This is a genomic window from Microbacterium sp. NPDC055312, assembly GCF_053645675.1.
The window spans coordinates 170945-394658 of sequence record NZ_JBSHMU010000001.1 but is presented as its reverse complement, the minus strand read 5'-3'; the positions used below and the strand labels follow the sequence as shown (position 1 = coordinate 394658).

General features: G+C 69.4%; 223 protein-coding genes, 6 tRNA genes and 1 other RNA gene (2 of these 230 cut by a window edge). 73 read left to right on the top strand and 157 right to left on the bottom strand.

Annotated features, from left to right (window positions below):
• Positions 1-1370, bottom strand: the 5' portion of a protein-coding gene (locus ACWIDW_RS01930; protein WP_454122513.1) for a carboxyl transferase domain-containing protein. The gene continues 184 nt to the left of window position 1, outside the view; the window shows 1370 of its 1554 coding nt (coding positions 1-1370); its start codon is at positions 1368-1370; its stop codon lies beyond the left edge, outside the window.
• A 92-nt stretch (positions 1371-1462) separates the two neighbouring features.
• Here ACWIDW_RS01930 and ACWIDW_RS01925 point away from each other — a divergent pair, with 92 nt between their 5' ends.
• Positions 1463-2059 (top strand): TetR/AcrR family transcriptional regulator, encoded by a 597-nt coding sequence (locus ACWIDW_RS01925; RefSeq protein ID WP_454122511.1) that lies wholly within the window; start codon positions 1463-1465, stop codon positions 2057-2059.
• Positions 2060-2089: 30 nt separating this feature from the next.
• On the opposite strand, the gene ACWIDW_RS01920 is transcribed toward ACWIDW_RS01925, so the two are convergent.
• Genes ACWIDW_RS01920 through ACWIDW_RS01910 form a run of 3 tightly spaced genes read right to left on the bottom strand, consistent with a single transcriptional unit; the run spans position 2090 to position 5590 of the window.
• Positions 2090-3454, bottom strand: a complete 1365-nt coding sequence (locus ACWIDW_RS01920; protein ID WP_454122510.1) for a dihydrolipoamide acetyltransferase family protein — start codon at positions 3452-3454, stop codon at positions 2090-2092.
• Positions 3451-4476, bottom strand: coding sequence for an alpha-ketoacid dehydrogenase subunit beta (locus ACWIDW_RS01915; RefSeq protein WP_454122508.1), 1026 nt, complete (start codon positions 4474-4476; stop codon positions 3451-3453). The genes ACWIDW_RS01920 and ACWIDW_RS01915 overlap by 4 nt, the downstream gene beginning before the upstream one ends.
• Before the next feature lies 1 nt (position 4477).
• Positions 4478-5590: a thiamine pyrophosphate-dependent dehydrogenase E1 component subunit alpha gene (locus tag ACWIDW_RS01910; RefSeq protein WP_454122507.1), complete on the bottom strand. Its 1113-nt coding sequence runs from the start codon at positions 5588-5590 to the stop codon at positions 4478-4480.
• A 168-nt stretch (positions 5591-5758) separates the two neighbouring features.
• Between ACWIDW_RS01910 and ACWIDW_RS01905 the strand changes: the two genes are divergently transcribed.
• On the top strand, positions 5759-6232 hold the full coding sequence (locus ACWIDW_RS01905) for an Lrp/AsnC family transcriptional regulator (RefSeq protein WP_313356369.1): 474 nt from the start codon (positions 5759-5761) through the stop codon (positions 6230-6232).
• Here the strand turns inward: ACWIDW_RS01905 and ACWIDW_RS01900 are convergent.
• Positions 6204-7106, bottom strand: coding sequence for an alpha/beta fold hydrolase (locus tag ACWIDW_RS01900; protein ID WP_454122506.1), 903 nt, complete (start codon positions 7104-7106; stop codon positions 6204-6206). The genes ACWIDW_RS01905 and ACWIDW_RS01900 overlap by 29 nt on opposite strands.
• 66 nt (positions 7107-7172) lie before the next feature.
• Here ACWIDW_RS01900 and ACWIDW_RS01895 point away from each other — a divergent pair, with 66 nt between their 5' ends.
• On the top strand, positions 7173-7436 hold the full coding sequence (locus ACWIDW_RS01895; protein ID WP_452323216.1) for a hypothetical protein: 264 nt from the start codon (positions 7173-7175) through the stop codon (positions 7434-7436).
• A gap of 5 nt (positions 7437-7441) precedes the next feature.
• Here ACWIDW_RS01895 and ACWIDW_RS01890 read toward each other — a convergent pair.
• Positions 7442-7513: transfer RNA gene (locus tag ACWIDW_RS01890), tRNA-Arg, on the bottom strand.
• A gap of 48 nt (positions 7514-7561) precedes the next feature.
• Between ACWIDW_RS01890 and orn the strand changes: the two genes are divergently transcribed.
• Both orn and ACWIDW_RS01880 read left to right on the top strand, forming a co-directional pair.
• The gene (gene orn, locus ACWIDW_RS01885) at positions 7562-8188 is read left to right on the top strand and encodes an oligoribonuclease (RefSeq protein WP_454122504.1); all 627 of its coding nucleotides are present in this window, start codon (positions 7562-7564) and stop codon (positions 8186-8188) included.
• Positions 8189-8224: 36 nt separating this feature from the next.
• Positions 8225-8300: transfer RNA gene (locus ACWIDW_RS01880), tRNA-His, on the top strand.
• A gap of 43 nt (positions 8301-8343) precedes the next feature.
• On the opposite strand, the gene ACWIDW_RS01875 is transcribed toward ACWIDW_RS01880, so the two are convergent.
• Positions 8344-8955, bottom strand: coding sequence for a CueP family metal-binding protein (locus ACWIDW_RS01875; RefSeq protein ID WP_454122502.1), 612 nt, complete (start codon positions 8953-8955; stop codon positions 8344-8346).
• A 214-nt stretch (positions 8956-9169) separates the two neighbouring features.
• On the opposite strand from ACWIDW_RS01875, the gene ACWIDW_RS01870 reads away from it, so the two are divergent.
• Genes ACWIDW_RS01870 through ACWIDW_RS01860 form a run of 3 tightly spaced genes read left to right on the top strand, consistent with a single transcriptional unit; the run spans position 9170 to position 10283 of the window.
• Positions 9170-9514, top strand: coding sequence for a metallopeptidase family protein (locus ACWIDW_RS01870; protein ID WP_454123229.1), 345 nt, complete (start codon positions 9170-9172; stop codon positions 9512-9514).
• Positions 9511-9801 carry an ATP-dependent Clp protease adapter ClpS gene (gene clpS, locus ACWIDW_RS01865; RefSeq protein WP_454122500.1) on the top strand — a complete coding sequence of 97 codons (291 nt, stop codon included), beginning with the start codon at positions 9511-9513 and terminating at the stop codon, positions 9799-9801. The genes ACWIDW_RS01870 and clpS overlap by 4 nt, the downstream gene beginning before the upstream one ends.
• The gene (locus ACWIDW_RS01860) at positions 9798-10283 is read left to right on the top strand and encodes a DUF2017 family protein (protein ID WP_454122499.1); all 486 of its coding nucleotides are present in this window, start codon (positions 9798-9800) and stop codon (positions 10281-10283) included. The genes clpS and ACWIDW_RS01860 overlap by 4 nt, the downstream gene beginning before the upstream one ends.
• Here the strand turns inward: ACWIDW_RS01860 and ACWIDW_RS01855 are convergent.
• The 5 genes from ACWIDW_RS01855 to gatC are packed head-to-tail and all read right to left on the bottom strand — an operon-like array spanning position 10273 to position 15521.
• The gene (locus ACWIDW_RS01855) at positions 10273-10857 is read right to left on the bottom strand and encodes a hypothetical protein (protein WP_454122497.1); all 585 of its coding nucleotides are present in this window, start codon (positions 10855-10857) and stop codon (positions 10273-10275) included. The genes ACWIDW_RS01860 and ACWIDW_RS01855 overlap by 11 nt on opposite strands.
• A gap of 29 nt (positions 10858-10886) precedes the next feature.
• On the bottom strand, positions 10887-12143 hold the full coding sequence (gene dinB / locus ACWIDW_RS01850) for a DNA polymerase IV (protein WP_454122495.1): 1257 nt from the start codon (positions 12141-12143) through the stop codon (positions 10887-10889).
• Positions 12144-12193: 50 nt separating this feature from the next.
• Positions 12194-13708 (bottom strand): Asp-tRNA(Asn)/Glu-tRNA(Gln) amidotransferase subunit GatB, encoded by a 1515-nt coding sequence (gatB, locus tag ACWIDW_RS01845; RefSeq protein ID WP_454122493.1) that lies wholly within the window; start codon positions 13706-13708, stop codon positions 12194-12196.
• Positions 13708-15225 (bottom strand): Asp-tRNA(Asn)/Glu-tRNA(Gln) amidotransferase subunit GatA, encoded by a 1518-nt coding sequence (gatA, locus tag ACWIDW_RS01840; RefSeq protein WP_454122492.1) that lies wholly within the window; start codon positions 15223-15225, stop codon positions 13708-13710. The genes gatB and gatA overlap by 1 nt, the downstream gene beginning before the upstream one ends.
• Entirely contained in the window at positions 15222-15521 is a 300-nt protein-coding gene (gene gatC / locus ACWIDW_RS01835) for an Asp-tRNA(Asn)/Glu-tRNA(Gln) amidotransferase subunit GatC (protein ID WP_071644104.1), read from the bottom strand. The genes gatA and gatC overlap by 4 nt, the downstream gene beginning before the upstream one ends.
• A 48-nt stretch (positions 15522-15569) precedes the next feature.
• Here gatC and ACWIDW_RS01830 point away from each other — a divergent pair, with 48 nt between their 5' ends.
• Together ACWIDW_RS01830 and ACWIDW_RS01825 are read left to right on the top strand one after the other, a co-directional pair.
• Positions 15570-17270, top strand: coding sequence for a long-chain-fatty-acid--CoA ligase (locus tag ACWIDW_RS01830; RefSeq protein WP_454122490.1), 1701 nt, complete (start codon positions 15570-15572; stop codon positions 17268-17270).
• 41 nt (positions 17271-17311) lie between these two features.
• Positions 17312-19135, top strand: coding sequence for a DEAD/DEAH box helicase (locus ACWIDW_RS01825; protein ID WP_454122489.1), 1824 nt, complete (start codon positions 17312-17314; stop codon positions 19133-19135).
• A gap of 135 nt (positions 19136-19270) precedes the next feature.
• On the opposite strand, the gene ACWIDW_RS01820 is transcribed toward ACWIDW_RS01825, so the two are convergent.
• Entirely contained in the window at positions 19271-19435 is a 165-nt protein-coding gene (locus ACWIDW_RS01820) for a hypothetical protein (protein WP_454122487.1), read from the bottom strand.
• A gap of 25 nt (positions 19436-19460) precedes the next feature.
• Here ACWIDW_RS01820 and ACWIDW_RS01815 point away from each other — a divergent pair, with 25 nt between their 5' ends.
• Complete coding sequence (locus tag ACWIDW_RS01815; RefSeq protein WP_454122485.1) at positions 19461-19736, top strand: acylphosphatase; 276 nt, start codon at positions 19461-19463, stop codon at positions 19734-19736.
• A gap of 13 nt (positions 19737-19749) precedes the next feature.
• Here the strand turns inward: ACWIDW_RS01815 and ligA are convergent, their stop codons facing one another.
• The 3 genes from ligA to ACWIDW_RS01800 all read right to left on the bottom strand — a co-directional run bounded on the left by ligA (position 19750) and on the right by ACWIDW_RS01800 (position 24431).
• Entirely contained in the window at positions 19750-22068 is a 2319-nt protein-coding gene (gene ligA / locus ACWIDW_RS01810; RefSeq protein ID WP_454122484.1) for an NAD-dependent DNA ligase LigA, read from the bottom strand.
• A gap of 72 nt (positions 22069-22140) precedes the next feature.
• On the bottom strand, positions 22141-23238 hold the full coding sequence (mnmA, locus tag ACWIDW_RS01805) for a tRNA 2-thiouridine(34) synthase MnmA (protein WP_454122482.1): 1098 nt from the start codon (positions 23236-23238) through the stop codon (positions 22141-22143).
• Between the two features lie 38 nt (positions 23239-23276).
• A complete protein-coding gene (locus ACWIDW_RS01800; RefSeq protein WP_454122481.1) occupies positions 23277-24431 on the bottom strand; it encodes a cysteine desulfurase family protein in 1155 nt (384 codons plus the stop codon).
• A gap of 138 nt (positions 24432-24569) precedes the next feature.
• Between ACWIDW_RS01800 and glgX the strand changes: the two genes are divergently transcribed.
• The 3 genes from glgX to glgB are packed head-to-tail and all read left to right on the top strand — an operon-like array spanning position 24570 to position 30959.
• On the top strand, positions 24570-26639 hold the full coding sequence (gene glgX / locus ACWIDW_RS01795; RefSeq protein ID WP_454122479.1) for a glycogen debranching protein GlgX: 2070 nt from the start codon (positions 24570-24572) through the stop codon (positions 26637-26639).
• A 31-nt stretch (positions 26640-26670) separates the two neighbouring features.
• The gene (locus ACWIDW_RS01790; protein WP_454122478.1) at positions 26671-28755 is read left to right on the top strand and encodes a maltotransferase domain-containing protein; all 2085 of its coding nucleotides are present in this window, start codon (positions 26671-26673) and stop codon (positions 28753-28755) included.
• Entirely contained in the window at positions 28752-30959 is a 2208-nt protein-coding gene (glgB, locus tag ACWIDW_RS01785; protein ID WP_454122476.1) for a 1,4-alpha-glucan branching protein GlgB, read from the top strand. Before ACWIDW_RS01790 ends, glgB begins: the two co-directional genes overlap by 4 nt.
• Before the next feature lie 57 nt (positions 30960-31016).
• Here the strand turns inward: glgB and ACWIDW_RS01780 are convergent, their stop codons facing one another.
• Positions 31017-31961, bottom strand: a complete 945-nt coding sequence (locus ACWIDW_RS01780) for a tetratricopeptide repeat protein (protein ID WP_454122475.1) — start codon at positions 31959-31961, stop codon at positions 31017-31019.
• Positions 31958-33841, bottom strand: coding sequence for a glycosyl transferase (locus ACWIDW_RS01775; protein ID WP_454122473.1), 1884 nt, complete (start codon positions 33839-33841; stop codon positions 31958-31960). The genes ACWIDW_RS01780 and ACWIDW_RS01775 overlap by 4 nt, the downstream gene beginning before the upstream one ends.
• 182 nt (positions 33842-34023) lie before the next feature.
• On the opposite strand from ACWIDW_RS01775, the gene ACWIDW_RS01770 reads away from it, so the two are divergent.
• Complete coding sequence (locus ACWIDW_RS01770; protein WP_454122471.1) at positions 34024-35103, top strand: AI-2E family transporter; 1080 nt, start codon at positions 34024-34026, stop codon at positions 35101-35103.
• Positions 35104-35119: 16 nt separating this feature from the next.
• Here the strand turns inward: ACWIDW_RS01770 and ACWIDW_RS01765 are convergent, their stop codons facing one another.
• The 8 genes from ACWIDW_RS01765 to rpsB all read right to left on the bottom strand — a co-directional run bounded on the left by ACWIDW_RS01765 (position 35120) and on the right by rpsB (position 41091).
• Positions 35120-35407: a hypothetical protein gene (locus tag ACWIDW_RS01765; RefSeq protein ID WP_454122469.1), complete on the bottom strand. Its 288-nt coding sequence runs from the start codon at positions 35405-35407 to the stop codon at positions 35120-35122.
• Positions 35408-35416: 9 nt separating this feature from the next.
• A complete protein-coding gene (locus tag ACWIDW_RS01760; RefSeq protein ID WP_454122468.1) occupies positions 35417-36082 on the bottom strand; it encodes an aggregation-promoting factor C-terminal-like domain-containing protein in 666 nt (221 codons plus the stop codon).
• Between the two features lie 60 nt (positions 36083-36142).
• The gene (locus ACWIDW_RS01755; protein WP_454122466.1) at positions 36143-36730 is read right to left on the bottom strand and encodes a DivIVA domain-containing protein; all 588 of its coding nucleotides are present in this window, start codon (positions 36728-36730) and stop codon (positions 36143-36145) included.
• Positions 36730-37773: a phosphatidate cytidylyltransferase gene (locus ACWIDW_RS01750; RefSeq protein WP_454122465.1), complete on the bottom strand. Its 1044-nt coding sequence runs from the start codon at positions 37771-37773 to the stop codon at positions 36730-36732. The genes ACWIDW_RS01755 and ACWIDW_RS01750 overlap by 1 nt, the downstream gene beginning before the upstream one ends.
• A gap of 124 nt (positions 37774-37897) precedes the next feature.
• Positions 37898-38452, bottom strand: coding sequence for a ribosome recycling factor (gene frr / locus ACWIDW_RS01745; RefSeq protein WP_313355693.1), 555 nt, complete (start codon positions 38450-38452; stop codon positions 37898-37900).
• Between the two features lie 74 nt (positions 38453-38526).
• A complete protein-coding gene (gene pyrH, locus ACWIDW_RS01740; RefSeq protein WP_454122463.1) occupies positions 38527-39243 on the bottom strand; it encodes a UMP kinase in 717 nt (238 codons plus the stop codon).
• Positions 39244-39333: 90 nt separating this feature from the next.
• A complete protein-coding gene (gene tsf / locus ACWIDW_RS01735; protein WP_454122461.1) occupies positions 39334-40161 on the bottom strand; it encodes a translation elongation factor Ts in 828 nt (275 codons plus the stop codon).
• Between the two features lie 42 nt (positions 40162-40203).
• Positions 40204-41091, bottom strand: a complete 888-nt coding sequence (rpsB, locus tag ACWIDW_RS01730) for a 30S ribosomal protein S2 (protein WP_454122460.1) — start codon at positions 41089-41091, stop codon at positions 40204-40206.
• A 296-nt stretch (positions 41092-41387) separates the two neighbouring features.
• On the opposite strand from rpsB, the gene ACWIDW_RS01725 reads away from it, so the two are divergent.
• Entirely contained in the window at positions 41388-41882 is a 495-nt protein-coding gene (locus ACWIDW_RS01725) for a murein hydrolase activator EnvC family protein (protein WP_454122458.1), read from the top strand.
• A gap of 21 nt (positions 41883-41903) precedes the next feature.
• On the opposite strand, the gene ACWIDW_RS01720 is transcribed toward ACWIDW_RS01725, so the two are convergent.
• From ACWIDW_RS01720 to ACWIDW_RS01680, 9 genes are all read right to left on the bottom strand, one after another.
• Positions 41904-42806: a tyrosine recombinase XerC gene (locus ACWIDW_RS01720; protein WP_454122457.1), complete on the bottom strand. Its 903-nt coding sequence runs from the start codon at positions 42804-42806 to the stop codon at positions 41904-41906.
• Positions 42807-42898: 92 nt separating this feature from the next.
• A complete protein-coding gene (dprA, locus tag ACWIDW_RS01715) occupies positions 42899-44077 on the bottom strand; it encodes a DNA-processing protein DprA (protein WP_454122455.1) in 1179 nt (392 codons plus the stop codon).
• Positions 44074-45603, bottom strand: coding sequence for a YifB family Mg chelatase-like AAA ATPase (locus ACWIDW_RS01710; RefSeq protein WP_454122454.1), 1530 nt, complete (start codon positions 45601-45603; stop codon positions 44074-44076). The genes dprA and ACWIDW_RS01710 overlap by 4 nt, the downstream gene beginning before the upstream one ends.
• A complete protein-coding gene (locus tag ACWIDW_RS01705) occupies positions 45600-45962 on the bottom strand; it encodes a YraN family protein (RefSeq protein ID WP_454122452.1) in 363 nt (120 codons plus the stop codon). Before ACWIDW_RS01705 ends, ACWIDW_RS01710 begins: the two co-directional genes overlap by 4 nt.
• 92 nt (positions 45963-46054) lie before the next feature.
• Positions 46055-46381: a DUF2469 family protein gene (locus ACWIDW_RS01700; protein ID WP_071644723.1), complete on the bottom strand. Its 327-nt coding sequence runs from the start codon at positions 46379-46381 to the stop codon at positions 46055-46057.
• A gap of 43 nt (positions 46382-46424) precedes the next feature.
• Positions 46425-47084 carry a ribonuclease HII gene (locus ACWIDW_RS01695; RefSeq protein ID WP_454122450.1) on the bottom strand — a complete coding sequence of 220 codons (660 nt, stop codon included), beginning with the start codon at positions 47082-47084 and terminating at the stop codon, positions 46425-46427.
• A complete protein-coding gene (gene lepB / locus ACWIDW_RS01690; protein WP_454122448.1) occupies positions 47081-47812 on the bottom strand; it encodes a signal peptidase I in 732 nt (243 codons plus the stop codon). The genes ACWIDW_RS01695 and lepB overlap by 4 nt, the downstream gene beginning before the upstream one ends.
• A 117-nt stretch (positions 47813-47929) precedes the next feature.
• Positions 47930-48277, bottom strand: coding sequence for a 50S ribosomal protein L19 (gene rplS, locus ACWIDW_RS01685; protein WP_454122446.1), 348 nt, complete (start codon positions 48275-48277; stop codon positions 47930-47932).
• Between the two features lie 174 nt (positions 48278-48451).
• Complete coding sequence (locus tag ACWIDW_RS01680; protein ID WP_454122445.1) at positions 48452-48946, bottom strand: MFS transporter permease; 495 nt, start codon at positions 48944-48946, stop codon at positions 48452-48454.
• A 103-nt stretch (positions 48947-49049) separates the two neighbouring features.
• On the opposite strand from ACWIDW_RS01680, the gene map reads away from it, so the two are divergent.
• Positions 49050-49832 (top strand): type I methionyl aminopeptidase, encoded by a 783-nt coding sequence (gene map, locus ACWIDW_RS01675; RefSeq protein ID WP_454122443.1) that lies wholly within the window; start codon positions 49050-49052, stop codon positions 49830-49832.
• Positions 49833-49858: 26 nt separating this feature from the next.
• On the opposite strand, the gene ACWIDW_RS01670 is transcribed toward map, so the two are convergent.
• Positions 49859-50254, bottom strand: a complete 396-nt coding sequence (locus ACWIDW_RS01670; RefSeq protein WP_454122441.1) for a hypothetical protein — start codon at positions 50252-50254, stop codon at positions 49859-49861.
• A 99-nt stretch (positions 50255-50353) separates the two neighbouring features.
• Between ACWIDW_RS01670 and ACWIDW_RS01665 the strand changes: the two genes are divergently transcribed.
• Positions 50354-51061: a DedA family protein gene (locus ACWIDW_RS01665; RefSeq protein ID WP_454122439.1), complete on the top strand. Its 708-nt coding sequence runs from the start codon at positions 50354-50356 to the stop codon at positions 51059-51061.
• 12 nt (positions 51062-51073) lie between these two features.
• Here ACWIDW_RS01665 and trmD read toward each other — a convergent pair whose 3' ends face one another.
• Genes trmD through rpsP form a run of 4 tightly spaced genes read right to left on the bottom strand, consistent with a single transcriptional unit; the run spans position 51074 to position 53031 of the window.
• Positions 51074-51784, bottom strand: a complete 711-nt coding sequence (gene trmD, locus ACWIDW_RS01660) for a tRNA (guanosine(37)-N1)-methyltransferase TrmD (protein ID WP_454122437.1) — start codon at positions 51782-51784, stop codon at positions 51074-51076.
• Positions 51785-51800: 16 nt separating this feature from the next.
• Positions 51801-52364 carry a ribosome maturation factor RimM gene (gene rimM, locus ACWIDW_RS01655; RefSeq protein ID WP_454122436.1) on the bottom strand — a complete coding sequence of 188 codons (564 nt, stop codon included), beginning with the start codon at positions 52362-52364 and terminating at the stop codon, positions 51801-51803.
• A 1-nt stretch (position 52365) separates the two neighbouring features.
• Entirely contained in the window at positions 52366-52596 is a 231-nt protein-coding gene (locus tag ACWIDW_RS01650; protein ID WP_071644715.1) for an RNA-binding protein, read from the bottom strand.
• Between the two features lie 6 nt (positions 52597-52602).
• On the bottom strand, positions 52603-53031 hold the full coding sequence (gene rpsP, locus ACWIDW_RS01645; RefSeq protein WP_454122435.1) for a 30S ribosomal protein S16: 429 nt from the start codon (positions 53029-53031) through the stop codon (positions 52603-52605).
• Positions 53032-53239: 208 nt separating this feature from the next.
• Between rpsP and ACWIDW_RS01640 the strand changes: the two genes are divergently transcribed.
• Complete coding sequence (locus tag ACWIDW_RS01640; RefSeq protein ID WP_454122433.1) at positions 53240-54388, top strand: glutamate--cysteine ligase; 1149 nt, start codon at positions 53240-53242, stop codon at positions 54386-54388.
• A gap of 19 nt (positions 54389-54407) precedes the next feature.
• On the opposite strand, the gene ACWIDW_RS01635 is transcribed toward ACWIDW_RS01640, so the two are convergent.
• On the bottom strand, positions 54408-55376 hold the full coding sequence (locus ACWIDW_RS01635; protein WP_454122431.1) for a sugar-binding transcriptional regulator: 969 nt from the start codon (positions 55374-55376) through the stop codon (positions 54408-54410).
• Positions 55377-55476: 100 nt separating this feature from the next.
• On the opposite strand from ACWIDW_RS01635, the gene ACWIDW_RS01630 reads away from it, so the two are divergent.
• From ACWIDW_RS01630 to ACWIDW_RS01615, 4 genes are all read left to right on the top strand, one after another.
• A complete protein-coding gene (locus tag ACWIDW_RS01630) occupies positions 55477-57195 on the top strand; it encodes an FAD-dependent oxidoreductase (protein ID WP_454122429.1) in 1719 nt (572 codons plus the stop codon).
• Between the two features lie 87 nt (positions 57196-57282).
• Complete coding sequence (locus ACWIDW_RS01625; RefSeq protein WP_454122427.1) at positions 57283-58035, top strand: MIP/aquaporin family protein; 753 nt, start codon at positions 57283-57285, stop codon at positions 58033-58035.
• Positions 58036-58063: 28 nt separating this feature from the next.
• Positions 58064-59578: a glycerol kinase GlpK gene (gene glpK / locus ACWIDW_RS01620; protein ID WP_454122426.1), complete on the top strand. Its 1515-nt coding sequence runs from the start codon at positions 58064-58066 to the stop codon at positions 59576-59578.
• 152 nt (positions 59579-59730) lie between these two features.
• On the top strand, positions 59731-61578 hold the full coding sequence (locus tag ACWIDW_RS01615) for an alpha/beta hydrolase family protein (RefSeq protein ID WP_454122424.1): 1848 nt from the start codon (positions 59731-59733) through the stop codon (positions 61576-61578).
• Positions 61579-61638: 60 nt separating this feature from the next.
• Here the strand turns inward: ACWIDW_RS01615 and ffh are convergent, their stop codons facing one another.
• The 4 genes from ffh to ACWIDW_RS01595 are packed head-to-tail and all read right to left on the bottom strand — an operon-like array spanning position 61639 to position 64648.
• Positions 61639-63192 carry a signal recognition particle protein gene (ffh, locus tag ACWIDW_RS01610; protein ID WP_454122422.1) on the bottom strand — a complete coding sequence of 518 codons (1554 nt, stop codon included), beginning with the start codon at positions 63190-63192 and terminating at the stop codon, positions 61639-61641.
• Positions 63193-63205: 13 nt separating this feature from the next.
• Positions 63206-63712, bottom strand: a complete 507-nt coding sequence (locus ACWIDW_RS01605) for an RNA polymerase sigma factor (protein WP_454122421.1) — start codon at positions 63710-63712, stop codon at positions 63206-63208.
• Complete coding sequence (locus ACWIDW_RS01600; protein WP_454122419.1) at positions 63699-64004, bottom strand: hypothetical protein; 306 nt, start codon at positions 64002-64004, stop codon at positions 63699-63701. The genes ACWIDW_RS01605 and ACWIDW_RS01600 overlap by 14 nt, the downstream gene beginning before the upstream one ends.
• A 59-nt stretch (positions 64005-64063) precedes the next feature.
• Positions 64064-64648, bottom strand: a complete 585-nt coding sequence (locus ACWIDW_RS01595) for a TetR/AcrR family transcriptional regulator (RefSeq protein ID WP_454122418.1) — start codon at positions 64646-64648, stop codon at positions 64064-64066.
• 104 nt (positions 64649-64752) lie between these two features.
• Here ACWIDW_RS01595 and lipB point away from each other — a divergent pair, with 104 nt between their 5' ends.
• Both lipB and lipA read left to right on the top strand, forming a co-directional pair.
• Positions 64753-65403 carry a lipoyl(octanoyl) transferase LipB gene (gene lipB, locus ACWIDW_RS01590; protein ID WP_454122416.1) on the top strand — a complete coding sequence of 217 codons (651 nt, stop codon included), beginning with the start codon at positions 64753-64755 and terminating at the stop codon, positions 65401-65403.
• A complete protein-coding gene (gene lipA / locus ACWIDW_RS01585; RefSeq protein WP_454122414.1) occupies positions 65400-66392 on the top strand; it encodes a lipoyl synthase in 993 nt (330 codons plus the stop codon). The genes lipB and lipA overlap by 4 nt, the downstream gene beginning before the upstream one ends.
• A 4-nt stretch (positions 66393-66396) precedes the next feature.
• Here the strand turns inward: lipA and ACWIDW_RS01580 are convergent, their stop codons facing one another.
• From ACWIDW_RS01580 to smc, 3 genes are read right to left on the bottom strand one after another with little or no spacing between them, the layout of a single operon-like run.
• A complete protein-coding gene (locus tag ACWIDW_RS01580; RefSeq protein ID WP_454122412.1) occupies positions 66397-66897 on the bottom strand; it encodes a DUF2004 domain-containing protein in 501 nt (166 codons plus the stop codon).
• Positions 66898-66945: 48 nt separating this feature from the next.
• Positions 66946-67821 carry a signal recognition particle-docking protein FtsY gene (ftsY, locus tag ACWIDW_RS01575; RefSeq protein ID WP_454122411.1) on the bottom strand — a complete coding sequence of 292 codons (876 nt, stop codon included), beginning with the start codon at positions 67819-67821 and terminating at the stop codon, positions 66946-66948.
• Positions 67822-67856: 35 nt separating this feature from the next.
• On the bottom strand, positions 67857-71384 hold the full coding sequence (gene smc / locus ACWIDW_RS01570) for a chromosome segregation protein SMC (protein ID WP_454122409.1): 3528 nt from the start codon (positions 71382-71384) through the stop codon (positions 67857-67859).
• Between the two features lie 536 nt (positions 71385-71920).
• Here smc and ACWIDW_RS01565 point away from each other — a divergent pair.
• From ACWIDW_RS01565 to ACWIDW_RS01555, 3 genes are read left to right on the top strand one after another with little or no spacing between them, the layout of a single operon-like run.
• Positions 71921-72205: a hypothetical protein gene (locus ACWIDW_RS01565; protein WP_454122408.1), complete on the top strand. Its 285-nt coding sequence runs from the start codon at positions 71921-71923 to the stop codon at positions 72203-72205.
• A 10-nt stretch (positions 72206-72215) separates the two neighbouring features.
• Positions 72216-73310, top strand: coding sequence for a GNAT family N-acetyltransferase (locus tag ACWIDW_RS01560; protein WP_454122406.1), 1095 nt, complete (start codon positions 72216-72218; stop codon positions 73308-73310).
• The gene (locus tag ACWIDW_RS01555; protein ID WP_454122404.1) at positions 73307-74404 is read left to right on the top strand and encodes an N-acetyltransferase family protein; all 1098 of its coding nucleotides are present in this window, start codon (positions 73307-73309) and stop codon (positions 74402-74404) included. The genes ACWIDW_RS01560 and ACWIDW_RS01555 overlap by 4 nt, the downstream gene beginning before the upstream one ends.
• 293 nt (positions 74405-74697) lie before the next feature.
• On the opposite strand, the gene mutM is transcribed toward ACWIDW_RS01555, so the two are convergent.
• From mutM to ACWIDW_RS01525, 6 genes are all read right to left on the bottom strand, one after another.
• Entirely contained in the window at positions 74698-75600 is a 903-nt protein-coding gene (gene mutM / locus ACWIDW_RS01550) for a bifunctional DNA-formamidopyrimidine glycosylase/DNA-(apurinic or apyrimidinic site) lyase (RefSeq protein ID WP_454122403.1), read from the bottom strand.
• A gap of 6 nt (positions 75601-75606) precedes the next feature.
• Positions 75607-76299, bottom strand: a complete 693-nt coding sequence (rnc, locus tag ACWIDW_RS01545; RefSeq protein WP_454122402.1) for a ribonuclease III — start codon at positions 76297-76299, stop codon at positions 75607-75609.
• Between the two features lie 11 nt (positions 76300-76310).
• Positions 76311-76520 (bottom strand): 50S ribosomal protein L32, encoded by a 210-nt coding sequence (rpmF, locus tag ACWIDW_RS01540; protein ID WP_313354372.1) that lies wholly within the window; start codon positions 76518-76520, stop codon positions 76311-76313.
• Between the two features lie 2 nt (positions 76521-76522).
• Positions 76523-77017, bottom strand: coding sequence for a YceD family protein (locus tag ACWIDW_RS01535; RefSeq protein ID WP_454123227.1), 495 nt, complete (start codon positions 77015-77017; stop codon positions 76523-76525).
• Between the two features lie 109 nt (positions 77018-77126).
• A complete protein-coding gene (gene coaD, locus ACWIDW_RS01530) occupies positions 77127-77624 on the bottom strand; it encodes a pantetheine-phosphate adenylyltransferase (RefSeq protein WP_454122400.1) in 498 nt (165 codons plus the stop codon).
• Positions 77625-77681: 57 nt separating this feature from the next.
• Positions 77682-79853 carry an ATP-dependent DNA helicase RecG gene (locus ACWIDW_RS01525; protein ID WP_454122398.1) on the bottom strand — a complete coding sequence of 724 codons (2172 nt, stop codon included), beginning with the start codon at positions 79851-79853 and terminating at the stop codon, positions 77682-77684.
• Between the two features lie 54 nt (positions 79854-79907).
• Here ACWIDW_RS01525 and rsmD point away from each other — a divergent pair, with 54 nt between their 5' ends.
• Entirely contained in the window at positions 79908-80483 is a 576-nt protein-coding gene (gene rsmD, locus ACWIDW_RS01520) for a 16S rRNA (guanine(966)-N(2))-methyltransferase RsmD (RefSeq protein ID WP_454122396.1), read from the top strand.
• 13 nt (positions 80484-80496) lie between these two features.
• On the opposite strand, the gene thiL is transcribed toward rsmD, so the two are convergent.
• The gene (gene thiL, locus ACWIDW_RS01515; RefSeq protein ID WP_454122394.1) at positions 80497-81501 is read right to left on the bottom strand and encodes a thiamine-phosphate kinase; all 1005 of its coding nucleotides are present in this window, start codon (positions 81499-81501) and stop codon (positions 80497-80499) included.
• 23 nt (positions 81502-81524) lie between these two features.
• Between thiL and ACWIDW_RS01510 the strand changes: the two genes are divergently transcribed.
• Positions 81525-82004, top strand: a complete 480-nt coding sequence (locus ACWIDW_RS01510) for a DUF3515 family protein (RefSeq protein WP_454122392.1) — start codon at positions 81525-81527, stop codon at positions 82002-82004.
• A gap of 86 nt (positions 82005-82090) precedes the next feature.
• Here ACWIDW_RS01510 and ACWIDW_RS01505 read toward each other — a convergent pair whose 3' ends face one another.
• The 7 genes from ACWIDW_RS01505 to ACWIDW_RS01475 all read right to left on the bottom strand — a co-directional run bounded on the left by ACWIDW_RS01505 (position 82091) and on the right by ACWIDW_RS01475 (position 89645).
• Positions 82091-83173 carry a D-alanine--D-alanine ligase family protein gene (locus ACWIDW_RS01505; RefSeq protein ID WP_454122391.1) on the bottom strand — a complete coding sequence of 361 codons (1083 nt, stop codon included), beginning with the start codon at positions 83171-83173 and terminating at the stop codon, positions 82091-82093.
• Entirely contained in the window at positions 83079-84170 is a 1092-nt protein-coding gene (locus ACWIDW_RS01500) for an NAD(P)H-dependent glycerol-3-phosphate dehydrogenase (protein WP_454123226.1), read from the bottom strand. The genes ACWIDW_RS01505 and ACWIDW_RS01500 overlap by 95 nt, the downstream gene beginning before the upstream one ends.
• Before the next feature lie 34 nt (positions 84171-84204).
• Positions 84205-84954 carry a lysophospholipid acyltransferase family protein gene (locus tag ACWIDW_RS01495; RefSeq protein WP_454122390.1) on the bottom strand — a complete coding sequence of 250 codons (750 nt, stop codon included), beginning with the start codon at positions 84952-84954 and terminating at the stop codon, positions 84205-84207.
• Between the two features lie 4 nt (positions 84955-84958).
• The gene (gene murA, locus ACWIDW_RS01490; protein WP_454122389.1) at positions 84959-86323 is read right to left on the bottom strand and encodes a UDP-N-acetylglucosamine 1-carboxyvinyltransferase; all 1365 of its coding nucleotides are present in this window, start codon (positions 86321-86323) and stop codon (positions 84959-84961) included.
• 105 nt (positions 86324-86428) lie between these two features.
• Entirely contained in the window at positions 86429-87049 is a 621-nt protein-coding gene (gene leuD, locus ACWIDW_RS01485; protein WP_454122387.1) for a 3-isopropylmalate dehydratase small subunit, read from the bottom strand.
• The gene (gene leuC / locus ACWIDW_RS01480; RefSeq protein WP_454122385.1) at positions 87049-88476 is read right to left on the bottom strand and encodes a 3-isopropylmalate dehydratase large subunit; all 1428 of its coding nucleotides are present in this window, start codon (positions 88474-88476) and stop codon (positions 87049-87051) included. The genes leuD and leuC overlap by 1 nt, the downstream gene beginning before the upstream one ends.
• 182 nt (positions 88477-88658) lie before the next feature.
• Positions 88659-89645, bottom strand: coding sequence for a TerC/Alx family metal homeostasis membrane protein (locus ACWIDW_RS01475; RefSeq protein ID WP_454122383.1), 987 nt, complete (start codon positions 89643-89645; stop codon positions 88659-88661).
• A 222-nt stretch (positions 89646-89867) separates the two neighbouring features.
• Here ACWIDW_RS01475 and ACWIDW_RS01470 point away from each other — a divergent pair, with 222 nt between their 5' ends.
• The 3 genes from ACWIDW_RS01470 (at position 89868) to ACWIDW_RS01460 (ending at position 92398) form a co-directional block, all read left to right on the top strand.
• Positions 89868-90425 (top strand): RNA polymerase sigma factor, encoded by a 558-nt coding sequence (locus ACWIDW_RS01470; protein WP_454122382.1) that lies wholly within the window; start codon positions 89868-89870, stop codon positions 90423-90425.
• Positions 90422-91528: a DUF4349 domain-containing protein gene (locus ACWIDW_RS01465; RefSeq protein WP_454122380.1), complete on the top strand. Its 1107-nt coding sequence runs from the start codon at positions 90422-90424 to the stop codon at positions 91526-91528. Before ACWIDW_RS01470 ends, ACWIDW_RS01465 begins: the two co-directional genes overlap by 4 nt.
• A gap of 63 nt (positions 91529-91591) precedes the next feature.
• On the top strand, positions 91592-92398 hold the full coding sequence (locus tag ACWIDW_RS01460; RefSeq protein WP_454122378.1) for an SDR family oxidoreductase: 807 nt from the start codon (positions 91592-91594) through the stop codon (positions 92396-92398).
• A 56-nt stretch (positions 92399-92454) separates the two neighbouring features.
• On the opposite strand, the gene ACWIDW_RS01455 is transcribed toward ACWIDW_RS01460, so the two are convergent.
• Both ACWIDW_RS01455 and ACWIDW_RS01450 read right to left on the bottom strand, forming a co-directional pair.
• Positions 92455-92527, bottom strand: a tRNA-Glu gene (locus ACWIDW_RS01455).
• Positions 92528-92667: 140 nt separating this feature from the next.
• Positions 92668-92740: transfer RNA gene (locus ACWIDW_RS01450), tRNA-Glu, on the bottom strand.
• A gap of 147 nt (positions 92741-92887) precedes the next feature.
• Between ACWIDW_RS01450 and ACWIDW_RS01445 the strand changes: the two genes are divergently transcribed.
• On the top strand, positions 92888-93526 hold the full coding sequence (locus ACWIDW_RS01445; RefSeq protein WP_454122376.1) for an MBL fold metallo-hydrolase: 639 nt from the start codon (positions 92888-92890) through the stop codon (positions 93524-93526).
• Position 93527: 1 nt separating this feature from the next.
• On the opposite strand, the gene pepN is transcribed toward ACWIDW_RS01445, so the two are convergent.
• Complete coding sequence (pepN, locus tag ACWIDW_RS01440) at positions 93528-96029, bottom strand: aminopeptidase N (RefSeq protein WP_454122374.1); 2502 nt, start codon at positions 96027-96029, stop codon at positions 93528-93530.
• 27 nt (positions 96030-96056) lie between these two features.
• Positions 96057-97247 carry a trans-sulfuration enzyme family protein gene (locus tag ACWIDW_RS01435; RefSeq protein WP_454122372.1) on the bottom strand — a complete coding sequence of 397 codons (1191 nt, stop codon included), beginning with the start codon at positions 97245-97247 and terminating at the stop codon, positions 96057-96059.
• 114 nt (positions 97248-97361) lie between these two features.
• Between ACWIDW_RS01435 and ACWIDW_RS01430 the strand changes: the two genes are divergently transcribed.
• Positions 97362-97841: an Lrp/AsnC family transcriptional regulator gene (locus tag ACWIDW_RS01430; RefSeq protein ID WP_454122370.1), complete on the top strand. Its 480-nt coding sequence runs from the start codon at positions 97362-97364 to the stop codon at positions 97839-97841.
• Between the two features lie 3 nt (positions 97842-97844).
• Here the strand turns inward: ACWIDW_RS01430 and ACWIDW_RS01425 are convergent, their stop codons facing one another.
• Positions 97845-99185, bottom strand: coding sequence for an APC family permease (locus ACWIDW_RS01425; protein WP_454122368.1), 1341 nt, complete (start codon positions 99183-99185; stop codon positions 97845-97847).
• Positions 99186-99270: 85 nt separating this feature from the next.
• Positions 99271-99828 carry a peptide-methionine (S)-S-oxide reductase MsrA gene (gene msrA / locus ACWIDW_RS01420; RefSeq protein WP_454122367.1) on the bottom strand — a complete coding sequence of 186 codons (558 nt, stop codon included), beginning with the start codon at positions 99826-99828 and terminating at the stop codon, positions 99271-99273.
• 176 nt (positions 99829-100004) lie between these two features.
• Between msrA and ACWIDW_RS01415 the strand changes: the two genes are divergently transcribed.
• Positions 100005-100478 carry a carboxymuconolactone decarboxylase family protein gene (locus tag ACWIDW_RS01415; protein ID WP_454122365.1) on the top strand — a complete coding sequence of 158 codons (474 nt, stop codon included), beginning with the start codon at positions 100005-100007 and terminating at the stop codon, positions 100476-100478.
• Positions 100475-100825 carry a GNAT family N-acetyltransferase gene (locus ACWIDW_RS01410; protein ID WP_454122364.1) on the top strand — a complete coding sequence of 117 codons (351 nt, stop codon included), beginning with the start codon at positions 100475-100477 and terminating at the stop codon, positions 100823-100825. Before ACWIDW_RS01415 ends, ACWIDW_RS01410 begins: the two co-directional genes overlap by 4 nt.
• Before the next feature lie 21 nt (positions 100826-100846).
• Here ACWIDW_RS01410 and ACWIDW_RS01405 read toward each other — a convergent pair whose 3' ends face one another.
• Positions 100847-101842 carry a pirin family protein gene (locus tag ACWIDW_RS01405; protein WP_454122362.1) on the bottom strand — a complete coding sequence of 332 codons (996 nt, stop codon included), beginning with the start codon at positions 101840-101842 and terminating at the stop codon, positions 100847-100849.
• Between the two features lie 202 nt (positions 101843-102044).
• Here ACWIDW_RS01405 and ACWIDW_RS01400 point away from each other — a divergent pair, with 202 nt between their 5' ends.
• Entirely contained in the window at positions 102045-102680 is a 636-nt protein-coding gene (locus ACWIDW_RS01400) for a hypothetical protein (RefSeq protein ID WP_454122360.1), read from the top strand.
• Between the two features lie 58 nt (positions 102681-102738).
• Positions 102739-103341 (top strand): PRC-barrel domain-containing protein, encoded by a 603-nt coding sequence (locus ACWIDW_RS01395; RefSeq protein WP_454122359.1) that lies wholly within the window; start codon positions 102739-102741, stop codon positions 103339-103341.
• A gap of 16 nt (positions 103342-103357) precedes the next feature.
• On the opposite strand, the gene ACWIDW_RS01390 is transcribed toward ACWIDW_RS01395, so the two are convergent.
• Positions 103358-104041, bottom strand: coding sequence for an HAD family hydrolase (locus ACWIDW_RS01390; RefSeq protein ID WP_454122357.1), 684 nt, complete (start codon positions 104039-104041; stop codon positions 103358-103360).
• A gap of 33 nt (positions 104042-104074) precedes the next feature.
• Entirely contained in the window at positions 104075-104422 is a 348-nt protein-coding gene (locus ACWIDW_RS01385) for a hypothetical protein (protein ID WP_454122356.1), read from the bottom strand.
• 183 nt (positions 104423-104605) lie between these two features.
• Here ACWIDW_RS01385 and ACWIDW_RS01380 point away from each other — a divergent pair, with 183 nt between their 5' ends.
• On the top strand, positions 104606-106177 hold the full coding sequence (locus ACWIDW_RS01380) for a molybdopterin-dependent oxidoreductase (RefSeq protein ID WP_454122354.1): 1572 nt from the start codon (positions 104606-104608) through the stop codon (positions 106175-106177).
• A 13-nt stretch (positions 106178-106190) separates the two neighbouring features.
• Here ACWIDW_RS01380 and ACWIDW_RS01375 read toward each other — a convergent pair whose 3' ends face one another.
• The 11 genes from ACWIDW_RS01375 to ACWIDW_RS01325 form a co-directional block, all read right to left on the bottom strand.
• Positions 106191-106481 carry a type II toxin-antitoxin system RelE/ParE family toxin gene (locus ACWIDW_RS01375; protein ID WP_454122353.1) on the bottom strand — a complete coding sequence of 97 codons (291 nt, stop codon included), beginning with the start codon at positions 106479-106481 and terminating at the stop codon, positions 106191-106193.
• Positions 106478-106711 (bottom strand): type II toxin-antitoxin system ParD family antitoxin, encoded by a 234-nt coding sequence (locus ACWIDW_RS01370; RefSeq protein WP_454122352.1) that lies wholly within the window; start codon positions 106709-106711, stop codon positions 106478-106480. Before ACWIDW_RS01370 ends, ACWIDW_RS01375 begins: the two co-directional genes overlap by 4 nt.
• A 77-nt stretch (positions 106712-106788) precedes the next feature.
• Positions 106789-106860, bottom strand: a tRNA-Gln gene (locus tag ACWIDW_RS01365).
• Positions 106861-106960: 100 nt separating this feature from the next.
• Entirely contained in the window at positions 106961-108274 is a 1314-nt protein-coding gene (locus tag ACWIDW_RS01360) for a threonine/serine exporter family protein (protein WP_454122350.1), read from the bottom strand.
• A complete protein-coding gene (gene gltX / locus ACWIDW_RS01355; RefSeq protein ID WP_454122349.1) occupies positions 108271-109776 on the bottom strand; it encodes a glutamate--tRNA ligase in 1506 nt (501 codons plus the stop codon). The genes ACWIDW_RS01360 and gltX overlap by 4 nt, the downstream gene beginning before the upstream one ends.
• Before the next feature lie 53 nt (positions 109777-109829).
• A complete protein-coding gene (locus tag ACWIDW_RS01350) occupies positions 109830-110588 on the bottom strand; it encodes a class I SAM-dependent methyltransferase (protein WP_454122347.1) in 759 nt (252 codons plus the stop codon).
• 16 nt (positions 110589-110604) lie between these two features.
• A complete protein-coding gene (locus ACWIDW_RS01345) occupies positions 110605-111867 on the bottom strand; it encodes an MFS transporter (protein WP_454122346.1) in 1263 nt (420 codons plus the stop codon).
• The gene (locus ACWIDW_RS01340; protein ID WP_454122344.1) at positions 111864-112640 is read right to left on the bottom strand and encodes a fumarylacetoacetate hydrolase family protein; all 777 of its coding nucleotides are present in this window, start codon (positions 112638-112640) and stop codon (positions 111864-111866) included. Before ACWIDW_RS01340 ends, ACWIDW_RS01345 begins: the two co-directional genes overlap by 4 nt.
• A 51-nt stretch (positions 112641-112691) precedes the next feature.
• Complete coding sequence (locus tag ACWIDW_RS01335) at positions 112692-113795, bottom strand: branched-chain amino acid aminotransferase (RefSeq protein WP_454122343.1); 1104 nt, start codon at positions 113793-113795, stop codon at positions 112692-112694.
• A 47-nt stretch (positions 113796-113842) separates the two neighbouring features.
• Complete coding sequence (locus ACWIDW_RS01330; RefSeq protein ID WP_454122341.1) at positions 113843-114892, bottom strand: 3-isopropylmalate dehydrogenase; 1050 nt, start codon at positions 114890-114892, stop codon at positions 113843-113845.
• Positions 114893-114984: 92 nt separating this feature from the next.
• Positions 114985-116514 (bottom strand): MFS transporter, encoded by a 1530-nt coding sequence (locus ACWIDW_RS01325; RefSeq protein WP_454122339.1) that lies wholly within the window; start codon positions 116512-116514, stop codon positions 114985-114987.
• A 91-nt stretch (positions 116515-116605) separates the two neighbouring features.
• On the opposite strand from ACWIDW_RS01325, the gene ACWIDW_RS01320 reads away from it, so the two are divergent.
• Complete coding sequence (locus tag ACWIDW_RS01320) at positions 116606-117175, top strand: TetR/AcrR family transcriptional regulator (RefSeq protein WP_454122338.1); 570 nt, start codon at positions 116606-116608, stop codon at positions 117173-117175.
• 342 nt (positions 117176-117517) lie between these two features.
• Here ACWIDW_RS01320 and serA read toward each other — a convergent pair whose 3' ends face one another.
• The 3 genes from serA to ACWIDW_RS01305 all read right to left on the bottom strand — a co-directional run bounded on the left by serA (position 117518) and on the right by ACWIDW_RS01305 (position 120105).
• Positions 117518-119137, bottom strand: a complete 1620-nt coding sequence (gene serA / locus ACWIDW_RS01315; RefSeq protein ID WP_454122337.1) for a phosphoglycerate dehydrogenase — start codon at positions 119135-119137, stop codon at positions 117518-117520.
• 141 nt (positions 119138-119278) lie between these two features.
• Complete coding sequence (locus ACWIDW_RS01310; RefSeq protein ID WP_454122335.1) at positions 119279-119626, bottom strand: hypothetical protein; 348 nt, start codon at positions 119624-119626, stop codon at positions 119279-119281.
• Positions 119623-120105, bottom strand: coding sequence for a hypothetical protein (locus ACWIDW_RS01305; RefSeq protein ID WP_454122333.1), 483 nt, complete (start codon positions 120103-120105; stop codon positions 119623-119625). The genes ACWIDW_RS01310 and ACWIDW_RS01305 overlap by 4 nt, the downstream gene beginning before the upstream one ends.
• A 120-nt stretch (positions 120106-120225) precedes the next feature.
• On the opposite strand from ACWIDW_RS01305, the gene ACWIDW_RS01300 reads away from it, so the two are divergent.
• Positions 120226-121104 carry a hypothetical protein gene (locus ACWIDW_RS01300; protein WP_454122331.1) on the top strand — a complete coding sequence of 293 codons (879 nt, stop codon included), beginning with the start codon at positions 120226-120228 and terminating at the stop codon, positions 121102-121104.
• A gap of 101 nt (positions 121105-121205) precedes the next feature.
• Here the strand turns inward: ACWIDW_RS01300 and ilvC are convergent, their stop codons facing one another.
• The 7 genes from ilvC to ACWIDW_RS01265 all read right to left on the bottom strand — a co-directional run bounded on the left by ilvC (position 121206) and on the right by ACWIDW_RS01265 (position 129947).
• Entirely contained in the window at positions 121206-122234 is a 1029-nt protein-coding gene (gene ilvC / locus ACWIDW_RS01295) for a ketol-acid reductoisomerase (RefSeq protein WP_454122329.1), read from the bottom strand.
• 78 nt (positions 122235-122312) lie between these two features.
• A complete protein-coding gene (gene ilvN / locus ACWIDW_RS01290) occupies positions 122313-122822 on the bottom strand; it encodes an acetolactate synthase small subunit (protein WP_313355024.1) in 510 nt (169 codons plus the stop codon).
• A gap of 3 nt (positions 122823-122825) precedes the next feature.
• On the bottom strand, positions 122826-124628 hold the full coding sequence (locus tag ACWIDW_RS01285) for an acetolactate synthase large subunit (protein ID WP_454122327.1): 1803 nt from the start codon (positions 124626-124628) through the stop codon (positions 122826-122828).
• A 58-nt stretch (positions 124629-124686) separates the two neighbouring features.
• A complete protein-coding gene (gene ilvD, locus ACWIDW_RS01280; protein ID WP_454122325.1) occupies positions 124687-126420 on the bottom strand; it encodes a dihydroxy-acid dehydratase in 1734 nt (577 codons plus the stop codon).
• 9 nt (positions 126421-126429) lie between these two features.
• On the bottom strand, positions 126430-127227 hold the full coding sequence (otsB, locus tag ACWIDW_RS01275; RefSeq protein ID WP_454122323.1) for a trehalose-phosphatase: 798 nt from the start codon (positions 127225-127227) through the stop codon (positions 126430-126432).
• Positions 127224-128651, bottom strand: coding sequence for an alpha,alpha-trehalose-phosphate synthase (UDP-forming) (locus tag ACWIDW_RS01270; RefSeq protein ID WP_454122322.1), 1428 nt, complete (start codon positions 128649-128651; stop codon positions 127224-127226). Before ACWIDW_RS01270 ends, otsB begins: the two co-directional genes overlap by 4 nt.
• 72 nt (positions 128652-128723) lie before the next feature.
• Positions 128724-129947, bottom strand: a complete 1224-nt coding sequence (locus ACWIDW_RS01265; protein WP_454122320.1) for an MFS transporter — start codon at positions 129945-129947, stop codon at positions 128724-128726.
• A gap of 177 nt (positions 129948-130124) precedes the next feature.
• Between ACWIDW_RS01265 and ACWIDW_RS01260 the strand changes: the two genes are divergently transcribed.
• A complete protein-coding gene (locus ACWIDW_RS01260) occupies positions 130125-132722 on the top strand; it encodes an AMP-binding protein (protein WP_454122319.1) in 2598 nt (865 codons plus the stop codon).
• Between the two features lie 11 nt (positions 132723-132733).
• Here the strand turns inward: ACWIDW_RS01260 and ACWIDW_RS01255 are convergent, their stop codons facing one another.
• The 3 genes from ACWIDW_RS01255 to ACWIDW_RS01245 form a co-directional block, all read right to left on the bottom strand.
• Positions 132734-133789 (bottom strand): ABC transporter ATP-binding protein, encoded by a 1056-nt coding sequence (locus tag ACWIDW_RS01255; protein ID WP_454122317.1) that lies wholly within the window; start codon positions 133787-133789, stop codon positions 132734-132736.
• Positions 133786-135276, bottom strand: a complete 1491-nt coding sequence (locus tag ACWIDW_RS01250; protein ID WP_454122316.1) for an ABC transporter permease — start codon at positions 135274-135276, stop codon at positions 133786-133788. The genes ACWIDW_RS01255 and ACWIDW_RS01250 overlap by 4 nt, the downstream gene beginning before the upstream one ends.
• Before the next feature lie 62 nt (positions 135277-135338).
• Positions 135339-136367 (bottom strand): iron ABC transporter substrate-binding protein, encoded by a 1029-nt coding sequence (locus ACWIDW_RS01245; protein WP_454122314.1) that lies wholly within the window; start codon positions 136365-136367, stop codon positions 135339-135341.
• 134 nt (positions 136368-136501) lie between these two features.
• Here ACWIDW_RS01245 and ACWIDW_RS01240 point away from each other — a divergent pair, with 134 nt between their 5' ends.
• Complete coding sequence (locus tag ACWIDW_RS01240; RefSeq protein ID WP_454122313.1) at positions 136502-136780, top strand: hypothetical protein; 279 nt, start codon at positions 136502-136504, stop codon at positions 136778-136780.
• A 48-nt stretch (positions 136781-136828) separates the two neighbouring features.
• Here ACWIDW_RS01240 and ACWIDW_RS01235 read toward each other — a convergent pair whose 3' ends face one another.
• From ACWIDW_RS01235 to ACWIDW_RS01225, 3 genes are read right to left on the bottom strand one after another with little or no spacing between them, the layout of a single operon-like run.
• Complete coding sequence (locus ACWIDW_RS01235) at positions 136829-138007, bottom strand: acetyl-CoA C-acetyltransferase (protein ID WP_454122311.1); 1179 nt, start codon at positions 138005-138007, stop codon at positions 136829-136831.
• Positions 138004-138657, bottom strand: coding sequence for a CoA transferase subunit B (locus ACWIDW_RS01230; protein WP_454122309.1), 654 nt, complete (start codon positions 138655-138657; stop codon positions 138004-138006). The genes ACWIDW_RS01235 and ACWIDW_RS01230 overlap by 4 nt, the downstream gene beginning before the upstream one ends.
• 2 nt (positions 138658-138659) lie before the next feature.
• Complete coding sequence (locus ACWIDW_RS01225; protein WP_454122308.1) at positions 138660-139439, bottom strand: CoA transferase subunit A; 780 nt, start codon at positions 139437-139439, stop codon at positions 138660-138662.
• A 101-nt stretch (positions 139440-139540) separates the two neighbouring features.
• Here ACWIDW_RS01225 and ACWIDW_RS01220 point away from each other — a divergent pair, with 101 nt between their 5' ends.
• From ACWIDW_RS01220 to ACWIDW_RS01205, 4 genes are read left to right on the top strand one after another with little or no spacing between them, the layout of a single operon-like run.
• Positions 139541-140335 carry an IclR family transcriptional regulator gene (locus tag ACWIDW_RS01220; RefSeq protein ID WP_454122306.1) on the top strand — a complete coding sequence of 265 codons (795 nt, stop codon included), beginning with the start codon at positions 139541-139543 and terminating at the stop codon, positions 140333-140335.
• Positions 140336-140369: 34 nt separating this feature from the next.
• Positions 140370-140816: a MarR family winged helix-turn-helix transcriptional regulator gene (locus ACWIDW_RS01215; protein WP_454122304.1), complete on the top strand. Its 447-nt coding sequence runs from the start codon at positions 140370-140372 to the stop codon at positions 140814-140816.
• On the top strand, positions 140813-142039 hold the full coding sequence (locus tag ACWIDW_RS01210) for an MFS transporter (RefSeq protein WP_454122303.1): 1227 nt from the start codon (positions 140813-140815) through the stop codon (positions 142037-142039). Before ACWIDW_RS01215 ends, ACWIDW_RS01210 begins: the two co-directional genes overlap by 4 nt.
• Positions 142040-142075: 36 nt before the next feature.
• Entirely contained in the window at positions 142076-142558 is a 483-nt protein-coding gene (locus ACWIDW_RS01205) for a YbaK/EbsC family protein (RefSeq protein WP_454122301.1), read from the top strand.
• Here ACWIDW_RS01205 and ACWIDW_RS01200 read toward each other — a convergent pair whose 3' ends face one another.
• Positions 142559-143041, bottom strand: coding sequence for a hypothetical protein (locus tag ACWIDW_RS01200; protein WP_454122299.1), 483 nt, complete (start codon positions 143039-143041; stop codon positions 142559-142561).
• 98 nt (positions 143042-143139) lie between these two features.
• On the opposite strand from ACWIDW_RS01200, the gene ACWIDW_RS01195 reads away from it, so the two are divergent.
• From ACWIDW_RS01195 to ACWIDW_RS01175, 5 genes are all read left to right on the top strand, one after another.
• Positions 143140-144228 carry an LOG family protein gene (locus ACWIDW_RS01195; RefSeq protein ID WP_454122298.1) on the top strand — a complete coding sequence of 363 codons (1089 nt, stop codon included), beginning with the start codon at positions 143140-143142 and terminating at the stop codon, positions 144226-144228.
• Positions 144229-144321: 93 nt separating this feature from the next.
• Positions 144322-144394, top strand: a tRNA-Lys gene (locus tag ACWIDW_RS01190).
• Between the two features lie 86 nt (positions 144395-144480).
• On the top strand, positions 144481-144849 hold the full coding sequence (locus ACWIDW_RS01185; RefSeq protein ID WP_454122296.1) for an A1S_2505 family phage non-structural protein: 369 nt from the start codon (positions 144481-144483) through the stop codon (positions 144847-144849).
• Positions 144850-144946: 97 nt separating this feature from the next.
• Positions 144947-145756 (top strand): inositol monophosphatase family protein, encoded by an 810-nt coding sequence (locus ACWIDW_RS01180; protein ID WP_454122294.1) that lies wholly within the window; start codon positions 144947-144949, stop codon positions 145754-145756.
• A gap of 36 nt (positions 145757-145792) precedes the next feature.
• Positions 145793-146362: a hypothetical protein gene (locus ACWIDW_RS01175; RefSeq protein ID WP_454122293.1), complete on the top strand. Its 570-nt coding sequence runs from the start codon at positions 145793-145795 to the stop codon at positions 146360-146362.
• A 49-nt stretch (positions 146363-146411) separates the two neighbouring features.
• Here ACWIDW_RS01175 and ACWIDW_RS01170 read toward each other — a convergent pair whose 3' ends face one another.
• The gene (locus ACWIDW_RS01170; protein ID WP_454122291.1) at positions 146412-146609 is read right to left on the bottom strand and encodes a hypothetical protein; all 198 of its coding nucleotides are present in this window, start codon (positions 146607-146609) and stop codon (positions 146412-146414) included.
• 117 nt (positions 146610-146726) lie between these two features.
• On the opposite strand from ACWIDW_RS01170, the gene ACWIDW_RS01165 reads away from it, so the two are divergent.
• On the top strand, positions 146727-147332 hold the full coding sequence (locus ACWIDW_RS01165) for a TetR/AcrR family transcriptional regulator (protein ID WP_454122289.1): 606 nt from the start codon (positions 146727-146729) through the stop codon (positions 147330-147332).
• Positions 147333-147380: 48 nt separating this feature from the next.
• Here the strand turns inward: ACWIDW_RS01165 and ssrA are convergent.
• Positions 147381-147750: a transfer-messenger RNA gene (gene ssrA / locus ACWIDW_RS01160) on the bottom strand.
• A 145-nt stretch (positions 147751-147895) separates the two neighbouring features.
• Here ssrA and ACWIDW_RS01155 point away from each other — a divergent pair.
• Positions 147896-148549 carry an SIMPL domain-containing protein gene (locus ACWIDW_RS01155; protein WP_454122287.1) on the top strand — a complete coding sequence of 218 codons (654 nt, stop codon included), beginning with the start codon at positions 147896-147898 and terminating at the stop codon, positions 148547-148549.
• A 53-nt stretch (positions 148550-148602) separates the two neighbouring features.
• Here ACWIDW_RS01155 and hflX read toward each other — a convergent pair whose 3' ends face one another.
• Complete coding sequence (hflX, locus tag ACWIDW_RS01150) at positions 148603-150111, bottom strand: GTPase HflX (RefSeq protein WP_454122285.1); 1509 nt, start codon at positions 150109-150111, stop codon at positions 148603-148605.
• A 70-nt stretch (positions 150112-150181) separates the two neighbouring features.
• Between hflX and ACWIDW_RS01145 the strand changes: the two genes are divergently transcribed.
• On the top strand, positions 150182-150829 hold the full coding sequence (locus tag ACWIDW_RS01145) for a class I SAM-dependent methyltransferase (protein ID WP_454122283.1): 648 nt from the start codon (positions 150182-150184) through the stop codon (positions 150827-150829).
• Positions 150830-150839: 10 nt separating this feature from the next.
• On the opposite strand, the gene dapF is transcribed toward ACWIDW_RS01145, so the two are convergent.
• The 16 genes from dapF to ACWIDW_RS01065 form a co-directional block, all read right to left on the bottom strand.
• Positions 150840-151712 carry a diaminopimelate epimerase gene (dapF, locus tag ACWIDW_RS01140; protein WP_454122282.1) on the bottom strand — a complete coding sequence of 291 codons (873 nt, stop codon included), beginning with the start codon at positions 151710-151712 and terminating at the stop codon, positions 150840-150842.
• Between the two features lie 9 nt (positions 151713-151721).
• A complete protein-coding gene (locus tag ACWIDW_RS01135; RefSeq protein ID WP_454122280.1) occupies positions 151722-152258 on the bottom strand; it encodes a dihydrofolate reductase family protein in 537 nt (178 codons plus the stop codon).
• A gap of 38 nt (positions 152259-152296) precedes the next feature.
• Positions 152297-153226, bottom strand: a complete 930-nt coding sequence (gene miaA / locus ACWIDW_RS01130) for a tRNA (adenosine(37)-N6)-dimethylallyltransferase MiaA (RefSeq protein ID WP_454122278.1) — start codon at positions 153224-153226, stop codon at positions 152297-152299.
• Positions 153223-154776, bottom strand: a complete 1554-nt coding sequence (gene miaB / locus ACWIDW_RS01125; protein ID WP_454122276.1) for a tRNA (N6-isopentenyl adenosine(37)-C2)-methylthiotransferase MiaB — start codon at positions 154774-154776, stop codon at positions 153223-153225. The genes miaA and miaB overlap by 4 nt, the downstream gene beginning before the upstream one ends.
• Before the next feature lie 59 nt (positions 154777-154835).
• Positions 154836-155480 (bottom strand): regulatory protein RecX, encoded by a 645-nt coding sequence (locus ACWIDW_RS01120; RefSeq protein ID WP_454122274.1) that lies wholly within the window; start codon positions 155478-155480, stop codon positions 154836-154838.
• Positions 155481-155576: 96 nt separating this feature from the next.
• Complete coding sequence (gene recA, locus ACWIDW_RS01115; RefSeq protein ID WP_454122272.1) at positions 155577-156620, bottom strand: recombinase RecA; 1044 nt, start codon at positions 156618-156620, stop codon at positions 155577-155579.
• A 246-nt stretch (positions 156621-156866) separates the two neighbouring features.
• On the bottom strand, positions 156867-157088 hold the full coding sequence (locus tag ACWIDW_RS01110) for a DUF3046 domain-containing protein (protein ID WP_452321384.1): 222 nt from the start codon (positions 157086-157088) through the stop codon (positions 156867-156869).
• A gap of 23 nt (positions 157089-157111) precedes the next feature.
• Positions 157112-157420 carry a helix-turn-helix domain-containing protein gene (locus ACWIDW_RS01105; RefSeq protein WP_313354850.1) on the bottom strand — a complete coding sequence of 103 codons (309 nt, stop codon included), beginning with the start codon at positions 157418-157420 and terminating at the stop codon, positions 157112-157114.
• 153 nt (positions 157421-157573) lie between these two features.
• A complete protein-coding gene (locus ACWIDW_RS01100; RefSeq protein WP_454122270.1) occupies positions 157574-158056 on the bottom strand; it encodes a CinA family protein in 483 nt (160 codons plus the stop codon).
• The gene (gene pgsA / locus ACWIDW_RS01095) at positions 158053-158628 is read right to left on the bottom strand and encodes a CDP-diacylglycerol--glycerol-3-phosphate 3-phosphatidyltransferase (RefSeq protein ID WP_454122268.1); all 576 of its coding nucleotides are present in this window, start codon (positions 158626-158628) and stop codon (positions 158053-158055) included. Before pgsA ends, ACWIDW_RS01100 begins: the two co-directional genes overlap by 4 nt.
• On the bottom strand, positions 158628-161384 hold the full coding sequence (locus ACWIDW_RS01090) for a DNA translocase FtsK (RefSeq protein WP_454122266.1): 2757 nt from the start codon (positions 161382-161384) through the stop codon (positions 158628-158630). The genes pgsA and ACWIDW_RS01090 overlap by 1 nt, the downstream gene beginning before the upstream one ends.
• A gap of 59 nt (positions 161385-161443) precedes the next feature.
• Positions 161444-163120 (bottom strand): ribonuclease J, encoded by a 1677-nt coding sequence (locus tag ACWIDW_RS01085; RefSeq protein ID WP_454122264.1) that lies wholly within the window; start codon positions 163118-163120, stop codon positions 161444-161446.
• 60 nt (positions 163121-163180) lie between these two features.
• Positions 163181-164158, bottom strand: coding sequence for a 4-hydroxy-tetrahydrodipicolinate synthase (gene dapA / locus ACWIDW_RS01080; protein ID WP_454122263.1), 978 nt, complete (start codon positions 164156-164158; stop codon positions 163181-163183).
• Positions 164159-164201: 43 nt separating this feature from the next.
• Complete coding sequence (locus ACWIDW_RS01075) at positions 164202-164957, bottom strand: SDR family NAD(P)-dependent oxidoreductase (protein ID WP_454122261.1); 756 nt, start codon at positions 164955-164957, stop codon at positions 164202-164204.
• Positions 164957-165433: a dihydrofolate reductase gene (locus ACWIDW_RS01070; protein WP_454122259.1), complete on the bottom strand. Its 477-nt coding sequence runs from the start codon at positions 165431-165433 to the stop codon at positions 164957-164959. The genes ACWIDW_RS01075 and ACWIDW_RS01070 overlap by 1 nt, the downstream gene beginning before the upstream one ends.
• Entirely contained in the window at positions 165430-166239 is an 810-nt protein-coding gene (locus tag ACWIDW_RS01065) for a thymidylate synthase (protein WP_454122257.1), read from the bottom strand. Before ACWIDW_RS01065 ends, ACWIDW_RS01070 begins: the two co-directional genes overlap by 4 nt.
• 68 nt (positions 166240-166307) lie before the next feature.
• On the opposite strand from ACWIDW_RS01065, the gene ACWIDW_RS01060 reads away from it, so the two are divergent.
• The 3 genes from ACWIDW_RS01060 to ACWIDW_RS01050 all read left to right on the top strand — a co-directional run bounded on the left by ACWIDW_RS01060 (position 166308) and on the right by ACWIDW_RS01050 (position 167766).
• Complete coding sequence (locus tag ACWIDW_RS01060) at positions 166308-166733, top strand: thioredoxin family protein (RefSeq protein WP_454122255.1); 426 nt, start codon at positions 166308-166310, stop codon at positions 166731-166733.
• Positions 166730-167251, top strand: a complete 522-nt coding sequence (locus tag ACWIDW_RS01055; protein ID WP_454122253.1) for a DUF4395 domain-containing protein — start codon at positions 166730-166732, stop codon at positions 167249-167251. Before ACWIDW_RS01060 ends, ACWIDW_RS01055 begins: the two co-directional genes overlap by 4 nt.
• Positions 167252-167340: 89 nt before the next feature.
• Entirely contained in the window at positions 167341-167766 is a 426-nt protein-coding gene (locus ACWIDW_RS01050) for an OsmC family peroxiredoxin (RefSeq protein ID WP_101187023.1), read from the top strand.
• Between the two features lie 11 nt (positions 167767-167777).
• Here ACWIDW_RS01050 and ACWIDW_RS01045 read toward each other — a convergent pair whose 3' ends face one another.
• From ACWIDW_RS01045 to ACWIDW_RS01025, 5 genes are all read right to left on the bottom strand, one after another.
• Positions 167778-168221 (bottom strand): hypothetical protein, encoded by a 444-nt coding sequence (locus ACWIDW_RS01045; RefSeq protein WP_454122251.1) that lies wholly within the window; start codon positions 168219-168221, stop codon positions 167778-167780.
• Positions 168218-168964, bottom strand: a complete 747-nt coding sequence (gene dapB, locus ACWIDW_RS01040; protein ID WP_454122250.1) for a 4-hydroxy-tetrahydrodipicolinate reductase — start codon at positions 168962-168964, stop codon at positions 168218-168220. The genes ACWIDW_RS01045 and dapB overlap by 4 nt, the downstream gene beginning before the upstream one ends.
• Positions 168965-169028: 64 nt before the next feature.
• Positions 169029-169631, bottom strand: a complete 603-nt coding sequence (locus ACWIDW_RS01035; RefSeq protein ID WP_454122248.1) for a histidine phosphatase family protein — start codon at positions 169629-169631, stop codon at positions 169029-169031.
• Positions 169632-169734: 103 nt separating this feature from the next.
• Positions 169735-170796, bottom strand: a complete 1062-nt coding sequence (locus ACWIDW_RS01030; protein ID WP_454122246.1) for an aldo/keto reductase — start codon at positions 170794-170796, stop codon at positions 169735-169737.
• Positions 170797-170979: 183 nt separating this feature from the next.
• Positions 170980-173247 (bottom strand): polyribonucleotide nucleotidyltransferase, encoded by a 2268-nt coding sequence (locus tag ACWIDW_RS01025; protein ID WP_454122244.1) that lies wholly within the window; start codon positions 173245-173247, stop codon positions 170980-170982.
• Positions 173248-173578: 331 nt separating this feature from the next.
• On the opposite strand from ACWIDW_RS01025, the gene ACWIDW_RS01020 reads away from it, so the two are divergent.
• Positions 173579-173752 (top strand): DUF5302 domain-containing protein, encoded by a 174-nt coding sequence (locus ACWIDW_RS01020; RefSeq protein WP_454122242.1) that lies wholly within the window; start codon positions 173579-173581, stop codon positions 173750-173752.
• A gap of 81 nt (positions 173753-173833) precedes the next feature.
• Here the strand turns inward: ACWIDW_RS01020 and ACWIDW_RS01015 are convergent, their stop codons facing one another.
• Together ACWIDW_RS01015 and ACWIDW_RS01010 are read right to left on the bottom strand one after the other, a co-directional pair.
• Positions 173834-174478, bottom strand: a complete 645-nt coding sequence (locus ACWIDW_RS01015) for an FMN reductase (RefSeq protein ID WP_454122241.1) — start codon at positions 174476-174478, stop codon at positions 173834-173836.
• Position 174479: 1 nt separating this feature from the next.
• Complete coding sequence (locus tag ACWIDW_RS01010; protein ID WP_454122239.1) at positions 174480-175697, bottom strand: LLM class flavin-dependent oxidoreductase; 1218 nt, start codon at positions 175695-175697, stop codon at positions 174480-174482.
• A 116-nt stretch (positions 175698-175813) separates the two neighbouring features.
• Between ACWIDW_RS01010 and ACWIDW_RS01005 the strand changes: the two genes are divergently transcribed.
• On the top strand, positions 175814-176947 hold the full coding sequence (locus ACWIDW_RS01005) for an acyltransferase family protein (RefSeq protein WP_454122237.1): 1134 nt from the start codon (positions 175814-175816) through the stop codon (positions 176945-176947).
• Between the two features lie 5 nt (positions 176948-176952).
• Here ACWIDW_RS01005 and ACWIDW_RS01000 read toward each other — a convergent pair whose 3' ends face one another.
• The 3 genes from ACWIDW_RS01000 to rpsO all read right to left on the bottom strand — a co-directional run bounded on the left by ACWIDW_RS01000 (position 176953) and on the right by rpsO (position 178545).
• Positions 176953-177282 (bottom strand): transcriptional regulator, encoded by a 330-nt coding sequence (locus ACWIDW_RS01000; RefSeq protein WP_454122235.1) that lies wholly within the window; start codon positions 177280-177282, stop codon positions 176953-176955.
• Positions 177275-178129 carry a hypothetical protein gene (locus tag ACWIDW_RS00995; protein ID WP_454122234.1) on the bottom strand — a complete coding sequence of 285 codons (855 nt, stop codon included), beginning with the start codon at positions 178127-178129 and terminating at the stop codon, positions 177275-177277. The genes ACWIDW_RS01000 and ACWIDW_RS00995 overlap by 8 nt, the downstream gene beginning before the upstream one ends.
• A 146-nt stretch (positions 178130-178275) precedes the next feature.
• Entirely contained in the window at positions 178276-178545 is a 270-nt protein-coding gene (rpsO, locus tag ACWIDW_RS00990; protein WP_071642334.1) for a 30S ribosomal protein S15, read from the bottom strand.
• A gap of 205 nt (positions 178546-178750) precedes the next feature.
• Here rpsO and ACWIDW_RS00985 point away from each other — a divergent pair, with 205 nt between their 5' ends.
• A complete protein-coding gene (locus tag ACWIDW_RS00985; RefSeq protein WP_454123225.1) occupies positions 178751-179977 on the top strand; it encodes an MFS transporter in 1227 nt (408 codons plus the stop codon).
• A 45-nt stretch (positions 179978-180022) separates the two neighbouring features.
• Here ACWIDW_RS00985 and ACWIDW_RS00980 read toward each other — a convergent pair whose 3' ends face one another.
• From ACWIDW_RS00980 to ACWIDW_RS00955, 6 genes are all read right to left on the bottom strand, one after another.
• The gene (locus tag ACWIDW_RS00980; protein WP_454122232.1) at positions 180023-180571 is read right to left on the bottom strand and encodes a YceI family protein; all 549 of its coding nucleotides are present in this window, start codon (positions 180569-180571) and stop codon (positions 180023-180025) included.
• A 148-nt stretch (positions 180572-180719) separates the two neighbouring features.
• The gene (locus ACWIDW_RS00975) at positions 180720-181088 is read right to left on the bottom strand and encodes an FKBP-type peptidyl-prolyl cis-trans isomerase (protein ID WP_454122230.1); all 369 of its coding nucleotides are present in this window, start codon (positions 181086-181088) and stop codon (positions 180720-180722) included.
• Positions 181089-181163: 75 nt separating this feature from the next.
• The gene (locus tag ACWIDW_RS00970; protein ID WP_454122228.1) at positions 181164-181976 is read right to left on the bottom strand and encodes an ABC transporter permease; all 813 of its coding nucleotides are present in this window, start codon (positions 181974-181976) and stop codon (positions 181164-181166) included.
• Between the two features lie 7 nt (positions 181977-181983).
• Positions 181984-182811 (bottom strand): ABC transporter permease, encoded by an 828-nt coding sequence (locus tag ACWIDW_RS00965; protein WP_454122226.1) that lies wholly within the window; start codon positions 182809-182811, stop codon positions 181984-181986.
• Between the two features lie 71 nt (positions 182812-182882).
• Positions 182883-184064, bottom strand: a complete 1182-nt coding sequence (locus ACWIDW_RS00960; protein ID WP_454122225.1) for an extracellular solute-binding protein — start codon at positions 184062-184064, stop codon at positions 182883-182885.
• A gap of 55 nt (positions 184065-184119) precedes the next feature.
• Positions 184120-185187 carry an ABC transporter ATP-binding protein gene (locus ACWIDW_RS00955; protein ID WP_454122223.1) on the bottom strand — a complete coding sequence of 356 codons (1068 nt, stop codon included), beginning with the start codon at positions 185185-185187 and terminating at the stop codon, positions 184120-184122.
• Between the two features lie 107 nt (positions 185188-185294).
• On the opposite strand from ACWIDW_RS00955, the gene ACWIDW_RS00950 reads away from it, so the two are divergent.
• Together ACWIDW_RS00950 and ACWIDW_RS00945 are read left to right on the top strand one after the other, a co-directional pair.
• Positions 185295-186086, top strand: a complete 792-nt coding sequence (locus ACWIDW_RS00950) for a FadR/GntR family transcriptional regulator (protein WP_454122221.1) — start codon at positions 185295-185297, stop codon at positions 186084-186086.
• Between the two features lie 31 nt (positions 186087-186117).
• Positions 186118-186825, top strand: a complete 708-nt coding sequence (locus tag ACWIDW_RS00945; protein ID WP_454122219.1) for a cache domain-containing protein — start codon at positions 186118-186120, stop codon at positions 186823-186825.
• A 142-nt stretch (positions 186826-186967) separates the two neighbouring features.
• On the opposite strand, the gene ACWIDW_RS00940 is transcribed toward ACWIDW_RS00945, so the two are convergent.
• Entirely contained in the window at positions 186968-188170 is a 1203-nt protein-coding gene (locus tag ACWIDW_RS00940) for a PrsW family intramembrane metalloprotease (protein WP_454122217.1), read from the bottom strand.
• A 59-nt stretch (positions 188171-188229) separates the two neighbouring features.
• Here ACWIDW_RS00940 and ACWIDW_RS00935 point away from each other — a divergent pair, with 59 nt between their 5' ends.
• The gene (locus ACWIDW_RS00935; RefSeq protein WP_454122215.1) at positions 188230-189099 is read left to right on the top strand and encodes a fumarylacetoacetate hydrolase family protein; all 870 of its coding nucleotides are present in this window, start codon (positions 188230-188232) and stop codon (positions 189097-189099) included.
• Between the two features lie 66 nt (positions 189100-189165).
• Here ACWIDW_RS00935 and ACWIDW_RS00930 read toward each other — a convergent pair whose 3' ends face one another.
• The 4 genes from ACWIDW_RS00930 to ACWIDW_RS00915 form a co-directional block, all read right to left on the bottom strand.
• Complete coding sequence (locus ACWIDW_RS00930) at positions 189166-190626, bottom strand: aspartate ammonia-lyase (RefSeq protein ID WP_454122213.1); 1461 nt, start codon at positions 190624-190626, stop codon at positions 189166-189168.
• 61 nt (positions 190627-190687) lie between these two features.
• Complete coding sequence (locus tag ACWIDW_RS00925) at positions 190688-191596, bottom strand: phosphodiesterase (RefSeq protein WP_454122211.1); 909 nt, start codon at positions 191594-191596, stop codon at positions 190688-190690.
• Between the two features lie 38 nt (positions 191597-191634).
• Positions 191635-191964, bottom strand: coding sequence for a peptidase (locus ACWIDW_RS00920; protein WP_454122209.1), 330 nt, complete (start codon positions 191962-191964; stop codon positions 191635-191637).
• Positions 191961-193436 (bottom strand): anion permease, encoded by a 1476-nt coding sequence (locus ACWIDW_RS00915; RefSeq protein WP_454122207.1) that lies wholly within the window; start codon positions 193434-193436, stop codon positions 191961-191963. Before ACWIDW_RS00915 ends, ACWIDW_RS00920 begins: the two co-directional genes overlap by 4 nt.
• A gap of 151 nt (positions 193437-193587) precedes the next feature.
• On the opposite strand from ACWIDW_RS00915, the gene ACWIDW_RS00910 reads away from it, so the two are divergent.
• Positions 193588-195708 carry a S9 family peptidase gene (locus ACWIDW_RS00910; protein ID WP_454122205.1) on the top strand — a complete coding sequence of 707 codons (2121 nt, stop codon included), beginning with the start codon at positions 193588-193590 and terminating at the stop codon, positions 195706-195708.
• Between the two features lie 30 nt (positions 195709-195738).
• On the opposite strand, the gene ACWIDW_RS00905 is transcribed toward ACWIDW_RS00910, so the two are convergent.
• The 7 genes from ACWIDW_RS00905 to truB all read right to left on the bottom strand — a co-directional run bounded on the left by ACWIDW_RS00905 (position 195739) and on the right by truB (position 202689).
• Complete coding sequence (locus ACWIDW_RS00905; RefSeq protein WP_452321420.1) at positions 195739-196767, bottom strand: ATP-dependent 6-phosphofructokinase; 1029 nt, start codon at positions 196765-196767, stop codon at positions 195739-195741.
• 220 nt (positions 196768-196987) lie between these two features.
• A complete protein-coding gene (locus ACWIDW_RS00900; protein WP_454122203.1) occupies positions 196988-199153 on the bottom strand; it encodes a DEAD/DEAH box helicase in 2166 nt (721 codons plus the stop codon).
• A gap of 167 nt (positions 199154-199320) precedes the next feature.
• On the bottom strand, positions 199321-199953 hold the full coding sequence (locus ACWIDW_RS00895) for a hypothetical protein (protein ID WP_454122201.1): 633 nt from the start codon (positions 199951-199953) through the stop codon (positions 199321-199323).
• A gap of 66 nt (positions 199954-200019) precedes the next feature.
• Positions 200020-200970 (bottom strand): bifunctional riboflavin kinase/FAD synthetase, encoded by a 951-nt coding sequence (locus tag ACWIDW_RS00890; RefSeq protein WP_454122199.1) that lies wholly within the window; start codon positions 200968-200970, stop codon positions 200020-200022.
• Positions 200967-201386, bottom strand: coding sequence for a hypothetical protein (locus ACWIDW_RS00885; RefSeq protein WP_454122197.1), 420 nt, complete (start codon positions 201384-201386; stop codon positions 200967-200969). The genes ACWIDW_RS00890 and ACWIDW_RS00885 overlap by 4 nt, the downstream gene beginning before the upstream one ends.
• 44 nt (positions 201387-201430) lie before the next feature.
• Positions 201431-201799, bottom strand: a complete 369-nt coding sequence (locus ACWIDW_RS00880) for a hypothetical protein (protein ID WP_454122195.1) — start codon at positions 201797-201799, stop codon at positions 201431-201433.
• Positions 201796-202689 carry a tRNA pseudouridine(55) synthase TruB gene (gene truB / locus ACWIDW_RS00875; RefSeq protein ID WP_454122193.1) on the bottom strand — a complete coding sequence of 298 codons (894 nt, stop codon included), beginning with the start codon at positions 202687-202689 and terminating at the stop codon, positions 201796-201798. The genes ACWIDW_RS00880 and truB overlap by 4 nt, the downstream gene beginning before the upstream one ends.
• A 73-nt stretch (positions 202690-202762) precedes the next feature.
• Between truB and ACWIDW_RS00870 the strand changes: the two genes are divergently transcribed.
• On the top strand, positions 202763-203665 hold the full coding sequence (locus ACWIDW_RS00870; protein ID WP_454122191.1) for an A/G-specific adenine glycosylase: 903 nt from the start codon (positions 202763-202765) through the stop codon (positions 203663-203665).
• Positions 203666-203696: 31 nt separating this feature from the next.
• Here ACWIDW_RS00870 and rbfA read toward each other — a convergent pair whose 3' ends face one another.
• The 4 genes from rbfA to nusA all read right to left on the bottom strand — a co-directional run bounded on the left by rbfA (position 203697) and on the right by nusA (position 208374).
• On the bottom strand, positions 203697-204125 hold the full coding sequence (gene rbfA, locus ACWIDW_RS00865; protein WP_454122189.1) for a 30S ribosome-binding factor RbfA: 429 nt from the start codon (positions 204123-204125) through the stop codon (positions 203697-203699).
• A gap of 66 nt (positions 204126-204191) precedes the next feature.
• Positions 204192-206963: a translation initiation factor IF-2 gene (gene infB / locus ACWIDW_RS00860; RefSeq protein ID WP_454122187.1), complete on the bottom strand. Its 2772-nt coding sequence runs from the start codon at positions 206961-206963 to the stop codon at positions 204192-204194.
• A gap of 94 nt (positions 206964-207057) precedes the next feature.
• Positions 207058-207330 (bottom strand): YlxR family protein, encoded by a 273-nt coding sequence (locus ACWIDW_RS00855; RefSeq protein WP_454122185.1) that lies wholly within the window; start codon positions 207328-207330, stop codon positions 207058-207060.
• Between the two features lie 60 nt (positions 207331-207390).
• Entirely contained in the window at positions 207391-208374 is a 984-nt protein-coding gene (gene nusA, locus ACWIDW_RS00850) for a transcription termination factor NusA (protein ID WP_454122183.1), read from the bottom strand.
• On the opposite strand from nusA, the gene ACWIDW_RS00845 reads away from it, so the two are divergent.
• Positions 208264-209865 carry a flavin monoamine oxidase family protein gene (locus tag ACWIDW_RS00845; protein ID WP_454122181.1) on the top strand — a complete coding sequence of 534 codons (1602 nt, stop codon included), beginning with the start codon at positions 208264-208266 and terminating at the stop codon, positions 209863-209865. The genes nusA and ACWIDW_RS00845 overlap by 111 nt on opposite strands.
• Before the next feature lie 30 nt (positions 209866-209895).
• Here ACWIDW_RS00845 and ACWIDW_RS00840 read toward each other — a convergent pair whose 3' ends face one another.
• Positions 209896-210618, bottom strand: coding sequence for a hypothetical protein (locus tag ACWIDW_RS00840; RefSeq protein ID WP_454122179.1), 723 nt, complete (start codon positions 210616-210618; stop codon positions 209896-209898).
• A gap of 178 nt (positions 210619-210796) precedes the next feature.
• Between ACWIDW_RS00840 and ACWIDW_RS00835 the strand changes: the two genes are divergently transcribed.
• Together ACWIDW_RS00835 and ACWIDW_RS00830 are read left to right on the top strand one after the other, a co-directional pair.
• Entirely contained in the window at positions 210797-212710 is a 1914-nt protein-coding gene (locus tag ACWIDW_RS00835; RefSeq protein ID WP_454122177.1) for a sensor histidine kinase, read from the top strand.
• Complete coding sequence (locus ACWIDW_RS00830; protein ID WP_454122175.1) at positions 212698-213339, top strand: response regulator transcription factor; 642 nt, start codon at positions 212698-212700, stop codon at positions 213337-213339. Before ACWIDW_RS00835 ends, ACWIDW_RS00830 begins: the two co-directional genes overlap by 13 nt.
• 79 nt (positions 213340-213418) lie before the next feature.
• Here the strand turns inward: ACWIDW_RS00830 and ACWIDW_RS00825 are convergent, their stop codons facing one another.
• From ACWIDW_RS00825 to ACWIDW_RS00810, 4 genes are all read right to left on the bottom strand, one after another.
• Positions 213419-214453 (bottom strand): LOG family protein, encoded by a 1035-nt coding sequence (locus ACWIDW_RS00825; protein ID WP_454122173.1) that lies wholly within the window; start codon positions 214451-214453, stop codon positions 213419-213421.
• 45 nt (positions 214454-214498) lie between these two features.
• Complete coding sequence (locus ACWIDW_RS00820) at positions 214499-215767, bottom strand: glycosyltransferase (RefSeq protein ID WP_454122171.1); 1269 nt, start codon at positions 215765-215767, stop codon at positions 214499-214501.
• Between the two features lie 75 nt (positions 215768-215842).
• Complete coding sequence (locus ACWIDW_RS00815; RefSeq protein ID WP_454122169.1) at positions 215843-217597, bottom strand: proline--tRNA ligase; 1755 nt, start codon at positions 217595-217597, stop codon at positions 215843-215845.
• Positions 217598-217637: 40 nt separating this feature from the next.
• The gene (locus ACWIDW_RS00810) at positions 217638-218408 is read right to left on the bottom strand and encodes an isocitrate lyase/PEP mutase family protein (RefSeq protein WP_454122168.1); all 771 of its coding nucleotides are present in this window, start codon (positions 218406-218408) and stop codon (positions 217638-217640) included.
• Between the two features lie 79 nt (positions 218409-218487).
• Between ACWIDW_RS00810 and ACWIDW_RS00805 the strand changes: the two genes are divergently transcribed.
• Entirely contained in the window at positions 218488-219909 is a 1422-nt protein-coding gene (locus tag ACWIDW_RS00805; protein WP_454122166.1) for an RNB domain-containing ribonuclease, read from the top strand.
• 20 nt (positions 219910-219929) lie between these two features.
• Here the strand turns inward: ACWIDW_RS00805 and ACWIDW_RS00800 are convergent, their stop codons facing one another.
• Positions 219930-220784, bottom strand: coding sequence for a hypothetical protein (locus ACWIDW_RS00800; protein ID WP_454122165.1), 855 nt, complete (start codon positions 220782-220784; stop codon positions 219930-219932).
• A gap of 17 nt (positions 220785-220801) precedes the next feature.
• Positions 220802-221953: a flavodoxin-dependent (E)-4-hydroxy-3-methylbut-2-enyl-diphosphate synthase gene (ispG, locus tag ACWIDW_RS00795; protein WP_313356625.1), complete on the bottom strand. Its 1152-nt coding sequence runs from the start codon at positions 221951-221953 to the stop codon at positions 220802-220804.
• A gap of 119 nt (positions 221954-222072) precedes the next feature.
• Between ispG and ACWIDW_RS00790 the strand changes: the two genes are divergently transcribed.
• Positions 222073-223317: a DUF222 domain-containing protein gene (locus ACWIDW_RS00790; protein ID WP_454122164.1), complete on the top strand. Its 1245-nt coding sequence runs from the start codon at positions 222073-222075 to the stop codon at positions 223315-223317.
• 233 nt (positions 223318-223550) lie between these two features.
• On the top strand, positions 223551-223714 hold the start of the coding sequence (locus tag ACWIDW_RS00785; protein ID WP_454122162.1) for a chorismate-binding protein. It continues 1717 nt past the right edge of the window; only the first 164 of its 1881 coding nucleotides appear in the window; the start codon lies at positions 223551-223553; the stop codon falls past the right edge of the window.

The window sequence follows — 223714 nt, the reverse complement described above, 5'->3', positions numbered from 1 at the left end:
GCGCGCTGCTCGGCGGTCCACGGTGTTCCTGCCGCGGTGAGCTGATCCTCTTTCACCGTGGCGAGGACGGATGCCGCCTGCGGGCCGCCCATCACCGAGATGCGGCTGGCCGGCCAGGTCCACAGGAATCGCGGCGAGTACGCCCGACCGCACATCGAGTAGTTGCCGGCGCCGAACGAGCCGCCGATGATCACGGTCAGTTTCGGCACGCGGGTGGTGGCGACGGCGGTCACCATCTTCGCGCCGTCCTTCGCGATGCCGCCCGCCTCGGCCTCGGTGCCGACCATGAACCCGGTGATGTTCTGCAGGAACAGCAGCGGGATGCCGCGCTGGTCGCAGAGCTCGATGAAGTGGGCGCCCTTCAGCGCCGATTCGCTGAACAGCACGCCGTTGTTGGCGACGATCCCGATCGGGTGGCCGTGCAGCCGCGCGAACGCGGTCACGAGGGTGATGCCGTACTCGGGCTTGAACTCGCTGACGCTGTCGGCGTCGACGAGCCGGTCGATCACCTCGTGCACGTCGTACGCGGTGTTCACGTCGACGGGCACGACGTCGTAGAGGCTTCCGGTTTCGCGGGGTGCGATGCTCGGCCCGACGTGCCACGCCGGCGGGGCCGGCTGCGGCAGCGTCGCGACGATGTCACGAAGGATCTCGAGGGCGTGCTCGTCGTCGTCGGCCAGGTGATCGACGACCCCCGAGCGGCGGGCGTGCAACTCTCCCCCGCCGAGCTCCTCGGCGGTGACGACCTCGCCGATCGCGGCCTTCACCAGCGGCGGACCGCCGAGGAAGATGGTGCCCTGGCCCCGCACGATCACGGTCTGGTCGCTCATCGCCGGCACGTACGCGCCGCCCGCCGTGCACGAGCCGAGCACGGCCGCGAGCTGCGGGATCCCCTCGGCCGACATGCGCGCCTGGTTGAAGAAGATACGACCGAAGTGGTCGCGGTCGGGGAACACCTCGTCCTGCTTCGGGAGGAAGGCGCCGCCCGAGTCGACGAGGTAGAGGCAGGGCAGGCGGTTCTCGATCGCGATCTCCTGCGCACGCAGATGCTTCTTCACCGTCATCGGGAAGTACGTGCCGCCCTTGACGGTCGGGTCGTTGCAGACGACCATCACGTGCCTGCCGTGCACCAGCCCGATACCGGCGACCACCCCGGCACCCGGGGCCTCGTCGCCGTACAGTCCGTTCGCCGCCAGGGGCGCGACCTCGATGAAGGGGCTGCCCTCGTCGAGCAGCCGGTCGACGCGGTCGCGCGGCAGCATCTTGCCGCGGGCGACATGCCGTTCGCGGGAGCGCTCCGGGCCGCCGAGTGCGGCGGCGGCGAGGCGCTCGCGCAGCTCTGCGGCGAGAGTCTGCTGGGTGGCCGGCATCGCGGGTCCTCCTCGACCGTTGCGGAAATATGGCGCCAGAAGGGTTAGTGTTCACTAACCCCGGCAATTCAGGTTAGCGAGGATTAACCGAAATGACAACGCCCGTCACTTCGCGCAATCGTGCCAAAGCTCAGCGCACCGGCGCGATCCTCGTCGCGGCCGCCGAGCTGTTCGGCGCCCGGGGGTACTCGAGCGTGAGCCTGGAGGACATCGGCGCCGCGGTCGGCGTCTCCGGACCGGCCGTGTACCGGCACTTCGCCGGCAAGCAGGCGCTCCTCGGTGCGCTGCTCATCGGCGTGAGCGAGGACCTCGTCACCGGCGGCACCGCAGTCGTGCACGGAACCGCCGATGAACGCACCCGCATGGCGATGCTCGTGGACTTCCACGTCGACTTCGCCCTGCGCAACGCCGACGTCATCCGCGTGCAGGATCGTGAGCTGTTCCACCTCACCGATCAGTCGCGAGCGGACGTGCGCCGACTGCAGCGTGCGTACATCGGATTGTGGATCGATGCGCTCAGACCTCTCGTGTCAGGCGAGCGGGAGGAGCTGCGTCTGCGCGTCCAGGCGTGCTTCGGGCTGCTGAACTCCACGCCGCACAGCACCTCGGCCGCGCTGCGCACGCGCACCGACACCGCGCGCGTGCTCGCCGCGATGGCGATGGCCGCGCTGACCGCAGGCGATGTCTGACCGGGTCGACCCGCACCGGCGCGCCGCGGCTCAGTAGAGCAGAGCCCGGCCCGGCTGCTCGAGGATGTCGGCGACATCCTTGAGGAAGCGGGCGCCCTCGGCGCCGTCGACGAGCCGGTGGTCGAACGACAGACTCAGCGTCATCATCTGGCGCAAGGCGATCTCACCGCGGTACTCCCACGGCTGACGTCGCACCGCCCCGACAGCAAGGATCCCGGACTGCCCCGGCGGCAGGATCGGCGTGCCCGCATCGATGCCGAACACGCCGATGTTGGTGATCGAGAAGGTGCCGCCGGCGAGCTCTGCCGGGCTGGTCCTGCCGGCACGTGCCGTCTGCGTGAGCTGCGCGAGCGCGTCGGCCATCCCGGTGAGGGACAGTCTCTCGGCGTCCCGGATGATCGGCACGATCAGACCGCGCTCGGTCGCTGCGGCGATGCCCAGATCGACGAAGTGATTGTGCACGATCTCGCCCGCAGCCTCGTCCCATGTCGCGTTCAGCGACGGGTTGCGTCCGAGTGCGAGAGCCACCGCCTTCGCGATGACCACGAGCGGTCCGATGCGGTGCTCGGCGAGTGACCTGTCGGCCTTCAGCTGCTCGATCAGCTCCATGCTCGCGGTGACGTCGACGGTGTGGAACGTGGTGACGTGCGGAGCGGTGAACGCGCTCTGCACCATCGCCTGGGCGGTGTGCTTGCGCACACCCTTGATCGGGATGCGGGTCTGCGCACGCTCTCCCGACGGCACGAGCTGCACGGCAGGCGATGCGGCCGGCGCCGGCTGCGTCGCCGCAGCGGCCGAGCCCGTGCGCCCGGCATAGGCATCCACGTCGTCGCGGGTGATCACCCGGTCGCCGACGTCGGCGGCGACCAATGCGAGATCGACCCCGAGGCGCTTCGCGTGCGCGCGCACCGGTGGGGTCGAGCGGGGCCGCTCCCCCACCGCCGGCTCGGCGACGCTGGGCGGCAGCACGTCGTGCGGGGCCGCCTCGAGCACGTCGGCATCGGCCGCGACCGCCGGGGCCGCGCCGCCTCGGCGGGCACGTCGGGCCGGACGGCCTCCGGATGCCGGGGCCGCGCCGTATCCGACGAGATTCGGCTGTGCCTTCTCCTCCTCCGCCTCGGCCGCGGCAGGAGCGGCTGAAGTCGCGGACCCGTCGCCGGCGACGTCGAAGGCGATCAGCGGGGCGCCGACCGCCACGGTGTCGCCTGCGTCGGCGTGCAGCACGGCGACGGTGCCCTCGTACGGAGAGGGCAGTTCGACGACGGCCTTGGCCGTCTCGACCTCGGCGAGCGTCTGGTTCAGCGCGACGGCGTCGCCCGGCTGCACGAGCCATTGCACGACCTCGGCTTCGGTCAGTCCTTCGCCCAGGTCGGGCAGGCGGAACTCGGCGTTCACCGCTCGTCTCCCTTCGCGTCCACGGTGCTCAGTGCGTGCGGACGATCGAGCACTCGGTCGACGGCGTCGAGGATGCGGTCGAGGTCCGGAAGGTGGAACTTCTCGAGCTTCGCGGGGGGATACGGGATGTCGTGCCCGGTGACGCGCACGGGTGCCGCCTCGAGGTATTCGAAGCAGAACTCGGTGATGCTCGCGATGACCTCCGCGGCCACTCCCGCCTCGCGGGACGCCTCGTGCGCGACGACCACCCGCCCGGTGCGCCGCACCGAGGCGGAGACGGTCTCGTAGTCGACGGGCGAGAGCGAGCGCAGGTCGATGACCTCGAGCGAGACGCCCTCGTCCTCCGCAGCGGCGGCCGCGTCGAGTGCAGTGCTCACCATCGCGCCGTAGGTGATGATCGTGGCATCCGTCCCCTGGCGCACCACCCGGGCGAGACCCATCGGAGGGGCATCGGCGAGCGGCGCCGCGAGGTCGACCTCACCCTTGTGGTGGTACAGGCGCTTCGGCTCGAAGAACAGGACCGGGTCGTCGCAGGCGATGGCCTGCCGCAGGCAGCGGTACGCGTCCTGCGGGTCGGAGACCGCGATCACGCGGAGCCCTGCGGTGTGCACGAAATAGGCCTCGGGCGATTCGGAGTGGTGCTCGGCCGCGCCGATGCCGCCCGCCCAGGGCACGCGGATCGTGATCGGCATCTTCACCCGGCCCTGCGTGCGGTAGTGCAGCTTCGCGACCTGCGAGACGATCTGGTCGAACGCGGGGTAGATGAATCCGTCGAACTGGATCTCCACCACCGGACGGTACCCCCGGAACGCGAGCCCGACCGCGGTGCCGACGATGCCGGATTCGGCGAGCGGCGTGTCGATCACCCGCTTCGCCCCGAATTCGTCCTTGAGCCCGTCGGTGATGCGGAACACGCCACCGAGGGTGCCGATGTCCTCACCCATCAGCACGACCTTCTCGTCGTCGAGCATCGCCTGGCGCAGCCCCGCATTGAGGGCCTTGCCCATCGTCATCTGCGTCATCTCAGGCCTCCTCGAACGAGGCGAGGTATGCGGCGTACTCGTCGCGCTGGCGCTCGAGGCCGGAGTGCGGCTCGGCGTACACGCGATCGAACACGGCGAGGGCCGGGCGGGTCTGCATGCCGATGCATGCGGCGCGCATCTCGCGGGCGATGTCGTCGGCAGCCTGCTGCACGGAGCCGAGGTGCTCGTCGGTCAGCTCGCCGGCGGCGCGGAGATGCGCCTCGAGGCGCGTGATCGGGTCGCGATCGCGCCACAGGGCGAGTTCGGCGTCGTCGCGGTAGCGCTTCGGGTCGTCGGCGGTGGTGTGCGGCCCCATGCGGTAGGTCACTGCTTCGAGGTAGGCGGGCCCCTTGCCGGTGCGTGCGTGATCGAGCGCCCAGCGCATCGCCGCCATGCAGGCGAGCACGTCGTTGCCGTCGACGCGCAGGCTCGGGATGCCGAACCCGGGCGCGCGGCCAGCCAGCGGGTACTGCGACTGCAGTCCGACCGGCTCGGAGATCGCCCAGTGGTTGTTCTGGCAGACGAACACGACAGGTGCGCGGTACGACGAGGCGAAGATCATCGCCTCGTTGACGTCGCCCTGACTGGTGGCGCCGTCGCCGAAGTAGGTGACGGCGACCTCGTCGGCTCCGTCGTGCAGGATGCCCATGCCGTAGCCGACGGCGTGCAGGGTCTGCGCGCCGATGATGATCTGCAGCGGAGCGATGCCGAGCCGGGCGGGGTCGTAGGCCGCGCCCTCCTCACCGCGCCACATGCGCACGTAGTCGCCCGGCTCGGCACCGCGGGTGTACATCACCCCGGTCTCGCGGTAGCTGGGGAAGACGAAGTCCTTCGGCGCGAGGGCACGGCCGGTGCCGATCTGCGCGGCCTCCTGGCCGTTGCACGGCGCCCACAGGCCGAGCTGGCCCTGGCGCTGCAGCGCCACGCCCTCGGAGTCGATGCGCCGCAGCACCACCATGTCGCGGTGCAGCTCGCGCATCGCCTGGTAGTCGATGTCGGCGATCCAGCGGTCGAGTCCAGGGTTCGACACGCGCGTGCCGTCGGGCGCGATGATGCGCTCGGTGAGTTCGAGATCGTTCTGAGTGTCGACGATCGGGCTGGTGTTCGGTGACATCGGCGTCCTCCTGACGTGGCGGCCCTCGTGGGGCGTGCACGGTTTCCCGACGGCTGCGTCGGGCTTAGTCGAATGCTACGTCGGGCTGACACGTCGCTCAAGCATGTGTGCGTTTGCTGAGCATGTTGCGCAATCACCCCGACTGCAGCCCTGCTATCGTGTGGCGTTATGCCCGTCCTGGATCGCACAGACCTCGAACTGCTCACCGCCCTGGCGGAGGACCCGCGCACGACCGTGGTGAAGCTGGCCGACCGGCTTCGCCTGTCGCGCAACACGATTCAGGCCCGGATGGCCCGACTCGAGCAGACGGGAGTCTTCGAGTCGTACGAGCGCTCGTTCTCGACCGAGGTGCTCGGATTCCCGCTGCAGGCGTTCATCAGCATCGGCGTGCGGCAGACCGAGCTGCCGCGGATCATCGCCGAGCTGTCACGGGTTCCCGAGATCGTGCAGGCGCACGGGCTGAGCGGATCGATCGACCTGCTCGCCAGGGTCGCCTGCCGGGATGCTCGTCACCTGTTCGACACCGACGCCAGGATCCTGTCGATCGACGGCGTCGAGCGCACCGAGACCTCGCTCGCGATGGGCGAGGTGATCCCGTTCCGGGTGGCCGGGCTCATCGGCCTCGCACGACGGGAAGTCTGAGGAAGCGCCGGATCGCTCCGGCCGCCTCGGCCGGCGTCTCGTAGTGGATGAGGTGCCCGACGTCGGCGATCTCGACCAGCTCGGCCTGAGGGAACATCGTCGCGAGGCGCCGCTCGGCCTCGATCGGCGTGATGTCGTCACGCTGAGCCGCGATCAGCAGAGTCGGCACGTCGATCACGCCCGCGAACGCCCGCACGTCATGTGAGGCGCTGGTCACGAAGGCGTCGTGCAGCACGTCGCGATCGGCGAAGCGCGAGAAGTAGGTGTCGTGCTGGCCGTGGATGAACCTGCGCAGCGCCGGGTCGCGGGTCTTGGCCATCGCCATGCTCATGACGCGCACCGTGAGCGGATGCCGCAGCAGGGCCGTCCCCCAGCGTTCGGGCAGACGCGCACCGAGGGCGTAGTACAGCACCGCGATCCGGGTGAGCAGGCCCTTCGGCCCCTCGAGGGCCGGGGCGCCGATCGGGTTGATCAGGATGAGCCGCGGCGTCTCGAGTCCGCTCGCGACGGCGGCCGCCGCGACGATCGAGCCGAACGAGTGCCCGAGGATGATCGCTCCGGGCGCGACGGTGCGCGCGAACTCGCAGAGCCAGCCGGTGTAGAGCCCGAGGTCGTGCTCGCGATCCGGTATCGGCGGCGTCTCGCCGAAGCCCGGCAGGTCGGGCGAGATGATCCGGATGCCGGGCAGGTACGCCACGACCGGCTCGAGCCCGTGATGCTCGCCGCGGAATCCGTGCACGGTGACGATCGTCGGCGCGTCGTCCGCCGCCTCGCCGTACACCCAGTACGCCGTCGTCGATCCCTGCACCTGCACCTCTCGGCGTTCGACCGGGATCTCGGCGAGGCGAGCGGCATACGGAGAGGTCGCGGGCATGCCGCCGAGTCTACGGGACGGAATGTCGGTGGCCGTCCATATGTTCGAATCAGGGAAGGAGACAGCATGACATCGCTGACTGAGACACACCCCGCTCTGCTGTGGGAGACCCCCGCGCTGCGCACGCGCGCCGAACACCTCGACAGGGCAGGCGACCACCTGTGGCGCGTCGTCGACGCCCGCGGGCGCATCCGCGGACATCTGCGCGTGATCGCCGACCCCCTGGGCATCCGCTATCGCGCGGAGCGTCTGCACCTGGCATCCGGAGCCTTCCGCCTGATCGGCGAGTTCTGGGATGCCGACGATGCGGTCGCCGCGCTGCGGAACTGACGAGGTGCCCCCTGCAGGATTCGAACCTGCGACCAACGGATTAGAAAGCCGATGCTCTTCCTCTGAGCTAAGGAGGCGTGCCGGCTCCAGATTACCGTGTCGGGCCCCGTCGCTAGGATCGAACCATGGTTTCTGCTGCTGAGAACGACCGGCTCGTGTGGATCGACTGCGAGATGACGGGCCTCGACCTCTCGGTCGACGAACTCGTGGAGATCGCTGTCGTGGTCACCGATTTCGAGCTGAACCTGCTCGACCCCGGCTTCCAGATCGTCATCAAGCCGAGCGACGCCGCCCTCGCGAACATGAACGACTTCGTCACTGAGATGCACCGCACCTCGGGCCTGATCGACGAGATCCCGAACGGCGTCAGCCTCGCCGATGCCGAGGAGCAGACGCTCGCGTACATCAAGCGCTTCGTCCCCCTCGAGCGCAAGGCTCCGCTGGCCGGCAACACGATCGGCACCGACCGGATGTTCCTCGCCACGTACATGCAGAACATCGACCAGTACCTTCATTACCGCAACGTCGACGTCTCGAGCATCAAAGAGCTCGCGCGTCGCTGGTACCCCCGGGTGTTCTTCCAGGCTCCGGAGAAGAACGGCGGCCACCGGGCCCTGGCCGACATCCTCGAGTCGATCCGCGAGCTGCGCTATTACCGCTCCGCGGTGTTCGCCGACGCTCCCGGACCCTCCTCCGAGCAGGCGCGCGACATCGCCGACCGCACGGTGTCAGAGTTCACTCTGAACATGTAATAGACTTGTCGAGTCGCCCGCTCAGGCAGGCACATGGTGGGTATAGCTCAGCTGGTAGAGCACCGCGTTGTGGTCGCGGGGGTCGCGGGTTCAAGCCCCGTTACTCACCCCAGAGAAGCCCCCGGGTTCGTCATGAACCCGGGGGCTTCGTCGTGTCAGCCGCGCGTCTGCAGCGGCATCGTCGTGATACAGGTCGGGTCGTCAGCGTTCACGGTGGAGACCACAGCCCTGGCCTCGCTGTCGCCGATCACGGTGACGACCTCGGCGGTGATGCCGCGCGGAAGCCACACGCCGATGAAGCCATTGTCGAACGTGCGCGTCTGCTCGTCGACGTACGTCTGCCCCGTGGCAACGTCCGTGATGCTCAGCTGCAGCTCGGTGTTGCGCAGCTCGCCGACACACGAGCTCGGCGCGTGGAAGGTGCAGTCGTGCGTCTGCGAGCGGTACGGAGCGAAGGAGATGTAGGTCATGCCGTCCGGCATCGGCATCTCGACCTGCGATCCGTCGGGGCCGGCCAGCACGACGCGGTCCGTGCGGATCGAAGCCATCACCGCATCATCCCGCTCGCTGAGCGGCGCACGATCGAGCCGGTCGACGAGCGTGCGCACGTCGGTGCGGGAGAGCTCTTCGAGGCTCGGCCCGGCGGAGGGTGCCGACGTGCCGTGGCCCGCCGAGTCCGTCGTCTGCCCGGCGGGTGCGCAGCCGGCGAGCAGCAGAGCGCCCGTGAGGGCGAGAACGACGGCCGGGGTGATCATTCGGGTGCGCATGGCGAGGCGTGCTCCTCATCGTCTCGGCGGGGCGAGAAGTCGGCGCTGACGGCGCCGCACGGGGCGACGCGCCATCTTCTTCTCCGGTCGAGACGGTACTCATCGAGCCTATGAGTCCTCGGCAGAGACGCCCCGCCCCGAGGTGCGCCCCGGCTAGCATCGGAGCATGTCCTCCTCTCTCGACTCCGACGCGCAGGCTCTGCCCGACGGTGGCATGAGCCTGACCCTCGAGCAGTTCGAGGCGCTCGTCGTCGAGGAACTCGACAAGCTGCCCGACGACATGGTCGACGGACTCGACAACGTCGTCTTCGTCGTCGAGGACGAACCCGACGACGGCAGCGACCTCTTCGGCCTCTATGAGGGATTCGCCCTCACCGAGCGCGGCCAGTACGGCATGGGCGAGCTGCCGGATCGGATCATCGTCTACCGGCACGCGCATCTCGCCGCCTGCGCGGACGAAGACGAGCTGTGCGACGAGATCCACACCACGCTCGTCCACGAGATCGCGCACTTCTACGGCATCGACGACGAGCAGCTGCACGAGCTGGGGTGGGCATGAGCATCCCGGCATCCACTCCCCTGCTCGACGAGCAGCTGACGGTCGCGCCGCTGGTGCCCTGGCAGCTGGTCGTGTGGGATGACCCGGTCAACCTCATGAGCTATGTCGTGCGGGTGTTCCGTCGCTACTTCGGGTACCCCGAAGAGCGCGCGACGGCCCTCATGCTGGCGGTGCACAACGACGGGCACGCCGTCGTCGCCACCGGGCCGCGGGAGACGATGGAGGTGCACGCCCAGGCGATGCACGACTTCGGGCTGTGGGCCACCATCCGACGGGTTCCGCAGTGAGTGTGTCGATCTCGATCGCCTGGATCGAAGGACGCAATCTGCTGCATCTGATCGACGAGTTCCTCGACCTCGTCGCACGGCCGCGCACGGACGCCGATCCCGCGCTGGCACGACTCGCTCCCGTCGCCTACCCGGATGACGGCGCCGCGGCAGCGGAGTTCCGCCGCAGCACCAGGGACGAGCTGTTCGACCGCCGCCGCAAGGACGCCCTCGTCGTGCGTGAGGGTCTCATCGACTTCGACATCGACGATGACGATCGCGATGTGCTCGCCGCGCACGACGTCGCCATCCCCGCCGCCCACGTCGACGCGTGGATGCGCACCCTCGCCGCGATCAGGCTGGTCGTCGCGTCACGCCTCGGCGTCGACCACGATGACCGTCACGACCCGCACGACGCGCGGTTCCACGTGTACGACTGGCTCGGGTACCGGCTGGACGATCTGATCCAGCGCGCCGACGATGCGGACGCCGCTACGGCGTAGCCACCTGCACGTGGGCGAGGCTCTGCGGCTCGTGCCGCGCGATGTGCGCGTCCTCCTGCGCCGCCCACATGTCCCAGTGGCTGCGGAAGCCGTCACCGTCGCGCTCGAGAGCGCGTCGCCGTCGCGAATCGCGTGGCCCGTCGACCCAGACGGTGACATCCGCGAGCGGGGCCGTTGCGGGTGTGAGCGCCCCGCAGCCTTCGACGATCAGGCCGAGGGACGGGTCGACCGCGTGGGCCTCGGCCTCTTCCTCCAGCTCCCAGTCCCAACGCCGCCAGATGCCGATCAGACCGCGCCCGTGCGGACGCAGCACCTGTTCGCGGGCGATCTGCCCACCGCGCTCGAGCCCGTCCCAGCCGGGATAGATCGAATCGAGCGCGAGCATCTGCACGGGCGTGCTGAGCGGCCATGCTCGGGCGACGCGGGCCGCCAGGCTGCTCTTGCCGGCGCCGCTGCGGCCGTCGATGATCACGACCGGGTTCGATGCCGACACCGCGGTGACCGCATCGCAGATACGGGCGGTCGCCGCGCTGAGCTGCTCTCCGAAGGGATCGCGGGCGGATGCTGTCGACATGACACCACGCTATCGAACCGGCGTGGCGGTCATTCCCGGCCGAACGGCCGCGGCTCGACCCCGCTTCCGCGCCGATCCGTCGTACCCACGTGACGTGCCCGGGTGATCATGCCGATGCCGAATCGCGCCCGTGCGTCGTCGAGCGCGCCCTCGAGGCGACGCTGATCCTCGTCGTCATCCCACAGCGCCATCGCCGACGTCCCGGCCGCACGCAGCTTCTCGGCCCGCACTCCGACCAGCCGCACCGGATCCCTGCGCTCGATCTGGGCGAAGAGGGCGATCGCCGTCTCTCCGATGCGCTGGCCGACGTCGGTGGGCTCGGGCAGCGACACGGTGCGGCTCAGCGTGGTGAAGTCCGCGAAACGGATCTTGATCGCCACGGCTCCCGCATGCCACCCCGAGGTGCGCAGGCGCGCTCCGACACGGTCGGCGAGGCGCAGCAGCTCCGAGCGAAGCAGGTCGGCATCGTCGATGTCGCGGTCGAAGGTCTCCTCGTGACCGACGCTCTTCTCCGCCCGCTCCGTCTCGACGGCACGGGCGTCGAGACCGCGGGCCAGATCCTGGATCCGCTGCCCCAGCGCGGGGCCGACGGCGCGCTCCAGCGCTTCAGGCGGTGCCTCCCGCACGTCACGGATCAGCCGGATGCCCCGGCGCTGCAGTGCTTCGGCAGCTTTCGGCCCGACACCCCACATGGCGCCGACCGGCCGGGGATCGAGGAACTCCTGCGTCCGCGCGGCGGGGACCACGAGCATCCCGTCGGGTTTGGAGACGGTCGACGCCATCTTCGCGACGTGCTTCGTGGCGGCGACTCCGACGCTGCACGTGATGCCGACTTCGTCGCGCACCCGTCGTCTGATCAGCCCCGCGATCTCACCCGGACTCCCCCACAGCCGGCGCACTCCACGCACGTCGAGGAACGCCTCGTCGATCGAGAGCTGCTCGACGAGGGGGGTGATGCTCTGGAAGATCTCCATCACCTGCGCGGAGACCGCCTGGTAGCGGGTGAAGTCCGGCGGCACGATGCGCGCGGTCGGGCACAGCCGCAGCGCCTGTCCGACCGGCATCGCGCTGCGCACTCCGAAGCGGCGGGCCTCGTACGACGCACTGGAGACCACCGAGCGCCCGTCGCGCCCGCCGATGATCAGCGGCAGGCCACGCAGCGACGGGTCGTAGAGCACCTCGACCGCTGCGTAGAAGGCATCCATGTCGACGTGCAGGATGCCCGTGCCGGTGTCGTCCGCGCCCTCCGGCGAGACGATGCGGCCCGATCCGTCACCGCGTCCCATGCATCCATCCTGACCGGTGCCACCGACATCGCGTCGGTGGCACCCGGTGGTCACTGCGCGGCGCGCTCGAGGATCAGCTCGCGCACGCGCGCGGCGTCGGCCTGACCCTTCATGGCCTTCATCACGGCGCCGATGACGGCCCCCGCGGCCTGCACCTTGCCGTCCTGGATCTTGGCGAGAACGTCGGGCTGCGCAGCCAGCGCCTCGTCGATGGCCGCGATGAGCGCACCGTCGTCCGAGACCACGGCCAGCCCGCGCGAGTCGACGACCTGCTGCGGCGTTCCCTCACCGGCGATGACGCCCTCGAGCACCTGACGGGCGAGCTTGTCGGTCAGAGTCCCGGCATCCACCAGGCCCTGCAGAGCGGCGACGTCGGCGGGTGAGACGAGGCCGGCGGCCTCGCGCTCCTGGGCGTTGGCGATGCGGGTGATCTCGCCCGTCCACCACTTGCGCGCGGCTGCCGGCGCGGCACCGGCCGCGATCGTGGCCTCGACCTCGTCGATCAGCCCGCCGTTGCGCACGTCCTGGAACTCGAGGTCGGTGAAGCCCCAGTCGGCCTTCAGCCGACGGCGACGCGCGACGGGCTGCTCGGGCAGGACCGACCGGAGTTCCTCCACGAGCTCGCGCGAGGGCTGCACGGGCAGCAGATCGGGCTCGGGGAAGTAGCGGTAGTCGTCGGCGTCGGACTTCGGGCGGCCCGGCGATGTGGTGCCGGTGTCCTCGTGCCAGTGACGGGTCTCCTGGATGATCGTGCCGCCGTCCGCGAGGATCGCGGCCTGACGCTGGATCTCGTATCGCACGGCACGCTCGACCGAGCGCATCGAGTTGACGTTCTTCGTCTCGGTGCGGGTGCCCAGCTTCTCCTGGCCGCGGGGACGCAGCGACACGTTCGCGTCGCAGCGCAGGTTGCCGCGCTCGAGACGCGCCTCCGAGATGCCGAGGCCGCGCACGATGTCGCGGATCGCGGCGATGTACGCCTTGGCGTACTCGGGAGCTCGGTGCTCGGCGCCGAAGATCGGCTTGGTGACGATCTCGACCAGCGGCACACCCGCGCGGTTGTAGTCGACCAGCGAGTACTCGGCCCCCTGGATGCGACCGGTCGCCCCGCCCATGTGGGTGAGCTTGCCGGCGTCCTCTTCCATGTGCGCACGCTCGACCGGGATGGTCACCAGAGTGCCGTCCTCGAGTTCGACCTCGACCGATCCCTCGAAGGCGATCGGCTCGTCGTACTGCGAGATCTGGTAGTTCTTGCCCAGGTCGGGGTAGAAGTAGTTCTTCCGGGCGAAGCGGCTGGACTCGGCGATCGAACAGCCGAGCGCGAGACCCAGGCTGATCGACGAGCGCACGGCCGTCGCGTTGACCACGGGCAGCGACCCCGGCAGACCCAGGTCGACCGGGGCGATCAGCGTGTTCGGCTCAGCGCCGTGGAACTCGTCGTTCGCCGGGTTCGGGGCATCCGAGAACATCTTCGTGCGGGTGTTCAGCTCGACGTGCACCTCGAAGCCGAGCACGGGCTCGAACATCTCGAGAGCCTTGTCGAAGTCCATGAGCTTGGCGGTGGCCATCAGCGGGTTCCTCCCAGCAGCTGCGGAGCGCGGGCGAGCAGCGGCTCACCCCACGAGTCGAGGAGCGCGGCTTCGAGAGCCGCGCCGACGCGGTACAGACGGGCATCCTCGTGCGCAGGCGCGAGGAACTGGATGCCGACGGGCAGACCGTCTTCGGCCGCCACGCCCGACGGGATCGAGATGCCGGGCACGCCGGCCAGGTTCGCCGGGATGGTCGTCAGGTCGTTCAGGTACATCTGCAGCGGGTCGTCGATCTTCTCGCCGATCTTGAACGCGGTCGTCGGCGCCGAGGGCGTCGCGATGACGTCGACCTGCGCGAAGGCCCGGTCGAAGTCCTGCTGGATGAGCGTGCGCACCTTCTGCGCGCTGCCGTAGTAGGCGTCGTAGTAGCCGGCAGACAGGGCGTAGGTGCCGAGGATGATGCGGCGCTTGACCTCGGGGCCGAAGCCGGCTTCGCGGGTCGCCGACATGACGTCCTCCACCGTCGGGTTGCCGTCGGGGGTGACGCGCAGGCCGAAGCGCACCGAGTCGAACTTCGCGAGGTTGCTCGACGCCTCTGCGGGCAGGATCAGGTAGTACGCGGCGACACCGTATTCGAAGTGCGGAGCGGAGATCTCGACGATCTCGGCGCCCTGTGCCTCCATCAGGGCCAGCGACTCGCGGAAGGATGCGGCGACGCCTGCCTGGAAGCCGGAGTCGGGCAGCTCGGTGATGACGCCGACCTTCAGCCCCTTGAGCACCTGACCCGACGCGCCCTCGCGGGCCGCGGCGGCGAACGACGGCCATTCCTGCGGAAGCGAGGTGGAGTCCTTTGGGTCGTGACCGCCGATCACATCGTGCAGCAGCCCGGCGTCGAGCACGGTGCGGGTCACCGGGCCGACCTGGTCGAGGCTGGATGCCAGCGCGATCGCGCCGTAGCGGCTGACGCCGCCGTAGGTCGGCTTGATGCCGACGGTGCCGGTCACGTGCGCGGGCTGGCGGATCGATCCGCCGGTGTCGGAGCCGAGCGCGAGCGGGGCCTCGAAGGCCGCGACGGCCGCGGCGGAGCCGCCACCTGAACCGCCGGGGATGCGGTCGAGATCCCACGGGTTGCGGGTCGGGCCGTAGGCGGAGAACTCCGTCGACGAGCCCATCGCGAACTCGTCCATGTTCGTCTTGCCCAGCGGCACGAGGCCGGCGGCGCGCGAGCGCGCCACGACGGTGGCGTCGAACGGCGACATGTAGCCCTCAAGGATCTTCGAGCCGCTCGTGGAGGGCATGTCGGTCGTGACGAGCACATCCTTGACCGCGAGCGGCACACCGGCGATCGGGCCGAGCTGCTCGCCCGCGGCACGGCGCGCGTCGACCTCGGCGGCCGCAGCGAGGGCGTGCTCGTTGACGTGCAGGAAGGCGTGCACGTCACCGTCGACCGCGGCGATGCGGTCGAGGTGGGCCTGCGTCGCCTCGACGCTGGAGATCTCGCCGGCGGCGATCTTCTCGCCGAGCTCGGCGGCGTTCAGCCGGATGATGTCGCTCACTGCTCTTCTCCCAGGATCGCGGTCACACGGAAGCGGCCGTCTGCGGCATCCGGGGCGTTCTTCAGCGTCTGCTCGAGCGTGAGCGTCTCGCCGACCTCGTCGGGACGGAAGACGTTGCTCATCGCGATCGGGTGGCTGGTGGCGACGACGTCTGGCGTGGCCACCTCCGACACCTTCGCGATGTTGTCGACGATGGCATCGAGCTGACCGGTCAGCTGAGTCACCTCGTCGTCGGAGAGCTGGATGCGCGCGAGCACGCCGAGATGGCGTACGAGATCAGGGGTGATTTCAGACACCACCCCAGTCTACGAGAGCGCGAGGTGCGCACACGTAAGCTGGAACTCGTGACCGAGTTCGCTCCCCCGCGCCCATGGACCGCAAGCTACGCCGAAGGGGTCCCGCAGGACCTGCCGCCGGTGACCGGCTCGCTGATCGACATCGTCGAGGCCTCGGTGCGCGACTACCCGGACGCCCCGGCGCTGCAGTTCTTCGGGCGCGAAACGACCTACCGCGAGATGCAGGATGCCATCGAGCGGGCGGCCGCCGGCCTGCGCGACCTCGGTGTCGGCCCGGGCGACCCGGTGGCGATCGTGCTGCCGAACTGCCCGCAGCACATCGTCGCGTTCTACGCCGTGCTCCGCCTCGGTGCCGTCGTGATCGAGCACAACCCGCTCTACACGCCGCGTGAGCTGCGCAAGCAGTTCGAAGACCACGGTGCCAGACACGCGATCGTCTGGAGCAAGGTGGTCGAGACCGTGCAGGAGTTCCCCGCCGATCTGGCGGTCACGAGCCTGGTCTCGGTCGACGTGACGACGGCGATGCCGCGCAGGATGCAGCTGATGCTGAAGCTGCCGATCGCGAAGGCCCGTGAGTCGCGCGCGGCCCTGACGGCGAAGGTGCGCGGTGCGATCAGCTGGGATTCGCTTGTGGCATCCGCCCCGCTTCCCGCATCGCACCCGCGTCCGGGAACCGACGACCTCGCGATCATCCAGTACACCTCCGGCACCACGGGCACGCCCAAGGGCGCGGCCCTCACCCACCGCAACCTGCTCGCGAACGCGGCGCAGGCTCAGGCCTGGGTGCCGTCGATCACGCGCGGCGACGGCTGCGTCGTCTACGCGGTGCTGCCGATGTTCCACGCCTACGGGCTCACGCTGTGCCTGACCTTCGCGATGTCGATGGGCGCACGGCTCGTGCTGTTCCCGAAGTTCGAGCCCGACCTCGTGCTGCAGGTGACGAAGAGGCATCCGGCGACCTTCCTGCCGCTCGTGCCGCCGATCGCCGAGCGACTTCTGTCCGCAGCCAAGGAGAAGGGCGTGTCGCTCGCCGGCACCGAGATCGCGATCTCGGGCGCGATGGCGCTGTCGCACGACCTCGTGGTGCCGTTCGAAGAGGCCAGCGGCGGCTACCTCGTCGAGGGCTACGGGCTGAGCGAGTGCTCCCCCGTGCTGATGGCCAACCCGGTCGCCGAGAACCGGGTGGCCGGGACCGTCGGGCTGCCGCTTCCCGGTACCGAGTGCCGCGTCGTCGACCCCGAGAATCCGACCGTCGACGTGCCGGCCGGGTCGGCCGGCGAGCTGATCGTGCGCGGCCCCCAGGTGTTCTCCGGCTACTACGGCAAGCCCGAGGAGACCGAGGCGGTGTTCGTCGACGGCTGGTTCCGCACCGGCGACATCGTCACGATCGACGAGGCCGGCTTCGTGCGCATCGTCGACCGCATCAAAGAGCTCATCATCACGGGCGGCTTCAACGTGGCGCCCACCGAGGTCGAGGGCGCCCTGCGCCAGCATCCGGATGTCGTCGACGCGGCCGTCGTGGGACTGCCGAGCGACCGCTCCGGCGAGGAGGTCGTCGCCGCGATCGTCATCGAGGACGGCAAGGACGTCGATGTCGAAGCCATCCGCGCGTTCGCGCGCAGCATCCTCACGCCGTACAAGGTGCCGCGTCGCGTCTTCGTCGTCGACGAGCTGCCGAAGTCGCTGATCGGCAAGGTGCTGCGCCGGCAGGTGAAGGACCGCCTGCTGGCGTTGACCTCGGGCAGCTGAACGGCCAGCACTCTCCCATCCGCACCCACTATCGTTGACAGGTGACTGCCGACGACATCGCCCCTGCCCCTGACGCGCCCGAGACCCCCGACGAGAGCGCGACCGCTCCCGGATTCGAGGAGCTGGGCATCACCGGCTCGCTGCTCAAGGCGATCAAGGATCTCGGCTACGAGACCCCGTCGCCCATCCAGGCGGCGACGATCCCCCTGCTGCTGCAGGGGCGCGACGTGCTGGGAACGGCGCAGACCGGCACCGGCAAGACCGCGGCGTTCGCGCTGCCCGTGCTCGAGAACCTCGACCTCGGTCAGAAGACGCCGCAGGTGCTCGTGCTCGCCCCCACGCGCGAGCTCGCCCTGCAGGTGTGCGAGGCGTTCGAGGCGTACTCGGCCCGGATGAAGGACGTGCGCGTGCTTCCCGTGTACGGCGGGCAGGCATACGGCGTGCAGCTGTCTGCGCTGCGCCGCGGCGTGCACATCGTCGTCGGCACGCCGGGCCGCATCATGGACCACCAGGCGAAGGGCACGCTCGACCTCTCGGAGCTGAAGTATCTCGTGCTGGATGAGGCCGACGAGATGCTGAAGATGGGCTTCGCCGAGGATGTCGAGCAGATCCTCGCCCAGACCCCCGAAGACAAGCAGGTCGCGCTGTTCTCGGCGACGATGCCCGCGACGATCCGTCGCCTCGCCCAGCAGTACCTGAACGAGCCCGAAGAAGTCGCCATCAAGGGCAAGACCACCACCAACCAGAACATCACCCAGCGGTACCTCGTCGTCTCTTACGCGCAGAAGGTGGATGCCCTCACCCGCATCCTCGAGATCGAGAACTTCGACGGCATGATCGTCTTCGTCCGCACGAAGAACGAGACCGAGACCCTCGCCGAGAAGCTCCGCGCCCGCGGCTACTCCGCGGCCGCGATCAACGGCGACGTTCCGCAGGTCCAGCGCGAGCGCAGCGTGAATCAGCTCAAGGACGGCAAGCTCGACATCCTCGTCGCCACCGACGTCGCCGCCCGCGGGCTGGACGTGGAGCGCATCAGCCACGTCGTGAACTTCGACATCCCCACCGACACCGAGTCGTACGTGCACCGGATCGGGCGCACCGGCCGTGCAGGCCGAACCGGTGACGCGATCAGCTTCATCACGCCGCGCGAGCGCTACCTGCTGAAGCACATCGAGAAGGCGACCCGCCAGCAGCCGGCGCAGATGCAGCTGCCGACCACGGAGGACGTCAACTCGACGCGCCTCGCGCGCTTCGACGACGCGATCACCGCAGCCCTCGGAGAGACCCGCCGCATCGAGGCGTTCCGCGACATCATCGCCCACTACGTGCGCAACAACGATGTGCCCGAGGCGGACGTCGCCGCGGCGCTGGCCGTGGTCGCCCAGGGCGAGACGCCGCTGCTGCTCGACCCCGAGAACGACGAGCTGTCGCGAGCGATCGAGCGTGACAACCGTCCGCCGCGCGAGCGTCAGGACCGATCGTCCGACCGCAGCGACCGCGGACCGCGCGAGCGCCGCGGTCGCGGCGACTACGCGCCGTACCGCATCGAGGTCGGCCGGCGCCACCGCGTCGAGCCGCGGCAGATCGTGGGCGCGCTCGCGAACGAGGGCGGCCTGGGACGCGACGACTTCGGCGCGATCGCGATCAAGCCGGACTTCTCGATCGTCGAGCTGCCCGTGAACATGGATCCGGCGGTGCTCGACAAGCTGCGCGACACCCGGATCTCGGGCAGGCTCATCGAGATCCGCCCCGACCGTGGCGTGCCGAGCCGTCGCACGCCGCGCGACCGGGACGACCGTGGCGGGTACGACCGTGGGTACCAGCGCGACGACCGCCCCGAACGCAAGCCCAGGCACAAGGGCTGAGACCCCGCCCGCCGTCGGAAACTTCAGACGCCTGACGGCGTGTCGCGTGCCAATCGGCCGCGACACGCCGCACGGCGGGTGGATGATCTGAGATTCCCGACGTCACACCGGGTGCTCACGACCCGGATGCGACGGTCAGCCGAGGTACTGCGAGAAGTGGTGGGCGTCGATGTTCATCCGCTCTCGCAGGTAGAACCGGTGTGCGTCGAAGCGCTGCACGCCGGAGTCGAGGTCGAGCTGCCGGCACCGCGCGGCGACGGCGCGTTCGCGCAGCTCGTGTCGATGCGTCTGCGGTGTCAACGGCCATGCTGCCTAGGCTATGCGCATGAGATCGGTGCGAGTGATCGTCAGCGGTCGCGTCCAGGGCGTCGGCTATCGGTGGTTCGCCCGTGAGACGGCGATGACCTGCGGGATCGTCGGCTGGGTGCGCAATCGCCGCGATGGCACCGTCGAGGCCGAGCTGCACGGCGACGGCGAGGCTCTTGGCGAGGTCATCTCGGCCCTGCGGCAGGGTCCGCGCTCAGCTCGAGTGGACGCGTTGCAGATCACCGACATCGGGTTCGACCGCCAGGACGCGTTCGAGATCCGCCCGACGGCGTGACGGCTCCCGCTTATCAGGCGTCGAGCGCCGCCGGCCCTTCCGTGACGAGCACGTGGAACTGGGCGGCGTCGAGAACGCGGATGCCGAGCTCCTCCGCCGTCGCGAGCTTCGAGCCCGCGCCGGGACCCGCCGCGACGAAGTCGGTCTTCTTCGAGACGCTGGACGCCGCCTTGCCGCCGGCCTTGATGATCGCCTCCTGCGCACCGTCGCGCGTGTAGCCGTCGAGGGATCCGGTGGCGACGACGGTGAGCCCGTCGAGCACTCCCCCCTCGGCGACCGCTGCGCCCGGCCCCGGATGCCCCGGCGTCGCCCACTGCACGCCCGCCGCCGTCCACTGATCGATGATGTCGACGTGCCAGTCGACCTCGAACCACTCCAGCAGCGAGTCGGCGATGATCCCGCCGACTCCTTCGACGGCGGCGAGATCCTCGCGGGACGCCGCGCGGATGGCATCCAGCGATCCGAACCACTGCGCGAGAGCACGCGCGGCGACCGGGCCGACGTGCCGGATGTTCAACGAGACCAGCAGCCGCCACAGCTCCTTCGTCTTGGCCTTCTCGAGCTCGGCGAGCAGCTTGACGGCGGCCGACGACGGCTGGGGCCCTTCGACACCCTGCTTCTTCTCGGCGGCCGTCGCGTTGCGGCGAAACGGCGACCGGGTCTTGACGATGCCGTCGTCGTCCTCCTTCGGCAGGCCCGTCTCGGAATCGCGCACCACCACCTCGATCGGCACGATCTGCGCGAGATCCAGCGAGAACAGACCTGCCTCGGTGTCCAGCGGCGGCACTGCCGGATGGCTCGGCTGCGTCAGCGCCGCGGCGGTCACCTCGCCCAGCGCCTCGACGTCGAGCGCCCCGCGCGAGCCGATGTGCTCCACACGCCCTCGCACCTGAGCCGGGCAGGATCGCGCGTTCGGGCACCGCAGGTCGATGTCGCCCTCTTTCATCGGGCGAAGCGGGGTGCCGCACTCCGGGCATCCGGTCGGCATGACGAACTCGCGCTCGCTGCCGTCACGCTTCTCGACGACAGGGCCGAGCACCTCGGGGATCACGTCGCCGGCCTTGCGGAGCACGACGGTGTCGCCGATCAGCACACCCTTGGCCTTGACGACGTCCTTGTTGTGCAGGGTCGCCTGACGCACCACGGAACCCGCCACATGTGCGGGCGCCATGACCGCGAACGGCGTCGCGCGGCCGGTGCGGCCGACAGAGACGACGATGTCGAGCAGCGTGGTCTGCACCTCTTCGGGCGGGTACTTGTAGGCGATCGCCCAGCGCGGCGCGCGACTGGTCATGCCCAGCTCATCGTGCAGGGCGAGCTCGTCGACCTTGACGACGATGCCGTCGAGCTCGTGCTCGATGTCGTGGCGGTGCTCGCCGAAGTGGGTGACGAAGTCGGCGACCTCGTCGATCGAGTGGCACACCTTCGTGTGCGGGCTCGTCGGCAGGCCCCAGCTCGCCACCAGGTCGTACACCTCGCTCTGTGCGGCGACCGGAGGATCCGGCCAGGCGCCGATGCCGTGCACGTACAGCGAGAGCGAGTCGATGCGGAGCAGACCCGCTTCGAGTTCGAGGCCGGTCTTCTTGTCGATCTGCTGACGCAGTCCCCCACTGGCGGCGTTGCGTGGATTGGCGAAGGCGGGGAATCGTCGTGCGGCGGCGGTGCGGGCCTTCTCTTCGTCGAACGGACGCTTCGCGCCGCCTCGTGCCTCCCACCGCTCGAGCGCTTCGGCGTACGCGCGATCCCGGAACGCCGCCTGCGCCGCGTTGAGCCGCTCGAACGCGGCGACCGGGATGAACACCTCGCCGCGCACCTCGACGATCTCAGGATGCCCCTCGCCACTGAGCCGCTCGGGGATGTCGGCGAGGCGCAGCGCGTTCTCGGTCACGATCTCGCCCACCCGTCCGTCGCCGCGCGTGGCCGCTGACGAGAGCACGCCGTTCTCGTAGCGCAGGTTGATGGCCAGCCCGTCGATCTTCAGCTCGGTCAGCCAGGCCACGTCGCGTCCGGCAGCTGCCGCGGTCTTGACCTGCCAGTCACGCAGCTCGTCGAGCGAGAACACGTTGTCGAGGCTCAGCATCCGCTCGGCGTGCTCGATCGTCGCAAGGCCCGTGGCCTCGGCCGCGCCCACCATCTGGGTGGGCGAGTCCTGTCCCTGCAGCTCGGGATGCAGGCGCTCGAGCTCTTCGAGCCGCCGCATCCAGCCGTCGTACGTCGCGTCGTCGACGAGAGACGTGTCGCGTCCGTAATACGCGTCCTTCGCCTCGAGGATGCGAGACGTGAGCTCTTCGGCTTCGGCGCGGGCGTCGGTCAGCGAGATGTTCTCAGGCACCCCGCAAGTCTACGAGCGGGCACCGACAGCGCGGCGGGCCTGACGCCCGACGTGCGCTCCGTCTGAGGGAGCTCAGGCGTCGACCGGCACGGCAGAGACGGTCGTGTCGATCGTGAACTGCCCGAGCACGCGCGTGCCGACGTAGATGACCGCGCTCTGGCCGGGCGCGACTCCGTCGAGCGGCACCTCGGGCACGACGCGCACGCCGTCATCGGTCACCTGCGCTCGAGCGGGCACCGGGTCGGCGTGCGCGCGGATCTGCACCTCGCACGCGAAGTCCGTCTCTGCAGGCGCGGCGCCGGCCCACGAGAAGCGCTGACCGGCGATCTCGGCGATCGCCAGCGCCTCCTTCGGGCCGACGACCACGGTGTTCGACACCGGTCGCACCTCGAGCACGAAGCGCGGCTTGCCGTCCGCGGCCGGTGTGCCCAGGCGCAGGCCCCGGCGCTGCCCGACGGTGAACGCGTGGGCGCCGTCGTGACTGCCCACGACCTCGCCGCTGCGGTCGACGATGTCGCCGGTCGCCGTGCCGACCTTCTCCGCGAGCCAGCCGCGCGTGTCGCCGTCGGGGATGAAGCAGATGTCGTGACTGTCCGGCTTCTGCGCGACGGTGATGCCGCGCGCCGCAGCCTCGGCCCGCACGAGCGCCTTCGACGGCGTGTCGCCGAGCGGGAAGTAGGTGTGCGCCAGCTGCTCGGCGTTCAGCACACCGAGCACGTACGACTGGTCCTTGGCGGAGTCCGACGCGCGGTGCAGCTCGAGCCCGCCGGAGCCGTCGACGAGGGTCGCGTAGTGACCGGTGCAGACCGCATCGAAGCCCAGTTCGATCGCCCGCTCCAGGAGCGCGGCGAACTTGATCTTCTCATTGCAGCGCAGGCACGGGTTGGGGGTGCGGCCCGCCTTGTACTCCGAGATGAAGTCGTCGATGACGTCGTCGCGGAAACGCTCCGAGAAGTCCCAGACGTAGAACGGGATGCCGAGCAGATCCGCCACGCGCCGGGCATCCAGCGCGTCCTCGACGGTGCAGCAGCCACGGCTCCCGGTGCGCAGGGTGCCGCCCGCCCGCGACAGCGCGAGGTGCACTCCCACCACCTCGTGCCCGGCGTCGACCGCGCGTGCCGCAGCCACCGCCGAATCGACACCGCCGCTCATCGCCGCCAGAACTCGCATGGACTCCAGTCTACGAGCGCTCGCCTGGACGGCTCCCGTCAGCGTGAGGCGCGCGCCACGGCATCCGGGATCGCGGCGAGCACCGCCTCGACGTCCGCCGGGGTCGAGGTCGCCCCGAGCGTGAACCGCAGCACGCTTCGGGCGTCCTGCTCGCTGCGCCCCATCGCCAGCACGACGTGCGAGGGCTCGGCGACGCCGGCCTGACATGCCGATCCGGTGGATGCCGAGATGCCGGCCATGTCGAGCAGGAACAGCAGGCTCTCCCCCACCGTCCCCGGGAACAGCAGATGCGCATTGCCGGGCAGGCGATCGACCGGATCCCCGAGCAGCCTCGCCGAGGGGACGGCGGCGAGGACTCCGGCGACGAGCCGGTCGCGCAGCGCGGCGAGGCGGTCGCTCTCCCGCACACGTTCGCCTTCGGTCTCCTCCAGCGCCACGGCCAGGGCCGCCGCTCCCGGCACGTCCTGCGTGCCGGCGCGCAGACCGCGCTGCTGCGACCCGCCGTGCAGCAGCGGTGCGATCCGCGCGCTGCGGGCCGCGACCAGCATGCCGGTTCCCACCGGGGCGCCGATCTTGTGCCCGGCGAGGCTCAGCGCCACAAGCCCGGCACCCGCGGGCGCGTCGCCCCTCAGCTCGCGGAACACCACGGGCAGGTGGCCGAAGGCCGACACCGCGTCGAGGTGCAGCGGGATGCCTGCCGACGCCGCCGAACGGCTCAGCGCGGCCGCGTCGTTGACGGTGCCCACCTCGTTGTTGGCGATGAGGGCGGTCGCGAGAGCCGCACCGTCCAGGGCGGCGGTGAACGCCGACACGGCGATCCGGCCGAGTTCGTCGACCTGAACCGGTCGCACCAGGGCGCCCTCGCGCTCGAGGGCGCCGACGGTGTCGATGGTGGCGTGATGCTCGGCATCCGGAAGCACGATCGCCCGCGCTGCCCCGGCGCGGGCCGTCCACATGCCGCGCAGCGCGGTGTTGATCGACTCGGTGCCGCCCGACGTGAACACGACCTCTATCGGGTCGCAGCCGACGACGGCTGCGGCCCGCTCGCGGGAGTCCTCGAGCAGGCGGCGAGCAGCCTGGCCGGCGCCGTGGGTCGACGACGCGTTGCCCACGATCTCGGATGCTGTCAGCCAGGCGTCACGGGCAGCGGCGCGCAGCGGCGTCGTCGCCGCGTGATCGAGGTAGTGCCGCATCAGACCATCCTCCCACCGCCCCGGTGGCCGCGGCTGAGCACAGACCCGGCGGGTGGCACCATCGCCGTGAGACCGAGGGCCACCCGACGCGGGACGGAGATTCATCAACGGAGCCTCTCCCCGCTTAGTCTGGACTCCATGCCCGCTCAGCCCGCACCGCCACTCGGCGGCGACGCTCTCGACCATCTCGGCGTGCGCCTGCACGACGGCGGCGGAACGCTGCGCGTCTGGTCCGGGAACGCATCGTCCGTCGAGGTCGTGATCTTCGACGAGCACGACCTCGACTGGGAGACGGCCACGCTGCCGCTCGAGAGGCAGACGGCCGGGATCTGGGAGGTGACCACCGACCTGCTGCAGCCGGGCACGCGCTACGCGCTGCGCGTGGACGGCCCCCACGGTCCGGGCAACGTGTTCAACTCCGAGACCCTGCTGCTCGACCCCTACGCCCGCGGCCTCGCGCAGGGCGGCGGATACCAGGAATGGCGCTCGGTGGTCATCGCCGACGGCTTCGACTGGGACGACGTGCGAAAGCCCGCCGTGCCGATGGACGAGACCGTCATCTACGAGGGCCACATCAAGGGCCTCACCAAACGCCACCCCGGTGTGCCCGCCGCGCTGCACGGCACGTACGCCGGCCTGGCACACCCCGCGATGATCGAGTACCTGACAGAGCTCGGCGTCACGAGCATCCAGCTGCTGCCGGTGCACGCGTTCGTGCCCGAGCCGCGACTGCTCGAGCGCGGCTTGACCAACTACTGGGGCTACAACACCCTCAACTTCTTCACGCCGCACACCGCCTACGCCACCCAAGCCGCCCGCCGCGGCGGCCCGGAGGCCGTGCTCGACGAGTTCAAGGGCATGGTCAAGCTGCTGCACCAGGCGGGCCTCGAGGTCATCCTCGATGTCGTCTACAACCACACCAGCGAGGAGGGCCTCGGCGGCCCGCGATCCAGCTTCCGCGGCATCGACAACGCGCTCTACTACCGTCAGCTCGACGACGGCGCCTACGTCGACACCACCGGCTGCGGCAACACGCTCAACACGTCGGCAGACGCGCCCGCACGTCTCGTGCTCGACTCGCTGCGCTACTGGGCCACCGAGATGCAGATCGACGGGTTCCGCTTCGATCTCGCCACATCCCTGGCGCGTGACGGCGGCCACGAATACGACCGCGAGCACCCCCTGCTGCAGGCCATCGCCGAGGATCCCGCACTGCAGGACGTGAAGATCATCGCCGAACCGTGGGACGTCGGGCTCGGCGGCTGGCAGACGGGCAACTTCCCGGCCGGATGGAGTGAGTGGAACGACCGTTTCCGCGACCGTGCCCGCAACTTCTGGCTCAGCGACATCGACTACGCCCGGCGGGCCTCGGCTCCGGTCGGCGTCGGCGGGTTCGCCAATCGCCTGGCCGGCTCCGCCAACACGTACTCGCCCGAGCGCGGGCCTCTCGCGAGCATCAACTTCATCACCGCCCACGACGGCTTCACGCTGCACGACCTCGTCAGCTACGACGTCAAGCACAACGAGACCAACGGCGAGCAGAACCGCGACGGCGCCGACGTGAACCGGTCGTTCAACCACGGGGTCGAGGGCGAATCCGACCATCCTGCGATCCTCGCCACACGACGCCGCGCCATGCGCAACCTGATCGGCACCCTGCTGCTCTCGGCCGGCATCCCGATGATCACCGCCGGCGACGAGTTCGGCCGCACGCAGAAGGGCAACAACAACGCCTACTGCCACGACTCCCCCCTCACCTGGCTGAACTGGACCCACGAGCCGTGGCAGCAGGACCTGCGGGCGCACGTCTCGCTGCTCACGCGTCTGCGTGCCGAGAACCGCGCGCTGCGCCCCGCGCGCTACGCGGTGCTCGGCGAGCACGTCCCCGAGGCGTCGGAGATGGAGTGGTTCGACCAGAACGGCGAGACCATGGCCGCCGAGCAGTGGAACGATCCCCGTCACCGCACCCTGCAGTACGTCGCGACGAGCGACCCGCGCGACGGCGAGAGCAACCGCATCCTGCTGATCGTGCACGGCACCGAGGCTCCGATCGATGTCCGCCTGCCCGACGGGCTCGATGACGTGACCTCGTTCACGTCGCTGTGGTCCAGCGCCGACGAGGCGCCGCGCAGCGAGCAGCGTCGATACGCGCCCGGCGAGGTCCTGCCGATCGCGGGCACCTCAATGCAGCTCTTCCGGGTCGAGTGACGCGCACCAGCAGGCACGGTACATTCAAGGTGTGGCAGCACCGACAGCACGTGACTCTGCGGGTCTGAGAAGCCCCGCCCAGATCCCTCTGCGCCCTGCCGTCGAGACGGTCCACGTCCCCGGTCTGAAAGCCGGGCGGATCCCGATCTTCTCGCCGACACCGCATGTGCCCCAGGGGTATCCCGCGAAGGCCTTCGTCGGAGAGGCGGTGCCGTTCGACGTCGTGGCCTTCCGCGAGGGGCACGATCTCATCGGAGTGCATCTGCGCCTGTCGTCCCCCGATGGGCGCGAGACGCTGCACCGGCTCAGCCCGCGCGGCGACGGCACCGACCGCTGGCGCACGACCGTCGCGATCGATCTCGCGGGCGACTGGCGCCACCGGTTCGAGGCGTTCTCGGATGACTTCGGCACCTGGGCGCACGCCGCCGAGGTCAAGGCGCTCGCCGGGGTCGACATCGCGGTGATGTGCGCGCTGGGCGTGCAGCTGCTCGCCGCGGCCGCCGACGAGACCGACCGGCCCGCGACCGAGACCCGCATCCTGAAAACCGCGGCCACGACGCTGCGGAAAGCGCAGAAGACGACGGATGCCGAGGCGCTTCACGCCGTCGCCGTCGACATCGCCCTGGGTGAGGCCTTCGCCTCCCGCCCGCTCGCCTCGCTCGGATCCGTCACCGAGTGGCTGCCGCTGCGCGTCGAGAGACAGCAGGCGGGTGTCGGCGCCTGGTACGAGTTCTTCCCCCGCTCCGAGGGCGCGGTGCGCGGCGAGGACGGCACCGTGACGAGCGGGACGTTCCGCACCGCGACGCAGCGGCTGCCCGGTGTGGCGGGCATGGGCTTCGATGTGGTCTACCTCGTGCCGATCCATCCGATCGGGGAGACGAACCGCAAGGGTCGCAACAACACCCTGACCACCGAGCCGGGCGATCCGGGGTCGCCGTACGCGATCGGATCCGCCGACGGCGGACACGACGCGATCCACCCCGACCTCGGCACCGGGAAGGATCTGCGCGCCTTCATCCGCGCCGCGGCGAAGGAGGGCCTCGAAGTGGCCCTGGATCTCGCCCTGCAGGCGTCTCCCGATCACCCCTGGGTGACCGAGCATCCGGAATGGTTCACGACCCTTCCCGACGGCACGATCGCCTACGCCGAGAACCCGCCGAAGAAGTATCAGGACATCTATCCGATCAACTTCGACAACGACCCGGCCGGCAGCTACGCCGAGATGCTGCGCGTCGTCATGCACTGGGTGTCGCTCGGCGTGAAGATCTTCCGCGTCGACAACCCGCACACCAAGCCGCTGCAGTTCTGGGAGTGGCTGATCGCCGAGGTCAACGCACAGGACCCCGACGTGATCTTCCTGGCCGAGGCGTTCACGCGGCCGGCCGTGATGCGCGCGCTGGCCGCCGTCGGCTTCCAGCAGAGCTACTCGTACTTCACCTGGCGCAACACCAAGGCCGAGCTCGAGGAGTTCCTGACCTCGGTGTCGCACGAGACGAGCGACTACATGCGTCCGAACCTGTTCGTGAACACGCATGACATCCTCACCGAGTACCTGCAGTACGGCGGACGGGCGGCGTACCGCATCCGTGCCTGCATCGCCGCGACCGCGGCTCCGATCTGGGGCGTGTACGCGGGGTACGAGCTGATCGAGAACGTGGCGAGGCCCGGCTCCGAGGAGAACATCGACAACGAGAAGTACGAGTACAAGTTCCGCGACTGGGACGGCGCCGAGCAGCGTGGCGACTCCCTCGCTCCGCTGCTGCGGCGCCTGAACGAGATCCGGCGCGAGCATCCGTCGCTCGGTCAGCTGCGCAACTTCTCGGCGCACTGGAGCGACGACGACGCCGTGCTGGTGTACTCCAAGCATCTGGATGCCGCATTCACCGGCACCGGACGCGCCGACACCATCATCGTCGTGGCGAACGTCGACCCGCACTCCGTGCGCGAGACGACGGTGCACCTCGACACGACGATCTGGGGCATCGAGCCCGGTGAGGCGTTCGAGGTCGAGGATCTGCTCACCGGAGCCGTCTGGACCTGGACCGACCACAACTATGTGCGACTCGACGCGTTCGCCGAGCCGGTGCACATCCTGAAGGTGAAGGAGCGATCATGAGCTATCTCGAGGACGTCTCTGCGTCGGCGGAGTGGATCGCGGTGTCGCAGTCCACCCATCACGACCCCCACGCTGTGCTCGGGGCGCATCCGCGCACCGACTCCGTGGGCCGCACCAGCACCGCGATCCGCGTACGTCGGCCGTTCGCCGAAGCGGTGCAGGCGGTGTTCGACGACGGGTCGCGGCTGGACCTCGCGCATGTCGCGCACGGGATCTGGGAGGGCGAGCACAGTGGACCGCCGGTGCCTTATCGCATCGCGACGACTTATGAGGGCGGCGAGGAGACCATCGCCGGAGACCCGTACCGTCACCTCAGCGCGGTCGGCGAGCTCGACATCCACCTCATCGCCGAGGGCCGGCACGAGCGCCTCTGGGAGGTGCTCGGCTCGCACCCGCGTGCTCTCGACGGAGAGCAGGGGGTCGACTTCGCCGTGTGGGCGCCGAACGCGAGGTCGATGCGCGTGGTCGGCGACTTCAACGGGTGGCACGGTGAAGGTCATGCGATGCGCTCGATGGGCGGCAGCGGAGTGTGGGAGCTGTTCATCCCCGATGTCGCGGTGGGTGCCCGCTACAAGTACGAGATCCTCGGCGCCGACGGGCACTGGCGGCTGAAGGCCGACCCGATGGCGCAGCAGGCCGAGCTGCCGCCGGCCACGGCCTCCGTCGTCACGCTGAGCGCCTACCGCTGGAACGACGACGCGTGGCTACGCCGCCGGGCCGCGGCCCACGCGGTCTCGCAGCCGATGTCGGTGTACGAGGTGCACCTCGGTTCGTGGCGCGGCGGTCTGACCTATCGCGACGCGGCCGACCCGCTGATCGAGCACGTGCTGGCCACGGGGTTCACGCACGTGGAGTTCATGCCTCTCGCTGAGCATCCGTTCGGCGGCTCGTGGGGGTACCAGGTGAGCGGCTACTACGCCGCGACGAGCCGGTTCGGCACACCGGATGATCTGAGGTACCTGATCGACCGGCTGCACCAGTCCGGCATCGGCGTGATCATGGACTGGGTTCCCGGTCACTTCCCGAAGGACGAGTTCGCCCTGGCGCGCTTCGACGGCACCCCGCTGTACGAGCACTCCGACCCGCGACGCGGCGAGCATCAGGACTGGGGCACGCTGGTCTTCGACTACGGTCGCAGCGAAGTGCGCAACTTCCTCGTGGCGAACGCTTTGTTCTGGCTCAGCGAGTTCCACATCGACGGTCTGCGCGTCGACGCGGTCGCCTCGATGCTCTACCTCGACTACTCGCGCAAGGCGGGCGAGTGGGAGCCGAACGTCCACGGCGGACGCGAGAACCTCGAGGCGATCCGCTTCCTGCAGGAGGTCAACGCCACGGCCTACCGCAAGCACAAGGGCATCGTCATGATCGCCGAGGAGTCCACGGCGTTCCCCGGTGTGACAGCTCCCACCGACCACGCCGGACTCGGCTTCGGGTTCAAGTGGAACATGGGCTGGATGAACGACTCGCTCGAGTACATGAAGCGCGATCCGCTGCACCGATCGCATCACGAGGGTGAGATGACGTTCTCGTTCGTCTACGCGTTCGGCGAGAACTACATGCTGCCGATCAGCCATGACGAGGTCGTGCACGGCAAGGGCAGCCTGGTCTCGCGGATGCCGGGCGACCACGCGCACAAGCTCGCGAACCTGCGCGCCTACCTCGGGTTCATGTGGGGGCACCCCGGGAAGAAGCTGCTGTTCATGGGCCAGGAGTTCGGTCAGATCGGTGAGTGGTCGGTCGACCGCGAGCTGGACTGGTGGCTGCTCGATCAGCCGTCGCACGCCCAGCTGCAGCAGCTGGTCAGCTCTCTGAACGCCGTCTACCGTGCCCAGGCGCCGCTGTGGGAGCGCGACAACGACGGCTCGTCGTTCTCGCGTCTGGGTGGGCCCAGCTGGGATCCCAGTGTGATCGCGTTCGAGCGCCGGGATGCCCACGGGGGCCATCTCGTGGTCATCTCCAACTTCGCGGGCGTGACGCGCACGGGCTATCGTCTCGCGCTTCCGGTCGAGGGATCATGGCAGGAGATCCTGAATACGGATGCCGCGGCCTTCGGCGGCAACGACGCGGGCAACCTCGGCATGATCAGCGCGCACAGCGAGAACGACGACGACCCCGCGATCGCGACCGTCACGCTTCCGGCGCTGTCGACGCTGTGGTTCCGGTATCAGCCCGACCCGCACCTGCCGACGCCGAGCCACTGGTGAACGAACGGCGCCCGGCCCCTGAGGGGCCGGGCGCCGTCGTTCGCTCGCTCTCCCGCGTCAGAACAGCAGCGAGGTGAGCCTCGTGCGCGCCGACGAGACACGCGGGTCGGCGGGACCGATCAGCTCGAACAGCTCGACCAGCCGCTCGCGGACGCGGGTGCGGCTGTCAGCGTCGACCGCGGTGAACAGATCCAGCAGTCTGCCGAACGCGTCATCCACATGCCCGCCGGCGAGATCGAGATCGGCGACCTGGAACTGCGCGTCGACATTCGTCGGCCCGGCAGCCGCGGCCGCGCGAACCTGCTGCAGATCGAGGCCCTGCACGCGGTGCAGCAGGCGCACCTGGCCGAGCCCGGCCTTGGCGTCCTCGTCACGCGGGTTCTCGGCGAGAGCCTTCTCGTACGCGCTGATCGCGCGGGCGTAGTCGCCGGCCTCGATCGCCTCGAACGCCTCCGCGTGCAGCGGCGGCAGCGGCGCCGGCTCGTCTGCATCCGCGGCCGGGGCGTCGTCGCCGAACGGCACCGAGCCGGTCACGCCGTTCTGTGCGGCGACCTCGAGCAGGCGGGCGAAGACCTCACGCACCTGCTCCTCGGGAACCGCACCGGTGAACATCGGCACGGGCTGTCCGCCGATCAGCGCGACGACCATCGGGATCGACTGGGCGCGGAAGGCCTGGGCGACCTGCGGGTTGGCGTCGACGTCGACCTTGGCGAGCACGACGCGTCCGCGCTGCTCGCGCGTCACCTTCTCGATGATCGGGCTGAGCTGCTTGCACGGCCCGCACCATTCCGCCCAGAGGTCGACGACGACGGGAACCGAGCGCGACAGCTCGAGGATCTCCCCGAACGACTGGTCCGTCACGTCGACGACGACATCCGGAGCATCATCGCCGGCCGCGGCCGGCGCTGCGGGTCCCGCCGGCGCCGAAGCCGTGGCCGGACGGTTGCGCAGAGAGGACAGGTCGACTGCGCCGCGCAGGGCGGCAGCGGAGATCTCGGTCACTGGTTCACCTTCACGCTGAGGAGGTCCTGATGGTATGCGAGGAGACGGATCTGCTCCTTCGAGCCCTGCGCGGGCACGAAGAAGAAGAGCTGGATGCCGTAGGTCGTCGTGAAGCCCTTCGCCGACTCCTTGACGCCGGTCAGCACGCTCGCCTCCTGATTGTCGCCGATCCGGATCACGGCATCGGCGGTGGTCGGTGTGATCGTGTCGACGTCGTCCACGCGCACGGCCACCACCGCGCCGCTGCCCAGAGTGGCGAGGGAGAGCGGCGTCTCATCGGGTGCCTTCATGTCGAACGCGACCGACGAGGTGGTGTCGGCCTGCTTCTCCTTGAGCCCGGTGAGGACGGCGGTGCGACTGTCGCGGATGCTCTGGGCCAGCTTCTCGGCGGTGGCGTCGAAACGCCCGGCGAACTCGCTCTTGTCGCCGTTGTCCACGAAATCGGCGAAGGCTTCCGCAACCTGCTCGGGTGCCAGCGCGAGGAACGGCGACTCCGCCGGGATGCGGGTCGTGCCGAGCCAGGCCGGTGCGACGTCGGGGAACTCGGCCGCGGCCGGCATGTCGGCCATCTCGGTGACGTGGTAGTTCGACCACGGATCGTCCTGCGTCATCGTCAGCAGGACGGGTGCTGCCTTCTCGTCCTTCTCGGAGACCGTCAGGGCGAGCACGGTGCGCGGCCAGCTGTCGGTCGCCTCCGGAAGCACGATCTTGACCCTGTCGCGCGGAGCCGTCAGCGGTTCGGTGCGCTCGGCGATCGCCCCGCGGAGAGCATATTCCGTGCGCCGGCCCTCGAGCACGATGCCGGAAAGACGGGTCTCCGCGCGAGCGATGTCGAGATCCGTGTCGGCCTGCTTCACGACCTTGGCGATCTCCGAGACGATGCGCTGCCCCTGCTTCTTCGTCACGACCGGCGGCTTCTGATCTTCGGGGGTCACCACCGTCGGTGTGGGAGTCGGCGTCGGCGTCTCGGCACCGAAATCCGGCCAGGACTCCGACGTGCACCCGGTCGCGAGCACGGCGGTCAGCGTCAGAGCGGGCAGCCCGAGTGCGAGGCGACGTCGCAGCGCCGTGCGCGGCGTGCGCCCGGATGCCCGTTCCTCACCCTCAGGGTTGCCGGAGGCGGGCTCGCTCCGACCGTTCGCCGGACGGTCTCCGTCGGCGGCGGTCCCGTCACCGGATTCGATGGCTTCACGCTCGGGAGCACCCTGCATCTCGATGGGCTGCGTCTCCGGCAGCGGACCCGGACCCTTCCGCAACGGCCCGCGTCCGCGACGCTGGTGACGGATGGCCAGGAAGTAGAGCACGAGGCCGGCGAGCAGGAGGATGCCGCCGGCGGTCATCAGCGGACCTGCGAGCGGGGTGCGGGTGTCGACGCCCCAGCTGACGGCGACGTCGTCGGGTGCGGGTTCGATGCCGTCACGCGCGATGAGCACGCTGTGACCCGGCGTCAGCTGCATCCCGGTCACCAGGTAGTCCTCCTCGGCGAACGAGTCGAGCCAGAGATCCGATCCTGCCGGGTTGCGCCCCGACGTCTCGCCGCCTCCGGCCGGTGCCTGCTGCGGCTCGACGGTCTTGCTGACCGGACGATCGCCCTTGCCGAGCGTGACCTTCGTGTAGCTCGTGTCGGAGAGCCATGCCTCGGCGTCGTCGGTGCGGGCGTAGGCCGCGAAGATCTCGCCGTCGCCGCGCACCAGCAGCGTCTGGAGCCCAGGATGTGCGCTGAGCACCTCCGCGTCGACGAGCACATAGGGCTGTGATCCGTCGACGGAGAGCGACATCGTCTGCTCTGTGGGCCCCATGAAGATGGTGCGCTGGGCGATCCCGGCTCCGATGAGAACCGTGGCCAGCACGAAGGCCACGACGGCCCATACGAAACGCACGAATCAACTCCTTACGTGACCGGGCATCCGCCGCCGGTCCGCTCGACGTTTCAGACTAGCGAAACCAGCTGGGCATTACCCACGAAGCGGAGCCTCCGAAACCGGCGGGATGCGCTGCGGCCCGTCGCCGGGGCGCCGCACCGGGCAGCAACTAGGATCTTCGCAGGTCGACCAGGAGAGCCATGAAGATACACAGTCCCTTCCGCACCGCGCTGGTGGCGACGCTCGGCGTGGGCCTGGGCCTGCTGCTTCTCGCCGGGGCGCAGACCCTGTCGACGATCATCCTGTACATCGGCACGGCGCTGTTCCTGAGTCTGGGACTCGACCCGCTCGTCACCTTGCTCGAGCGCCGCGGACTCCCCCGTTGGGCCGCCGTGCTTCTCACCATCCTCGCCGTGCTGGGTGTCTTCGCCGCTGTCATCCTGATCGTGCTGCCCGTCGTCACCGACCAGATCACGCAGCTGGTCACGCGCATCACGCCGCTGTTCGTCAACGGCGAGCAGACCGTGAGCGACATCAAGGGCTGGCTCACCGACACGTTCCCCAACCTCGAGGTCGATCTCGTGTTCGACTACATCGACAGCTGGATCACCTCCGAGGAGTGGACCAAGAGCGTGACCGAGTGGAGCACCACCATCGGCGAGGGCGTGTGGGTGGTCGGCGGTGCCGTGCTGGCCGGCGCGTTCGGTGCGTTCATCGTGCTGATCCTCACGATCTACATGACCGCCTCGACGCCCTCGCTCAAGCGCGCCGTCTACCAGCTGGTGCCGGCGTCCCGGCGCGAGCGCTTCATCGACATCGCAGACCAGATCACCGATTCGGTCGGTCACTACGTGATGGGCCAGGTCTCTCTTGGTGTGATCAACGGCATCCTGAGCATGGTCTACCTGTCGATCATCAACGCCCCGTTCACCGCGGTGCTCGCCGTGGTCGCCTTCTTCTTCTCGCTGATCCCTCTGGTCGGAACCCTGACCGGCTCGACGATCATCGTGCTCGCCTGCCTGCTGCCCGGGGTCGGGTCACCGGGAACGGCGCTGGCAGCGGCGATCTACTACTTCATCTACATGCAGGTCGAGGCGTACTTCATCGCACCGCGCATCATGAGCCGTGCCGTGTCGGTCCCTGGAGCGGTGGTCGTCATCGCCGCCCTGTCCGGCGGTGCGCTGCTCGGGCTGCTCGGTGCGCTGATCGCCATCCCCGTCGCCGCGAGCGTCCTGATCATCTACCGGCAGGTGCTGATCCCCCGCATGAACGAGCGCTGAGCGACGTCCGTCGCGCTCAGCCGATGCGCCAGCAGTGCGTGTGCCAGTGCCGGCGTGAGGCGAGGTCGGCGCTCTCCCCCATCACCCCGTCCGCACGCCAGACGACGACGTGCGCCGTACCGGGAGCGATGCTGCCCGCGCATCCGGGGCAGCGGTACTCCTTGATCGCCTGACCCGACGAGATCGGCTGCACGGTCCATTCCCGGCCACGCTTCGTCTCGGTGCGCTTCCACCCGGCCAGAAGCCGGTCGAAGGAGTCGTCGGAGGCGGCGCGCTCAGGCCTGCGGCGATGGGAGCGTGGCATGACGCCCGGTCACCACCAGTGGTTGCGCGTCCAGAAGTTGTACGCTCCAGCCCAGCTTCCGTAGCGCCCGACGGCGTATCCGTTGCCCCAGCGGAGGTTGTCGACCGGGTCGTAGCCGTTGCCGGGGACCTTGCTGCACGGCAGCGCCTGCACGAGGCCGCACGCGCCGGACGACTTGTTGGTCGCGTTCGGGTTCCAGCCGCTCTCCTTGGAGACGATGTAGTCGACGTACGGCCAGTCGCTGCTCGCGATGCCGGCAGCGGCCATCCACTCCTCCTTGGAGCCGCCACCCGTGTAGCGCGGCTGCGCGGGCGTGCTGCTCCTCGGAGCCGCTGCCGCCTTCGCCTTCTCCACCGGGGCGGGCGGCGGGGTGGGCTTCGGCTTCACATAGACCTCGAAGGCGCTGCGGTCGGCGGTCGCGATCTCTGCGCCTTCGACCGAGACGGTGATGCTCTGCGTATCGGCTGAGGCGAGCGAGAAGGCGGTCACGGGCGAATCGGTCGGCTCGGGCTCGGCGACGGCCACGCCGCTCGGTGCCATCATGGCCGCAGAGATGCCGACGACCGCGAGGCCGGCCAGCACAGCGCTGACGCGCTGACGCGTCTGGTTCTTCTTCGTCGTACGCGAGGCACTCGGGCGCGTCGCGTTCGAGATCAGTTCGTTATCGGGAGTCACGATGGCCACCAGTCTACGCACAGCTCAGCGACACATCCATGAGAACTCACCGAGAAGGCCTCAGCGCACCGAGAGGAGCACTTCCACCGTGGCGTCGAGAAGGGCATCCACCTGCTCTTCCCGATAGCCACCGCGCTGCATGCGGAACGCGGCGCTGCGCACCTGCTCGACGTCGAGCGGCTCGCCGTCCCGCAGGAATGCCGAGATGCGGTCGCCGACGTGATCGACCTCATCCATCCGGTAGCCGAAGGTCAGGATGCTCGTGCGTGCGAACCGCTTCTTCCGGGGCCGGCTGAGGTGATCGAGCACCTGCTGAGCGTCCTCCCGCGCCCGCGCCACCCAGGCGTCCACGCCGATGGCTCCGATCGCCCGCTCGCGGGCGCGCTGCGCGAAAGCGTCCTCCACCCGGGCGAGGGCGGCATCCACGTCGGCGATGACGTACCCTCCCCTGACCAGAGGGAAGGATGCGGCGCGCACGTCGTCCGCCCCGAAATCGGTGCGCGACGACTCGAACGCCGCTCGGGCGGAGTCGAGGAAGCTGTCGACCGCGGCACGGTGATATCCGCGCTGGCGCCCCGTGACCAGCGGGAATGCCGGCGGCGTCTCGTCGTGGGCGGGGACGAGCATCTCGAGGTCGGAATCAGTCATCAGGATCCGATCAGAGGGGTGAGGAGGTGGTACAGGGCGAGCGCCGGAACGGTGGACGGAAGGATGCTGTCGAGCCGGTCGAGCAGACCGCCGTGTCCGGGAAGCCAGGAGCTCATGTCCTTGATGCCGAGATCGCGCTTGAGCATCGATTCGCCCAGATCGCCGATCGTGGCGAAGACGAGGATCGCCGCGCCGAAGATGAGCCCGCACCACCAGGGCAGCTGCAGCAGGAAGATCGCGAGGAGCACGCCCACCGCGAGCGACCCGATCACGGCACCCCCGAAGCCCTCCCAGGTCTTCTTCGGGCTGATCCGCGGGGCCATGGGGTGCTTGCCGAACGACAGTCCCGCCGCGTACGCACAGGTGTCGGCGGCGACTGCGACGGCGATGAATCCGAGCACCCACCACTCGCCGTTCTCCCGGCTCAGCAGCATGAGCGCCACCGAGGTCAGGAACGGCACGTACACCTGCACGAACGCCCCGACGACGACATCCCCGAGTACAGCGCCGTACGTGCGCCCGTCGGCGGCGATCATCTGCGCGATCATCCGCCACACGCTCACGAACGCGACGGCCGCGATGAGCACGACCCAGCTCAGCCAGAGTGCGGCGAACGGTCCGGTCAGGAGGACGGCCGCACCCGCGATCAGCTGCGGGACGATGTCGACCCGACGGCCGCCGGCGCGCAGCGCCCGCGACAGCTCGTAGGTGCCGAGCAGGCCGGCCGCGATCGCGATCGGCAGGAACAGCCATTTGACGAACAGCAGCGAGGCGATGAGCACGGCGCCGAACGCGACGCCGATCAGGATCGCCACGATCAGATCTCGTCCCGTGCGCTGCTTGATCCGCTCGTTGGCCTGATCGAACTGCTCGCGGGCCTGCGTCACGTGGGATTCGAACTCACCGCGCCTCGCGCGCCACTGCTCGCGCAGCGCGTGCGAATCGATTCCGTCGACCGCCGGCATCGGCGGACGAGGCGGGATGCGCCCGGCATCGAAGGCAGGGAACGCCGCATCCGAGAGGGGACGCTCCGAACCCGGCACGCCGTCGCTCCCGTCCCCGGAAGCCGGGCGCGCCGACCCTTCGCCACCAGCGGCGGCATCGCCCTGACGGGCTTCTCGTCGCGTCAGCGGCTGTTCGCCGGAATCGCTGTCGCCTGCCATGCCGTCAGACCTCGAGCAGCTCTGCCTCTTTGCGCTTGAGCGCGTCATCGATGGCGTCGACGTACTGACGGGTCAGGGCGTCGAGCTCCTTCTCGCCGCGGGCGAGCTCGTCTTCGCCCACCTCGGCCTTGAGGCCGTCGAGCTGATCCTTCGCCTTGCGACGGATGCCGCGGATCTGCACCTTGGCATCCTCTCCCTTGGACCGCACGAGCTTCACGTACTCCTTGCGGCGTTCCTCGGTCAGCTCCGGCATCGTCACACGGACGATGTTGCCGTCGTTCGTGGGGTTCGCTCCGAGGTTCGGCATGTCGCGGATGGCCTGCTCGATCGCCCGCAGCGCGCTCTTGTCGTACGGGGTGACGATGAGCGTGCGCGCCTCCGGGTTCGCCATCGAGGCGAGCTGAGCGATCGGCGTGGGCGAGCCGTAGTAGTCGACCATCAGCTTCTGGAACAGCTGCGGGTTCGCGCGCCCGGTGCGGACCGTGGCGAAGTCCTCCTTGGCGGCGTCGACCGCGCGGGTCATGCGTGCGGTGGTATCAGCGAGGACGTCCGCGATCACGGGTGCTCCTTAGGTCGTGGTTGTGGAACGATTCTATCCGGCGATGTGCCGCCGAACCCTGAGCGACAGGTCGATCAGGGGGTGACGAGCGTGCCGATCGGCTCGCCGAGCAGCGCCTTGGTGACGTTGCCCGCAGGCTCCATGCCGAACACGCGCATGTCCATGTTGTTGTCCATGCACAGGCTGAATGCGGTGGAGTCGACCACCTTGAGACCGCGCTGCAGAGCATCGCGGTAGGTGACCTGCTCGATGCGCTCGGCGCTGGCATCCTTCTTCGGATCGGCGGTGTAGATGGCGTCGACACCGTTCTTCGCCACCAGCACCTCCCGCGCGCCGATCTCCAGTGCGCGCTGGGCGGCCACCGTGTCGGTCGAGAAGTACGGCAGACCGGCGCCGGCGCCGAAGATGACGACGCGGCCCTTCTCCATGTGCCGCTCAGCGCGCCGCGGGATGTAGGGCTCCGCCACCTGGGTCATCGAGATGGCCGACTGCACGCGCGTGGCGGCGCCGGCCTGCTCGAGGAAGTCCTGCAGTGCGAGGGCGTTCATGACGGTGCCGAGCATGCCCATGTAGTCGGCGCGGCCGCGGTCCATGCCGCGCTGGCTGAGTTCGGCGCCGCGGAAGAAGTTCCCTCCGCCGACCACGATGGCGATCTCGACCCGGTCGACGGCTGCCGCGATGTCACGGGCGATCTGACCGACGATGTCGGGATTGACGCCGAGCTGGCCTCCGCCGAACGCTTCGCCGGAGAGCTTCAGGAGGACGCGCCGGCGTCCGGTGCCTTCGGTCATGGATGGGTTCCTCTCGTCCCGATTCAAGATAGTGCCTTCTGGGCATGAAGAAGGGGGTTCGGATCGCTGATCCGAACCCCCTGGAGGCTGTTACGCGCCGACCTTGAAGCGCGCGAAGTCGGTGACGGTGATACCGGCATCCTTCGCGACCTGGGCCACGGACAGCTTGTTGTCCTTCGCGTAGTCCTGCTCGAGAAGCGCGACCTGCTTGAAGTACGCGGTCACGCGACCCTCGACGATCTTCGGCAGAGCGGCCTCGGGCTTGCCCTCGTTGCGCGAGATCTCGGTGACGATGTCGCGCTCCTTCTCGACCTCGGCGGCCGGGACGTCCTCGCGGGAGAGGTACGACGGGTTCGCGAACGAGATGTGCTGCGCGATGCTGCGAGCGGTCTCGGCGTCCGAACCGCTGTACGCGACGACGACGCCGATCTGTGGGGGCAGGTCCTTGCTGGTGCGGTGCAGGTACACCGAGACGGAGTCTCCGGTGACGGTGCGCACGCGACGCAGCTCGACCTTCTCGCCGATGATGGCGGCCTCATCGGAGATGAGCTGCTCGACGGTCTGCTCGCCGGCCGGAGCGGCGAGGGCGGCGTCGACCGAGTCGGCGGCGACGGCTGCGACAGCGTCGGCGACCTTGTCGGCGAGCGTGATGAAGCGCTCGTTCTTGGCGACGAAGTCGGTCTCGCAGGCGAGCTCGATCAGCGTGACGCCGCCGTCGATCTCACGGGCGACGACCAGGCCCTCGCTGGTGGAGCGATCGGCACGCTTCGCGTTGCCCTTCGCGCCCTTGAGGCGGAGGATCTCGGTCGCCTTCTCGACGTCTCCGTCAGCCTCTTCGAGCGCCTTCTTGGTGTCGACCATTCCGGTGCCGAGCTGCTCGCGCAGGGCCTTGATGTCGGCGATGGTGAAGTTGGCCATGTGTGGTGGCTCCTTGCTTCGTATCTGAACGTGTGGGGTGGCTTACTTGGCGTCTGCCTCGGTGGCGGGCGCCTCGGCGGCCTCTGCCGGAGCATCGGCGGCCTCAGCGGGCGCCTCGGCGGCGTCCGCCGGAGCCTCGGCGGCGTCGGCTGCGGGAGCCTCAGCGGCCGGAGCGTCGGAGCCCTCGAGGAGCTCCTTCTCCCACTCGGCCAGCGGCTCTGCGTCGCCCGACTCGGGGTTGTGCTTCTGCTGCAGGCCCTCGGCCGCGGCGTCGGCGATGATGCGCGTCAGCAGCGAGACCGAGCGGATCGCGTCGTCGTTGCCGGGGATCGGGTACTGGAAGTCATCCGGGTCGGCGTTCGTGTCGAGGATGCCGATCACGGGGATGCCGAGCTTCTTGGCCTCGTCGATGGCGAGGTGCTCGCGCTTCGCGTCGACGACCCACAGAGCCGACGGGGTCTTCGACAGGTTGCGGATGCCGCCGAGCGACTTGTGCAGCTTGTCGAGCTCGCGCTTCTTGAGGAGGAGCTCCTTCTTCGTGAAGCCGGACGCTGCGGGGTTCTCGTAGTCGAGCTCCTCGAGCTCCTTCATGCGGGCGAGACGCTTCGCGATGGTGGAGAAGTTGGTGAGGAGGCCACCCAGCCAGCGCTGGTTGACGTAGGGCTGACCGACGCGGTCGGCCTGCTCGGCGAGGATCTCCTGCGCCTGCTTCTTGGTGCCGACGAAGAGGATGGTTCCGCCGCGGGCGACGGTCTCCTTGACGAAGTCGTACGCCTGGTCGATGTACGACAGCGATTGCTGAAGGTCGATGATGTGGATGCCCGAGCGCTCGGTGAGGATGAAGCGCTTCACCTTCGGGTTCCACCGGCGGGTCTGGTGTCCGAAGTGCACGCCGCTGTCGAGCAGCTGGCGGATGGTGACCACAGCCATGGTCGTCTCCTTGTTCTGACGCTGTCGCGTCGTTGAGGTTGATTCGCCGGTCGAACGACCGGCATTCCTGGTACCCGGCGCACACCCGCCCGCTCGAAGAGCGGGACCTGTGGGAGTGGATGCCACGACCTGAGTCGCTGTGGGCACGCGTAGTCACCTCGATTTCGAGGTGCTCCCCCAGTGTACAGGATCGTGCTCTGCGTGAACGTCCTGCACAGGCGCGTGAATCAGCGGTTTCTCCCCGGGCGGTGGCATACCGCGACCTGTGACGACGGCGGATGGACGAGGGTGGGGCGATGCGCGCCCGCTTGATCGCCGTCGTCCTGTCGCTGTCCCTGTCGCTCGTCGGAGGCACGGACGATCCGTCCGCGGTCGAGGGCACCTGGGAATGGCCGGTCGACGGCATCCGGTCGGTGGTCGAGCCGTTCCGCGCTCCCGCGCACGAGTACGGACCCGGTCATCGCGGGATGGATGTCGCCGCCGCCGCGGGCGCTGAGGTCAGCGCTCCCGCCGCCGGCGTCGTGGCGTTCCGCGGCACGGTGGTCGATCGTCCGCTGATCACGATCGACCACGGCGGCGGACGGGTGAGCACGTGGGAGCCGGTCTCGTCGGCGTTGTCTCCCGGCGACGTGGTCGCAGCCGGATATCCGATCGGGACGGTGGCGGCGGGTGGGCACGCGGCGCACGGCACGCTGCATGTGGGCGTGCGACTGGACGGTCGCTACGTCAACCCGCTGCCGCTGTTCGGCGAGGTGCCACGGGCGATCCTGCTCCCGTGCTGCGAGAAGTGAGCCGGCGGGCTGCCGCGTACATCACGCGCGCGGATGGGCGAGGCGGTAGCCGGCCAGCAGCCGCTCGGCCGACACATGCGTGTAGATCTGCGTCGTGCCGAGGCTCGCGTGCCCGAGGATCTCCTGCACGGTGCGCAGATCGGCTCCGCCGTCGAGCAGGTGGGTGGCGGCGGAGTGCCTGAGGGCATGCGGGCCGACGTGATCGGCTCCGACGAGCGGACCGAGCACGCGGGAGACGAGGGCGTAGACGGTGCGCGAGCCGATGCGCGCTCCCCGCGCGCCGAGGAACAGCGCGGGCGTCGTCTGCTGGGCGCGGGCAGTCAGCGCGGGGCGCCCTCGGGTCAGGTACGCGTCGATCGCGTCGGCGGCAGGCGCACCATGCGGGACGACCCGCTCCTTCGCGCCCTTGCCCAGCACGCGCACGGTGCGTCGGTGCATGTCGACGTCGTCGATGTCGATGCCGCACAGCTCCGAGACGCGCATGCCGCTGCCGTACAGCGTCTCGAGGATCGCGTGGTCGCGCAGCGCGATCGGGTCGCCGTCCGCGGCCGCTGCGCGGTGCCGGTCGAGCAGCTCGCGCATGCCGTCCTGCGAGGCGACGACGGGAAGCGTCTTGGCGCGCTTCGGCGTCGCCAGGCGCAGGCTGGGGTCGACGGCGATGAGCTCGCTCTCGTGCGCCCACCCGAAGAACGAGCGCGCGGCGGCGGCGCGTCGAGCGAGCGTCGAGCGAGCATCACCGCGCTGGGTGGCCCGCCACAGCCATTCGCGCAGCGTCTCGAGGTCGATCTCGCGCAGGTCTGCATCGTCGACGACGGCACCGAGGTCGGCGAGGTCGGAACGGTAGGCGCGCACGGTGGCAGGCGACATACGTCGCACCCGGTCCAGGTACGACGTGAACGATGTCACCGCGTCCGCATACCTCACCTTCCCAGCATGCCGCTCCCCCCGCGGCTTCACGGACGGGCGCGCCGGGAGAGTGCGCCATGCTGCTCCCCCTGCGGCCGCGACGGGCGCCGTCACTGCAGGCGCACCCACCCGTCGTCGCGCTGTGCGACCAGGCCATCCAGGGCGACCAGCCCGAGCAGCGAGCGCACCCGCTCGATGGAGAGGCCGCTGCGGCGGGCGATGTCCGTCGTCTCCCGGGCGCTGCGGGTGCTCATCGCGTCGAACAGCCTGGTGCGGTCGTGATCCGCGGCGGGCGACGGCGGCCCCGCCGTGGCCTCCGTCTCTCCCCACAGTTCTCGGACCTCCTGGACGCTGGTGACGCACACCGCGTCGTACTCCCGCAGCAGCCGATGGCATCCGGCCGAAGCCGCAGAGGTGATCGGCCCGGGCACTGCGCCCAGCGGGCGGCCCAGCGACGAAGCGTGCCCCGCGGTGTTCAGCGTGCCGCTTCGCCAGCCCGCCTCCACCACGACCGTAGCCAGGGTCGAGGCCGCGATGAGCCGGTTGCGGGCCAGGAAGCGCCACTTCGTGGGCGCCGACCCGCACGGCACCTCGCTCAGCACCACGCCGGCCTGCCGGATCCGGTCGAACAGCTGCTGATGCCCGATCGGGTACGCCCGGTCGACACCACCCGCGAGGAACGCGGCCGTCGCCCCGCCGACACCCAGCGCCGCCCGGTGCGCCGCCCCGTCGATCCCGTACGCGCCTCCGGAGACGACGAGGGTCCCACCGGTCGCGAGGTCTCCCGCCAACTCCGCGGCGACGTTCTCGCCGTACCCCGTGGCCGCCCTGGCGCCGACGATCGCCACCGCGGTCTGCGCGCCCAGCACATCCGTGTCGCCCCGGGCCCACAGCAGCACGGGCTGATGGGCGTCGAGATCGCCGAGCCCGTCCGGCCAGAGCTCGTCCCCGGGCAGCAGCAGGCGTGCTCCTACGCTGTGCGCAGAGACCAGGGCGTCCCGCACCGCGCGCGTGCTCGCACGGGGCCGCCAGCGCGCCATCGCCTCTGCAAGAGCCCGGGGTGCTGCCACCCCTGGTGGCACGAGGCTCGACTCACCGAACACGGTGCGCAGCGCCTCGACCGCACCCAGGCTCTGCAGCAGGGCGCCGGCGACACCGTCGCCGGGCTCGACGAGAACCGACCACGCGACCCTCGCTGCCACCTCGTCCGGGTGCACATCGGCGCGCAGCAGGCGTGCGGTCGAGCGCAGATCCGGGTCATCGATGAGGTCGAGTCCAGTGCCGATCATGCCAGGAGTCCTTTCTTGAGGAACAGCGCCTGCCCGAGCTGATCGGCGCCGGGTGATGTCAGACCGGCGAGATCGCTGAGCGTCCACGCGATCCGCAGCACCCGGTCGTACGCGCGCAGGGTGACCGTCCCCCGCTCCAGTGCGCGATCCAGCGGTGCCCGCACCGCGGGAGGCAGGCGCAGCGCGCCCTGTCGAAGCCGCTCCCCCGGCACCGCACCGTTCACGCGCCACGGGCTCGCGCGCCACCGCTCCGCCGCCGCCGCTCGCGCGCGGGCGACCCGCTCGCGCGCCTGAACGGTCGACATCGTCGAGCGTTCACCGGACGTCGCCCGGGATGCGGCGACGCGCGCGACCTGCAGATCGATGTCGACGCGGTCGCGGAGAGGTCCTGACAGACGTCCGGCGTATCGGCGGATGGCGGTCGGCGGACAGGTGCACTCCGCTCCGCGCACCCCGTAGTTGCCACAGGGGCAGGGGTTCATGGCGAGGATCAGCTGGAACTGCGCGGGGAAACTCGCCGCGAATCCGGCCCGCACGATCTCGATGCGCCCCGACTCGAGCGGCTGGCGGAGCGCATCGAGGGCCGCCCGCTGGAACTCCGGCGTCTCGTCGAGGAACAGCACGCCGCGATGCGCGCGCACGATCGCTCCCGGCCGCGGCGCGCGGGATCCGCCGCCGACCAGCGCCGCCGCCGACGCGGTGTGGTGCGGAGCCTCGAACGGGGGCAGGACGTCGAGGCGGGTCACCGCGTCGCCGGTCAGCGATCGGATCGCCGCGACCTCGAGCGCCTCGGTCTCGGTCAGCGACGGGAGGATGCCGGGCAGCCGACGCGCGAGCATCGTCTTGCCGGCTCCGGGAGGGCCGCTGAGCATCATGTGGTGCCCGCCGGCGGCTGCGGTGATCAGCGCGTCGACCGCTTCGTCCTGGCCGATCACATCGGCAAGGTCCACCGTCTCGTCTGCGGGGTCGGTGCGGGCGGTGAGAACGACAGGCTCGGCATCGTCGACCTCGACGTCGGCGCCGTGCGCCACCGCGACCTCGGCGAGCGACACGGCGGCGTGCACCTCGACGCCCGGTACGAGCCGGGCCTCGGTCGCGTTGGCGTGCGGGACGATCACGCGTGTGAACCCGGCGCGCGCGGCCGCGTAGACCGCCGGCAGCACGCCGGGCACGGGCCGCAGCCGGCCGTCGAGGCCGAGCTCGCCGATGTGCACGGTGGAGCGGACGGACTCCCGGCGCAGCGCTCCCCCGGTCGCGAGGGTCGCCACGGCGACACTCAGATCGAAGCCGCTTCCCGCCTTCGGCAGGTTGGCGGGAGACAGATTCACGGTCAGCCGCCGCCGAGGGAAGTCGAGTCCCGCGTTCACGCACGCGTTGCGCACCCGCTGCGCGGCCTCACCGAGCGCCTTGTCCGGCAGGCCGATGATCTGGAAGCCCGGCGTCTGGTTGCTGAGATCGGCCTCGACCTCGACCATGTGCCCGTCCACCCCGGTCAGGGCGACCGCCCACGTGCGCGCCGTGCTCATCGCAGGTCCTCGAGGTGCTCGAGGCGTGCGTCACGGGCATCCGGGCCCGTCAGACCGATGATCTCGAGCCTGATCCGCCGTCCCGTAGCCAGCTCGGGATGGGCTTCGGCCCACGCGAACGCCAGCCGCCAGAGCCGCTGATGCTTGCGTTCGTCGATCGCCTCGAACGGATGCCCGAAGCGCTCGGAACGACGCGTCTTCACCTCGACCATGCAGAGAAGACGCTCTCGGGTGGCGACGATGTCTATCTCGCCCTGCGCGCACCGCCAGTTGCGCTCGAGGATCTCGTAGCCGCGGGCGCTCAGGTGCTGCGCCGCGCGCTCCTCGCCGGCTCGCCCGAAGTCGTCTTTCGCTGCCATGACGACAGCCTGCGGTGCGGCGCCGACGACGAGGGGCGGCATTCACAGTGATTGTGGAAAACCCGTCGACATCCCCGGACTGGGGACAGCGGTCACTTGCCGTCGAGCGAGAGCTCCTCCGGCAGCTCGAACTCGCGGCGCTGCAGCTCTTCGACGTTGACGTCCTTGAACGTGAGCACCCGCACCGCCTTGACGAAGCGATCAGCGCGGTAGATGTCCCACACCCACACGTCGGTCATCGAGATCTCGAAGTAGAAGTCGTGCTCGGTGTCGCGGCGGACGACGTTCACCTCGTTGGCGAGATAGAACCGGCGCTCGGTCTCGACGACGTACTGGAACTGGCCGACGACGTCGCGGTACTCGCGGAACAGCGCGAGCTCGAGCTCACGATCGTAGTCGTCGAAGGCATCCTCATCCATGATGCCTCCATCCTATGAGCAGACGAGCCCGGATGCGGACTCCTCAGAACAGGGTGGGCGCGTCTGCGATCGCCCACGATGCCCGGTGCAGCGGCGACAGGCCTCTCTCGCGGATCGCCTGGCGGTGCTCCGGGCTGGCGTAGCCCTTGTTGCGCTCCCACTGATAGTCGGGATGCTCGGGGTGCAGTGTGGTCATGTGCGTGTCGCGCGCGACCTTCGCGATGACGGATGCCGCCGAGACCGACGCGCAGTCCCGGTCGCCCTTGATGATCGTGCGCACGCTGAGTGGCACGGGATGCACCCGGGAGACATAGTCGTGGTTGCCGTCGAGGATCACGAGGGTGCGCTCCAGGCTCGCGCCCGCATCGACGACCGCCTGCACCGCTCGCGACGCGGCGAGGCCGAGGGCGCGCATGATGCCGACCTCGTCGATCTCGGCGGCGCTCGACCAGCCCACGGCCGACAGCGGCACCCACGTGCTGGCGCGCTCAGCCATTTCGGGTCGGCGCTTCTCGGGGATCATCTTCGAATCCCTCAGCCCGTCGAGCACACGGCGGCGGGAGCCCGCGGCATCCATCACCGCCGCCCCGACGGCGACGGGACCCGCGAGCGCGCCCCTGCCGACCTCGTCCAGCGCGATGATGAGGTCGAACTCCTTGAGCAGCCGCCGCTCGAGTGTGAGCGTCGGCGCGACCACGTTCATTCGGGGGCGGGCACGGCGCGGAACACCTCGTCGTGCGTGTCTATGGGCCCGAACCTGTCGAGCGGCCAGGTGGTGAGGAAAGCGCGGCCCACGACGTTCTCGAGCGGCACGAAGCCGCCGCCGGGCAGATCCTGGTGCGCCCGCGAGTCCTGGGAGCGGTCGCGGTTGTCGCCCATCACCCAGATCCGGTCCTCCGGCACGGTGACGTCGAAGTCGGTGTTCGAAGCCGCTGTGTCGCCCTGGGGGAGGTTGAGATACGCGAGCTCGTTGATCGGCGAGCCGTTCACGGTGACCTGCCCGAGCGCGTTGCAGCAGACCACGTGGTCACCGGGCGTGCCGATCACGCGCTTGACCAGGTGGTCCTGCGCGTCGGTGGTCGAGATGCCCACGAAGGTGAGCGCCCAGTCGGCCGCCTCGACGAGCGGCGGCCTGGCCGGGGTTCGCGGCGCCGGCGGCAGCCAGCCGCCAGGATCCTTGAAGACGACGACGTCGCCGCGGTCGTATCCGCTCCAGCGGGGGGTGAGCTCGTCGACGAGGATGCGGTCGTCGACGAGCAGGGTGCGCTCCATCGAACCCGACGGGATGTAGAACGAGCGCACCACGAAGGTCTTGACCACGAACGACACGAGCGCCGCGATGAGGATGATGACCAGCACATCGCGCAGGAAGACCAGTGCGCCCCGGCGCCGCTGCGGTGGCTGGACTGCCGCGGGGGCATCGGTTGTCATGTGGTTCCTCTTCATCGGCTCACCGCGCACGCGGCAGTACAAGGGTCGCACACCCGCGACCGGACGACAGAACCCCGGAACGAGTGTCCCGGGGTTCTGGTGCAAGGATGCGACGAGTCAGCTCTCGCGCTTCTCCTTGATCTTGGCCTTCTTGCCGCGCAGGTTGCGCAGGTAGTACAGCTTCGCGCGGCGGACGTCACCGCGGGAGACGACCTCGATGTGGTCGATCACCGGCGAGTGCACCGGGAAGGTGCGCTCGACGCCCACCTGGAAGCTGATCTTGCGGACCGTGAAGGTCTCGCGCACACCATCGCCCTGGCGGCCGATGACGACACCCTGGAACACCTGCACACGCGAGCGCGCACCTTCGGTGATGTTCACGTGCACCTTGACGGTGTCACCGGGATGGAAGACGGGAATGTCGGAACGGAGCGAAGCCGCGTCGACGAAGTCGAGGATCTGCATGATCGTCTCTCTCTGCACTCGCCACAGGTCGGATGCATGAATCAAAGGGATGAGAACGGGTGTGTGCCGAGCGGCGCGCGAGGCGTCCGCGGGTTCCCCTGAGGCAGAACCGGATCACGGCACAAACAGCTATTCTGCCATGAACCACCGCACCTGCGCCACTCGGGCGGTCCGTCAGGGCTCCCGGTGGCGGGACTCCTCGATGATGACGACATCGGGTTCACTCGGGACACGATCGCCGCGCTGCTGAGGGGCGATCGTCGACCACGTCAGCGTCTCGCGCAGCCGCGCTCCGGCATCCCGAGCCTCGTTCCAGAGCTGCCAGATCTGCATCCAGAAGAGCGCGACCGCTGCGACGATGGCGGCCGTGAGCAGCCAGGGGAACGCCCCGTCGATGAAGAAGCCGACCAGGATGGTCAACACGTGCCACACCCCGAAACCTGCGACGTCCAGCCACGACACGGCGCGCTCTGCGCGCACCGACGGACGTGAGCGCGTCAGCAGCGTCAGCACGAGCTGCGCGATGAGCACGCCGGGTATCGCCATCAGCAGCACCCAGAGCAGCCCCCAGCCGCTCTGTCCGAAGATCGCCCAGCCGATCAGCATCCACGCCGGAAGGGCGAGCGATGCCGGCAGCAGCCAGCGGAACATCAGCCGTCGCAGGTCCATGCTCCGATGGTACGTCCGCGCCCGCCGCTTGCGGCCGGGTGTTCGCTGTGGGCATCCGCAGGGTGCGCATCGGAGAGAATGGATGCTGACGAGAGGAACCCCCATGATCGAACTGCGCACCCCCGCCGAGATCGACGAGATGCGCGCCGCCGGCCGCTTCGTCGCCGAGACCCTGGCGACCTTGCGCGATGAGACGAAGGTGGGGACGAACCTGCTCGCCATCGACGCCCGAGCGCACGACCTGATCCGCCGAGCCGGCGCCGAGTCCTGCTACATCGACTACGCCCCGTCGTTCGGTCGCGGTCCGTTCGGCAAGGTCATCTGCACCTCGGTGAACGACGCCGTGCTTCACGGACTCCCCCACGACTACACGCTGCGCGACGGCGACCTCGTCTCGCTCGACTTCGCGGTGTCGGTCGACGGCTGGGTGGCCGACTCCGCCGTGTCGTTCGTCGTCGGCACGCCTCGCGACGAGGACCTGCGGCTCATCGACACCACCGAGCGCGCTCTCGCCGCCGCGATCGCCGCCGCCGTCGTCGGCAACCGGATCGGCGACATCTCGGCATCCATTGCCGCCGTCGCGCACGGCGAGGGCTATTCGATCAACACCGACTTCGGCGGCCACGGCGTCGGCCGCATCATGCACGGCGACCCGCACGTGCCGAACGACGGCCGCGCCGGGCGCGGATTCCCGCTGCGCGAGGGCCTCGTGTTCGCGCTCGAGCCGTGGTTCCTCGCCACGACCGACGAGCTCGTCACAGACGACGACGGCTGGACGCTGCGCAGCGCCGACGGATCACGCGGCTCGCACTCCGAGCACACTGTCGCGGTCACGAAGGACGGCCCGATCGTGCTGACCGATCGCAGCTTCCTCGGCGTCGACTGACACGAGAGCGTGGAGCGGCTACGCGCTCAGACCGAGGATGCGGGCGTGCCGACGCCGAGCGCGATGAGCAGGCTCAGCACCGCCAGCGCGATCGTGGTCGGGACCATCACCAGTCGCTCGGGCTTCGACCGCGAGGCGGCGTTCATCAGGATGCCGAGCGTGAAGTAGCCGAACACCACCCACATGGCCACGGCGGCGACGCCCTGCGGGAGCAGGGGCGCGGCTCCGACGCGGGCGACGGCGATCACGGCGATCACCGCGTAGATCATCACCGCCGCCGCACTGCCGATCCGCAGCTTCGCCGGCAGCACGTCGTGCGAGCCGCCCCAGGCGAATCGGCCCCACGGGGCACCGGCGGCCAGCGCGATCTGGAACGCGGCGACCAGGGCCAGGATCACGGCCAGCGCGACAGCGAAGGGCATGACGCCAGTATGCCAGCGCGCGCTCCCAGAACTCTCGCATGCGTCCTGCCTAGACTCGCATGCGACACCGCCCGACGACCCCGAGGGACACGCCGCCCGATGACGACCTCCACGACCGACACCTCCTGGCTGGGTTCACTGATCGATGCAGTGATCAGTCTGATGGACATCATCGGTCCGATCGGCGCCGGCGTCGCGATCGCGCTCGAGAACCTGTTCCCGCCGCTGCCCAGCGAGGCGATCCTGCCGATGGCGGGGATCGCCGCTCACGACGGCGCCTTCGGCCTGTGGGAGGCCGTGCTGTGGACCACCCTGGGGTCGCTCGTGGGCGCGCTCGCCCTGTACGGGCTGGGCGCCTGGCTCGGGCTGCAGCGACTCCGACGCATCGCGGATCGCCTTCCCCTCGTCGACGTCTCCGACGTCGACCGCACGGTGGCGTGGTTCCACCGCCACGGCGGGAAGGCCGTCTTCTTAGGCAGGTTCATCCCGATTTTCCGCAGCCTCATCTCGATACCGGCCGGGGTCGCGCGCATGCCGCTGTGGCGCTTCGGTGCGCTGACGACCGCCGGAAGCCTGATCTGGAACACCGCGTTCATCCTCTGCGGCTGGTTCCTCGGCTCGGGATGGCACATCGTCGAGCAGTACGTGGACGTCGTTCAGAACGTCGTCATCGTGGTCGTGGCGGTGACGATCGTCGTGCTCGCCGCCATCCGCATCCGCTCGCTGCGGGCGAAGCGCAGCGCCGGCACCGTCTCGGAGCCGGTTGACGCGGCCACGGGCGAGGTGCCGGTCGCGTCGGGTCGCTGACGACCGGCGCGGTCAGTCGGAGAGCAGGTCGGGACGACGCTCGCGGGTGCGCTCGAGCTGCTGCTCGTGGCGCCAGGCGGCGATCGCGCCGTGGTTGCCGCTGAGCAGGATCGGCGGCACCTCGCGGTCGCGCCAGACCGAGGGCTTGGTGTACGACGGGTACTCGAGCAGACCGTCCTCGTGCGACTCCTCGATCAGGCTCTCGGGGTTGCCGACCACGCCGGGGATGAGCCGGCCGATGGCCTCCACCATCGCCATCACGGCGACCTCTCCCCCGTTCAGCACGTAGTCGCCGAGGCTGATCAGACGCACCTCGCCCAGGTCGGCGGCGTACTCGAAGACGCGCTCGTCGATGCCCTCGTAGCGCCCGCAGCCGAAGATCAGGTGCTCGCGCGTCGCGAGCTCGCGTGCGGTCGCCTGTGTGAACACCTCGCCGGCGGGCGAGGGGAAGATGATGGTCGGCCGGGCCTTCGACGGGCTCAGCGCGCCACTTTCCGGGCCGGTGAGCTGGTCGAGCGCGAGCCCCCACGGCTCGGGCTTCATCACCATGCCGGCTCCGCCACCGTAGGGCGTGTCGTCGACGGTGCGGTGCCGATCAGAGGTCCAGTCCCGCAGGTCGTGGACGTGGAGGTCCAGGATGCCCGAGTCACGGGCCTTCCCGAGCAGCGAGAGCGCGAGACCGTCGAAGTACGACGGGAAGATCGAGACGACGTCGATTCTCATCCGTGGAGGCCGTCGCTCATTCGGCGTGCGCGTCGTCGCCCGCGTCTGCTGCCGGAAGCTCTTCGAAGAGCCCGGGCGGCGGCGTGACGACGACTCGACCGGCTGCGACGTCGACAGTCGGCACGATGGCTTCGACGAAGGGGACCATGACCTCGCCCGACTCGGTCTTGACGATCAGGAGGTCCTGCGCGGGGAGGTGCTCGACCCGCGCGACGCGACCGACGACGACATCGTCGCGCACCACGTCGAGACCGACGAGCTGGTGCGCGTACCACGCGTCGTCTTCGGCCTCGTCGTCCTCGTCCATCCAGAGGATCGCGCGCACGAGCGTCTCGGCGGCGGTGCGGTCGTCCACGCCGTCGAGGAAGACGACCGAGTTGCCGTTCATCACGCGATACTCGCGGATCGTGACGGTCTTGCCGTGCCAGCTGGATGCCTCGGGCACCTGCAGCGTGAACTCCGCCCCCGGCACGAAGCGCCGCTCGGGGTTGTCGGTGTACAACTCGAGCTTCAACGCGCCCTTGAGCCCGTGTGCCTTGAGCAGACGGCCGACGCGAAGCTGGTTCTTCTCGGCGGCCACGTCAGTCGTCCGCGACGTCGACGCGGACGCGGCGTCCGTCGGCGAGGGCGGAGATGAGCGTGCGCAGCGCCTTGGCGGTGCGGCCGCCGCGCCCGATCACGCGACCACGGTCATCCGGGTGCACGTGCACCTCGAGGAGGTCGCCCCGGGGCGACGCGGATGCGGTGATGCGGACATCGTCCGGGTGATCGACGATCCCCTTGACGACGTGTTCGAGCGCGGCGGCGAGCACAGCGGATTACTCTGCGTCGGCGGCGGGAGCCTCAGCGGCCTCCGCGTCGGCGGGAGCGTCGGCCGGGGCCTCCTCGGCCTTCTTATCGACCTTGGGCTTGACGACCGACTTCTTGGCCGCGTCGACCTCGAAAGCAGCCTTCGGCTCAGCCACCTGGACGGTGGACTTCGCGTCCTTGTCGCCCTTGAACTTGCCCCAGTCACCGGTGAGCTTCAGCAGCGCGGCGACCTGCTCGGTCGGCTGCGCGCCGACCGACAGCCAGTACTGTGCGCGGTCGGAGTCGACCTCGATGAACGAGGGGTGCTCGGTGGGGTGGTACTTGCCGATCTCCTCGATCACGCGACCGTCGCGCTTGGTGCGCGAGTCGGCCACGACGATGCGGTAGTGCGGTGCACGGATCTTGCCCATGCGCTTGAGACGGATCTTGACAGCCACGATTCTCCTGAATGGTGTGGAAAGAAAGATGAACCGGTCGCCTGGAGAGTGGGGTGCACATCCGGCGGAAGCTCTGAAGGTGTGACGGATGCTGGATAGAGGGTCGAGCAGCCGTCCGACCCACTATTCTGCCAGATCCGCGCGCTGTCCGCGAAACGACACGTCACGGTGTGCGCAGCGCCTCCGGCCAGCGTGTCAGACTGTGCGCGTGTCGATCGAATTCGCCCCCTCCGCTCGTTCGACCGTGGGGCTGGAGTGGGAGGTCATGCTCGCCGATCCGAGAACGGGAGATCTCGTCGGCCGGGCCCCTGAGCTGCTGACCCGCCTCGAGAAGCAGAGCGCCCCGGAGCGCCACACGGTCACCGGTGAGCTGCTCACGAACACGATCGAGGTGACCAGCGGTGTCGGCACCACCGTCGCCGACGCGGTCGACGACGTCGCCGCCGCGATCGCCGCCGTGCGCCGCTCGACCGACCCTGCGGGGATCGAGCTGCTGTCGGCCGGCAGCCACCCCTTCGCCCAGTGGTTCGATCAGCGGGTGACCGACAAGAACCGCTATCACAAGCTCATCGAGCGCACCCAGTGGTGGGGCCGGAACATGATGATCTGGGGCATCCACGTGCACGTCGGTGTCGACGAGCAGGCGAAGGTCCTGCCGATCATGGGCGCACTCGCCGGGTTCCTCCCCCACCTTCAGGCGCTGTCGGCCTCGAGCCCGTACTGGGCCGGTGAGCGCACCGGCTACGCGTCGAATCGGGCACTGGTGTTCCAGCAGCTGCCGACCGCGGGCCTGCCCTGGTCGATATCGACCTGGCAGGAGTTCGAGACCTTCGTCGACGACATGACCCGCACCGGGGTGATGGCCGACCCCTCCGAGATCCGGTGGGACATCCGCCCTGCGCCGAAGTGGGGCACGATCGAGGTGCGCGCCTGCGACGGCATGTCGACGCTCAGCGAACTGGCATCCGTCGCCGCACTCACGCAGACCCTCGTGGAGTTCTTCTCCCGCGAACTCGACGAGGGCCGAGAGCTGCCGACGCTCCAGCCCTGGTTCCATCGGGAGAACAAGTGGCGGGCGGCCCGCTACGGTCTGGACGCCAAGGTCATCGTCGACCGCGCCGGGTCCCAGGTGCCCGTGCGCGAGCACATCACCGCGGTCGTGGAGGATCTGCTGCCGATCGCCGCCGATCTGCGATGCACAGAGGAGCTGAAGGCAGTGCACACGATCGTCGAGCAGGGCGCCAGCTACTCGCGTCAGCTCGCAGCGGCCGACGCCGCGAACGGCGACCTGCGACAGGTCGTGCAGCACCTGATCCGCGAGTTCCGGGCCGGCCCTGAGCGATCGGTCAACGCCTGAGACGTCGGCCCCCGTCCGATCAGTCGCTGTCGAGCAGTCGGCGAGCGAGCGTGTCGTCGAGCACGACGTCGGTGATGAGTCCGGCGCCGATCGCCGCCCGCAGTGAGCCGAGCTTCGCCGACCCCGAGACGACGCACACCCGGCGCGGCACACGCCTGAGCCGGTCGAGCCCCGGGCCGGTCGAACGTGCATTGAGCCGCACGTCGCGCCAGCTGCCGTCCGCTCGGAAGAACACCGTCGCGACGTCGCCGATCACGGCATCCTCTTCCAGACTCCGGTAGTCATCGCGACCGAGGTAGCCGCCGACGTACACACGGCTGGGCACATCGGCCCCGGGGGATCCCAGACCGAACACCGCGATGTCCATCTTCGCCTGGAAGGCGAGCACGCGGCGGGTGCTGCGCTCGCGCCACATCGCTTCGCGCGTGTCGGGGCTGTCGAAGAAGGCGGGGACGGGGAACTGCTCGACCTGGGCGCCGAAGGCATGGCCGAAACGCTGCAGGATGTCGCTGGAGTACTCCAGTCCGCTCGTCTGCGTATTGCCCGCCCCGTTGAGCTGCACGAACGTCGTGCCGTGGGTCTCCTTGGGGATCAGCGAGCGGCTGACCGCGCTGATCGTGGAACCCCACGCCACCCCCGCGACCATGTTCGAGTCGATGAACTGCGACAGAAGGCGCCCGGCGGTGAGCGCGACGCGCTCGAGCCGCTCCACCTCGCTGACGCGCTCTGCGATCGGGGCGATGTGCGCGGTGATGCCGTGCCGCTCGTTGAGCCGCTGCTCGAGCATCCCCAGTCTCTCGAGTGGTGAATGGATGCGGATGTCGACCAGGCCGACCTCGCGGGCGAAGCTGAGCAGCCGCGACACCGACGACCGGGAGGTCCCGAGCTCGCGCGCGATGACGTCCATCGTCTGGTCCTGCATGTAATACAGCTGCGCCGCGGTCAGCGCGGCGATCAGCTTGCGGTCGCCTGCGGCGTCTGTGGCCATGTCGTCCTCCGCGGCGATTCTTGCACATATGTGCATCGGGGTTGCACGTGGCGCGGTTGGGGTCGATGCTGAGAACATCCAGAGAAGAGGGAGGTCGAAGATGATCGAGTCGACACACTCATCACGCGAACGCCAGCAGGTCGAAGCAGTCCGCGAGTCGGGACGCACCACGGTTCTCATCATCGGTGCGGGGATCAACGGCATCTCCACGTTCCGCGATCTCGCCCTGCAGGGCGTCGATGTCCTGCTCGTGGAGCGCGGCGACTTCGCATCCGGTGCCTCCGCAGCCTCGAGCCACATGATCCACGGCGGCATCCGCTACCTCGAGAACGGCGAGTTCCGCCTCGTGCGGGAATCCGTCCAGGAGCGCAACGGCCTGCTCAAGATCGCGCCGCACTACGTCAAGCCCCTGCAGACGACCATCCCGATCTACTCGACCTTCTCGGGCATCCTCTCCGCACCGCTGCGCTTCCTCACGCACCGCAGCGGAAAGCCGCAGGAGCGCGGCGCCTTCCTGATCAAGGTCGGACTCACTATCTACGACACGTTCTCTCGCGACGGCGGGGTCGTCCCCCGCCACCGCTTCCTCGGACGCAAGCGCTCGCTGGCGGAGTTGCCCGCGCTCGACCCGAAGATCAAGTACACCGCCACTTACTACGACGCTTCGATGCACGACCCGGAGCGTCTCGCGCTGGACGTGCTGCAGGACGGACGGGCCGCGCACCCTGGCGCCGTGGCGCTCAACTACGTCGAGGCCGTCGGCCGCACCACGGAGGGCGTGCTGCTGCGCGACCTCGAGACCGGCACCGAGTTCACGGTGTCGGCCGACGTGGTCGTCAATGCCTCGGGTCCGTGGACCGACCTCACCAACGACGCCCTCGGCGAGGAGACCCGCTTCATGGGCGGCACCAAGGGGTCGCACATCGTGCTGGATCACCCGGAGCTGCTCGACGCGACCGGCGGGCGGGAGATCTTCTTCGAGCACTCCGACGGACGCATCGTGCTCATCTACCCGCTCAAGGGCCGCGTGCTCGTCGGCACGACCGACATCGACGCCGACCCTCGGGAGGTGCCGGTGTGTACGGAGGAGGAGATCGACTACTTCTTCGACCTCATCCATCACGTGTTCCCGTCCATCCCGGTATCGCGCGATCAGATCGTCTTCACGTTCTCGGGCATCCGTCCGCTCCCCCGCCACGAGGACACTGCGCCCGGGTTCGTCTCGCGCGACTACCGGGTCGAGGTCGACCGCGACGGAGACGTCCCCCTGGTCAGCCTCGTCGGCGGCAAGTGGACCACGTTCCGCGCACTCGGCGAGTCGCTCTCCGACGTCGTGCTCGGACTGATCGGTCGCGGCCGCCGAGTGTCGACCGTCGGCCGCGCGATCGGCGGCGGACAGGGCTTCCCGCGCACCGCACGCGCCCGGCACAGCTGGATCGAACAGAACCTTCCCGGCGCGGGCGACCGCGCCGAGCGCCTGCTCACCCGATACGGCACCCGCGCGGCTGACGTCTGGCAGTTCGTCCGCGGAGGCGACGACGCGCCGCTCGCCGACGGTGATCTGTCGACGCGAGAGCTGATGTGGATGGTCGAGCGCGAACACGCCGTCCGCCTGCAGGATGTCATCCTGCGTCGCACCAGTCTGGCGTTCACCGGCGATGTCACCGACGAGGTGCTCGTGGAGCTCGCCGATGCGATGGCTCCTCTCCTCGACTGGGACGCCGAGCGACGCGTGGCCGAACTCGAGGAGACGCGCTCTCTGCTCAACGACCGACACGGCCTCGACCTTCCCGCACTTCCGTCGCATCAGAACGGCTGAAGCACCGACCGTCGCCTCCCCGCGACATGAATTCACCCATTGCCCGCGCCGGGGAGAGCGCGGGCAGCACGAAAGGTCAATGAAGACATGACTGATGTCAATCTCGGGTTGTACTTCCTCTCCGAGTTCGTCGGAACAGCGATGCTGATCCTTCTCGGATGCGGTGTCGTCGCCAACGTGGCCCTTGCCAAGAACAAGGGCTTCGCGGGCGGATTCCTCATGGTCAACTGGGGCTGGGGTCTCGCGGTGTTCGCCGGTGTGCTCGCGTCGGCGTACTCCGGCGCGATCATCAACCCGGCCGTCGGGCTCGGTCTGCTGATCGCCGGCAAGATCACCTTCGTCGCCTTCCTGGTCGCGACCGCTGCAGAGCTGCTCGGCGCCATCGTCGGCGCGGTGCTCGCATGGCTCGCCTACAAGCAGCACTTCGATGAGGAGCCGGAGGCGGCGAACAAGCTCGGCGTGTTCTCCACCGGTCCGGCGATCCGTTCCTACGGCTGGAACCTGGTCACCGAGATCATCGGCACCTTCGTGCTGATGTTCGTCATCTTCGCGTTCGCCGATTACGGCGACATCCAGGTCGGCACCCCCGGCGGCCTCGGCCCGCTCACCGCTCTGCCTGTCGCACTGCTCGTGGTCGGCATCGGCGCCTCGCTCGGTGGTCCCACCGGATACGCCATCAACCCGGCCCGTGACCTCGGACCCCGCATCGCCCACGCGATCCTGCCGATCAAGGGCAAGGGCTCGAGCGACTGGTCGTACTCGTGGGTGCCCGTCATCGGCCCGTTCATCGGCGCCGCGATCGCTGCGCTCGCCGCACCGGCTCTGCTGAGCCTGGCCTGACCCGATTCGATTTCAAAGGAGAAACAACATGGCTGAGTACATCATCGCGATCGATCAGGGCACCACGTCGAGCCGTGCCATCATCTTCGACCGGAAGGGCAGCATCGTCGCCACCGGCCAGAAGGAGCACGAGCAGATCCTCCCGAAGGCGGGCTGGGTCGAGCACGACGCACTGGAGATCTGGCGCAACGTGCAGGAGGTGATCGGCCTGGCGCTGAGCCGCGCCGACCTGACCCGCCACGACATCGCCGCGGTCGGCATCACCAATCAGCGCGAGACCGCCGTCGTGTGGGACCGCAACACCGGCAAGCCGGTCTACAACGCGATCGTCTGGCAGGACACCCGCACGCAGGAGATCGTCGACCGTCTCGCCGCTGACGGAGGGGTCGAGCGGTTCAAGCCGGTCGTCGGTCTGCCATTGGCGACCTACTTCTCCGGCACCAAGATCACCTGGATCCTGGAGAACGTCGAGGGCGCGCGCGAGAAGGCCGAGGCGGGCGATCTGATGTTCGGCACCACCGACTGCTGGGTTCTCTGGAACCTCACCGGCGGCGTCGACGGCGGCGTGCACGCGACGGATGTGACCAACGCGTCGCGCACGATGTTCATGGACCTCGAGACGCTCGAGTGGCGCGACGACATCCTCGAGGCGTTCGGCGTGCCGCGCTCGATGATGCCGGAGATCCGGTCTTCGTCGGAGGTGTACGGCGCGGCGGAGAGCTCGTCGCTGCTGCGCGAGACGCCCATCGCGGGCATCCTCGGCGACCAGCAGGCCGCGACCTTCGGTCAGGCCGCGTTCGACAAAGGCGAGAGCAAGAACACCTATGGCACGGGCTGCTTCCTGATCTTCAACACCGGCGAGGAGGTCGTGCACTCCAAGAACGGCCTGCTCACCACGGTCGGCTACAAGCTCGGCGACGGGCCGACGCACTACGCCCTCGAGGGCTCGATCGCGGTCACGGGATCACTCATCCAGTGGCTGCGCGATCAGCTCGGCATCATCGGCTCAGCGCCCGAGGTCGAGGACCTCGCTCGTCAGGTCGACGACAACGGCGGCGTGTACATCGTCCCGGCGTTCTCGGGTCTGTTCGCGCCCTACTGGCGCCCGGATGCCCGTGGCGCCATCGTGGGCCTGACCCGGTACTCGAACCGGAACCACATCGCTCGTGCCGCTCTCGAGGCCGTGGCCTTCCAGACCCGCGACGTTCTCGACGCGGTGAACGCGGATGCCGGTGTCGATCTCTCCGAGCTGAAGGTCGACGGCGGCATGGTCGCGAACGACGCGCTCATGCAGTTCCAGGCTGACGTTCTGGGCGTGCCGGTCGTGCGTCCGGTCGTCGCCGAGACCACCGCGCTCGGGGCCGCCTACGCCGCCGGTCTCGCCGTGGGCTTCTGGAACGGGCTCGACGACCTGTCTGCCAACTGGCAGGAGGACAAGCGCTGGGAGCCGAGCATGGACGCCGAGGAGCGCGACCGTCAGCTGCGCCTGTGGCGCAAGGCCGTGTCGAAGTCGATGGACTGGGTCGACGCCGACGTGCGCTGACCTCGGATCGGCTGAACACGAGCCGCTGGTGTTCTGGACGTTCGTTCAGAACACCAGCGGTTCTTCATGCAGAGACCGGTTCGGCGAACATCTGACGCGAGGCGCTGGCATCGCACGGCCGGGGTACAGACCAATACAAGAAGGAGTTACGAGTGACTCAAAGACATGCACGGCGCAACAGCATCTGGCTGGTGGTGTCGTTACTGCTGTGTCTGATCTCCGCGGTCGGCGCTCAAGCCGTTCAGACCGCAGGGGGGTCGATCGCGGTGAAGGACATGCAGTGGGAGACCAGTTCCGGTCGGATGCTGAACGCACTGCTCTTCGTGCCGGCGGCGGCCACCGCTGAAGACCCGGCTCCGGCCGTGGTCGTCAGCCACGGCTGGTGGAACAACCGTGAGATGCAGGATGCGAACTATGTCGAGCTCGCCCGACGCGGATTCGTCGTGCTCTCGATCGACATGTACGGCCACGGCAACTCCGACCCCTTGCCTGCCGACGAACTGTCAGTGGGCGGAACCGGGATGTACGACGGTGTGAAGCTCATCGCTGATCTGCCCTACGTGGATGCGACCCGGATCGGGGTGACGGGGCACTCCAACGGCGCGCGAGCAGCCAACTTCTCGGTGACCCTCGACGATGCGGCTGATGAGCAGCTGATCTCGGCCGTCTTCCTCGTCGACAACGAAGCGATGTACGCGGATGAGGACGGAACCTACGCCAATCTCTACGGAACGCGCGACGTCGGCCTCATCGCCGATCAGTACGACGAGTTCTTCTTCCGCAGCTACGACGCCGACGGCGCTGTCCTGACCACCCCGCGGGAGTTTGCAGGCACGCCCAACGCGCAGTCCTTCCTGAACTTCGGAGCAGACCCTGACGCAGCCGAGAAGCGCGATGTGGACACGGTGTACACCGAGCAGATCGACGGCACCGGGGCCATCCGCGTGCTGCACACCCCGGCGCAGACCCATCCCTGGACGACGATCTCGAAGACTGCCGTCGCCGATCTGCTCTCCTTCTTCGATGAGACCCTGGGCGCCCCTGGCCCCATCGAGCCCGGCTCGCAGATCTGGCAGCTGAAGGAGTTCTTCACGACGCTTGGTCTGATCGGTTTCGGCATCTTCCTGGTGACGTTCACGCGCGCTCTGCTCCGGACTCGAGCCTTCGCGCGGCTGCGCACCGCCCCTGCCGGCGCTGTCGGTGCGACGGGCCGCGCCGGAGGGCTGTGGTTCTGGGGCGGGCTGATCGTCTCCGCGATCTTCTCCGCCGTGTCGTACGTCTGGTTGAGCCAGCAGGCCTGGATCGGTGCAATCGCCTTCAACGCCGTGCCCAACGTCGTGCCGACCGGGTCCGTCTTCTTCATCGGGGTGTGGGCGGCGATCAACGGGGTGTTCGCCGTGGCCATCATGGCCATCGCCTACTACTTCTTCGGGCGCCGCAACGGGCAGGACCTGCGGGCACTGGGCATCTTCCCCGGCTGGTCGTCGCTGCTGCACAGTGTCGGTCTTGCCGTGGTGGTGTCGGTCGCGGCGTTCGGTCTCGTGTTCATCGCCGACTACTTCTTCAAGACCGATTTCCGGCTGTGGGTCGTCGCGATCAAGTGGTTCCCTCAGGACAAGATCTGGTACGCCCTGTTCGTTCTGCCGCTCTTCCTGATCTACTTCATCGCCAACTCTGTGGCGCTGAACGTGTTCAACCGCTTCACCCTGGCCGGGCGCGAGTGGTTGAACACAGCGGTTCTCGCTCTGTTCAACGCACTGGGACCGATCGTGCTCGTGGTGGTCCAGTACGTGACCTTCGCGATCTCCGGAGAGCTGGTTCCCGGGTTCGGTGGCATCTTCAGCATCTGGCTCTTCCCCGTGATCCTGATCCTGGCGGTGACTGCGGTCGTCTCCCGGAAGATCTACCGTGAGACCAACAACCCGTACATCGCCGGTGTTCTGAACGCCATCGTCGTCTCGGTGATGTCGGTCACGAACTCACTCGTGATGACCTACTGAGTACACGAAAGGGGTGTCCGGCATGAACTGCCGGGCACCCCTTTCCGCGCAGGTCGAGAATCAGCCCTTGCCGAACAGCTTCTGGATCTCGGCGAGGTCGGCCTCGCTGGGCGCCTTCTGGCCTCCGAGCCCGAAGCCGGTGCCGGTCGGCGCGGTGTTCGCCGTCGCGAGACCGGCGTTCTCTGCGGCGCGCTTGGCCGGGTTGCCCGAGCGGGAGCCGCCGCCCTTGCCCTTGGCGCCCTTCTTGCCGCGCTTGCTCGACGCGCCGGGCTTGCCCATGGGCCCCATGCCGGGGATGTTCGGCGTGCCGCCGCGGGCGACGGTCTTCATCATCTTCGCGGCCTGCTCGAATCGCTGCACGAGCTGATTCACGTCGGTGACGGTCATACCCGAACCCTTGGCGATGCGCAGACGGCGCGAGCCGTTGAGGATCTTCGGGTTGCGTCGCTCGCCCGGGGTCATCGAGCGGATGATGGCCTCGGTGCGGTCGATCTCGCGCTCGTCGAAGTCCTCGAGCTGCTGCTTCATCTGGCCCATGCCCGGCAGCATGCCGAGCATCTTCTTCATCGAGCCCATCTTCTTCATCTGCTGAAGCTGGTCGAGGAAGTCCTCGAGGGTGAAGGCCTCGTTGGCGAGCTTCTCGGCCATCTTCATGGCCTCTTCCTCGTCGAAGGCCTGCTGGGCCTGCTCGATGAGGGTCAGGATGTCACCGAGGTCGAGGATGCGGCTCGCCATGCGGTCGGGGTGGAACGGCTCGAGATCCTCGAGGTTCTCACCCGTCGAGGCGAAGATGATCGGACGCCCGGTGACCGACGCCACAGAGAGCGCGGCGCCACCGCGCGCGTCGCCGTCGAGCTTCGACAGCACGACGCCGGTGAAGTCGACGCCCTCCTGGAAGGCCTTCGCCGTGTTGACGGCGTCCTGGCCGATCATCGCGTCGATGACGAACAGCACCTCGTCGGGGCTGGTCGCCTTGCGGATGTCGGATGCCTGCTTCATCAGCTCGGCGTCGACGCCGAGGCGTCCGGCGGTGTCGATGATGACCACGTCGTGCTGGTGGCGGCGCGCGTGCTCGACGCCGTCCTTCGAGACCTTCACCGGGTCGCCGACGCCGTTGCCCGGTTCGGGGGCGAAGATCGTGGCGCCCGCGCGCTCGGCGACGACCTGCAGCTGGTTCACGGCGTTCGGACGCTGCAGGTCGGCGGCGACGAGCAACGGCGTGTGCCCCTCGCCCTCGAGCTGCTTGGCGAGCTTGCCGGCGAAGGTGGTCTTGCCCGAACCCTGCAGGCCCGCGAGCATGATCACCGTCGGCGGGTTCTTGGCGAACTCCAGCCGGCGCTGCTCGCCGCCGAGGATCGCGACGAGCTCCTCGTTGACGATCTGCACGACCTGCTGCGCGGGGTTCAGTGCCTTGTTGACCTCGTCGCCGAGGGCGCGCTCGCGCACCTTGGCGGTGAAGTCCTTGACGACGACGAGCGCGACGTCGGCATCCAGCAGTGCGCGACGGATCTCGCGGACGGTGCCGTCGACGTCGGCGGGGGTCAGCTTTCCCTTCGTGCGCAGATTGCGGAAGGTCTCGGTGAGCCGATCGGAGAGCGTGCCAAAGGTAGCCATGGTGCCTCCGATTCTACGCGAGCGGCGCCTCCACCCTGAGCGCGACGCGAAGCTTCTCCTTCGCGCGCTGGTACCGACCCCGAGCGGTGGATGCTGGGATGCCGAGCAGCTCGGCAGCACCGACGAGACTCAGCCGCTCCCAGTGCACGAGACGGACGAGCTCGGCGAGGTCCGGGTCGAGCCGGTCGATGGCATCCCGCACCTCCGCCCGCTCGTCTGCGGCGGGCGAGGTGGGCGACTCGCGCACCTGCAGTCGGATGCGGTCGGCCAGCGCCCAGCGCCGTCGCTGGCCGCGCCGGTGGTTCAGCAGCGTGCCGCGGGCGACCCCGAACAGCCACATGCGTGCCCGCTCGTCGCCCTCCGGCAACTCTCCGACGCGACGCCACGCGACGACCATCGTCTCGCCGAGCAGGTCAGGAGCATCGTCGGGTCCGACCCGCCGTTCGAGATAGGCGAGAAGGTCGGATGCCGAGGACTCGAGCGCTCGGGTCAGGCGCGACGCGGCGTCAGTCGCACTCACTCCGTTGCGCATTTGACGCCCCCATCGGTGCCGAAGGTCCACTGTCGGGGCTCTCGAATCCGGCTGGCCAGTCCACGAGTCCGGCTGCGACAGCCACCCCGCCGCCCCCGACGAGAAGCACTCCGGCAACAGCAGCCGCGAGGGCGGAACGTCGTCGACGCGAACGCTTCGGCGGACGCACCGTGTCACGGGCGTCCGCCACCATCTGGGCGAGCGCCGCTTCACGCGCACTCGCGCGGTCGACGAGGGCGGGGGCGGATCGTTCGAGCAGGTCGTCGATCGGATCGGTCATGAGTGCCTCCTTCAGCGGCTTCTACTCATGACCTGTCCGGCACCGCTCGAAACGTCCGCTCATCCCCACGGAAGATCGTGGATGCTGCGCAGGGCGTGGTCGAACTGCGCCTCGAGCGAAGCTTGCCCGGCGCCCTGCTCGGCCCATACGCGCAGCGACGAGAGCACCGCGGTGGCCAGTGCCGATCCCAGGATGTCCGCGCGGATCTCGTCGATTCCCGCGCTGCGAGCGGCGGCGGCGACAGCAGACGAGATGCGTGCGTGGCGGAGGCCGGTGTCGCGCAGGAGCTCCTGCTCCAGCCCCATCGCCGAGGCGTTGCGCAGGGCGAGAGCCAGCGGATCCGGCGCGAAGGCGTGCACGATGGGCTCGACCGCTGCCCGCACCGCGGCGCCGTCGGCATCCGTTCCCAGACGCGCCAGCGCGACCAGCGCGGCGTCGACCCGCGCGTCGAATCCCGACCAGAGCACATCGCTCTTCGACGAGAAGTAGTTGAAGAAGCTCGACCGGCTCACTCCGGCGCGACGGGTGATGTCGACGATGGACGTCGCCTCGTACCCCTGCTCGAGGAACAGCTCGCAGGCGGCCTCGGCGAGCGTCTCGCGGGACGACACCCGGGGGCGTCCTGCTCGCGGTGCCGTGCTCATAGCGATCAGCGTAGCCGCGCGTCGTGCCCATCGATCGCGCGGACGGCGTATCGTGGGTGCGACATCATTTTTTGGACGCCATCCAACAATCGAGAGAAGTTCCGATGCTCGACATCCAGATCCCTGGTCTCGCCCCCGACTGCGTGCCCTACCTCGACGGGTGGGACCTGCAGCGCCGCATCCACCACGACATCGTCGCCGGCATCCGACCCGACACGCTTCTGCTGCTCGAGCACGAAGCCGTCTACACGGCAGGCAAACGCACCGAGGATCACGAGCGCCCGCAGGACGGCACTCCCGTCGTCGACGTAGACCGCGGCGGCAAGATCACCTGGCACGGCCCCGGTCAGCTCGTCGGATACCCGATCGTCCGGCTTCACGAGCCCATCGATGTCGTCGAGCACGTGCGCCGGCTCGAGCGGGTGCTCATCGGCATCCTGAAACCGCTCGGCGTCGACGGCTACCAGGTCGACGGACGCAGCGGCGTCTGGGTGCGCCGCCCGCTCGGTGAGGACAAGGTCGCCGCGATCGGCGTGCGGGTGCAGCAGGGCGTGACCATGCACGGCTTCGCCATCAACTGCGACAACACGCTGGCCGGCTTCCGCGGCATCATCCCGTGCGGCATCACCGACGCCGGGGTGACGACCGTGAGCGAGGTCACCGGCAGACGGATAGCGCCGACCGACATCGTGCAGAGCGTCGCGGATGCCTTCGCCGCCGAGTACGCGACCGAGCGCGAAGGAGTCGCCGCATGAGCGCCGCCCACCCCGACGGGCGCAGGCTGCTGCGTCTCGAAGTGCGAAACGCCGAGACCCCGATCGAGCGCAAGCCCGAATGGATCAAGACCAAGGCGAAGATGGGCCCGGAGTACACCGCCCTGCAGGCGCTGGTGAAGACCGAGGAACTGCACACGGTCTGCCAGGAGGCCGGCTGCCCGAACATCTTCGAGTGCTGGGAAGACCGCGAGGCGACCTTCCTCATCGGCGGGTCGCAGTGCACCCGCCGGTGCGACTTCTGCCAGATCGACACGGGCAAGCCGGATGCCTATGACACCGACGAACCGCGACGGGTCGCCGAGAGCGTGCAGCGGATGGGTCTGCGCTACGCCACGGTCACCAGCGTCGCGCGCGACGACCTGCCCGACACGGGCGCATGGCTGAACGCCGAGACCGTGCGGCAGATCCACGCCATGAACCCGAACACGGGAGTCGAGCTGCTCGCGAACGAGCACAACGCCGACCCCGCCTTCCTGGGGCAGATCTTCGACGCGCGGCCGGAGGTGTTCGCACACAACGTCGAGACGGTCCCGCGGATCTTCAAGCGCATCCGCCCCGCGTTCACGTACGAGCGCTCGCTCAGCGTGATCACGCAGGGACACGACGCGGGCCTCATCACCAAGTCGAATCTCATCCTCGGCATGGGCGAGGAGCCGGAGGAGGTCGTGCAGGCACTGCAGGACCTGCACGATGCCGGATGCGACATCATCACGATCACGCAGTACCTGCGTCCGACGCCGCGGCACCTGCCGGTGGCCCGGTGGGTGAAGCCGGACGAGTTCGTGGAGTTCAAGGCCGAAGCCGAGCGCATCGGGTTCCTCGGCGTGCTCGCCGGTCCCCTGGTGCGCTCGTCGTACCGCGCCGGGAGGCTGTGGGCGCAGTCGATGATCTCGAAGGGGCGCGACATCCCGCCGCATCTCGCACACATCGCCGAGAGCGCCGACCTCGGATTCGCGCAGGCTGTCTAGGGGATCAGTCGGCGCTGGTGACCGACTGCACCGAGCCGTCGGATGCCAGGTTCACCAGCAGCACCTCATCGGTCTCGTCGGCGTCGAGCGCGTACTCGAGCACCGCGAACGGCTCCGACCCGCCGTGCTCGTCGGCGAGGATCGTCATGCTCGACAGTCGCAGTGACCGGATGATGTCGACCGCGGCATCACCGCTGACATCGACCAGCACGTCTTCGAGGTGATCGCCGAACGCCTCCTGCTGCTGCAGGATGTACTCGGTCACCTCGCTGGTGCGGTCATCGACCTCGGTGAGCATGGCGTTGCGCACCGTGGCGTCCAGATCCTCGATCCCGGCGATCAGCGCAGCAGCCACGTCCAGCGCGGCCATCGACACGTCGTCCTGATCCGGCGCGGTCAGGTCGACGGTGACCGACTGGTCACCGAAGTCCACCCGCTCGGTCCAGAAGATGGCGCCGTCGGGCCCTGAGGACAGCACCCCGAAATAGTCGTGTTCGATCGCCATATCGCTATGAAACCAGCCTCTCCGCGGCGGCGGTAGTCCCAGGTCGTGTCATGCGCCGACGAGAGATGCGACGAAGACGTGCGGGGTGAAACCGGTCAGATCGTCGATGCCCTCGCCCTGACCGAGCAGCTTCACCGGGATGCCCGTGCGCTCCTGCACGGCGAGCACGAAGCCCCCCTTGGCCGAGCCGTCGAGCTTGGTGATGACGAGTCCGGTGACGCCCGCGTGCTGCAGGAAGGATTCGGCCTGCATGACGCCGTTCTGGCCGGTGGTCGCGTCGAGCACCAGCAGAACCTCGCTGATCGGCGCCTGCTTCTCGATGACGCGGCGCACCTTCGACAGCTCGTCCATCAACCCGCTCTTGGTGTGCAGGCGTCCGGCGGTGTCGATGATCGCGATCTCGATGCCCTGGTTCTTGGCGTACTCGACCGTCTGGAAGGCGACGGATGCCGGGTCCTGCCCCTCCTGCTGCGGGCGGACGATGGCCGCTCCCCCGCGCTGCGCCCAGGTCGCGAGCTGCTCGACGGCGGCCGCGCGGAACGTGTCGGCGGCGCCGACCACGACGCTGCGCTCGAAACCGCGCAGAAACTTGGTGAACTTGCCGATCGTCGTGGTCTTGCCGACCCCGTTCACGCCGACCACGAGGACGACGGCCGGGCGCTCGGTGAGCTTGAGCGTGGTGTCGAACTTGGCGAATCGCTCTTCGAGCGTTTCACGCAGCATGCGCTGCAGGTCGCGCGGATCGGTGGTGCGGTAGCGGTCGACCTTCGCACGCAGCTCATCGATCAGCTGCTCGGTGATGTCGGGCCCGAAGTCGGCCGTGATCAGCGCTGTCTCGAGGTCTTCCCACGTCGTCTCGTCGATCGTGGGCTTGACGAACATGCCGCGCAGCGCGCGACCGAGGGACCAGGACTTCTCCGCCATGCCCCCAGCCTAGGCGTTCGCGCGGGACGGCCGGATCAGGCGGATGCCGCGGCGCGGTCACCCACGCGCTGGCCGACGACGGCCGAGACACCGTCCTGCCGCATGGACACGCCGTACAGGGCGTCGGCGATCTCCATCGTGCGCTTCTGGTGCGTAATCACGAGCAGCTGCGAGCTCTCGCGCAGCTGCTCGAAGACGGTGAGCAGACGCCCGAGGTTCGCGTCGTCGAGTGCGGCCTCCACCTCGTCGAGGATGTAGAACGGGCTGGGCCGCGCCTTGAAGATCGCGACGAGCAGCGCGACGGCGGCCAGCGACCGCTCGCCGCCGGAGAGCAGCGAGAGTCGTTCGATCTTCTTGCCGACCGGGCGCACGGCGACCTCGATGCCGGTGGTCAGCATGTCATCGGGGTTCGTCAGCGAGATGCTTCCGGAGCCGCCGGGGAACAGCAGCGGGAAGACCTCGCCGAAGGCCTGCCTGGTGTCTTCGAACGCGGCCGCGAAGATCGTCTGCATGCGCTCGTCGAGCTCGGCGATGATCGTGAGCAGATCCTGACGGGTCTTGGTCAGATCGGCGAGCTGCTCGGTGAGGAAGGCGTGCCGCTGCTCGAGCGCGGCGAACTCCTCGAGCGCGAGCGGGTTCACCCGCCCGAGCTGCGCGAGCTTGCGCTCGGCGTCCTTCAGCCGCCTCTCCTGGATGCGACGGTCGAACGGGATGCCCGTGGCGTCGTCGTCGCCGTCAGGCGCAGCTCCCGGATCGTGCGGGACGAGCTGGTCGGGGCCATATTCCGCGACGAGAATATCTTCGTCGAGCGCGAGCTCCGACGCCACGCGGTCGAGGAGGCTGCTGAGATGCAGCTTCTTCTCGTGGATCTGCAGCTCGAGTCCGTGGACGCTCTCGGTGAGTCCGGCGAGTCGGTCCCGCAGCGAGCTCTCCTGCTTGCGCAGAGCGACGAGCTCCTCGTTGTGCGCCGCACGCTCGGCCTCGGCGGCGGCGAGGGCCACCCGGGCCTCGCTCACGGATCGATCGATCGAGTCGAGCACGCGAGGCAGCTCGTCGGCGACCGCCGATGCGGCCGCCCGCTGTGCACGACGGATCACAGCCCGTCGCGCGGCCTCGGCAGCGGCATCCCTCTCCTGCTCGCGCTGGCGCTCGAGAGCGACCACCCGTGCCTGTGCGGCGCGCACGCGCTCCCGCAGGGTCTCGATCTCGAGCCGAGCACGCACCTCGCCCTCGCGCGCCGTCTCCAGCGCGTCGAGCAGCGTGTCCCGGGCGGAGGCATCGAGCACCGGGCGCGGCTCGGACTGGGCCGCCTGCAGTTCGTCCTTCGCCGCAGCGGCCTTCTCTTCGGCATCTGCGACGGCGGACTGCGCCTGCGTGAGGCTCGATTCGAGCCGCGCGCACTCGGCGACCGCGGCCTCGTGCTGCACCGTGACGCGGTTGACCTGCTCGGCGTGGTTCGCCAGTGCGGCGTCGTGCTCGCGAAGGGCACGCAGGGCGTCCTTCGCGACCCGCCGCGCCGTCTCGACGCGCTCGGTGGCGTCCACCCGGGTCTCACGCAGCGCGTCCACGACGGTGCGCACCTCGGCCAGGCGGTCGGTCGCGGCGTCGCGCTCGGCCATCAGCTCGAGGCGTGACGTCTCGCCGGATCCGGCGCGGAGGGTGTGGGCGGTGACCACCTCACCGGTTCTGGTCACGATCGTCATGCGATCGTCGCCCATCGCGTCGAGAGTGCGGCGCACGCCGCGCGCGGCGTCGAGATCGTCGGCGATCAGCACGCTGGCAAGCAGCGACCGCACACCGTGCGGCGCATCGACGACGTCTGCTGCGGGCACTGCGCCGGCCACGTCCGGAGTGACGACCGCCGGGGCCACCGTGCCCTCGGCGACGACCAGGTCCACCGTTGCCCGTGAGCCCTGCGCCACGATCGCGAACGCGTCGCCGACGGCATCGACCAGCACGCCCTCGGCGAGCGGACCGAGCACGGCGGCGATCGCGCCCTCGAACCCCGGCCGCACCTGCACCGAGTCCCCCACCAGGCCGCGGACGCCTGCGGCTCCGGATGCCACGATCTCGGCCGCACCGCCCGACAGCGACAGCGCGCTGGTGAGCGCCGCCGCCTTGGCGGTCAGCGCGTCGGCTTCACGCTCGGCGTCGTGCAGCCGCTCCCGCAGCGAGTCCCGCTCGGACTCTGCGGCGGCGACGTCTTTCTGCGCCTGGTCGTACGCGGCGGCGTACTCCGCAGCCGAGCCGTCGGGTGCGTGCGCGTCATCGATCGCCTCGCGCGCGTCGGCTGCCTCGCGGCGACGCTGGTGCGCCGCTTCGAGCGCCTGCTCCTGTCGCAGCACCGCGCCGCGCACGGCGGCCAGCGCCGATGCCGCTGCGTCGGCATTGCCGCGCAGGGTGCTCAGCCGCATGTCGTACCGCGACACCAGAGCGCTCTGCTCGGCGATCTCGACGTCGAGGGTGTCGAGCTCGGCGCGGGCGTTCACGACATCCCGGCTCGCAGCGGCAGCGGCATCCTGCGCGTCGCCGAGGCCCTCCGAGATGCGCGTGATCTCGTCGGCGGCCTCGTCGATTGCCTCCTGCGTAACGGTGATCGCCGTGACCGCGTCGTCGTCTTCGCCGCCCAGCAGTGCGAGACGCTGGTTGGCCAGCGTGTACAGACTGCGCATGCGCTCCTGAGTCTGCTCCAGAGCGAAAGACACACTGCGCGCGCGATCGACGGCGGCGGAGTTCTGCTGCTGCTCGAGCCGCTGGATGCCCGCGCGCACACCCTCCGCCTGCTCCGAGAGCACCAGACGCTCGGTGTGCCGCTCATGCTCGGTGCGGGTGTGATCGGCGAGAGCTGTGCGCAGGGCGACCACGTCGTCGGCGAACAGGCGGGCCTTGGCATCGCGCACCACCGCCGCGATCGTCTGGGCCTCGCGGGCGATCTCGGCCTGCCTGCCCAGCGGCTTCAGCTGCCGGCGGATCTCGCCGGCGAGATCACTGAGTCGGGTGAGGTTGGTCTCCATCGCGTCGAGCTTGCGGACCGTCTTCTCCTTGCGACGACGGTGCTTGAGGATGCCGGCGGCTTCCTCGATGAAGCCGCGACGGTCTTCGGGCGACGCCTGCAGCACGGTGTCGAGGCGCCCCTGGCCGACGATGACGTGCATCTCGCGCCCGAGACCCGAATCGCTGAGCAGCTCCTGAACATCGAGCAGTCGGCAGCTCGAGCCGTTGATCGCGTACTCGCTCGAGCCGTTGCGGAACAGCGTGCGGCTGATCGTCACCTCGGCGTAGTCGATGGGCAGCGCGCCGTCGCTGTTGTCGATGGTCAGCTGCACCTCTGCGCGGCCGAGAGGCCCGCGGGTCGACGTGCCGGCGAAGATGACGTCTTCCATCTTCCCGCCGCGGAGGGTCTTCGCCCCCTGCTCCCCCATCACCCAGGCGAGCGCGTCGACGACGTTCGACTTGCCCGACCCGTTCGGGCCGACGATGCAGGTCACACCGGGTTCGAACACGAAGGAGGTAGGTTGCGCGAACGATTTGAAGCCCTTGAGCGTCAGGCTCTTCAGATGCATGCCGGCGCCTTCGGGGTCAGGGTGTTCACGGGTCAGACGCTACCGGAATCACGCGGTACGACGCGGATTCCGCGCCGTATTCTGCGGCTTCTGCGCAGACGATGACGTTCACGCGACACGCCGACGTCGCAGAAAACGCTTGACGGGAGCTGGGCGTGTTCACTAGCGTGGCGTCCGATCACACGAGAGGAGGTCACCATGATCACGAACAACAGCGCCGCCTGGTTCTTCACCGCGTCGCCCGTCTGCGCGCCATTCGCCGCCGTGCCGGTGACCTTCGCCCTCTCTCAGGGCTAGAACCACACCGCCTCTCCCGATCTCTCCGACGCGTTCGCGCGTCAGATCGATGATCGCCGTCGCCGCCTCGCGGGCGTGCGACCTCCGCCCGCACTGCGGGCCTCGCCCGTCAGCATCCTGACGCTCCCGTTCGGACCGAGTCCGTGCCGGCCGTCTCGAGACGCTGCGTTCTCGGGCGCCTGTTCCGTCGTTCGCGGCGGCGGGTTCGCCCAGCCATCACCACAGAAAGCGCACACATCGTGAGCACCGTCCTGCTGTCCGATCAGCGACAGCGATCCACGTCCATCCATCCGCCGGATACCGAGGGTCACCAGACCATCAGCATCCCCGATCGAGACGGTCTGCAGCGTCTGACGCTCACCGACCGGCTGTTCCTCCGCGTCGGGCTGTGGCTGCTGCAGCGCAGCACCCGCGACCGTCACAAGGAGTTCCCCTCGCCTGTGCCGGAGCTCGATCGCCGGCCGATCCGCGAGACCGAGGCGATGGCCCTGCTGGCGTGGGGCTATCAGCGTAACTGGCTCTGAGAGGCAGATGATGTCCATCACCCTTGCCGCCGGCGCCACCCTGCGTCCGCTCGAGCTTCCCGGCCGAGCGGACGCGGGGCCGTCCCCCGCCGTGCACGCTTACGCCGCCGTACGCAACGAGATGCTCATCGAGATCACCGGCCGCGACGATGACTGCCTCACCGCATCGGAGCTGCTGTCGACGCTCGCCTCCACGCCCGACTGCGACCGGCTTCACTGGGCGATCGAGCTCGGCGATGACACCGTCGGACGCTGCGCCCTCGACATCCTGCATGACGACGGCGGCGAGACCGCGTTCGTGAACGTCGCCCTGCTCCGTCGCGCGTGGGGCCGTGGAATCGGACCGGCCACCTACGCGCAGATCGAGGCGATGGCGCGGGATGCCGGGGTGCGCAAGCTGCTGCACTGGTCGGAGCATCACGATGCCGACACGCCGCTGCCGCGGCTCGACTCCCCCACGGGATTCGGATCGGTTCCCGTCGACCGGGCGGCACGCTTTCTGCAGCGCACCGGCTTCCGGCTGGAGCAGGTCGCACGAGGAAGCACGCTGGTCTGGGGCGAGGGCACCGGTGAACATCTGCGCAGCCTGCGCGAGGACGCGGCCGAGCACGCTGCGGACTACCGCATCGTGCAGTGGACGATGCCGACTCCTGACGAGCATGCCGGCGGCTATGCCTGGATGAAGTCGCGCATGTCGACCGACGTGCCCGATGGAGAACTCGGGATGCCCGAGGAGACCTGGGACGCGGAGCGGGTGCGCCGGGAGGAGTCGCGTCTGATGCAGCGCGGCTGGACCCTTCTCGTCACCGCGGCGCAGCACGTCGTCACCGGCGAACTCTGCGCGTTCAACGAACTCGCGCTCGGTCAAGACGAGACGGCGAGCACCCACCAGTTCGACACCCTGGTGCTCTCCGAGCATCGCGGGCATCGACTCGGGATGCTGGTGAAGACGGCGGGTCTGCTGGCCTGGCACGACAGGCATCCGCTCTCCCCTCGCGTGACCACCTGGAACGCCGAGGAGAACCGGCCGATGCTCTCCATCAACGAATCCATCGGCTTCACGCCGATCGCCTACGAGGGCGCCTGGAGAAAGGACCTCGCATGAGCACCACCACGACCCCCGACACGAACGCATTCACCATCGTCGCCCTGACCGTGCCGGAGACGCTGGACGGCCCGGATGCGGCGGACTTCCACACCTTCGTCGCGCTGAACAACGCCATCTGCCTCAGCGACACCGGGTTGCACGACCTGGGCACGACCGCCGAGGAGATGCTGCCGCACTGGCGAGCGATGACCGACCATGTGCAGCGGACCCTGCTGGCTCAGGAGAACGGCGAGATCGTCGGCGCGGTGACCGTGAGCCACGCGACCGCAGAGCCCACCAGCGCGGAGATCGATCTGATGGTGATGCCGGAGAACTGGGGGCGCGGCATCGAGCGGGCGCTGCTGGCCGCCGCAGAGGCCGAGGTGCGGGCGCTCGGCCGCAAGGTGATCCAGACCTGGACCCTGCACCGCCCCGACCCGGGCGAGGAGCCGCTGGTTCCGAAGACAGGATGGGGACGGGTGTCGCGCACGCCGGTTGCGCAGCTGATCGGCGACGATGGCTTCACGCTCGAGCAGGTGGAGCGCAACAGCGTCTTCGACCTGCAGGCAGATCTCGCGCCGATCGAGCGCATGCTCGCCGCTGCTCTGGCCGTGGCCGGAGATGAGTACCGCCTCGTCGAATGGACCGTGCCCACCCCGCCCGAGCTGCGCGCAGGATACGCATGGGCACTGTCGCGAATGTCGACAGACGCACCGAGCGGAGATCTGGAGGTGGACGAGGAGATCTGGGATGCCGATCGCATCGCCCGGCGCGACGCCAGGTTCGTCGAGGGCGGCCAGACCGTCTCGGTCGCCGCGGTGGAGCATGTGGCGACGGGCACCCTCGCAGCGTTCAACGAGCTCGTGACCGGCACCGACCCCGAGGGTGTGACGCACCAGTACTGCACGCTCGTACTCAAGGAGCACCGCGGTCACCGCCTGGGCCAGATCGTGAAGTGCGCCAACATCCTGCGCTGGCGCGGTATCGCGCCGAACTCACCCCGGATCACCACCTTCAACGCCGAGGAGAACCGGCCGATGCTCGACATCAACGAGGCGATGGGCTTCGTGCCTGCCTCGTATGCGGGCGCCTGGCAGAAGAAGCTGGCCTGATGTTCACCCGAGTGGGCCCGTATGGCAGCATCCCGCGCCCCGAAGCGACCATATGGGACCACCCGGCCACGCAGCGCCACCTCGAAGAGCCGCCCCGCCCCTCGAGTGGGCCCGTATGGCGGCATCCCACGGCCCGAGGCAGCCCGACGGGACCACCGGGCCACCCGGGGCGAGCCCGCGACCCGCGCTGCCTCGGCCACCACCAGGATGGGGCGCTGCTGGCTCGTGGCCTGGAGCGGCGCCGTGATCTTCGAGATGTCGGAGCCGACTTGCGACGCGATGCGTGATTCAGGTCAGCGCCGACGCTGACAGCGCGGGCAGTAGTGGCTCGAGCGGTTCATGAAGGCCTCGCGACGGATCGGGCTGCCGCATCGCGGACAGGCCTCTCCCCCTCGTCCGTAAGCGTTGAGCGAGTGCGCGAAGTAACCGGCCTGCCCGTTCACGTTCACGTACTGCGCGTCGAAGCTCGTGCCGCCTTCGGCCAGGGCCTTCTCGAGCACCAGGCGCACCTCGCTCATCAGCCGGCGCATCGCCTGCGCCGAGATGTGGGTGCCGTGCGTCTCGGGGTGGATGCGCGCTGCCCACAGCGACTCGTCAGCGTAGATGTTGCCGATCCCGCTGACCAGTGACTGGTCGAGCAGGATGCGCTTGATCGCACTCGAACGCCGCCGGATGCGGTCGATCACGTCGCGCTCATCGAACGCCGGATCCAGCGGATCGCGCGCGATGTGCGCGACCTGTGACGGCACGAGCGGTTCGGCCGTGCCGTAGCCGCCCGGGGCGGCATCCGGAGTGGGCAGCAGGCGGTCGACGGCCAGCGAGCCGAAGGTGCGCTGGTCGGCGAACACGACGGCGAGCACGCCGTGACGGGGATGCTCGATGCGCAGCCGCACGCGCTCGTGACGCTCGAGCGGGGCATCCGGATCGCGCAGCAGCATCTGTCCGCTCATGCCGAGATGCGCGACGAGCGCCTCCCGCTCCCCCGCGCGGTCGCCGAGCGGCAGCCAGAGGAACTTCCCGCGCCGTGCGGCCGCGCGCACGTCGCGGCCCTCGAGACGGCCGACGAAGTCGGCGGCGTCGAGCGGATGCCGGGTGAGCGCGCGTTCGTCGAGCACGTCGACCGAGAGCACGCGCGCCCCGGTGACGGCGGGCGCGAGACCGTGACGGACGACCTCGACCTCGGGAAGCTCGGGCACGCCGGATCAGACCCGGTCGCTGAGCAGACGCCACGCGGTGAGCGCGGCAGCCATCTCGGCCGTCTTCTTGCTCGTGCCGACGCCGCTGCACGACACCTCGCCGACCTGCACCGTCGCCGTGAAGACACGATCATGATCGGGGCCGGTCGATTCGATGGAGTACATCGGCGGGGGCGACCCGAGACGGGCCGCCAGCTCCTGCAGGCTCGTCTTCGGGTCCATCGCGGCGCCGTAGCGCTCGGGATCGGCGAGCAGCGGCTCGGTCAGCCGCAGCACCAGCTCGGTCGCGGCATCCGGACCGGCAGAGAGGAAGGTCGCGCCGAAGACGGCTTCCATCGTGTCGGCGAGGATCGAATCCTTGTCGCGGCCGCCGGTCTGCTCCTCGCCGCGCCCGAGGCGGAGGTGCTCGCCGAGGCCGATAGCGCGAGCGACCTCGGCGAGGGCGACGGTCGAGACGACGCTCGCGCGTCGTTTGGCCAGCTCGCCCTCGTCGAGGTCGGGAAGCGTGGTGAAGAGCATGACGGTCACCGCGAGACCGAGCACCGAGTCCCCGAGGAACTCGAGACGCTCGTTGTTCGGGATGCCGCCGTGCTCGTACGCATAGGAACGATGCGTGAGCGCTCGTTCCAGCAGCTCAGGATCGATGTCGACGCCGAGCTTCTCGACCAGCGAGGCTTGCCCGGTGAGAATCTCGGTCATGACCGATCCGATCAGATGTCGGCGACCTTGCGGCCCTTGTACTCGAGGAACAGCTCGGTGCCCTGCGAGTCGGTGACGACCTTCGCCTGGTGAGGACGGCTGTAGACGACCTGACCGTTCTCGATGGTCTTCACCAGAGCGGTCGGCGTCGCCTTCCACTGCGCGCGGCGCGAGCGGGTGTTCGAACGGGAGACCTTGCGCTTCGGGGGGTTACCAGCCATGACTAGCTCTCTTCTTTCTCGGCGGCGTGACGCTCTGCCGCGCCGTCCTGGTCTGTGATCTGTCGGAGCGCGCTCCACCGAGGATCGATGGGAGCAGGGCTCTCTGCACCGGCGCTCTCGGTCAGCCTCTCACCCGTGTTCGGGTCGAGACCCGGGCAGTCCGGCTGACACACCGGCTGAAAAGGAAGCGACAACACGATCGCCTCCCTGATCAGAGTTTCAAGATCCACGTGGTCGTCTTGAACTTCGAAGTCAGTTTCTTCCTCACCAGGATACGCGAAAAGCTCCTGGAACTCGACTTCGACGGGCGCGGAGATCTCGGTGAGGCAGCGCCCGCACTCTCCGGAGTACTCCGAATCAGCGGTTCCCGACACGAGGATCCCCTCGTGCACGGATTCGAGACGCACGTCGAGATCAAGGGTCTCGCCGGCTTCGACCGCGACGATGCCCTCACCCCATTTCTCGCTGAGAGTCACTTCGAAGCGGTGCTCGCGCATCTCGCCCGGCTTGCGGACGATGTCACGGACAGGGAGGAAGAAGGGGCCGTCGACTCGGGATTTCACCTGGCCATGCTACCCGTCGTCACATGGGTGCGGGCCGAACGGCTCAGAGCCCGCGGGCCCCCGTGTCGAGGAACGACGCGACCACGGGCGGCACGAACGGCGAGACGTCACCGCCGAGCGCGGCGACCTGCCGCACCAGCGAGCTCGACACCATCGCGTGGGCCGGGTCGGGCAGCAGGAACACCGTCTCGATGTCTGCCAGGTGGCGGTTCACGATCGCCATCGGCGACTCGTAGGCGACGTCGACCTGCGACCGGATGCCCTTCACCAGCACCCCGGCATCGACATCGCGGGCGTAGTCGACGAGCAGGCCCATGCTCCACGATCCGACGATGATGTGTCCGTCGACGCCGGCCTCGGCGATCGACTGCTCGAGGAGGCTGAGGCGCTGCGCGATCGGCAGCATCGCCTCTTTGCCGGGGTTGTGCACCACCAGCACGTGCAGCTCGTCGTAGAGACGGGCGGCACGCGAGATCACATCGAGGTGGCCCAGCGTGGGCGGGTCGAACGATCCGGGAACGACGGCGATCCGAGAATTCACTTCGACTTACTCCGTTCGCTCAGTACAAGCACTCGTTCAGCCTATGACACCGCACCCTCAGTTCTTGCTGAGGGCCGCTCGATCCGACTCGCTCACCCGGCCGGCGATCGCGACGCGCAGACCCGGATGCTGGACGAGCATGGGGTCGTCTTTCAGGATGTCGGCGGCGATGTCGCGCGCGTAGGCGATGAGTCCGGCATCCTTGACCACCCGAAGCAGGCGCAGCGACGACTTGACGCCCGCCTGAGCCGCGCCGAGCACGTCGCCCTCGCCGCGCAGCTCGAGATCGACCTCGGCCAGCTCGAAGCCGTCGAGTGTGGCGGCGACCGCCTCGACCCGCTCTCGCGCGAGCGATGCGCCCTCGGCCTCGGTCACGAGCAGGCAGAGGCCCGGGTGCTCACCGCGGCCCACGCGACCGCGCAGCTGGTGCAGCTGCGACACGCCGAACCGATCGGCGTCCATGATGACCATGGTCGAGGCGTTCGGCACGTCGACACCGACCTCGATCACCGTCGTGGCGATGAGCAGGTCGATCTCGCCGCGCGCGACGGCGCGCATCACGGCATCCTTCTCGTCGGCCGGCATCTTGCCGTGCAGCACCGCCCGACGCACGCCGCCTAGCACCGGATGCGTGGCGAGCAGCTCATCGAGCTGAACCACACCCCACCGCGGGCCCTTGCCCTCGACGTCCGCGGGCGGCTGGTCGTCGGCCTCGACCGATTCCTTCGCGGTGTCGATCGCCGCGCACACGGCGAACACCTGACGGCCGTCCGCGATCTCCTCGGCCGCACGCGCCCAGACCCGCTGGAACCATTCGGGATGCTCGGCCAGCGGGGCGACGTGGGTCGTGATGCCGGCTCGGCCGGCGGGCATCGAGCGGATGACCGAGGTGTCGAGATCGCCGAACACGGTCATCGCCACGGTGCGCGGGATGGGCGTCGCCGTCAGCACGATCGCGTGCGGCGCGGTGCCCTTGGCGCGCAGCATCTCTCGCTGTTCGACGCCGAATCGGTGCTGCTCGTCGACGACGACGAGCGCCAGGTCGGCGAAGGTGGTCTTCTCGGAGAGCAGCGCGTGCGTGCCGATCACGATCAGCGACTGACCGGATGCCACCCGCAGGGCGGCCTTGCGCCGCTCCGGTGCCGACATCTGCCCGGTGAGCAGAGTGGGCATCAGCTCGGCCGCCGTATCGGGACCGAGCATCTTCGTGATCGACCGCAGGTGCTGCGCGGCGAGCACCTCGGTGGGGGCGATGAGCGCGGCCTGCCCTCCCGACTCGGCCGTCTGCAGCATCGCCCGCAGCGCGACGAGGGTCTTCCCCGAGCCGACCTCGCCCTGGATGAGACGGTTCATCGGCCGATCGGCGCTCAGATCGGCCGCGATCTCGGCCCCGACGCGCTGCTGGTCGGGAGTCAGCGTGAAGGGCAGACGGGCGTCGAAGCGCTCCAGCAGGCCGCCGGAGCGGGCGAGCCGTGGAGTGGCGGTCAGTGCGCGCACCTGGATGCGCTGCTGCAGCAGTGCCGTCTGCAGCACGAGAGCCTCGTGCATGCGCAGCGTGCGCACGGCCGGATCGATGTCGGCCTTGCGCCGCGGTCGGTGAATCGCGTCGAGCGCCTGGCGGGCGGTGAGCAGTCCTTCGTGCGCGCGGATGCCGTCGGAGAGGGGGTCGGGCACGTCGCCGAGCTGGTCGAGCACGACGCCGATCAGCTTCGCGATCTGCCAGCTCTGCATGGCGGAGGTCGCCGGGTAGATCGGAATGGGAACGTCCTGCAGGGCATCCGCCTGGCGGTAGGCGCTCTCGGCGTCGTCGAAGAGCTGGTAGTCGGGGTGCGCGAACTGCACCCTGTCTTTGAACACGCCGACCTTGCCGGAGAAGATGCCGCGGCGACCGACCGACAGCTCTTTCCTGCGCCACTCCGCCTGGCCGAGGTTCTTCGCGAAGAAGGTCAGCGACATCTGGCCGACGCCGTCGCCGATGACGACCTCGAGCATGGCGCCGCGCCGGTTGCGCATCTCGCGGGCCGTCGCCGAGATGACCTCGCCCACGATGGTGACGGTCTCGCCGATCGGCAGCTCGAGGATCGGCGTCAGCTCGCCGCGATCGGCGTAGCGCCGCGGATAGTGTCCCAGCAGATCGCCGACGGTGGTCATCGTGAACGCCTTGTCGAGGGTCTTGGCCGTGGACGTGCCGACGGCGGTCGTCAGCGGCGTGTCGAGCTCGAAGGGCATGGTTCGAGTCTACGGAGGGCCTGAGACAGAGACCGCTTGTCGTATCGTGATCGGGTGACGAGGATCATCGCCGGCGAGGCACGCGGCGCACGGCTCGACGTGCCGGGTGCCGGAACCCGCCCCACCAGCGACCGGGTTCGCGAGTCGCTCTTCGGAGCGCTGGAGTCGATGGATGCCATCGACGGCGCCCGGGTGCTCGATCTGTACGCCGGCAGCGGCGCGCTCGGCCTCGAGGCGTGGAGTCGCGGCGCCCAGAGCGTCGATCTCGTCGAGATCTCGCGCTCGGCGGCGACCGTCGTCGGGCGCAACGTGAATGTGGTGGCCAAGGCGATGAGCGCTGCTCCTGCGGCGAGAGTGCACCAGAGCACCGTGCGCGCCTACCTGTCGCGTACGCAGGGTCCGTTCGACCTCGTGTTCACCGACCCGCCCTACGACCTCGACGACGCGGCGATGACGGCCGACCTGGTCGCGCTCGCGCCGCTGCTGTCACCGGACGCGGTGGTGGTCATCGAACGCGGCAAGCGCGCGACTCCTCCCGACCTCGACGCCGCCGGTCTCGTGCTCATGAGAGAGAAGGCGTACGGTGACACACGGGTGTGGTGGGCGGAGCCTGCGGATCGCGGGGTCTGACCGCGCTGCGCCCTCAGCGCGTGCGATCCCAATCCCGGTACGGGTCCCATCCCGTCTCGGAGACCGGGCTGCCGTCGACGAGCACCGGAGCGTCAGCGCGCGCGGTGACCGTGCCGATCCGCTCGAAGCCCGCAGGCAGGGTTCCCGCTGGGAAGGTCGCCAGCAGGCCGTGATCCTCTCCCCCGCCCAGCGCACGGCCGCGGTCGCCGCCGAACGCCAGCGCATCCAGCGCCGCGCCGGAGAGCGCGATCGTCACGCCCGACGCATCCGCCAGCCGTGAGGCATCCAGCGCGAGGCCGTCGGAGAGGTCCATCATGGCTGTGGCTCCGGCATCCGCCGCGATCGGCCCGAGGGCGAGCGGAGGCACCGGCCGGAGCTGCCGATCCAGTGCACCTTGCTGCACGGCATCCAGCGTCGAGCGATCCGCCGGTACCGGGGTCGTGCCGTCGCGGAAGCGGGTGAACAGCAGACCCAGCCCCGCCGCGGCCACGCCGAGTTCGCCCGCGAGGGCGACCACGTCGCCGTCTCGCGCACCCGCGCGGGTGACGGCAGATCGCCCGCCGAGATCCCCCAGCGCGGTCACCGCGATCATCAGCCGTTCGGAGACCGTGAGGTCGCCGCCGACGACCGAACACCCTGAGGTGAGTTGAGCACAGCATTCCCGGAAGCCGTCGGCCATCGCCTCGACGAACGACAGCCGGGTGTCTGCCGGCACGGCGAGCGACACGAGCAGGGCCGTGGGAACCGCGCCCATCGCGGCGATGTCGGAGAGGTTGACGGCTGCGGATTTCCAGCCGAGGTCGTAGCCGCTCGACCACGCGAGCCGGAAGTCGGGCCCTTCGACCAGGGTGTCGGCACTGGCGACGATCGACCCGGACGGCGCGGCGATCACCGCCGCGTCGTCACCGGGGCCGAGCACGGCGTGAGCGGCCGGTGCGGTGCGCGCGAGGATCGCCCGCAGAACCGCTCCCTCCGAGATGTCGCCGATGCGCGGGTCGTCGTCGGAGCCGGATGCCATGCCGTCAACGGTAGCCTGGAATCATGCTGCGCCGTCTCGCCCTGATCACCGGTGCGGCGATGCTGCTCGCCCTCACCGGATGCTCGAGCACCGTCGCCCTCACGCCCGCCGCCGACGCGAACAACCCGGAATGCGCCGAGGTGACGGTCCGTCTGCCGAAGAGCGTCGCGGGGCAGGATCGCCGCTGGACCGACGCGCAGGCGACCGGTGCGTACGGGAACGACGGGAAGACGAGCGTCATCGTGACCTGCGGCGTCGCCGTTCCCGGCCCGACCGCCGACCTGCAGTGCGTCACGCTCGAGGGCATCGACTGGCTCGTGGACGAGTCCGAGGCGCCGCGGATGCGCATGACCACCTACGGCCGTGACCCCGCGGTTCAGGTCTTCGTCGACACCACGATCGTCAGCGCCAACGACGTGCTCACCAGCTCGGGCATCGTGTCGGGCGTGCGGATGATCGAGGCCGAGGGCGCCTGCTCGGCGCCGGATGAGCTGCCCGAGTAGCCCTTCGGCAGGCTCAGGGACCCAGGTGGGCTCAGGGCCCTTCGGCAGGCTCAGGGACCCAATACGGCTCAGGGACCCAGGTGGGCTCAGCGGCTCAGGCCGCCCTCAATCAGCTCGGTGATCAGCTCGCCGTAGCTCAGGCCCGACGCGATCCAGCACTTCGGGAACATCGAGATGGGCGTGAACCCGGGCATCGTGTTCAGCTCGTTGACGACGATCTCGCCATCCGCGGTGAGGAAGACGTCGACCCGCGCGAGCCCCTTGCCGTCCACCGCCTCGAACGCGCGCACGCCGATCTGCTGCACGGCCGCGATCTCGGCATCCGTCATATCCGCCGGGCACACGACGTCGACGCCGTCGCCGCCGAGGTACTTGCCCTCGAAGTCGTAGAAGCCGCGCGAGGTGAGCACGATCTCACCCGGCAGCGATGCGCGCACCCCGTCGGCGGTCTCGAGGATCGCGACCTCGATCTCCCGTCCGACGATGCCCGTCTCGACGAGCACCTTCTCGTCTTCCGCGAAAGCCACCTCGAGAGCCGCGTCGAGCTCGCCGAGGCTTTCGACCTTCGACACGCCGACGCTGGATCCTGCCCGGGCGGGCTTGACGAACAGCGGCAGGCCGAGCTCGGCGATCGCCGCGCGCAGCGGTGCCGAGTCCTTCCGCCAGGCGCGCTGCCGCACGGTCACCCACGATGAGACGGCGATGCCCTCCGATTCGAGCGCCACCTTCATGAAGTGCTTGTCCATGCACATCGCCGAGTCGAGCACTCCGCCGCCGGCATACGGGATCTCGAGGGTGTCGAAGAAGCCCTGGATCGTGCCGTCCTCGCCGTGCGTGCCGTGAAGGATCGGCAGCACCACGTCGACGGCGGCGAGGTCGACGGCCGACCCGTCGGGTGCGATCACGCGCAGTATCCGGTCGCCGCCGGCCTCCGGCCAGCGGATCCTGGTGCCGTTGTCGAGCACCTCGGGCATGTTCGCGGCGTCCAGCGCGAACTTCGCCGGGTCGTCCTGCTCGAGCACGAAGGCGCCCTCGCGGGTGATCCCGACCGGGATCACGTCGTAACGATCGCGGTCAATCGCCGCCAGCACTCCGCCCGCCGTTGCGGAGCTGATCGAATGCTCGCTGGAACGCCCGCCGAAGAGCACCACCACCGTCTGCTTGTCCATGTCTGGTCGTCTCCTCCTGGGGAGTGTCGTCGTCGGTGGTGAGGTGCGGTGCGATGTCGCGGGGGTCCATCCGCCCGTCGAGCACCATCTTCACCTGCTCCACGATGGGCATGTGCACTTCGGACTCGTGCGCGAGTTGAAGGATCGGAGCGACCGAGGCCAGGCCTTCGGCGGTCTGGTTCATCTGCTTCACCACATCGTGGAAGCTGTACCCCTGGCCCAGCAGACGCCCGGCCGTGTTGTTGCGGCTGAGCGGCGACTGGCAGGTCGCGATGAGGTCGCCGAGGCCCGCCAGACCCTGCAGCGTCTCGGGGCGGGCGCCGTTCGCGACGGCGAAGGCGGTCATCTCGACCAGTCCTCGGGTGATGATCGACGCCTTGGTGTTCTCGCCGTATCCGACACCGTCGACGATGCCGATGGCGACCGCGATCAGGTTCTTCAGGACCCCGCCGAACTCTGTGCCGATCACGTCGGTGTTCACGAACGACCGGAAGTAGCGGTTGCGCGCGGTGCGCGCCACCGCATCAGCCGTCTCCTGGCTGGCAGAGGCGATCACGGCCGCGGTGGGCTGCTCGCGAGCGATCTCGAGCGCGAGGTTGGGTCCGGATGCCACGGCGATGCGATCCGGGTCGCACTGCAGCTCCTGCGCGATCACCTGGCTCATCCGCAGGCCCGACGAGCGCTCCACGCCCTTCATCAGGCTGATGATCGGGATCTCCCGGTCGGCGATCAGCGGGCGCAGCGCCTTCAGGTTCTCGCGCAGCGTCTGGCTCGGCACCGACAGGTACACCTGCTCAGCGCCGTCGAGGGCGCGGGCGAGCTCGTGCGTGGCGTGGATGCTGCGGGGCAGGTTGATCCCGGGCAGGTACTTCGAATTGCGCTTGGCCTCGGCGATCTCCTGTGCGAGCTCGGGCCGGCGAGCCCACATGGTCACCTGGGCGCCGCCGTCGGACAGGATCTTGCCGAACGTCGTTCCCCAGCTGCCCGCGCCGATCACCGTGACACGCGTGCCGGACGGCTGCGGTGTGCGCTTATGAATCAAGGCGTCCCGTCTCCCTCTGCCCGTGCTCGCCCGGGTTCCAGCGCTTCTCGGGAGCCTGCTCATCGCGCAGCTGCTCGAGCAGGGCGGTGATGGCTGCCATCAGACGCTCGGTCGCGATGGTCAGCACCCGGGGGTCGCCGGCGCGATCGCGCAGGTCGGACAGATCCACCGGATCGCCGATCAGCACGCGGACGGGTTTGCGCAGCGGCCAGAGGCTGAGTCCCTTCTGGTAGCGCCCCATGATCTGCTGGGTGCCCCACTGCGCCATCGGGATGAGCGGGATGTCGCCGGTGAGCGCGAGACGCACCGCACCCGATTTGCCGCGCATCGGCCACATCTCCGGGTCGCGCGTGAGAGTCCCCTCGGGATACACGATCACACCGCGACCGTTCTCGACCAGGTCGCGGGACTGCGTGAGCGTCTGCTTCGCGGCCGATGCCGACGACGCGCGCGCGACGGGGATCATCCCCGTCCTGCGCAGGATCCAGCCGAGCACCGGCACGCGGAACAGGCTGTCCTTCGCCATGAACCGGGGCAGACGCCCGGCGCGGTACACGGCGATCGCGACGATCAGCGGATCGAACTCGGAATAATGGTTCGGCGCCAGCACGAAGGCACCCTTGCGGGGCAGCTTCTCGGCGCCGGAGACGGTGATCTTCGCCAGCAGCGACACCAACGGGATGATGAGCACCGCAAGCGGCCAGAAGAGACTGGGACGGCTGCGTTCCGAGGCGGCCATCAGCTCACCGGACGACGTCGAAGTCCGCACCCAGGGCGCGGAGCTTGTCGAGGAACTTCTCGTACCCGCGGCTGAGGATGTCGACGCCCGAGACCTGCGACTCGCCCTCCGCGGTCAACGCGGCGATCACATGGCTGTAGCCGCCACGCAGGTCGGGAACGACGATGTCGGCCGCGTGCAGCGGCGTGGGTCCGGTGATCACAGCCGCCTGCTCGAGCTCGCGACGCGGCACGCGACGCGGCCCGTTCTGCAGCCCGTGCGGGTGCACCTCGATGTCGGCGCCCATCTTCACCAGTGCCTGCGTGAAACCGAAGCGGTTCTCGTAGACCGTCTCGTGCACGATCGAGCGGCCCGGCGCCTGGGTCAGCGCCACGATCAGCGGCTGCTGCCAGTCGGTCATGAAGCCCGGGTGCACGTCGGTCTCGACGGTGACCGGCTTGAGCTCGCCGCCACGACGGAAGAGGATGCCGTCCTCCTGCACGTCGAACCAGCCGCCCGCCTTGCGGAACACGTTCAGGAACGTGAGCATCTCCTGCTGCTTGGCCCCGGCGACGAAGATCTCTCCGTCGGTGGCCAGTGCGGCGCTCGCCCACGATGCGGCCTCATTTCGGTCGAAGATCGCGCGGTGATCGTATCCGCGCAGCGCATCGACGCCCTCGATGAGGATCACCCTGTTGGGCTCGTACGAGATGATCGCGCCCATCTTCTGCAGCACCGCGATGAGATCCATGATCTCCGGCTCGATGGCCGCGTTGCGCAGCTCGGTGACGCCCTCGGCGCGAACGGCGGTCAGCAGCACCTGCTCTGTCGCCCCGACGCTCGGGTAGGGCAGGTGGATGCTCGCACCCTTCAGGCCGTTCGGCGCCGAGAGACGGATGCCGCTGGGCTGCTTCTCGACGACGGCGCCGAACTTGCGCAGCGCGTCGAGGTGGAAGTCGATCGGGCGGTCGCCGATGCGGCATCCGCCGAGGTCGGGGATGAACGCCTGGCCGAGACGGTGCAGCAGAGGTCCGCAGAAGAGGATCGGGATGCGTGACGCTCCCGCGTGCGCGTCGATCTCTTCGTAATGGGCCGATTCGACGTCGCTCGGGTCGAGGATCAGCGAGCCGGGCTCGTCGCCTTCGGTGACGGTCACGCCGTGCACCTCGAGCAGCGAGCGCACCACGGCGACGTCGCTCAGGTCGGGGACGTCACGCAGCGTGCTCGCCGTCTCGCCGAGCAGGGTCGCGACCATCGCCTTCGTGGCGAGGTTCTTGGCACCCTTGACGTCGACGCGTCCGCGCAGCGGCCTTCCGCCGCGGATCGCGAGGACGGATCCGGCGGGGGCCGGAACCCGGTCGTCTACAGCAACTCGCGGCGATGTCGTCATTCGGGCCTCATCTTCTTCGGGACGTCACGGCACTCGCCGCGATGTCTGCGTCTGTCACGGCGGATGCCGCAGGGCTTGTGGCCCTCGGGCCCACGATGCTCCGCCCTATCGGACAGGAAGCGTACGTGGCCGCCACGACTCGCGACGGGCCTCGAACTGCGCGATCTTGTCTTCGTTGCGCAGGGTGAGCCCGATGTCATCGAGCCCTTCGAGGAGCCGCCATCTAGTGTAATCGTCGATCCCGATGGGGGCCTGGAAGACAGCCTCGGAGCCCGGTGCCGAATCAGGCACGGTCACGGTGCGGGCTTCGAGGTCGACCGTGACCGAGCGACCCGGCCGCTCGTCGATCAGCTGCCAGATCCGCTCGATCTCCGCCTCCTCGACGGTCGCGGCGAGCAGACCCTGCTTGCCGGAGTTGCCGCGGAAGATGTCGGCGAAACGCGACGAGAGCACGACCTTGAAGCCGAAGTCGCGCAGCGCCCAGACGGCGTGCTCGCGGCTGGATCCGGTGCCGAAGTCGGGCCCGGCGACCAGCACGGATGCACCCTGATACGACGCCTGGTTCAGCACGAACTCCGGGTCCTGACGCCAGCCGTGGAACAGGGCGTCCTCGAAGCCGGTCTTGGTGACGCGCTTCAGGAACACGGCCGGGATGATCTGATCGGTGTCGACGTTCGAGCGCTTCAGCGGAGCGGCGATGCCGGTGTGGGTGGTGAACTTCTCCATCAGATGCTCGCTTCCAGGTCTGCGGGGCTCGACAGTGTGCCTCGGATCGCGGTCGCGGCGGCGACCAGCGGCGAGACCAGGTGGGTGCGACCGCCCTTGCCCTGGCGTCCCTCGAAGTTGCGGTTCGACGTCGACGCGCAGCGCTCGCCCGGGGCGAGCTGATCGGGGTTCATGCCGAGGCACATCGAGCATCCGGCGAAGCGCCATTCGGCGCCGAACGCCTCGACGATCTTGTCGATCCCCTCGGCTTCCGCCTCGAGACGCACGCGGGCCGATCCGGGAACGACCATGACGCGCACGCCGTCGGCCTTCTTCTTCCCGTCGATGATCGACGCGAAGGCGCGCAGATCCTCGATGCGACTGTTCGTGCACGAGCCCATGAACACCGCATCGACCTTGACCTCCTTCAACGGGGTGCCCGGGGTCAGTGCCATGTACTCGAGTGCCCTCTCGGCCGCGGCGCGCTCGTTGGCGTCGGCGATCGCGGCCGGGTCAGGCACCGATGACGACAGCGAGCTGCCCTGGCCGGGGTTGGTGCCCCACGTCACGAACGGCTCGAGCTCGTCTGCGTCGATGAACACCTCGGCGTCGAAGGTCGCGCCCTCGTCTGTCGGCAGGGTGCGCCAGTAGGCGACCGCGTCTTCCCAGTCCTGCCCCTGCGGAGCGTGCGGCTTGTCCTTGACGTACGCGAACGTGGTCTCGTCGGGGGCGACCATGCCGGCGCGCGCACCGGCTTCGATCGACATGTTGCAGATCGTCATGCGGCCCTCCATCGAGAGGTCGCGGATCGCGCTGCCACGGTATTCGAGCACGTAGCCCTGCCCGCCGCCGGTGCCGATCTTCGCGATCACGGCGAGGATGACGTCCTTCGCGGTGACGCCGGGGCGCAGGGTGCCCTCGACATTGATGGCCATGGTCTTGAACGGCTTCAGCGGCAGCGTCTGGGTCGCCATGACGTGCTCGACCTCGCTGGTGCCGATGCCGAACGCCATCGCGCCGAAGGCGCCGTGCGTGGAGGTGTGCGAGTCGCCGCAGACCACCGTTATGCCGGGCATCGTGAGCCCGAGCTGCGGGCCGACCACGTGCACGATGCCCTGCTCGGCATCGCCCAGCGAGTGCAGGCGCACGCCGAACTCGGCGGCGTTGCGACGCAGCGTCTCGATCTGCGTGCGGCTGGTGAGGTCGGCGATCGGCTTGTCGATCGCGAGGGTCGGGGTGTTGTGGTCTTCGGTCGCGATCGTCAGGTCGAGCCGGCGCAGCGGACGCCCCTCGGCGCGGAGCCCGTCGAACGCCTGCGGGCTGGTGACCTCGTGCACGAGGTGCAGGTCGATGTAGATGAGATCGGGTTCGCCGTTCTCGCCCTTGACGACGAGGTGATCGTCCCAGACCTTCTCGGCCAGGGTGCGCGGCGCTGTGCTGCTGGTCATGCGGTGTGTTCCTTTGATGGCTCGAAGAGTCGGCCCATGATGGACTCCGCGACGAGGAAGGCCTTAGATCGAGGTCCCGTCGCGGCTGCTAAGAAGAAGAACCACCCGCCGCATGCCGGTCAGTTTACACGGCGTCGACGGGTGGCCCTCCCGCGTGTGTCACACAGCGGAACCGGTCGGGTTCAGCTCTCGACGGCTGCCTTCCTGTCGCGTCGCGAGGCGACCAGGCTGGCGATCGTGGCGACCGCCATCGAGGCGAAGATCACGCCGAGCGACACCCAGTTGTTGATGTCGGGTGCCCACTCGATCGCCTGCCCGCCGTTGATGAAGGGCAGTTCGTTCTCGTGCATCGCGTGCAGGATCAGCTTGACGCCGATGAACGCGAGGATGAACGCGACGCCGTAGTGCAGGTAGCGCAGGCGGTCGAGCAGGTCGCCGAGCAGGAAGTAGAGCTGGCGCAGCCCCATGAGCGCGAACAGGTTGGCGGTGAAGACGATGAACGGGTTGGTCGTCACCCCGAAGATGGCGGGGATGGAGTCGACCGCGAACATCAGGTCCGTGACGCCGAGCGAGACGAAGACGATGAGCATCGGGGTGAAGATCTTGCGTCCGCCCACGACCGTGCGCAGCTTCGGACCGTCGTACTCGTCGCTGATCGGGATGACGCGGCGGATCTGGCGGACGATGAAGTTCTCGGTCTTGGCGTCTTCCTCCTCCTTGTCGGGCATGGCCTGACGGATGGCCGTGAACACGAGGAAGGCGCCGAAGACGTAGAAGATCGGGCTGAGATGCTCGACGGCTGCACCGACGATGAGGATGAAGATCGCGCGCAGGATCAACGCGATGATGATGCCCACCATCAGAGCTTCCTGCTGGTAACGACGCGGCACCGAGAACTGCGTCATGATCAGCACGAAGACGAACAGGTTGTCGATGGAGAGGCTGTACTCCATCGCCCAGCCGGTGAGGAAGTCGAGCGACGACTTGGTGTCGCCGAAGAAGAACAGTGTCCCGGCGAAGATCAGCGCGAGTGCGACGTAGAACGCCACCCAGAGGCTGGACTCCTTGGTGGAGGGGATGTGCGGTCGCTTGAGGATGAGCAGGAGATCCGCGATGAGGATCACGGTGAGCACGATGAGGGACGTGACTTCGAACCAGACGGGAATCAAGGACTGGCGCCTTTCGGAGAGTGCGATGATGACCGAAAGTCTCTCCCCGCATGTGTGACATGCGCCGCGCGGCCGGAGCAGCTTTGATGGTGCTCGTGATGACGATCCGCGCGATATCGGGATACTCCCCCTCGCTGACTCGATCGTAGCGGATCTGAGACGGTCGACTCTGTCAGGACACCTGCATATGAGAGACACTCAGACGACAGCGAACGGAAGAGGATGCCGAACAGCACGCAGGACCGCGAGTGGGCCGCTCGAGCCGCATCCGGTGATCACGATGCGTTCCGGGCGATCTACCGCGCCTACGTGCGGCCGGTCTACTGGATCGCCCACGGGATCCTCGGCTCGCCCTCCGACGCCGAGGACATGGTGCAGGAGACGTTCGTGGTCGCCTGGCGGAAGCTGCCCGGCCTCGAACTGCTCGGAGACTCCCTGCTGCCCTGGCTCGCGACGATCTGCCGCTTCCAGTCGGCGAACCGCCTGCGGCGGCTGCGCCGCGACAGCGCGAACACCGCGGATGCCGTGGACGATGCGCTTCCGGGCACGGTCAGCGTCGAGGATCAGGTCATCGCGGCGTCGCTCGCCGAGCGGATCGCCGCGGAGGTGGAGCGGCTCGACGACACCGATCGGGAGATCTTCCGGTTGTGCGCCGTGGAGGGGTACGCCTACGAGGCGGCCGCGACGCAGCTGGGAGTGAGTCACGCCGCGGTTCGCAATCGTCTCTCCCGAGTGCGCTCGCGACTTCGCGGCGCGGTGAAGGAAGTGAGAGACGCATGAGCGAGAAGAGCGGGCTGCCTCCGCTGAGCGACGAGCGCATCGCGGAGATGGAGCGCACGATCGTCGATCGGATCGCGCAGGAACCGCGTGCGAGCGCGAGCACGGCGGCTGCGGGACACCGTCGTCGACGCCGGTGGGCCACGGCACTCGGGGTGGCCGCGGCGTTCGCCGCCGGCGCGCTCATCGCTCCGCCGCTGGTGAACGGACTCGGATCGGCGATGCCGAGCGGCGCCGGCGACTCGGCCGCCGTGGCGCCGGCCCGCGATGCGGGCGGCGCACCCGAGAATGCGGAGGGCGACTCCGCCGACGGCGCCGTGGACGGGTGGTCCTCCTCCGGCGGGCCGGTGGCTCCCCGCGACGACGATGGCAGCAAGGGGGCGGACACGCCCTTCGCGACCCTCGACGACACCCGGGAGATCGTCGTGACCGCCGAGATGACGCTGCGGGTGAAGGACGCCGAGAAGGCCGCGGACGAGATCACGGCTCTGGCAGCCGCGCACGGCGGCTTCGTCGAGTCCGCCTCGCTCGGGCTCGACCCGAGTGCGGGCGACATCGTTCCCGAGCAGCCGCGCGAGCCGGGCTCCGGCTGGATCAGCATCCGGGTCCCCGCCGCCGATCTGAGCGCGGTGATGGCCGCCGCAGGCAAGGATGCCGATGTCCTGCACTCATCGATCTCGCGTGACGACGTCACCTCGACGGCCGTCGATCTGCGGGCGCGGATCGCCTCGGCCCGCACCTCGGTCGAGCGTCTCACAGACCTCATGAGCAGGTCCGGGTCGGTGGCCGACCTGATCGCCGCAGAATCGGCACTGAGCGAGCGCCAGGCGCAGCTGGAGAGCTACGAGCAGCAGCTGAAGACCCTCGACGAGCAGGTCACACTGTCGACCCTCTCGATTCAGCTGACCGAGAAGACGACCGCGACCGAGGCGGACCCGGCAGGCTTCGGCGACGGCCTGCTCGCCGGGTGGAACGGGCTTATCGCGAGCATGAACGGTCTCGTGGTCGTCATCGGATTCCTCCTCCCCTGGCTCGGCATCGCCGCGGTCGTGCTGCTCGTCGTGTGGCTGATCCGCCGCCGGCGCCGCCCGCAGGCGACGGACTGAGTCGGCGCACGCCGCTGCACAAGGCTCTTCCACGCCGGTGCGCCCGTCCGGTACCGTGCGGCCATGACAGCCACCACCTTCTTCCCCCGGCACGCGATCGTCACCGCATCCGACTCCGGGATCGGAGCCGCCACCGCCCTCGCACTCGCTGACGCGGGGATGGACGTCGGCATCACCTGGCACAGCGACGAAGAAGGTGCCGAGCAGACCGCGGCCGGGGTGCGCGAGCGGGGCCGCAACGCGGTCGTCACGCGCTTCGACGCGACCGACCTCGACAACGTGGCGGGTGTGGTCGACGGTCTCGCCGACGCGCTCGGGGGACTCGACGTGTTCGTGAACAACGCCGGGGCGAGCGTGTCGCGCCGGTTTCTCGACGTGCCGCTGCGGGAATGGCGCGAGACGGTCGCGCTGAACCTCGACGGGGCGTTCGCGGGGATGCAGACGGCCGCACGTCGCATGGTCGCCGCCGGCACGGGTGGTCGGATCGTCGCCGTGACGAGCGTGCACGCGCACCAGCCGCGTGTCGGCCTGGCCGCCTACATCGCGGCGAAGCACGGGCTGTCGGGACTCATCAAGACCATGGCGCAGGAGCTCGGTGCGCACGCCATCACCGCCAACGCCGTCGCGCCCGGCGAGATCGCCACCGCGGCGAGCGGGCGCACGTCCGCCGACGCCGACCGCACGCACCGGCCCGGGGTGCCGCTGGGCCGACCGGGCAAGGCCGAGGAGGTCGCTGCGGTGATCGCCTTCCTCGCCTCTGCCGAGGCGAGCTACGTGACGGGCGCGCAGTGGAGCGTCGACGGCGGGATGCTGCAGATGGGCCCGCAGGCGGGATCGCACCTCACCGACGACGCCTGGCGCGAGGGCTGAACGCTGCCGGATGCGATGAAGGCCCTCCGGTGTCCGGAGGGCCTTCATCGTGTCAGTGACCCCAGCGGGATTCGAACCCGCGTTACCGCCGTGAGAGGGCGGCGTACTAGGCCGCTATACGATGGGGCCGTCACTGCAACCGTTCAAGTATGCCATGACGGATCCTGGGTCACAAAATCCAGCCCGCACCGCCGGTGGATGCCCCTCCGATGCGACGCGCGGACATGCAGAAGGCCCTCCGATCGCTCGGAGGGCCTTCTGTGTCGCTGTGACCCCAGCGGGATTCGAACCCGCGTTACCGCCGTGAGAGGGCGGCGTACTAGGCCGCTATACGATGGGGCCGTCCGGCCCGGAGGGCCGATGTGGCAACCGTGCAAGTCTGTCACGGCGGGTGCGACCATTCCAAATCGACGACGCGGACGGCGGCGTCACGGGCGTGTCGCGTCACCGGGGTTGCCCGAGTCGCACCCCGGAGAGTTGACTTCCGTCATGCGCATCACGAAGTACGAGCACGCGGCACTGCGAGTCGACGACGGCGGCGAGACCCTTCTGATCGATCCGGGCTCGTTCACCGCTCCGCTCGACGACCTCGGCGGCGTCGTGGCCGTCGTGATCACGCACGAGCATCCCGACCACTGGACCGCGGCGCACCTCGACCGGGTCCGGCGCGCGGCTCCCGGCATCCCCGTCTTCGGCACACCGGGCGTGGCCGCCGCCGCGTCCGACCACGACGTCACCGTGGTGGCGCCCGGCGACGAGGTGACGGCGGGCGTCTTCACCCTGCGATTCTTCGGCGGCGAGCATGCGGTGATCCACGAGAGCATCCCGCAGATCGAGAACCTCGGCGTGCTCGTGAACGACGAGCTGTACTACCCCGGAGATTCGTACGCCGCCCCCGAGGGCGTCGAGGTGCACACGCTCGCCGCTCCCCTGGGCGCGCCGTGGCTGAAGATCGGCGAGGCGATGGACTTCGTTCTCGCCGTCGCCCCTCGCCGCTGCTTCGGCACCCACGACATGACCCTGTCGACCGTCGGGCGCACCATGCACCGCCAGCGCCTGCAGTGGGCGACGGAGCAGGGTGGCGGGACGTTCTTCGAACTCGATCCCGCCCAGAGCCTGGACGTCTGATTCAGAGCCCGGGCTGAGCCGCCCGCACCCGCAGATCCCGCGCGAGATCGTCACGCGACTCGATCACCAGACGCCGCAGCGCGCCCGGCGCGTCGGCGTTCTGCTCGAGCCAGGCATCCACGGCATCCGTGCTCTCGGTCGCGGGGAACAGGCCGAGCACGAGACGCTGCGCGAGCTCGATGCTGCGCTCGGCCCAGGCATCCCGGATCCGGGTGAAGTACTCCGCGTCGAACCCGGAGACGAGATCGCGGCGTCCGCCGGCACGGAAGCCGGAGATCGTCGCGTCGAGGTGGTCGTTGCTCAGACTCAGGTCGTTCCAGGCGGAGTCCCATGCCTCGGCGCGCGTCGCCGCGACGGGGCGGGATGCCAGGGCGCGGATCTCCGCAGTTCGACCGGCCGCCGTGTCGTCGGTGGCCCGCTCGGCGGCGATCATCTCGGCGTCGGCGTGCCCGGTCGCAGCCAGCGCGGTCAGCAGCAGCCAGCGCAGGTCGGCGTCGATCGGAAGCCCCTGCGGGGCGTCGCCGTCGAGGATGGCCCGCACGCCGGCGGCGCGGGAGTCGTCGAACGACGAGGCCGCGGCGAAGGCGCGGGCCCACGACAGCTGAGCGTCGCTGCCGGGGTCGGCCGCCTGCAGGGCCGCCCAGGTCGAGTCGACCCAGGAGCGACGCTGCTCGGCACGCTCGTCGGCGACGACGTAGTGCTCGATCGCGAAAGAGGCGTTCGCCAGGGTCGCGCTCAGCAGTGCGACGTTCGGCTCGGCCGGTGCATGCGTGCGCACGATGTCGAGGTAGCGGGCGGCCGCCAGCTCGCCGTCCCGCGTCGCGTTCCAGAGCGATGACCAGATGAGGCCCCGGGCCAGCTCGTCCGACAGGGTCGACAGCGAGGCGGCGACGGTGCCGAGTGACCGCTCGTCGAGTCGCACCTTCGCGTAGGTGAGGTCGTCGTCGTTGAGCAGGATGAGGTCGGCATCCGGGATCTCGACGTCGGTGCGCTCCTGGTCGACGGTCAGCTCGATGCGCTCGCGCAGCGCGAGCGCCCCGTCGACCGTGTCGTACAGTCCGACGCGCAGCCGGTGCGGGCGGGGCGCGACGTCGCCGCTGTCCTGCACGATGACGCGCCTGCCGTCGGCATCCGTCTCGAGCCACAGAGCCGAGACCCCGCTCGTCTCGAGCCACGACCGCGACCAGTCGCGCAGCGGCTGACCGGATGCCGCCTCGAGCTGGTCGAGGAGGTCGTCGAGGGTGGTGTTGCCGAACGCGTGCGCGGCGAAGTAGCGCCGGGCGCCCTCGAAGAACGCGTCCTCGCCGACGAAGCTCACCAGCTGCTTCAGCACCGACGCGCCCTTGGCATAGGTGATGCCGTCGAAGTTCAGTTTCGCGGCTTCGAGATCGGGGATGTCGGCGACGATCGGGTGCGTGGTCGGCAGCTGGTCCTGTCGGTACGCCCACGTCTTGCGGCTGTTCGCGAAGCGCGCCCACGCATCCGTGAAGCGGGTGGCCGCGGCAGAGGCGTGCGTGCCCATGTAGTCGGCGAACGACTCCTTGAGCCACAGGTCGTCCCACCAGCGCATGGTCACGAGATCGCCGAACCACATGTGCGCCATCTCGTGCAGGATCGTGTTGGCGCGCGCGCCGCGCTGGGCGTCGGTCGCCGCTCCGCGAGTGATGTACGCCTCGGTGAAGGTCACCAGGCCCGGGTTCTCCATCGCGCCCAGGTTGTACTCGGGCACGAAGATCTGGTCGTACTTGCCCCACGGGTACGGGTACGCGAACGCGTCGGAGAAGAAGTCCAGGCCCTGTCGGGTGACCTCGAGGATCTCGTCGGCCTCGAGGTGCTCGGCGAGCGATGCGCGGCAGAGCACACCGAGGCCGATTCGCTGGTCGCCACGGGTCCACTCGCCGTCGATCCGCGCGTAGGGGCCTGCGGCGACGGAGGTGATGAAGCTCGAGATGGGCAGCGTGGGCGCGAACTCCACGGTCTGCACGCCGATGCCCGGTGTCACATGCGCGGGCGACTGGTTCGACAGCACGTGCCAGCCCGCGGGAGCGACCACCCGGAACGTGCAGGCGGCCTTCAGATCCGGCTGCTCGAAGCACGCCATGACACGACGGGAGTCGGCCGGCTCGTACTGCGTGTACAGGTAGGTCTCGCCGTCGACCGGATCGTGGAAGCGGTGCATGCCCTCTCCCGAGCGGCTGTACGCCGCGACGCCCTCGACGCGCACGACGTGCGAGCCGCCCAGACCGTCGAGCAGGATACGAGCTCCGTCCCAGCGCACCTCGCGCTCGTCGCCGTCGACCGTGACACGGTCGACGGACTCGCCGATGAAGTCCAGCCAGGTCTCGGCCTCGGTCGCGTCGAACGTCAGCGTCGTCGCGGTCGGGAATCCGGTGCGGGCGCGCTCGGGGGCACCGGCGAGGTCGAGTTCGACGCGCACCTCGTGCAGCGTGATCGACGCCGCACGGCGGGCGGTCTCATCGCGAGACAGATTGGCAGAGCTCATCCATCCATCGTGTCACGTCCTGGCGGCTCACGCAGTGGCCTGCACCGGCGCCTTCGCCAACGCCTGCTCGAGATCGGCGAGCAGATCGTCGACGTTCTCGAGCCCGATCGACAGCCGCACGACGTCGGCTCCCGGCCGCGCCTCCGGGGCGACCGGGCGGTGGGTGAGGGCGGCGGGATGCTGGATCAGCGAGTCGACTCCACCGAGCGAGACGGCGTGGGTGAACAGCCGGACCGCTCCGGTGAGCGCCTCGGCGGCGGCGTACCCGCCGGAGAGCCGGATGGCGATCATCGCTCCCCCGCCGCGCATCTGACGGCCGATGAGGCCGCGTTCGTCATCGAACTCGGGGTACAGCACCTCGCTGACCGCCGGGTTGTCGCGCAGGGAGTGCGCCAGCGCCCGGGCCGAGTTCTGCTGCGCCTGGATGCGCATCGGCAGCGTGGCGAGGCCGCGGTGCAGCAGGTAGGCGCCCAGCGGGTGCAGCAGAGCTCCCGTGATGGCACGCACCCGCCGCAGCGCTTCGGCGGTGCTCTCGCTGCACGAGATCACGCCGGCGATGACGTCGCCGTGGCCGCCGATGTACTTGGTCGCGCTGTGCATCGACATGGCGGCTCCCAGGTCGAGCGGGTTCTGCAGCAGCGGCGTCGCGAACGTGTTGTCGACGAGCACCGGGATGCCGTCGGCCTGCGCCACGACCGCGGCGATGTCGACGAGGTCGAGCGTCGGGTTCGCGGGTGTCTCGAGCACGACCATGCCGGTGTCCGGCCGGATGCTCTGGGCCACCTCGTGCTCGTGGCAGAAGGTCACCTCGGCGCCGAGCAGTCCGGAGTCGAGCAGGTGATCGGTGCCGCCGTACAGCGGGCGCACGGCGACGATGTGCCGCTTGCCGACGGCGGTCGTGTGCGCGAGGATCGCTGCGGTCATCGCCGCCATGCCGGAGCCGAAGGCGACGGATGCCTCGGAGTGCTCGAGTTCGGAGAGCGCCTCCTCGAAGCGCGCGACGGTGGGGTTCCACAGCCGGGCGTACACGTTGCCGCCATCGGGCAGCGGGTGACCGCCGGTGGCCATCGATTCGTACGAATCGCCGCCGTGCAGGATGTCGGGCAGCGGGTTCGTCGACGACAGGTCGATCGGGGCGGCGTGGACGCCGAGGGCGCCGAAATCGGCGCGGCCGGCGTGGACGGCAACGGTGTCGGGGTGCAGCGGCATCTCGGGCATGCTTCCGATCCTGCTCTCCTCGCTCATCGGCGTCCAGTCCAGTTGTCGCGAGAAGTCGGCCAGCGCGCGTATCTTGTTGCTTGAGCAACGCGACGTCGATCTCGGGAGGACACGTTGGCAGCAGCACAGCAGGGCCCCGTCGATGAGCTCGATCTGCGCATCCTGGGAGCGCTGATCGACGAGCCGCAGGCGCCGATCAAGGACCTCGCGCTGGCGCTGAGCATCCCGGCATCCACCTGCGCCTTCCGGCTGCGCACGCTGCGCAGCCGCGGCGTGATCACCGGCCCTCGTCTCGAGATCGACCCCGCCCGCGTCGGGGCGCCGGTGCAGGCGATGATCCGGGTGCGCCTGGGCAATCACAGCAGGAACGGCGTGGAGGCGCTGTTCGACGCGCTCGCCGCGACCAGAGGGGTGCTGCAGGTGTTCCACATCGCCGGAGCCGATGACTTCCTCGTGCACGTGGCCGTCGCGGATGCGACCGCACTGCGCGACATCGTGCTCGAGCGCATCACCGTGCACGACATCGTCAGAGCCACCGAGACGCAGCTGGTGTTCGAGCTGCGGGAGGGCGCGGGCGTCGTTCCCCGCCCGTGACCATCAGCGCTCGAGTGTGACCTCGTCGGCGGTGTCGGCGACGGGCGGCCCCGCGAAGCGACGAGTGCTGAGCCAGAGGATGACGCCGACGGCCAGCAGGATCGCTGCGAACAGCCAGACGATCGGTCGCTGCTGGCTGAGCAGCACGAGGCAGGAGATCACGCCGAGCACGGGCACGAACGTCCACACCCGGAAGTGCTCGTGCGGCACCCTGTCGCGCCGCAGCACCAGCACCGACACGTTCGCGCTGATGAACACCAGCAGAAGCAGCAGCACGACGGTCTCGGCGAGGGTCGCGAGGTCGCCGACGAGGGTCAGCAGCATCGCCACCACCGTGGTCGACGCGATCGCCACCCACGGTGTGCGCCGGTGCGGCAGGACGCGACCGAGCGGCGCGGGCAGCAGACCCTGCTCGGCCATGCCGAACGCGAGCCGGCTGGCCATGATCATGGTGAGCAGCGCGCCGTTGGCCACCGCGATCAGCGCGATGAGGCTGAACAGCCACGACGGCACGCTCAGCCCGGTGGCCTCGACGACCGCGAGCAGCGGTCCGGTCGATTCCTGCAGCTCGTCGGTCGGCAGCGCGGCGGCGCTGGCGACGCCCACCAGCACGTAGACGATGCCCGCGGTGACCAGCGCTCCGAACAGCGCCCGCGGATACACCCGACTGGGCTGCTTGACCTCTTCGATCACGTTCGCCGAGGTCTCGAAGCCGACGAAGGAGTAGTAGGCGACGATCGCGCCGCCCAGCACCGCGCCCGCCACGCCGACGCCGTCGGGCAGCTGGGTCGCCCGGCCGAGGTCTCCGCCGCCCCCGCCGACGTACATCGCGACGACGACGATGACGATCACGAGGCCGGAGAGCTCGATGGCCGTCATGACGAGGTTCGTGCCCATCGATTCGCGGATGCCCCTGGCGTTGAGCAGTCCGACCAGAACGAGGAACACCATCGCCGCGGGGATCACCGGCACGTCGATGAAGGTGGCCAGGTAGTCGCCCGAGAACGCGATCGCGAGTCCGGCCGCGCTGACCACTCCCGCGGCGAGCATGCTGAACCCGACCAGGAACGACAGCAGCGGGCTGCGGAACGCACGCTCGGCGAAGACGGCCGCTCCCCCGGCGCGCGGATACTTCGTCACCAGCTCCGCGTACGAGCCCGCCGTGAGCAGCGCCAGCAGCAGCGCGACGATCAGCGGCGCCCACAGCATGCCGCCCGCGCTCTCGGACAGCACCCCCATGAGGGCGTAGATGCCCGCACCGAGCACGTCGCCGAGGATGAACGCGAACAGCATCGGGCCGCTGATGGCGCGGCGCAGGCGAGGAGGCGTGTCGGGGGTGTCCATGCTGAGGACCGTACGCTCCGGCATCCACCATCGCACCCGGCTTGACACCCGCCGGACCCGACCGGTAGACGCCGGGTGCTCGGAATCAGCCGGCCGTCTCGGCCTCGCGACGCGGCAGCACCCACCCCGCACGCGGGAAGTGGCACGTGTATCCGTTGGGGTAGCGCACCAGGTAGTCCTGATGCTCGGGCTCGGCCTCCCAGAACGGACCGGCGGGCTCGATGGTGGTGACCGCGGGGGCGGGCCACAGACCCGAGGCGTCGACGTCGGCGATGGTCTCGCGCGCGACGCGCTCCTGCTCCGCATCGAGCGGGAAGATCGCCGAGCGGTAGCTGGTGCCGATGTCGTTGCCCTGCCGGTTGAGCGTCGACGGGTCGTGGATCTGGAAGAAGAAGGCGAGGATGTCGCGGTACGTCGTCTGTGCGGGGTCGTAGACGATCTCGAGCGCTTCGGCGTGCCCGGGATGGTTGCGGTAGGTCGGGTGGTCGTTGTCCCCGCCGGTGTAGCCGACGCGCGTCGCGAGGACGCCGGGCTGACGGCGTACGAGGTCTTCCATGCCCCAGAAGCATCCGCCGGCGAGCACGGCCGTCTCGGCCCCGTCGCGGCGGGTGATCTCTCCGGTGTCGCGTGCTCCGCTGGTCATGTGCGTCTCCTCGTGTGTCGTGACGGGACTCGCCTGTCCCGGGTCTTCCATTGTGCCTCCGCTGTCCGCAGGCGGGGCCGGGCGGCCCGACCCGGTCCGCCCGGGAATGCGGCGCGCACGGTCTAGGTTGGTGCTCAGAGCCGCTTCCCGGCCGGTCATCGCATCCGAGGAGAGAAATGCGTCCCTATCTCGACAAGTCCGCACCTGATGTCTGGAAGGCCGCCGGAGAGTACTCCCGCGCCGTGGCGAGCGAAGCCGAGCGCAGCGGGCTCTCGCTGCAGGAGAGCGAGTTCATCAAGGTGCGCGCCTCGCAGATCAACGCGTGCGCGTTCTGTCTCGATCTGCACACCCTCGAGGCTCGCGGCGCGGGCATCCCCCAGCAGAAGATCGACATGCTTCCCGCCTGGCGAGAGGCGTCGCTGTACTCCGAGCGCGAGGCGGCCGTGCTGGCAGTCGCGGAAGCCGCGACGCGCATGCCGCTCACCGAGGAGGCGAAGGCGGATCTGTCGGGCGCGCGTGCGGTACTCGGAGACGAGGCGTTCGCCGCCGCCGAATGGGTCGCGCTGACCATCAACATGTTCAACCGCATCTCCATCCTCAGCGAGCACCCGGTGCGTCCTCGCGGCGACGACGGCACGGTGCTGTCATGACCGACGAGCGCTTCGAGATCCGGGATGTGCCCGCCGAGTCCCGGTATGTGCTGATCGACCGCGGCGACGACGGCACTCAGGCCGAGGAGATCGGCGAGGAGTCGTACGTCGATGTCGGCGGCGATCGGGTGCTGCACCACACCGAGGTGTCGGAGGAGTACGGCGGGCGGGGACTGGCGTCGACGCTGGTCCGAGCCGTCGTCGAAGACGTGATCGCCTCCGGGAAGAGCATCGTGCCGGTCTGCGAGTATGTCGCGGCGTGGCTGCCAAAGCATCCGGAATATCAATCCCACGTCGTCGAGCGTCGCCGCGAGCACAACGCGGCGGTCCGGGCCCGGCTGGGCTGAGCCAGTCGCGCGGGCGCCGCGTCAGTCGCGCGGGCGCAGCCGCACGGTCGGCAGCGCCGGCGCGGGCAGCGGAGCGCGCTGGCCCCCGCGGAACGGGCCGAACAGCGTCGGCTTGCCCTCGTCGCGACGATCGACCGGCTCGAAGCCCAGCTCCGCCTGATAGCGGCGGCGGAACTCCTCGATCTCGTCGTGACTGCGTCCGATGAAGTTCCACCACATCACGATCTGCTCGCCCAGCGGCACACCGCCGAGCAGGATGACGCGTGCGCCCTCCGCTCCCGCGTCGATGATCATCGTGTCGGCGCCGGTGGGCACGTAGCCGAGCTCGCGATGCTGCACCGGCGCGCCGTTCACGAGGATCGATCCGGTCTCGGCGAGGGCGGCGTGCTCGAAGTCGCGGCGCACCGGCAGCGTCAGCCGGGCACCCGGCTCGAGGGTCAGCTCGGCGCCGAGCATGTCGGGTGTGCGGGTGTCGACCGGGGAGGTCGACCCGAGCAGCGAGCCGATGAACACCCGGATGCTCGTCCCGTCGAGTTCGACGGGCTCGGGCACGTAGTGGGCGAAGCCGTGCTCGGTGAACCTCGTGGCGTCCGGCAGGGCGTACCAGAGCTGCACCCCGTGCAGCACCGTCGTCTCGGGCGTGCTGATCTCCTGGTGGGTGATGCCTTGTCCCGCGATCATCAGATTCAGCTCGCCGGGCAGCACCGCGGCGGCCACGTCGTTCGAATCCAGATGGTCGATGCGGCCGGTGAACAGCCACGACACCGTCGCGAGTCCGGTGTGCGGATGCCGCGGCACCTCCATGCCGCCCGTCTCGGCGACGTCGTCGGGGCCGTAGTGATCGAGGAAGCACCATGCGCCGACCAGCGATCGACGTCTCTGCGGCAGGGTGCGGTAGACCGTCATCGCCCGGATGCCGCCGAGCGGCACCTCACGCGGCGCGAGTACCTCGACCGAGGTGCACGGCTCCCCCGGGCCGAGAACGCTGAGCGGCGGATCCTTTTCGAGATTGGTCATCGCGGCTCCTCGGGCTGCTGCGGCTGCGGTCGGGATGCAGCCAGCGTAGTCCGTGGACCACACGGATCGGACCGCGCAGCCGTGCGGGGTGGCACTTCCGATGATGCGAGGTCAACCCCCTCCTCGTCGCGCATCGCAGGGTCGACTCTGAAGAGATCACGTGGGCGTGATCGGTTGCGTCCACCAGACGTCAGGAGTCGAGATGAGCACATCACACCCGGACCCTCGTGACCGTGAGCCCGCAGCCGTCTCCGCCGAGCGCGGACCCACACAGCGCGAAGAGGCGCTGGAGCGGGAGCAGGAGCGATTCGGCGGCTTCAAGTGGGGCTCCGCCTTCTTCGGCTGGCTCACTGCGACAGGTACTGCGGTTCTGCTGACGGCGCTGCTGGGCGCGGTCGGCGCGGGCCTCGGCCTGGGGGTCACCGAAGGCGACGTCGAAGACGCCGCGCAGGAGATCGGGGCGAATGCCGAGACCGTCACCATCGTCGGAGCGATCGCCCTGGCCGTCCTGCTGTTCATCGCCTACTACTGCGGCGGCTACGTCGCCGGTCGGATGGCGCGATTCTCAGGGGCCAAGCAGGGCCTGGCCGTCTGGATCTGGGCCATCGTCATCGCGATCGTCGTGGCCGTCATCGCCGCGGTGGCCGGGTCGCAGTTCAACGTCCTCGGTCAGCTGAACAGCTTCCCCCGCATCCCGGTCGACGAGGGAAGTCTCACGGTCACCGGCATCGTCACCGCGATCGTCGTGGCTCTCGTGAGTCTGGGCGGCGCGATTCTCGGCGGCGTCGGCGGCATGCGCTATCACCGCCGCGTGGACCGGGTGGGACTCGGACGGTGAGTCGACGACACGTACCAGCGGCGACCACCACTCCCGCCGCCTGACAGGAAGGCAGATCATGATCGATTCGCACAAGATCAACAGCCTGTTCGACGCAGACGTCGTCGACGCCGACGGATCGAAAGTCGGCACGATCAAGCATGTGTACGTCGACCCGGAAGGCGGTCAGCCGCTGTTCGTCGGTGTCACCACCGGCTGGTTCGGGCGATCGGAGTCGTTCGTGCCGCTGCGCGACGCCGACTTCGACGGCGAGGTGCTTCATGTGCAGCACGATAAGGACACGGTGAAGCACGCTCCTCGCATCGATGCCGAGGGCACGCTGACCGACGACGACGTCGACCGCATCCAGGACTACTACGACGAGGACGGGCGCGGCGGGGACTCGGGCGACGCCGATTCGGACGAGTCCGCCGCTCCGGACGACCAGCGGCCTCCACGCAAGCGGATCCGCGTGCACCGGTACGTCATCACGGATGAGCGGGCGGGCACCACTCCGCTCTCGCAGCGTGACGAGACGCTGCGTCGTGGCCGGGCCGTCGATGAGGCCCGGTACGAGACCACGGAGCAATCCCGCACAGACCGGTTCGACGAATCGACGGCGAGCGCAGCAGACGAGTCACGCGAGCTCGGAGGCGATGACCTGCGGCGCCGTCGGGAGTGAGCGTGACCGGGCGACATCACTGCAGCAGATCGGCGATCTGCCGCACATCCGGGTACACCGACGCGGCGCCGGCTTCGGCCAGTGCACGTGCGTCGGTGCCGCCCGACTCCACGGCGACGGACACGACGCCTGCCTTCGCCGCGGCGATCATGTCCCAGCGGGCATCGCCGATCGCCACGCACCGCTCAGCCGGCACGCCGGCGCGATCGATCGCGACGGCGAAGACATCCGGCTCGGGCTTCGCTGTCTGCACGTCCTCCGCAGTGGTCACCGCGTCGATCCACTGCTCGGCGTCGAGTACCGCGAGCTGCCGGTCGACCTCCTCCTGCGGTGCGGAGGTGGCGAGCACCACGCGGGTACCCCGCTCATGCAGCACTCGCAGCAGCTCCCGCGCGCCCGGCAGCAGCCGGACCTCGTCGGACAGGTCGCCGTAGTGCGCGGAATGACTGGAGAGGATGCGCTCACGCAGGCCATCGTCGGCGTCGGGGATGATGCGCTCCAGCAGCTTGTCGGAGTCGAGACCGATGGCGGCGTGGATCGAAGCCGCGGGAGCATCGGTGTCGGCATCGCGCAGCGCGCGCTGCCAGGCGATGACGTGCAGGTAGTTCGAGTCGACGAGCGTGCCGTCGACGTCGAGCAGATACGCGTCGGCCGTCAGCAGCGGGTCGGTGTGTTCTGAGGTCGGTGTCGGTGAGTCCATGCTCTTCTCCCCTGTCCTGTATCCGGGTGCGGCTCAGTCGTCGTCGATGTCGGCGAGCAGGTCCTTCAGCGCCTTCTCGATCGACGTGTGGTCGTACTGACCGGCTCTGCTCTCGGCCGAGATCACCGCGCACCGGTGCAGCCGGCGGAAGTCGCCGTACGGAAAGCTGTACCGGCCCTTCGTGCCCTCGGTGGCGCTGGTGTCCTCGCCGAGGTGCCACAGCGCGAACTCGTCCATGCCGTGCTTGTCGATGAAGGCGTTCTCGTCGTCGGTGCTGGGTGCGTGCTCGCTCCAGTCGTCACGCTCGTCGCGGACGACATCACCCTTGCTCAGCAGCCCCTGGGCGTGCTCGAGGGCCTTTCTGTTCAGCCGAGTGGCCATGGCGTTCTCCTCTTCGCTCGTACGTGTCCCATCCAGACTGCGACCAGAGGGCTCCGGTCTGAAGGGACTGGCGGGTGCGGAGGGCGGATGCTAGGTGCGCTGCCGCGCATCCGATCCGATCGGGTTGCAGCTCCGAATCACTCAGCAAGCGGCCGTCAGGGCCGAGCGGAGGATCGGGGAGCAATGTCGAAGCAGGATCGTCGGGTCGGGTTCATCGTCTTCGCCGCGCTGGCGGGGGTGGTCAGTGGCCTGGTGTTCCTCGCGGCCGCGGAGCTGTCGGCGTTGCTGGTCGCCCGGGATGCGAGCCCGGTGCTGGCGGTGGGTTCGTTCGTCATCGACGTCGTCCCGCAGCCGCTCAAGGAATTCGCCATCGCGACGTTCGGCGAGTTCGACAAGCTCGCGCTGCTGATCGGACTGGCATTGGCCGTCGTGATCGCGTCGGCCGTGGCGGGCATCCTGCAGCTCGTCAGGCCGCCCCTCGGGGTGATCGCCCTCGGCATCGCCGGGGCACTGTCGGTGGCCGCGACCACGACGCGCGCCGGCGTCACACCCTTCGCGTTCCTTCCTCCGGCGATCGGCGCGGTCGTGGGGAGCGTGGCACTCGTCTTCCTCCGCCGGCGGCTCGCATCCTGGCAGCGTGCCGGCGCCGTCCCTGCCGCCGAAACCGGCCCGGGCGACGTCGCGGCGGTCGACCGACGACGGTTCTTCGCGCTCGCCGGCATAGCCGGCGCCACCGCGCTGGTCGTCGGGATCACTGCACGGACCGTGAACGCGGCGACAGCGTCCGTCGCGGCGATCCGCAAGGGTCTGCGCCTGCCGGCCCCTCGATCGTCGGTGACGATCCCCGAGGGAGCAGAGCTCGACGTGCCAGGCATCACACCGCTGTTCACCCCCAACTCCGACTTCTACCGGGTTGACACGGCACTCACCGTGCCGACTGTGGACCCCGCCACCTGGCGGCTGGTGATCGACGGCATGGTCGACAAGCAGGTCGAGCTCACCTTCGACGAGCTGGTGAAGATGGGGCTGGACGAGTATGCGATCACGCTCACCTGCGTGTCGAACGTCGTCGGCGGCGACCTGGTCGGCAACGCGATGTGGCTGGGTGTGCCGATCCGGGATGTGCTGCGGTTGGCCGCCCCGCACACCGATGCCGACATGGTGCTGTCCCGCAGCGTCGACGGATACACCGCCAGCACACCGCTGTCGGCGCTCACCGACGACGGGCTCGACGCGATCTTCGCCGTCGCCATGAACGGTGAGCCGCTCCCCCTCGAGCACGGATTCCCCGTTCGCATGGTGGTGCCCGGGCTCTACGGCTACGTGTCGGCGACGAAGTGGGTGACCGAGCTCACCGTCACCACGTTCGAGAAGGACGAGGCGTACTGGACTCCGCGCGGCTACAGCGCCCAGGCCCCGATCAAGTTCTCCTCTCGCATCGACACGCCGAAGCTCGGCAAGAGCGTCGCGGCCGGACGCATCCCCATCGCGGGTGTGGCCTGGGCACAGACGGTGGGCATCGAGGCCGTCGAGGTGCGCATCGACGACGGCGACTGGCAGCGCGCGACCCTGTCGGCGCCGATCAACACCGACACCTGGGTGCAGTGGGTGCTGGAATGGGATGCCGAGCCCGGCACGCACTACGTCACGGTGCGCGCGATCGACAAGAACGGCGAGATGCAGATCGAAGAGAGTGCGCCCATCGCACCCGATGGGTCGACCGGATGGCAGCGGTCGCTGGTCTCGGTGAGCTGAGCGGCGCTCTCCCTCACAGGTGCCGCGCCGGGTCCATCCGTTGATGCAGAATCCGGATCACGTCGACCCCATCACCACGGGGGATGAAGTAGATCAGGTGACGGCCGATGGTGTAGCGCCGATACTCGACGCGGATGTCGTCGGCAGCCTGCCCGCGGTCGGGCTGCTCCGCGATTCGCTCGATCGCGTTCCGGATCTCCAGGATGTAGGTCTCGGCCTGGTTCTCGTTCCAGTGCTCGAGCGTATAGTCCCAGATCGAAGACAGATCGCGCTGCGCGGCCGGAGTGAGCCGGTATGCGCTCATGCGCGCTTGGAGGCGATGAACGAGTCGAAGTCGAACGCTTCGGGCTCTCCGCTCTCCTCGCCGGCCACCAGGGCGGCCCGCAGGGCACTCAACTGGGTCTCCCGGTCTTCGAGCAGTCGCAGGCCTGCGCGGACGACCTCGCTTGCGGAACGATAGCGGCCGGTCGCCACCTCGCGCGCGAGAAAATCCGTGAAGTGATCATCGAGGCTGATCGAGGTGTTCGTAGCCATGACCTCAGGGTACCAACTATTGGTACCCTGATGCTCTGGAAACAGAAAACCCCCGCCTGAGCGGGGGTTCTTCTCTGCTGGGGTACCTGGACTCGAACCAAGAACAACTGAACCAGAATCAGCCGTGTTGCCAATTACACCATACCCCAAGGGCGAAACCGGAGCCTCGCACCGAGAGTCAAGCTTACCCGAGCGGGGTGCAGATGGCGAATCGGCGCCGGATGCCCGGGCGTGGCGAACCCGCCCCGCTCACAGCTCCCCCATCCGGGCCGGCTTCGTCCACCGCAGGAACACCGTCGAGCGCGTGATGCGCGCGAGATCCGCCAGCAGGGCGCCGACCTTCGTGCCGATGCACAGGCTGAGGAACATCATCGGCGCCGATGCCAGCGCCTGCGCGTCGAAGCTCGCCAGCGACACCAGACCCACCGTGCCGGGCACGAGCAGCAGGAACGCCGGCTGGAACGAGACCGTGGCCGGTACCGCGAGCATCACGCGCTCGAGTACCCGAGCGGCGACGAAGAGCACGGCGGCCGCGATCCCGATCGCGACCACGCTGCCCACCATCGGGCTGAACATCGCGAGCACGGCGTACGTGCCCGTCATCGCCGCGATGCACACGAGCGTCAGCCGGAAGCCCGACCCGAACGCCAGGCCGATGCCGATGGCCAGCACGATGACGGCGAGCCACGCCGTCCACAGCGGCGGCAGGGCGTCCCACCCGACGCTCTCGTTCGACAGCTGCACGGCCTCGCCGACCAGCGCAGCCGACGCCGAATCGACGCGCAGGCCGGTCAGAGCGGCCCCCGCGTACAAGCCGGCCGCCATGAACGCCAGCATGACGAGCCCGTACATCAGCCGCGATGCGCCGGTCACGATGTCTGTCGAGGTCAGCTCGAGCAGGGCGTTGGTGATCAGAGCGCCGGGCACGAGGATGGCCACCGGCGCGCAGACCGCGAACAGCGGGACGGGCCCGAGGTCGAGGGCGTTCGCCACGGCCCCGACCAGCAGAGTCGACAGGAAGGACGACACGAAGGGCGCCACCGCGGCTGCCGCGCGCACCCGCATCATCAGCATCGTCAGGGCGCCGACCAGCAGACCCACGACGAGGGCGAGCAGGGCCGCCCACCACGGGCAGCGGAACAGCACGGCGAGCGACACCGACAGCAGCCCGCAGCCGAGCACGCTCTGCAGTCCGGGCATCCGACGCGGGGTCGCGCGGATCGCCGCCATGCGCGCCGGAGCGGACGCGAGCGGCACCGCGCCCATCTCGAGATCGCGCACCAGCCTGCTGGCACGAGCCGACTGACGGAAGGTCAGCGCCTCGCCCTTGCCGATCACCGTCGTGGTCGCCGATGCCGCGCCGGGCCGGCTGACCATCACCATCTCCGGCAGGATCGCGAACTCGAGGGTCGTCTCGGGCGCCGCCCTCCTGCTCACCTGCTCGAGCGACCCGCGCACGTCGGTGACCGACGTGCCGCACTCGAGCAGCAGCACTCCGAGGTCGCCGAGGACGACATCCGTCTCGGCCGCCGGCATCACGGCATCCGGAACCTGTCGGCTCACGCCAGGAAGTCGGCGAGCATGCGCAGCCGCCGCAGCGACTCGTCCTTGCCCAGCAGCTCCATCGACTCGAACAGCGGCGGCGAGACGCGGCGACCCGTCAGGGCGACGCGCGGCGGGCCGTACGCGACGCGGGGCTTCAGCCCGAGCTCGTCGACCAGCTTCGCCGACAGCGCCGCCTGAATGGCATCCGGGGTGAACTCGTCGACCGGGTCGAGAGCCGCGACGCATGCCTCGAGCACCTCGGCGGCGTTGGCCGGCAGGCCCTTCAGAGCGTCGGCGTCGTACGAGACGTCGTCGGTGAACAGGAAGCCGAGCATGCCCGCCGACTCCCCCAGCAGCTGCATCCGCTCCTGCACGAGCGGTGCCGCGCGGAAGGCGAGCACGATCTGCTCGTGTGTCGGCTCGCCGCCGAACACGTCGGCGGCCGCAAGGTACGGCAGCATCCGCTCGGCGAAGTCCTTCTCATCGAGCATGCGGATGTGGTCGCCGTTGATCGACTCGGCCTTCTTCTGGTCGAAGCGCGCCGGGTTCGGGTTCACGTCGGCGATGTCGAACGCGGCGATGAACTCGTCGAGCGAGAACACGTCGCGGTCGGGGGCGATCGACCAGCCCAGCAGGGCGAGGTAGTTCAGCAGGCCCTCGTGGATGAAGCCGCGATCGCGGTGCAGGAAGAGATCGGCCTGCGGGTCGCGCTTGGACAGCTTCTTGTTGCCGGTCTCGCCGAGCACGAGCGGCATGTGCGCGAAGCGCGGCACGAAGGTGGTCACACCCGCCTCGATCAGCGCGTCGTACAGCGCGAGCTGACGCGCCGTCGACGGCATGAGGTCCTCACCGCGCAGCACGTGGGTGATGCCCATGAGCGCGTCATCGACCGGGTTCACGAACGTGTACAGCGGCACGCCGTTCGGGCGCACGACCACGAAGTCGGGGAACGAGCCTGCGGGGAAGGTCACCTCGCCGCGGATGAGGTCGACGTAGGTGAGGTCTTCATCGGGCACGCGCAGGCGCAGCGCCGGCTGACGACCCTCGGCGCGGAACGCGGCCTTCTGCTCGTCGGTGAGGTCGCGGTCGAAGTTGTCGTAGCCGAGCTGCTTGGCGCGGCCGTTGACCTCGTTGCGCGCGTCGATCTCCTCGGCCGTCGAGTAGCTCTCGTACAGCGCACCCGTCGCCAGCAGCTTCTCGATGACGCCGCGGTAGATGTCGTGCCGCTCGGACTGGCGGTAGGGTGCATGCGGGCCGCCGACCTCGACCCCCTCGTCCCAGTCGATCTTCATCCAGGTGAGCGCGTCGACCAGCTGGCGGAAGCTCTCCTCGCTGTCACGCGCGGCGTCGGTGTCTTCGATGCGGAAGATCAGCTTGCCGCCGTTGTGGCGCGCGTAGGCCCAGTTGTACAGCGCCGTGCGCACCATGCCGACGTGCGGCAGGCCGGTCGGCGAGGGGCAGAAGCGCACACGGACGTCAGATCCGGTCGCGGTGGTGGTGAGGGGATGCACGGTAGCCATATCCCTCGATTCTATCCGGGGCGGATGCCGGGTCCCGGCCCCCTCGAGGGCAGTCAGTCGAGGCGCTCGACGGCGATCGCGGCGGTCTGCGTCATCGGCATCCGGCCACCCTCGCTCCGCGCGTGGACGAGCTCTTCGAATGCGGCGCGGAAGCGGGCGCGATCGGCAGCTGCCAGGGTGGCGTAGTACGCGCCGGCCCCGGCCACTCCCCCATCGACGGACCGCCAGAGCGCGTCAGGTTCCGCCCGCCACGTCCAGTTCAGCTCGCTGACCTCGGGCAGCCAGCCGGCGTCAGTCAGCATGCGCGCGAGTCCGTCGGCGGAGCGCTCGAAGTCCTTGTCGGCGGGAAGACGTGTTCCGGATGCCGGAGGCAGCCCGGCATAGGCGATCACGTCGGCCCACAGCGCCGTCGGCGATGCCGACCAGGTCGTGGCGATCACGAGTTCGCGCGCGACCCGTCGCAGCTCGGCAGCGGCGGCCCGCGGATCGGCCACGTGGTTGAGCACGAAATTCGCCGTCACGACATCGAACTCCCGGTCGTCGAACGTGAGGCACGGCAGCCCGACGTCGACGAGCCTCAGTTCCGGATGCCTGGCTCGGGCAGCCTCGCGCATGCTGGGGTCTGGTTCGGCCGCCGTGACTCGCCAGCCGTCATCCGTCCACGCCGCAGCGAGGGTTCCGTCTCCCGCGCCGACGTCGAGCAGCGTGCCGCCGTGGCCGCGCCCGGCGATCTGACGCAGTCGTTCGCCCGTGCCGGCGCACAGCGCGGCGTAGGAGGCGGCGAACGCCTCACCGGTGCCAGTCCAGCTCATGCTGTTCGCTCCGGTGTCATGCCGTCTCGCGAATGCGCCCGAAGGGCGAGAGCGCGGTGATCGCGATGACGAGAACGAGCGCGACCGCGGCGAGCCCGGCGTACCCGAACTGCGTGAGCACGATGCCCGCCCCGGCGGCGCCGACGGCTGCGGTGAGGCTCATCAGCGAGTCGCTGACGCCCTGGCGGCGCGGGCGCATGAGCACGGTCGACGATTCGGTGAGCAGCGCTGCCCCGGCGACCGTCGCCGCGCTCCAGCCGAGGCCGAGCAGGATTAGCGCGATCATGACGCCCGCCGGATGCTCTCCGGCGAAGATGGCGGTGAGCAGAGAGGCAGTGAGCACACCCTGCCCGAGCAGCACCACCCGGATGCGGCCCCACCTGTCAGCAAGGATCCCGAACAGCGGCGACAGACCGTACATGCCGGCCACGTGCAGCGCGATCGTCACGCCGACCAGCAGCGTGACCTCCTGAACGCCGCCGTGCCCGCCGCTGTGCGCCATGTGCTTGAGGTGAATGGGCGTCATCGCCATGACGGACGCCATCACGGCATGGGAGCCCGACACGGCGAAGATCGCGTAGCGGGCGACGACCGGACGGTCGATGTCGGCGCCGAGCACCGCACCCTTCGCCGATGATCCGGCCAGGCGCAGGGCGGTCAGCAGCGGATCGGGTCGCAGCGCGATGACGTACAGTACGAGCGCCGCCGCCTGCGCGACGAGCGAGAAGAGGTACGAGCCGGTGAGCGGCGGCATCCCGATCAGCGCGCCGACTTCTTCGCCGATCGGCAGCAGCAGCGGTCCCGTCACCCCGCCGACCGTGGTCGACCAGACGACGATCGACAGATCGCGGCCGCGGTGCGCGGGATCAGCGAGGTCGGTGGCGGCGAAGCGCGACTGCAGGTTGCCGGCATTGCCCATGCCGATCATGATGATGCCGACCAGCAGCAGCGGGAACACGCGCAGCGCTGCCGAGGTGATCACGATCCCGATGCCGACGAGCGCGAGCAGGTTGCCGGCGGTCAGAGACATGCGGCGTCCGCGGCGCGCGGCGAACCGCGCCAGAGGGATGGCGAAGGCCGCAGCGCCCAGCGTGACCGAGGCGGTCGCCAGGCCCGAGAGCGCGTCGTCGCCCGAGAGGTCGGCGGCGAGCAGCGCGCCGAGCGAGACCGTCGCACCGAACGCGATGCCGCCGAGCACCTGCCCGGCGGCGAGCACGCCGACGGTGCGGCGCTGCACGGCGCGGAGGTCTTCGAGCGGCGAAGTGCTCACCGCGCTCACGCGGCTGGCACGGTGTCGCGCACGGGATTGCGCAGCACGCCGATCCCGCTGATCTCGATCTCGACGGTGTCGCCGGCGACGATCTCGCCGACGCCCGCAGGGGTGCCGGTCATGATCACGTCGCCCGGCAACAGGGTGAATGCGGCGGAGGCGTACGCGATGATGTCGGCGACCGAGTGGATCATGTCGGTCAGGGGAGCCTGCTGGCGGGTCTCTGAGTTCACACGGGTCTCGAGCCGTGCGACCGACGGGTCGAACTCGGTCTCGATGATCGGGCCCAGCGGGCAGAACGTGTCGAAGCCCTTGCCGCGGGTCCACTGGCCGTCCTTGCGCTGCAGGTCGCGCGCGGTCACGTCGTTGCCGATCGTGTAGCCGAAGACGTAGTCGAGCGCGTTCTCGGCGCTGACGTTCTTGGCGATGCGGCCGATGACCGCGACGAGCTCGCCCTCGAACTCGGTGCGCTCCGAGATCGCCGGGCGCACGATGCTGTCGCCGGGGCCGACGACGGCGGTGTTGGGCTTGAGGAAGAGCAGCGGCTCCTCGGGGGCGACGTTGCCGAACTCCGCGGCGTGGTCGTGGTAGTTGCGGCCGACGCAGACGACCTTCGAGCGCGGGATCACCGGGGCGAGCAGGGCGACGTCGGCCACAGGCACGCGCTCCCCCGTCGGCTGGTAGCCGGCGAACATGGGGTCGCCGTCGAGCACGACGATCTCGCTCTCGTCGAGGATGCCGTACCGGATGCCGTCGTTGTGACTGAAACGCGCGATCTTCACCCCGTCAGCCTATCCCCGCCCCTCTCGCCCCTGAAAGAAGGCGGCGGAACGTCAGTCGACCCGCACCAGCCAGCCGTGCTTGTCGTCGCGGCGGCCGTACTGGATGTCGGTCAGCTCCTCGCGCAGCGACAGCGCCAGCTCGCCAAGGGGCTGCTCGTCTTCGAAGTCGTCCGACACGAGAGCGCCGATGGGCGTGACCACGGCGGCCGTGCCGCACGCGAACACCTCGACGATGTCGCCGGATGCCACGCCCTGGCGCCACTCGTCGAGCGAGACGGCACGACGCTCGACCGTCAGCCCGCGGTCCTCGGCGAGCTGCAGCAGCGAGTCGCGCGTGATGCCCTCGAGGATGCTGTCCGACTGGGGCGTGACGACGCGGCCATCCTTGTAGACGAAGACGACGTTCATGCCGCCGAGCTCTTCGACGTTGCCGTCCTGATCGAGGAAGACGACCTGGTCGCAGCCCTTCGCCGAGGCCTCAGCCTGGGGCAGGAGGCTGGAGGCGTAGTTGCCGCCGGTCTTGGCGGCGCCCGTGCCGCCCTTGCCCGCGCGGGCGTAGGTCTTCGACAGCCAGATGCGCACCGGCTTCACGCCACCCGTGAAGTAGGCGCCGGCGGGCGACGCGATCAGGTAGTACGCCACCTTCTTCGCGGGACGCACGCCGAGGAACGCCTCCTTGGCGAACATGAACGGTCGCAGGTACAGGCTCTGGTCGACGCCGGAGGGCACCCAGGCGCCGTCGACGGCGATGAGCTCGCGGATCGACTGCACGAAGTACTCGGTGGGCAGTTCGGGCAGTGCGAGGCGACGGGCGCTGCGGCGCAGCCGCTCGGCATTGCGGTCGGGCCGGAACGTGTGCACCGAGCCGTCGGCGTGGCGGTACGCCTTGATGCCCTCGAAGATCTCCTGCCCGTAGTGCAGCACGGCGGCTGCCGGGTCAAGCGAGATCGGGCCGTAGGGCTGCACGCGCGGACGGTGCCAGCCACCCTTCTCCGACCAGCAGATGTCGACCATGTGGTCGGTGAAGTTCGTGCCGAAGCCGGGGTTCTGCAGGATCTCCTCGCGCTGCGCGGGGCTCTTGGCTGCGAGGTTCTTCGTCACGGCGAACGTGAGCTCAGCGGTGTCGGAGCTGGCCGTGGTGGCGGTGTCGGTCATGTCTGTCCTCTGTCGGGATGCGGCGGCGATGCGCGCGTGCTCTCAGACTACGCCTGCAGACGGGCGATGATCGCGTCGCCCGTCTCGGCGGTGGTGCGGGCGCCGTCGCGGCTGGCGATGTCGGCTTCGACCGCCTGCTGCACCCGCGCGGATTCGTCGCGCAGGCCGAGGTGGTCGAGCAGCAGGGCGACCGACAGGATCGCTGCGGTCGGGTCGGCCTTCTGCTGTCCGGCGATGTCGGGCGCCGAGCCGTGCACGGGCTCGAACATCGAGGGGAACGCGCCGTCGGGGTTGATGTTGCCGGAGGCGGCGAGTCCGATACCGCCGGTGACGGCACCGGCGAGGTCGGTGAGGATGTCGCCGAAGAGGTTGTCGGTGACGATCACGTCGAATCGTGCCGGGTCGGTCACGAGGAAGATGGTGGCTGCATCGACGTGCAGGTAGTCGACGGTGACGTCGGGATGCTCGGATGCCACCTGATCGACGATCCGCTTCCAGATCGCACCCGCGTGCACCAGCACGTTGGTCTTGTGCACGAGGGTGAGCTTCTTGCGTCGCCGCTCGGCGAGCTCGAACGCGTAGCGGACGACGCGCTCGACGCCGAACGCCGTGTTGACGCTCGTCTCGTTCGCGACCTCGTGCGGCGTGCCCTTGCGGATCGCGCCGCCGTTGCCGACATAGGGTCCTTCGGTGCCCTCCCGCACGACGACGAAGTCGATGTCGCCGGGATTCGCCAGCGGGCCGGATGCTCCGGGGAGCAGCTTCGAGGGGCGCAGGTTCACGTAGTGATCGAGCTCGAAGCGCAGCTTCAGAAGCAGGCCGCGCTCGATGTTGGCATCCTTCAGGCGCTCATCGCCCGGCGTGCCTCCGACGGCGCCGAGCAGGATCGCGTCGTGCGCGCGGATGGCTTCCAGATCCTCGTCGGTGAGGGTGTCGCCGGTCGCGAGATACCGGTCTGCGCCGAGCGAGAACGGCGTCTTCTCGAATGTCACCTCGCCGCCGGCGGTGACCGCGTCGAGCACGCGCTCAGCCTCGGCGATGACCTCTCGTCCGATGCCGTCACCGGGGATGACGGCCAGCTTCACGACGCGCGACATGGGTCTCCTTGAGGCATGGCTCGTCCGCGGCGCGGGTCGTCGCGGACACTGCCTCCAGCGTAGCGGCGCCCGTGCGGCCGCCACGCCGGATGTCAGCGCGTCGGACGCAGGGTGGTCGCGGCGACGACGACGGCGGACGCCACCAGCAGCGCACCGATGAGAGAGGTCGTCACGATGCCGGAGTCGAAGGCATGCGCTGCGGCCCGCCACAGGGCATCCGCCTGCGCCGCCGGCAGATCCTGCGCGGCCGCGTACGCGCCGGCGAGGGTCTCGCGGGCCTGGGCCGCGGATGCTTCCGGCACGCCGTCGGGGATCGTGAGCGCGCCCCGGTAGAAGGCGGTGATGATGCCGCCCAGCACGGCGGTGCCGAGCACCGCCCCGAGCTCGTACGCCGTCTCGGAGACAGCGCTGGCCGCACCTGCCTTCTCGGGCGGAGCGTGCGCGAGGATCAGCTCGTTCGAGATGGTCTCCGCGGCACCGATCCCGATCCCGAGCACGACGAACGCCGCGATCAGCCAGGCGACGCTGTTCCACTGCGCGGTGAACGCGACGATGACGTATCCGCCGACCGACAGCAGCAGGCCGGCGGGGACCACGATGTGCGGCGGCACACGACGCGAGATCGGCACCACGCTGAGCCCTGCGACGATCATGGCCGCCATGCCTGGCACCAGCGCGAGGCCGGCCACCATCGGCGAGAGCCCGAGCACGAGCTGCAGCTGCTGAGGGACGAAGTAGAGGAATCCCACGAGCGCGATCACGCTGAGCAGGTTCACGAGGATCGCGCCGCTGAAGCCGCCGCGCCGGAACAGGCTCATGTCGAGCATGGGCGTCTCGGCACGCAGCTGGCGACGCACGAACAGCCAGCCCATCACGAAGCCGATGAGCACGAGGGCAGCAGCGCCGATCGTCGGCCCGTCGACGGCGAACGACTTGATGGCGTAGACGACGGGGATCATGGCCGCCATCGACAGCAGGATGCCGATCGGATCGATGCGCCCGGGATTCGGGTCGCGGCTCTCGGGCAGCAGCCAGAAGCCGCCGATGAGCAGCGGGATGAGCATCGGCACCGCGATGAGGAACACCGAGCCCCAGGCGAAGTGCTCGAGCAGGAATCCCCCGACGACGGGTCCCAGCGCGGATCCCGCCGAGAATCCCGAAGCCCAGATCGCTATCGCGAGCCTGCGCTGGTCGCGATTCGGGAAGATCGAGCGCAGCAGCGACAGCGTCGACGGCATCAGCATGGCGCCGAAGAAGCCGAGCGCCGCGCGTGCCGCGATGAGCAGCCCCGCCGTCGGCGCGAAGGCCGCGAGCACGGAGACGACCGCGAAGCCGGTGGCGCCGATGAACAGCATCCGGCGTCGGCCGAACCGGTCGCCCATGACGCCCATGGTGACGAGCAGGCCCGCGAGCACGAGGGAGTAGGCGTCGATCACCCAGAGCTGCTCGGCGCCCGTCGGGCGCAGGGCGAGCGAGATCTCTGGCAGGGCGAAGCTGAGCACGGTGTTGTCGACCGAGACCAGCAGCACGGGCAGCATCAGCACGGCTAGGGCAGCCCACCCCCGCGCGCCCACGCGTGGGCCGTCTTCGCGGGTCAGCCGGATCGGGGCTGTGACGGACATGGATGGCACCTCTTCTGTGTCTGGATCAGTCGCGTTTCTGAACCGTCCGGATGGTACAGTAACACAGAAGCCCGATCGTCTGGAGTCCTCGATGTCACGTCCCCCGCTTGCTCGCGAACGCGTGCTCGACGCCTATCAGAGCATCCTCATCGCCGAGGGCGAGCGGGCCGCGACCCTCGAGGCGGTCGCCCGCGAAGCCGGGGTGTCGAAGGGCGGGCTGCTCTACCACTTCGCGTCGAAGGACGACCTCGCCGCGGGGCTGGTCGCACGCCTGGCCGCGCTGACCGACGATGACCTCGAGCGGATGGCCGCCGCCGAAGACGGCGTCATCGCCTACTACGTGCGCACGTCGGTCATGGAGGACGATGACCTCGACCGCGCTCTGATCGCGACGAGCCGGCTCGCGCAAGGTGGCTCCGCCGCGGCATCCCGAGCCCTGCGCGACGTGCGGATGCGCTGGGCCGATGCCATCCGACCGCACGTGCGCGACGAGACCGCGCTCGACCTGGTCATGCTGCTCAGCGACGGTCTCTACTTCAACAACTCTCTGGCCGAACCGGGAGACGAGCAGAACGCGCTGAGCGAGTTCGTGCCGACCGGCGCAGCCCTCGATCGGCTGATCGAACTGGTGGTGGATGCGACGACGCGGGCCCCGGGGTGAACCCGGAACCCGCGTCGCGTGCTGCGATGCTGCGCTGGTCTCAGTGACCCGGGGAGCCAGATGTCGGCTGTCGCCTGCGCATACCGGCATCCGGCTCCCGGACCGGGTGCCGCGTGGCTCGCTCGCGTCCGCCGCCGTGAGCCCGGGAGCCACATGTCCGCTACCGCGCCCGCATAACCGGCTTTCGGCTCCCGGACCACATGCCGGGATGTCTCCGCCACCCACTGCGCAAGCCGGGGGCCACATGCCCGCTACCGCCCGCGCATGACCGGCATCCGGCTCCCGCGACAGGATGAGACCACCGACGGGCGAGGCGCCGCGTCGGTGCAGCGGAGGGAGGGGTCAGACCTCGGCGATCTCGATCTGGCGGAACAGGTCGGCGTCGATCGCCGCGCTGACATCCTCGAGAAGGTCGTCCGAGACGGGCGAGTCCAGCGTCAGAACGCTGAGCGCCTGCGCGCCGGCGGCCTGACGCGCGATCTGCATGCCGGCGATGTTGATGCCGGCGTCGCCGAACTTCTGGCCGTAGACCGCGACGATGCCGGGGCGGTCCGTGTACAGCATCACGACGTGATGCTTCTCGATGGGCAGCTCGATCGCGTGCTCGTTGATCGACACGAGCTTCTCGATCTGCTTCGGGCCGGTGAGGGTGCCCGATACGGCCAGCTGCGAGCCGTCGGAGAGGGCCCCGCGCAGCGTGATGACGTTGCGGTACTCCTCGCTGATCTCGTCCTGCAGCAGGCGCACGGCGATGCCGCGCTGCTCGGCGAGCAGCGGCGCGTTCACATACGACACCGTCTCGCTGACGATGTTGGTGAAGACGCCCTTGAGCGCGGCGAGGCGCAGCACGCTGACGTCGTAGTTGTTGAGCTCACCGTGCACCTCGACATCGAGGCTGGTGATCGGCGCCTGGGCGAGTGCCGAGAAGATCTGACCGAGCTTCTCGACCAGCGGGATGCCCGGACGCACGTACGGATCGATGACGCCGCCGGCGACGTTGACGGCGTCGGGCACGAGGTCGCCGCCGAGCGCGAGCCGCACCGAGCGGGCGACCGAGACGCCGGCCTTCTCCTGCGCCTCATCGGTGCTGGCGCCGAGGTGCGGGGTGACGACGACGTTGGACAGGCCGAGCAGCGCCTGGGCGGTGCTGCCCTCGGCCGGAGGCTCGGAGGTGAACACGTCGAGGCCGGCGCCGGCGATCTCGCCCGCGACGAGCGCCTCATGCAGGTCGCCCTCGTCGATCAGGCCACCGCGCGCGACGTTGACGACGAAGGCGGTCGGCTTCATGGCCGCGAACTGCTCGGCCGCGATCATGCCGGTCGTCTCCGGCGTCTTCGGCATGTGGATGGTGACGAAGTCCGACTCGGCGATCAGCTCGTCGAGCGTGACCAGCTGCACGCCCAGCTGCTGGGCACGGGCGCTGGTGACGTAGGGGTCGTAGGCGATGACGCGCATGTCGAAGGCGTTCAGACGCGCCGCGACGAGCGCGCCGATGCGACCGAGGCCGATGATGCCGACCGTCTTCTCGAACAGCTCGGCGCCGGTGAATGAGCTGCGCTTCCACGCACCGCTCGACAGCGAGGCGTGCGCCGCGGGGATGCGACGGGCGAGACTCAGGATGTGCCCGACGGTGAGCTCGGCGGCCGAGACGATGTTCGAGGTCGGGGCGTTCACGACCATCACGCCCGCGGCGGTGGCCGCCTTGATGTCGACGTTGTCGAGCCCGACACCGGCCCGGGCGACGACCTTCAGCTTCGGCGCGTGAGCGAGCGCCTCGGCGTCGATGCGCGTGGCGGAGCGCACCAGCACGGCGTCGGCGTCGGCGAGAGCCGCGAACAGCGCCTCACGATCGGTTCCATCGACCTCGCGCACGTCGAAGTCGGGCCCGAGCGCCTCGATCGTCGCGGGCGAGAGCACCTCTGCGAGCAGGACGACGGGCTTGGTGGCGGTGTTGTTCGGCACAGATATCCTTCGGGGCAGGACGAGCGATGGTCAGCCGATGCGCCGCACGCCGTCGGGGCGCGATCGCGACACACTTTACCTCAGCGCGGGCAGCGCGCCCGACCGTGTGACGGCCCGAGACGGCGCGCGGGATGCCGCGGCTCAGCTGAGCAGCGATGCGCCGTTGCGCAGCGCGAAGCTCAGCGTGTCGAGCCAGAACACCGCGCTGAGGCCGAGCCCCGCGAGCATGACGACGATGAACATGCCGAGTGGGCGACGACGGGTGAGCAGCAGCGCGACCGTGAACACGATCATCGGCACGATCACCGGCATCACCAGCAGAGTCCAGCCGTACCCGCTGATGCCCGCCTGCGCCATCTCGATCAGGTAGAAGGTCGCATTCCAGATGACGAATGCGTAGGCGAGACCCAGGATGCCGGTGGCGAACCAGCGCACAGCGCTGACCAGACCGGATGCCGTCGACGCGGCGGCCGAAGTGCTCTCACTCACAGCACTCCCCCTCCCCCGGCGACGACGAACGGCCACGGCACGAGCAGGGCGGCACCGACCACCAGGGCGCTGATGCGCACCCAGTCCCTGCCTCCGCGGGTCATCATGAGCGTGGCCGTGAACCACAGGGCGGGAGCGAGCACGGCGATCCACATGCTCGCGAGGTACAGCGGGGCCGGCAGCATGAACATCGCCTTCGCCTGCATCCCCACGCCCCCGATCACCCAGCCGATCGTGTACAGCAGGTACACCCCGCCGAAGATGCCGAGCAGCACGAGAGTCGCGGTGCCGATCCCCTCGGGCTCGTCGGCGGCATCACCGCCGTCGGCGCGGGTGCGGCCGGAGTCGACGGTCGCGGATGCGACCTCGGCGTCACGTTCGACGGCGGGGGTCGGTGCGCGGCGCGGCTCGGGGCGGCGCGCCTCGAGCGCGTCGTCACCCTCCCAGCTGAGAGCGTCATCCTCGGGGTCGGGATTCATCCCTCCAGCGTACCCACGCCGGTCCGCGCCGCCCACTAGGCTCATGCTCACACAGCATCCGGGAGGACGATCGTGACAGACGACAGCGGGCGAGTCCCCACGCCGCGCGATGGGAGCGATGTGGCTGAGCACACGTGGCGGCCGACGGCCGACGCCAAGCGGAAGTCCACGACGCTGCGTGTGATCGCCGCTGTGCTCTGGGCGATCGCCATCGCCGCAGAGGCCGTCGCGATCTTCTGGCTGCTGCGCCAGCGCGAGACGACCGGCGGCGACGGTGAGCTCCAGCGCGATCCGGAGAGCGGGCTGCTCGTCGCGGGCGGCGGCGAGTCGGTGTTCCCGCAGTGGGCGTTCATCACCCTGCTCGTGCTGCTCGTGGTCATCGCCGCTCTCGCGATCGGGGGCTCGATCCTGTGGAAGAAGGCGAACCGTCTGGATCCGGCGAAGAGATCCGACACCGTGCGCTTCTTCGTGCAGAACCAGCTCGGAGCCATCATCGCCGTGGTCGCCTTCCTGCCCCTGATCGTCATGATCTTCCTGAACAAGGACATGGACGGGCGGCAGAAGTCGATCGCCGGCGCCGTCGGCATCATCCTCGCCGTCATCGCGACGATCGTCGGGGTCGACACGAACCCGGCCTCCGTCGAGCAGTACACCGCCGACCAGTCGACGGTCATCCAGCTGCTCGGCAAGGACGAGGTGACCTGGGTCGACGGCGGCAAGGTGTACCACGTGTGCGATCAGGTCCCCGACATCCAGACCGGCAGCGAGATCAGGTACGGCACGACGGCCGACGCAGTGGAAGCCGGCAAGACCCGGCTGACGCTCGAGTTCGCCTCCGAGCTGCGCACGTGCGCGCTGCCCGTGCCGTCCAATGCCGACGAGATCGCCGGCGCCCTGCGCCGGATCCGCGACGGCGAAACGGTGACGCTGCCCGCGCCGGTGTGGGCCCAGGACGACACCCCGCCGATCGTGGTCGAGGACGCCCCGGCCGAGGGCTGACCCCGAGCGCAGGCGCAGAAGGGCCCGGATGCAGAAGAGCCCGGCCGCAGAAAGAAAGGGAGGCACCCGGCGAACCGGATGCCTCCACTGCACGAGTCGGATCAGCGCGCGGCGCTGCCCTCGACGTAGTCCTCGTCCTGCGACTTCCAGGCGAACAGCGAGCGCAGCTCCTTGCCGGTCGCCTCGATGGGGTGACCCTGCTCCTTCTCGCGAAGGGCGAGGAACTCCTCGGCGCCGTTGTCCTGGTCCTCGATGAAGCGCTTGGCGAACGCGCCTGACTGGATGTCGGCGAGCACGCCCTGCATGCGCTCCTTGACACCGGCGTCGATCACGCGGGGGCCCGAGACGTAGTCGCCGAACTCGGCGGTGTCGGAGATCGACCAGCGCTGCTTGGCGATGCCGCCCTCCCACATCAGGTCGACGATGAGCTTGAGCTCGTGCAGCACCTCGAAGTAGGCGATCTGCGGCTGGTAGCCCGCCTCGACCAGCGTCTCGAAGCCGGCCTGCACGAGGTGGCTCATGCCACCGCAGAGCACGGCCTGCTCGCCGAACAGATCGGTCTCGGTCTCTTCGGTGAAGGTCGTCTTGATCACGCCGGCACGGGTGCCGCCGATCGCCTTCGCGTACGACAGGGCGAGGTCCCACGCCTTGCCCGACGCGTCGCGCTCGACGGCGATGATGTCGGGGATGCCACGGCCGGCGACGAACTCGCGACGAACGGTGTGACCCGGGGCCTTGGGGGCGATGAGGATCACGTCGACGCCCTCGGGAGCGTCGATGTAGCCGTAGCGGATGTTGAAGCCGTGCGCGAAGGCGAGGGCCTTGCCCGCGGTCAGCTTGTCCTTGATCGACTCGTTGTAGATCGTGCGCTGGTGCTGGTCCGGCGCGAGGATCATGATGACGTCGGCCCACTCGGCGGCGTCGGCGACGTTCTTGACGGGGAAGCCCGCCTCCTCCGCCTTGGCGATCGACTTCGAGCCCTCCTTGAGGGCGATGGTGACCTCGACGCCCGAGTCGCGAAGGTTCATGGCGTGGGCGTGGCCCTGCGAGCCATAGCCGACGATGGCGACCTTCTTGCCCTGGATGATCGAGAGGTCGGCGTCTGCGTCGTAGAAGATCTCGGTGCTCACGGTGTTGTTTCTCCTTGCTAGTGGTTGAACGGGCCCGTCGACAGGCTCAGGAACCCAGAAGTTCGTATCGTCTGAGAGTCAGCCGCGCATGACGCGCTCGGTGATGCTCTTGCCACCGCGGCCGATGGCGAGCAGGCCCGACTGGGCGAGCTCCTTGATGCCGAAGGGCTCGAGCGCGCGCAGCAACGCCTGCACCTTGCCCTGATCGCCGGTGACCTCGACGACCACGGCATCCGGTGCGTAATCGACGATCGACGCGCGGAACAGGTTCACGATCTCGAGCACGTTCGACCGCGTGTTGTTGTCGGTGCGCACCTTGATGAGCATGTGCTCGCGCTGCACCGAGGTCGACGGCTCGAGCTCGACGATCTTGATCACGTTGATCAGCTTGTTCAGCTGCTTGGTGACCTGCTCGAGCGGCAGGGCGTCGACGTCGACGACGACCGTGATGCGGGAGATCCCCGCGACCTCGGTCACGCCGACGGCGAGGGAGTGGATGTTGAAGCCGCGGCGGGCGAACAGTCCGGCGACGCGGGTCAGGATGCCCGGGGTGTCCTCGACGAGAAGGCTCAGCACGTGTGTGGACATGGCTCAGATCTCCTCATCGAATGCCGGGGCGTGGTCGCGCGCGTACTGGACGTAGCTGTTGCTGACACCCTGCGGCACCATCGGCCACACCATCGCGTCGGCGCTCACGACGAAGTCGATCACGACCGGGCGGTCGTTGGTCTCCAGAGCGGTCTGGATCGCAGCATCCACGTCCTCCTCCTTCTCGACGCGCAGGGCGAGGCAGCCGTACGCCTCGGCGAGCTTGACGAAGTCGGGGATGCGCACCGTGCCGTGTCCGGTGTTCAGGTCGGTGTTCGAGTGGCGTCCGTCGTAGAACAGCGTCTGCCACTGACGCACCATGCCCAGCGAGGAGTTGTTGATGATCGCTACCTTGATCGGGATGTCGTTGATGACGCAGGTCGCGAGCTCCTGGTTGGTCATCTGGAAGCATCCGTCGCCGTCGATCGCCCACACCACGCGGTCGGGTTCGGCGACCTTGGCGCCCATCGCGGCGGGCACCGAGTAGCCCATGGTTCCCGCGCCGCCGGAGTTCAGCCACGAGTTCGGGCGCTCGTACTTGATGAACTGCGCCGCCCACATCTGGTGCTGTCCGACGCCGGAGGCGTAGATCGCCTCGGGCCCGGTGAGCTCGCCGATGCGCTGGATGACGTACTGCGGCGACATCAGGCCGTCGTCCGGCTGGGCGTACCCGAGCGGGAACTCCGACTTCAATCCGTCGAGGTACGACCACCACTCCTCGGTGTCGGGCTTGCCGCCGCCGATCGTGCCGCGGAAGGCGGTGTCGAGGTCGACGAGCACATCGCGCACGTCGCCGACGATCGGCACGTCTGCGGTGCGGATCTTCGAGATCTCGGCCGGGTCGATGTCGACGTGCACGATCTTCGCGTTCGGGGCGAACAGTGCCGCCTTGCCGGTCACGCGGTCGTCGAAGCGCGCACCGAGCGAGACGATGAGGTCGGACTCCTGCAGGGCGAGCACCGCCGGGACGGTGCCGTGCATGCCGGGCATCCCGAGGTGCTGCGGGTGCGAGTCGGGGAACGCGCCGCGGGCCATCAGGGTGGTCACCACCGGGGCGCCGGTCGACTCGGCGAGCGTCAGCAGCTCGGCCGAGGCGTGCGCGCGGATCACGCCGCCGCCGACGTACAGCACGGGCTTCTTCGACTCTGCGAGCAGCACGGCGGCGGCCTGGATCTGCTTGCCGTGCGCCTTCGTGACGGGGCGGTATCCGGGCAGGTCTATCCGCGGCGGCCACACGAACGGCGCGGACTGCTGCTGCGCATCCTTCGTGATGTCGACGAGCACCGGGCCGGGGCGGCCGGTCGAGGCGACCTCGAACGCGGCGGCGATGGCACCGGGGATGTCCTCCGCCCTCTTGACGAGGAAGGAGTGCTTCGTCACCGGCATGGTGATGCCGACGATGTCGGCCTCCTGGAAGGCGTCGGTGCCCATCAGGGTCGAGAACACCTGACCGGTGATCGCGACCATCGGCACCGAGTCCATGTACGCGTCGGCGATCGCGGTGACGAGGTTCGTCGCGCCGGGGCCGGAGGTGGCGATGCAGACGCCGACCTTGCCGGTCGCGGCGGCGTAGCCCTCGGCGGCGTGGCCGGCGCCCTGCTCGTGGCGCACGAGCACGTGGCGCAGCCCCGAAGCGTCCATGAGCGGGTCGTAGACGGGCATGATCGCACCGCCGGGAATCCCGAACACGTCGGTGACGCCGAGCTTCTCGAGCGAGCGGACGACCGCCTCGGCGCCGGAGATCTCGGGCGTGGTGGACGGGCGTGCGGGCGGCCGCGGCACGGCGGGCGCGGATTCAGCAGTCATTTCGCATCCTTGGTGTCTCATACGCTCTGGGCGTCGGGTCCCTGAGCCTGTCGAAGGGTCAGCCAGTCACCGCGCCCTGCGCGGCAGAGCGCACGAGACGGGAGTACTTGGCGAGGACGCCACGGGTATAGCGCGGGGGAAGAGGCTCCCAGCCTTCCCGCCGGGAGCTCAGCTCAGCGTCCTCGACGAGTAGCTCGAGGGAGCGAGCCGCGATATCGACCCGTATCAGATCACCATCGCGCACGAAGGCGATGGGACCAGCGTCCACCGCTTCGGGTGCTATGTGGCCGATGCACAGGCCGGTTGTGCCGCCTGAGAATCGTCCGTCCGTCAAGAGTAGTACATCTTTTCCGAGCCCTGCGCCCTTGATGGCCGCCGTGATGGCGAGCATCTCGCGCATGCCGGGGCCGCCCTTGGGGCCCTCGTAGCGGATCACGATCACATCGCCCGCGTTGATCTCGCCTGCGGCCAGCGCATCCATCGCGCCGCGTTCGCGCTCGAACACCCGCGCCGGTCCCTCGAACACGTCGGCGTCGAAGCCGGCCGACTTGACCACCGCGCCCTCCGGCGCGAGCGAGCCGTGCAGGATCGTGATGCCGCCGGATGCATGGATCGGGTTGTCGAAGGTGTGGATGACGTCACCGTCGACGGGATCCGGGTTCAGGTCGCGCAGATTCTCGGCGACGGTCTTGCCGGTCACCGTGAGCGCGTCGCCGTGGATCAGACCCTCGTCGAGCATCGCCTTCATGATGACCGGGATGCCGCCGTGCCGATCGACGTCGTTCATCACGTACTGGCCGAACGGCTTCATGTCGGCGACGTGCGGGGTGCGGCTGCCGATCCGGTTGAAGTCGTGCAGCGACAGATCGATGCCCGCCTCGTTGGCGATGGCCAGCAGGTGCAGCACGACGTTCGTCGATCCGCCCAGCGCCATGGCCAGTGCGATGGCGTTCTCGAACGACTCCTTGGTGAGGATGTCCTTCGTCGTGATGCCCTGGCGCAGCAGGTTCACGACGGCTTCACCCGAGCGGTGCGCGAAGTAGTCTCGTCGGCGGTCGGCCGCGGGCGGTGCGGCGGAGCCGGGCAGGCTCAGCCCGAGCGCCTCAGCGACGGATGCCATGGTGTTGGCGGTGTACATGCCGCCGCAGGCGCCCTCGCCTGGCGCGAACGCGCACTCGATGCGCTTGAGGTCCTCTTCCGACATCCGGCCCGCACGGCAGGCGCCGACGCCCTCGAACGAGTCGATGATCGTGATGTCCTTCTCGGTGCCGTCCGAGAGCTTCACCCAGCCCGGGGCGATGGATCCGGCGTACAGGAACACGCTCGACAGGCCCAGGCGCGCGCTGGCCATCAGCATGCCGGGGATCGACTTGTCGCAGCCGGCGAGCAGCACGGAGCCGTCGAGGCGCTCGGCCATGATCACCGTCTCGACCGAGTCGGCGATGACCTCGCGCGACACGAGCGAGAAGTGCATGCCCTCGTGTCCCATCGAGATGCCGTCCGAAACCGAGATGGTGCCGAACTGCAGCGGGTACCCGCCGCCGGAGTGCACGCCTTCCTTGGCGCCCTGCGCCAGCCGGTCGAGGCTGAGGTTGCACGGGGTGATCTCGTTCCAGCTCGACGCGATGCCGATCTGCGGCTTGTCCCAGTCGGCGTCGCCCATGCCAACGGCGCGCAGCATGCCGCGGGAGGTGGTGGCCTCGATGCCGTCGGTGACGACGCGGCTGCGGGGCTTGATGTCGATGTCTGGCTCGGCGCCCGACATACCGGGCTGAGAATCGCGGGTGGACATGACCGAAGTCTATTCGGGTCGCGTGGCCCGTTCCGACGCGATGACTTCCAGAAGCTCGGCGATCTGCTGTGGCGATCGCACACGCAGCGTTGCGGCGGTCTCCCCCGGGCCGACGCGCACGCCGAGATCGTCGTCGGTGAGCACGCGCAGCGCATCCTCGTCGGTGACGTCGTCGCCGGCGAACAGGATGCCCGTGGCACCGGTGTGCGCGCGCAGCACCGCGATCGCCGTGTCCTTGCCCTCGTCGCGCGAGGAGTACTCGAGGATGCGATCGCCGGTGCGGCGGCGCCAGTGCCTGGCCCGCCGTGCGAACACCTCGTCGACCGCGGTGAAGGCCTTCCGCTCCACCTCGGGTCTCGCGGGCCGTCCGTGGATGCCGATCCCGAACGTCTTGCTCTCGAGCTCCACGCCCGGATACTCGCTCAGCAGCGGGGCGAGCTCGTCGAGCAGCGCGTCGCGCAGCATCCTGTCGGCGTCACCCGGCTCAGCATCCGCCTCGCCCTGGCCCGGATACCAGTACTGCGCCCCGTGGGATGCGGCCAGCACGATCGGCGAGTCGTCGTCGTGCTCCGCGATCTCGCGCAGGTGCACGAGGCTGCGCCCGGAGATGAACGCGACCGTCGTATGCGGCAGCATCGCGATGTCGGTGACGGCTTTCTTCACCGCCGGGATCGCCCGCGCCGACATCGGGTCGGGGACGAGCTCGGATGCGGTGCCGTCGAAGTCGAGGGCGACCAGCAGCGTCTCGGTGCGCGCGATCGCCGACACCGACGGGTCGGCGAGGCCGGGCTCCCAGTCGCGGGTCATCCGTGGGCTCCCTCGTGTCGACGGTGGCGGTTGCGCCCCGCCTGCTCGAGCGCGCGGAGGAACGATTGCGACCACGCGTTCACGTCGTTCTCGAGCACGCGCTTGCGCAGCGCGCGCATCCGCTTGCCCTGCTCGGCGCCGGGCATCTCGATCGCCCCGACGATGGCATCCTTGAGGCCCTCGATGTCGTGCGGGTTGACCCGCAGCGCCTTCCGCAGCTCGTCTGCTGCTCCGGTGAACTCGCTGAGCACGAGCACGCCGCGGTTGTCGGCACGGGTGGCCACGTACTCCTTGGCGACGAGGTTCATGCCGTCGCGCAGGGCGGTCACGAGCATCACGTCGGCGGCGAGGTACATGGCCACCATCTCCTCGCGCGGGAACCCCTGGTGCAGGTAGCGGATGGCCGTGTGCCCGAGCGTGTCGTGGTCGCCGTTGATCCGCCCGATCGCCAGCTCCACCTCGTCGCGCAGATGCATGTAGGCATCCACCCGCTCGCGACTCGGGCTGGCGACCTGGATGAAGGCGACGTCCTCGACCGAGATGCGGCCCTGGTCGAGCAGCTCGCCGTAGGCCTTGATGCGGTGCCGGATGCCCTTCGTGTAGTCGAGCCGGTCGACGCCGAGCAGGATGTGCTTCGGATTGCCCAGGCCCTCGCGGATCTCGAGCGCTCGGGCGCGGATGTCGGGGCGCTGGGCGAGCTCGCGATACGGGGTGGTGTCGATCGAAATCGGGAACGCCTTCACCAGCGGCATCCGCCCGTCGGGAAGGGTGATGGTGGTTGCCCTCGTCTCGTGGCCCAGCCGGCGCTTGGCGGCCGCGAGGAAGTTCGCCGCGTCCTGCGCCCGCTGGAATCCGATCACATCGGCGCCCAGCAGTCCGCGCAGCACCTGGTCGCGCCAGGGAAGCTGGGCATAGAGCCCGTGCGAGGGGAACGGGATGTGATGGAAGTACCCGATGGTGACGTCGGGACGAAGCCCCCGCACCATCTCGGGCACGAGCTGCAGCTGGTAGTCGTGCACCCAGACGGTGCCGCCCTGTGCGACGGCCTCGGCTGCGGCCTCGGCGAAGCGCAGATTGACGGCGACGTACGCCTCCCACCACTCGCGGTGGTACTGCGGCGGAGCGATGACGTCGTGGTACAGCGGCCAGATCGTGTCGTTCGAGAAGCCTTCATAGTAGTCCTGGATCTCCTGCTCGCTCAGGGTCACCGGAAGCAGCCGGATGCCGTCGGCCTCGAACGGCTCGATCACGAGATCGGCCTGCCCCGCCCAGCCGACCCAGGCGCCGTCGACGCTGCGCATCATCGGCTCGAGAGCCGCCACCAGCCCGCCGGGAGACGTGCGCCAGATCTCCTCGCCGTCGGGAGTGATGATGCGATCGACGGGAAGGCGGTTGGCGACGACCACGAACTCTGCGGCGACCATGAGACTCCTCTGCTCGGAGACTCCAGGCTATCGATGACCGCAGCGACGGCTACGGGGGTTGACGCGCGCGCCTCAGCGCTGCACGGGGCTGATCACACGATTGACGACGCCGGATATCAGTACGATCGCCGCCGCGACCAGCGGCAGGACGAGCGCGACCTGCGTGCCGGCGATCTCGGAGATCGCCCCCGTTCCGGCTGCCGCAGCGGCCTGGCCGACGACGACGCCCGAGCCGAGCATGGTCATCACCGTGGCCGAGCGGCCCAGTGGGCTTCGCCCGGCACCGAGGCTGTACTGGGTGACGATGGTCGGCCCGACCCCGACACCCATCAGCGCGAGCGCGGCGATCATCGCGCCCACCGATTCCGCGAGCGCGAAGAGCACGGATCCGGCCACGAGGATCGTCGCGAACACGATCCAGCGCGCGTGCAGCGTGAATCGCGGCGGCAGCCACGCGACGCCGAGTGCGAGCACGGCGGATCCGACGCCCATCACGCCGTACAGCAGCCCGGCCTGCTCGGGCGCGCCCCGGTCTGCCGTGAACGAGGTCAGCGCAGTGAGAGAGGTGCCGAAGAACAGCCCGATCCCGAAGATGCCGACGACGACCACGACCAGGGCGGGTCGGAACAGCTCGCGCACGTCAGACGGCGCACGGCCGTCCGAGCCGCGCTCGACCGAGACGTGGCGTCCGGTGGGGTGCAGCGCGAACGCGCCGACGAAGAGCAGCGTCAGCGCCGACGCGATCGCGATGGGCGCCCACGGGGCGATGAACGAGGCGAGGATGCCGACGAGGAACGGCCCGAACACGAAGACGGTCTCGTCGGCGGCCGACTCGTACGACATGGTGGCCGAGGTCGTGCGGGCGCGGTGCGTCTCGGGCATCCGCTCGGCGATGATGGTGACCAGCCTCGACCGCGACATGGGCGAGACCTGGGGTGCCGTCGCGCCGATGGTGAACGCGGACGCCAGCACGATGGGGTCGGCCACCGGCGCGTAGACGATCAGGGCGAAGACGGCGAGCATCGCGGAGTTCAGCACCCCGCAGAGCAGCAGCACGGGCCGCTGGCCCCACCGGTCGGCCGCAGCCCCGAGGAACGGGCCGACCAGTGCCGTGCCGATTCCGACGGCTGCCGAGGTCAGCCCGCCGAGGCTCAGCGAGCCTCGGACGGTGACGACCATGGTCAGCACGCCGACGACCATCATGGCGAACGGCAGCCGCGCGATGAACGCGATCACGAAGTACGGGATGCCGGTCAGCCTCAGCAGGCTCGGCGAGGGGATCGAGGTCTGTGTCATGGCTCTCGCGCGTCCTCGACGCGGATCGGGTGCCGCCGCTGTCCGCCGGGGAGCCGGCGGCCGGTGGATACACAGTGGACGGGGCGAACGCCCCGCAGACCAGTGTAACGCCGAGACGGGACGCTCGTGGCAGGTAGGTTAGGCTTACCTTGCCAATCGAAGTGAGAAGTGCCCGCAGTGACCTCCCTCTCCCCCGCGACGTCCGTCGACCTGATCGGCGGTGACCGCACCGCCGTCGCGCTGTGCACAGACGACGGCGACGTCACGTACGGCGAACTCGCCGACCTCGCGGCCCGCGTACGCGACGAGCTGGGCACGACCCGGCGCCTGGTCCTTCTGGAGGCGGCGAACACCGTGCCGGCTCTCGCCGCCTATCTCGGGGCGCTCGCGGGAGGGCATCCGGTGCTGCTCGCGCCGGGTGGTGATGACGAGTCCGCCGTGCGCACCCGGGAGATGCTGATCGAGCGGTTCGATCCTGACGTCGTCGCCGCCCCATCAGGGCTCAGACCGCGCCGAGAGGGCACAGCGCACACTCTGCACGACGAGCTCGCGCTGCTGGCCAGCACCTCCGGATCGACCGGTTCACCGAAACTGGTGCGCATCTCGGCGCACGCGCTGCTCTCCAATGCCGCGGCCATCGCCGAGTACCTGCGACTCGATGCGACCGATCGGGCCATCACGACGCTGCCCCTGCACTACTGCTACGGACTCTCGGTCGTCAACAGCCACCTGCTCGCGGGCGGCAGCATCGTGCTGAGCGACAGGTCGGTGTCTGACGAGTCGTTCTGGCATCGGGCAGAGCAGACGGGCGTGACCGGGATCGCCGGGGTGCCGTACACGTTCGAGCTGATCGACGCCGTCGGCGGCGTGGAACGACTGCCCTCGAGCATCCGCTATCTGACTCAGGCCGGAGGGAGGCTGCCCGCAGAGCACGTCCGGCGGCTCGCGCTCGCGGGGCGGGAGCGCGGCTTCGACTTCTTCACCATGTACGGGCAGACCGAGGCCACCGCCCGCATGTCGTACCTTCCGCCGTCGGACGCCGTGAGCGCGGCCGGCTCGATCGGCCGGGCGATCCCGGGCGGGACCTTCCGCATCGACGCCCCCGCCGGCGAGTCCGGGGAGCTGGTCTACTCGGGACCGAACGTCATGCTCGGCTACGCCGAGGATCCGGCGGACCTGGCGCTCGGGCGCACGGTCGACGAGCTGCGCACCGGCGACCTGGCGCGGTGGCGTGACGACGGGTACGTCGAGATCGTCGGGCGGATGAACAGGTTCGTGAAGATCTTCGGACTGCGCATCGATCTCGATGTCGTGCAGGCGCAGCTCGCCGAATCGGGCATCCTTTCGCGCACCGCGGCCGACGGCGAGGAGCTGCTCGTCTTCGTGCGCAGCGGCCGCGACGTGAGCCGCGCACGCGACGAGGTGTCGCGCCGTATCGGCGTCCCTCCCGCAGCCGTGTCCGTGCACACCGTGGATGCCTTCCCGGTGACATCCTCGGGCAAGCCCGACAACGCGGCGCTCGTCGCTCATCACAGGGCGGCGCGCAGGTCGTACGCTCCCCGCCTGCCGTCAGGCGAGGCCACCCCCGGGGAGCTGCGCGATGCGCTGGCCGTGTGCACCGGACGGGCGGATGCGACCGAGCACGACAGCTTCGCCGCCCTCGGCGGCGACTCGCTCAGCTATGTCGAGGCATCCGTGCGGCTCGAAGAGCTGCTCGGGGCTCTCCCCCGCGACTGGCCTTCTCTCTCCCCCGTCGAGATGGTGGAACGGGCAGAGCCCGCGGCGCCTGCGACGCCTGCCGGCCCGTCGCCCGCGGCTGCAGACGACGCGCCGCAGCGCCGCTCCTCGCCGCGGCGCGCGCTCGCCGCGATCGAGACCCCGGTGCTGCTGCGAGCCATCGCGATCGTGCTCATCGTCGGGACGCACGCGGACCTGTTCCTCGGCGACGGCTTCTCGCTGAAGGGCGGCGCGCATCTGCTGCTCGTCGTCGCCGGGTACAACCTCGCGCGGTTCGCGCTCTCGCCGTCGGCATCCGATCGGCCGCGGCGGCTGCTGACCGCCCTCGGCCAGGTGGCCATCCCGGCCGTGCTCTGGATCGGCGTCGTCGGGCTGATCAGCGGCAAGTACCACCCGACGACGGCTCTGCTGGTGAACAACGCGGTGCCGACGAACGGTGTGTGGAACGAGCAGTGGCAGTTCTGGTTCCTCGAGGCGATGGTGTGGACCATGCTGGCCCTCGCTGCCGTGTTCGCCGTTCCCGCCGTCGACCGGCTCGAGCGACGCGCGCCGTGGGCGTTCGCCATGGCCGCTCTCGGTCTCACCGTCGTCGTGCGCTTCGCGCTGCTCGGCGCACAGCCCGCCGAGCACCTCGAGCGCTACGCGATCGCGACGGTGCTGTGGTGCATCGCGCTCGGTGCGGTGGTCGCCCGCGCTGACGACACCCGACGTCGGATCGTCGCCACTCTGCTTACGGCGGCGCTCGTGCCCGGGTTCTTCGGCGAGCCGCTGCGCGAGGGCATCGTGGCCGTCGGCGTGCTCGCCCTGATCTGGCTGCCCGCGGTGCCGCTGCCCGTGGTGCTGCGCCCGGCGCTCACCACCCTCGCTTCCGCCTCGCTGTTCATCTACCTCACCCACTGGGTGGTGTATCCGCCGTTCGAGCAGACCGCACCGCTGGTCGGCACCCTGCTCTCACTCGCGGTCGGCATCATGGCATGGTCGGTGCACCGACGCGGGCAGCGGTTCGCGCGATCGGTCGTCGCGCGCGTGCGGGCCTGATCCGCGGCAGGTCACTGAGCGGGATAGAGCACGGCGCCCCCGCCCACGCGCACGGCCACGATGTCGCCGTCCGTGGTCTCGGCCGACCGGTGGGTCGGCACCTGCAGCCAGACACGGGCTGCATCGTCGCCGTGGATGTCGACACGCAGCTGCGTGCGCGATCCGATAGCACGCCGTGCCGTGACGGTCGCGGTGCCGGCGCCGGACGGCGCCGCGCCCGCCACGACCTCCAGCTGGCTCGGGCGCACCATCACCACCACATCCCGCGCGCCCGCAGAGCGGTCGTGCTTCACCGACAGGGTGCCGAGGGCACACGAGACCGTGCCGTCGCCATTGCGGCGTGCGCTCAACGCCAGCGTGTCGCCGAGGAACTCCGCGACGGCGAGGTCTGCAGGCGCGTCGAACACCGCGCCCGGCTCGCCGTGCTGGGCGAGCCTGCCGCCGGCGACCACGCCGATGAGATCGCCGAACGACAGCGCCTCGTCGTGATCATGGGTCACGAGCAGCGTGGTCACTCTGGCCCGCTCGAGGATGTCGATCGTCGCCTCGCGGGTCTGCGCGCGCAGACCCGCGTCGAGCGCGCTGAACGGCTCGTCGAGCAGCAGCACCTTCGGCCCGGGCGCGAGAGCTCGCGCGAGGGCCACCCGCTGCTGCTGTCCACCCGACAGCTCGTGCGGGCGTCGCTCGGCAAGCTCCGGTGAGAGCGACGTCAGCTCAAGCATCTCGCGCACGCGCACACCGCGCCGCGGACCGCGCGGCAGCCCGAACGCGATGTTCGCGGCGACCGTCATGTGCGGGAACAGCGCCCCGTCCTGCGGCACATACCCGATGCCCCTGCGGTGCGCGGGAACAGAGCCGCGGGAGTCGGCGAGGGTGCGGCCGTCGAGCGCGATGCTGCCCGCGTCGGGTCGCTCGAAACCGGCGATCAGGCGCAGCAGCGTGCTCTTGCCGCTTCCCGACGCACCGACGAGTGCCATGCGTGATCCGGCGGGCACGGCGAAGTCGACGTCGGCGAGCACGGGCCCTGCGCCGAACGACTTCCCGATCCCGGTGATCTGAAGCGTCATGCGCTGCCTCTCGAGGTCGCTTCGGAGAACATCAGGTGCACTGCCGGGATCGACAGCGCGATCAAGGTCAGCGCGTAGGGTGCGGCGGCGACGTAGTCGATCGAGGATGCCGCCGACCAGAAGCCCGTCGCAACGGTCTCGGTGCCGATCGGTGCGAGTAGCAGCGTCGCGGTCAGCTCGTTCGACGCGCCCAGCGCGACCAGGGCCGCGCCGCTCACCGCCGCCGGTGCGAGCAGCGGGGCGGTGATGCGCAGTCTGGCGCGCCACGGCGGAGCGCCGAGGGAGCGCGCGGCCTCTTCCCACGCCGGAGAGATCTGGGCGAGCCCCGCGCGCAGCGGCACGAGGATGCGCGGCAGGAAGAGGACCGCGTATGCGACGACCACGGTCGCGGCGGTCTGATACAGCATCGGTGCACCCCGCAGTGTGACGGTGACCAGGGCGAGGGCGACGATGATGGCCGGGAAGCTTCCGGCGAGATAGAAGGCGCCCTCGAGCATCCCGCTGACCCGCCCGCGATGACGCACGGCGAGCCAGGCGACGGGAAGGGCGACCAGTGCGCACACCACAGCCCCGCCCACCGACAGCACGACCGTCTGCCCGGCGGCCGGCACGACGGGTGCCCAGTCGGCGGCGTCGGTGCGCATGGTCCAGCGCAGCACCGATGTCATCGGCACGAGAACAGACGCCCCGAAGACGACGAGCAGGGCCACGACGGCCGGCGCGGTCCAACGGCCGAGGTCGGCACGGCCGGCGGGTCGGGAGGCCGCACTGCGCGACAGCCGGGCGGTTCCCCGCATCCGGCCCTCGCCGATCACCAGCAGCAGGCAGAGCCCGGCGAGCACGACACCGAGCGCCGCCGCGTTGGCTCCGCCGAAGTTCGCGCGGTAGGCATCCATGATCGCCGTGGTGATCGTGTCGAACCCCACGAAGGCGAAAGCTCCGTACTCCGCGAGCAGGTGCAGCCCGACAACCAGTCCGCCGCCGATCGCCGCGATCCGCAGCTGCGGCAGCACCACGCGCGCGAAGACCTTCCACGGGCCGAGGCCCAGTGAGCGGGCGGTCTCCTCGAGCGCGGGGTCGAGGCCGCGCAGCGCCGCGACGGCCGGCAGATACACCAGCGGCGAGTACGCGCAGGCGGCGATGAGCACCGCGCCGCCCACACCGCTCAGCGACGGCGCCACGCTCGCCCAGCCGTAGCTGGTTACGAACGCGGGGATGGCGAGAGGCGCGGCGAGGGCGATCGCGAACGTCCGTCGCAGCGGCAGGGCGGTGCGCTCGACCAGCCAGGCGCCGCCGATCCCGATCACGAGCGTGGCCACGACGCCGAGCACGACGAGCAGCACGGTGTTGACCGTCAGCTCCGCCACTCGCGGGCGCACGAGCAGCTCGAGCAGTCGGGGCCCGCCGGTCTGGATCGACGACACGACCACGTAGCCGACGGGGATCAGCGCGAACGCCGCCGCGACGCCGACGCCGAACGCCAGCATCCACGGGTAGGTGCGCGCGCCGCGCGGGCTGACGGCAGGCGCCGCGCGCTCGGCTGTCAGGGTCAGAGGAGTCCCGCCTCGGTCATCAGGTCGATCACAGTCGGACCGTTCAGGGTCGACGGATCGATGTCGGGCGCGCCGAGGGAGTCGAGCGCGGGAAGCGGCGAGCGCGCCGGGACGCCGTCGGCCACGGGGTACTCGTAGCTGTACCCCTCGCCGAGGATCGTCTGCCCCTTCTGGCCGACCAGCCAGGCGAGGAACTTCTGCGCCTCGTCGGGGTGGTCGCTGGATGCCAGGACGCCGCCGCCCGAGATGCTGACGAAGGCGCCGGGGTCGCCGGGCTCGAAGAGGTGCAGGGCGGTGTTGCCGCTGTTCTCCCTGGTGCCGGCCTGATCCCGGTACCAGTAGTAGTGGTAGATGACGCCCATCGGCACCTCGCCGGCGTTGACCGCCTTCATCGTGACGATGTTGTTCCGGTAGATCTCGGCGTTGGCCTGCATGCCCGCGAGCCACTCCGCGGTCGCCGCCTCACCCTCCGAGGCGAGGATGGCGGAGATGATGGCCTGGAAGTCGGCGCCGCCGGGGGCTGCACCCCACGTGCCCTTCCACTTCGGATCCTGCAGCTCGAGGATCGAGGTGGGCAGCTCGTCTTCGGAGATGAGGTCGGGGTTGTAGACGAGCACGGTGTCGCGCGCGGCGATGCCCGTCCACGCGCCGGTGCTGGGACGGAATCTCTCGGGCACCAGCTGCAACGTGGCATCGTCCACCGGGGCGAAGAGCCCGGCGTCCTCGACGAGCGACATGGCCGGGGAGTTCTCGGTGAGGAACACGTCGGCCGGCGACGCGTCGCCCTCCTGGGCGAGCTGGTTCGCGAGCTCGCTGTCGTCGCCGTGGCGGAGCTTGACCTTGATCCCCGTCTCTTCGGTGAACGCCGCCGTCCATTCCTCGGTGAGCTGCTCGTGCTGTGCGTTGTAGATCACCAGCGCGTCGTCGCCGCCGGGCTGACTGGCCGCGGGCGCGCACCCGACGAGGGCCAGAGTGGCGACGAGTCCGGTCACGAGTGCGGTTCCGCGCACGCGGATGGAAGGCATGTGTGTCCCTTCGGGCAGGTAAGGCTCACCTATCCTAACCGACCCCAGTCACGCGGAGCATGCGTCGCATCCGCGCTGCGCAGCCCGATGTCAACCCTTCCCGGCAGGATCCGCCGCTCGGCTACCGTGGACGCATGCGCTATCTCCTACGCACCGGACTCTTCAGCGCCATCTCCACGGGATGGACCCTGCTGCGCGGTTCGCGCGGGCAGAAGTTCACCTGGCGGGCTGTCCTCGCCTGGGTGAGCTGGGCGATCACCCTCTCACTCGCGATCGGCGCCGTGAAGGACATGCGCCGTCTCGACAAGGGCCTGCCCGTCTCCGACGACTCGCCGTTCGCACCGAAGCCCGACAAGAAGGAGCTGCGCGAGAAGCGTCGCGACGAGGTCAAGCGCATCTCGAAGCGGCGCTGACCCCTCTTCTGCGGAGGGATCAGCGCAACGTGCGGATTCCCCGGACTCTCAGCGCGTGAGGATCAGCGCCTCGCCCTGACCGCCACCGCCGCACAGCGCGGCGACCGCGGTGCCGGACCCGCGTGCGGCGAGTTCGTGCGCCAGGTGCACGACGAGTCGCGCGCCGCTCGCCCCGATCGGATGCCCGATGGCGATGCCGCCGCCGTGCACGTTCACGATCTCGCTCGACAGCCCCAGCTCCTGCTGGGAACGGGCGACGACCGCACCGAACGCCTCGTTGATCTCGACGATGTCGAGCTGGTCTGCGGTGATGCCCTGCTTCTCGAGCGCCCGCTCGATGGCGCGCGCCGGCTGTGCCTGCAGCGAGTTGTCCGGCCCCGCGGTCTGCCCGTTCGCACCGATCACGGCGAGCACCGGCCACCCCTGAGCATCGGCGTTCTCGCGGGTGGTCACGATGACGGCCGCGGCGCCGTCGGAGATCTGCGACGCGTTCCCGGCGGTGATCGTGCCGCCCTCCGCGAAGGCGGGGCGGAGGCCTGCGAGCGACTCGACGGTGGTGTCGGGCCGGATGCCCTCATCCGCCTTCAGCACCAGGGGGGCGCCCTTGCGCTGCGGCACCGTCACCTCGACGATCTCCGCGTCGAAGACACCGTCCTGCTGCCCGGATGCCGCACGCTGGTGCGACAGTGCGGCGACCGTGTCCTGGATCTGGCGGGTCATCTCGAACCGCGGGTTGTGTCGCTCGGTCGACGCGCCCATGCTCTCGCGGTCGTAGGCATCGGTGAGGCCGTCGTAGGCCATGTGGTCGAGAACCTCGACGCTGCCGTAGGTCCATCCGTCTCGCGAGCCCATCAGCAGGTGCGGTGCGCGCGTCATCGACTCCATGCCGCCTGCGACCACAGTGGTGGCGTCACCGGTGCGGATCATGCGTGCCGCATCGATGATCGCGGTGAGGCCCGAGAGGCAGACCTTGTTGACCGAGCTGGCCGGCACGTCCCAGCCGATTCCGGCGCCGATGGCGGCCTGACGGGCGGCGTTCTGGCCAGAGCCAGCGGCGAGCACCTGGCCCATGATGACCGCGTCGACGGCATCCGGATCGACCGCGGCCTGCTCGAGCGCGCCGCGGATGGCCAGCGCACCCAGCTGCGGTGCGGTGAACGACGCCAGCTGTCCCTTCAGTCGCCCCTGCGGGGTGCGGGCGGCGGCGACGATGACGATGTCGCTCATGAGTTCTCCTTCACGCTCTCAGCGATGCTCAGCTCAGGTTCGGTGGCGTCGATGACGTCCTGCACGCTCACGCCCGGCGCCGTCTCGACGAGCACGAGCCCGCCGTCGGTGACGTCGATGACGGCGAGGTCGGTGATGATCCGGTCGACCACTCCCCTGCCGGTCAGCGGCAGCGAGCAGTCGTTCACGATCTTCGCCGAGCCGTCCTTCGCGACGTGCTCCATCAGGACGATGACGCGACGGGCGCCGTGCACGAGGTCCATCGCGCCGCCGGGCCCCTTGACCATCTTGCCGGGGATCATCCAGTTGGCCAGGTCGCCCGCGGCCGAGACCTGCATGGCGCCGAGGATGGCGGCGTCGATCTTGCCACCGCGGATCATGCCGAAGCTCGTGGCCGAGTCGAAGAACGCCGCCCCCGGCAGCAGCGTGACGGTCTCTTTGCCGGCGTTGATCAGGTCGGGATCGACGTTCTCCTCGCTCGGGTACGGGCCTACGCCGAGGATGCCGTTCTCGGATTGCAGCACCACGGTCACGTCGTCGGGCACGTGGTTGGGAACCAGGGTCGGCAGGCCGATGCCGAGGTTGACGTACTCGCCATCGGCGAGCTCCTGCGCGGCGCGGGCCGCCATCTGGTCGCGGGTGAGTGCCATGGTCATCTCTTCCCTTCCGGGGTGCGGGTCGTGCGACGCTCGATGCGCTTCTCGATGCCGCTGCCCACCTCGACCACGCGGTGCACGTACACGCCGGGCAGATGGATCCCGTCGGGGTCGAGCTCTCCGGGTTCGACGAGCTCCTCGACCTGCGCGATGCAGACGCGCCCCGCCATCGCGGCGAGCGGATTGAAGTTGCGTGCGGCCTTGTTGAAGACGAGATTGCCGTGCCGGTCGCCCTTCAGCGCGTGCACGAGGGCGAAATCGGTGGTGATGGCCTCCTCGAGCACGAAGTCCCGCTGCTCGCCGTGCACGTCGAAGCTGCGCACGTCCTTGGCCGGCGAGGCCACCGCGATCGAGCCGTCGGCGTTGTACCGGCGTGGCAGGCCGCCCTCGGCGACCTGCGTGCCGACGCCGGTCTGGGTGAAGAACGCGGCGATTCCCGAGCCGCCGGCGCGCAGCTTCTCGGCGAGGGTGCCCTGCGGGGTGAGTTCCAGCTCGAGGACGCCTTCGAGGAACTGCCGCTCGAACTCCTTGTTCTCACCGACGTACGACGAGGTCATCTTCCGGATGCGCCGCGAGGCGAGCAGGATGCCCAGGCCCCAGTCGTCGACGCCGCAGTTGTTGCTGACGACACTGAGCTCGCCGGTGCCCTGCGCGTGCAGTGCCTCGATGAGCTTCATGGGGTTGCCTGAGAGGCCGAAGCCGCCGACGGCCAGCGAGGCGCCGTCCGGGATGTCGGCCACGGCCTCCGCCGCGGATGCGAACTGTTTGTCGATCAAGGCCACTCCTTCGTGTGCGGTGCTTCCAGCATCCGCCCGCCCGGGTCGGCGGGCAAGGCACCGCTTGCGATGTGGTCGCAGAGCGGGATAGCGTCCACATTGTGGAACCACCTGTCGCCTCGCGTCGCACCGTGCCCGGCGCCCAGGCCGTCGCGCGGGCGGCGGCGCTGCTGCGGCTGGTGTCGGCATCCGCCGATGGCGCCGGCCTGCAATCACTGGCCCGGGATGCCGGGCTCAGCCGCTCGACGGCGCATCGCCTGCTCACGGCGCTGCGCGTCGAGGGGCTCGTCGACCAGGACGAGGCCACGGCCCGCTGGATGCCCGGACCCGAGCTGTACCTGATGGGAACCGTGGCCGCCGCGCGGTACGACATCACCGAGCTGTCGCGCGACATCGTGCGCTCGCTCGCCGTCAAGACGGAGGAGAGCGCGTTCCTGTCCACACGTCGCGCCGACGAGACGGTGTGCCTCGTCCGGGAGGAGGGCTCATTCCCCATCCGCTCCTTCGTGCTCAGCGAGGGAGTGCGCTTCCCCCTCGGCGTCGCGAGCGCCGGGCTTGCGATCCTCGCCTTCCTCCCCGACCACGATGTGGATGCCTACCTTCAGCGGCACCCCGAGCTGGAGCACAGCTGGGGCTCGGCGCACGCCGACACGCCGCTGCGGCGGCGTCTGCGCGAGACGAGAGCACGTGGGTACGCGGTGAACCCCGGCCTGATCGTCGAGGGGTCGTGGGGCATGGCCGCCGCCGTGTTCGACCGTCAGGGCCGGCCGGACTGGGCGCTCAGCATCACCGGTGTGGAGTTCCGCTTCGGCCCCGATCGACTGCCCCAGCTGGGTCGCACCCTGCTCTCGCATGCACACCAGCTCTCATCGCGGATCGCGAGCAGCCGGCACTGAGCCGATAGATATCGACGGATATATACTGTTCGATATGCAAAAGGCCGAAGCCATCACAGCCATCGTGCTCGCCGCGCACGCGCTGGCCCGCATCGCGGCCCACGACGCGGGCAACGACGCACCATCCGCGCAGTGGCGCACTCTCAGCATCCTCGAGCAGCAGGGTGGGCTGCGCCTCGGCGCCCTGGCATCCGCCGCCCGCACGACGCAGCCGGGCATGACGCGGCTGATCGGCGCGCTCGAGCATGCCGGACTCGTCGAACGCACCGCCGACCCCGACGACTCGCGCGCCATCGTCGTCACCGCGACGGAGGCGGGCATCCGCGCCCTGCACGACTGGCGCACCGAGTTGGGCGCCACTCTCGCCCCGCGCTTCGACGGTCTCGGCGATGACGACTGGCGTGCGATCGCGCGCACCGCCGCCATCCTCGGCGAGCGCACGCAGGGCACACCCGACCACACGACAGGAGCACACAGATGAGCGGAGCACCACAGGGATCGATCTGGCGGCAGCCGGCACAGGTGTGGGCGGTCGCGTTCGCCTGTGTCGTCGCGTTCATGGGCATCGGCCTGGTCGACCCGATCCTCCCCGCGATCGCCGAGTCGCTCGAGGCGTCCCCGGTCGAGACCGAGCTGCTCTTCACCAGCTACCTGCTGGTCACGGGCCTTGCCATGCTCGTCACCAGCTGGATCTCCAGCCGCATCGGTGCGAAGGCGACCCTGCTCGTGGGCCTCGGCCTCATCGTGGCGTTCGCCCTGCTGTGCGCCGTGAGCGGCAGCGTCGACTGGGTGATCGGGTTCCGCGCCGGCTGGGGCCTGGGCAACGCGCTCTTCATCTCCACCGCGCTGGCGACCATCGTCGGCGCGGCCACCGGAGGCAGCGGCGCCGCCATCGTGCTCTACGAGGCAGCACTCGGGCTGGGCATCGCGGTCGGGCCGCTGCTGGGCGGGCTGCTGGGCGAGCTCAGCTGGCGCGGCCCGTTCTTCGGCGTCGTGGCGCTGATGGCGATCGGATTCATCGCGGTGCTCACGCTCGTGCGCACCGACGGCGAGCGCCGCGAGCCGATGCCGTTCTCGGCACCGTTCCGCGCGCTTCGACGCCCCGCCCTCGCCGTGCTCGCCGTCGCCGCCCTGTTCTACAACATCGGCTTCTTCGTGCTGCTGGCGTTCTCGCCGTTCCCGCTCGGCTTCGGTGCCCTGGGCATCGGCCTGACCTTCTTCGGCTGGGGTGCGGCTCTGGCGGTCACCAGCGTCTGGGTGGCTCCCTCCCTGATGCGCCGCACCTCGCGAGCGTCGATCATGCTCGTCACCCTGCCGCTGCTGGCCGTCGACCTCGTCGCCGCCGGTCTCGTCGTCGCCAGCCCCGCCGCGCTCGTGGTGTGCATCGTCGTGGGCGGTCTGCTGCTGGGCGTGATGAACACCGTCCTGACCGAGGCCGTGATGGAGGCCACCGACCTGCCCCGCTCGGTCGCCTCGTCGGCGTACTCGGCCGTGCGCTTCCTCGGCGGCGCGATGGCACCGCCCACGGCCGCGGCCCTTGCCCACGCGTACGGCGACACGGTGCCCTACCTGTTCGCCGCCGGTGCCGTGCTGCTCGCCGCCCTGACGGTGCTGCTCGGGCGTCGCACGCTCGCCCACATCGACGACACCGCCGCAGGCACGGCTGACGAGGCTGCGGCTATCCTCATCGGAGACGCCGCGTGATCGGCATCCGCTCTTCCCACCGCTGAGGAGACCGCAGTGACCAGCCCCGACACTCTTCCGCCCCGCAGCCGTCTCGTTCGAGAGCGGCTCGCCGAGGCGGGGATCGACGCCCGGATCGTCGTGCTGCCCGAGTCGGCGCACACCGCCGCGCTGGCGGCGCAGGCGATCGGATGCCCGGTGGGGGCGATCGCGAACAGTCTCGTGCTCGTCGCCGACGGCGAGCCGATCCTCGTCATGACGAGCGGGGCGCACCGCGTCGACTTCGGCGTGCTCGCCGAGCAGATCGGTGCGCACACGGTGGCCATGGCACCGCCGGTGGTCGTGCGCTCGTCGACGGGCCAGGTGATCGGCGGGGTGGCACCGGTCGGGCATCCCGCTCCCCTGCCCACGCTCATCGACGAGTCCCTGAGCGCGTTCGACGAGGTGTGGACGGCCGGGGGCACGCCTCAGACGGTCATGCCGCTCGGCTTCGCGCAGCTGATCGAGGTGACCGGCGGCAGGCTGGTTCGGGTGAGGTGATCACTCGACCATCAGGTCGTCGATCTCGAGATCCTCGTCGAGCAGGCAGTAGATGATCAGGTCGGGGTACTCCTCGGGCGCGATGAAGAGCAGGGTGATCCCGCCGTCACCAAACACGACGACCCCGTCGAGAGCGATGTCGTCCTTCAGCGCCTGCAGCGCCTCGACCATGCCCACGTCGTCGTCTTCGTCCTCGTAGGCGGCTTCGGTCAGCTCTTCGACGACCTCGCGCTCGCGCGCCTCGAGGATCTCCTCCGTGAGCCGTGCCAAGGCGTGCTTCACGGTCTCCTGCATCGTGTCGAGGTCGGGCAGGTCCTCACGCTCGACGGGCTCCTCGTCCTCGTCGTCGTCCTCCTCGTCATCGTCGTAGTCGAACTCCTCGTCGAATTCGTACTCGACGGTGACGCGTCGACCTCCGGGCAGATCGACGGTCGCGGTGAGCGCGCCGTCCTCGTCGGTGTCGATGTCATCGAGATCGATCATGAGAGCCACCTCCTGTCCGCCATGTTCTCACCGGCACGCCCGAGACGGAAGAGCCGACATGACGACGTGCGCCCGAGGTGCTGTTCTAGTGTCGTCGCATGAGAAGAACGCGCGGACGGGTCGTCGACGTCGACACGCTCGAGGACTTCGATCGCCGTCTCGCCGCCGGCGTCCACTCGCTCTCGGGCTGGCGCCTGCGCGCGCTCGACCTCACCGCGCGCAGCAGCGCTCTGCGGTCGGTCGATGTCGCCGGGTCGCTGTTCTTGGGTTGCCGCCTCGCCCTCGCCGACGAGTCGTCGGTGCGGGATCGGGGCGCGGTGGTGTTCCCCGAGCTTCCCGGCATCCCGATCGACACCTACCGCACCGCGCTGTACACCCCGGCCGATCTCTACGGAGACGACGACTACGCCGACAGTCTCGACGCGCGCACCTACGCGTGGTCGAAGCGCGAGACGTCGCAGGATGCCGCGCTCGCGAAGTCACTGCACGATCACACCATCGATCTCGCGCTCTCGAACTGGGTGTCAGCCAGGCGTCTGGTCGGCGTGATGGGCGGGCACGCCGTGGTGCGCGGCAGTCGGGAGTACGCCGACGGAGTCGAACTCGGGCAGCACCTGTCGCAGACCCTGACGGTCGCGACCGGCGGCGGACCGGGCGCGATGGAGGCCGTCAATCTGGGTGGCTACCTCGCGAGCCGAGGGTCGGATGCCCGGGAGCACGCGCTGTCGCTGCTCGCCGCCGTGCCGGGCTTCTCGCCGAGCATCGCGGCCTGGGCCGAGGCTGCCTTCGCCGTGCGACGCGAGTTCCCCGACGGGGGCGACTCGCTCGGCATCCCCACGTGGCACTACGGGCACGAGCCGCCGAACCCGTTCGCCAGCGCGATCGCCAAGTACTTCCGCAATGCGCAGCGCGAGGCGATCCTGCTGGAGGTGTGCCAGGCCGGGATCGTGTTCCTGCCGGGCTCGGGCGGAACCGTGCAGGAAATCTTCCAGGACGCGTGCGAGAACTTCTACGCGGACGAATCGTCGGTCGCCCCGATGATCCTCGTGGGGCGCGCGTACTGGACGGAGCAGTACCCGGTCTGGCCGCTGCTCACGGCGCTGGCCGCGGGCCGGCCGATGGAGCACCACGTGCACCTCGTCGACACGGTGCAGGACGCCGCGGTGCTGGCATCCGGGGGTGTGTGACCTCGCAACCCGCCCGGCGGATCAGTGCGATTTTGCGCGGCCCCGGCCCGCTGGTAATGTAATTCCTCGGTCGGGGAAATCCTCCCGGGCCACGCACCTCTAGCTCAATCGGCAGAGCAACTGACTCTTAATCAGTGGGTTCAGGGTTCAAGTCCCTGGGGGTGCACGGACAAGCCCCGGTAGATCTCGCCATCTACCGGGGCTTCTCTGCTTCTTCTCCTCGCTGTCCGACGCGCGACGTAGAGTTCCGGCATGGAGATCACGCCCGACGTCGTCGTCACCTTGCGCCCCGACGAGGTGTTCGTCTTCGGCAGCAATGCAGCCGGCCGGCACGGCGGGGGCGCCGCCCGCATCGCCCACGAGAGGTTCGGCGCGGTGTGGGGCGAGGGACACGGACACCACGGACAGTCGTACGCGATCGACACGATGAGCGGCCTCGACGTGCTCGCGCGTGAGGCCCGCGCATTCGTCGAGTTCGCCATCGAGCATCCCGACCTGCGGTTCCTGCTGACGCCGGTGGGCTGCGGCATCGCCGGGTACACGCCCGAGCAGATCGCGCCCCTGTTCGCGGGGCTGCCCGGCAACGTCAGCGTCCCCTCCTCGTTCGTCCCGCACCTGTGAGGCCGGGCGTCGCGGACCGGGGTGCACGGGGCGTTTCGTGTCTGGACCGATATGCTGCGCGCCGGTTCCGTGGAGGGTCCCGGCTTATCCTGGATAGGTGACCGACACCCGCGACGACGCCGACCTCGCTGCCGATCTCGCCCTCGCTCTCCGGCTGGCGGACGCGGCGGACGCTCAGTCGCTGCCCCGGTTCGACGCCGCCGATCTGCAGGTCTCGCGCAAGGCCGATCGCTCGCACGTCACCGACGCCGACCTGGCCACCGAGCGCGCGATCCGCGAGCTGCTCGCAGCCGAGCGCCCCGCCGACGGCATTTTCGGCGAGGAGTACGGCGCCGAGGGCGACACCCACCGTCAGTGGATCATCGACCCGATCGACGGCACGGCGAACTTCCTGCGCGGGGTGCCGCTGTGGGGCACGATGATCGCTCTCGCGATCGACGGCGTGCCGCGCGTCGGCGTGGTCAGCATGCCCGCCCTGGCACGCCGCTGGTGGTCGGCCGACGGCCTCGGCGCGTGGACGAACGCCGCTGACGCTCCCCGCCGGCTGTCGGTGTCCGACGTGGACTCCCTCGACGACGCGAGCATCAGCTTCCAGAGCATCGGGCAGTGGGCCGACGCCGGGAAGCTTCCCGAACTGCACGCCGTCGCCGACCGGGTGTGGCGCGACCGCGCCTACGGCGACGTGTACAGCTACATGCTTCTCGCCGAAGGCCGCATCGACATGGTCGCCGAGTTCGATGTCAAGGAGTACGACATCGCCGCGGCCGTGGCGATCGTCCGTGAAGCCGGCGGCCGCATGACCGCCTTCGACGGCACCGAGACCCTGTCGGCGCTGTCCACGCTCGCCACGAACGGCATCCTGCACGACCCCTTCCTGTCCCTGTTCCGCGACGCGCGACTCCCCTGAGCACGCCGCAGCCCCTCCCCTCCCCGGATCCCCCTTATGAGCCCCCGCTTCCCCCTCACCTTCAGCGCGCTCGCAGCCGTCCTGCTGCTGACGTCCTGCGCCGCCCCCGATCCCACGCCCCCGCCGTCATCGAGCCCGTCGCTGAGTGCCGAGCCGACGACCACCGCGACCACGGCACCGGCCGACGTCGAGACGCCGACGCCGGGCGCCGAGCCGACCTGCAAGACGATCATCACCCCCGGCACGGTCGATGCCCTGACCTCCCAGGGATGGACGTCGAAAGAGCAGGAGCTGCGCATCGGCGAGACGCTGGTGCCGGACGGTCTGCTGTGCATGTGGGCAGATTTCAGCACGGCATCCGACCACGGCCAGATGTACGGATGGGGCGCGCTCGACGCCCGTACCTCCGACGTCGCTCAGGCGAACCTGAAGCGCGACGGCTGGCTGCGCTCGACCGAGGGCGACCTGGTGTATTTCACCGAGGATCCCGCGTACGCGATTGCGACCGACGAGGACGGCTTCGGCATGACCTACGAGTTCGGCGACGGCTGGGTGAAGTTCGCAGACACGAAACAGGGCCTGCTGCTCATCGACTGGAAGGGATGAGCGAACAGGCCCGGTTGTGAAGGCGCCGCCCGGTGGGCGGCGCCTTTCGTCACTTCTGGCGCTGGCCCCAGTTGTCGGAGCGGCGCGTCGCGCTGCCGCGCTGGCGCATCACGTACGCCATGGCGATGCTGACCATGATGATGCCGGCGCTGAACGCCACGCCCTGCCATGCCGGCATCTCCCATGCGGCACCGAGAAGCCACATACCACCCATGAACAGCACGAGGAACACGATGAAGTCGACCATGTCGAAGCCTTTCCGATCGTCGGATTACCCTCTCAGCTTACCGGTCCGGCGGGCACCCCGCGGATGCCCCCGACCGGGGTCGCGCGGCTAGAGTTGTGGCATGCCGAGGACCCGCCCGTGACCGCGACGACGCGCGGTCCGTCGCGCCGCGGCCGCCCGGGACACGACCGCGCCGACGTCATCCGCGTCGGCGTTCAGCTGTTCAACGAGCAGGGCTACGACGCGACGTCCGTGTCGGATCTGACCGCGCGGCTCGGGGTGACGAAGTCGGCGCTGTACCACCACGTCACCTCGAAGGAGCAGATCCTCGAGATCGCCCTCGACGACGCGCTGGGCGGCCTGGAGGATGCCCTGGAAGCCGCCCTCGAGCACCCCACCGCCGGCGAACGGCTCACGGCCATCGTCGACGGTGCGGTGCGGGTTCTGACCAGGCGGCAGCCGCAGGTGACGCTACTGCTGCGCCTGCGCGGCAACAGCGACATCGAGCTCGCCGCGCTCGAGCGCCGTCGCCGCTTCGATCACACAGTCACCGGCCTCGTGCGGCAGGCGCAAGCAGAAGGACTCGTGAGAGCGGATCTGGATGCCGGTGTCGCCACCCGCCTGATCTTCGGGATGATCAATTCGGTCGTCGAGTGGTACCGACCGGACGGCCCCGTCGACCCGGAGCTGCTGGGCGCGGAGATCCGCGCGGTCGCGCTCGACGGGCTGCGCCCTCGGGCGTGACGCGGCAGGCGACACGGCGCGGGGCTGATATTCCACAGTGACAGCGGCTGGTGGAGCTGGGGGGAATCGAACCCCCGTCCGACGCTGCTCATCCACGTCTTCTCCGGGCGCAGTCTGTGGAGGCGTTCTGCTCGGCTCCGACCTTTGTCACAGACACCTAAGTCGACGAGCCCAGTCTGGGAAGAGTCCCACGTGACGTCCAGACGCCATCACGCAGCGAGATCCCTAGATGACGCCAGGGTCCGTATCGGGATCACATACGGTCTGACGGACTATCGGGCTCGCTTAGGCAGCGAGGGCGAAGTCGTTGCGCTTGGTTTCGGCAACTATGGTTTTGCAGGGAGCGTTCACGAGATAACCCTGCATCCTCGGCCCGCTTCTCGTTGATACACAGGCGCCGTCGAAACCGATCAGCCCCGTGGACCTTCTTGCGAAGGAGCCGCTGTCACACTGTGGAATTAGCAGCGGGAGCATGTGCTCCCGAGCATCACAGACTACAACGGATCCACCCCGAATGCTATTCCGCGGCCGGGTTGTCGCCGGTGTGCCGTACAGTCGCTCGCATGAGCGAAGTCATCATCACCGTCCGCGGTGAGCACGAACTGCGCGTCGCACCCGAGCGGGCCACCGTCAGGCTCACCGTGGCCCTCGACGGTCCCGACCGCGAGGAGGTCGTGCACCGGACGCTGGCGCTCGCCGAACCGGTGCGCGAAAGCATCGTCGCACGGGAGCAGGCGGGCAGCGTGACCGCGTGGACGAGCCAGCGACTGAGCGTGTACGCCGAGCGACCATGGAACGCCGACGGCCGCAGACTCGCGCCGGTGTACCGGGCGAGCGTCGACTTCACCGCAACCTTCGCCGACATCTCGGAGCTGTCGCTCTGGGCGACCGAGCTATCCGGCGAAGACGGCGTTGCGCTCGGCGGCGTCGACTGGCATCTGACTCCGGAGACCGAACGCGAGGTGGAGCGCGAGGTCGCGACTCAGGCGGTCGGCGTCGCCGTGTCGCGCGCTCAGGCGTATGCCGAGGCGCTCGGGCTGCGCACCGTGACCCCGCTGGAGATCGCGGATCGCGGTCTGATCTCCGCCGAGAGCCCCGGCTTCGCGCCAGTCGCGATGCGCGCTGCCGGCGCGTTCGACGCCTCGCCCGCGATGGAGTTCCAGGGCGAGGAGATCACCGTCTCGGCGACCGTGGAGGGCCGCTTCTCGGCATCCTGATCCGGCGTCGGGCGCGCGCGGGTCCGCCGCCCGCGCTCAACGCGCCCGACCCGTCAGCCGGTCGCGAAGGGCGCGAGCTCGGCGGCCAGACGCTCGGAGACGTGCGCGTGCACCGCGGTGCCGTTCTCCTCGTGCTCGGATGAGACCAGCACACCGCTCTCGTGCACGGCCGAGATGAGGTCCCCCCTGTCGTACGGCACGAGAGCGCGCACCTCGACGGCGGGCATCGGAAGCCGGCGTTCGATCTCGGCGCGCAGTTCGGCGATGCCCTCACCCGTGCGTGAGGACACGAAGTGGGCGTCGGGCGCGAGACCGCGCAGCACGAGCCGCTCGTCCTGGTCGATCAGGTCGGCCTTGTTGAAGACCACGATCTCGGGGATGTCGCGACCGCCGACGTCGCCGATCACATCGCGCACCGTCTGCAGCTGCGCGGACGGGTCGGGGTGCGAGCCGTCGACGACATGCACGAGCAGGTCGGCCTGACCGACCTCCTCCAGCGTCGAACGGAACGCCTCGACCAGCTGGTGCGGCAGGTTGCGCACGAAGCCGACCGTGTCGGCGAGCGTGTACACGCGGCCGTCGGCCGACTCCGCGCGGCGCACGGTGGCGTCGAGGGTCGCGAACAGGGCGTTCTCGACGAGCACGCCCGCGCTGGTCAGCGCGTTCAGCAGGCTCGACTTGCCCGCGTTCGTGTATCCGGCGATCGCGACCGACGGGATGGTGTTGCGCTTGCGCTCGGCGCGCTTCGCGTCGCGCGCGGGCGCGAAGTCGCGGATCTGCTTGCGCAGCTGAGCCATGCGGGTGCGGATGCGGCGGCGGTCGAGCTCGATCTTCGTCTCACCCGGTCCACGCGAGCCCATACCCGCGCCACCGGCGCCGACCTGGCCACCGGCCTGGCGGCTCATCGACTCACCCCATCCGCGCAGGCGCGGCAGCAGGTACTCGAGCTGCGCGAGCTCGACCTGCGCCTTGCCCTCGCGGCTCTTCGCGTGCTGGCTGAAGATGTCGAGGATGACGGTGGTGCGGTCGATGACCTTCACCTTCACGACGTCCTCGAGCGCGCGGCGCTGGCTGGAGGCGAGCTCGGTGTCGGCGATGACGGTGTCAGCGCCGACCGCGGCGACGATGTCCTTCAGCTCCTGCGCCTTGCCGCGCCCGAGGTAGGTCGCGGGGTCGGGGTGAGGCCGGCGCTGCAGCAGACCGTCGAGCACCACGGCACCGGCGGTCTCGGCGAGGGCGGCGAGCTCGCGCAGCGAGTTCTCGGCATCCTCCTGAGCACCCTGCGGGTACACCCCGACCAGCACGACGTTCTCGAGCCGCAGCTGGCGGTACTCGACCTCGGTGACGTCTTCGAGCTCGGTCGAGAGTCCTGCCACGCGACGCAGCGCGTGCCGGTCCTCGAGATCCCACTGCTCGCCGTCCGCGTGGGAGTGACCGGCGGATGCCGCATCCTGCAGTGCCTGGGCGGCACCGAACACGCGCGGCTGCGTTCGCGGCTCTGCGTTCGCGAGCACGCGATCCAGTGCGTCCGGTGTCATGTTGTCGTCGTTGGTGTTCGTCATCCGGTGGTGAACTCTGTCCTCTCTGAGAAGCGCCTTAACCTTAGCCCGCGGTGTCCGGTACGCTCACTGCATGCCGTCGTCCGATCATTACTTCAGCGCGGCCCCGGCCAGTGCCGAGAACCTCCGAACCATCACCGTTCCGCTCGCGGGACGCGATCGGGAGGTGACCACCGCGGGCGGCGTGTTCAGTCCCGACCGTCTCGACACGGGCACCGCGGTGCTGTTCGCCAACATGGCTCCTCTGCCGCCGAGCGGCAACTTCCTCGACCTCGGATGCGGGTGGGGTCCGATCAGTCTCACGATGGCCCTTTCGACGCCGCACGCCGTGATCTGGGCGGTGGATGTGAACGAGCGCGCACTGGATCTCACCAGGCGCAACGCCGAAGCCCTCGGCCTCACCAATGTGAACGCCGTGAAGCCCGAGGATGTTCCCGACGACGTGGTGTTCACCACGATCCGCTCGAATCCGCCGATCCGGGTGGGCAAGAGCGAGCTGCACTCCATGCTCGAGCGCTGGATCCCCCGCCTCGACGAGCGCAGCGACGCCTGGCTGGTGGTGCAGCGCAACCTCGGATCCGACTCACTGCAGCGGTGGATGGCTTCGGTGTTCACGCCGGGCTTCAGCGTGACCCGCGCGGCGACCGGCAAGGGGTACCGGATCCTCAAGGTGCGCCGGCACGGCACCCCGCCGACCGCCCCGATCGTGCTGCCCGAATGAGCGATCGGCCTCAGACGAGGTCGATCTCGCCGCGGTAGACGAGCTGCGCGGGCCCGGACAGCGCGACGTGCTCGCCGTCCTCCGCGGGGAACATCCGCACCCCGAGCACACCGCCGGGCACCTCGACGCGCCACTGGTGCGGGGCCCTGGCGCCGGCCCAGTGCCGCACCGCCAGAGCGGTGGCGGCGACGCCCGTGCCGCAGCTGAGGGTCTCGCCGACGCCGCGCTCGTGCACGCGCATCCGCACATGCCCGACGCCGTCGCGCACCAGCGGCTCGCCGGGCACGACGAACTCGACGTTGGCACCGTCGACGGGGGCCGGGTCGAGAACGGGCGTGGGATCGAGGTCGAGTTCCGCCAGTTCGTCGTCGGATGCCAGCGCGACCACCACGTGCGGGTTGCCGATGTCGATGCCGAGCCCTGGTCGCGGCACCGAGAGACCGGCCGCGCGCGCGAGCGGCTCGCGGCCGGCGAGCTTCCACAGCCCGAGATCCACCTGGTAGCCGTTCTCGGAGCGCATCACGTCGCGCACGCCCGCCCTCGTGCCGATCGGCAGCGTCGAGCCGGGTTCGATCGTGGCGAGGCCGGCGCGCAGGAGGTAGTGGGCGAAGACGCGGATGCCGTTGCCGCACATCTCGGCGATCGACCCGTCGGCGTTGCGGTAATCCATGAACCACTCGGCGTCGGGCTCTTCGGCGAGAGCCGCCGCGCCCTCGGGGATGGCTGCCGATCGCACGACCCGCAGCACGCCGTCGGCGCCGACACCGAAGTTGCGGTCGCAGAGCGCCTGCACCTGGGTCGCTGACAGATCCAGCTCGCCGTCGACGTCCTCGATGATCACGAAATCGTTGCCGGTGCCGTGTCCCTTGGTGAATGCGACCATACCCCCAGTCTAGAGAGCGCCGGAACCCGTGACCCGGTACCGGCCGCATAGGAAGCTGCGATTGCGCGCCACGTCGATCAGCTCGAGGTCGACCCGGCGCGGCAACAGCGGTGCGCCCGCGCCGAGGGTCACCGGCGCGTACTGCACCCAGACCTCGTCGAGCAGACCCGCGTCGGCGAACTGTCCGGCGAGGTCTCCCCCGCCGACGATCCACAGATCCTTCCCACCGGCCGCAGCCGTCATCTCGGCGTGCACCTCGCGCACGTCCTCCTGCGTGAAGCGCACATCACCCTGCGCCGGGGCGGGGATGTCGTGGTGGGTGAACACCCAGGTCGGCTGCGCGTAGTCCCAGCGGCCCTGTTCGTGCCGCATGACCCATTCGAAGGTCGACGCGCCCATCGCCAGGGCACCGATCCCGGCGATGAAGCCCGGGTACGCCATCGGACCGCCCTCGTCGATGTCCTGGCTCAGCAGCCAGTCCAGCGAGTGCTCGGTGGTCGCGATGAACCCATCGAGAGACGAGGCGGTGTAGTAGTGCGTGCTCATGCGCCCATCGTGCCTCCGGCCGCCGACAACCGCCAGGCTCAGTGGATCAGCGACTCGACGTCGACGGGGTGCTCGACCCACTCGATGTCGGGGTAGCGCTTGAACCACGACACCTGCCGCCGCGCGTAGCGACGGGTGAGGGCCTGCGTCTCGGCGATCGCCTCGTCCTGAGTCCTGTCGCCGCGCAGCTGCGCGAGCGCCTGGGCGTATCCGATCGCACGCGATGCGGTGACCCCGTCTTCGATTCCTTCGGCGCGCAGGCGCTCGACCTCGTCGAGCATTCCGCCCTGCCACATCCGCTCCACGCGTCGATCGAGTCGCTCGACGAGCAGCTCTCGCGGCGTGTGAAGACCGATGATCCGAGTCGCCGGATGCCACAGCTCCGGCTTCTCGGGCAGCGCGGCCCCGTGCGTGGCGCCGCCCTGCTCGATCACCTCGAGCGCGCGGACGACGCGCCGGCCGTTCTTCGGATCGATGCGCGCAGCGGTCGCGGGGTCGAGGCCCCGCAGCCGTTCGAACAGCGCCCCGGCACCGCCCTCGGCGAGCTCCGCCTCGAGGCGCGCCCGGAGTGCGGCATCCCTCGGCGGGAACCGGAAGTCGAAGACCACGCTCGAGACGTACAGCCCCGACCCGCCGACGAGGATCGCATCTCCCCCGCGGGCGTGGATGGCGGCGATCGCTTCTCGGGCGAGCGGCTGATACCAGGCGACGGCCGCCTCGTCCGTGACCTCGCGGACGTCGAACAGATGGTGCGGGATGCCGCGCCGCTCGTCGATGCGGAGCTTGGCCGTGCCGATGTCCATGCCCCGGTACAGCTGCATGGCGTCGGCGTTGACGATCTCCGCATCGTCGCCACCCGCGCGCAGGTGTTCGGCGAGATCGAGAGCGAGCTCGCTCTTTCCGGTGCCCGTCGCGCCGACCACCGCCCAGAGCCGCGGCGCGTCTGGCCGCGCCGCGCCGGTGGTCAAGACCCGACAGGGCGCAGCGTGGGCAGGCCCAGCGATACCGCGCGCGGAGCGCCGGACGCCCCTGCCGGTGCGGGCACGCCGCACGACGCCGCCTGCGCGCGGTCCCACGCGTCGCCGCCGCGTGTGCGGCGGATGCGCAGCGGCGCACAGGTCGGGTCGTCGGCGAGCAGATGGAACGGCGCGCCATGCGTGATATTCACCGTGACCACGTCGCCGGGTCGCGGCAGCTCGGATCCGGGCGTCACCTCGAAGTGCACGAGCCGGTTGTCTTCCGCGCGTCCGGTGAGACGGTGCGTCGACGCGTCCTTCTTGCCCTCGCCGACCGAGACGAGCACCTCGACCTCGCGGCCGACCTGCTTCTGGTTCTCCTCGAGCGAGATCCGCTCCTGCAGCGCGATCAGGCGGTTGTACCGCTCCTGCACGACCTCCTTCGGCACCTGGTTGTGCATGGTCGCGGCCGGCGTGCCCTCGCGGATGGAGTACTGGAACGTGAAGGCGCCCGAGAAGCGGGACTGTTCGACGACGCGCATGGTGTCTTCGAAGTCCTCGTCGGTCTCACCGGGGAAGCCCACGATGATGTCGGTGGTGATGGCCGCGTGCGGGATGCGCTCGCGGACGCGCTCGATGATGCCGAGGTAGCGGGAGCTGCGGTACGAGCGACGCATCGCCTTGAGGATGCTGTCGCTGCCCGACTGCAGCGGCATGTGCAGCTGAGGCATGACGTTGGGTGTCTCGGCCATCGCATCGATGACGTCGTCGGTGAACGCGGCGGGATGCGGGCTGGTGAAGCGGACGCGCTCCAGTCCCTCGACCTCTCCCGCCGCGCGCAGCAGCTTGCTGAACGCCTGGCGGTCGCCGAACTCGACGCCGTAGGAGTTGACGTTCTGCCCGAGCAGCGTCACCTCGATCGCTCCGTCTTCGACGAGCAGGCGGATCTCGTTCAGGATGTCGCCGGGCCGGCGGTCCTTCTCCTTGCCTCGCAGGCTCGGGACGATGCAGAACGTGCAGGTGTTGTTGCAGCCGACCGAGATCGACACCCACCCGCTGTGCGCGGAGTCGCGCTTGGTGGGCAGCGTCGACGGGAAGATCTCGAGCGACTCGAGGATCTCGAGCTCGGCCTCGCCGTTGTGGCGTGCGCGCTCGAGCAGGCCGGGCAGGGAGCCCATGTTGTGCGTGCCGAAGACGACGTCCACCCAGGGTGCCTTGTCGAGCACGGCCTGCTGATCCATCTGCGCGAGGCATCCGCCGACGGCGATCTGCATGCCCTCGTGCTTGTCCTTTCGGGACTTGAGATGCCCGAGGGTGCCGTACAGCTTGCCGGCGGCGTTGTCGCGCACGGCGCAGGTGTTGATGATCACGATGTCGGCCTCGTCGCCGGCATCCGCCTGCACGTACCCCGCGCTCTCGAGCGAACCCGACAGGCGCTCGGAGTCGTGCACGTTCATCTGACAGCCGAAGGTGCGCACCTCGTAGGAGCGACGGCGCCCGTCGGCGGTGATCGCCGCGTCGGAGGGCGCGATGATCGTCGGTTCGGAAGAGAGAGAAGACATGGTGGATCCATTCTACGAGCCGCCCGGCCGGGTGGCTGAGCGGCTCGTAGAGAGCGTGCTCACTCGGAGTCGACGAATCGCACGCCGGAGGAGTGCGCAGCGGACGAGCGGGTCGTCGCGCGGCGCACTCCGACCTCGCCCAGGGCGGTGCGGGCGGCGTCCATCGCGACGGAGCCGCCGTACCCGCGGCGGGCGAGCTGCCCGTGCAGCCGGCGCAGTGCGGTGTCGTAGTCGAGGCGGCTCATACCGGATGCCTTGCTGCGGGCGAACTCCAGCGCCCGCTCGGCATCGTCGTCGGGCAGCTCAGCGAGCGCGTCGTCGACGATGTCGCGCGGGATGCCGCGCTGCGCGAGCGACCGCGCTAGGGCGATGCGCCCCTGCCCCTTCCGCTCGGATCCCGAGGTCACCAGCAGCGACGCGAGCGTGTGATCGTCGAGGTAGCTTCGGCGCAGGAACTCGTCGATGACGTCTTCGATCGCGTCGCGGTCGAGGCCGTTCTCGCGCAGCACAGACCGCGCCTCCGACACCGACAGCTGCTTGGCGCGCAGCTTGCGCACCAGAGCCTCCTCTGCGCGCTGACGGACCTCGTCGGCATCCGGTTCGACCGGCACGACGTCGTCGTGATCATCGCCCGGGTCATCGAGCCGCGGAGGTCCCCCGAACAACGGGATCACCGGCGCGAGCCCATCGTCAGCGGATGACATAAGTCACGCCGGTTGTTGAGCGCCGTCGAAACACGGTTGTTGAGCGCCGTCGAAACACGGTTGTTGAGCGCCGTCGAAACACGTCAGCGGATGACATCAGGCCGGACGGCGTTCGGCGAGCTCGTCGACGGTGTCTTCCGCCTTGGCGCCCACACCCAGCTTCTGCTTGATCTGCGTCTCGATCGCCATGGCGACGTCGTCGTTCTTGATCAGGAAGTTGCGGGCGTTCTCCTTGCCCTGGCCGAGCTGGTCGCCGTCGTAGGTGTACCACGAGCCGGACTTCTTGACGATGCCGTGCTCGACGCCGAAGTCGATGAGGCTGCCCTCGCGCGAGATGCCGATGCCGTACAGGATGTCGAACTCCGCCTGCTTGAAGGGCGGTGCCATCTTGTTCTTGACGACCTTGACACGGGTGCGGTTTCCGACCGCCTCTGTGCCGTCCTTCAGGGTCTCGATGCGCCGGATGTCGAGGCGCACCGAGGCGTAGAACTTCAGCGCCTTACCGCCGGCCGTGGTCTCGGGCGAGCCGAAGAACACCCCGATCTTCTCGCGCAGCTGGTTGATGAAGATGGCCGTGGTCTTGGTCTGGTTCAGCCCACCGGTCAGCTTTCGCAGCGCCTGCGACATGAGCCGCGCCTGCAGACCCACGTGCGAGTCGCCCATCTCGCCCTTGATCTCGGCCTCGGGCACGAGGGCCGCGACGGAGTCGATGACGACGAGGTCGATCGCGCCGGAGCGGATCAGCATGTCGGCGATCTCGAGTGCCTGCTCACCCGTGTCGGGCTGCGAGACGAGCAGCTGGTCGATGTCGACGCCGAGCTTGCGTGCGTACTCGGGGTCGAGCGCGTGCTCGGCGTCGATGAACGCGGCGATGCCGCCGGCGCGCTGCGCGTTGGCGATCGCGTGCAGGGTCAGCGTGGTCTTACCGGACGATTCGGGCCCGTAGATCTCGATGATGCGTCCGCGCGGCAGACCTCCGATGCCGAGGGCGACGTCAAGGGCGATCGACCCGGTCTGGATGACCTCGACAGGAGCGCGCTCGTCGCTGCCCAGTCGCATGATCGAACCCTTGCCGAACTGACGCTCGATGTGTGCGAGTGCGGAATCCAGGGCCTTCTCGCGGTCGTCGGTGGATGGCATGACGTGCTCCTCTGTATCTCGAAGTTCTGCCGCCTGTAGGCTGTCGCGGCCGTACCGGATGGAGTGACTCTGCGACAAGGCGTATGGCTCAGTGCCACATCTCTCACCGTACGAGCGGCCACCGACATTGGATCGGCGGCAGCGTCTGATGTGGAGAAGATGACCTCAAGACCACTTGTGCAGAACATTACGCGCAGATCGAACACATCTTCGACGACACGCCGACGAGCGCGCGCAGAGTTTCGTTCAGCGTTCGCGCGGATCCAGCCGTCCCACGCCGTAGCGCCGCGTCGCGGGCACGTCGGTCTCATCGCACAGCGCGAGCCAGATGTCGCGCGGCGGCACACCGGCATCCAGCGCCTCGCGCGCCGTCCTGCCCAGCGTGCCCAGGATCAGGTCGTGCACAAGAGAATCCGCGCGGCCGCCGAACTCGTCGTCGACCGCGCGGAGGAACTCGCTTCGTCGCATGCGGGGAGTAGTGCGCTGCGGTATCAGTGCAGCGACAGCTCGGGCTCGACCGCGGCGACGAGATCGTCGGGGACGACGTCCGGGAAGGGGCTGAGGCCCTCGAGCACGGAGATGCGGTCGCCGACCTCGCGCATGATGGTCGAGATGGGCACGTCGAGCGCCTCGGCGACCGATGCGAGAATCTCGCTCGAGGCCTCCTTCTGACCGCGCTCGACTTCGCTCAGGTAGCCGAGGGCCACCGAGGCCTTGCTCGCGACCTGGCGCAGGGTGCGCCCCTTCTGCAGGCGGAAGTCCCGCAGCACATCGCCGATTTCCTGTCTGACGAGGATCATCGGAACCTCCTTCCCGTCGCGCCACCCGGAGACTGCTCCGAGGGGATCGCCAGTCTAACCTGATCGGTTGTCGTCGAATCTACTGTTTTTCGCTGTGCTTGAGTTGTGAGTGAGCGGCTTGTCACGTAGAGGAGAACGTCGACCCTCTCGTGCCTATTCCCGCACCGCCGCCAGCCCCGCGGCGATCGCCGCGGCCGTGGCCTGCGCGCGGATCTCTGCGCGCGTGCCGGCGAACAGGTGCGGGATGCTCCGGATGCCCGTCGGCGTGACGACGCCGATGTGCACGGTGCCGACCGGCTGGCCGTCGGGCGAGTCCGGCCCGGCGATCCCCGTCGTCGCGATGCCCACGTCGGCCGGGCGACCGTCGACGGCAACGGCGCGCCGCACCCCCTCGGCCATCTGAGCGGCCACGTCGGGATGCACGGCACCGTGCTCGGCGAGCAGAGCGGCGTCCACGCCGAGCAGCGTGTGCTTGACCGGGGTCGCATAGGCGACGACACCGCCGAGCAGAGCCGCCGACGCGCCCGGGACCGAGACGATCGCGGAGGCGACCGCACCTCCGGTGAGCGACTCCGCGACACCCAGCGTCCAGCCCCGCTGCCTGAGAGCGGTGACCAGCTGCGCAGCGTCGGTCATCCGGTCCTCCGGCGACCGCGCACCTGCGCCACGACGTAATCGATGCCGCTCGCGACGGTGAGCACGAGCGCCAGGATCATCAGCACCTGCGTGATCACGACCCAGGCGGTCTCACCGACGAGCCCGCCCAGCGGAAGCAGCGCCCAGCTCAGCGCGACGCCCTGGACGACGGTCTTGATCTTTCCCATCCAGGCCGCGGCGACGACGTGCTCGTGCACGAGCGTGAAGCGGTGGATCGTGATCGCCCACTCCCTCACGAGGATCACGATGACGATCCACCACGGCACCTCGCCGAGGATCGCGAGCCCGAGAAAACCCGCGCCGGTGAGCAGCTTGTCGGCGATCGGATCCCACAGCTTTCCGAAGTCGCTCACGATGTCGTACCTGCGCGCGAGATAGCCGTCGACCCAGTCGGTCGAGATAGCGAGCACGAAGAGCCCCGCAGCCACCCAGCGCATGACGATGTCGTCGGCGCCGAACGCACCTGCGAGAAGAAGGAGCATGAAGAAGACGACCGCGAGCGGGATGCGGGCGATCGTGATCGCGTTGGGAAGCTGCCTCGGAATCGCCATCAGTCGCGTCCCGTCAGTCCCCAGGCGTCTTCGTCGCCGTCGTCATCGCTCTCGACCACCGGCAGCCCTTCGAACTGCTGAGCCACGGGGTCGTGTCCGTACGGGTCGGCGGACGCGCTCGCGGCCGGGGCGGCAGGCGCCGCAGGTGCCGGTGCATCGTCTCCGCGCAGCTTCGCGAGCACCCCCGGCAGCTGCTCCGACGTGACCAGCACATCGCGGGCCTTCGACCCTTCCGACGGCCCGACGATCTCGCGCGACTCGAGCAGGTCCATGAGGCGCCCGGCCTTGGCGAAGCCGACGCGCAGCTTGCGCTGCAGCATGGACGTCGACCCGAACTGCGAGGACACGATCAGCTCGGCCGCCGCGAGCAGCAGCTCGAGATCGTCTCCGATGTCCTCGTCGACCTCCTTCTTGCGCGCCTCGGCCGACTCCTGCACGTCGGGGCGGTACTCGGGTCGCGCCTGCTGGGTGACGTGCTTCACGACCGCCGAGATCTCGGCCTCGTCGACCCAGGCGCCCTGCAGACGGAACGGCTTCGACGACCCCATCGGCGAGAACAGCGCGTCGCCCTGACCGATCAGCTTGTCGGCGCCCGGCGCGTCGAGGATGACGCGGCTGTCGGTGACGCTCGTGACGGCGAAGGCCAGACGCGAGGGCACGTTCGCCTTGATCAGGCCCGTGACGACGTCGACGCTGGGGCGCTGCGTGGCGAGCACGAGATGGATGCCCGAGGCGCGTGCCAGCTGCGTGATGCGCACGATCGAGTCCTCGACGTCTCGCGGGGCGACCATCATCAGGTCGGCAAGCTCGTCGACGACGACCAGCAGGTAGGGGTAGGGCTTGAGCACGCGCTCGCTGCCCGGCGGCACCTGCACCTCGCCGGCGCGCACGGCCTTGTTGAAGTCATCGATGTGGCGGTAGCCGAACGACGCGAGGTCGTCGTACCGCATGTCCATCTCCTTCACGACCCACTGCAGCGCCTCGGCCGCCTTCTTCGGGTTCGTGATGATGGGTGTGATCAGGTGCGGCACACCCGCGTAGCTGGTCAGCTCGACCCGCTTCGGGTCGATCAGCACCATCCGCACATCGGCGGGCCGGGCGCGCATGAGCAGGCTCGTGATCATCGAGTTCACGAAGCTCGACTTTCCCGACCCCGTCGAACCGGCGACCAGCAGGTGCGGCATCTTGGCCAGGTTCGCCACGACGATGTTGCCGCCGACGTCCTTGCCGACGCCGATGGTCAGCGGGTGGGTGCTCTTCTGCGCCGCGCTCGAGCGCAGCACGTCCCCGAGCGCGACGGTCTCCTTGTCGACGTTGGGGATCTCGATCCCGATGGCGCTCTTGCCCGGGATGGGTGACAGGATGCGCACGTCGTTCGACGCGACGGCGTAGGCGAAGTTGTTGCTCAGCTGCAGGATCTTCTCGACCTTGACGCCGTGCCCGACCTCGACCTCGTACTGCGTCACCGTCGGCCCGCGCGAGAAGCCCGTGACCTTGGCGTCGACCTTGAACTGCTCGAGCACGCTGGTGATCTGCTCGATGGTGCGGTCGGTGGCATCCGAGCGCACCACGGGCGGCGGTCCCGACTTCAGCACCGCCGTCGAGGGAAGCACGTAGGGCGCGGCGGGCGCCTGCAGACCCTTCTCCCCCGGACCTTCCGTCCCGAAGCCGTCGAGACCGGGCAGCTCGCCCGTGGAGCCGGAGTCGTCGAGCAGCGCGGTCGTGTTCTGCTCGCCGAGCAGCCCGGTGAGGGCGCTGACGTCGGAGAGCACCTCCGTCGCCGCATCCGCGCCGCCGTGCGTCGTCGGCTCGTCGTCGACGATGACCGCCTGGTCGTACGCGGTCTTCTGCGCGGGCTCGTCGAAGAGCGCGGTGATGGCCTGCGAGTCGACGTCGTCGTCCGGCGTCTCCTCCCGCCCGCTCTTGTTGCGCCGCCACCACGGCAGTGCGTCGTCCTTCTCGGCGTCGTCGGCGGGCGCCGCCTCCTCCGCCGTCGGGCGCAGCGGACGCTCGGCGCCGAACATCCAGGCATACAGGTCGCCCAGTCGCTCGCCGATGCGGTTCGGTGGCGTCTTGGTGAGGATCAGGATGCTGAGCGCGGCCAGCATCGCGAGGATGATGTACGCGACGACCGGGGTCAGGAAGGCCAGGGGCTCACCGAGCATCCAGCCGAAGAGCCCGCCGGCGCCGCTGAGCTCGGGCATGCCGTCGCGCGGCTGAGGCCGGACGATCGCTCCGGTCGCCCCCGCGGTGCCCGACGCGACGTGCAGGATGCCGGCGACGGAGAGCACGAACAGGCCGAAGCCGATCCCGATCCGGCCGTTGTCGTGCACCGAAGACGGATGCCGGAACAGCCATCCCGCGAGAAGGAGCAGCAGCACGGGAAGCACGAAGGCAACCCGGCCGACCAGCAGCCCCCAGGTGAAGGCGCTGATGTTCTGCGCGATCTCGTTGCCGATGAAGAACCACTCCACGACCCCGCCGATGATGGCGAACACCACGAGCAGCAGCGGGAAGCCGTCGCGTCGCTGATCCTTCTCGAGGTTCTCCGGACCGAAGGCACGGAACAGGCCGCCGACGCCGTGCGCGAGCCCGAGCCACATGCGCGCCGCCAGCGGCGGACGCTCGGCCTCGTCGATGTACTTCTTCGGGGCCGGGGCGGCTTTCGCGCTCGATCGGGCCGTCGTCTGCCGTTTCGGGCGAGACGAGATCGCGCTCTCGGACGCGCGCTCGGACTTGGTGGTGCTCCTGGCCATGTGTCCACGGTACGGCCGACGGCCGACAACCGCCCGCAGTGACGCGGCTTTACTCGGTATCAGGCCTCGATCACGAGGGGCACGATCATCGGGCGACGGCGCAGCTTCTGATTGACCCAGCGCCCGATCGTGCGCCGGATGATCTGCGAGAGCGCGTGGTTGTCGCGCACGCCGTTGCTGGCCGCCTCCTGCAGGGCGGCGACGATCTTCGGGGTGATGTCATCGAACACCCGGTCGTCCTCCGCGACGCCGCGCGCATGGATCTCGGGTCCCGAGATGATGCCGCCGGTCGAGGAGTCCACCACGACGATGACCGAGACGAAGCCCTCTTCGCCGAGGATCCGGCGGTCCTTGAGGTCGGCGTCGGTGATGCCGCCGACCGTCGATCCGTCGACGTACACGAAGCCGATGTCGAGCTGACCGGCGACCCGTGCCTCACCGTCGCGCAGGTCGATGATGGTGCCGTTGCCGCCCACGATCGTGCGCTCTTCGGGCACGCCGGTCGCCTGTGCCAGCTTGGCGTTCGCGATGAGGTGACGGTACTCGCCGTGCACCGGCAGCACGTTCTTCGGCTTCAGGATGTTGTAGCAGTAGATCAGCTCACCCGCGGCGGCGTGGCCCGAGACGTGCACCTGCGCGTTCGCCTTGTGCACCACGTCGGCACCCAGCTTGGTGAGCCCGTCGATGACACGGTAGACCGCGTTCTCGTTGCCGGGGATGAGGCTCGAGGCGAGGATGACGGTGTCGCCCTCGCCCGGCTCGATCGCGTGGTCGAGGTTGGCCATGCGGCTGAGCACGGCCATCGGCTCGCCCTGCGACCCCGTCGACATGTAGACGATCTTGTCGTCGGGCAGGTCGCGGGCCTTCTTGTAGTCGATCAGCACGTTCGCGGGCACCTTCAGGTAGCCCAGCTGCTCGGCGATCGTCATGTTGCGCACCATGCTGCGGCCCAGGAACGCCACACGGCGGCCGTGGGCGTGCGCGGCGTCGATCACCTGCTGCACACGGTGCACGTGGCTCGAGAAGCTGGCGACGATGACCCGGCGGCGCGCCTTGCCGATGACCTGCTCGAGAACGGGTCCGATCGACCGCTCGGTGGGCGTGAAGCCGGGCACGTCGGCGTTGGTGGAGTCGACAAGGAACAGGTCGACGCCCTCCTCGCCGAGACGCGCGAAGGCGCGCAGGTCGGTGATGCGCCCGTCCAGCGGCAGCTGGTCCATCTTGAAGTCGCCCGTGGCCAGCGCGAGTCCGGCCGGGGTGCGGATGGCGACGGCCAGGGCATCCGGGATCGAGTGGTTGACCGCGACGAACTCGAGGTCGAACGGACCGATCTTCTCCTCCTGACCCTCCCTGACGGTGAGGGTGAACGGTTTGATCCGGTGCTCCTTGAGCTTGGCCTCGACGAGTGCGAGGGTGAGCCCGGATCCGATCAGCGGGATGTCCTGCTTCAGACGCAGCAGGTACGGCACCGCGCCGATGTGGTCTTCGTGCCCGTGCGTGAGCACGACACCGACCACGTCATCGAGCCGGTGCTTGATCGGCTCGAAGTCGGGCAGGATCAGGTCGACGCCGGGCTGGTGCTCCTCGGGGAAGAGCACGCCGCAGTCGACGATGAGGATCTTGCCCTCGTACTCGAACGTGGTCATGTTGCGCCCGACCTCGCCCAGACCGCCCAGCGGGGTGACCCGCAGCGTTCCGGGGGCGAGCGGCTCGGGTTCGGCGAGGGGGAAGGACATTCGGTCTCCTCAAGCGGGCAGGCGGGGCCCAGTCATGTCGTTGTCAGCGCGCTGGCGCGCTCATCGTGTGGTGCCGTGCACCTTGGGCAGTGCGCCGCCGGCCGCAGCGTTGCGGTCGGGGCGGAAGTTCGAGAAGTCGGCGCCGGCGACATCCGTGACGAGGGCGAGCTCGTCCTCGATGAGGGCGGCCTCCCACTCCTCCGGGCCGACCAGAGGCAGGCGCACGCGCGGGCTGTTGATGCGGCCGAGACCGTGCAGGATGTACTTCGCCGAGACCGTGCCGGGCACGTGCGTCATGACCGCCCGCACCAGCGGCTCGAGACGCTTGTGCTCGGCGGTCGCGGCCGTCAGGTCGCCCCTGTTGACCGCGTCGACGATCGCCCGGTACGGCGCCGAGGTGATGTTGCCGGTGACGCCGACGAGGCCCGTCGCACCGATCGACAGGTGCGGCAGCACGTTGGCGTCATCGCCGGAGAAGTACATCAGCTCGGTCTGGTTCAGCACCCGGCTGACCTCGCTGAAGTCGCCCTTGGCGTCCTTGACCGCGAGGATGTTCGGATGCTTGGCCAGGCGCAGCATCGTCTCGTACCTGATCGGCACGCCGGTGCGACCGGGGATGTCGTAGAGCATGACCGGCAGGTCGGTGGCGTCGGCGACCAGGCGGAAGTGGGTGAGGATGCCGGCCTGGGTGGGCTTGTTGTAGTACGGCGTGACGACCAGCAGCCCGTCGGCGCCGGCCTTCTCGCTGGCCCGGTACAGCTCGATGGCGTGCGCGGTCTCGTTCGAGCCGCCGCCGGTGATGATCTTCGCGCGCCCGGCCGAGACGTCCTTGCCGACCTCGACGAGACGGATCTTCTCGTCGTCGGTGAGGGTGGAGGTCTCACCGGTCGTGCCCGTGACGACGATGCCGTCGGCGCCGTCGCTGATGACGCGGTCCAGGTGCTTCTCGGTGGCCGGCCAGTCGACCTCGCCGTCGGCGGTCATCGGGGTGACCAGCGCGACGAGCACCTGTCCGAAGGGATTTTCCGCGTGCGTCATCCTCTCAGCGTAGCGTTTCGCCGCCCGGTGCCGGGACGGCGCGTCAGACGCGCCCGCGACGGGCGACGCTGGCGGTGAGGCTGCTGGGCAGCACGCGGGTGAGCGCGACGATGACCTTGTAGCGCAGCGAGGGGATCGACACGGGCCGGCCCAGGGCGGCATCCCGCAATCCCGCACGCACGACGGTGGCCGCGTCGAGCCACATGATCGGCGGCACGCCCTCCTGGCCGGGGGCGAGCCCCATCCGCTCGTGGAAACTCGTGTGCGTGAAGCCGGGGCACAGCGCCGTCACGCTGATGCCGTCGCGAGCGTACTCGGCGTTCGCCCACCGGCTGAACCCGATCAGCCATGATTTGCACGCGGAGTACGTGGAACGGGAGATGAACCCGGCCACGGAGGCCACGTTGATGATCCGTCCGCCCCGGCCGCGCATGGCGCGGATGGCCGCGTGCATGAGTCTCATCGACGCCTCGACGTGCACGCGCAGGTGCCGCACCTCGTCGTCGATCGGGTTGTCGGCGAACTGCAGCGGCAGGCCGAAGCCCGCGTTGTTGACGAGCAGATCGATGGGGGCGTCGGCGATGCGGTCGGCGACGCGCTGCACGTCGGCCTCGATCGCCAGATCGGCGGTGAGCACCTCCACGTGCACGCCGTGCTCGTCGCGCAGCCGTGCGGCCAGCGACTCGAGGGCGTCCGCGCCGCGGGCGACGAGCACCAGGTCGGCCTGACGCGCGGCGAGCTGCCGCGCGAATTCGGCGCCGAGTCCGGCGCTGGCTCCGGTGATCAGTGCGGTGGGCATCAGCGCTCGAATCCGAGGAAGCGGTATCGGATGCCGGTGCGGGACGTCTGCCACTCCCCCTCGTCCACCAGACGCCAGCCGTCGATCGGCGGCGCGTACGCGTCGCCGTCCACCTCGATGTCGAGCTCGGTGACCTCGAGGCGATCGGCCTCTCCGATCACCTGCCGGAAGATCTCCGCGCCCCCGATGATCCACACGCGCTCCTGGCCGCGCACCGCCTCGGCGATGCCGGCCACGCGTCGAGCGCCCTCGGCGCTCCAGTCCTGACTGCGGGTGATGACGATGTTCTCGCGGCCCGGCAGCGGGCGGAAGCGCTCGGGCAGGGAGTCCCAGGTGCGCCGGCCCATGATCACGGGCGCACCGGAGGTGATCTGCTTGAAGTGCGCGAGATCCTCGGGCACGTGCCACGGCATCCCTCCGCCCGCGCCGATCACGCCGCCTCTCGCCTGGGCCCAGATCAGCCCCGCCCAGGTCATACCGCCACCGCCGCGCGGATCGCCGGGTGGTGCTGGTAGCCCTCGACGATGAGATCCTCGTAGCGGTAGTCGAGGATCGACTCCGGCGTGCGCGCGAACGTCAGGGTCGGGTACGGGTACGGGTCTCTGGCGAGCTGCTCGCGCACCTGCTCGATGTGGTTGTCGTAGATGTGGCAGTCGCCGCCGGTCCAGACGAAATCGCCCGGCTCGAGGCCGGTCTGCTGCGCCACCATCAGCGTCAGCAGCGCGTACGAGGCGATGTTGAACGGGACGCCGAGGAACAGGTCGGCGCTGCGCTGGTAGAGCTGGCACGACAGGCGGCCGTCGGCGACGTAGAACTGGAACAGCGCGTGGCACGGAGCGAGAGCCATGTCGGGGATGTCGGCCGGGTTCCACGCCGACACGATGAGGCGACGCGAGTCGGGCGTCGCCCTGATCTGCTCGACGACCTGGGAGAGCTGGTCGATGTGGCCGCCGTCCGGGGTCGGCCACGAGCGCCACTGCACCCCGTACACCGGTCCGAGGTCGCCGGACGCGTCGGCCCACTCGTCCCAGATGGTCACGCCGTTCTCCTGCAGCCAGCGCACGTTCGAATCGCCGCGCAGGAACCACAGCAGCTCGTACGCGATCGACTTGAAATGCACGCGCTTGGTGGTGATCAGGGGGAATCCCGCAGAGAGATCGAACCGGATCTGCCGCCCGAAGACGCTGGTGGTTCCCGTGCCGGTGCGGTCGTCCTTGTGCATGCCCGACTCCAGCACGTCACGCAGCAGGTCTTCGTAGGGTGTCGGCACGACTGCACTCATGCCAGCAACGATACGTCACGCGGTGTCACACTCGGCTGCGGCCGCGTCGTTCGGCGTAGCCTCGACGCATGCCGCTCGCGACCGCCCTGCTGATCACCGGCGTCCTGCTCGCCATCACGGTGGCGGCGGGTCTGCTGTGGCGCCTGCGAGACGGCCGCCGCCGTCGCGCCGCCGGCGCCGTCGACGTCGACCGACTGGGTCTGCTGCGCGAGCGCGCAGCGCTCGTGCTGTTCAGCGCCGACACCTGCTCGCGCTGTCCGCAGGTGCGCCGGATGCTGCGCGAGCTGGCCTCCGAGCGGGGCGCGATCGACGTGCACGACGTGGATCTCACGCATCGCCCCGACCTGGCATCCGAGAACCGCGTGCTGAGCACCCCCACGACCCTGCTCGTCGGCCCGGATGCCCGGGTCGTCGCCCGGTTCGTCGGCGTGCCACGCCGCGACCACATCATCGCCGCTCTGGACGAGCTGCCCGCACCTCAGGAGACCGCATGACCTCCCAGGATGGAATCGACCCCCGAGGTCCGCGATTCGCCGCGTGGATCACGTCGGCACTGCTGCTGGGCGCGACGGTCCTGGCTCTCACCGGCATCGCCGCCTCGACCTCCCCACGGGGATGGGTGATCAGCACGGCATCCCTCGACGAGCGGGCATCCGACCCCGGCCTCGTCGTCGCCGCGATCGTGGCCGCGCTGTTCGTCTGGGGAGTCGTCTCTCCTCCGACCTCGCCCTGGGCGGTGCTGTTCCGCACGGCCGTCCGGCCCCGCCTGACGCCGCCCGCCGAACTCGAGGATCCGCGACCGCCGCGGTTCGCCCAGGGCGTCGGTCTGCTCGTCGTGGCTCTCGGCCTCGTGCTGCACCTCGCCGGGGTTCCCCTCGCCCTTCCGATCGCGACGGCCGCGGCATTCGCCGCGGCCTTCCTCAACGCCGCCTTCGGCTTCTGCCTCGGCTGCCAGATGTACCTGCTGCTGCAGCGCGCGGGCCTGCTGGGGCGAAGCGAAGCGCCCGCCTGATGTCTGTTCCGACGCAGACCGGCTCTGGATAGGCTGGCGAGGCGACGCGAACCCGCGGCGCGATGCCACGTGCGATTCTCGGAGGAACAATGACCGTCACCAGCGAAGCCGCAACCACCTGGACCGGATCCCTGATGGAGGGCTCGGGCACCGTCGCGTTCTCGAGCTCGAACCTCGGCACCTTCCCGATCGACTGGAAGTCGCGCAGCGAAGGATCCGACTCGACCACGACGCCGGAGGAGCTCATCGCCGCCGCGCATGCGTCGTGCTTCAGCATGGCGCTCTCGCACGCGCTGGCCGAGAACGGCACCCCGCCCGAGCGCGTGAACACGTCGGCATCGGTGACCTTCAAGCCGGGCACCGGCATCACCGGCAGCCACCTGAACGTGAACGCGAGCGTTCCCGGGCTCACCCCGGAGAAGTTCCAGGAGATCGCCGAGGGCGCCAAGACCGGATGCCCGGTGTCGCAGGCGCTCGCCGGCATCGAGATCACCCTCGAGGCCAGCCTCGCCTGATCTCCCCGATGTCAGGGCCGCGTCCGCGACAGCCTGATCGCCTCGCGGATGCTGGCCCTGGCATCCTTCCGCCGCCCGGCGGCATCCTGCACCACACCCAGACGGTAGCGGGCGCGCCAGTCTCCCGGCTCGGCCTCGGCGGCCGCCCCGTACTGCGTGATCAGCGGGTCGATGTCGTCACGCATCAGACGGCCACTCGGTGTCAGCCGCTCCGGAGCCTCGGGCATGCCACCCTCTGCATCGAGCGTGCGCCCCAGCCGATCCGCTGCGAAGCCGAAGAGGAGCTCGCGCACCAGCGCCCACGCTCCGATCGGCGCGATCACGATCAGCGCGATCGCCATCCCGATCGAGATCGGAGTCGCGACGCGCAGAAACATCACCGCCAGCCAACCCGCGGTGACCACGTAGAGCAGCAGCGCCGCTCCCATCACGGCCACCCCGATCCGCGAGCTCACGCGCGTGCCCGGACGCCGATGTCGACGAGGTTCTCCAGCCCCACGCTCACCCCGCGCGCATCGCGCGCGAACGGGACGGCGAGTCGGATGCCCGGGGCGTAGGCGGCCGCGGAATCGACCGTGTCGTGCACGATCGCCAGCGACTCACCGGGACCCGACAGGATGGCCTCCTGCTTGGCGATCACCCCGGGACGACGCAGCGAGTGCACCGGCACCCCGGCGACCTGCTGTCCGCGCGCGCGCTGATCGACGTGCGGGGCCTGGAACGGACCCTGCGCCTCCCGCGCGGCGACCATCAGCTCGGCCGTGCGCACGGCGGTGCCGCTGGGCGAATCGATCTTGCGATCGTGATGCGCCTCGATGATCTCCGCGGACGGGAAGAACGGCGCGGCGGCCGCGGCGAGTGCCGAGCCCAGCGCCGAGCCCAGCGAGAAGTTGGGGATGAAGACCGCGCCGGTGCCGGCGGCGTCGACGAGCGGCCTCACCAGCGCGATGCGCTCCTGCGACCATCCCGAGGTTCCGACCAGCACGTTGATGCCGCGCTCGACGGCCGCTCGCACCACCTCGATGCTCACCGCCGGGGTCGACGCGTCGACGACGAGGTCGGCGCCGTCCACCTCGGCGAGGTCGCTCGACGAGCCGAGCACGGATCGCACCTCGAAGCCGTCGAGCTGGTCGATCACCCCGTGGATGATGCGTCCGAGTGAGCCTGTACCGCCGACGAGGGCGACCTGTGTCGTCATGGTCCCAGTCTAGATTCGCCTGCCGCGTGGACCCGCCGTCGTGACCGGGACGGTCATCGCCGGGTCAGACCAGAGCGCCCTCGGGCAGGCCGGTGCGCAGCTCCATCGGCAGGTGGCCGAGGTCGTTGTGGCTGAGCAGCGTCCACGGCCGGCCCTGCTTCTGCGCGATCACGGTGAGTCCGCAGTGCGCCTGGTTGAGGGTCATCCACCGCCAGTCCGGAGCGCCGAGCACCTCGCGCACGAACCATGAGATGACGAAGTTGTGGGTGATCAGCACCTCGTGCACGTCGCCGGTGCGCCGCCGCAGGAACTCGCCGACCGCATCGGCCATCTGCGCGGAGCCCGCCTCGATCTCGGCGTCGCTCACCGAGCCGAAGAACGGTTCGTACACCGAGGGCACGTCGTCGCTCATGCCGCTGGGCACGCAGTCGAACAGCAGCGCCGACGGCATGGGGTCGACCGAGGGAAGGCGAGCGGCGATGGTGCGGGCGGTCTCCGTCGCCCGCAGCAGGGGCGAATGCCAGACGGCGTCCAGGGGAAGCCCGGAGAGCCGATCCGCGATCAGCTCGGCCTGACGTCGTCCTCGAGGCGAGAGCGGTCCGTCGTCGACGCCGTGCTCGGCATCCTGATGCTCGCCATGTCTGACCAGATATATGTAATGCGTCACTGCCCGCTCGCTTCAGCCCGTCCCCCTCGGATGGGCGATTCCAGCTTAGGACACCGCACCGACGCGACGCCGAGGCACGACGCGAGCCGGACGCATGGCGCGCTCAGTCGCCGGCGCGGGTGAGCTCGGCGACCTGCGAGCGCAGCAGCGACACACCGGCACCCTGCATGAGCTCCTCGACGTGCTCGGGTGCGAACGCGTTCACGATCGGCGCGACCACCGTGCGCTGCGCGAGCAGCCAGGCGATCGACACGGCCGCGACCGGCACCGACAGCTCGGCGGCGATGCGGTCGAGCACCCGCAGCACGCGGATGCCACGGCGGTTGAGGTTGCCCTTCATCTGCTCGCCGCGCACGCCTGCGACGGCCGAGGACTTGCTGCGGTGCCGCCCGGAGAGGAATCCGTGCTCGAGGGCGTGGGAGGGTGTGACCGCGAGGTTCTGAGCACCGGCCACCAGACGCAGATCTCCCTCGAACCCGCGACGGCGCACGAGGTTGTACGGCTCGTCGACGACCTCGATGCGCGGGTAGCCGGCCGAGGCGAGGATCCGCGCCTCGACGAGACGCTCCGCGGTGAAGCGGAACGCCCCGACCGAGCGGATCTTGCCCGCGTCGCGCAGCCATTCCACCGTCGCGAGGGTGTCCTCCAGCACCGAGCTGGTGTCGAGCGTGGCATCCAGATACACCACATCGATGCAGTCGACCGCGAGCCGGGTGAGCGAGCCCTCGACCGCGCGGACGAGGTTCACCGACCCGAGACCGGGGTTGTCGGCGTGGGACCCGATGCGCACGCTCAGAGTGATCCGGTCGCGGATGCCGCGCGCGCGAAGCCACTGCCCGATGATGTGCTCGCTGCGTCCGCCGGAGAACCCGTCGGCCGTGTGCACCGCGTTGCCGCCGAACTCGATGAACCGGTCGAGGATCTGGCTGCTGGTGCTCTGGTCGGTGCTCCAGCCGAACTCCGCGGCGCCGAGCATGAGCGGGAAGATCGACAGTCCGGTCTCACCGAGCGGCACCCGGATGCCCTCCCCGACGCCGGGGCCGATCACCGGGATCGGCGCCGAGGGATGCGAATCGAAGCCGGGCGCGGTGCTGGTCGGCGCGCCGGCCGTACCGGCCGCTCCTGTGCCGAAGAGCTTCACATCGCCACCCCCGTAGCTGCGCACCTGCGGTGCGTACTTCGAGGGTAGGTGAGCGCGGGCGCGGTCCCGGTCATCACGGCATCACCGGCGGCAAGTTCTCGTAACGGTTCGATCACATCGGATACGAAAGAACCCGGGATCGCGGCGCTGGGCGCACGATCCCGGGTTCCTCGGTCATGGATGCCGCTCAGCGGGCATCCGGGCGGCTCACGCCTCAGCGGTCTCCGACTCGCCCTCTGCGGGCGCGTCCTCGGTGACCGGCTCGAGCGACAGCTTGCCGCGGTCGTCGATCTTGGTGATGCGCACGAGCAGCTTCTGGCCGACGGAGAGGACGTCCTCGACGTTCTCGACGCGCTTGCCACCGGCGAGCTTGCGCACCTCGGTGACGTGCAGCAGTCCGTCCTTGCCCGGCAGCAGCGACACGAAGGCGCCGAAGGTGGCGATCTTCACGACGGTGCCGAGGAACTGCTCGCCGACCTCCGGGTTGGTGGGGTTGGCGATCGCGTTGACCTGCGCGCGTGCGGCCTCGGCCGACGGGCCGTCGGTCGCGCCGATGTAGACGGTGCCGTCCTCCTCGATGGAGATCTGCGCGCCGGTCTCGTCCTGGATCGCGTTGATCGTCTTGCCCTTCGGGCCGATCAGCTCACCGATCTTGTCGACCGGGATCTGCACGCTGATGACGCGCGGCGCGGTCGGCGCCATCTCGTCGGGAGCGTCGATCGCCGCGTTCAGCACGTTGAGGATCGTCAGACGGGCGTCGCGCGCCTGCGTCAGCGCGCCGGCGAGCACCGACGACGGGATGCCGTCGAGCTTGGTGTCGAGCTGGATCGCGGTGATGAAGTCCGACGTGCCGGCGACCTTGAAGTCCATGTCGCCGAGTGCGTCCTCCGCACCCAGGATGTCGGTGAGGGCGGCGTAGCGGGTCTCACCGTCGACCTCGTCGGACACCAGGCCCATGGCGATGCCTGCGACGGCGGCGCGCAGCGGCACACCGGCGTTCAGCAGCGACAGGGTCGACGCGCAGACGGAGCCCATCGAGGTCGAGCCGTTCGAGCTCAGCGCCTCCGACACCTGGCGGATCGCGTAGGGGAACTCCTCGCGACTCGGCAGCACCGGCACGAGCGCGCGCTCGGCGAGGAAGCCGTGCCCGATCTCGCGACGCTTCGGCGACCCGACGCGGCCGGTCTCACCGGTCGAGTAGGGCGGGAAGTTGTAGTGGTGCATGTAGCGCTTGCTCGTGGTGGGCGACAGCGAGTCGATCTGCTGCTCCATCTTGAGCATGTTCAGCGTGGTGACACCCATGATCTGGGTCTCGCCGCGCTGGAAGATCGCCGAGCCGTGCACGCGCGGGATGACCTGCACCTCCGCGTCGAGCGGACGGATGTCGGCGAGACCCCGGCCGTCCATGCGCACGCCCTCGGTGAGGATGCGTCCGCGGACGATCTTCTTGGTGACCGACTTGTACGCCGCGGAGAACTCCAGCGGGGCCGCAGCGGGCAGCTGTCCGGCCTCGGTCGCCTCGATCAGCTCGGCCTTGACGCGATCCTTGATCGCGTCGTCGGCGTTCTGTCGCTGCTGCTTGTCGGCGATCTGGTAGACGCCCGTCAGCTCGTCGTGGGCGCGACCGGCCACGAAGTCGTAGACCTCCTGGCTGTACGCCGGGAAGACCGGGTACACGCCCGGCTCCTTGGATGCCGTGGCGGCGAGCTCGGCCTGAGCCTTGACGAGCTGGGCGATGAACGGCTTCGCGGCCTCGAGGCCCTCGGCGACGACGTCCTCGTTGGGCTTGGTGGCGCCGGCCTTGATCAGGTTCCAGCTGCCCTCGGTCGCCTCGGCCTCGACCATCATGATCGCGACGTCTTCGGAGCCGTCGGCCTTGGTGACCACGCGGCCCGCGACGATCAGATCGAACACGGCCTCGGAGACCTGCTCGGCGGTGGGGAACGCGACCCACTGGTCGGCGTGCTCGCCGTGGCCGGGGACGAACGCCAGGCGCACACCGGCGATCGGACCCGAGAACGGCAGGCCAGAGATCTGGGTCGATGCGGAGGCGGCGTTGATCGCCAGCGCGTCGTAGTACTCGCCGGGGGCGATCGACAGCACGGTGATGACGATCTGGACCTCGTTGCGCAGGCCGTCGACGAACGACGGACGCAGCGGGCGGTCGATCAGACGGCAGACGAGGATGGCCTCGGTGGAGGGGCGGCCCTCGCGGCGGAAGAACGAGCCGGGGATCTTGCCGGCGGCGTAGGAGCGCTCCTCGACGTCGACCGTCAGCGGGAAGAAGTCGAAGCCCTCACGCGGGTGCTTGCCCGCGCTGGTGGCCGACAGGAGCATCGTCTCGTCGTCGAGGTAGGCCGCGACCGCGCCCTGAGCCTGCTGGGCGAGGCGTCCGGTCTCGAACCGGACGGTGCGGGTGCCGAAGCGGCCGTTGTCGAGAACGGCCTCGGTGGCGGTGATTTCAGGACCTTCCAAGAGGTCTCTCCTTCTTTGTTTAGGCTCGCTCGCCCGTGTGGCGCGCGAGTTGACGCGAAGGAGCGGATGCGGGTAGATACAAGCGCGCGGGAATCCCGCCGATCTCGCCTGCGCTGGCCACCAGTAGAAGACCACCCGGCGCCGTGTGCGACGGGGAACCCACCACAGGGGACCAGCTTCTCAGCCGACCGCTCCGTGAATCGATGTGAAGTTGTGCGGCGCAGACTGCACCACTGTCGATCCTATCAGCGAGGCTGTCCAGGCCGCGTTCACTGCGCGGTTCGGCAGCGGAAACCGCCCGAATCCGCTGTCTTCGCCTAGGCTGACGAGCATGAGCGAAGACAAGGCAGCCTCTTCCGAGGAGATGAAGCGCAAGTTCAGGGAAGCGCTCGACAAGAAGAACGCGCACAGTCGAGGTGGACAGGCGCACCTGGACGGCGACTCCGCCGTTCATGCGACCCATGCCCCGCAGATGAAGCGCGAGTTCCGCCGCAAGAGCGGCTGAGCTGCTTGCGAAGCGAGATGAAGGGCTGCGACACGAATGTCGCAGCCCTTCGTCGTCCGTGAGGCTGACTCGACTCGGCCGTCACTCCCCCGCGAGTCCCCCGAGCAGGTGTCCGAACGAGCGTCCCTCGCCGAGGTAGGTCGCGGGATCGTACGGGTCGACCACCTGGGCCGCGCCGCGCCTGGCGATCGCCCCGGCGAGCTCCTTCGCGCCCTTCTCGACGCGCTTGGCGAGCGGGGCGACCTCGTCGCCCGCGCCGCCCCAGTCGCTCGATGCCGCGAAGACACCGGTCGACACGGGTTCGGCGTGCAGGTAGGCGAACAGCGGACGGATCGCGTAGTCGATGGCCAGCGAGTGCCGGACGGTACCGGCGTTCGCCCCGATGAGCACGGGCTTGCCGGTCAGGGCATCCGGTTCGAGCACGTCGATGAACGACTTGAAGAGCCCGGAGTAGCTCGTCGAGAAGATCGGCGTGACCGCGATGAGCGCGTCGGCCGACACGACGGTGTTGATGGCCGTCTCGAGCGCCGGCGGGGCGAATCCCGTCAGCAGATTGTCGGTGATGTCATGCGCCAGGTCACGCAGCTCGATCACATCGACCTTCACGTCGATGTCCCGCTCTCGCAGCGCCTTCGCGGTCTCCGCCGCCAGCCGGTCGGCGAGCATGCGCGTGGACGAGGGGTTCGACAGGCCGGCCGAGACGACGGCGATGCGACGTTCGCTCATCTCAGGCATCCTTCCGGCCGAGTCCGAACGCCGCACCCGCGGGGACCGGCGCGTCCTGGTAGGGGGATCCGGCAGTGAGGTTGTCTCCGCGGTTCGCGGACGGGCGCGCCTGACGCGAGGGCCCGTCGCCGTACACCGCACGCACCCGCGCGGCGTGCGTGGGGGCATCCGGAACCGTCTCGGGACGATTCTTCGCGAGCTCGCGGCGCAGCACCGGCACGACCTCGCCGCCGAGGATGTCGAGCTGCTCGAGCACGGTCTTCAGTGGAAGACCGGCGTGGTCGATGAGGAACAGCTGCCGCTGGAAGTCGCCGAACGCGTCGCGCATCGACGCGTAGCGGTCGATGACCTGCTGCGGCGATCCGACCGTCAGCGGCGTCATCTCGGTGAAGTCCTCCATGCTGGGGCCGTGACCGTAGACGGGCGCATTGTCGAAGTACGGGCGGAACTGCGTCACGGCGTCCTGGGACCTGGCTGCCATGAAGACCTGCCCGCCGATGCCCACGATGGCCTGCTCGGGTGTGCCGTGGCCGTAGTGGGCGTAGCGCTGGCGGTACAGCTCGATGAGGCGCTGGTAGTGCTCCTTGGGCCAGAAGATGTTGTTCGCGAAGAAGCCGTCGCCGTAGTAGGCGGCCTGCTCGGCGATCTCGGGCGTGCGGATGGACCCGTGCCAGACGAACGGCGCCACACCGTCGAGCGGCCGCGGCGTGGAGGTGAAGCCCTGCAGCGAGGTGCGGAACTTCCCCTCCCAGTCCACGACGTCCTCGTCCCACAGCTTGCGCAGCAGAGCGTAGTTCTCGATCGCGAGCGGCAGGCCCTGGCGGATGTCCTTGCCGAACCACGGGTAGACCGGACCGGTGTTGCCGCGGCCGAGCATGAGGTCCATGCGCCCGTCGGTGACATGCTGCAGCATCGCGTACTCCTCGGCGATGCGCACGGGGTCGTTCGTGGTGATCAGCGTCGTCGAGGTGGACACGATCAGTCGCTCGGTCTGGGCGGCGACGTGCGCGAGGAAGGTCGTCGGGCTCGACGACCAGAACGGCGGGTTGTGGTGCTCGCCGATCGCGAAGACGTCGAGGCCGACCTCTTCCGCGTGCCGAGCGATCGCGGCGGTCGCCTTGATGCGCTCGGCCTCGCTCGGGGTCACGCCGGTCGTCGGATCCTGCGTGATGTCGCTGACCGACATGATGCCGAACTGCACCGGGTTCTGCTCGTTCACTGTCTCTCTCCGCTCCGGATGCCCGGAGGCATCCGTTCTATGCACTTGAATGTACTTGATGGAACCCCGAAGCGGCCACTTTATTCCCGCGTATCCGCAACCGCTAACCTCGTGCCATGAGCAGTGCCGAGCAGCATCCGCCGTCCACCGCGACGACCGGCACCGCCGCACGGCCTCGTCGCCGGGTTCCGTTCTGGGACAACGCGCGGTTCGCGTGCATCGTACTGGTCGTGGTCGGGCACGGCACTCAGCGGCTGATCTACGACTCCGACGTCTCGTACGCGTTCTATCTGTGGGTGTACGCGTTCCACATGCCCGCCTTCGCGATCATCTCCGGGTACTTCTCGAAGGCGGGAAGCCCCACGAAGCGCCAGATGGCTCGCGTGATCACCGACATCCTCGTCCCGTACGTGATCTTCGAGGGGCTGTGGACCCTCACCAAGTGGCTGGTCGAGGGACGGGCCGACCCGAATCTCACGCAGCCCTCGTGGACGCTGTGGTTCCTGCTCGCCCTGGGCATCTTCCGTCTGGTGCTCCCCTACCTCGCCCTGCTGCGGTGGCCCCTCGCCTGGGCCCTCGTGATCTCGGTCGGTGTCGGATACGTGGCGAACGTCGACAGCACGTTCTCGCTGTCCCGCACGCTGGGACTGCTGTTCTTCTTCACTCTCGGGTGGTGGCTCAGGGAGCGCGATGTGGTGCGCCGGCTGCACCTCATCGAGTACCGGCCGTGGTGGGTGCGCGCCACCGCGCTCGCCGTTCTCGTCGCGTGGGGCGCCGCCTGCTGGCTCTGGCTGGATGTCTGGGATGCCATCGACCTCAGGCACTGGCTGTTCTACGACGACTCCTACGCCGACCTCGGCGGCGAGCAGTGGTGGGCTGGCGGCATCCGGCTCGGGCTCATCGTGCTGGCGGTCCTGCTCAGCGCCTGCTTCTTCGCGCTGCTGCCGCGGGGCACCCAGCGCTGGACGACACTGGGCCAGTACACGATGTACGTCTATCTGCTGCACTCCTTCGTGCTCTACCCGTTCCGCGAGTCGGGTGTGCTGCGCGGCCTGAGCCCGACCTGGATCTGGCTTCCGCTGATCATCGCGCTCTCCGTCGGCATCGCTTTCGCGCTCTCGTCGAAACCGGTGCGCTCGCTGTTCCGTCCGCTGATCGAGCCGCGCCCGCGATGGATGTTCCGCGACCCCGAGCTGGTGTCGGGAAGCGACCACCGCAGCGACCCGACCGGGTCCCGCCGCAGCCGCTGACCCGATCAGTCGAACGGGGCCGAGCCGAACTCCACGATCGCGTGCAGGGCATCGAGGTGCGCTCGGAAGGCATCGCGCCCCTCAGCTGTCCCCGCCACCCAGGTGCGCGGGCGGCTGCCTACCCGGCCCCGTCTGACCTGCACGTAGCCGACCGCCTCGAGCGCCGAGATCGCCTTGCTCAGCGCGGAGTCGGATACCTGGAGGATGCTGCCCAGCGTGGCGAAGTCAAGCTCGAGATCCTCGCCGAGCGCGGCCATGAGGGAGAAGCGGATGGGACTCGCGAAGCTGTCGTCGAGTCGCAGTCGCGGGTGCGGCCGCCGTGGTCGTTCAGGCATGCCGCCGCTCCAGCGCCACACCGAGAACGAAGGCCAGAGCGACCACCGCGCCCGCGGTGTATCCCGCAGCGGCGAGCGGAAGCGCGGTGAATTGCGCCAGCAGCACCAGCGCCACGAGGATTCCCCCGGCGCTCGCGAAGCAGCTCCAGTGGAAGCCGCCCCAGGCCGCGGCGGCACGGGAGCCACCGGCGCCCGTCGCAGACAGCAGCCATGCCACGAGCGCCAGCATCACGACGAGGTTGGCGACATTGGCGACGATTGGAGACGGCGTGGCGACGCAGGCGGTCATCGCACCGACCGCCATGCCGATGCCGATCGTCTCTACCCCGACTCGGCGGTCGAAGCGGGCTCGCTGCCGCGACGCGCGTTCGGGTGCGGCACGCCTGCGTTCGTCGGCGGCCAGGATGCCGAAGAGCAGGAGGGAGAGCAGAGCCGGAACGAGCCGTGCGGGGATGGGGATGTCGAGGCCGAGCGAGAGCGCGGCGAGCGATCCGACCACCACGACGACGAGCAGCACAACCACCGTCATGCGCAGCCGCTGCTCCCGGCCTCGGCGCTGAAACCCGTACTCCTCACGCAGGGTGGTGGCCAGCTGCGTCCAGATGAGAAACGGCGCGACCAACGCGATGACGTTCACACGGTCCGTCGGCGGGAAGCTGAGCATGAGCGCGACCAGGTAGACCGCGAACGCCACGCCCTCGATGAGCAGCAGCCGCGCGGCGCCGCGCCGATCGATCAGTGCCTCGCGGCGCTTCGCGACGCGCGCGGACTCAGCGAGGTACGCGCGCGCGACATCCGCGGACGGCGGTTCATAGGGCCGCAGGCCCGGCTCCGGTCGGTGCTCCATGCCGCTTCTCGCCTTCCACTCGGAAACTCACACACTTTCCTACAGGAAAGCGACAGAGGCGGCAAGCGAATACAGGAATGACGAGAGCCGCCCCACACCGTGGGGCGGCTCTCCAAGAATGTTCTGCGCGATTGAACGCTGGTCGACTACCGGCGCAGACCGAGACGCTCGATGAGCGAGCGGTAACGGTTGATGTCGACGTCCTGCAGGTAACCCAGCAGGCGACGGCGCTGACCGACGAGCAGGAAAAGGCCACGGCGCGAGTGGTGGTCGTGCTTGTGTGCCTTGAGGTGCTCGGTGAGGTCCTTGATGCGCTGCGTCAGCATTGCGACCTGCACCTCGGGGGATCCGGTGTCACCGGGGTGCGTCGCGTACTCTTCGATGATCGCCTTCTTGACGTCTGCTTCCAGTGCCATAGATTCGATCCCCTCTCTGCTTGCTGCGCGGTGCCCGACGCCGAATGCGTGGGCTCTCTTTATCCGCGGCCGATCAAACGGCAACCTCGAAAGTCTACCAGCATCCCGACGTCTCGATACGCACCGGTAGCCTCGACGGGTGCCGTTCTCCCGCGCCCTTCTGATCGATCTCAGCCCGCTGAGATCCAGCCCGGCCTTCGCACGCATGTGGATCGGCTCTGCCCTCGCCGGGGTCGGTGGCCAGCTCACGATCGTGACCGTGATGCTGCACGTGTTCGAGCTGACCGCCAGCACATTCGCGGTGTCCATGATCGCGGTCGCTGGCCTGGCGCCCATGATCCTCGCCGGACTCTACGGCGGGATGCTGGCCGACGCCTTCGACCGGCGGCGCGTGGCGCTGATCGCGGCGACCGTCGCCTTCGCGGCGACGGCACTGCTCTCTGCGCTGACGTGGACGGGCACGGAGACGATCTGGTGGCTCTACGGGCTCAGCATGGTCATCGCGGCCGCCAACTCGGTGGGCATGGCGACCCGCACGGCGATCGTGCCGCGCCTGATTCCGCTGAATCAGCTCGCGGCGGCGTCGGCGCTGAACGGCGTCGCCTTCGGCCTGACCGTGATGATCGGCCCCGCCGTGGCGGGCGTGCTGGTCGCACTGACCGGCTTCGGGTGGACGTACACGATCGATGTCGTCCTCATGCTGTGCATGTTCCTCGGGCTGTGGACGCTGCCTCCCCTGCAGCCCGAGGGCACGATCGTCCGGCCGGGGCTGGCATCCCTCGTCGACGGATGGCGATTCCTGCGCCGGGCGGGCAACATCCGCGCGCAGTTCCTGCTCGACATCGCCGCGATGACCTTCGGCAACCCGCTCGCCCTGTACCCGGCGCTCGGCACGGTGCTGCTCGGCGGCGGCGCCGTGACGACGGGATTGCTCACCGCCTCGGTTGCGGTCGGCACCTTCGCGTCCAGCCTGTTCTCGGGGCGGGTCGTGCAGTACCGCCGGCACGGCGTCGGCATCGCCCGCGCGGTGCAGGCGTACGGGGCGACGATCGCGCTGTTCGGGACGATTCTGCTCATCGGGGTGTTCCTGCCCCCGGCATCCGAGCACTTCCCGAACGTCCCGCTCATCGCCGTCGCCTGCATCGCGCTCGCCCTCTCGGGAGCGGCCGACAACATCAGCTCGATCTACCGCAACACGATGATGCAGGCCGCGGTGCCGGACGCCATGCGCGGACGTCTGCAGGGCGTCTTCATCATCGTCGTCACCGGCGGGCCGCGACTCGGCGCGCTGTACGCCGGCACTCTGGCCACACTCACCGCACTGTGGTTCCCGCCGCTGCTGGGCGGGATGCTGGTGATCGGCCTCGCCCTCACGATCGCCCGGCTCACCCCGCGCTTCCGCGCCTACGACGCGCTGAACCCGGAGGCCTGAGCCGCTCGTGGCGGCTCGACCCCCGGGCTCGGGATGCCGTCGCAATCAGGCCTGCAGGGTGCCCTGCAGGTCGAGGTTGATCGTGATGTCCTTACCGACGAGCACGCCACCGGTCTCGAGAGCGGCGTTCCAGGTCAGACCGAAGTCCTCCCGGTTGATCACCGTCGTGGCCGAGGCCCCGGCCTTGTAGTTGCCCCACGGGTCGGTGCCGAAGCCACCGAAGTCGAACTCGAAGCTCACCGGCTTCGTGACCCCGCGGATGGTGAGGTCACCGTCGACGAAGAAGTCGCCGTCCTCGACGCGCGCTCCGGTGGAGACGAACTCCATGGTCGGGAAGTTCTCGACGTCGAAGAAGTCTGCCGAACGCAGGTGGTTGTCGCGACCCTCGTCCTTGGTGTCGACGGACGCGACGTCGACGCTCGCGTCGACCGTGGCATCGAGCGGGTTCTCGGGTGCGGTGAGCGTGGCGTTCTTGATACCGAAGGAGCCGCGCACCTTCGAGATCATCATGTGGCGCACGCTGAAGGTGACCTCGCTGTGGCTCGGGTCCAGGACCCAGGTGCCGGGACGATAGCCGGGGATCTCGATCGACATGTGTGTGTTCTCCTTGATGGTCATACGTGCGCTGTCGCGCCGTACCGAGGATAACTTACATTCACGTGCATATATTCCCGTGATATCGGATCGATGCGAGAACCCCCGCCCACTGAAGTGGACGGGGGTTCCCTGGACACGGATCCGCTCAGCCGACCGCGACGAGGTCGATGATGAAGATGAGGGTCTTGCCCGAGAGGAAGTGTCCGGATCCGGCCGCGCCGTAAGCGAGGTGCGGCGGGATGACGAGCTCACGGCGTCCGCCGACCTTCATCCCGGGGATGCCGTCCTGCCAACCCTGGATCAGGCCGCGCAGCGGGAACTGGATGGTCTCGCCTCGGCCCCACGACGAGTCGAACTCCTCACCGGAGTCGTACTCGACACCGGCGTAGTGCACGGTGACGGTGTCGCCGGGCTTTGCCTCGGCGCCGTCGCCCTCGACGATGTCGCGGATGACGAGATCTGCGGGGGCGGGTCCGGTGGGAGCGTCGAACTCGGGCTTCGTGCGTTCAGTCATGACTCCATCCAACCCCGGCACGCGTGCCCCGGTCAATGCGAGACATCCGCTGAGCGCGTAACGCGATCCGCCGAGTCAGTCTCGATCGGTGACGTCGCGGGACAGTCGCTGCGACACCCAGACCGGGATGAAGGATGCCAGGATGACCACCGTCGCGACGACGTTCACCACGTTCGCCTCGTTCGGCCTGGCCATCTGGTTCATGATCCACAGCGGCAGCGTGTCGACACCGGGTGGCGCGGTGAAGATCGTGACATAGACCTCGTCGAAGCTGAGCGCGAAGGCGAGAATCGCACCGGCGACCAGGGCGCTGCGGAACTGCGGGAAGGTCACCATCCGGAAGGTCTGCCACGGCGTCGCCCCGAGATCCTGCGACGCCTCTTCGAGGCTCGGGTTCATGCGACGCAGACGCGCGAGCACGTTGTTGAACACCATCACGATGCAGAAGGTGCCGTGCGCGATGATCATCCCCCAGAAGCCGACCTGGATGCCGATCGGCTCGAGCATCTGGTTGTAGGTGTTGTTCAGCGCGACGCCGGTGACGATGCCCGGCAGCGCGATCGGCAGCACGACGAGGAGGTTCACGGAGCGCTGCCCGAAGAAGCGGTAGCGCTGCAGGGCGAAGGCGACCAGCGTGCCCAGCACCAGCGCGATCGCCGTGGCGCCGGTGGCGACCAGCACCGAGTTGAGCACCGCATCGCGGACCGGCTGGCTGGTGAACGCCCGGGCCCACCACTCCAGCCCGAAGCCGGCGACCGGCCAGCTCGCGATGCGTGCGGAGTTGAAGGAGTTCAGCACCACGAGCATGAGCGGGATGTACATGAACGCGAGGATGATCGCGACGATGACCCCGAGGACGATCTTGGAGGTGCGCGACAGTCTCAGCATGGTCGGCTCACATCCTTTCCAGGGCGCCGGTGCGCTGCACGCTCACCAGGTAGATGACGACGAAGGCGATGGGCACTACCGAGAACGCTGCGGCGAGCGGCGGGTTCAGGTTGATGTTCGACGCGATGACGCTTCCGATCATCTGCGTGTCGCCGCCGACGAACTTCGCGACGAGGTAGTCGCCGAGGCTCAGCGAGAAGGTGAACACGGATCCGGCGATGATCGCCGGCTTGATGAGCGGCAGCACGACCGTGCGGATGGTGCGCCACGACCCTGCACCCAGGTCGGCCGCGGCGTCGAACAGGTTCGCGGGCAGCTGGCGGATCGCCGTGTAGACGGGCACAGCCATGTACGGCAGCCAGAGGTAGGTGAGGGTGAGCACCACCGTGAAGACGGTGAAACCGGGCCCCGTGATGCCGAGCGGTGCCAGCATCCAGTTGAAGAAGCCCTGCTCGGTGAACGTGATGCGCATCGCGATGACCTTCACGAGATAGCCGGCCCACAGCGGCAGGGTGATCGAGACGGCCAGCACCGCTCGCAGCCACGGCGAGGCGACCTTCGCCATGAAGATCCCCAGCGGAACGGAGATGAGGATCGCCAGCGCGGTGACGCCGAGCGCGATGCCGAGGGTGCGCAGCGCGGTGGATGCGTACGCCGGGTTCGCGACGAGCTGCTGGAAGTTGCCGAAGGTGAAGCCGGGCTTGACCTTCGAGGTGAACGGATCGGTGATCCAGAACGCCGTCACCAGCAGCATCACGAGCGAGAAGATGTAGATGCCGATCAGCCAGGCCATGGGCAGTGCCAGCAGGCCGGCGATGCGTGCGCGCCGCGTCATGTCGTTCCTGTCGTCGTCGAGAGGGTGGGATCCGGGGCGGAGGAGCTCTCCCCCGCCCCGGCCGGGCCGGATCAGCCCTTGACGCTGGTCCAGGCGTCGGTCCACTGCTGGAAGTTGGTGCACTTCACATCGGTGCGGCCGTCGATGCACTGCTCGATCGGGGTGGTCCAGAACCACACCTTCTTGAAGTACTCCTCGTTCGTGGCGTTGTAGTACTCGCAGTGCGCCTTCGCCTCTCCGCTCGTGTCGCAGAAGGCGGCGTTGGCGGGTGCCATTCCGAAGTTCATCGCGATCGCGCCGTTGACCTCCGGCGAGGAGGCGTAGTCCATCCACGCGTACGCGCAGTTCGGGTTCTTCGACTCCGCGGCCAGCATCCAGGCATCCGACCATCCGGTCGAGCCCTCCTCGGGCAGCACGCTCTTGTACTTGTCGTCTTCGGTGAGCTTGCGCAGCACCTCCCACGAGGTGCCGAGCACCGTCGTGCCGCCGGCGAACGAGGTGATCTGCGCGGCGGGATCGGCCCAGTACTCCGAGACGATCTCGTTCTGCTGCTTGAGCAGGTCGACCGCGGCCTTGAGCTGCTTCTCGTCGAGCGCGTACGGGTTCTTGATGCCGAGATCCGGCTCGTGCGCCATCAGGTAGACCGCGGCGTCGGCGATGTAGATGGGCGCGTCGTAGGCGATCACCTTGCCGGCGTACGGGCTGTCCTTCTCCCACGCGACGTCCCAGCTGGTGGGCTCCTCGGTGACGACCTCGCTGTTGTACTGCAGGATGTTCGCGCCGCGACCGATCGGGATGCCGTAGGACTTGCCGTTGATGGTGTCGTAGATCTGGCCCTTCATGCCCTCCACGATGTCGTCGCCGAAGTGCGGGATGAGGTCGAGGTTCAGCGGCTGCACGTCACCGCCGGCGATCAGGCGCAGACTGGCATCGCCCGACGCGGAAACGAGGTCGTAGTCGCCGGTGCGCATGAGCTGCACCATCTCGTCGCTCGTGCCGGCCACGCGACGGTTGACCGTGCAGCCGGTGTCGGCGGTGAACGCGTCGGCCCAGGCCGGCTCCACGAAGCCGGACCACGCGACGATGTTCACCTCCTTCTCGTTGTCGCCGAGCTTGTCCATCATCGGGACGTCGGGGACGTCGATCGAGAGGCCTCCGGCGTCGTTCGCCGAGTCGGTCGTGCTCGAGCAGCCTGACAGCGCGAGGGCTGCGGCTGCGGTGAGGGCCGAGACGGCCAGGATCTTCTTTCGCATGGATCTCTCCTTTGTGATCGCGGTGCGCGGGTGGGGTTGCGGAAGGACAGGGGTGTCAGGGAAGCCGTGCGGCGTGCACCGGGTTCCAGGTGGCGCGCACCCGATCGCCTCGACGGGGTGCGGCGGCTCCGGAGGCCTGATGCGCGTTCGGCCGCTCCACGATGATGTCGACGCCGGCATCCGAGGTGATGAGATAGCGGGTGGCCGGGCCGGTGTAGACGACCTCCGCGATCGTGCCGACCAGCCCCACGTCGCCGTCGGCGAGCGCGTCGGACGTCTCGTGCATCCGCACGCGCTCGGGCCGGATGCTCATCGTGCGGCGCGTGCCGGTGAGCTTCTCCGCGAGTTGAGCCCCGATGAGATTCGACAGCCCGAGGAAGCGCGCGACGAACTCCGTCTGCGGCTCTTCGTAGACGGCCCGAGCGGTGCCGATCTGCTCGATGCGACCGTTGTTGAAGACGGCGACGCGATCGCTCAGCGTCAGCGCCTCCTCCTGGTCGTGGGTGACGAAGATGAACGTGATCCCGACTTCGCGCTGGATCTGCTTGAGCTCGATCTGCATCTGCTCGCGCAGCTGCTTGTCGAGGGCTCCGAGGGGTTCGTCGAGCAGCAGCACCTGCGGCCGCAGGATGAGGGCGCGGGCGAGGGCGATGCGCTGACGCTGACCGCCCGAGAGCTGGTGCGGCAGTCGATCGGCGACGTGGTCGAGGTGCACGCGTCGCAGGGACTCGGCGACCTGCTCGATCCGCTCGCTCTTGTTCGTCCCCTTCACACGCAGTCCGTAGCCGACGTTCTCCGCGATCGTCATGTGCGGAAAGAGCGCGTAGTCCTGGAAGACGGTGTTGACCTCGCGGGCGTGCGGAGGCGTGCGGGTGACGTCGACGCCGGAGAGGCGGACGGAGCCGGAGGTCGCCTCCTCGAATCCGGCGATGATGCGCAGCACCGTGGTCTTGCCGGATCCCGACGGTCCGAGCATGGAGAGGAACTCCCCCGGCGCGACCTGCAGATCGAGGTCGCGCACGGCGGTGAAGTCGCCGAAGGACTTGGTCAGGCCGGACAGCATCACGCTGCCCTTGGCCGAGGTGTCGCTCGCGGCAGGGGCGGCCGGCGCAGCAGTCGTCATCTCGTGCTCCTCGATCCTCGTCGATTCGGAAGGTCGTTTAAACATATAAAACCGTAGGTCATATTTCAAGTCTTCTGCCGCCGTCGATGTCGTGGAAGAATCCAGACATGGAATCGCTGACCTCCCCCTCCGGTGCGCGCACCGGCTCGGATGGTCCGCGCAGCCGCCATCCGCATCGACTGCAGGGCGCCCTGTTCCAGTCGATCGGCGACGAAGGCAGAGCAGAGCTCGTCGAACGCCGTCTGGTGGACGCGATCCACCGTGGTCACCTGCGCGCCGGCGAGCGGCTGCCCTCCGAATCCGATCTCGCCCGCAGCTTCGGAGTGGCGCCGGTCACGGTGCGCGAGGCTCTGCTCACGTTGCGCGCTCAGGGACTGATCGTCACACGTCGCGGACGCAACGGGGGCAGCTTCGTCGTCGACGACGCCGATCCACTCGCCTTCGCCCGCGACGCGCTGATGCGCACCTCGCGGCTCGCGCTGCGCGACATGGGAGCCCACTACGGTGCGATCACCGTGGCCGCCGTCCGTCTCGCCGCGCGCCGCGCCGATGCCGGCGAGGCCGGCCGGGTGCGTCGTCGCCTGGAGCTTCTCGCGGATCTCGACGCCGACCAGCAGCGCCGTCTGCTCGATGATGTGCTCGTCGAGCTCGTCTCGTTGAGCCAGTCGGCGCGCCTGACCCGCGAGCAGATGAAGCTGCAGGCCGAGTTCTCGCCGTATCTTCGCCTCGCCGCCCCCGACGGCGCGGGACTGACCAGGCAGGCCTCGTCGCTCACGGACATCATCCGCGCCGTCGAGGAGAGCGACCCCGATACGGCGGCGACTCGCACAGAGCACCTGATCCTCGACGCGCTCGACGCTCTCGTCCAGCTGCAGAGCTCACCCCCGGACATCTCATGAGCATTCCCATCGACGTGCACTGGAGGACGCGATGACCACACCCACCACCACCGCTTCGGCAGAAGCCGCCCGCATCGTCGAGGACTACTTCGGTGCCCCGATCCGCACGCTCGGCGGCTGGGTCGGATCCTGCGCCGAAGAGCTAGCCCGTGTGCTGGGCGAGGGTCCGCTGACCCGGCCTCACCTCGACGCGATCGTCGAGCCGTACGCCGCGCGCACTCTGGCGCTGGACGACGTGCCCGTGTACGGTGCGGGGTTCATCGCCGCGATCGACCTTCTCTCCGACGCCCGCAGCCACCTCGCATGGTGGCAGGGCGAGGGCGGAAGACAGCTGGTGCTCGCCTCGCAGTCGGTGAACAAGGAGTACATCGACTACAGCGAGCTGGAGTGGTACCGCGTGCCGATGAGCACCGGAGGACCGCATGTCGCCGGTCCGTACGTCGACTATCTGTGCAGCGACGAGTACACGATCACGATCGCCGTTCCCGCGAGCGAGGGCGGGCGCCTGCTGGGCGTCGCCGGGCTCGATCTTCTCGTCGCGGATGTGGAGCGCGAACTCATTCCGCGCTTCGCCTCGCTCGGGCACGAGGTGACCCTGGTCAACGGCGTCGGCCGCGTCGTGGTCTCCACCGATCCGCGCTGCGAGACGGGGGACTCGGTGCGCGGCAGCAGACTCGCCGATCTTCCCCGGATGTCGTGCGACGGCGTCGCCCTCGACGTGATCGTCGAGGGCATCTGAACTCGCGATCGGTGCAGAGGTCTTGACTTCACCGGGCGTGCGAGGCACGCTGTGTGTAGATCAACTCAGCGCCCGGGAGACTCGCAGGCATCGCCGCAGCACCGGGCGCTGAGTCTGTCCCGGCGCGGATGCGCTGGCACTGTCAGTACGCGAGCAGGCGCGCTCTGGCATCGCGGGTGCGCATCAGCAGCGCGTGCTCGTCTGCTGCAGCCAGCGGGTCGCGACCGGTGATCGCCCGCTGGCGCACGGCAGCCAGCGCCGCGGCATCGCGGATGAACGACTGCATCACGCGCCGACGGTCGCCGCGCAGACCGGATGCCCACTGCATCCCCGTCCGGCGGCCGGCCGGCGTCGCCAGCATCTCGACCTCCTCCGGAGTGAACCATCCGGCGGCGGCGTAGTCGCCCAGGCGCAGACGCGTCAGGCGCGACTCCTCCCGGCGCAATGCCAGGATCGCGATGATGAAGCCGATGAAGAGCGGAACCTGGGTGGTGATGTACAGCGCGAGGAAGTCGCCCAGCAGGGACGAGCCGTTCCAGTACGCGTGAAGGAGTGTCGCGCCGATCAGACCGACCGCGCCCGATCCGACGGCGGAGGCGGTGCTCGCGCCGCGCCGCGCGGCCAGGCCGATGGCGAACCCGGTCAGGGCGGTGAACATGGCGTGCGCGAACGGCGAGACCAGTCCGCGGAGGATGAAGGTCATCGTGAGCTCCACCGCACCTCCGGAGGTGAGGCTGGTGCCGAAGTACTGGATGTTCTCGGTGAACGCGAAACCGGCACCCACGAGCGCCCCGTACACGACGCCGTCGACGGGACCGTCGAAGGCACGTCGCCCGATGACGAACACGACCAGGACTCCGACGCCCTTCGCGATCTCTTCGATCACGGGCGCCTGGATGACCGCCGCGAAGAACTCGTTGCGCGGCCCCACCGCCAGAGCGAACGCCAGGTCGACGAGCAGGGTGATGCCGACGGCTGCCACCGCGCCCCAGCCGAGCGCGAAGATCACGAGGCTCTTCGGCTCGGGCTCCCACCGATCGATCATCCGCACACCCGTGAGCACGATCGCCAGCGGCACGATCGCGAGGACGAGTCCGACGACCGACGCGCCGACGCCGAGGAACAGCGCGAAGTAGGCGATCAGCGCGATCAGCAGGAACGCGAGCACGCCGAACGCCCACACCGATGCGCTCCGCCCCCGCCTCGCGGGCACCGGCAGGGCCGGCATCGCCGGGGCGGGTGCGGGTGCCGACGGCGCCGGCGGGGCGTACCGGGAGCGACCGGCGAGCAGCGTCGGGAACGGGTCTGAGGGCTGCGCGGGCGAGGGTCGTCCTCCAAAGCTCATGGCCAAAGCCTAGAGGCCACCTCTGCCGCGGGCTGCATCGCGCCCGGTAGCGTAGAGGCATGCGTTTCGCCCATCTGAGCGCTCGCGATTCCGAGGCTCTGCAGCTCGCCGTCATCGACGGCGCGGAGGCCACCCTCGTCAGCGACCTCCTCTCCCCCGCCCCCTCGACCCTGCAGCAGCTGATCGAGGGCGGTGACGAGCTGCTCGCGCGGCTGCGCGCCGTGTACGCCTCGGGCACCGCGCCCCGGCATCCGGTGGCGGATCTGCGCTTCGGCCCCGCCGTCGTCGCGCCGCCGCTGATCCTCGCGGTGGGCCTGAACTACGCCGCGCACTCCAGCGAGCTGGGACTCAAGACCGACACCGCGCCGACCGTCTTCACGCTGTGGCCCAACTCGCTCGGGGCGCACGAAGGCACAGCGACCTGGCCGCGCGAGCTGAGCGAATCCGTCGACTACGAAGCAGAGCTCGGTGTGATCATCGGCCGCGCCGCGAAGGACGTCACCGCTGACGAGGCGCTCGACGCGGTGTGGGGCTACACGGTCGTCAACGACATCACGGCGCGCGACATCCAGTTCGCCGAGGCGCAGTGGTCGCGCTGCAAGTCGTTCGACGGCTTCACCCCGACCGGTCCGGTCGTGGTGACCGCTGACGAGATCACCGACCCGCAGGACCTGCACATCTGGGCCGTCGTCGACGGGCAGACCGTGCAGGATGCCAGCACCGGGCAGATGGTGCGCAGCGTCGCCACGCTGATCGCGCACCTCTCATCGTCGGCGACGCTGCTGCCGGGAACCCTCATCTCCACCGGCAGCCCCGGGGGCGCCGGCTACTCGCGCGATCCGCAGATCTTCCTGCGCGACGGCTCGACCGTCACCGTCGGCATCGACGGCATCGGCGAGCTCACGACGCACTGCCGCACGCTCGGCTGATCGACACCCGTTCAGACGGCAGAAGAGGCGGATGCCACGGGCATCCGCCTCTTCCCGTCTCTGCGCTTACGCCTCGGGGAGGTCTTCCGCGGCGATCACGGGGATCGCCGCGGTCACGGTCTCCAGCCCCGACAGACGCGCCGGCGAGATCTGCTTCATGACCTCGTCACGCGACATGAGCCCCGCCTCGACGACCAGATCGGCCACGTTGCGGTTGGTGAGCAGCGCGGTCTTGGCCAGCGCCGCGGATGCGGCGTAGCCGATGAACGGGGTGAGCGCGGTGACGACGCCGACCGAGGCGCCGACCATCGCCCCGAGGCGCTCGCGGTTGGCGGTGATCCCGTCGACGCAGTTGACCCGCAGCGTCCACATCGCCTGGCGCATCCACGTGATCGACTGGAAGATCGAGTGCGCGATGACCGGCTCGAAGGCGTTGAGCTGCAGCTGCCCGCCCTCGACCGCCATCGTCACCGTGACATCCGCGCCGGCCACCGCGAACGCGACCTGGTTGACCGCCTCGGGGATCACGGGGTTGACCTTGCCCGGCATGATGCTGGAGCCGGCCTGCATGGCCGGCAGGTTGATCTCGCCGATGCCGGCCTGGGGGCCGGACGAGAGCAGCCGCAGGTCGTTGCAGATCTTCGACAGCTTGATCGCGTTGCGCTTCAGCGACGACGAGAACGACATGAACGCGCCGGTGTCGCTGGTGGCCTCGACGAGGTCGGTCGCGGTGCTCAGATCGAGGCCGCTGATCTCGCGCAGGTGCTTCAGCACGGTCGGTGCGTAATCGGGGTGGGTGGTGATGCCGGTGCCGATGGCTGTGGCACCCATGTTGATCTCGGTGAGCAGCGAGGCGTTCTCGGTGAGGCGGCTGTGATCCTCACCGAGGGTCGTCGCGAAGCCGTGGAACTCCTGACCAAGGGTCATCGGCACGGCGTCCTGCAGCTGAGTGCGGCCGACCTTGAGCACGTCGTGGAACTCGTTCGCCTTGCCGAGGAACGACTTGCGCAGCAGGTCGAGCTCGTCGAGCAGCGAGACGAGGTTGAGCGAGAGGCCGATCTTGACGGCGGTCGGGTAGACGTCGTTGGTGGACTGGCTGCGGTTGGTGTGGTCGATCGGCGAGAGGTAGGCGTAGTCGCCCTTCTCGCGGCCCGCCATCTCGAGCGCGATGTTGGTGATGACCTCGTTCGCGTTCATGTTGGTCGAGGTGCCGGCCCCGCCCTGGATGACGCCGACGATGAACTGGTCGTGGAACTCGCCGTCGATGACGCGCTGCGAGGCGGCGTCGATCAGGTCGGCCTTCTCTGCGTCGAGGACCCCGATCTCCTTGTTGGCTCGCGCACTGGCCTGCTTGACCATCGCGAGGCCGCGCACCAGATCGGGATACACCGAGATCGGGCGCTTGGTGATCGGGAAGTTCTGCTCGGCGCGCAGCGTGTGGACGCCGTAGTAGGCGTCGCCCGGGATCTCGATGCTGCCGATCGAATCGGTCTCTGTGCGGGTAACAACAGGCTCAGACGAGGCCATGTCACATCCTTGTGGGTAGTGGCGATCAGGGATTCGGGGGATGCCTTCAGTCTACGACGCTTCAGCGCGGGGGCTTGCGGGAGAACGCCTCGAGTCGCTGCTGCGGGGTGAGGGATGCCATCTGCTCGGCCCACTCGCGCGTGAAGTGCTCGCCGGTGGGCGCCTCGACGACCGGCACCACGGTGTGCGTGATGGTGTCGGGGTAGACGTGCACGAGCTGGAACGACTGCGCGGCATCCATCCCGTTGACCTCGACGTCCGGACGGGCGAGGTTCATCGTGTAGCAGGTGGCCGAAGCGACGCTCACCGGGATCCCCGCGAACAGCCCGTGCGAGGAGTAGTGCAGGTGGCCGGCCAGGATGGCGCGCACGTCGCTGCCCCGCAGCACGTCGGCGAGCTCGTCCTGGTGGCGCAGCTCGAGGATGTCGAACAGCGGGATGTGGCTGGGCAGCGGCGGGTGGTGCATCGCCAGGATCGTGCCGTGCCGGGCACCCTCGCTCAGCACGTCGCGCAGCCAGTCGAGCTGGGTCGCGTCGAGGTCGCCGTGGTGCCAGCCGGGAACGCTCGTGTCCACAGCGACCAGTCTCAGCCCGCCGAGGTCCCACACCCCGGTGACCGGCTGCTCGGTGGGCTCGAGATCGAGCAGGTGCTGCCGCAGTGCCGGGCGCTCGTCGTGGTTGCCGGCCACCCAGGCGACCGGGCAACCCAGATCGGCTGCGAGCGGCTCCACCGCGCAGCGGAGGCGGCGGTACGCGTCGGGCTCCCCCAGATCGGCGAGATCCCCGGTGACGACGATCGCCGCCGGATCGATCCCCGTGGCACGGATGGCGTCGAGCGTGCGCTCGAGGGTGTCGTCGACATCGAACCGGCCACCCAGCCGGGCTCCGCCCGCGAGCAGGTGCGGATCGCTGATGTGCACGATGACGTGCGACGCCGGGGCGTGGCGGCCGAAGGCGAACGAGGCTGACATGACCCCAGCCTAGAACCGCCCTGCCGGGCGGACGCCTGTCAGTGCCCGACGACGATGATCAGGATGCCGCCGACGACCGCAGCGCCGCACACGATGAAGCAGCCGATCGCGGCCACGAACGCCAAGGTCTTCTGCCCCTCGCTCAGCGGGCTCTTGCGTGCGGCCTTTGCGGCCTGCTTCGCGGCGTGCCTGATCTCCTTCTCGGTGAGCACGGTGATGGCATCCGTGAACTCGGCCGGGGTGACCACCGGAACCCGCCCGGCGCGCACGAGCATCCGCAGACCCAGCGCGTAGAACAGCACGATCGTCCCGGCACCCAGCAGGGCGGCGAGGAACACGCTGACGAAAGCGCCCCAGTCGATGCTCATCGTGCGTCCTCCTGCTCGTCCACGGCGATGTCCCACTCGGCGAGCTTGGCGCGCACCTTGCGGCTGGCGATGGCGTTCTCCCACTCCTGCGCGGCCTTCTCGGCGGTGGCGAATTTCAGCGCCGCCTTCTCAGCGGCGCGCTTCGCCGCCTTGATCTCGGCCGGCGACGCCCCGGCCTTCTTCAGCTTCTTGGCTCGGCGCGCGGCGCGCTCGGCCTCGTCGGCCTTGCGCTCGGCGCGCTCGAGTGCGCGCACGAGCTCCATGCGGCTGGCGCGGCGGGTGGGAGCGGGCACCTCCGGGTGGTCGACCGCGTGTCCGGACTCGGCCACATCGCTCATGGCGTTCGCGTGCGTCACGGCGTTGCGGCGCGAGTACAGGAACAGGCCCACGATGATCACCAGCGCCAGAACGGCGTCGATCGCGACGCCCCAGTTGCCGAACCAGATCACCAGGAGGGCGGCGAGGGCGCCCACGCCGCCCGCCGCGGGAAGCGTGAGCAGCCAGCCGATCGCGATCCGGCCGGCGGTCGCCCAGCGCACGGAGGCGCCACGTCGGCCGAGGCCGGAGCCGATGACCGAGCCCGAGGCGACCTGCGTGGTCGAGAGCGCGAACCCGAGGGCGCTGGAGGCGAGGATCGTCGCCGCGGTGGAGCTCTCGGCGGCGAAGCCCTGCGCGGGCTTGACCTCGGTCAGGCCCTTGCCGAGAGTGCGGATGATCCGCCAGCCGCCGAGGTAGGTGCCCAGGGCGATGGTGAACGCACAGGCGACGATGACCCAGAACTCGGGGTTGTGGTAATCCGAGCTGCTCGGGTCACCGGTCTGCCACCCGATCGTGATCAGGGCCAGGGTGATCACGCCCATCGTCTTCTGCGCGTCGTTGGTTCCGTGCGACAGCGCCACCAGCGAGGAGGTGAAGATCTGGCCCCAGCGGAACCCGGAGCGGCCGTCCGGCTTGCCGTCGTACCGGCGCGTGACGCCGTAGGCGACCTTGGTCGCGATGAATGCGATGATGCCGGCGGTGAGCGGGGCGATCAGGGCCGGGAGGATGATCTTCGACAGCACCATCCCGAAGTCGATGCCCGTGGCACCGACGCCGACCAGTGTCGCGCCGATGAGGCCGCCGAACAGCGCGTGCGACGAGCTGGAGGGAAGGCCCAGCAGCCACGTGAGCATGTTCCAGGTGATCGCGCCGATGAGCCCCGCGAAGATGAGCGGCAGGAAGATCTGCGCCCCCATCGCGCTGATCGCGTCTTCGCGGATGATGCCACCGGAGACGGTCTTCGCGACCTCGGTCGAGAGGAAGGCGCCGACGAGGTTGAGCACCGCTGCGAGAAGCACGGCCGTCTTCGGCTTGAGCGCCCCCGTGGCGATGGGGGTGGCCATCGCGTTGGCGGTGTCGTGGAATCCGTTGGTGAAGTCGAAGAAAAGTGCCAGCGCGATGACCAGCACGACGATGAGGGCTGCGGTTTCCACCGGTCTCTTTCGTTGGGACTGCCAGGGAGGGGCCGAGAGATCGGCTTGTGACGAACGAAGAGTTCACCGTGGGTTTGCCCTCCGTTAGAGGACCCGCATGAATCCTCCCACCCTGCCCGGTCGCGGTCAACTCGCCGGGTAGCGTGGCATGGTGACCGATTCTCGCATCCAGCCACCCGCACCGGCCCGCCGCATCACCACGCGCTCCCACCACGGCGACCGGTTCGACGACGCCTACGAGTGGCTCCGCGCGAAGGACGATCCGGAGGTCATCGCGCACCTCGAGGCGGAGAACGCCTACACCGACGCGAGAACCGCTCACCTCTCCGGCCTCCGCGACACGCTGTTCGAGGAGGTGCGCTCGCGGGTGCAGGAGACCGACCTGTCGGTGCCGACCCGACGCGGCGACTGGTGGTTCTACAGCCGCACCGAGGAGGGCGCCCAGTACGGCATCCACTGCCGCACCGCCGTACACGGCGACGACTGGACTCCGCCGGTGCTCGAGCCCGGGGTGCCGGTGCCGGGCGAGGAGGTGCTGCTCGACGGCAACGTCGAGGCTGCGGGGCTCGAGTTCTTCTCGCTCGGCGCTTTCGACGCGTCGGATGACGGCACCCGCCTGCTCTGGTCGGTGGATGCCGAGGGCTCGGAGCTGTACACCGTGCACGTGCGCGACCTGGCATCCGGGGAGATGCTCGACGACGTGATCCCGAACACCGGACAGGCGTTCTTCACACCCGACGGCTCGTCGATCCTGTACACGACACGCGACGAGGCGTGGCGGCCCGACACGCTGTGGCTGCACCGCATCGGCACGCCGATCGACGCCGACGTGAAGCTGTTCCGCGAGCCGGATGAGCGCTTCTGGATGGGCGCCGGCATCACCCGCAGCCGGCGGTACCTGATGATCGGAGTGGGTTCGAAGATCACCAGCGAGGAGCTGCTCATCGACCTCGCCGACCTGAGCTCCGACCCGCTGGGCGTCGAGCCGCAGGTCGTGTGGCCGCGCCGGGACGGCGTGGAGTACTCCGTCGATCACGCGGTGGTCGACGGCGAGGACCGGCTGCTGATCCTGCACAACGACGACGCCCTCGACTTCGAGCTCGTCTCGGTGGCGGCATCCGACCCCCAGGGTGAGCGGCAGGTGCTGCTTGCGCATCGCCAGGGACGACGGATCATCGACGTCGACTGCTTCCGGGACTTCGCGACCGTCGAGTACCGCAGCGACGGACTGGTGCGCTCGGCGATCATGGATCCCGCGACGGGCGCGCTCGACGACGTCGACTTCGACGAGCCGCTGTTCGACGCCTACTTCAGCGGCAACCCGGAATGGCATTCGCCGTTCCTGCGGATGACGTACACCTCGTTCATCACGCCGTCGCAGGTGCTCGACCTCGACATCGCGACCGGAGAGAAGCACCTGCGCAAGCAGATGGCGGTGCTCGGCGGGTACGACCCGGCCGACTACGGACAACAGCGGGTGTGGGCCACAGCAGCCGACGGCGCTCAGGTGCCGATCTCACTGGTGTGGAAGCGCTCGTTCGGCGACCCGGGCGCAGAGCCGCGCGCCCTGCACCTGTACGGCTACGGCTCGTACGAGCACTCGATCGATCCCGGCTTCTCGGTGATGCGGCTGTCGATGCTCGACCGCGGCGTGATCTTCGCCGTCGCGCACGTGCGCGGCGGCGGCGAGATGGGCCGGCACTGGTACGAAGACGGCAAGGAGCTGCACAAGCGCAACACGTTCACCGATTTCATCGCGTGCGCACAGCACCTGATCGGCACCGGGGTGACCGCCCCCGAGCGGCTCGTCGCCGAGGGTGGCAGCGCCGGCGGGCTGCTCATGGGCGCCGTCGCCAACCTCGCCCCCGAGCTGTTCGCCGGCATCCTCGCCGGGGTGCCCTTCGTCGACGCGCTCACCTCGATCCTCGACCCCTCGCTGCCGCTCACCGTGGTCGAGTGGGACGAATGGGGCAACCCCCTGCACGATGCCGAGGTGTACGCGTACATGAAGTCGTACACGCCGTACGAGAACATCCGCGACGGCGTGGACTACCCGCGGATCCTGGCGATGACGTCACTAAACGACACTCGGGTGCTGTACGTCGAGCCGGCCAAGTGGGTGGCGGCTCTGCGGTACGCGGGCGCGCGGGACGTGATGATGAAGTGCGAGATGTCGGCCGGACACGGCGGCGTCAGCGGGCGCTACAACGCCTGGCGCGAGCGCGCGTTCGAGCTCGCGTGGATGCTGGACGTGCTCGGCCTCGCGGACTGACCGTCCCGCGGCCGCGGGCGACGCTGCGGCTCAGCCGAACAGCGCGGCCGCTTCGTCGTAGCGGCTGCGCGGCACTGTGTTCAGCTCGCCCAGCGCCTCGGCGAAGGGCACCCGCACGATCTCGGTGCCGCGCATCGCGACCATCTGACCCCACGCGCCGTCGACCAGCGCGTCGGCGGCGTGCAGCCCGAGTCGCGTCGCGAGCACCCGGTCGAAGCCCGACGGGGATCCGCCGCGCTGGATGTGGCCCAGCACGGTGGAGCGCGTCTCGATGCCGGTGATCCGCTCGATCTCCGGCGCGAGGATCTCGCTGATGCCGCCCAGGCGCGGACGGTTGAAGGCATCGAGGCCCTTGTCGCTGTAGGCCTCGTCCATGCCCTTGAGGGTGAACCCCTCGGAGACGACGACCAGCGGCGCGCGTCCGCGTGCGGCGGCACTGCTGACCAGCGAGCAGATCTCGTCCATCGACATGGGTACTTCCGGGATGCAGATCACGTGCGCGCCCGCGGCCATACCCGCGTGCAGGGCGATCCAGCCCACGTGCCGGCCCATCACCTCGGCGACCATGCAGCGCTGATGGGAGTCACCCGTGGTGCGCAGCCGGTCCATCGCGTCGGTGGCGATGTTCACCGCGGTGTCGAAACCGAACGAGTAGTCGGTCGCACGCAGATCGTTGTCGATCGTCTTCGGCACACCGAGCACGTTGATGCCGTCCTTGGCCAGACGGTCTGCAGCCGCGAGCGTGCCCTCGCCGCCGATCGCCACGATTCCGTCGATCCGGTGCCCGTACAGGGTCTTGGCGATGTTCTCGGCTCCCCCGCGCGCACCTTCGTACGGGTTGGTGCGGCTCGTGCCGAGGATCGTGCCGCCGACCTTCGACAGTCCCTTCACCTCGTGGCGGGTGAGCGGGAAGAAGTCCCCGTCGACAACGCCTCGCCAGCCGTCACGGATGCCGACGAACTCGAGATCGTAGGCGGTGGTGCCCTTGAGCACGATCCCGCGGATGACCGCGTTGAGTCCGGGGCAGTCGCCGCCGCTGGTCAGGATGCCGATCTTCATGCTGCCGCCTTCGTGCGTCGGGGTGAAAGGGTGAAGAGGCGACACTGCCCGTTGTCGACCCTAGCGCCCATCCGAGGCCAATAGCCATTCCGCGCGCGCGAAAACGAGCGATCTTGCCGGTAGCGTCGTCGCGATACCGGGTTCTTGGTCGCACAGCACCGGAACACGCGAGAACGGACGCCAAGAATGCACATTCTTAACGCCCGCGCTCAGGTGCGCGTCACTGGGCGCTGAGAGCCTCGCGCAGCAGGTGCATCAGCGCAGCCATCTGCACCGACTCGCCGGGTTCGTCGGCGACGGCTTCGCCGTCGAGTGCCCGGGCGGCGAGACCCTGCTTCTGATCGATCAGCTCGGCGATCTTCGTGTCGAGGGTGTGCGCGGCGATGATGCGCCACGCGGTGACCGGCTCGTCCTGACCGATGCGGTGCACGCGATCGATCGCCTGGGTCTGCTCTGCCGCGGTCCAGCTCAGCTCGGCGAGCACGACGTTCGAGGCGACCTGCAGGTTCACGCCCACCCCGGCTGCGGTGAGCGAGCACACCGCCACGCCCACCTCGGGGTCGGTGTTGAACGCGTCGATCGCCTGCTGGCGCGCGGGCGTCGACTGATCGCCTCGGATCGAGACGGACTTGATCCCGGCGGCGGCGAAGTGCGCCTCGGCCTGATCCATCACGTCGACGTGCTTCGCGAAGAACACCACCTTCTCGACCGACCGCTGCAGCTGCGCGGCATAGTCGGCGGCGAGCAGGGCCTTGGCCTGGCCGATCTTGCGGACCATGGTGAAGACGTTGTCGCCGCCGGCGCCGGCGGCTTTCGACTCCTCGAGTTCGTTGTGGGCGACGAGACGCACGATGTCGTCATCGATCCCGTCCGACAGGCGCACGGAACCACCTGCAGACGCACCGTGAGCGGCCGAGCGCGCTTCGACGATCCGGCGGTACTTGGCCGCCATCCGCTCACCCAGCTCTCGCTCCGCCGCACGGATGCCTCGACCGAACTCGTCGTCGAGCTGCACCGGCAGATCCGCGATGAGCTTGTCGGGCAGGTCGGCGGCGACGTCCTTCTTCTTCCGCCGCACGATGCCCATCGAGATGACCGCATCGCGTGCCTCGGCGTAGAACGACTTGTCGGCCGGGGTCAGGCCGGTGGCATCCAGCTTCTCCATCAGCTCCGGCTCGGGCTTCTCGCCGTTCGTCCAGCCGAGGAAGCGCCAGATCGCGTCGAAGTCCTCGACGTCGTTGATCAGCGGGGTGCCCGTCAGGGCGAGCATCAGCGGGTTGCGCACGCGGTCGCGGATCCGGCCCGCGAGGGCCAGCACGTTCTGCGAGCGCTGCGACGACAGGTTCTTGATGAAGTGCGCCTCGTCGACGACCATGCCCTGCAGGCCGATCGAGCCGAGCCACGACAGGTGCCGGTCGAGGATCTCGTAATTGACGATGAACACGTCGGCGAAGGCGTCGATGTCGGCGCCGTCGCCCTGGATCACGGCGGCGCGGCGCTGCGGCGTCCATCGCTCGACCTCACGCGCCCAGTTCATCTTGACCACGTTGGGCACGACGACCAGCAGAGGGTAGGCGTTCGCGACCGACGCGGCGAGCACCGACTGCGCGGTCTTGCCGAGGCCGGGCTCGTCGGCGAGCAGGAAGCTGCGGTGCCCCGAGCGCACCGCCTCGACGAAGCGGGACTGGTGCACCATGACCTCGCGCCCCTTGGGCGATATGTGGTCGTATTCGGGGGTCGGCGGCAGCTCCATCGTGGCCGCTCCCCCGCCGGCACCCGACTCGAACGCCTTGTACAGCGGACCCATCAGCTCCCACCCGTCGAGCCGGCGGCGGGGCACCGCGGCGGGCCGCGGGGTCAGGTCGGGAGCGAGGAACGGCGACGCCAGCAGGCGCGACTCGACCGACGGCGGGGTGACCTGCTTCTCGGCGAGAGCGGCCGGAACCACCGGGGTCTGCACGATCGGTGCGATGTCGGTGATCACGAGCTCCTCGGGGGCGAGCTCGGCGCCCGACTCGAGCAGCCAGTCACGACGCATGCGCTTCGCGACGGGCGACGTGGCCTGATCCGCCTCGAGCAGCTGGATCAGCGATGTGTCGCGCGCCGCCGTCTTGGCGAGGATCGTGGCCACGCCGTCGAGCCGCTTGAGCAGCTCGACCCGGGCGGCGTCGGTCAGCTCACCGTCGGCTTTCACCCTGGCGCGCTCTTCGCGCACCAGGAAGGCGATCACCTGGAACTTCACCCGGTTGGTGGGGCCCAGTTTGGCTCGCTGCGCCTTCGCCTCGATCTCGCGCACCTTGCGCGCGAGGATCGGGATCAGCGGCGCCTCCTCGTCTCGACGGGACGTCTTCTTTCGCCGCGGGGCGGCGGTCGCCGTGCTCGGCATGCTCCTCCTGAGCGTGAGTACCGGTCATCCGGCGGGGCCGGACGATGCTCTCCGTGAGCGGCTCCGATGAGGCGACCGCGAGAATGCGGAGTGCGAGGGGTGGGTGCGGACCTGGTCAGAAACGCCGATTCCAGAACCCTCGACGACAGTCTACGCCATACCCCAGGTCATCCCCAGAGCTGCGCGACCATGTCGTCGGCGTACCCCGCCATGTCGACGTTGATCCACTTCGTCGACAGCCAGGCGTTGGCCCGGAAGACGTGGATCTCGCCTATCGCGCCGGGCATCTCGCCTTCGAACCTCTCCTCGATGAGGCAGCGCGTCTGCTGCGGGTCGCCGTCGACGACCTGGCAGTCCGATCCCTCGGCGCGATACGCATCGCGCAGGACCTTCGACTGCTCTGCGTCGACGAGGGCGACCGTCGTCGCGATGCCCACCTCCGACGCGACGCCCCAGGTGCAGCGCAGGTGCGGAAGATCGTCGATCATCTGCACCGCGACGGTCAGGTCGGTGGAGGGCATGGTCAGGGTCGGGTCGTTCGCCGGCAGGCGCGCCGCAGTGAGGCGATCGCGCATCGACGGGCTGAAGACGTCGTCGCATGCTGCGGGCAGCTCGATCGAGTCGTCGGAGGGTGCTGTCGTGCTCGAAGGAGGCGCCGACGGTGTGCTCGTGCTCGCGGGGCCACGGCTGGCTGTCGGGGTGCTGCTCGCCGTGGGCTCCGGCGTGCCGGGCGCGCAGGCGGTCAGCGCGACGGCGATGATCGCGCTGCTGACGATCGCGAGACGCATTCGAGCGGACATGACCCGATGGTACTCGGCCCGCGGCTGCCGCACCGAGCGGTCCGACGGATGCCTTCGCACGGCGGGTCAGCGGAGGCCGAGCAGTCGCTCGCGCGCGACCGACACGTCGTCCGCCATCTGCGCGATCAGGGCGTCCATCCCCTCGAAGGCCACCATGCCGCGCAGGTGATCGGTGAACTCGACCGTCACGCGATGGCCGTACAGATCGAGTCCGGTCTCATCGAGCACGTGCGCTTCGACCTGGCGGCGCTCGACGTCGTCGAATGTCGGGTTGGTGCCCACCGAGATCGCCGCGGGATGCCGGATGCCCGTCACGTGATCGTGCAGCCAGCCGGCGTACACCCCGTCGGCGGGCGCGAGTGCGTCGATCGTCTCCGACAGGTTAGCGGTGGGGAATCCCAGTTCACGCCCCCGCTTGAGACCGTGAACGACCTCGCCGCTCACCGTGACCGGCCGGCCCAGCACGGTTGCCGCCTGAGCGACATCACCGGCGGCGAGCAGCTCGCGTACCCAGGTCGACGACACCCGGCGGCCGCCGCCCTCGGGTGTGACGTCGTCGATGACATCCACCGTGAAGTCGTGCTGCGGTCCGAGCCTCTGCAGCAGGGAGGCGTCGCCCGCGCCTCCCCGACCGAAGCGGAAGTCCCGGCCGACGAGGATCACCGCCGCGTGCAGCGAGTCGACGAGGATGTCGCGCACGAAGTCGTCGGCGGGCAGGGATGCCAGCGAGCGGTCGAACGTGAGCACCAAGGTGGCGTCCAGGTCGAGCTGGCCGAGGAGTTCGATCTTGCGCTCGGTGGCGACGACGTTCTCGGGGCACAGCTCGGGGCGGAGCACCTCGAGGGGGTTGCGATCGAAGGTGACGGCGACGGTGCGCGCGCCGATCGCGCGGGCATCCGCACGCATCCGCTCGATCACCGCTCGGTGGCCGACGTGCACGCCGTCGAACTTGCCGATCGCGACGACAGACCGGCCGAAGTCGGCCGGCACCTCAGCCGGATCGCGGAAGACGATCATGCCGCCTCACCCACCGGGCGGTGGGTGCGCAGCCACCACAGGCCGAACACGGGCAGCACGAGCGGGATGAAGATGTAGCCCATGCCGAAATACGACCAGACGCTGTCGTGACCGAAGAGCGCGGGAGCGAGAAGGCTGAGCGCGCCGACCACGATCACCCCGGTCAGCTCGAAGACGATCGCGACCCACGCGACGGTGTACCAGCCGCGACGGTGCGCGAGCACGAGCGCGAGCGTGGCGAGGATGTACACGGCGGCGGCGAGCACCGAGAGGCTGTACGCCAGCGGCGCCTCGTCGAAGCGGCGGACCACCTGGACGAAGCTGCGGCCGGTGGCCGCCAGTGCCATCACGGCGTAGACGATGACGAGGACTCGGCCGATGCCCGTCATCCGGGCGCGCGAAACGGTGTGGGACATTGCGTCGTCCATCTTACGCGCGTCGGCGACACGGCCCGTCGGCGTCACGCGACCTGAAGCGTCCAGATCGCGTGCATCCGCCACAGCATGATCGCCAGCGACAGGCCGATGACCCCCAGGATGACCGTGCTCCACCGCGTGCGGTCGATCAGCGCCCACGCGGCACCGCCGACGGGCAGCAGGACCGCCGAGACGAGATAGACCCAGAACTCGAGCAGGTCTCCCGTGGGCGGGTTGCCGGACAGTGGCGCGACGATCGCGATGACCACCTGGACGATCAGCAGCACCTCGACGAGCAGCAGGCTGCCGACGGTCCAGTCGCTGGGCCGTCGTCCCGCGAGCCCGGCGACGATGCAGAACAGCCCCGCGATGCATGCGACGGCGATCTGCGTCAGGGTGAACCACAGGATCATCGCTGCACCTCCGGCATGTTCATGGCGCTCTTGATGTCCTTGCCCCGGGCCTCGACCACACCCACCAGCAGTCCTTCGGGGTCGATCGCCGCGACCTCCGCCGCCGCCAGCCGCCCGGCGTCGCCGTGCAGGCGTTTGCCGTGGCGCAGATCCTTCGCCTCATCCGCCGTCACCTGCAGCACGGGCATGGTGCGCTCGGCCGCCTCGGCGGGGGTCAGCATCGGCGCCGCAGCGAGATCGTCGATGCCGACGGCACCGGCGATGTCGAAGCCGCCCACGCGGGTGCGCCGGAGTGCTGTGAGATGCCCGCCGACCCCGAGCGCCGCGCCCAGGTCCCGGGCGAGGGCCCGGATGTAGGTCCCCGACGAGCAGTCCACGACGACATCCGCGTCGATGACGCCGTCCGCGCGCCGGATGTCGAGCACGTCGAACCGCGTCACGATGACCTGCCGAGCCGCGAGCTCGACCTCCTCGCCCGCTCGCACGCGGTCGTATGCGCGCCGCCCGTCGACCTTGATCGCCGAGACCGAGCTCGGCACCTGGGAGATCGCGCCGGTGAGGTCGGCGACGCCTGCGGCGATGCCGGCGTCGGTCACGGCGTCGACGGCACCGGGCTCGGCTCTCTCGACGGTCTCGCCCTCGGCGTCGTCGGTGCTGGTGCGCACCCCGAGCCGGATCGTGGCGGTGTAGGTCTTGTCGGCGCCGACGATGTAGGTGAGCAGCCGGGTCGCCCCCTCGATGCCGATCACGAGCAGCCCGGTAGCCATCGGGTCGAGGGTTCCGGCGTGCCCGACCTTGCGTGTTCCGAGAGCGCGTCTGGTGCGGGCGACGACGTCGTGGCTGGTCAGCCCGCCGGGCTTGTCGACGAGCAGGATGCCGGGTGAGACCATTCCTCAAGCCTAGAGCGTGCACGTCGGGGCGCCGATGCGTCGACCCGGCACGCCTCCCGCTTAGGCTGGTCGGATGTCCGTGACGTCATCGACGCCCGCCGCCGTGTGGCGCCGCGAGCTGCTCGACTGGTACGGCGCGACGGCGCGCGACCTGCCCTGGCGTCGCGCGGAGTTCGCCGCGGATTACGGCGCGTGGGGCATTCTCGTCAGCGAGTTCATGCTGCAGCAGACGCCGGTGAGCCGGGTCATCCCCCACCTCGACGCGTGGCTGCGCCGCTGGCCCACGCCGTCGGCGATGTCGAGCGCCACCCCGGCGGAGGTCGTGCACCAGTGGGCGAATCTCGGCTACCCGAGGCGGGCCCTGTGGCTGCACCGGGCGGCGATCGAGATCGTCGATCGGCACGACGGCATCGTGCCGCGCGACGTGCCCGCCCTGCTCGCCCTCTCCGGTATCGGCGAGTACACCGCGCGCGCCGTCGCGGTCTTCCACTACGGCGACCGGCATCCGGTCGTCGACACGAACACGCGGCGCGTGATCGCCAGGGCCGTCGACGGCCGGTCGCAGGCCGACGCGCCCGCGAAGCGGGACCTCGCGCGGATGGCCGATCTGCTGCCGCACGACGTCGCAGAATCGGCGGTCTTCAACGCCGCCATGATGGAGCTCGGCGCCGTCGTCTGCACGGCGCGTGCGCCGAAGTGCGCGGCGTGCCCCCTGGCATCCGGATGCGCGTGGCTGGCCTCAGGTCGGCCCGACACGGGCGACACGCGTCGCCGGCAGGCGCGCTTCGAAGGCTCAGACCGTCAGGCCCGCGGTGCCGTGCTCCGCGCGCTGCGAGATGCCGGCGACCACCGACTGGCCGCGGAGGCGGTCGTGGCCGACTGGCCGGATGCCGCGCAGCGAGACCGCGCGATCGACTCTCTCATCGCCGACGGACTCGTCGAGGCGGCAGACGGAATGCTCCGGCTGCCCCGCTGAGCGGGAGCTGCCCCGCTGAGCGGGATCGGCGTCAGTCCTCGTCCTCGTCGTCGCGACGGTACGGGTCGGCGTCGCCGGCGTGCGTCGCCGACGATGCGAGCTTCGCCACCTCGGCGTCGCGCTCGCGCGCCTCGCGCAGAAGATCGGCGATGTGGCCGGCGCTCTCGGGCAGAGCATCCGGAATGAACTCGAGCGTGGGCACGAGGCGCACGTTGAGCTGACGACCGACCTCCTTGCGCAGCAGTCCGGTTGCCGACGTGAGCGCGGCGCCGCTGGCGGCGCGCTCCTCATCCGTGCCGAGCACGGTGTAGAACACCGAGGCGTGCTGCAGGTCGCCCGTGACACGCACCTCCGTGATGGTCACGAACCCGAGCCGCGGATCGCGCAGCCCCTTCTCGAGGCGCTCGGCGAGGATGACGCGGATGCGGTCCGCGAGTCGTGCCTGTCGTTCTCCAGCCATGTTCCCATTCCCTCTGAGGACGAATGAGGGGCGCCTTGCGGCGCCCCTCACCTCGTGTGGACTCGATCAGCCGCGAGGCTTCTCGACGAGCTCGGTCGTCTCGATCTCGTCGCCGATCTGGATGTCGTTGTACTTGCCCAGGCCGATACCCGCCTCGAAATCCGTGCGGACCTCGGTGACGTCGTCCTTGAAGCGGCGCAGCGACTCGATGGCCAGGCCATCGGCGATGACGACGCCGTCGCGGATGACGCGCGCCTTGGCGTTGCGCGTGATCGTTCCCGAACGGACGATGACACCGGCGATGTTGCCGAACTTCGAGGAGCGGAACACCTCGCGGATCTCGGCGACACCCGACTTGACCTCTTCGTACTCCGGCTTGAGCATGCCCTTGAGCGAGCTCTCGATCTCGTCGATCGCAGAGTAGATGACCGAGTAGAACCGCACGTCGACGCCCTCGCGGGCGGCGGCCTCGCGGGCCTTCGGGTCGGGGCGGACGTTGAAGCCCACGATGATCGCGTTGTCGATCGTCGCCAGGTTCACATCCGACTCCGTGACCGCACCGACACCGCGGTGGATGATGCGCAGCTGCACCGAGTCGTCGACCTCGATCTTGAGCAGCGACTCCTCCAGCGCCTCGACGGCACCGGACACGTCGCCCTTGATGATGAGGTTGAGCGTCTCGACCTTGCCCTCTTCGAGAGCGCGGGTGAAGTCCTCGAGCGAGATGCGCTTGCGGGCCTTGGCCAGCAGGGCGTTGCGCTGCACGGCTTCACGCTTCTCCGCGATCTGACGCGCCATCCGGTCTTCCTCGGTGACGATGAAGACGTCGCCGGCGCGCGGCACCGAGTTCAGCCCCTGCACCTGCACCGGACGCGACGGTGCGGCGGACTCGACCGCCTCGCCGTTCTCGTCGAGCATGGCACGCACGCGACCGTAGGCGGTGCCGGCGACGATCGCGTCTCCGATGCGCAGCGTTCCGGACTGGATCAGCACGGTGGCGACCGAACCGCGGCCCTTGTCGAGCTTCGCCTCGATGGCCACGCCACGGGCGGCCTTGTTCGGGTTGGCCGTGAGGTCCAGACCCGCGTCGGCCGTCAGCAGAACAGCATCGATCAGCTCCTGGATGCCGGTGCCCTGGCGTGCCGAGACGTCGACGAACATGACATCGCCGCCGTACTCCTCGGCAACCAGCCCGTACTCGGTGAGCTGCTGGCGCACCTTGGCCGGGTTGGCCTCGGGCTTGTCGACCTTGTTGACCGCGACCACGATCGGCACGCCGGCGGCCTGCGCGTGGTTCAGCGCCTCGACCGTCTGCGGCATGATGCCGTCGTCGGCGGCGACCACGAGGATCGCGATGTCGGTGACCTGGGCACCACGGGCACGCATGGCGGTGAACGCCTCGTGACCCGGGGTGTCGATGAAGGTCACCGCACGGTCGATGCCGTCGTGCTCGGTCCAGATCTGGTACGCACCGATGTGCTGGGTGATGCCACCGGCCTCACCCTCGATGACGTTCGACTGGCGGATCGCGTCGAGCAGACGGGTCTTACCGTGATCGACGTGACCCATGACGGTGACCACCGGCGGCCGGATCTCGAGATCCTCGCCGCTCTCGGCGTCGAGCTCGCCTTCCAGGTCGAGACCGAAGCCCTCGAGGAGCTCCTTGTCCTCGTCCTCGGGCGACACCATCTGGATCTTGTAGCCCAGCTCCTCGCCGAGCACCTCGAAGGTGGCCTCGTCCAGCGACTCGGTGGCCGTGGCCATCTCGCCCAGGTTGAAGAGGATGGTGACCAGGGTGCCGGGCTGAACGGTGTATCCGTTCAGGGCTTCGAGCTTGTCGGCGAAGTCCGCGATGGACGCACCGCGGCGCAGACGGATGGTCTCGCCGTTGCCCTTCGAGACGTTGACGCCGCCGACGACCGGCGCCGACCGCATCTCGAACTCTTGGCGCTTCGCCCGACGCGACTTGCGCTGCTTGCTCTTGCCGCCGCCCTTGCCGAAGGCACCCGCGGTGCCGCCACCGGGGCCACGACCGCGGCCGCCGCCACCGGGACGGCCGGCGAAGCCGCCGCCCGGGCGCTGGAAACCGCCGCCCGCACCGGCACCGGCACCGCCGGGACGGCCGGGAGCACCGGGACGCTGCTGGAACGGTGCGCCGGGACGACCGCCCTGACCGCCGCGTGCGCCGGGACCGCCGGGACGACCCGGACGCGGAGCGCCGACACGGGGGGAACCCGGACGCGGCGCCTGCGGACGCGGGATGTTGCCCGGCGTGGGACGCTGGCCCATGCCCTGCTGGGAGGCGAACGGGTTGTTGCCCGGGCGGGGACCGGCGGGACGCTGCCCCATGCCCTGAGCGGACGAGAACGGGTTGTTGCCGGGGCGCGGGGCACCGGGCTTCGGCGCGCCGCCGGGCTTGGGGGCGCTGTCGCTCGCCGCGGGAGCGCTGCCGCCGGGCTTCGGAGCCGCGGACTTGGCGGGGCCGGGCGTGGGTGCGTCGGACGTCGCTGCCGGAGCAGCGGGCTCGGCGGACGCGGGCGCCTCCGCTGCGGCCTCGACCGGTGCGGCCTTCTTGGCGGGCCCCGGCTTGGGACCGGGGGTCGGCGCCTTGGACGATGCGGTGGCGGACTTGGCCGCCGGCTTCGCCTCGGTCTTCTCAGCCGGCTTCGCGTTGGGGTCGGCCTCGATCGCAGCGCGCAGCTTGCGCGCCACGGGGGGCTCCACCGTCGAAGACGGGCTCTTCACGAACTCGCCGAGCTCCTTGAGCTTCGCGAGCGCGAACTTGCTGTCGACGCCGAGTTCAGCGGCGATCTCGTGCACACGTGGTTTGGCAGCCACAATTCTCCTGTCTGGGTCGGTCCGCCCAGGCAGGGCAGACCACTAGTCGCGGACGGGTCTCATTTCGAGCCGTTCACTTTGTTTCCATAGCCGTTCAGCCTTTGTTCCGGTGGAAGTGCCGTTGGATGGTCTGCGCGTCCTCCGCCTCGGGGAATCCGATGGACGGCGGCACGCGGAGTGCTCGTGCGAAGGCCCGTCGCCGCAGGGCGGTGTCGAGGCACTCGAGCGAGGGATGCAGCCACGCGCCCCTCCCCGGCAGAGCAGCCCGCTCGTCGATGACGAGCCGGTCGTTCTGCACGACCACCCTGATCAGGGCGGATCGAGAGGCACGACCGCGGCAGCCTACGCACGTTCGTACAGGATCCATCTTACACCTCGGCGCATCGACCGACGCCCGCCGCACCGCGAGCGGGCAGGTCGGCGCGGTTCACTCCATCACGCTGTCGGGCTGGATGTCGATCTTCGCGCCGGTGAGCTTGGCGGCGAGACGGGCGTTCTGCCCCTCCTTGCCGATGGCGAGCGACAGCTGGTAGTCGGGCACCAGCGCGCGGACGGCCTTGGTGCCGGCGTCGAGCACGAACGCCGACGTGACCTTCGCAGGCGACAGCGCATGCGCGACGAAAGTGGCGAGGTCGGGGTGGTGGTCGACGATGTCGATCTTCTCCCCCGCGAGCTCTTCGGTGACCGCACGGACGCGACGGCCCATCTCGCCGATGCACGATCCCTTGGCGTTCACCGACGGGTCGTTCGCCTTCACGGCGATCTTGGTGCGGTGCCCGGCCTCGCGGGCGAGCGAGACGATCTCGACGAGTCCGCCGGCGATCTCGGGCACCTCGAGGGCGAACAGCTTGCGGACGAGACCCGGGTGGGTGCGCGAGACGGTGATCTGCGGGCCCTTGGCGCCCTTGGCGACGCTGGTCACGTAGACGCGCAGGCGGCGCCCGTGCGTGTACTCCTCGCCCGGCACCTGCTCCTCGGGCGGGAGGATCGCCTCGACGCTGCCGAGATCGACGTGGATCATGCGCGGGTTGGGACCCTGCTGGATGACTCCGGCGACGATGTCGCCCTCCTTGCCCCGGAACTCCCCGAGCACGGCGTCATCGGCGATGTCGCGAAGACGCTGGCTGATGACCTGCTTTGCGGCGTACGCGGCGATGCGCCCGAAGTCCTCCGGAGTGGTCTCCTCCTCGCCGATGACCGCGCCCTCGTCATCGTGCACGGGCTGCAGCACCGCGACGTGACCGGTCTTGCGGTCGAGTTCGACGCGCACGCCGGGCGGGACGGATCCGTCTTCGGAGACGTGCTTGCCGTAGGCGGTGAGGATGGCCTGCTCGATGATCGACACGAGTTCATCGAAGGGAATCGCCTTCTCCTTCTCGATTCCGCGCAGCAGTGCGAGTTCGATGTCCATCAGCGGTCTCCTCTATTCAGCTCTCACCGCGGACAGGTGCTCCGCGGGCATCAGACAAGAATAGCCGATCCGCCGTGGCCCGGCGAAGGGCCGCAAGCCCGCCGGTGCGCCCCGGCGCACGCGATACTGGGAGCCATGGAGCGATTCGACACGGTCGTCGTCGGCGCCGGCATGGCCGGTCTCACCTGTGCGCGGATGCTGGCGGATGCCGGCCGTGAGGTCGTCGTGCTCGAGGCACGTGACCGGCTCGGCGGGCGCATGAGCACCGACCGCTCCCACGGGTTCCCGGTCGACCTCGGTGCCTCCTGGATCCACGGCATCCACGCATCGCCGCTGTGGGAGCTCGTGCATGCGCTCGGCCTTCCGACGAAGGAGTTCACGGTGGGCAGCTTCCAGGTCGGCGGCCGACGCATGGAGCACTTCGACGGGTCGGGCCGGCGGATGGACGCCGAGGCGTCCGCTCAGTGGACGAGCGACGTGCAGGCGGTCGACCGGGATCTTGTCGAGGTGATCGCCCGCTCCTCCCCCGGTGACAGCTACCTCGATGTCACCGAGCGCGCGCTGGATGCGTCCGGCCTGTCGCCGGAGCGGATCGACGAGATCCGGGAGTTCTTCCGTCATCGCGTCGAGGAGCAGTGCGGTGCGTGGATCGGCGACCTGGACGCGCACGGGCTGGACGAGGATGCCATCGACGGCGATGAGGTCATCTTCCTGCGCGGGTACGACGAACTCCCCGCGCGGATCGGGGCCGGGCTCGACGTCCGCTTCGGCACGACCGTCACACGGGTGCGCCGTTCGAGCCATGGCCTCGTCGTCAGTGCCGACGCCGCCGAGTACACGGCGAAGACCGTCGTCGTGACGGTTCCGCTCGGTGTGCTCAAGTCCGGCCCGATCGATTTCGACCCGCCTCTGCCCGACCACGTCGCCGGTCCGATCGAAAGGCTCGGCATGGGCGTGTTCAACAAGATCTTCCTGCAGTTCCCCGAACGGTTCTGGCAGGACGACAGCTACGTGATCCGGGCGCTCGGCGAAGCCGGCGAGCGCTGGCACTCCTGGTACGACGTGTCGGCGATCAGCGGCATCCCGACGCTGCTGACCTTCGCTGCAGGTCCCCTCGGTCGGCATCTGCAGGATCTCACCGACGACGAGATCGTCACCGACGTGCTGTTGGCGCTCCGCACCCTGTACGGGGATGCCGTGGGCGAGCCGATCGGGCGGTGGGTGACCCGGTGGGGCCGGGATCCGCTCGCGGCAGGATCGTACTCGTACCTCGCCACCGGCTCGTCCCACCACGACCATGAGGCGCTCGCCGGGCCCGTCGACGGCGATCTGCACTTCGCGGGGGAGGCGACCTGGGGTGATGAGCCGGCGACCGTCGGAGCCGCTTTCTACTCGGGGCGACGTGCGGCCGAGCGCATCCTCGGTCACCCGGTGGATCTCACCGCATTCGCGGACGGTGTCGTCCAGCGAGAGGACGCTGAGGCACGCTGATTCGTGCTGACCGGCGAGGCCGCGCCCGAGTCAGCCGCGCGCGACCCACTCCGTGTCCGTCAGGCGCAGCGCGTGGGATGCCAGGATCGACAGCCCGACCACCTCGAGCATCCCTCCGGCGACGGCGAACCACTCCCCGCCGCCGGAGATGTTGATCACGTGCCCGATCGTCCAGCCGGCGATCAGGAGCCCTGTCCACCACGGCACGCCGAGTCGGCGGCCGCCGAGTGCCACCGCAAGACCGAGCAGCAGCGTGCCGACGAGGTTGCCGATGGCGAACAGCAGGAAGAACGGCAGCTGCCACGCGCGGATCGGCGACGTGTCGAGCACGCTCAGGTCGATGTCGGCCAGCGACAGCGCGAGCGTGTCGTACCCGCTGAAGTTCATGCCGAAATAGCAGACGTAGCCGAGCATCATGAGCACCACGGCCGACAGGCCCAGCCGCGGCTTCGCGGGCCGCACGACCCGCAGGGCCGCGAGGAGCCCCGGGATCGCGAGCAGCACGCCGATGAGAGCCCCCGTGGTCATCAGCGGCGAGAGCCCGGCGAACGTGCGGTAGAGCTCCTGCGTCTCGGCCATGGTCCCCGTGTCGGTGAGCCCCGACGTCGTCGTGGTCCAGGCGTACGCGGTGTTCACGAGAAGCTGGAACGCGAACGCCAGCGGCAGAGCGATCGCCGCAGCGGTGCGGCGGAATCGCGTGGTGGGCTCCGCAGCGGCGAGCGCGGCGTCGGATGTGACATCGGTGACAGACATGATCTCCTCCTGGTTTCGGGGCCGGACGTCGGATGGTCGTCCCGTCCCCTCTGACGATGCCCCCGCCGAGCGCAGGCCGGATCCGGGCCCGCTCGTGTTCGAGTCCCGTGCCGGTGCGGTGCTCGGCCACGTGCTGGCACGGATACCGGCCGCCGACGCCGCGGCCTAGTGTTGCCTCATGAGCACCGGGTTGCGCGTGCCGTGGAGTGTGCGAAGGCGGGAGCTGACCGCGGCTGTGACGGTGGTCGCATTGATCGTCGCGACCGTCGTGGCGGGCGTCCTGCTGGTGCTCCTGGCGCCGCTGAACCCTCCGCCCCAGGTGGGCACGTCGTTCGCCGTCGCCGCGGTCCAGCTGCTGCTCGCCGTGCTGATCATTCGAACCTCGCCGGGTGATGTCACCGCAGTCCTGCTCGCAGCGCTGGGTCTCGTCATCGTCGTGGCGAACTCCCTCGACCTCACGGAACTGCCTGCGCTGGAAGGCAGCTGGATGCTGCTGTACCTGCCGGTGGCCCTGCTTCTGCTGGTGGCCCCGACCGGCCATCCCGCGTCGCCGCGCTGGCGCGCTCTCGCCGTGGCGATCTGCGCGGTCGTCGCCGTGTTCTTGTCGGTCACCGCCGCGCAACACCTCTGGCCGCCTGCGGCTGACACCCTGGCCGTGATCGGATTGCCGGTGCTGGTGACCTTCTTCGGTCTGCTGATCGCCTGCGCCATCGCACCGTTCGCGCGATATCGCCGAGCTGACGACGGCGTGCGGATGCAGCTGCGCTGGGTGCTGGGCGCGGGGCTGTCGCTGCCGCTGACACTGCTGCTGTGCTGGGCGAGCTACCTCGCGCTCGGCGGCCCCGACCTGGTGGTGTTCGGCCTCGTGATCATGCTCCTCACGGTGCCGGTCGGCGCGACGATCGCGATCGTCGATCCGCAGCTGTTCGACGTGGACCGAGCCGTCGTGGCCGCGGTGACGGTGCTCGCGCTGGCGTCAGCGGCCCTGGCGGTGCTGTCGATCGCCGGGCTTGCCGCCGGGCGTCCCCTTGCGCAGTGGCCGCCGATGATCGCATCCGGTGCCGCGATCGCCGCGACGCTCGCCGCCGTCGTCGCGTTCCCCTTCGCCCAACGGGGCTTCGACCGGATGCTGTATCCCCAGCGCTCCCGCGCCGTCGCGGCGCTGCGCAGACTGAGTGCGGCGATCGACACGGGCACTGCGCAGCCGGAGCAGATCCAGACAGTGCTGCGTGAAGCGCTGCGAGATCCGGAACTTGTCGTCGCATACCGGCGCCTGGCCGATCGAGCGCTGATCGGCATGGACGGAAGGCCGGCGACGCTGGGACCGATCGCGGCGACCGTGCACGCCCGGGGCGACGACATCGGGGCGATCATCCCCTCGGCCGGACATGTCAAGCGGCCCGCCGTCGCGATCGCACGCGAGGCTTCCGCCGTGCTCGACGTGGTGCGCGCCAGGGCGGAACTGGCCGCGGCCGCCGCCGAGATCGACGCATCGCGCGAGCGGATGCTGCGAGCGGGCTATGACGAACGCCGGCGGCTGGAGCGCGATCTGCACGATGGTGCGCAACAGCGACTCGTCGCGCTCGGCATGCGCCTTCGGGTGCTCCAGCGCGCAGCCGCGGCCGACAGCGCGCTCGCCTCGTCCTTGGACACCGCGGTCGCCGAGCTCGGCACTGCCGTGGCCGAGCTGAGACAGCTCGCGCACGGTGTTCGTCCGAGCGCGCTCGACGACGGTCTCGCAGCCGCGCTGGCCGCGGTCGGGCGCCTCTCACCCGAGACGATCGAGCTCGACGTACGGGCCGGAGATCTGCCCGATGCCATCGCGACGACGGCGTACTTCGTCGTGAACGAGGCCGTGTCGAACGCCCTGCGACACGCGGGGGCGGCGCGCATCGGCGTGCTCGTCCGCCAGTCCGACGACACCGTGCAGGTGCGGGTGTCCGACGACGGCCGCGGCGGCGCCACCGCGTGCCCGAGCGGCGGACTGACCGGTCTGTCAGACCGGGTGCGCGCGATCGGCGGCGAGCTGCGCGTGACCTCGCCGATCGGCGAGGGCACCGTCATAGAGGCGGTGCTGCCGTGCGCATCGTGATCGGCGAGGACTCGGCACTGTTCCGCGAGGGACTGGCCGCTCTGCTCGAGTCGGCAGGGCACGAGATCGTCGGTCGCGCGCCGACCGGCCCCGTCGCCGTCGCCCAGGTGCGCGCACAACGGCCGGATGTGGCGGTGCTCGACGTGCGGATGCCCCAGCACGACGAGGGCATCGCCGCGGCGCTGGAGATCCGGGCGGAGGACTCGCCGACGCCGGTGCTGCTGCTGTCGCAGCACATCGAGACCCGTCGCACGGTCGAGTTGGTCGCGTCAGGGGCGATCGGGTATCTGCTCAAGGATCGCGTGCTCGACGTCGACGAGTTCCTGGGTGCGCTCACACGCGTGGCAGGAGGCGGCACGGCGCTCGATCCCGAGGTCGTCACACGGCTGCTCGGGGCAGCGCGCGCCGCGTCGGTGCTCGACGCGCTGACGCCGCGAGAACTGGAGGTTCTCGCCCTGATGGCGGAGGGATGGTCGAATGCAGCGATCGCGGTGCGGCTTTTCCTCTCGGAGCGCACCGTCGAGACGCATATCGGATCGGTCTTCGCGAAGCTCGCCCTCCCCGACTCCGCCGACGGCAACCGCCGAGTGCGCGCCATCCTCGCCTACCTGGATGCCCGACCTGAGTAGCCCCGCAGACCATCCTGAGTAGCCCCGCAGACCATCGCGCTGTGACGACGACGCTCTTCCCGATCGACCGCGCTGACGATCAGTTCGCGGAGGGCAGCTCGTTGATCGCGCGGATCAGCGCGTAGAGCTGGCCGACGCTGCGCTGCTCGAGGTGCAGCGCCAGGCGAGGCAGCTCGACCACGTCACCGGCCGTGCGCTCGACGTCGAGCGGCTCGGTGCGCTCGATGCGCCCGTACTCGCACATGTGGCCGAAGCGCTCGTTGAGGCTCTCGATCTCGGCATCCGTCGGAGTGTGCACCAGCCGCAGCACCAGCAGATCCCCGACCCAGCGCAGCGAGTCGTAGTTGCGCCAGAATCCGGTGACGTGGGCCGCCGCCTCGTGCACCGAGTCGGTGATCAGCACCCGGTCGAGGTCGTGCGGCGAGATCACTCCCGCGGGTGCGAGGTGCTCGTCGACGAAGCGCTTCAGTCCGTTCCAGAAGGCGCCGTTCGGTGCGTCGAGAAGCACGATCGGCATCGGCTCCGCCTTGCCGGTCTGCTGCAGGGTGAGCAGCTCGAACATCTCGTCCATGGTGCCGAAGCCGCCGGGCAGGCAGATGAACCCGCGCGACTCCTTGATCAGCATGAGCTTGCGCGTGAAGAAGTACTTCATCGACACGACCTGCGTGCTCTCGGCGACGATCGTGTTCGCGCGCTCCTCGAACGGCAGGCGGATCGACACGCCGAGAGACATCTTCGATCCGGCGCCCTCGGCCGCCGCCTGCATGATCCCGGGCCCGGCGCCGGTGACGACCATCCAGCCGTCGTCAGCGAGGGCCGACGCCACGTCGCGGGCCTGCACGTACAGCGGGTCGTCCTCACGCGTGCGCGCGGAGCCGAACACCGTGACCTTGGGCACGTGGTGGAACGGCTGGAACAGACGGAATGCGTTGTGCATCTCCTGCAGTGCAGCCGAGGCGATCTTCAGATCGAGTCGGTCGGTGCCCTCCTGCCCCAGCGACAGCGAGGTCTGCAGCAGCCGGGCGATGAGACCCCGCTCGGTGCGGATGCCTGCTTCGTCGAGAAGCACGGTGATCTGCTGGCGCAGGTCTTCGTCAAGCGTGGCGTCCGTCATGCCTCCACCCTTGCACACCGCACCGACAGCACGGCCCGCACGCGCTCACGCCCGCGCGGATGCCTCGACGATGCCGGCCGCCGCCGCGGCGCCGCCCAGGTCGCGCAGCTGACGCCCGACCTCGGCGGCCGCCGTCGCGTACGAGTCGTCGCCGAGCATCCGGTCGACGGCGGCAGCCACCGCCGCCGCTGTCGGCGTGCCGGTGCGCAGGTCGATCCCCGCCCCGCTCCACGCCACCCGCGCGGCTACTTCGGGCTTGTCGAGATCGCCGCCGGCGACGACGAGCGGGATGCCGTGACTCAGCAGGGCGAGGGTGCCACCCCACCCGCCGTTCGTGATCGCGAGGTCCACCCTGGGCAGCAGCTGCGCGAACGGGACGAATCCCGCGACGCGGGTGTTGCCCGGCACGGGGAACGGCAGCGAGTCGCGACCGGGGATGCCGGTGGTCGCGACGACCACGACGTCGCGCCCGTCCAGCGCCTGCAGCGCAGGACGCAGCAGGTCGCTCGGGTCGATGTTCTGCGTGCCCTGGGTCACCAGCACGACGCGCCGGCCGTCGAGGTCATCCCACCATCCCGGCAGCGCGAGGTCGTCGGGATGCCGCGCGCTGAGCTCGCCGACGAACATCAGGTGCGCGGGTCGATCACCTCGTCCGTAGTCGAGCCGCGGCGAGCCGCTCGCGGCGATCGACGTCGGCGAGAACACCAGGCGCTCCAGGGTGCGTCCGGTCGGCCTCATGCCGACGGCTGCCTCGGCCTCGCCGAGTGCCGTGACCAGCGGGCGCGTCAGCGCCGGCACCAGGGCCCGAAGCACGGCATCCCTGGTCTTCGAGATCGGTCCGGTGCCGGGCACGATTCCCATGCCGCTGGGCGGACCGGCGGGCCCTACGAGGTTGAGCGGCAGCACCCCGATCGTCGTCCAGGGCATCCCCCCTCGTTCGCTGAACAGCGCCGCGCCGACCGACGTCTCGTCGGCGGCGAGCGCCTGCCACGGTTCCCGGTCCCACTCCGCCTGCAGGTCGTCGACCTGCGCGGGAGCGGTGCGGATGAAGCAGTCGGCCATGTTGACCAGCAGCTGCGCGAAGCCCTTCTTGCCGACCAGCCGCGGAAAGGTGGCCGGCAGGTCGTTCTCGTCGAAGTCGGGCGCGCGGTCCCACGGGATCAGACGCGCGCCGGCCTGCTCGACCCGCTGCCTGTGCTGTGAGCCGGTGTAGAAGCGCACGTCATGGCCGCGATGCACCAGCTCTGCGGCGACGGCCGCCAGGGGGGCGACGTGCCCGGTGAACGGCATCGCCGTCAGCAGAATCCGGCTCATCAGTCGATTGTGGTCTCATCGAGCGCGACGATCCACCGTGGCACCACGGAGAACCGTCCTGCGGATGAGCGCGATTCAGCGGGTGAGGCGGACTACGGCCTCGTCGGCCGACAGCGATTCCCGCTCGCCGGTGGCGCGGTCCCACAGCTCGACCTGCCCGTCGGCCGCCCCGCGGCCGACGATCACGATCTTCGGCACGCCCACGAGCTCGGCGTCGCCGAACTTGACACCGGGCGACACCTTGACGCGGTCGTCGTAGAGCACGTCGAGCCGTGCGTCCTCGAGCCGGTTCGCGATGTCCGACGCGACGTCGAAGGCGACCTGGTCGCGACCGGCGGCGACGACCTGCACATCGAACGGCGCGACGGACGCGGGCCAGATCAGGCCTCGCTCGTCGTTGTTCAGCTCGGCGATGATCGCGAGGATGCGGGTGACGCCGATGCCGTACGAGCCCATCGTCACGGTGACGAGCTTGCCGTTCTGATCGAGGACCTTCAGTCCGAGCGCCTCGGCGTACTTGCGTCCGAGCTGGAAGACGTGGCCGATCTCCATGCCGCGGGCCAGCGAGACCGGGCCCGACCCGTCGGGTGCCGGGTCGCCGTCGCGGACGTTCGCGATCTCGACGGTGCCGTCTGCGGTGAAGTCGCGGCCGGCGACGACGGTGTGCGCGTGCTTCTCGTCGATGTTCGCCCCGGTGATCCAGCGGGTGCCGTCGGCGACGCGGGGGTCGACCAGGTACCGGATGCCGGTGGCCGACTCCTCACCGAGAACGGGTCCGGTCTCGGACCACGGGCCGATGTAGCCGCGGACGAGCAGCGGGTTCCGCTCGAAGTCCGCGTCGGTGGCGGCCTCGACCTCGGCGGGTGCGAAGGCGACCTCCGCGCGCTTGAGATCGACGTCGCGGTCGCCGGGGATGCCGACGATCACGAGCTCGCGGGAGCCGTCGAGGTGCGTCAGCGCGAGCACGACGTTCTTCAGCGTGTCGGCTGCGGTGTACTCCCCGTCGAGCACGGCGTTGCTGTGGGCGACGAGCGTGTCGATGGTCGGGGTGCCGGGCGAGTCGAAGATCGTCGCCGGTCCCACGCCGTCCCAGCCGACGGCATCCGGAGCGGTGGTGGTGTACGCCTCGACGTTGGCGGCGTAGCCGCCCTCGCTGCGCACGAAGGTGTCCTCTCCGACGGGCGTCGGGTGCAGGAACTCCTCGCTTCGCGAGCCGCCCATCGCGCCGGCATCCGCCTGCACGATCGCGTACTCGAGGCCGAGGCGCCGGAAGATGCGCTCGTAGGCGTCGCGCTGCGCCATGTAGCTGGCGTCGAGGCCCTCGTCGGAGGCGTCGAAGGAGTAGGCGTCCTTCATCGTGAACTCGCGGCCGCGCAGCAGCCCTGCACGGGGACGGGCCTCGTCGCGGTACTTGTCCTGGATCTGATAGAGCGTCAGCGGCAGATCCTTGTACGACGAGTACAGGTCCTTCACGAGCAGGGTGAACGCCTCTTCGTGGGTGGGTGCGAGCAGGTAGTCGCCGCCCTTGCGATCCTGCAGCCGGAACAGAAGGTCGCCGTACTCGTCCCACCGTCCGGTGGCCTCGTATGCTTCGCGGGGCATCAGCGCCGGGAAGTGCACCTCCTGGGCTCCCGCCGCGGCCATCTCCTCGCGGATCACGGTCTCGATCCTGGCCTTCACCCGCAGGCCCAGCGGCAGCCAGGCGAAGATGCCCGCCGCCTGCGGCCGGATGTACCCGGCGCGGATCAGCAGCTTCTGGCTGGCGACCTCGGCACCAGCCGGGTCTTCGCGAAGCGTGCGGAGGAAGAAGTTCGAGAGACGAGTCACCACGGGGCAAGTCTAGTGACCCGCGCTCACTCGTCTCGTCGGGTCAGTTCAGCGCTCGAGTGCCCTCCGGGATCACGCCGTTGGCGTACAGGTCGGTGGCGAGGTCCTGCAGCGCCGTGAGCGCGGCGCGCTGCGTCGTCGGGCCGTACGAGATGCGCGACACTCCGAGCGCCTCGTACTCGGCCGCTGTGAGCGCCCCCGGCAGGCCGATGACACTGACTTTGTTGTGGCCGATGCCGTCGACGAGGGTTCGGGTGGCATCCGCGTCGAGGACGCCGGGCACGAATACGGCGGTGGCCCCTGCGTCGATGAACGCGCGGCCGCGCTCGACTGCATCAGCCAGCTTGTCGGCGAGCGGCTTGTCTCCGCCGCGCACGATCGCGTCCGTGCGGGCGTTGAGTGCGAACGCCACGCCCTCCGCCTGTGCGGCCTTGACGATCGCCTCGACCTTCGCGACGGACTCGGCGAACGGCGCGAGCCGATCTTCGATATTCCCACCGACCACGCCGACGCCGATCGCCAGTCGCGTGGTCTCGCCCGCGTCGCCGTATCCGTCGTCGAGGTCGGCGGTCACCGGCAGGTCGACGCCGGCGGCGATGCGGCCGACGAAGTCGATCATGAGGTCGCGTGGGATCTGACCGTCGGCATAGCCGAAGGTCGCCGCGATCGAGTGACCGGCGGTGGCGAGGGCTTTCGTCTCGGGCAGCGCGGCGACGGCCTTGGCCGACACGACGTCCCAGATGTTGACGACGCGCAGGATCTCCGGCGCGTCGTAGAGGTCGATGAGAGTGCGGGCCTTGTCAGCGTTCGTCATGTCCTCACGGTAGTGCGCGTGGCGCGGTGCGGGGGCCGCTGTCACCCGAGATCTCCAGGGCTCTGCATAGGGTGGACGCATGCCTCAGCGTCGATCACACGTTTCGCCCTCCGCCGCGCAGAGCGAGCTCGCTGAGGCGCTGACCGCGCTGCGCGAGGGGATCGAGGCGCCCGTCGAGTTCCCACCTGAGGCGGTCGCCGAAGCCGAGGCGGCGAGCGCGCCGACGCCGGAGCTGGATCTGCGCGACGTGCCCTTCGCCACTCTCGACCCGCTGGGCTCGAAGGATCTCGACCAGGCGTTCCACCTCGAGCGCGCCGGCTCGGGCTACCGGGTGCGGTACGCGATCGCCGATGTGCCCGGCTTCGTGACGCCCGGTGGCGCCGTCGACGCGCAGGCCCGCCTGCGCGGGCAGACCCTCTATCTCGCGGACGGCAGCATCCCGCTGCACCCCCGGGTGCTGTCCGAGGATCGCGCGTCGCTGCTTCCGGATGCCGAGCGGCCGGCGCTCGTGTGGACGTTCACCCTCGACGCCGAGGGGTCGAAGACGGACTTCCGGCTCGAGCGCGCTCTCATCCGGTCGCGGGCGCAGCTCGACTACGTCTCGGCACAGGCATCCGTCGATCGGGACGGAGATCACCATCTCGCTCTGCTGCGGGAGATCGGCGAACTGCGCCGCGTGCAGGAGGCCGAACGCGGTGGCGCGAGTCTGAACCTGCCTGATGAGGAGGTCGTGCAGCGCGCGGACGGCCGTTACGACATCGAGCGCCGCCACCCACTGGCCGTCGAGGACTGGAACGCGCAGCTGTCGCTTCTGACGGGGATGGCAGCGGCCGAGCTGATGATCGACGCGAAGGTGGGCGTGCTGCGCACCATGCCGCAGCCGGACGAGCAGGCCTTCGCGCGGTTCCGCCGGCGGACCGAAGCGCTGGGGCGGCCGTGGAAGGACGGCCGGTACGGCGAGTACCTGCGCGCGCTCGACAAGACCGATCCGCTGACGCTGCCCGTTCTCGAGGCTGCGGCGTCGCTGTTCCGCGGCGCCGGCTACGTCACGTTCGACGGGCGACTGCCCGACGGTGACCTCGAGCAGGCGGCGATCGGCGCACCCTACGCGCACGCCACCGCTCCCCTGCGCAGACTGGTCGACCGGTGGTCGCTGGCGATCTGCGAGGCCGTGTCGCAGGGCCGACCCGCGCCGGACTGGGCACGCGACTCACTCGCCGAGCTGCCGTCGCTCATGCAGGAGTCGGCGCAACGGGCGTCGCGGCTGGATGCCGAGACCCTCAACCGTGTCGAGGCGGCGCTGCTGCAGCCGCTGGTCGGGACACGGATCGACGCCACGGTCATCGAGCTGCGCGGCGAGGATCGCGCCGCGGTGCAGATCGCGGAACCCGCCGTGACTGCATCCGCCCCGATCCCCGGGGGAACGACGCCCGGCGACACCGTGACGCTGACACTGGAAAGCGTGGACGTCGGCGACGGCGAAATTCGATTCGCGGCGTGAGCCGCGCGCTGTCGGTCGCCTCAGGACGGCGTGACCGTCGTCGTCATGACGAGCAGCTGCGGGTCACTCAGATCCAGGGCGACTCTGATGGAGGAGAATTCGGCCAGCGACCGCACGTGCGTGCCGCCGCACAGGAAGCCGACCTCGCCCTCGGGCAGGGTGCAGCGCCAGGTGCGACGGTCGATGATGCTCGGCCCGTCGACGTCGATGCGGCTCGCGCCAGCCGCGGCGACCCAGCCGGCGAGTGTGTCGTTGATCCGCGTCTCACGCTCGGCGAGCGTGGCGGCGAATCCCTCGGAGTCGAAGCCGGCCTTGCGCAGGCTCTTGCCCAGGCGATACTCGTCGACGCTGCCGTCGGCGTGGATGCGGCTGGACTGGTTCGCCTTCCCCTCGAAGTCGGGATTGCCAAGCGGGTCGGTGCCGATTTCCTTGCGCCACAGGTCGGCCAGCGCCGCGTCGAGGGCGAGGGATGCCAGGTGGCACGCGGTGTGCCCTCGGCTCAGGGAGGCTCGGCGGTCGGCATCCACCGTCAGGGTGACCCGCGCGCCGACGGCGATGCCGGCGGGGATGGCCCCCTCGGTGCGATGCCCGACCATCCACGTCCAGCCCTCGCCGCCGCGCTTGACGGGGATGTCGGAGCCGACCGCCAGCGCTCCCTCGTCGCTGATCGCGGCCATCACGGCCTCGGTCACGCTCACCTGCACGTCGCCGACGGTGATCGCGCCGGAATCTCCGGGCTGGTCGGGCCAGGTGTGGTCGACGGGATGGAACGGGGTGGCGTCGACCACGACGATCGAGGCCGCCTGGTCGACGAGCAGCACCTCGCCTTCGCCGGCCAGGGCGCCATCGGGGAACGAGACGAGCGTCGACTGCATGGATTCTTCCTGACGCGTCAGCCGGTGATGACCTGGGCGGTGCCGAGCGGGGCGTCGGAGCCCATCTCGGCGGCGATGCGGTTCGCCTCTTCGATGAGCGTGGCGACGATGTCGGCCTCGGGCACGGTCTTGATGACCTCTCCCTTGACGAAGATCTGCCCCTTGCCGTTGCCCGATGCGACGCCGAGGTCGGCCTCGCGCGCTTCGCCGGGGCCGTTCACGACGCAGCCCATCACGGCGACGCGCAGCGGGACGGTCATGTCCTTGAGACCTTCGGTGACGTCATCGGCGAGCGAGTAGACGTCGACCTGCGCGCGACCGCACGAGGGGCACGACACGATCTCGAGCTTGCGCTCGCGCAGGTTCAGCGACTGCAGGATCTGGTGGCCGACCTTCACCTCTTCAGCCGGAGGCGCCGAGAGTGAGACACGGATGGTGTCGCCGATGCCCTCGCCCAGCAGGATGCCGAAGGCCGTGGCGCTCTTGATCGTGCCCTGGAACGCCGGACCGGCTTCGGTCACTCCGAGGTGCAGCGGCCAGTCACCGCGCTCGGCCAGCTGGCGGTACGCCTTGACCATCACGACGGGGTCGTTGTGCTTGACCGAGATCTTGAAGTCGTGGAAGTCGTGCTCCTCGAACAGCGACGCCTCCCACACCGCGCTCTCGACCAGCGCTTCCGGCGTCGCCTTGCCGTACTTCTCGAGCAGGCGGGGGTCGAGCGAACCGGCGTTGACGCCGATGCGCAGCGACACGCCCGCATCCTGCGCGGCCTTGGCGATGGCGCCCACCTGATCGTCGAACTTGCGGATGTTGCCCGGGTTGACGCGCACCGCCGCGCAGCCCGCGTCGATCGCCTGGAACACGTACTTCGGCTGGAAGTGGATGTCGGCGATCACCGGGATCTGGCTCTTCTTCGCGATGATGTGCAGCACATCTGCGTCGTCCTGCGACGGCACGGCGACGCGGACGATCTCGCAGCCGGATGCCGTGAGCTCGGCGATCTGCTGCAGCGTGCCGTTGATGTCGGTGGTCTTCGTCGTCGTCATCGACTGGACGCTCACCGGGGCGTCGCCGCCGACGAGGACCTTGCCGACCCGGATCTGACGGGACTTGCGACGTGGGGCGAGGACTTCGGGGATGCGCGGCATCCCAAGATTCACTGCAGGCACCCCTCCAGGCTACCGCCGCCGGATCGGCGCGGGCTGGAAGTCGGCCACCTCGTGTCCGGGGCAAAATCTACCGTGATGCAGGTGTAGACACATTCGAATGTTTGTTCTATACTGGTGGGGTGATCATCGATGAGGAGTTCGGCTCGAGTCCGCGGTCTGCGGGTGATGTGCTGGGTGTTCTTCTCGATGATGTGACGTGTTCTGAGGTGGATGCGAACCGGTATGCGGCCCGTCAGGCGCAGCGGGTGGTGGAGGCGGTCGAGTTCGCTCGTCAGCATCCGGAGATCTACACGATCGACGCGGACGTGCGGATGGCCGAGCGTGCGGTCGTGCTGGAGTTGTCGCTGCGGTTGCGGATCTCGCAGGAGCGGGTGCGGGAGCTGTGCTCTGTCGCCGAGACGGCGGCGCGGGATCTGCCGCTGCTGTGGCAGCGCGCCCGTGACGGTTTCGCGTCGATGCACAACGTCGGGGTGATCGTCACCGCCGCCGGCGCGCTCGCCTCCCCGCTCGGTGCGCCGCGGGAGGTTCGGGATGCGGAGGCTGCGGCGCTCGCCCGGCTGGATGAGGCGGCGCACGAGTGGGTGCTGACCTGCTCATCGGCGGTGCTGCGGCAGCGGGCGAAGAAGCTCGTCGACCGGATCACCGGCGACACCGCCGCCCGCCGGCACACCCGCGCGATGGCCGACCGGTATGTCGGCCGCTCCCCCGCCGGCGACGGGATGTCGTGGGTCACCGCCCTGCTGCCCACCCACGAGGCGGTCGCGGTGATGCGCCGCCTGACGGCGACGGCGAAGCACACCCAGAAGTTTGAGCGCGACGGGCGCACGCGGGATCAGATCCGCGCCGACCTGTTCAGCGCATGGCTGCGCGGCATCGGCACCCCCACTGCGGTGAAGACGAAGGTCTTCGTCACCGTGCCCGTGCAGCTGCTTGCCGGCGAACCAGTCCCCGTCGAATCCGCGTCCATCGTGGGCGGCGACACCATCGACCCGCTCACCGCGAAGCAGCTCTTCCTCGACGCCCGCGGATTCCACCGGCTGATCACCGACCCCGTCAAAGGCGTGATCATCGACATGGACCGGCGCACCTACCGCCCCACCCGCGCTCAGCGCGACTGGCTGACCCTGCACCACGGGACCTGCTCCCGCGACGGATGCACCCACCTCGCCGTCGACGCCGACCTCGACCATGATCGGCCCTGGGCGAAGGGCGGAACCACCGACCTCACCCAGCTGCGCCCGCTCTGCCCCCGCGACCACACCATGCGACATCGCTCCCGAATCCGGTACCGCACCCGCCCCGACCACACCGTCCAGGTCATCTCCCCCACCGGTTTCCGCAGCGCTGCTCCGCCGCCCTTTTGACGATCGAGTGCGGCACCGGGATCGAAAGAGGCTGTCTCCGCGAGCGAAAACGGCTGCACGCGGCGTCACGCACCCGATCGCCCGCACCACGATGTGCTACTTTCACGGTATGTCCGCGACCCGCACCTGGTGGCCCGCCTTCTAGGCGGTGATTCGCGTACCCACGAGATCAGACCGCCTTCCGGGGCGGTCTTTTTCTTGCCCGCACCGGATCCCCGACCGAGGAGACCCCGATGACCGCAGTTCCGCTCGCCCGACTGGCAGAGCTCACAGCCGATCCTGACGCACCGTTCGTGCTGATCGCACGTGAGGGCGGCATCGACCTGCTCACCGGCGACATCGTCGACGTCGACCGTCTGGCCGACATCCCCCTCGACGGCCCCGACGGCGCCCGCGA

Coding starts and splice junctions, on each gene's coding strand:
- ACWIDW_RS01925 (WP_454122511.1), top strand. CDS start 1,463: ATGACAACGCCCGTCACTTCGCGCAATCGTGCCAAAGCTCAGCGCACC.
- ACWIDW_RS01915 (WP_454122508.1), bottom strand. CDS start 4,476: ATGACGCAGATGACGATGGGCAAGGCCCTCAATGCGGGGCTGCGCCAG.
- ACWIDW_RS01910 (WP_454122507.1), bottom strand. CDS start 5,590: ATGTCACCGAACACCAGCCCGATCGTCGACACTCAGAACGATCTCGAA.
- ACWIDW_RS01905 (WP_313356369.1), top strand. CDS start 5,759: ATGCCCGTCCTGGATCGCACAGACCTCGAACTGCTCACCGCCCTGGCG.
- ACWIDW_RS01900 (WP_454122506.1), bottom strand. CDS start 7,106: ATGCCCGCGACCTCTCCGTATGCCGCTCGCCTCGCCGAGATCCCGGTC.
- ACWIDW_RS01895 (WP_452323216.1), top strand. CDS start 7,173: ATGACATCGCTGACTGAGACACACCCCGCTCTGCTGTGGGAGACCCCC.
- orn (WP_454122504.1), top strand. CDS start 7,562: ATGGTTTCTGCTGCTGAGAACGACCGGCTCGTGTGGATCGACTGCGAG.
- ACWIDW_RS01875 (WP_454122502.1), bottom strand. CDS start 8,955: ATGCGCACCCGAATGATCACCCCGGCCGTCGTTCTCGCCCTCACGGGC.
- ACWIDW_RS01870 (WP_454123229.1), top strand. CDS start 9,170: ATGAGCCTGACCCTCGAGCAGTTCGAGGCGCTCGTCGTCGAGGAACTC.
- clpS (WP_454122500.1), top strand. CDS start 9,511: ATGAGCATCCCGGCATCCACTCCCCTGCTCGACGAGCAGCTGACGGTC.
- ACWIDW_RS01855 (WP_454122497.1), bottom strand. CDS start 10,857: ATGTCGACAGCATCCGCCCGCGATCCCTTCGGAGAGCAGCTCAGCGCG.
- dinB (WP_454122495.1), bottom strand. CDS start 12,143: ATGGGACGCGGTGACGGATCGGGCCGCATCGTCTCGCCGGAGGGCGCG.
- gatB (WP_454122493.1), bottom strand. CDS start 13,708: ATGGCCACCGCCAAGCTCATGGACTTCGACAAGGCTCTCGAGATGTTC.
- ACWIDW_RS01815 (WP_454122485.1), top strand. CDS start 19,461: ATGAGATCGGTGCGAGTGATCGTCAGCGGTCGCGTCCAGGGCGTCGGC.
- mnmA (WP_454122482.1), bottom strand. CDS start 23,238: ATGCGAGTTCTGGCGGCGATGAGCGGCGGTGTCGATTCGGCGGTGGCT.
- ACWIDW_RS01800 (WP_454122481.1), bottom strand. CDS start 24,431: ATGCGGCACTACCTCGATCACGCGGCGACGACGCCGCTGCGCGCCGCT.
- glgX (WP_454122479.1), top strand. CDS start 24,570: ATGCCCGCTCAGCCCGCACCGCCACTCGGCGGCGACGCTCTCGACCAT.
- glgB (WP_454122476.1), top strand. CDS start 28,752: ATGAGCTATCTCGAGGACGTCTCTGCGTCGGCGGAGTGGATCGCGGTG.
- ACWIDW_RS01770 (WP_454122471.1), top strand. CDS start 34,024: ATGAAGATACACAGTCCCTTCCGCACCGCGCTGGTGGCGACGCTCGGC.
- ACWIDW_RS01765 (WP_454122469.1), bottom strand. CDS start 35,407: ATGCCACGCTCCCATCGCCGCAGGCCTGAGCGCGCCGCCTCCGACGAC.
- ACWIDW_RS01755 (WP_454122466.1), bottom strand. CDS start 36,730: ATGACTGATTCCGACCTCGAGATGCTCGTCCCCGCCCACGACGAGACG.
- pyrH (WP_454122463.1), bottom strand. CDS start 39,243: ATGACCGAAGGCACCGGACGCCGGCGCGTCCTCCTGAAGCTCTCCGGC.
- tsf (WP_454122461.1), bottom strand. CDS start 40,161: ATGGCCAACTTCACCATCGCCGACATCAAGGCCCTGCGCGAGCAGCTC.
- rpsB (WP_454122460.1), bottom strand. CDS start 41,091: ATGGCTGTGGTCACCATCCGCCAGCTGCTCGACAGCGGCGTGCACTTC.
- ACWIDW_RS01725 (WP_454122458.1), top strand. CDS start 41,388: ATGCGCGCCCGCTTGATCGCCGTCGTCCTGTCGCTGTCCCTGTCGCTC.
- dprA (WP_454122455.1), bottom strand. CDS start 44,077: ATGATCGGCACTGGACTCGACCTCATCGATGACCCGGATCTGCGCTCG.
- ACWIDW_RS01710 (WP_454122454.1), bottom strand. CDS start 45,603: ATGAGCACGGCGCGCACGTGGGCGGTCGCCCTGACCGGGGTGGACGGG.
- ACWIDW_RS01705 (WP_454122452.1), bottom strand. CDS start 45,962: ATGGCAGCGAAAGACGACTTCGGGCGAGCCGGCGAGGAGCGCGCGGCG.
- ACWIDW_RS01700 (WP_071644723.1), bottom strand. CDS start 46,381: ATGGATGAGGATGCCTTCGACGACTACGATCGTGAGCTCGAGCTCGCG.
- ACWIDW_RS01695 (WP_454122450.1), bottom strand. CDS start 47,084: ATGAACGTGGTCGCGCCGACGCTCACACTCGAGCGGCGGCTGCTCAAG.
- lepB (WP_454122448.1), bottom strand. CDS start 47,812: ATGACAACCGATGCCCCCGCGGCAGTCCAGCCACCGCAGCGGCGCCGG.
- rplS (WP_454122446.1), bottom strand. CDS start 48,277: ATGCAGATCCTCGACTTCGTCGACGCGGCTTCGCTCCGTTCCGACATT.
- ACWIDW_RS01680 (WP_454122445.1), bottom strand. CDS start 48,946: ATGGACCTGCGACGGCTGATGTTCCGCTGGCTGCTGCCGGCATCGCTC.
- map (WP_454122443.1), top strand. CDS start 49,050: ATGATCGAACTGCGCACCCCCGCCGAGATCGACGAGATGCGCGCCGCC.
- ACWIDW_RS01670 (WP_454122441.1), bottom strand. CDS start 50,254: ATGCCCTTCGCTGTCGCGCTGGCCGTGATCCTGGCCCTGGTCGCCGCG.
- ACWIDW_RS01665 (WP_454122439.1), top strand. CDS start 50,354: ATGACGACCTCCACGACCGACACCTCCTGGCTGGGTTCACTGATCGAT.
- trmD (WP_454122437.1), bottom strand. CDS start 51,784: ATGAGAATCGACGTCGTCTCGATCTTCCCGTCGTACTTCGACGGTCTC.
- ACWIDW_RS01635 (WP_454122431.1), bottom strand. CDS start 55,376: ATGGCCACAGACGCCGCAGGCGACCGCAAGCTGATCGCCGCGCTGACC.
- ACWIDW_RS01630 (WP_454122429.1), top strand. CDS start 55,477: ATGATCGAGTCGACACACTCATCACGCGAACGCCAGCAGGTCGAAGCA.
- ACWIDW_RS01625 (WP_454122427.1), top strand. CDS start 57,283: ATGACTGATGTCAATCTCGGGTTGTACTTCCTCTCCGAGTTCGTCGGA.
- glpK (WP_454122426.1), top strand. CDS start 58,064: ATGGCTGAGTACATCATCGCGATCGATCAGGGCACCACGTCGAGCCGT.
- ffh (WP_454122422.1), bottom strand. CDS start 63,192: ATGGCTACCTTTGGCACGCTCTCCGATCGGCTCACCGAGACCTTCCGC.
- ACWIDW_RS01600 (WP_454122419.1), bottom strand. CDS start 64,004: ATGACCGATCCGATCGACGACCTGCTCGAACGATCCGCCCCCGCCCTC.
- ACWIDW_RS01595 (WP_454122418.1), bottom strand. CDS start 64,648: ATGAGCACGGCACCGCGAGCAGGACGCCCCCGGGTGTCGTCCCGCGAG.
- lipB (WP_454122416.1), top strand. CDS start 64,753: ATGCTCGACATCCAGATCCCTGGTCTCGCCCCCGACTGCGTGCCCTAC.
- lipA (WP_454122414.1), top strand. CDS start 65,400: ATGAGCGCCGCCCACCCCGACGGGCGCAGGCTGCTGCGTCTCGAAGTG.
- ACWIDW_RS01580 (WP_454122412.1), bottom strand. CDS start 66,897: ATGGCGATCGAACACGACTATTTCGGGGTGCTGTCCTCAGGGCCCGAC.
- ftsY (WP_454122411.1), bottom strand. CDS start 67,821: ATGGCGGAGAAGTCCTGGTCCCTCGGTCGCGCGCTGCGCGGCATGTTC.
- smc (WP_454122409.1), bottom strand. CDS start 71,384: ATGCATCTGAAGAGCCTGACGCTCAAGGGCTTCAAATCGTTCGCGCAA.
- ACWIDW_RS01560 (WP_454122406.1), top strand. CDS start 72,216: ATGTCCATCACCCTTGCCGCCGGCGCCACCCTGCGTCCGCTCGAGCTT.
- ACWIDW_RS01555 (WP_454122404.1), top strand. CDS start 73,307: ATGAGCACCACCACGACCCCCGACACGAACGCATTCACCATCGTCGCC.
- rnc (WP_454122402.1), bottom strand. CDS start 76,299: ATGACCGAGATTCTCACCGGGCAAGCCTCGCTGGTCGAGAAGCTCGGC.
- rpmF (WP_313354372.1), bottom strand. CDS start 76,520: ATGGCTGGTAACCCCCCGAAGCGCAAGGTCTCCCGTTCGAACACCCGC.
- ACWIDW_RS01535 (WP_454123227.1), bottom strand. CDS start 77,017: ATGCGCGAGCACCGCTTCGAAGTGACTCTCAGCGAGAAATGGGGTGAG.
- ACWIDW_RS01525 (WP_454122398.1), bottom strand. CDS start 79,853: ATGCCCTTCGAGCTCGACACGCCGCTGACGACCGCCGTCGGCACGTCC.
- thiL (WP_454122394.1), bottom strand. CDS start 81,501: ATGGCATCCGGCTCCGACGACGACCCGCGCATCGGCGACATCTCGGAG.
- ACWIDW_RS01510 (WP_454122392.1), top strand. CDS start 81,525: ATGCTGCGCCGTCTCGCCCTGATCACCGGTGCGGCGATGCTGCTCGCC.
- ACWIDW_RS01505 (WP_454122391.1), bottom strand. CDS start 83,173: ATGGACAAGCAGACGGTGGTGGTGCTCTTCGGCGGGCGTTCCAGCGAG.
- ACWIDW_RS01495 (WP_454122390.1), bottom strand. CDS start 84,954: ATGGCCGCCTCGGAACGCAGCCGTCCCAGTCTCTTCTGGCCGCTTGCG.
- murA (WP_454122389.1), bottom strand. CDS start 86,323: ATGACGACATCGCCGCGAGTTGCTGTAGACGACCGGGTTCCGGCCCCC.
- leuD (WP_454122387.1), bottom strand. CDS start 87,049: ATGGAGAAGTTCACCACCCACACCGGCATCGCCGCTCCGCTGAAGCGC.
- leuC (WP_454122385.1), bottom strand. CDS start 88,476: ATGACCAGCAGCACAGCGCCGCGCACCCTGGCCGAGAAGGTCTGGGAC.
- ACWIDW_RS01470 (WP_454122382.1), top strand. CDS start 89,868: ATGCCGAACAGCACGCAGGACCGCGAGTGGGCCGCTCGAGCCGCATCC.
- ACWIDW_RS01465 (WP_454122380.1), top strand. CDS start 90,422: ATGAGCGAGAAGAGCGGGCTGCCTCCGCTGAGCGACGAGCGCATCGCG.
- ACWIDW_RS01460 (WP_454122378.1), top strand. CDS start 91,592: ATGACAGCCACCACCTTCTTCCCCCGGCACGCGATCGTCACCGCATCC.
- ACWIDW_RS01445 (WP_454122376.1), top strand. CDS start 92,888: ATGCGCATCACGAAGTACGAGCACGCGGCACTGCGAGTCGACGACGGC.
- pepN (WP_454122374.1), bottom strand. CDS start 96,029: ATGAGCTCTGCCAATCTGTCTCGCGATGAGACCGCCCGCCGTGCGGCG.
- ACWIDW_RS01435 (WP_454122372.1), bottom strand. CDS start 97,247: ATGCCCGAGATGCCGCTGCACCCCGACACCGTTGCCGTCCACGCCGGC.
- ACWIDW_RS01425 (WP_454122368.1), bottom strand. CDS start 99,185: ATGGACACCCCCGACACGCCTCCTCGCCTGCGCCGCGCCATCAGCGGC.
- msrA (WP_454122367.1), bottom strand. CDS start 99,828: ATGACCAGCGGAGCACGCGACACCGGAGAGATCACCCGCCGCGACGGG.
- ACWIDW_RS01415 (WP_454122365.1), top strand. CDS start 100,005: ATGCGTCCCTATCTCGACAAGTCCGCACCTGATGTCTGGAAGGCCGCC.
- ACWIDW_RS01410 (WP_454122364.1), top strand. CDS start 100,475: ATGACCGACGAGCGCTTCGAGATCCGGGATGTGCCCGCCGAGTCCCGG.
- ACWIDW_RS01405 (WP_454122362.1), bottom strand. CDS start 101,842: ATGACCAATCTCGAAAAGGATCCGCCGCTCAGCGTTCTCGGCCCGGGG.
- ACWIDW_RS01400 (WP_454122360.1), top strand. CDS start 102,045: ATGAGCACATCACACCCGGACCCTCGTGACCGTGAGCCCGCAGCCGTC.
- ACWIDW_RS01395 (WP_454122359.1), top strand. CDS start 102,739: ATGATCGATTCGCACAAGATCAACAGCCTGTTCGACGCAGACGTCGTC.
- ACWIDW_RS01390 (WP_454122357.1), bottom strand. CDS start 104,041: ATGGACTCACCGACACCGACCTCAGAACACACCGACCCGCTGCTGACG.
- ACWIDW_RS01385 (WP_454122356.1), bottom strand. CDS start 104,422: ATGGCCACTCGGCTGAACAGAAAGGCCCTCGAGCACGCCCAGGGGCTG.
- ACWIDW_RS01380 (WP_454122354.1), top strand. CDS start 104,606: ATGTCGAAGCAGGATCGTCGGGTCGGGTTCATCGTCTTCGCCGCGCTG.
- ACWIDW_RS01375 (WP_454122353.1), bottom strand. CDS start 106,481: ATGAGCGCATACCGGCTCACTCCGGCCGCGCAGCGCGATCTGTCTTCG.
- ACWIDW_RS01370 (WP_454122352.1), bottom strand. CDS start 106,711: ATGGCTACGAACACCTCGATCAGCCTCGATGATCACTTCACGGATTTT.
- gltX (WP_454122349.1), bottom strand. CDS start 109,776: ATGGCTACCGTGCATCCCCTCACCACCACCGCGACCGGATCTGACGTC.
- ACWIDW_RS01350 (WP_454122347.1), bottom strand. CDS start 110,588: ATGAGCTGGACTGGCACCGGTGAGGCGTTCGCCGCCTCCTACGCCGCG.
- ACWIDW_RS01335 (WP_454122343.1), bottom strand. CDS start 113,795: ATGACCGACACCGCCACCACGGCCAGCTCCGACACCGCTGAGCTCACG.
- ACWIDW_RS01330 (WP_454122341.1), bottom strand. CDS start 114,892: ATGTCGCGCGTCGTGAAGCTGGCCGTCATCCCCGGTGACGGCATCGGA.
- ACWIDW_RS01325 (WP_454122339.1), bottom strand. CDS start 116,514: ATGTCCGTCACAGCCCCGATCCGGCTGACCCGCGAAGACGGCCCACGC.
- ACWIDW_RS01320 (WP_454122338.1), top strand. CDS start 116,606: ATGTCACGTCCCCCGCTTGCTCGCGAACGCGTGCTCGACGCCTATCAG.
- ACWIDW_RS01305 (WP_454122333.1), bottom strand. CDS start 120,105: ATGAATCCCGACCCCGAGGATGACGCTCTCAGCTGGGAGGGTGACGAC.
- ilvN (WP_313355024.1), bottom strand. CDS start 122,822: ATGTCCACACACGTGCTGAGCCTTCTCGTCGAGGACACCCCGGGCATC.
- ACWIDW_RS01285 (WP_454122327.1), bottom strand. CDS start 124,628: ATGACTGCTGAATCCGCGCCCGCCGTGCCGCGGCCGCCCGCACGCCCG.
- ilvD (WP_454122325.1), bottom strand. CDS start 126,420: ATGTCCACCCGCGATTCTCAGCCCGGTATGTCGGGCGCCGAGCCAGAC.
- otsB (WP_454122323.1), bottom strand. CDS start 127,227: ATGACCCGCGACTGGGAGCCCGGCCTCGCCGACCCGTCGGTGTCGGCG.
- ACWIDW_RS01270 (WP_454122322.1), bottom strand. CDS start 128,651: ATGGTCGCCGCAGAGTTCGTGGTCGTCGCCAACCGCCTTCCCGTCGAT.
- ACWIDW_RS01265 (WP_454122320.1), bottom strand. CDS start 129,947: ATGACACAGACCTCGATCCCCTCGCCGAGCCTGCTGAGGCTGACCGGC.
- ACWIDW_RS01255 (WP_454122317.1), bottom strand. CDS start 133,789: ATGACGCTTCAGATCACCGGGATCGGGAAGTCGTTCGGCGCAGGGCCC.
- ACWIDW_RS01250 (WP_454122316.1), bottom strand. CDS start 135,276: ATGCTGGCGTTCGGCGTCGGCGTCGCGGCGGCGTTCGCGCTGATCCCC.
- ACWIDW_RS01245 (WP_454122314.1), bottom strand. CDS start 136,367: ATGCCTTCCATCCGCGTGCGCGGAACCGCACTCGTGACCGGACTCGTC.
- ACWIDW_RS01240 (WP_454122313.1), top strand. CDS start 136,502: ATGCGCTATCTCCTACGCACCGGACTCTTCAGCGCCATCTCCACGGGA.
- ACWIDW_RS01235 (WP_454122311.1), bottom strand. CDS start 138,007: ATGAGCGACATCGTCATCGTCGCCGCCGCCCGCACCCCGCAGGGGCGA.
- ACWIDW_RS01230 (WP_454122309.1), bottom strand. CDS start 138,657: ATGGCACTCACCCGCGACCAGATGGCGGCCCGCGCCGCGCAGGAGCTC.
- ACWIDW_RS01215 (WP_454122304.1), top strand. CDS start 140,370: ATGCAAAAGGCCGAAGCCATCACAGCCATCGTGCTCGCCGCGCACGCG.
- ACWIDW_RS01210 (WP_454122303.1), top strand. CDS start 140,813: ATGAGCGGAGCACCACAGGGATCGATCTGGCGGCAGCCGGCACAGGTG.
- ACWIDW_RS01200 (WP_454122299.1), bottom strand. CDS start 143,041: ATGATCGATCTCGATGACATCGACACCGACGAGGACGGCGCGCTCACC.
- ACWIDW_RS01195 (WP_454122298.1), top strand. CDS start 143,140: ATGAGAAGAACGCGCGGACGGGTCGTCGACGTCGACACGCTCGAGGAC.
- ACWIDW_RS01185 (WP_454122296.1), top strand. CDS start 144,481: ATGGAGATCACGCCCGACGTCGTCGTCACCTTGCGCCCCGACGAGGTG.
- ACWIDW_RS01175 (WP_454122293.1), top strand. CDS start 145,793: ATGAGCCCCCGCTTCCCCCTCACCTTCAGCGCGCTCGCAGCCGTCCTG.
- ACWIDW_RS01170 (WP_454122291.1), bottom strand. CDS start 146,609: ATGGTCGACTTCATCGTGTTCCTCGTGCTGTTCATGGGTGGTATGTGG.
- ACWIDW_RS01155 (WP_454122287.1), top strand. CDS start 147,896: ATGAGCGAAGTCATCATCACCGTCCGCGGTGAGCACGAACTGCGCGTC.
- hflX (WP_454122285.1), bottom strand. CDS start 150,111: ATGACGAACACCAACGACGACAACATGACACCGGACGCACTGGATCGC.
- ACWIDW_RS01145 (WP_454122283.1), top strand. CDS start 150,182: ATGCCGTCGTCCGATCATTACTTCAGCGCGGCCCCGGCCAGTGCCGAG.
- dapF (WP_454122282.1), bottom strand. CDS start 151,712: ATGGTCGCATTCACCAAGGGACACGGCACCGGCAACGATTTCGTGATC.
- ACWIDW_RS01135 (WP_454122280.1), bottom strand. CDS start 152,258: ATGAGCACGCACTACTACACCGCCTCGTCTCTCGATGGGTTCATCGCG.
- miaB (WP_454122276.1), bottom strand. CDS start 154,776: ATGTCTTCTCTCTCTTCCGAACCGACGATCATCGCGCCCTCCGACGCG.
- ACWIDW_RS01120 (WP_454122274.1), bottom strand. CDS start 155,480: ATGTCATCCGCTGACGATGGGCTCGCGCCGGTGATCCCGTTGTTCGGG.
- recA (WP_454122272.1), bottom strand. CDS start 156,620: ATGCCATCCACCGACGACCGCGAGAAGGCCCTGGATTCCGCACTCGCA.
- ACWIDW_RS01110 (WP_452321384.1), bottom strand. CDS start 157,088: ATGCGACGAAGCGAGTTCCTCCGCGCGGTCGACGACGAGTTCGGCGGC.
- ACWIDW_RS01105 (WP_313354850.1), bottom strand. CDS start 157,420: ATGATCCTCGTCAGACAGGAAATCGGCGATGTGCTGCGGGACTTCCGC.
- ACWIDW_RS01100 (WP_454122270.1), bottom strand. CDS start 158,056: ATGACCGACGCTGCGCAGCTGGTCACCGCTCTCAGGCAGCGGGGCTGG.
- pgsA (WP_454122268.1), bottom strand. CDS start 158,628: ATGGCGATTCCGAGGCAGCTTCCCAACGCGATCACGATCGCCCGCATC.
- ACWIDW_RS01090 (WP_454122266.1), bottom strand. CDS start 161,384: ATGGCCAGGAGCACCACCAAGTCCGAGCGCGCGTCCGAGAGCGCGATC.
- ACWIDW_RS01085 (WP_454122264.1), bottom strand. CDS start 163,120: ATGTCCTTCCCCCTCGCCGAACCCGAGCCGCTCGCCCCCGGAACGCTG.
- dapA (WP_454122263.1), bottom strand. CDS start 164,158: ATGACGCACGCGGAAAATCCCTTCGGACAGGTGCTCGTCGCGCTGGTC.
- ACWIDW_RS01075 (WP_454122261.1), bottom strand. CDS start 164,957: ATGCCCACCGCACTGATCACCGGAGCCAGCGCCGGACTCGGCGCCGAA.
- ACWIDW_RS01070 (WP_454122259.1), bottom strand. CDS start 165,433: ATGACCTGGGCGGGGCTGATCTGGGCCCAGGCGAGAGGCGGCGTGATC.
- ACWIDW_RS01065 (WP_454122257.1), bottom strand. CDS start 166,239: ATGAGTGCAGTCGTGCCGACACCCTACGAAGACCTGCTGCGTGACGTG.
- ACWIDW_RS01060 (WP_454122255.1), top strand. CDS start 166,308: ATGCCGCTCGCGACCGCCCTGCTGATCACCGGCGTCCTGCTCGCCATC.
- ACWIDW_RS01055 (WP_454122253.1), top strand. CDS start 166,730: ATGACCTCCCAGGATGGAATCGACCCCCGAGGTCCGCGATTCGCCGCG.
- ACWIDW_RS01050 (WP_101187023.1), top strand. CDS start 167,341: ATGACCGTCACCAGCGAAGCCGCAACCACCTGGACCGGATCCCTGATG.
- dapB (WP_454122250.1), bottom strand. CDS start 168,964: ATGACGACACAGGTCGCCCTCGTCGGCGGTACAGGCTCACTCGGACGC.
- ACWIDW_RS01020 (WP_454122242.1), top strand. CDS start 173,579: ATGAGCGAAGACAAGGCAGCCTCTTCCGAGGAGATGAAGCGCAAGTTC.
- ACWIDW_RS01015 (WP_454122241.1), bottom strand. CDS start 174,478: ATGAGCGAACGTCGCATCGCCGTCGTCTCGGCCGGCCTGTCGAACCCC.
- ACWIDW_RS01005 (WP_454122237.1), top strand. CDS start 175,814: ATGAGCAGTGCCGAGCAGCATCCGCCGTCCACCGCGACGACCGGCACC.
- ACWIDW_RS01000 (WP_454122235.1), bottom strand. CDS start 177,282: ATGCCTGAACGACCACGGCGGCCGCACCCGCGACTGCGACTCGACGAC.
- ACWIDW_RS00995 (WP_454122234.1), bottom strand. CDS start 178,129: ATGGAGCACCGACCGGAGCCGGGCCTGCGGCCCTATGAACCGCCGTCC.
- rpsO (WP_071642334.1), bottom strand. CDS start 178,545: ATGGCACTGGAAGCAGACGTCAAGAAGGCGATCATCGAAGAGTACGCG.
- ACWIDW_RS00985 (WP_454123225.1), top strand. CDS start 178,751: ATGTGGATCGGCTCTGCCCTCGCCGGGGTCGGTGGCCAGCTCACGATC.
- ACWIDW_RS00980 (WP_454122232.1), bottom strand. CDS start 180,571: ATGTCGATCGAGATCCCCGGCTATCGTCCCGGCACCTGGGTCCTGGAC.
- ACWIDW_RS00975 (WP_454122230.1), bottom strand. CDS start 181,088: ATGACTGAACGCACGAAGCCCGAGTTCGACGCTCCCACCGGACCCGCC.
- ACWIDW_RS00970 (WP_454122228.1), bottom strand. CDS start 181,976: ATGCTGAGACTGTCGCGCACCTCCAAGATCGTCCTCGGGGTCATCGTC.
- ACWIDW_RS00965 (WP_454122226.1), bottom strand. CDS start 182,811: ATGACGCGGCGCGCACGCATCGCCGGCCTGCTGGCACTGCCCATGGCC.
- ACWIDW_RS00960 (WP_454122225.1), bottom strand. CDS start 184,064: ATGCGAAAGAAGATCCTGGCCGTCTCGGCCCTCACCGCAGCCGCAGCC.
- ACWIDW_RS00955 (WP_454122223.1), bottom strand. CDS start 185,187: ATGACGACTGCTGCGCCGGCCGCCCCTGCCGCGAGCGACACCTCGGCC.
- ACWIDW_RS00950 (WP_454122221.1), top strand. CDS start 185,295: ATGGAATCGCTGACCTCCCCCTCCGGTGCGCGCACCGGCTCGGATGGT.
- ACWIDW_RS00945 (WP_454122219.1), top strand. CDS start 186,118: ATGACCACACCCACCACCACCGCTTCGGCAGAAGCCGCCCGCATCGTC.
- ACWIDW_RS00940 (WP_454122217.1), bottom strand. CDS start 188,170: ATGAGCTTTGGAGGACGACCCTCGCCCGCGCAGCCCTCAGACCCGTTC.
- ACWIDW_RS00935 (WP_454122215.1), top strand. CDS start 188,230: ATGCGTTTCGCCCATCTGAGCGCTCGCGATTCCGAGGCTCTGCAGCTC.
- ACWIDW_RS00930 (WP_454122213.1), bottom strand. CDS start 190,626: ATGGCCTCGTCTGAGCCTGTTGTTACCCGCACAGAGACCGATTCGATC.
- ACWIDW_RS00925 (WP_454122211.1), bottom strand. CDS start 191,596: ATGTCAGCCTCGTTCGCCTTCGGCCGCCACGCCCCGGCGTCGCACGTC.
- ACWIDW_RS00920 (WP_454122209.1), bottom strand. CDS start 191,964: ATGAGCATCGACTGGGGCGCTTTCGTCAGCGTGTTCCTCGCCGCCCTG.
- ACWIDW_RS00905 (WP_452321420.1), bottom strand. CDS start 196,767: ATGAAGATCGGCATCCTGACCAGCGGCGGCGACTGCCCCGGACTCAAC.
- ACWIDW_RS00900 (WP_454122203.1), bottom strand. CDS start 199,153: ATGCCGAGCACGGCGACCGCCGCCCCGCGGCGAAAGAAGACGTCCCGT.
- ACWIDW_RS00895 (WP_454122201.1), bottom strand. CDS start 199,953: ATGTCCGCTCGAATGCGTCTCGCGATCGTCAGCAGCGCGATCATCGCC.
- ACWIDW_RS00890 (WP_454122199.1), bottom strand. CDS start 200,970: ATGATCGTCTTCCGCGATCCGGCTGAGGTGCCGGCCGACTTCGGCCGG.
- ACWIDW_RS00885 (WP_454122197.1), bottom strand. CDS start 201,386: ATGTCCCACACCGTTTCGCGCGCCCGGATGACGGGCATCGGCCGAGTC.
- ACWIDW_RS00880 (WP_454122195.1), bottom strand. CDS start 201,799: ATGATCCTGTGGTTCACCCTGACGCAGATCGCCGTCGCATGCATCGCG.
- truB (WP_454122193.1), bottom strand. CDS start 202,689: ATGGTCTCACCCGGCATCCTGCTCGTCGACAAGCCCGGCGGGCTGACC.
- ACWIDW_RS00870 (WP_454122191.1), top strand. CDS start 202,763: ATGTCCGTGACGTCATCGACGCCCGCCGCCGTGTGGCGCCGCGAGCTG.
- rbfA (WP_454122189.1), bottom strand. CDS start 204,125: ATGGCTGGAGAACGACAGGCACGACTCGCGGACCGCATCCGCGTCATC.
- ACWIDW_RS00855 (WP_454122185.1), bottom strand. CDS start 207,330: ATGGATCCTGTACGAACGTGCGTAGGCTGCCGCGGTCGTGCCTCTCGA.
- nusA (WP_454122183.1), bottom strand. CDS start 208,374: ATGGACATCGAACTCGCACTGCTGCGCGGAATCGAGAAGGAGAAGGCG.
- ACWIDW_RS00840 (WP_454122179.1), bottom strand. CDS start 210,618: ATGTCTGTCACCGATGTCACATCCGACGCCGCGCTCGCCGCTGCGGAG.
- ACWIDW_RS00835 (WP_454122177.1), top strand. CDS start 210,797: ATGAGCACCGGGTTGCGCGTGCCGTGGAGTGTGCGAAGGCGGGAGCTG.
- ACWIDW_RS00825 (WP_454122173.1), bottom strand. CDS start 214,453: ATGACGGACGCCACGCTTGACGAAGACCTGCGCCAGCAGATCACCGTG.
- ACWIDW_RS00820 (WP_454122171.1), bottom strand. CDS start 215,767: ATGAGCCGGATTCTGCTGACGGCGATGCCGTTCACCGGGCACGTCGCC.
- ACWIDW_RS00810 (WP_454122168.1), bottom strand. CDS start 218,408: ATGACGAACGCTGACAAGGCCCGCACTCTCATCGACCTCTACGACGCG.
- ACWIDW_RS00805 (WP_454122166.1), top strand. CDS start 218,488: ATGCCTCAGCGTCGATCACACGTTTCGCCCTCCGCCGCGCAGAGCGAG.
- ACWIDW_RS00800 (WP_454122165.1), bottom strand. CDS start 220,784: ATGCAGTCGACGCTCGTCTCGTTCCCCGATGGCGCCCTGGCCGGCGAA.